The sequence below is a fragment of the Stenotrophomonas sp. Steno-Z10-HUANG genome, from assembly GCF_056393075.1.
This window is the reverse complement of record NZ_JBWJPA010000001.1, coordinates 454,448-659,381: the sequence shown is the minus strand read 5'-3', so window position 1 is coordinate 659,381 and position 204,934 is coordinate 454,448. Positions and strand designations below refer to the sequence as shown.

Genomic DNA, 204,934 nt, shown 5'->3' with positions numbered 1-204,934 from the left:
CCGCTCTATCTGGTGGACATAGAATTCCGCGATAAAGAAGGGAGCAGCTTACGATTTGAGCTCAGGACCGACGATGTTCCTGACTTGGCCGCCTTCACGTTAACGGTTGGAGGTGAATACGGATTTCAGGTTCGCCAGACAGGCGGGGACGAGCTATCCATCAAGATAGGAAATCGCGATTACGGGGCATCCCAGTACTTCAGCTCGTACCCGCCCCTGGTCCGCTTCGTAGATCTTTCTGAGTTGGACGGGAATCTCCTGATCAAGCCCCAAGATCCGCGAGAACTACAGCTCGATGCGAGCCAGTTCGAAACATGGGATTGGCAGGGGGTGGATTTGACGGTCGAGTCACTGTGGCGGAATGGACAAATGCGCATGGACTCAATCCAGTGGAAGGCCGCGCAGCATTTCATCCAAGGTGGTTTCGACGTTGTGTTCGACGACGACGCAGCGGGCGAAGCGGCCGACCTAGTTTGCCTTAAGGAAGAGCCGGATCGCATCCGTCTGGTGCTGGCCCACTGCAAATTCTCGGGGGGTCAGACGGCTGGCGAACGCGTCAAGGACGTGGTCGAAGTTTGCTCACAGGCTGTGCGCTCAGCGAAATGGAAGTGGCGCTTCAGGGATCTTGGCCAGCACATCAACAGCCGGAATCAGAAATTGGCGACAAATGTTCGACCGAGCCGGTTCCTCGCGGGCAGTCCTACAGAGTTGAACAACATCGTGAAGGCCTACCGATTCAAACGCGTTGATGCGGAAATCCTCGTGGTGCAGCCGGGCCTGTCATTGGCAAACAGGACGACCGACCAAGACATGGTGATCGCCTCGGCGGCAACCTATTTGAAAGAAACCATTGGTTGCGACCTTGGGGTCATTTGCAGCACGTAAAGGATGCCGCCTTAAATGGTCTAGATGTCTGCTACTGGTCGAGAGCGGGTATTACTTTGATGATTTCTTGTGATTCCCGCCAATTCCCTGACGTGCAAACTGGCAAATGAAAGCCTCCAAGTCGGCGCCAAAGGACCGCTCCATTATTTTTTAAGAAGCAGCAACAAGAAGCCCCGCAAATGCGGGGCTTCTTGGTTAAACATCATCATTTCGGAGCTAGTGACCTAGCTCCTACGGGGCTAACGCCTCAACCCCACGGATCCTGCAACACCATGGTGTGGTCGCGGTCCGGACCGGTGGAGACGATGCTGATCGGGCAGCCGGCCAGTTCTTCCAGCGCGCGCAGGTAGGCGCGGGCGGCGGGCGGCAGCTGGTCCCACTCGGTGATGCCGTGGGTGTTCTCGCTCCAGCCCGGGAATTCTAGGTACACCGGGGTGCACTCTTCCCAGCCCTGCGCGTCCAGCGGGGCGTATTCGGTGCGCTTGCCGCGGTATTCGTAGGCAATGCACACCTTGAGCTTTTCCATGCCGTCCAGCACGTCCAGCTTGGTGATGCACAGGCCGGTGATGCCGTTGATGGCCACGGCGCGCTTGAGCGCAACGATGTCCATCCAGCCGCAGCGGCGCGGGCGGCCGGTGGAGGCGCCGTACTCGGCGCCGCGGTCGCGGATGCCTTGGCCGATTTCGTCGTCCAGTTCGGTCGGGAACGGGCCGCCGCCCACGCGGGTAGCGTAGGCCTTGGCGATGCCCAGCACGTAGTCGATGGCGTCGGCGCCCACGCCGGCGCCGGCCAGCGCGCCGCCCACGGTGGTGTTGGAGCTGGTGACGTACGGGTAGGTGCCGTGGTCGATGTCCAGCAGCGCGCCCTGCGCGCCTTCGAACAGCACGCGCTTGCCCTGCTTGCGCAGGTCATGGCAGATGCCGGCCACGTCACTCTTCATCGGCTCGACGTATTCGCCAAAGGCCAGCGCTTCGGCGTAGACGCTGTCGAAATCCACCGGCTCCACGCCCAGGTACTTGGTGAGCACGAAGTTGTGGTAGTCCAGCGCGGTGCGCAGCTTTTCGGCCAGCTGTTCCGGGTAGTGCAGGTCGGCGATGCGGATGCCGCGGCGCGCCACCTTGTCTTCATAGGCCGGGCCAATGCCGCGTCCGGTGGTGCCGATGGCCTTGCCGCCGGCGGCCTTTTCGCGCGCCTGGTCCAGGGCAATGTGGTACGGCATGATCAGCGGCGCGGCCGGGGAAATCTTCAGGCGCGAGCGCACTTCCACGCCGGCCGTTTCCAGCTCTTCGATTTCCTTGCGCAGCGCGGCCGGGGAAATCACCACGCCGTTGCCGATCAGGCACAGCGCGTCGTCGCGCAGGATGCCGGATGGAATCAGGTGCAGGACGGTCTTCTTACCGTTGATGACCAGGGTGTGGCCGGCGTTGTGGCCGCCCTGGAAACGCACGACGGCACCGATTTCCTCGGTGAGCAGATCGACGATCTTGCCCTTGCCTTCATCGCCCCACTGGGCGCCGAGAACAACAACTGATTGACCCATGGCGGGTGAACTCCTGAGTTGGCTGCGGCCATCGGGGCCGCGGACGGGACCGCGCGGGGCCGGCGGGCCTGCCGGGGTGGCGCTCCATCGGGGAGTGCCGGGCAAACGCCAGGGCCTTACACGGAAAAAGCCGAACGGGAGTGCCCCGGCCGGCTTTTCTGGATTATCCGGGTTTTGCCTGACGGCTACCACCCCCGCCGGCCCCGGCCGGGGCGGGCGGCCGGCCGCGGTTCAGTGACGCAGCCACCACAGCGCGGCCAGGCCGATGGCCAGCAGCACCGCGCCAGACTGGCGCAGGGCCGCGGCGGGCAGTTCCAGAAGGCGCGCGGCCATGCGCTTCCACGCCAGCGGCGCGGCGAACAGGAGCAGGCCTTCGAGGATGGCGACCAGGCAGAGCGCGGAGAAGAGGTCTTGCATGGGGATGGCGAGGCGGGGGAACACCGCGGCCGGGGGTGCATTGCAGTGCAGCGCCGCGGCCGCGGCTTCCTGTGTCCTGTAAGGGCCCGGCCCCTGCCCTCTCCCGGCGGGAGAGGGGCGGGGCGGCGCGGGCCTGGGCTCAGCGGTCGTTCTTGAGGTACTGCAGGAACGGGTCGTTCTTGTCCAGCACGATCACGCCGTTGCCGTCGGTCATGGAGGCGCGGTAGGCCTCCAGGCTGCGGTAGAAGGCGTAGAACGCCGGGTCGGCCGAGCCGGCCTTGCCGTAGATGGCGGCGGCCTGGGCGTCGCCCTCGCCGCGCAGCTGCTGGGCGTCGCGCTCGGCTTCGGCCACCAGCACGGTGCTTTCGCGGTCGGCCTGGGCGCGGATGGTGAGCGACTGCTCCTCGCCTTCGGCGCGCAGCTTGGCCGCTTCCTGCTTGCGCTGGGCGCGCATGCGCTCGTAGACGTCGGTGATCACCTGGCTGTCGGTGGGCAGGTCGATCTGCTTGATGCGCAGGTCGATGATCTGCATGCCCAGCGTCTTGACCGCCTCGTTGATGCCCTGCAGCTGCCCGGCAATGAGCTCGCCGCGGTCGCCGGACACCAGCTGCTGCAGGGTGCGGGCGTTGATCTGGTTGCGCAGCGAGTCGGTGATGATCGGCGCCAGGCGGGCGTTGGCCACCTTGCCGTCGCCGCCGGTGGCGCGGTAGTAGGCGCGCACGTCGGAGATGTAGCCGATGGCGAAGAAGTCGACGCTCACGTCCTTCTGCTCGGCGGTGAAGTAGCGCGCCGGGGCGGTGTCCAGCACCTGGAAGCGGCGGTCGAACACGCGCACCGTTTCCACCAGCGGCACCTTGAAGTGCAGGCCGGGCTTGATGTCCGAGCGCACCACCTTGCCCAGGTTGAGCACCATGGCGGTCTGGTCTTCGCGCACCACGTACACCGAGCCCAGCAGGCCCAGCAGCACGGCGACCAGCAGGCCGATCACAAGGGAATTCTTCATCGGCCGGCCTCCTCACGGTTTGCCGAGCGCGAACCGGAACGGTCCGCGTTGCGAATGCTGTCGGTGGCGGCCGGCAGCGCCGGCACCGCCATTTCCGGGGTCAATTGCGGGGCGTTGGCGGTCTTGCCGGCGTCGGCCGGCATCGGCACGTAGATCAGCTGGCGGCCGTCGCCGCCGATGACCTTGCGGTTCTCGGCCAGCACGTCCTGCACGGTTTCCAGCCACAGGCGCTTGCGGGTGACTTCCGGGGCGTTCTTGTATTCGGCCTGCAGCAGGGTGAAGCGGCGCGCGTCACCTTCGGCGCGGGCCACGATGGCCTGCTTGTAGCCTTCGGCGGTGGTGCGCGCGCGCGAGGCCTGGCCGCGCGCTTCGGGCACCACCTTGGCGGCGTAGGCCTGGGCTTCGTTGATCAGCCGTTCCTTGACCTGCTGGGCGCCGTTGACTTCGTCGAAGGCCGGCTTCACTTCTTCCGGCGGGCGTGCGTCGGGCAGGGTCAGGCCGGTGACCACCAGGCCGGTGCGGTAGGCCTTGAGCGAGGCTTCCAGGCGCTGCTCGGCGGCCACGGCCAGCGGGCCGCGGTTGTTGAGCACGGTGTTGAGGTCGGCACGGCCCACCTGCTCGCGCACCGCGCTCTGCGCCGACTGCTCCAGCACCTGGTCGGCGTCGATGGTGCCGAACTGGTACAGGCGCGGGTCGTCCACGCGGTACTGCACGTTCAGCGCCACGTTGACGATGTTCTCGTCGCGGGTGAGCACCGGCACGTTGCTGCTGAAGGTCTTGATCTGGGTGGCGTTGACCTTGACCACCGATTCGATCGGCCACGGCAGCTTGAAGTTCGGGCCCGGCTGCAGGATGCGCGAGAACTGGCCGAAGCGCAGCACCACGCCGCGCTGCTGTTCGCCGATCAGCTGGAAGCTGGACAGCAGCACCAGCAGCGCCACGCCCACCAGTACCCAGCGCCAGATGCCGCCGTCGAACAGGTCGCGCAGCGGGCCGGGCAAGCCGCCCCATCCGCCGCCGCCATTGCCGCCGCGCGGCGAGCGCGATCCGCGCCGGTTGTCGGCGGGGCCGCCACTATCGTTGCCGCCAGGTGTGTTCCAGGCCATGCATGCTCCATCTGTCAGGGCCTGTCCGCGGGGCGTTCCCGCAGTCCTGGCCGTGGTCAATCGAATCCGGATTCTACTAGATGGGGCAGACCTGACGTTTCGCAACCGCTATCTTGGTTGTCTCCCGTTCCGCCGCAGGCCATGCCATGTCCGCCCTCGCCCCGTTCACCGCCTTCCGCATCCACAACGACGACGCCGGCTACCGCGCCGGGCTGGAGCAGGTCGCCCTGGACCAGCTGAGCCCGGGCGAGGTGGTGGTGCGCGCCCGCTGGTCCTCGGTCAATTACAAGGACGCGCTGGCCGGCACCGGCCAGGGCAAGATCCTGCGCCGGTTCCCACTGGTGGGCGGCATCGACGTGGCCGGCGAGGTGGTGGCCTCCCGCGACCCGGCTTTCCGCGAGGGCGATGCGGTGCTGGCCACCGGCTGCGGGCTGAGCGAAACCCGCGACGGCGGCTACAGCCAGTATGTGCGGCTGGAGTCGAAGTGGGCCATCCCGCTGCCGGCCGGGCTGAGCCTGCGCGAGGCCATGGTGCTGGGCACGGCCGGGTTCACCGCCGCGCTGGCCCTGCTGCGCATGACCGACAACCGGCAGACCCCGGCGCACGGCCCGCTGGCGGTGACCGGCGCCACCGGCGGGGTCGGCTCGCTGGCGGTGGATATCTTCAGCCGCGCCGGCTTCGAGGTGCACGCCATCAGCGGCAAGGCCGAAGCCAGGGACTACCTCACCACACTGGGTGCCACCCAGGTGCTGGGCCGCGAGGCGCTGGCCACCACCCGGCCGATGGAATCGGCGCGCTTCGGCGGCGGCCTGGACAATGTCGGCGGCGCCATGCTCACCAGCCTGCTGGCGCAGACCGCGCCCTACGGCAACGTTGCCTCGGCCGGGCTGGCCGCCAGCGCGGAACTGGACATGACGGTGATGCCGTTCATCATCCGCGGCGTGTCGCTGCTGGGGGTGGCCTCGGCCGGCACCGCGCGCGACATCCGCGAACAGGTGTGGCAGCACCTGGGCGACGACTGGAAGCCGCGCCACCTGGACACCATCTGCACCCGCGAGGTGGGCCTGGACGGGTTGCCGGAGGTGTTCGCCACCATGCTGGGCGGCGGCTCGTTCGGGCGCACCCTGGTGCGGATCGACTGAATGCGGCGCCGCGCGCGGCGTGGCGGGTTGCTTCGCATCGCAGCGGGCACGACACTATGGCCGCGACATCATCTTGGGGAAGAACGTGGCGCGTATTCTGATCGTGGACGATTCGCCGTCGCAGCTGCTCGGCATCCAGCGCATCGTCGAAAAACTGGGGCATGAAACCTTCACCGCCACCGACGGCGCCGCCGGCGTGGAAGCGGCCAAGTCGGTGCTGCCCGACCTGGTGCTGATGGACGTGGTGATGCCCAACCTCAACGGTTTCCAGGCCACGCGCACGCTCAAGCGCGAGGCCAGCACCGCGCACATCCCGGTGGTGCTGGTGACCACCAAGGACCAGGACACCGACCGCCTGTGGGGCATGCGCCAGGGCGCCAAGGCCTACATCACCAAACCGTTTTCGGAAGACGAGCTGTCCGAGGTGATCGCGCGGGTATTCGAAGGCGGCGGCGACGCGCCCGAAACCTGATCTGTGGATGGGGCGGCTCGCCCCGCATGCTGTGAATGTGGGCTTGCATCGCACGCTGCCCCTGTAGATGCGGGGCTTGCCCCGCATGCGGCTTCCCCCGGCAAGGCCCCGTGTGGGGCAAGCCCCACACCTACGACGCCGTGGCCCCGACCTGATACTGCCAGGCGGCGACGTTCCCGAAACCTGCTCTGTGGATGCGGGCCTCGCTCCGCATGCTAGATACGAGGCTTGCCCCGCATGCTGTGAATGTGGGCTTGCATCGCACGCTGCCCCTGTAGATGCGGGGCTTGCCCCGCATGCGGCTTCCCCCGGCAAGGCCCCGTGTGGAGCAAGCCCCACACCTACGACGCCGTGGCCCCGACCTGATACGGCCAGGCGGCGACGTTCACGAAACCTGACCAGTGGATGGGGGCCTCGCTCCGCATGCGCGATACGAGGCTTGCTCCGCGTGCTGTGGATGCGGGCATGCACCGCACGCTTACCTGTAGATGCGGGGCTTGCCCCGCATGCGGCGTTCCCCGGCAAGGCCCCGTGTGGGGCGAGCCCCACACCTACGGGGCCGTGGCCCCGACCTGATGCGGCCGCAGGGGCGCCCTCACGGGCCGCGCCTGCCGCTGGCGATACGTCAGATTTTCTCGCCGAAGGCCTTGGCCAGCGCACGGTAGGCCTTCTGCTGGGCCTCGTTGGTCGCCACCGGGGCGATCACTTCCAGCTCCACGATCTGGTCGCCGTCCGGCTTGCCCGGCAGCCCGCGGCCGCGCAGGCGCAGCTTGCGGCCGCTGTCCGAGTCGGCCGGCACCTTCAGCTCCACCGCCCCGCCCAGGGTCGGCACGCTGATGCTGGTGCCCAGCGCCGCCTGCCAGGGGGTGACCTGCAGGGTGTAAAGGATGTTGCGGCCGTCCACCTCGAACTGCGGGTGCGCGGCGTATTCCACTTCCAGCATCAGGTTGCCGCCACCGCTGCCCTGCCCGGCCAGGCGGATCACCTGCCCGGGGCGGATGCCCTTGGGCACGCGCACGTCCAGCTGGCGGCCATCGACGTTGATGCGCAGCGTGTCGCCGTTGTAGGCCGCTTCCAGCGGCACCGACAGCTTGGCGCGGGTATCGCGCGTGGGCTGCGGCCCGGCGTTGCCACCGAAACCGTCGAATCCGCCACGCGCACGGCCGCCCCCGCGCTGGCGCGCGAACAGGCTTTCGAAGAAATCGCTGAAGCCGCCGCCGGCACCGGCGCCGCCGAACACTTCCTCGAAGTCGAAGCCCTGGCCGCCGCCGAAGTTGGGCGGCGCGTGGAACTCCTCGCCGGGCCGGTAGCCCTGGGCGCGCAGCTGGTCGTAGGCCTGGCGCTTGGCCGGGTCGCGCAGCGCCTCGTAGGCTTCGTTGACGGCCTTGAACTTCTCCTCGGCGCCGGCTTCCTTGCTCACGTCCGGGTGGTACTTGCGCGCCAGCCGCCGGTAGGCGGTCTTGATTTCGGCATCGCCGGCCGTGGGCTCCACGCCCAATGTCGCGTAGTAATCCTTGAATTCCATCCAGACACCCTTTCGGAAAGAGTCGGGCCCGCCGCCTTGCGGCGAACGGGCCGATACGGGTTCGGCTGCCGCCGTGGCGCCATTCTAGCGGGCCACGGCGGTGCCGATGTGTGCGCGGCGCGTGCTTACGCGGTGCCGCCGGCGCTGGCCACCTGGATGCGGCGCGGCGCGGCCTCGGCGCGCTTGGGGATGCGGATTTCCAGCACGCCGTCACGGCTGCTGGCGACGATGCCTTCGGCGTCGGCGCTGTCGGGCAGCGCAAAGCGGCGTTCGAACGTGCCGTGGCGGCGTTCGATGCGCGAGAAGTGCGGGCCTTCCACCGGCGCCGGCGCGCGGCGCTCGCCCTTGATCGACAGCACGCCCTTGTCCATCTGCACCTCGATCGAGGCCGGGTCCACGCCCGGCAGGTCGGCATGCAGCACGAACTGCGTGTCCTGTTCGCGGATGTCCACGGCCGGCACCCAGCTACCGGCCGGTGCGGCGTCGCCGGGCATGTCCAGCAACGGGGCGAGCAGATGGCGGATATCGGACTGGGTCGGCCACTGGCGGTAACGTACGATGCTCATCATCTCCTCCTGCAGGGATGCGGGCGGGCGGCCGGAATGGCGCCCTGCGCCCATGCACGGGAAATGCTGCGTGAAGGCCGCGCTTTCAAGCCGTTGACGCGGCCCTCAACCCCGCTCACTAAACTTCGATTCAGACTCTGGAGAAGCCCATGACCATCCACGTCGGCGACCGCATCCCGGAAGTGACCCTCAAGCGCATCCGCGAGGGCATGGAAACCATCGACACCCAAGCGCTGTTCGATGGCCGCAAGGCGGTGCTGTTCGCGGTGCCCGGTGCGTTCACCCCGACCTGCTCGGCGCGCCACCTGCCCGGCTACATCGAGCGCTTCGAGCAGTTCCGCAGCCGCGGCATCGACGTGTTCTGCATGGCGGTGAACGACCCGTTCGTGATGCAGGCCTGGGGCAAGGCGCAGTCGGTGCCGGACGGGCTGCTGATGCTGTCCGACGGCAATGGCGACCTCACCCGCGCCCTGGGCCTGGAAATGGACGCCAGCGGATCGGGCATGGGCATGCGTTCGCGCCGTTTCGCGCTGTACGTGGACAACGGCATCGTGCGCGCCGTGCACGTGGAGGAACCCGGCAATTTCGAGGTGTCCTCCGCCGAGTACGTACTGGCCCACCTTCCGGAGTAGCGATTCCCTTCCACCAAGGAGCACGCCCGCCATGAGCAAGCAGCCCGCCAGCAAGAAAGCCATGACCGTCCCGGCCAGCGGCATCAGCGACCGCAAGACCCTGCGCGCCAACGCGCGCAAGAGCATCGAGGACGGCGCGATCACCCCGACCTATGCCGCCGACCGCAAGATGGTGATCAAGCTGCTCAACGACGCCCTGGCCACCGAATGGGTGTGCGTGCTGCGTTATTACCGCCACTACTACATGGCCAAGGGCATGCTCGCCGATGCGGTGAAGGCCGAATTCCTGGAGCACGCGCAGCAGGAGCAGGCGCACGCCGGCATGCTGGCCGAGCGCATCGTGCAGCTGGGCGGCGAGCCGGACTTCAACCCGGACACCCTCACCGCCCGCGCCCACGCCGAGTACAAGGAAGGCGGCAACCTGCGCGACATGGTGCGCGAGAACCTGATCGCCGAGCGCATCGCCATCGACAGTTACCGCGAGATGATCAACTTCGTCGGCGACAAGGACACCACCACCAAGCGCATCCTCGAGCAGATCCTGGCGCAGGAAGAAGAACACGCCGACGACTTCGCCGACCTGCTCGACGGCTGGATCGGCGAGTAACCGCGGCGAAACGCGCCCTGGCGCTTTGCGCGGAAGAGCGTGCGAGGCAAGCCTCGCACCTACGTGGGCACATCGCGCAACGTGCCGCGCGCCGGGCGGAGGGGCCTGCAGGCGCCGGCGGCGGGCGCCGCGGCGGCCAACCATGAAGCACATGCCGTGGCTGGATCGTCCAATGGCACCGTAGGGCCTCCCTTGGACTGTGCGATGGCATCGTAGGTGCCGTAGCGGCCGAGGGCATCGTAGGTGCCGGGCTTGCCCGGCACAGGGGCCTTCCCGATATCGGTCACGAAGAGCGTGCGAGGCAAGCCTCGCACCTACGCGGGCACATCGCGCAACGTGCCGCGCGCCGGGCGGAGGGACCTGCAGGCGCCATCGGCGGCCAGCCATGGAGCGCAATGGCACCGCAGGGCCTTTCTTGGATCGTCCAATGGCATCTGGACGCCGGAGCGGCCGAGGGCATCGTAGGTGCCGGGCTTGCCCGGCACGGGGGCCTTCCCGATATCGGTCACGAAGGGCGTGCGAGGCAAGCCTCGCACCTACGCGGGCACATCGCGCACCGCTCAGTGCGCCACGCGGAAGCGGATGCGGGTCCAGGCACCGTCCGCGGCCAGTGCGGTGAGGCTGTGCTCGCCCGGCTCATCGAAGTCGCGCACGAACGCGCGCGCGCCTTCGGTCTGCGCGATCCAGCGCCCGTCCAGCAGCCACTGCACCGTGGTTTCGCTGCCGATCGCCCGTATCTGCAGGCGCGGGCCGTGCGCCGCGCCCGGCGCGCGCGCCACGGTGGCGCGGTCGGTGAGTCCGTCGATGTGTAGGGCGGCATCCTTGCCGCGGCCGTCGTCGGGGCAGTCCGGCGCCAGCGGCGGCAGCTGCTGCGCCTGGCGCTGCGCCTGCGACAGCCACGGCGAGGCCAGCGCCGGCCAGCGCGCGACTTCGCGCGCCTGCCGCTGCGGGTGGCCCTCGCAGCCGGCCGACAGGCGCTGGCCGCTGCGCGCATCCACCTCGAAGCGCACTTGCCCGGACTGCCACAGCCGCGCATCGCGCTCGGCGAAGGTCGGCGGCACGGTGCCATCCAGCGCCAGCGCGTCGAGCCGCCGCTGGCACAGCGCCGGCGGCGTGTCGGTGGCGGCCAGGCCCAGCGGCCAGCACACCGCCACCTCGCCAACGCTGGCCGGCATCGGCGGCGTGTCGCTGTCGCCGGGCTGGCGCGGCAGGCTGTCGATCACTTCGAACATCAGCGGCAGCGCGGTGACCGCGCCGTACTGGCCGGGCAACGGCGTACCGTCCGGGCGCCCCACCCACACGCCGACGGTGTAGCGGCGGGTGCTGCCGATCGCCCAGGCGTCGCGGTAGCCATAGCTGGTGCCGGTCTTCCACGCCACCGGCGGGCGGCTGCCGGTGTCGAAGGTGCCCAGCCCGTAGCCGGGGCGCGGGTTGGACTGCAGGATGTCGCGCACGATCCACGCCGCGCCCGGCGACACCAGCCGGCGTTCGATGCGCGGGTCGTCGGGGGTGTAGCGCACGCGCCCGGCGATGCCCTGGCGGTTGAGCGCGGCGAAGGCGCCGACCAGGTCCTCCAGGCGCGCGCCGGTGCCGCCCAGGATCAGCGCCAGGTTGGGCTGCACCCCGTGCGGGAAGCGCAGCTTGATGCCGGCGTTGCCCAGCCGCGCGGCGAAGCGCGACGGGCCGACGCGGTCGAGCAGGTCCACCGCCGGTACGTTCAGCGACAGCCGCAGCGCGGTGGCCGCGCCGACCGGGCCGTTGAACGCGGCGTCGAAGTTGCCGGGGCGGTAGCCGCCGAAGCTCTGCGGCGCATCGACCAGCAGGCTTTCGGAATGGATCAGCCCGTCGTCCAGCGCCATGCCGTACAGGAACGGCTTGAGCGTGGAGCCGGGCGAGCGCCAGGCCTGCACCATGTCCACGTGGCCCAGCCGCGCCTTGTCGGCGAACGCCACCGAACCGACGTAGGCGCGCGCTTCCAGGGTGGCGTTGTCCATTACCAGCAGCGCGGCGGAGGTGCGCTCGGGCAACTGCGAGAAATACGCGGCCACGCGCTCTTCCAGGGTGCGCTGCAGACCGCTGTCCAGGGTGGTCTGGATGTGCGCCGCGCGCGGTTGCGCACTGCGCAGCCGCTGCGCCAGCAAGGCCGCGTGCAGCGGCTGCTGCAGCGAGCGTGCGACCACTGGCTCGATGCGCGCATCGGCCACCGCTTCGTCCGACCAGGCGCCCAGCTCGGCCATGCGCGCCAGCACCTTGTCGCGGGCGCGGCGCGCGGCCTCGGGGTGGCGGTCCGGGCGCAGCCGGCTCGGCGACTGCGGCAGCACCGCCAACAGCGCGGCTTCGGCATGCGACAGCCGCGCCGCCGGCTTGCCCAGGTAGGCCCAGCTGGCCGCTTCCACGCCTTCGATGGTGCCGCCGTAAGGCGCGCGCTCCAGGTACAGGTCCAGGATCTGCGCCTTGTCCAGGTGCGCCTCCAGCTGCAGCGCGCGCAGCAACTGCTTGGCCTTGCCCCAGGGCGTGCGCGTGTGCGGGTCGAGGATGCGCGCCACCTGCATGGTCAGGGTGGAGCCGCCGGAGACGATGCGGCGCTCGGCCAGCATCTGCCCGCCGGCGCGCAGCAGCGCCCACGGATTGATGCCGGGGTGCCGGCGGAACCAGCGGTCCTCGTAGGTCAGCAGTGCCTGCAGGTACAGCGGCGAGACGGTCTTCGCATCGGCCGGGTAGCGCCACACGCCCTGCGCATCGGCGAAGGCGCGCAGCGGCGTGCCGTCGCGGGCGACGACCAGGGTACCGGTGTCGCGTGCGGCCGGCAGCGGCGGCGGGAAGGCGATATCCAGCACCAGCAGCAGCGACAACAGCGCCACCGTGCCCCAGCGCAGCCATGGCAGCAGGCGCCGCAAGCGCCCGCGCGGCGGCCGCATCGCCGGATCAGTGCCGCGTTCGACGCCCGCGCCCGCGGCGGGCGCGGGAGCGGGAGGTACCGGAGTGCGGGGTGCGGCGCTCGCCATCCATCATCCATTCATTGCCGCGCGGGCACGCGCAGTGGCACGTGCCCGCGGTGATCGTCATGGCTGCACGACGGTGATCGTGGTCGGGTTGGACCGGCCCACGCCGCGCAGCTCGGGACGGTACATGTCCTCGGCCAGCGGCGGCGGCACGGTGTAGGTGCCCGGGGTGACCGCGCGCACCAGGTAGAACACCCGCGCGGTGCTGCCGCGCGACAGGTTCAGCGCGGCCACGTAGCGGTCGTCGCGGAACTCCTCGTGCTTGGCATCGGCCGCACCGCCACGGTCGTTGATCTGGATGCCGTCCACCACCACGTCGGCCCACTGCCTGGCGTCGCCGAGGTTGAAGTTCTCGATCTCCAGGCCGGCCGGCAGCAGGTCGGTCAGCAGCGCGTCGGGCATGGCGGTGTTGGCGGTGACGCTCAGGCGCACGATCAGCGCCTCGCCTTCCTTCAGCGGCCGCGGGGTCCACGGCTTGCCGTCGGTGGTGAACCAGGCGCGCTCGATGCCGATCACGCTGTTGTCCGGCGCCGGCGCCTGCCGCGGAATGCCGGCCACTTCCAGGCTGGCGAACATCGGCGCCTGGCCCTGCGGGGTGAAGCGCACGCCCTGCGCCAGCTGCGTGGCGTCGAACACCCGCGCGAACAGCTTGCGCGCGTCGATGGCTTCGCGCGCCTGGCCCACCGCCAGTTCACCGGAGACCAGCTTCTTCTGGTCGGCCATCAGCGCCTTGCCCAGCCGCGCCAGCGCCACCTGCTCCTGGGTGCTCAGCCACAGCCAGCCGGCGTTGCGGCGCGCGTCCAGTTCGCGGCCCAGGCTGACCGCGCGTGCGTCGTACCCGGGCTTGGCCAGGCCACGCTCGTGCAGCAGCGCGATCATCAGCGCGTCGTCGCGCAGCGGGCTGCCGTAGTCGCCGAAATACGCCGGGCGGTCCTTGCCGGCCATGCCGAAGCCGGCGGCGATGGCGGCCTGGCCGCGCTTGCTGTCGCCCTGCAGCGACAGCGCCACGCCCAGGTGTACCAGCGACAACCCGGTCACCGCCTTGCCGCGCTCGTTGTCGTACAGCGCGCGCAGCGTGCCCAGCGGGGCGCGGTTGACCCGCGCCAGCACGTAGCCGGAATACGCCTGGTTGGCGAACTTCAGTGCCTCGCGGCGGTCCTGGCCGTAGAACTGGTTGCCGCCGCTGAGCAGGTCCTCGCTGATCCGGTTCAATGCCTTCTGCAGCACGTTGTCCGGCACCGCGAAGCCGGCATCCTTGGCGTCGAGCAGGAACTCGGCGATGTACGGGGTCAGCGCCGGGTTGACGTAGTCGTCGCTGCCCCACATCGAGAAGTTGCCGTTGGCCACCTGCATCGAGGCCAGTCGCCCGAACGCGCCTTCCATGCGCTCGCGGCGGGCCTTGGCGTCCAGCCCGTCGGCGCCGAGCATGGCCGAGGTGGCCTGGTCCAGCAGCAGTGCCGCATAGCCCTTGCTGGTGGTCTGTTCGGCGCAGCCGTAGGGGTAGTTCAGCGCGCCCTGCAGGGCCGAGGCGAACGGGATCGGCGGCAGCGGGCTGACCAGCATGCGCGCACTGACCGAACCGGCCATCAGCCCGCCGGCGAAGGCGCTGTCCAGGGTGACCGGCGCCAGCGGGTCGAGCGTGCGGGTCTGCGCGCGCAGCACCTGCGGCCAGGCCGCGCGCACCGGCAGGTCGTAGCGGCGGTCGACCTTGAAGCCGTTGCCGTCCACCCGTACCCGCACCTTGGCCACGGTGTAGCCCTCCTGCGCGCTGAGCGGGAAGCTCAGGGTCTGCTTGGCGTCGGCGGCCAGCTGCAGCCGGCGCGCGGCCTCGCCGATCGCCAGCGGGCCCTCGCCGTCCACCCGCACCGTGAACTCGCCGGGCTTGCCGGTGAAGTTCTGCACGTCCAGGGTCACCGTGCTGCGGTCGCCGGGGGCCATGACCCGCGGCATGCTGGCCTCGGCCAGGATCGGCGCGCGCACCACCGTTTCCACGTCGCGGTTGCCGTAGCGCGTGTCCGAATACACCAGCGCCGACACCCGCAGGGTGCCGTTGAAATCCGGCACCGGCAGGGTGATGCGGGCGTTGCCCTTCGCGTCGAGCGCGACCGGGCCGGAGAACAGGTCCACGGTCTGCACCCGCGCGGTCGGGCGCCGCGCCTGCGGCAGCGCCTGCAGCGCCATGTCGCCGCCGAACTTGAGCTTGCCGCTGTTGCCCTCGAAGCTCTCGATCACCCGCCCGTAGATGTCGTAGGCGTCCACCCCCAGGCGGCGCTGCGCGAAGAAATGCGCGTTGGCGTCGGGCACCGCGAAGCGGGTGATGTTGAGGATGCCCACGTCCACCGCCGAGACGGTGACGTGCGCCGGCTTGCCGGCCAGCTCCGGCGCGCTGACGGTGACCGTCATCGGCTGTTCGGGGCGCATCTGCTTCGGCGCCACCAGGCCCACCGCGATGCGGCGGTCACGGCGGTCCATCGGCACGTGCGCCACGCCCACGGCGCGCGCCGGGGTGATCTTGCTGGACGCGCTGCCACCGCGGAACACCAGCGCGGTGACGTAGACGTCGTGCCGCTCCCAGTCCTGGGTGACCGGAATCTCGAAGGTGCTGCCCGGCTTGGCCTCGATGTCCTGCACGTACAGCATGCGGTCGCTTTCGACCATCAGCACGCCCCGCCCGGCATGCGGCGGGGTCAGGGTCACCTTCAGCGTGTCGCCGGCCTTGTAGCCGGTCTTGTCCAGGGCCAGCTTGACCTTGTCCGGGCGCGCGTCGAGCCCGCGGTTGTCGTCGTTCCAGCTCCAGCCGGCACGGAACGGGTAGCGCATGGTCAGCCCGGTGGCCGGGTCGAACACGTCCACCCGGTATTCGCCCCACTCCACCGGGAAGTCGAACCGGGCGGCGGTGGCGCCGACATCGAGGGTGCGGGTTTCCTTGTTCTCGAAGCGGCGTGTGAAATCGTAGTCCCAGCGGTTGTCGGTGAAGGTCCAGTGGTAGTCGCGCAGTTCGCGCACCAGGGTGACCTTGAGCCCCTTGGCCGGCTGCGGCTTGCCGTCGGCATCCACGCGCTGCAGCTCGAAACGCGCGTTGGCGTTGGCGTCGGCGCCATCGGTGTCGCTGAACAGCGGGCGCACCGCGACCAGCGCCGGTGCCGGCCACAGCACGCGCTTGAGGGTGCGGGTGACGGTGCGGCCGCCGGTCTCGTAGACGCTGGCCGAGACCAGCGCCGCCACCGGCGTACCCTTGCCGACCTCGTCCGGCAGGGCGATGTCCTGGCGCAGCCGGCCGTCGCTGGGCAGGGTGGTGTCGATCACGTCGCTGGCGTCGCGCGGCAGGCTCACGGTCGGGTCGCCGAAGAACCAGCCCGGCATCGATTCCAGCGGGTGCTGCTCCACCGCCACCGCCAGCCGGGCGGTGAAGCGGTTGCCGTCGGCCGGCGCGCCGTACAGGTACGCGGCGTCGGCCTGCAGCTTCAGCGGTTCGCCCGGTTTGAGCGTCTTCTGTGCGCTGTCCAGGTCCAGCTTCATGCGCTCGGGCAGGAATTCCTCGATGCGCAGGGTCAGACCCTGCACGGCCTCCTTGCTGGCCGGGTCGGTACGGAACTCGACCTGCCAGCGGCCGGTGGGCGCCTCGGCCGGGATCGCCTGCTCGAAACTGAAATAGCCCTGCGCGCCCGGCTGCAGGCGGGTTTCGCGGAACACCTTGCCGTCGGGCTGCTTGAGCCGCAGGAACACCGGCTGCGCGCCCTTGTCCGGCGCGGTCACCGGCTTGCCGTCGTTGTCGCGCAGCAGCGCCGACACGCGCACCGTCTCGCCGGGGCGGTACAGGTCGCGGCCGGACCAGGCGAACACGTCGAACCATGCGTTCTGGCGCCCGGCCACGGCGAACTCGCTCAGGTCCAGCGCCGGCTGGTTGAACGGCAGCATCGTGGTGTCGGCACCGCTGCTGGCCACCAGCACGTGCGCGGCGTCCAGGGTGTAGTTGAGCAGCGCGTTGCCGTTGGCGTCGGTCTGGCCCTTGAGGATGGTCTCGCCCTTGCCGTCGAGCACCCGCAGCTCGACCTTCTTCAGCGGCGCGCCGGAGGCCAGCGAGGCGGTGTGCACGAACAGCTGCTCCTTGTAGGCGCGGGTGTGCAGGCCGATGTCGCTGACGGTGAAGAACGCGGTGTCGTACTCGCCCTCGAAACTGCCGGCGCGCTTCATCACCGCGAAGTACAGGCCCGGCTGCTGCAGCTCGCGGATCTCCTGGATCGGCAGGTAGGTCAGCACCCGTTCGTTGGGCTTGCCGCCGAGCACGAAGCGGTTCAGGTAGACCGGCTCGGCCAGCTGCGAGATCGGCGTGTGCTCGCCGTAGTCGCTGTCCAGCTCCCAGCTGCCGCGACGGCCGCCGCGCTGGTACTGGCTGAAGAAGCTGGGCAGGTTCTTCTCGCCCACGCGCAGGAATTCGACGTCCACTTCCGGCACGTTGACCGACACCACCGGCAGGCCGCGGCTCTCGCGCGCCGGCAGCACGCTGCCCTGCGAGGCGAAGCCGGCGGCCGGCTTCAGTTCGCCGGTGAACACCTGCTGGCGCACTTCGCGGCCCAGGCGGCTGCCGTCGGCGGCGAGCAGGTCGGCCGAGACGACCAGGGTGTAATCCTTGGCCGCCTCGACGTAAGGGTAGCGCAGGGTCTTGCCGTCATCGGACAGTGACCAGCTGCTGTCCTCGGTGCCGACCTTTTCCTCGAAGCGCAGCAGCTTGTCGAAGTCCTGGGTGCCGACCAGCGGCTGCGAGAACTCCACCGCCAGCGACAGGCCGTCGCCGCCCTTCTGGTCGGGCCACACGCGCATCAGCGCGAAACCCTTGACCTCGTCGCGCTTGGCCTGGATCGCCTCGCCGCTGGCGCCGGGCAGCTGCCCGGTCTCGTTGCGCTTGCAGCCGGCCAGCATCGCCAGCGCCACCAGCGCGGCGGCGCCCCAGCGCATGTGCTTCCACTTCCTGTTGCCCATGGCGTTCTCCTGCAGACGCGGCGAGTATAGCCGCCGCCCGGGAACCCCTCGTGTGCGCGACGGCACGCCTGCGGTGGCGTGCCGGCTGCGCCCGGGCCTTTCAGAACGTGTCGCCGGGCACGCGGACCGCGCCCTCCATCAGCACCCGCGCCGAGCGCGACATCACCGCCTTGGTCACCGTCCACTGGCCGTCGACCCGGGCCACCGCCGCGCCCACCCGCAGGGTGCCGGAGGGGTGGCCGAAGCGCACCGCCTCGCGCTGGCCACCACCGGCGGCCAGGTTCACCAGCGTGCCCGGCACCGCCGCGGCGGTAGCGATGGCGACCGAGGCGGTGCCCATCATCGCGTGGTGCAGCTTGCCCATCGACAGGGCGCGCACGTTGAGGTCGATGTCGGCGGCGGCGATTTGCTTGCCACTGGAAGCGACGTAGTCCCTGGCCGGCGCGACGAAGGCGACCTTGGGCGTGTGCTGGCGGGTGGCCGCTTCTTCCGGCGCCCGGATCAGGCCCATGCGCAGCGCGGCGGCCACGCGGATGGCCTCCAGCCGGGCCAGCGCCGCCTTGTCCTCGTTGATCGCCGGCTGCAGTTCGGTGCCGTCGTAGCCGATGGCGGCCGCGTCGACGAACACGGTGGGGATGCCGGCGGTGATCATCGTCACCTTGAGCGCGCCGACGCCGGGCACGTCGAGCTCATCGACGAGGTTGCCGGTCGGGAACATCGAGCCGCCCTCGCCTTCATCGTCGGACGGATCGATGAACTCCAGCACGATCTCCGCCGCCGGGAAGGTGACGCCATCCAGTTCGAAATCGCCGGTTTCCTGCACCTGCCCGTCGCGCACCGGCACGTGCACGATGATGGTCTTGCCGATGTTGGCCTGCCACACCCGCACCGCCACGGTGCCGTCGCGCGGGATGCGCGCGGCCGGGACCAGGCCGTTGGCGATGGCGAACGGCCCCACCGCGGTGCTGAGGTTGCCGCAGTTGCCCGACCAGTCGACGAACGCGCTGTCGATGGAGACCTGGCCGTACAGGTAGTCGACATCGTGGTCCGGCACCGAGGCCGGGGCGATGATCACGCACTTGCTGGTGCTCGACGTCGCCCCGCCCATGCCGTCGGTCTGCTTGCCGTACGGGTCGGGCGAACCGATCACCCGCATCAGCAGCGCGTCGCGCGCCGGGCCGGGCACCTGCGCCGCTTCCGGCAGGTCCTGCAGGCGGAAGAACACGCCCTTGCTGGTGCCGCCGCGCATGTAGGTGGCGGGAATGCGGAGTTGCGGGAGAAATGCCATGGAACGGTTCCTTGCGATGAAAGACGGCCCGTTGCCGGGCCGTCGGGGGTATCAGGCCACCCGGGCGCCTTCCAGGAAATCCTGGGCGAAGCGCTGCAGCACGCCGCCGGCCTCGTAGATGGCCACTTCCTCGTCGCTGTCCAGGCGGCAGGTCACCGGCACCTCGACAGTGCTGCCATCGCGGCGGTGGATCAGCAGGGTCAGGTCGGCGCGCGGGGTGCGCTGCCCGACCACGTCGAAGGTCTCGGTGCCGTCGATGCCCAGGGTGTTGCGGTCGGTGCCCGGCTTGAACTCCAGCGGCAGCACGCCCATGCCGATCAGGTTGGTGCGGTGGATGCGCTCGAAGCCCTCGGCGACGATGGCTTCCACGCCGGCCAGGCGCACGCCCTTGGCGGCCCAGTCGCGCGAGCTGCCCTGGCCGTAGTCGGCACCGGCGATGATGATCAGCGGCTGCTTGCGCGCCATGTAGGTCTCGATCGCTTCCCACATGCGCATGACCCTGCCTTCCGGCTCCACCCGCGCCAGCGAGCCCTGCCGCACGCTGCCGTCGGCGTTGCGCACCATCTCGTTGTAGAGCTTGGGGTTGGCGAAGGTGGCGCGCTGCGCGGTGAGGTGGTCGCCGCGGTGGGTGGCGTAGGAATTGAAGTCCTCTTCCGGCAGGCCCATCTTCGCCAGGTACTCGCCGGCGGCGCTGGACGGCAGGATCGCATTGGACGGCGACAGGTGGTCGGTGGTGATGTTATCCGGCAGCACCGCCAGCGGGCGCATGCCGCGCAGCGTGCGCTCGCCGGCCAGCGCGCCCTCCCAGTACGGCGGGCGGCGGATGTAGGTGCTGCGCGGGCGCCAGTCATACAGCGGGCTGGCCGGCGCGCCATGCTCGACGCGCACGTTGAACATCGGGTTGTAGACGCTGCGGAACTGTTCCGGCTTGACCGCGGCCTTGACCACCGCGTCGATCTCGGCGTCCGACGGCCAGATGTCCTTCAGCCGCACGGCGTTGCCGTCGGCGTCGATGCCCAGCACGTCCTTCTCGATGTCGAAGCGCACGGTACCGGCGATGGCGTAAGCGATCACCAGCGGCGGCGAGGCCAGGAACGCCTGCTTGGCGTAGGGATGGATGCGGCCGTCGAAATTGCGGTTGCCCGACAGCACGGCGGTGGCGTACAGGTCACGGTCGATGATTTCCTGCTGGATCGCCGGATCCAGCGCGCCGCTCATGCCGTTGCAGGTGGTGCAGGCGAAGGCGACGATGCCGAAGCCCAGCTTTTCCAGCTCGGGCAGCAGGCCGGCCTCTTCCAGGTACAGCTGCACCGCCTTGGAACCGGGCGCCAGCGACGACTTCACCCACGGCTTGCGCATCAGCCCGCGCGCGTTGGCGTTGCGCGCCAGCAGGCCGGCGGCGATCACATTGCGCGGGTTGGAGGTATTGGTGCAGCTGGTGATGGCGGCGATGATCACCGCGCCGTCGGGCATCAGCCCCTGGGCTTCCTCGCCCCTGCCGCTTTCCAGCTTGGCTTCGTCGGCGATGCCGCGCTCGGCCAGCTCGGACACCGGCAGGCGCCGGTGCGGGTTGCTCGGGCCGGCCATGTTGCGCACCACCGTGGACAGGTCGAACCGCAGCACGCGCTCGTACTGCGCGGTGGCCAGCGCGTCGGCCCACAGGCCGGTGGTGCGCGCGTAGTTTTCCACCAGCGCCACCTGCGATTCCTCGCGGCCGGTCAGGCGCAGGTAATCGATGGTCTGCTGGTCGATGTAGAACATTGCCGCGGTGGCGCCGTACTCCGGGCACATGTTGGAGATGGTGGCGCGGTCACCGATGGTCAGCGCCGCGGCACCCTCGCCGAAGAATTCAAGGTAGGCGCCGACCACGCGCTCCTTGCGCAGGAATTCGGTCAGCGCCAGCACCACGTCGGTGGCGGTGATGCCCGGCTGCGGCCTGCCACTCAGTTCGACACCGACGATGTCCGGCAGGCGCATCCACGAGGCGCGGCCGAGCATCACGTTCTCCGCCTCCAGCCCGCCGACGCCGATGGCGATCACGCCCAGTGCGTCCACGTGCGGGGTGTGCGAATCGGTGCCGACGCAGGTGTCCGGGAACGCTACCCCATCCTGCACGTAGACCACCGGCGACATCTTCTCCAGGTTGATCTGGTGCATGATGCCGTTTCCCGGCGGGATCACGTCCACGCTCTGGAACGCCTGCTTGGTCCAGTCGATGAAGTGGAAGCGGTCTTCGTTGCGGCGGTCCTCGATGGCGCGGTTCTTGGCGAACGCGTCCGGGTCGTAGCCGCCGCACTCCACCGCCAGCGAGTGGTCGACGATCAGCTGCACCGGCACCACCGGGTTGACCTTGGCCGGGTCACCGCCCTTTTCGGCGATGGCGTCACGCAGGCCGGCCAGGTCCACCAGCGCGGTCTGGCCGAGGATGTCGTGGCACACCACGCGCGCCGGGAACCACGGGAAATCCAGGTCGCGGCGGCGCTCGATCAGCTGCCTGAGCGAATCGCCGAGCGCGGCCGGATCGCAGCGGCGCACCAGGTTCTCGGCCAGCACGCGCGAGGTGTACGGCAGGGTGGCGTAGGCGCCGGCGGCGATGGCATCGACCGCCTCGCGGGCGTCGAAGTAGTCCAGCGCGGTGCCGGGGAGTTGCTTGCGGTGATCGGTGTTCATGGCGGGCCTGTGAGGGTCTGGGCTTGCTGTCGTGGCGGGTGGGCTGGCGGCTGCGCCGAGCCGCCGCACCCCGGAGAATCCGAAGGCTGCCCTCCCCGCCTGCGGGGGAAGGTGCCCGAAGGGCGGAGGGGGAACCCTGGCGTTGCCTGTCGACCTTCGTCCACCCGCACGAAGCCGGGCGTGCGCGCCAGCCGCTTCCCCTCGCCCGGCCCTTCCCCCGCGTGCGGGAGAAGGGCCTGGTCTTCCGCACGCGGAAGACGCGATGCGCGGCTTACGCGCGCTGGTCCAGCGGCACGAAGGCCTGGTCTTCCGGACCGGTGTAGTTGGCGCTGGGACGGATGATCTTGCCGTCGATGCGCTGCTCGATGATGTGCGCGCTCCAGCCGGCGGTGCGCGCGATCACGAACAGCGGGGTGAACATGGCGGTCGGCACGCCCATCATGTGGTAGCTGACGGCGCTGAACCAGTCCAGGTTCGGGAACATCTTCTTGATGTCCCACATCACCGTTTCCAGGCGCTCGGCGATGTCGTACATCTTCATGTTCTGCTGTTCGGCCGACAGCTCGCGCGCGACCTCCTTGATCACCTTGTTGCGCGGATCGGACACGGTGTAGACCGGGTGGCCGAAGCCGATCACCACTTCCTTGCGCTCCACCCGCGCCTTGATGTCGGCCTCGGCCTCGTCCGGCGTCTCGTAGCGCTTCTGCACCTCGAACGCGACTTCGTTGGCGCCACCGTGCTTGGGCCCGCGCAGCGCGCCGATGCCACCGGTGATGGCGCTGTACATGTCGCTGCCGGTGCCGGCGATGACGCGGCAGGCGAAGGTGGAAGCGTTGAATTCATGCTCGGCGTACAGGATCAGCGAGGTGTGCATCGCCTTGACCCACGAGTCGCGCGGCTGCTCGCCGTGCAGCAGGTGCAGGAAGTGCCCGCCGATGGAGTCGTCGTCGGTCTCCACGTCGATGGCGCGGCCGTTGTGGCTCCAGTGGTACCAGTACAGCAGCATCGAACCGAGGCAGGCCATCAGCTTGTCGGCGATGTCACGCGCACCCGGGTGGTTGTGGTCGTCCTTCTCCGGCGACACGCAGCCCAGCACCGACACGCCGGTGCGCATCACGTCCATCGGGTGCGCCGACGGCGGCAGCTCCTCGAGCGCGGCCTTGACCGCGGCGGGGATGCCGCGCAGCGCCTTGAGCTTGGCCTTGTAGGCGCGCAGCTCGGCCTTGTTCGGCAGCTTGCCGTGCACCAGCAGGTGGGCGATTTCCTCGAACTCGCTGGTGTTGGCCAGGTCCAGGATGTCGTAGCCGCGGTAATGCAGGTCGTTGCCGCTGCGGCCGACGGTGCACAGCGCGGTGTTGCCGGCGGCGGTGCCGGACAGGGCGACGGACTTCTTGGGCTTGAAGGCGGGCGTGGCGGTGGTCTGTTCTGACATGGTCTTCTGCCTTTCGAGGGAAGGTTTACGGTTGTTTCTGCGGCTCGTCGCCGGGCGCCGTGGTGGCGCGTTCCAGCAACCGCTGCAGCATTTCGATCTGGCGGTTCTGCTGTTCCACCAGCAGCGCCCATTCGCGGGTACGCAGCAGGTCCAGCTTCTCGTGGATCTGCAGCACTTCCAGCTCCGCTTTCACGTTGACCTGGTAGTCGTTCTCGGCACGCATGCGGTCCACCGCCGCCTGCCGGTTCTGGCTCATCATGATGATCGGTGCCTGCACCGCGGCCAGGCACGACAGCACCAGGTTGAGCAGGATGTAGGGGTACGGGTCGAACGCCCGGGCCAACAGGAAACTGTTGACCACCATCCACACCACCAGTACCACGCCGAAGCACAGGATGAAGGTCCAGCTGCCGCCGACTTCGGCGACGCGGTCGGCGACCCGCTCGCCCAGCGTGCGCGACTCGTGCAGCTCGCGGCGCACGTTGCGCGAGACCCGCCCGCCGGAGATGAAGCGTTCGACCACCACCCGTTCCTCGGGCGTGAGCTGCTCCAGGTCGCGCTGCAGCAGGCGCCGCGCGGTGTCGCGGCGGTCGACGCGGGTGCGGTGGGAGGACGGGGTCGCCATGGCGGGTATCAGGTGGCCGCAGGGACGGCCATCATGCGCCCTTCTGCGCGAATACCTTGTCCAGCTGCGCCTCGAAGGCGTGGTAGCCGATGCGGTCGTACAGCTCCTCGCGGGTCTGCATGGCATCGACCACGCTGCGCTGGTGGCCGTCGCGGCGGATCGCCTCGTACACGTTCTCGGCGGCCTTGTTGGCGGCGCGGAACGCCGACAGCGGGAACAGCTGGATGGCGACGCCGGCCGTGGCCAGCTCGTCGCGGCTGAACAGCGGGGTCTTGCCGAACTCGGTGATGTTGGCCAGCACCGGCACCTTCACCGCGTCGACGAAGCGGCGGTAGGTGTCCAGGTCGTAGGCGGCCTCGGCGAAGATGCCGTCGGCACCGGCCTCGACGCAGGCGATGGCGCGCTCGATGGCCGCGTCCACGCCTTCCATCTGGATGGCGTCGGTGCGGGCGATCAGGAAGAAGTCCGGGTCGGTCCTGGCGTCGGCGGCAGCCTTGACCCGGTCCACCATCTCGCCCTGCGACACGATTTCCTTGCCCGGGCGGTGGCCGCAGCGCTTGGCGCCGACCTGGTCTTCGATGTGGCAGGCGGCGGCGCCGGCCTTGATCAGCGACTTCACCGTGCGCGCGATGTTGAACGCGCTCGGGCCGAAGCCGGTGTCGATGTCCACCAGCAGCGGCAGGTCGCACACGTCGGTGATGCGGCGCACGTCGATCAACACGTCTTCCAGGGTGTTGATGCCCAGGTCCGGCAGCCCCAGCGAGCCGGCCGCGACGCCGCCGCCGGACAGGTAGATGGCCTTGTAGCCGGCGCGCTTGGCGAGCAGCGCGTGGTTGGCGTTGATCGCACCGATCACCTGCAGGGGCTTTTCGGCGGCCAGGGCGGCGCGGAACGCGGCGCCGGCGGAGGAAACGGACATGGCGGGACTCCTGGTATGGCGGCGGCGAGAGCGCCGTTCCGCGATGGCGCACAATCTGGCACCATCCAAACCATTGATCAATCTTGATTCAAACAATCAACATATCGAGCCCATGACCGAACCCGCCGACCCCGAACTGATCCCCGCCAGCGACGCCTGCGCCCTGCTCGGGATCAGCCCGGCCACGCTGTACGCCTATGTCAGCCGCGGCCAGCTCAGTTCGCGGCCCGGGCCGGACCCGCGCAGCCGGGTCTACCTGCGCGCCGAGGTGGAGCGGCTGGCGCAGCGCAAGCGCGCCGGCCGCGGCGCGGCGCGTGGCGCGGCGCAGAGCCTGGACCGCGGCCTGCCGGTGCTGGAAACGCGGATCTCGCTGATCCGCCCGGACGCGCCGTACTACCGCGGCCGCTCGGCAGTGGCGGCGGCGCGCGGCGGCGCCACCCTGGAAGACATCGCGCGGCTGCTGTGGGACTGCGAGGAACAGGATCCGTTCGCCGCGGCGCCACCGCCGGCGTGGCCGCCGCGGGTGGCGGCGCTGGCGCTGGACGCAGCGCTGCCGCCGCTGGAACGGACCATGGCCTGCATCCCGCTGCTGGCGCTGGAACAGCGGCAATCGCTCAACGCCGCCGCGCCGGTGCGGCGCGAGGTGGCGGCGATGCTGCTGCGGCAGAACGCCGCGCTGCTGGTGGGAGTGCAGCCCGACGCGCGCCCGGTGCACCGCCTGCTGGCCGATGCGTGGCAACCCGGCGATGCCGGCTTCGCCGAACTGGTGCGCTCGGCGCTGGTGCTGTGCGCCGACCACGAGCTGAACGTGTCGGCGTTCGCCGCGCGCGTGGTCGCCTCCACCGGCGCGCACCTGCACGCCACCGTCAGCGCCGGCCTGGCCGCGCTGTCCGGGCCGCGCCATGGCGGTGCCACCGCGCGCGCGCATGCGCTGCTGCTCGATGCCGAGGCCAGCGGCGCGCCGGCGGCGTTCATCGCCGAACGCTGGCGCCGCGGCGACGAACTGCCCGGCTTCAACCACCTGCTCTATCCCGATGGCGACCCGCGCGGCGGCGAGATGCTGCGCCAGCTGCGCGCGCTGTGCGGCGGGCAGCCGCGCATGCGCCACGTCGAGGCGGTGCTGGCGGCCACCGCCGAACACAGCGGCCAGCACCCGAACATCGACGGCCTGCTGGCGGCGATCTGCTACGTGCACGGCCTGCCCGGCGCGCATGCGCTGGTGATGTTCGCCGCCGCGCGCCTGACCGGCTGGCTGGCGCACGCGCTGGAACAGCAGGCACTGGGCACGCTGATCCGCCCGCGCGCACGCTACACCGGGCTGGCGCCGGGGCGCTGACCGCGGCGAAGGCACCCAGGCATGCAGGCAGCTCATGCCTGCCGCAGCTTATTCGCGTTGGTCGCGCGCGCGCGGCCTGCCTATCCTGCGGCAGCGCTTTCCAACCTGCAGATGACCGTGATGCCCCCAGTCCTGCGGCGGCCCTGCCGCCTTGCCGTACCCGCGCTTGGCCTGGCGCTGCTGGCCGGCTGCCCTGCAACGCCGCCACGCGCGCCGGCGCATGTGGCGGCCGCCCTCCCCGCCACCCACGCCGCGCCGGCGACGTCCACCGCCCCCGGCGCGCGCGACTGCCCGCCCAGCGACAGCGCCATGGACGACTGGAATGAACCCGCGCCGCCGCGCCGCATCTTCGGCAACACCTGGTACGTGGGCACCTGCGGCCTCACCGCGCTGCTGGTCACCTCCGACCAGGGCCACGTGCTCATCGACGGCGCCACCGCGCCGGCCGGGCCGTTGATCGAAGCCAACATCCGCGCCCTGGGCTTCGACCCCGGCGACGTCAAGTACCTGCTCAATTCGCATGAACACTACGACCACGCGGCCGGCCTGGCCTACCTGCAGCAGGTGACGGGCGCGCCGCTGCTGGCGCGCGCGCCGGCGGTCAACACGCTGCATACCGGGGTGAGCGACCGCAGCGACCCGCAGCAACTGGAATTCGACACCGGCTTTCCGGCGGTGCCGGTGGTGCGCACGCTGGCCGACGGCGACAGCGTACGGGTCGGCGCGCTGGCGCTCGTCGCACACGCCACCCCCGGCCACACCCCGGGCGGCACCAGTTGGACCTGGCGCAGCTGCGAAGGCACGCGCTGCCTGGACCTGGCCTACACCGACAGCGTCAGCGCACTGTCCGACCACCAGTACCGCTACAGCGACCATCCGGCGATGGTCGCCGCCTTCCGCCGCGGCCTGGACACCCTCGCCGCCCTGCCCTGCGACATCCAGATCACGCCGCACCCGCTGGCCAGTGACCTGTTCGCGCGCCTGCGGGGCACGGGCGGCAAACCGCTGGTCGACGCCGGGGCATGCAAGCGCTACGCCCAGAGCGGGCGCGCCAATCTGGAGAACAGGCTGGGCGATGAAGCCAGCGGCCTGAAACCGTGAGGCCGGACCCGCAGCTTGATGCCGGCAGGAAGACGGGCCGCGGTGGGGGCTTGCCCCGCCTGGTGCCCCGTCGGTAAAGCCCGTGCGGGGCAAGCCCCGCACCTACGCGTGACGCTGCGCCCAGCGCTGGATGATGGCGGCAATCGCCTGCACGCCGTCGGTCAGCGCCACGGCCCCCTGTTTGATGCCGGCAGGAAGACGGGCCGCGACAGGGGCTTGCCCCGCCTGGTGCCCCGTCGGTAAAGCCCGTGCGGGGCAAGCCCCGCACCTACGCGTGACGCTGCGCCCAGCGCTGGATGATGGCGGCGATCGCCTGCACGCCGTCGGTCAGCGCCACGACCCCCTGCTTGATGCCGGCAGGAAGACGGGCCGCGATGGGGGCTTGCCCCGCCTGGTGCCCGTCGGTAAAGCCCGTGCGGGGCAAGCCCCGCACCTACGCGTGACGCTGCGCCCAGCGCTGGATGATGGCGGCGATTGCCTGCATGCCGTCGGTCAGCGCCACGGCCCCCTGTTTGATGCCGGCAGGAAGACGGGCCGCGGTGGGGCTTGCCCCACCTGGTGCTCCATCGGTAAAGCCCGTGCGGGGCAAGCCCCGCACCTGCGCTTGACGCTGTGCCCAGCGCTGGATGATGGCGGCGGTCGCCTGCACGCTGCCGGTCAGCGCCGCAGCCCCTTGCTTGATGCCGGCAGGAAGACGGGCCGCGATGGGGGCTTGCCCCACCTGGTGCCCCGTCGGTAAAGCCCGTGCGGGGCAAGCCCCGCACCTACGCGTGACGCTGCGCCCAGCGCTGGATGATGGCGGCAATCGCCTGCACGCCGTCGGTCAGCGCCGCCGGCCCGGGCTGCAGGATCAGCGGCGACTTGATCTCGTGCAGCTCGCCGTCGCGCACCGCCTGGATCGCCGCCCAGCCCGGGCGCGCGGCCACCCGCTCGGGGCGGAATTTCTTGCCGCACCACGAGCCGATGATGATCTCCGGGTCGCGCGCGATCACCGGCGCGCCATCGGCGAGGATCCGCGCCCTGGCCAGGGGCTCGCGCGACAGCTCGGGAAACACGTCGATGCCGCCGGCGATCTCCACCAGCTCCGCGCCCCACTGGATGCCGGTGATGATCGGTTCGTCCCACTCTTCGACATAGACCCGCGGCCGCCGCGGCAACCGCGCCGCCTGCGTGGCGATGGCGTCCAGCCCGCGCTGCAGCTCGCCGGCATAGGCGTCGGCGCGCGCGGCCACGCCGACCAGCGCGCCGAGCCGGCGGATGTAATCGAGGATGCCGGCGACGCTGCGGTGGTTGGCGATCCACACCTCCACCCCGCGGCGGATCAGTTCGGCGGCGATATCGGCCTGGATGTCGGAAAAGCCGATCGCCAGGTCGGGCCGCAGCGCGAGGATCTCCTCCACCTTGGCGCTGGTGAAGGCACTGACCTTGGGCTTGTCGCGGCGCGCCTGCGGCGGGCGCACGGTGAAACCGCTGATGCCGACGATGCGGTCCTGCTGGCCCAGCGCGTACAGGGTCTCGGTCGGCTCCTCGGTCAGGCAGACGATGCGGCGTGGCCCGGTCATGGCGCGGCGAACTCCAGCGCCTCGACGAACACCGCCGGGCTGGTCCACGGGTGGTGCGCGGCAATGCCGTGGTCGAGTACCCGCTGCAGCCGTTCGCGGTCACCCGGCACGCCGCGCGGCAGGCAGAACTCCAGCCGCACGGTGGGTTCGCTCACCAGCTCGCCGACCTCGCCCACCACGCTGGCGGTACCGGGCAGCACGCGGAACTGTTCCCGCCCCGGTGCCGACTCCCACATGCCCTGGGCATAACCGCCGGCGGCCAGGTCGTCGACCGCGAGGATGCCGCGCTTGAGCGCCTGCAGGTGCGCCGGCGGCACGAACACGGTGATGCGATGGACCGGATGCAGGCGCAGCCGGCTCACGGGTACAGCAGCCGCTTGCTCCAGGCACCGGCGGCGTCGGCCTCGTAGCACCAGCGCTCGTGCAGGCGGAAGGTGGCGCCGTACCAGAACTCGATGCGCTGCGGGACCACGCGGATGCCGCTCCAGCCGTCCGGGCGCGGTACGTCGCGGCCCTCGAAACGCGCCTCGAAGTTGCGCAGGCGCTCGTCGAACTCCTCGCGCGAGCCCAGCGTCTGCGACTGCATCGACGCCCAGGCGCCGATCTGGCTCATGCGCGGGCGCGACGCGAAGTAGGCGTCGGCCTCGGCCGCGGACACCAGTTGCGCGTCGCCGTCGATCCGCACCTGGATGCCGGCCTCGCGCAGGCTGCGCCACAGGAACAGCAGCGCCGCCTGGCGGTTGGCGTGCAGCTCGCGGCCCTTGCGGCTGTCCAGGTGGGTGTAGAACACGAAACCGCGCTCGTCGAAGGCCTTGAGCAGCACGGTGCGCGCCGATGGCCGGCCATCGACGTCGGCCGTGGCCACGGTCATCGCGCTGGGCTCGATTTCATTGCTGGCCTTGGCCTCCTCGAACAACTCGGCGAAGGTCGAAAGCGCTTCTGCGTACAGATCGGTCATGGCTCCACTTCGGACGGCACGGGTTTGGGCTATTGTGGCGCCATGTCGTCCGTTCCGCACCGCTTCTCCGCACGCCGCTTCCCGCAGGCCCTGGCCGCACAGGCGCTGGACGAAGCGCTGGCCAGCGGCCGCGACACGCCGGTGCTGGCGATCAGCGGGGTGCAGGGCAGCGGCAAGTCCACGCTGGCGGCGCAGGTGGTGGAGCTGGCGCAGGCGCGCGGGTTGCGCGCGGCGGCGCTGTCCATCGACGACGTCTACCTGACCCGCGCCCAGCGCCAGCGCCTGGCCGGGCGCGTGCATCCGCTGCTGGCCACGCGCGGCCCCCCGGGCACCCACGACCTGCCGCTGGCGCTGGCAACCCTGGACGCGGCCCGCGGCGGCCAGCCGTTCGCGCTGCCGCGCTTCGACAAGCTCGCCGATGAGCGCGTGCCGCAGGCGCAGTGGCAACCGGTCCAGCACCTGGACCTGCTGGTGTTCGAGGGCTGGTTCCTGGGCACCCCGCCGGAAGCCGAAGACGCCCTGCGCACACCGCTCAACGCGCTCGAGCGCGACGCCGATGCGGACGGCACTTGGCGGCGCTGGTGCAACCAGGCGCTGGCCCGCGACTACCCGGCGCTGTGGCAGCGTTGCGACCGGCTGTGGTTCCTGCAGCCGCCGGGCTTTTCGGTGGTGCCCAACTGGCGCTGGCAGCAGGAGCAGGCGCTGCAGCAGGCCGCGCCCGGGCGCACCGGCATGAACCGGGCGCAGGTCGAACGCTTCGTGCAGTTCTACGAGCGCGTCAGCCGGCAGGCGCTGCGCTGCCTGCCGGACATCGCCGACCGCAGCGTGGCGCTGGATGCGCAGCGCCGGGTGCTGCCGTAGGCGCGGTGCTTGCCCCATGCGCCGTAGGTGCGGGGCTTGCCCCGCACATGTCGTAGACGCGATGCCTGCCCCGCCCACGCCGTAGGTGCGGCGCTTGCCCCGCACGCGCCATGTGCGAAAGCCGTGCGGGGCGAGCCCCGCACCTACTGGACCAGGAACGTCACCCGCAGGTTGACCCGCCATTCGGTGATGTTGCCGTCGCCATCGGTGACCACCTTGGTCTCGTTGATCCACGCGCCCTGGATGCCCTTGACCGTCTCGGCCACCTTCTTCAGGCCGCTGCGCACCGCGTCCTCGACGCTGGCGCTGGACGACGCGCTGACTTCGATGATTTTCGCCACTGCCATGTCCGCCTCCGTTGGTTGCACCACGAACCACTCGTGGCGTCGACGAGCTTGGCTGCTACCGTGTTAACGCACCGACACGGTGCTAGCATCGAACGGCAATGAATCCCGCCCCCAACGTCATCCTGGTCGGCCCCATGGGCGCCGGCAAAACCTGCATCGGCCGCCGCCTGGCCGAGCGTTTCGGGCTGGCGTTCGTCGATGCCGACCAGGCCATCGTCGACGAGGTGGGTTCGTCGATCCCGGCCATCTTCGAGAACGTCGGCGAGGCCGGCTTCCGCGCGCACGAAAAACGCGTGCTGGCCAGGCTGCTGGAACGCGGCGGGCAGCTGGTCTCGACCGGCGGCGGCGCAGTGCTCGATGCCGACAACCGCCAGCGGATCCGCCAGCGCGGTTTCGTGGTGTGGCTGCGCGTGGGCGTGGCCGCGCAGCTGCAGCGGCTGCAGCGCGACAAGACCCGCCCGCTGCTGCAGCGCGAGGACCGCGAACAGGTGCTCGAGGCCATGGCCACGCTGCGCGATCCGCTGTACCGCGAGGTCGCCGACCTGGTCGTCGACACCGATCCCTATTCCCCCGCCGAGGCCACCGCGCACCTGGTCGTGCGCCTGGCCGCGCAGTGGCAGAACCCGGAACTCCCCGCATGAGCCATGCCCCCCGCACCGTCGCCGTCGGCGGCGACTGCCCGTACCTGATCCACATCGGCCCCGGCCTGCTCGGCGCGGGCGACCTGCTGGCCGGCGCCGTCCGCGGCCGCCACGTGCTGCTGGTCAGCGACGACACCGTGGCGCCGCTGTACCTGGCGCGGGTGCGCGCCGCGCTGCACCAGGCGCGCCCGGACCTGGCGGTCGGCGAGTACCTGATTCCCGCCGGCGAGGCGTCCAAGACCCTGCACCATTTCGGCAGCGCGATCGACGCGCTGGCCACGCTCGGTGCCACCCGCGACGCCTGCGTGCTGGCGCTCGGCGGTGGCGTGGTCGGCGACCTGGCCGGCTTCGCCGCCGCCTGCTGGATGCGCGGCGTGGACTGCGTGCAGTTGCCCACCACCCTGTTGTCGATGGTGGATTCGTCGGTTGGCGGCAAGACCGCGGTGGACATCGCCCAAGGCAAGAACCTGGTGGGCGCGTTCCACCCGCCGCGCGCGGTGATCGCCGACACCGCCGCGCTGCGCACCCTGCCCGTGCGCGAACTGCGCGCCGGGCTGGCCGAGGTGATCAAGTACGGCTGCATCCGCGACCCGCTGTTCTTCCAATGGCTGCAGGCCGAGCGCGACGCGCTGCTGGCCGGCGACGATGCGGCGCTGGCGCAGGCCATCGCCCGCAGCTGCGAGCACAAGGCCGAGATCGTCGCGCGCGATCCGCTGGAAAAGGGCGAGCGCGCCCTGCTCAACTTCGGCCACACCTTCGGCCATGCCATCGAGACCGCGCAGGGCTATGGCGCGCCGGGCAGCGACAACCTCAACCACGGCGAGGCGGTGGCGGTGGGCATGGTGCTGGCGGCACGGTTGTCGGCCGCGCTGGGCATGGCCGGCGGCGACGCCGCGGACGCGCTGCGCGACCTGCTGCGGGCCTATGGCCTGCCGGTGGCGATCCCGGCCGGGCTCGACCCCGCGACCCTGCTCGCGCACATGCGCCTGGACAAGAAGAACCTCGCCGGGCGCCTGCGCCTGGTGCTGTGGCGCGGCGTCGGCCGGGCCGAAGTGGTGGCGGACGTGGACGAGGCCGCGGTGCTGGCGGTACTGCGCGCCGGCTGAGGCCACGGCCGGCGCCGGGGCAATGCCACCCGGCCCCGACGCGGCCGGCTACAATCATCGCCATGCGCGTCTACCTGCAGCAGCCGCCCAGCGGCAACGAATCCCCCCGCTATGTGCAGCTTTCGCTGCTGCCGGACCTGCTCGGCGGCTGGGAGCTGCTGCGCGAGACCGGCCAGACCGGCGGCCGCGCGCAGCTGCGCCGCGAGCTGTTCCTGCAGCAGGACGAGGCCCGCCACGCCTTCGAGAAGGCACGCGACGCGCAGATCAAGCGCGGTTTCCAGGTGGTGTTCGCCAGCGGCGAGCCGCACCCCTGACCGGCCCCGGCGCCATGCGCGCCGCCCCGGCCCAACGGCCACGTTCCAAGGAGTTTTCCGTGACCAGCCCCCTTCGCAACGACCGCTTCCTGCGCGCCCTGCGCCGCGAGCCGGTGGACTGCACGCCCGTCTGGCTGATGCGCCAGGCCGGCCGCTACCTGCCGGAATACCGCGCCACCCGTGCCCGCGCCGGCAGCTTCCTGGCCATGGCCAAGAACCCGGAGGTCGCCTGCGAGGTCACGCTGCAGCCGCTGCAGCGGTTCGACCTGGACGCGGCCATCCTGTTCTCGGACATCCTCACCGTGCCCGATGCGATGGGCCTGGGCCTGTATTTCGCCGAGGGCGAGGGCCCGAAGTTCCACCACCCGGTGCGCGACGCGGCGGCCATCGCCCGGCTGGCGGTGCCGGACATGGAGACCGAGCTGGGCTACGTGATGGACGCGGTGCGGCTGATCCGCCGCGAGCTGGACGGCAAGGTGCCGCTGATCGGCTTCTCCGGCAGCCCGTGGACGCTGGCCTGCTACATGGTCGAGGGCGGCGGCAGCAAGGATTACGCGCGGATCAAGGCGATGGCGTTGAACGCGCCGGCGGCGCTGCACCAGTTGCTGCGGGTGGTGACCGACGCGGTCGTCGCCTACCTGGCGGCGCAGCGCGCGGCCGGGGCGCAGGCGCTGCAGGTGTTCGACACCTGGGGCGGGGTGCTGTCGCCGGCGATGTACCGCGAGTTCTCGCTGCCCTACCTGGCGCGCATCGCCCATGAGCTGGAACGCGGCCAGGGCGCGCAGCGCACGCCGCTGATCCTGTTCGGCAAGGGCACCGGCCAGTATGTGGCCGAGCTGGCCGCCACCGGCGCCGAAGGCGTGGGCGTGGACTGGACCATTTCGCTGGAGGACGCCGCGCGCGCCACCGCCGGCAAGGTGGCGCTGCAGGGCAACCTGGACCCGACCACGCTGTACGGCTCACCGGAGGCCATCGCCCGCGAGGCCGGCAAGGTGCTGGACAGCTATGCCGCCGGCAACGGCGGCTCGCGCGAGGGCCACGTGTTCAACCTCGGCCACGGCATGTCGCCGGACATGAATCCCGAGCACGTGGCGGTGCTGGTGGACGCGGTGCACCGCCTCAGCCGCCGCTGAGTACTTCGCCCCGGGCGCGGCCAGGCCGGCCCGGGCACGCCCGCTCAGCGCGCGGCGCCGGCCCACGGCGGCGCGCGTGCGCGATGCCTGCACGCGCGAACCGGGACAATGCCGGCACCGCCCTGGCAACGAGTGCGCCTGATGTCCCTGCCCCCTTCCAGCCCACTGCCCGCCGCCGATCCGCACAAGCCGCTGCTGTGGCTGGTGTCGCTGGCGATCTTCATGCAGATGCTGGATTCGACCATCGTCAATACGGCGCTGCCGGCGATGGCGCGCAGCCTGGGCGAGAGCCCGCTGCAGATGCAGTCGGTGGTGTTCAGCTACGCGCTGGCGGTGGCCAGCTTCATCCCGGCCTCGGGCTGGATCGCCGACCGCGTCGGCACCCGCCGCACCTTCGTGGCGGCGATCGTGCTGTTCACCCTGGGCTCGCTGGCCTGCGCGCTGTCGCCGACACTGCACTGGCTGGTCGCCGCACGCGTACTGCAGGGCATCGGCGGCGCGCTGCTGCTGCCGGTGGGGCGGCTGGCGGTGATGCGCTCGGTGCCGCGCGAGCAGTTCCTGTCGGCGATGAGTTTCATCGCGATCCCGGCGCTGGTCGGCCCGTTGCTGGGGCCGACCCTGGGCGGCTGGCTGGTGCAGGCCGCGTCCTGGCACTGGATCTTCCTGATCAACCTGCCGATCGGCGTGGCCGGGCTGTTCGCCGCGCTGCGGATCATGCCCGACCATTATGGCCAGGAACGGCATCACTTCGACCTGGCCGGCTACCTGATGCTGGCGTTCGGCATGATCGCGCTGTCGCTGGCACTGGATGGCGCCTCCGGCTTCGGCTCGGCGCATGCGCTGGTGCTGCTGCTGGCGGTGATCGGCATCGCCGCGCTGGCCGGCTACTGGCTGCACGCGGCCGGGCGCAGCGACGCGCTGTTCCCGCTGACGTTGTTCCGGGTCACCAGCTTCCGCATCGGCATCCTCGGCAACCTGTTCTCGCGCATCGGCAGCGGCGCCATGCCGCTGCTGATCCCGCTGCTGCTGCAGGTGGGCCTGGGCATGAGCCCGATGGCGGCGGGCATGATGATGGTCCCGGTGGCGCTGGCCGGCATGGCCGCCAAACGCCTGGCGGTGACCCTGGTGGAGCGTTTCGGCTATCGCCGCATCCTGATGATCAACACCGTCTGCGTGGGCCTGGCGATGGCCAGTTTCATGTTCGTCAGCGGTCGCCAGCCGCTGGCGCTGCAGCTGCTGCAGCTGGCCCTGTTCGGCGCCTTCAACTCGATGCAGTTCACGGTAATGAACACGGTGACCCTGCGCGACCTGGACGCCGGCCAGGCCAGCAGCGGCAACAGCCTGCTGTCGATGGTGATGATGCTGGCCACCGGCTTCGGCGCGGCCACCGCCGGCAGCCTGCTGTCCACCTTCGGCGCCCACCTCACCGGGCATGGCGCCAGCGCCGCGCTGCACGCCACGTTCGTGTGCGTCGGCGTGATCACGCTCAGCTCGACCCTGGTGTTCTGGCAACTGCCGGAAAACCGGCCGCACCCGCGCGCGGTCGAGGAAGTGGTCGAGTAGTCAGTCCGGCGGCGGCGCCGCCGGCGCGTCCTGCGCCGGTGCCGCGTCGCGCGGGCGCCACGCCGCGGCGATGGCGGCCACCAGCATCTCGCCGGTCACCGGCTTGCGCAGGAACCCGTCGAAGCCGGCCGCGCGCGCCTGCTGCTCGGCGCCACCATCGGCACGCGCGGTCACCGCCACCAGCGGGAAGCGGTGGCCCTGGCCGCGCAGCTGCGCCGCCAATGCGAGGCCGTCGAGCGCCGGCAGGTCCAGGTCGAGCAGGCCGATGTCGAACGGCCACGCCGCCACTTCGGCCAGCGCCGCCAGCCCGTGCAGCGCATGCACCACCTGGTGGCCGCGCGCGCGCAGCAACCCGGCGATGACATCGGCCACGGTGGGGTCGTCCTCGACCAGCAGGATGCACAGGCTGCCTTCCGGGCCCTGCCCCGGCGCGCGCGCCGCCGCGGCATCGTCGCCGGCCAGCGGCGTCCACGCCAGTGGCAGTTCGACGATGAAGCGCGCGCCGGCCCCCAGCCGGCTGTCGATGCGGATGCTGCCGCCCATGGCCGCGGCCAGTTCCTGGCAGATCGCCAGGCCCAGCCCGCTGCCGCCGTAGCGCGAGGCGGTCTGCGGTCCTTCGGCCTGTTCGAAGCGGCGGAACAGCCGCGCCTGCTGCTCGGCGGTGATGCCGGGGCCGGTATCGCTGACCACCAGGCGGATGCCGGCGCCGGCGGGCAGCAGTTCCACGCCCAGCCCGACCTGGCCGTGCCCGGTGAACTTGGCGGCGTTGCCGAGCAGGTTCATCAGGATCTGGCGCAGGCGCATCGGATCGCCGGTCACGCGCACCGGCATCGGCAGCCGCGGCTCCTGCACGAACTCCAGCCCACGCTTGCGCACCACCGGCGCGATCAGCGCGGCGACCTCGTCCAGCAGCGGCGCCAGCTCGAACGGGCGGCTGTCCAGCTCCAGCCGGCCGGCCTCGATGCGCGCCAGGTCGAGCGAATCGTTCACCAGCTGCAGCAGATGGACGCCGGCCTGCTGGATCGAACCGGCATAGCGGCGCTGGGTATCGTCCAGCGGGGTGTCCAGCAGCAGCTCGGTCATGCCCAGCACGCCGGTCATCGGCGTGCGCACTTCGTGCCCGAAGGTGGCCAGGAAGCGGGTCTTGGCCGAGGAGGCCTGCTCGGCCAGTTCGCGCCGCTGTTCGGCCAGCTGCCATTCACTGCGCCGCTGCAGGCGCGCGCGGTAGGCCAGCACCGCGATCCCCAGCGCCAGCGCCGCGGCCAGCGCATAGACGGCCATCGCCCAGCCGCTGCGCCACCACGGCGGGGCGACCTCGATCCGCACGTCGGGCGCGGCGATCCAGCCGCCGCCGGGCACCGCGCCCTGGATCTGCAGGGTGTAGCTGCCCGGCGCCAGGCGCGGGAACACGCGCTCGCCGCTGGCGCCGGCATTGACCCAGTCCGGGTCGTAGCCGCTCAGGCGGAAGCGGTACTGGTTGTTGGTGGAGTCGGCGAACGCCAACAGGCGTGCGACCACGTGCAGGTCGCGGTCGCCGTCCTTGATCCGCAGCAGCGGCTGCTCGGACAGGTCGTACAGCTGGTCGCCGCGATGCACGCTGATCCGCTCGATCACCAGTGGCGGCCGCCGCGCCGGCGGGCCGACCTGCGCCGGATCGAACAGCACCACGCCGTCGGGGGTGCCGCCGGCCACCTGGCCGCTGCGCGCCTGCACCAGCCCGCGGCGCCGGAACTCCTGCCCGGGCAGCCCGTCGTGCACGCCGTACAGGCGCACCGAGCGCCGTTGCGGATCCACCCGGATCAGGCCACGCGCACTGCTCGCCCAGGCAATGCCGCGGCCGTCGATGACCAGCCCGCCGGCGGCCAGCATCGGGAACCCCTGCTCGACGCCGATGCCGTCCTCCCACCGCAGTTGCCCGCCGTCCCAGCGGTAACGTTCCAGCCGCCCGAGCAGCGCCACCCACACCGTGCCGTCGGCACCGACGTCGAAGGCATGCGCCGGCACCTGCGGCCCGCCCGCCACCGGCGCGAAGGCACCGGCCTGCGGCTGCCAGGCCGACAGGCCGGTGGCGCCGGACAGCCAAAGGCGGTCGCCGGGGCCGCATTGCATGTCCTGCAGCGCCCCCTGGGGCAGGCCGTGCTGGCCCGGCGCCAGGTGCAGGGTGACGTGGCCCTCGGCATCGCGCCGCTGGATGCCGCCGTCCTCGGAATAGATCCACACGTGGCCATCGCAGAGGCGCACGATGTCGCCGTCGCCGACCATCGCCGCGTCCACCGCATCGTCATGCCGCCAGCGGCGTACCGCGCCGTCACGCGGGTCGTAGCGCACCAGCGTGTCCAGGCTGCCGATCCAGACCCGCCCCTGCGGATCCTCGGCCACCGACTGCGGCCAGTGGATGCCGTCGACCGGCTGCAGGTGGTGCTCGACCGCGCCGCTGGCCGGATCCAGCCGGTCCAGCGCACCGCGGGTGCCCACCACCCAGATGCCGCCGGAGGCCGAGGCGGCCATCGCCAGCGCATACGGATTGCGCAGCGAGGACGGATCGTCCAGGTGCCGCACCAGCACCGAGAACTGGCGCCAGTTCGGCGACAGGTGCCACAGGCCGGAATTGGTGCTGGCGAACCACAGGCCGCCGTCGCGGTCCTCGTAGGCGGTGCTCCAGTTGGGCTTGACCATGCCGCGTTCCTGGGCGCTGTACAGCGGCACGTTGCTCACCGCCTCGCCGGCCCTACTGCGCCCCAGGCCCTGCAGCGTGTCCAGCCAGTAATTGCCGTCGCTGTCGTACTGCAGCACGTTGAGCACGTGGCCGTAGTCCGAACCGGGCCACTGCATGCGCTCGAAACGCCCGTCGCGATGGCGCACCACCACCCCGCCGTTGGTGGCGATCCACAGCCGCTGGCCGCCATCGACCTTGAGGCCGTTGATCCGCGGCGAGGGCAGTACCGACTCGCCTTCGCGCTGGAAGCCACTGCCGGTCCAGCGCGCCAGCCCGCCCTTGCTGCCCACCCACAGCACGCCGTCGGCGGTGACCGCCAGGTAGGCGATGGATGCCGACGGCAGGCTGTCGGGCTGGCCGGGGACCGGCATGAAACGCTGGATGGTGCCGTCCACCGCAAGCCGGTGGAGGCCGGCGCTCGGGGTGCCGAACCAGACGCTGCCATCGGGCGTGGAGGCGATGCTCCACACGCTGTTGCTGCCGATCTGCGGATAGGTCTCGCGATCGAAGAAGCGGAAGCTGCGGCGGTCGGCCGACAACATCCCCAGGCCCGCGTTCTGGGTGCCGAACCAGAGCCGGTTGCCGGCGTCCACGTGCAGGCTCCAGATCAGGTTGTCGCGCAGGCCGTCCTCGGCGCGCCAGATGCGGAAGTTGCGGCCATCGAAGCGCGCCAGTCCGTCGTGGCTGGCCAGCCACATGTATCCGCGGCGGTCCTCGGCGAACGCATTGATGTTGGCCGACGGCAGCCCATCGGCCACCCGGAGCCGGCGCGGCTGCGGGGTGACCGGCACCTCGGCCGTGGCCGGCGCCAGCACCCCGGCGCACAGCAGCAGGCACAACAGCCCACGCCACCACGCCCTCATCGCCCGGCCCCCGTGTGCGCGGCGGGGCCGCCGCAAATGGCCGCCGCGGCCGCGCACGCCGCTGCCGGTCCGCTGGTGTCGATGCTGCCCCTGGTTCCCATCCGCCGCCCGTTCGCGCTTCCTGTCAGCGGGGAAAATAGCATCCGCGCGGCACGACGGCCGGCACGTGCCGGCAGCCCCGGCCACGACCGCCCCCGGCACCTTCCCCGGCCCGCGGCGGAGCGGCACGGCCCGGCAGCGCCGCGCAACAATCCATTACGCCGCCAGGCAACAAACCATGGCGGGCATATGCCTAGAATCCACCACCCCCCGCCGGAGCCGCCCCTTGTCACCTCGCCTCGCCCTGCTGCTGGCCTGCCTGCTGCCACTGTCGGCGCCAGCCGCCGACCGTTACCGGCTGGACCCGGTGCACACGCGGGTGCTGTTCGCGGTCGAACACGCCGGGTTCTCGCAGGCGCTGGGCACCGTGTCCGGCAGCGAGGGCGTGCTCGACTTCGACCCGGACGACTGGTCCGGTGCCCACCTCGACGTGGTGGTCCCGGTCGCGCGGCTGGACCTGGGCGACGACAAGTGGAACCAGGCCACGCTGGCGCGCAACCTGCTGGACGGCGAGCGCCACCCGCAGGCGCGGTTCGTCTCCACCCGCATCGAACCGGTGGATGCACGCAGCGCGCGCGTGCATGGCCTGCTGACCCTGCGCGGCGTGACCCGCGAGGTGGTGCTCGACGTCCGCCTCAACGCACTCAAGCGGCACCCGCTGCCGCCGTTCCGCCGCACCGCCGGCTTTTCCGCCACCGCCACCCTGCAGCGTTCGGACTTCGGCATCGACGCCTGGCCGACGGTGATCGGCAACCGCGTTGAACTGCGCATCGAGGCCGAAGCGGTGCGCGACGACAACGCCGCGGCACCGGCGGCCGGCGAAGCCGCGCCGGCGGACGCCGACGACGCACAGGCCGCGGCCGACGCCGCCACCCGATCCTCCCCGCAACCGGAATCGCGCCCATGACCCTGAAGAACACGCCTGACCGCTGGGGCAGCGTCAGCAAGAGCCTGCACTGGCTGATCGCCCTGTTGATCCTCGCCCTGGGCATCGTCGGCCTGCTCATGGGCGAACTGCCGAAGACGCCGAAATATTTCTGGGTCTACACCGCGCACAAGTCGATCGGCATCACCGTGCTGGTGCTGGTGGTGTTGCGGCTGCTGTGGCGCCTGTACGCCGGCGCCCCGCGGCCGGTGCCGGGCACCCCGGGCTGGCAGGAGCGCATCGCCAGCGCCACCCACTGGCTGCTGTACGTGATGATGTTCGCCATCCCGCTGTCGGGCTGGCTGTACGACTCGGCCAGCGGCCTGCGCCCGTTCAAGCTGTTCGGGCTGCTGGAAATGCCCAAGCTGGTGGCCCCCGACGAACGCGCCGCGCAGCTCTCGCACGCGTTCCACGAATGGGGCTTCTGGGCGCTGATCCTGGTGGTGCTGGCGCATGCCGGTGCCGCCCTCTACCACCACCTCCAGCAGCGCGACGCCACGCTGGTGCGCATGCTGCCGCAGGGCTGGCTCGACACCCCACAGAAGGAATCCGCATGAACATCAAGCTCACCACCCCGGCCGCCGTGGCGGCTGCCCTGGCCGGCATGCTGGCCACCGCCCCGGCGATGGCCGCGGACTACGAACAGGCGCCCGGCTCGATCCTGGTGTTCGCCACCAAATACGACGGCGAGGTATTCACCGGCACCTTCCCCGGCTTCCAGACCCAGCTCAGCTTCGACCCGGCCAACCCCGCCGCCGGCAAGCTCGACGTCACCATCCCGCTGGCCGGCGCGCGCAGCGGCAACAGTGACCGCGACTCGACGCTGCAGGGCAAGGACTTCTTCAACGTGGCCCAGTTCGCGCAGGCGCGCTACACCGCCAGCGGCTTCCGCGCCGTGGGCGGCAACCAGTTCGCCGCCGACGGCACGCTGCAGCTGCGCGGGGTCAGCAAGCCGGTCACCCTGACCTTCACCTGGACGCCCGGCGCGCAGCCGGTGCTGACCGGCAAGGCCACGGTCAAGCGCCTGGACTTCGGCGTCGGCGGTGGCGACTGGGCCGACACCAAGACCATCCCGGACGAAACCGCGATCAGCACCAAGGTCGTGCTGCGCGCGAAGTAAGCCCGCGCACGCCCGGCAGCGGACTCAGCCGGCGGCGACGCCGGCGATATCGAAACAGCCACGCCGGCCGGCGGCGTCGGTGAGGCAGGCGCGGTGCCGCTGCGCCTGCCCGCCCTGGCCGGGGCGCACCACCAGGCCGAACACGCCGCCGTCGCGGGTCAGCAGCACCGCCTCCCACACCGTGTCCGCGCCCCCGGCCTGCAATGGCTGCCGCTCGCCCGGCGCCGGTGCCTGCAGCGGTGTGGCTGCGGCGTCACGCAGCATGCGCCGCAGGTTGTGCATGTCCAGCGCGGCCGGCGCGCTGGTGACCGCCTTCAACAGCACCAGCCGCTCGATGGCGTCCACCGGCAGCACCTGCGCCAGCGTGCGCCCCTGCCACGCAAAACCGTCCCGGTCCGCCGGCAGCGCCTTGGCCAGGTCCACGTCGGCCGCACCGGCGGTGGCCGCCGCCATGCCCAGCACGGCAAGCAGTGGCGACCACGCGCGGGCGTTCATCGCAGCCACCGGCGCACGCCCTGCGCATCGAAGGGCCATTCCAGCTCGGCACCGCCCGCGGTATCGCGCAGCACCGGCACGCGCGTGCCGTAGCGCAGTTCCAGCGCGTCGTCACCGTCGATGAACACGCTGTCGAACGCCGGCGTGCGCGCCTGCGCCAGCACCTCCAGCGCCTGGTCGCACAGGTGGCAATCGTCGCGCTGATACAGGATCAAGCCCATTCCCTACACCCCATCCAGGTCAGATGCTGCGCTGCGGGCGGGGCCGTCAGCGGCGAACCCGTAGAATAGCGATTCCTCCAGGCAGCACGCACAACGCAATGTCCGTCAGCACGTTCGACCTGTTCAAGATCGGCATCGGCCCGAGTTCCTCGCACACCGTGGGCCCGATGCGCGCGGCCGAACGCTTCGTCCACCGCTGGCTGCTCGACCCGGGCCAGCTGGCCGACGTCGCCCGCATCCGCGCCGAGGTGTTCGGCTCGCTGGCGCTGACCGGGCGCGGCCACGGCACCGACACCGCGGTGCTGCTCGGGCTGGAAGGCCACCGGCCCAACCTGATCGACCCGGACATCATCCCGGCCACGCTGGCGCGCATCCGCTCGTCCAGGCGCATCAACCTGATGGGCCAGCACGAGATCGCCTTCGACGAGAAGCGCGACCTGGCCCTGAACAAGCGCCAGAAGCTGCCGTACCACACCAACGGCATGCGCTTCACCGCGTTCGACGCCAACGACGCGGTCATCGCCACCCGCGACTACTACTCCGTCGGCGGCGGCTTCGTGGTCAATGCCGACGACGCCGCCGACGACCGCATCGTGCCCGACCAGACGCCGCTGCCGTATCCGTTCAGGAGCGGCGACGAGCTGCTGGCCCAGGCCGCGCGCAGCGGCCTGAGCATCGCCGCGCTGATGTTCGAGAACGAGAAGTGCTGGCGCAGCGAGGACGAGATCCGCGCCGGCCTGCGCGAAATCTGGGACGCCATGCAGGCCTGCGTGGCGCGCGGCATCCGCTCCGAGGGCACGCTGCCGGGCGGGCTGCACGTGGGCCGCCGCGCCCCGGCGCTGTACCGCGAACTGTCCGCGCGGCCGGAGGCGGCCATGCGCGACCCGCTGACCACCCTGGACTGGGTCAACCTGTACGCGCTGGCGGTCAACGAGGAGAACGCCGCCGGCGGCCGCGTGGTCACCGCCCCCACCAACGGCGCGGCCGGCATCATCCCGGCGGTACTGCACTACTACGACCGCTTCTGCCCGGGCAGCAACGAGCAGGGCGTGTTCGACTTCCTGCTGACCGCCGCGGCGATCGGCATCCTGTACAAGGAGAACGCTTCGATCTCCGGCGCCGAGGTCGGCTGCCAGGGCGAAGTCGGGGTGGCCTGTTCGATGGCCGCCGGCGGGCTGATGGCCGCCCTCGGCGGCAAGCCGGGGCAGATCGAGAATGCCGCCGAGATCGGCATGGAACACAACCTGGGCCTGACCTGCGACCCGATCGGCGGGCTGGTGCAGATCCCCTGCATCGAGCGCAACGCCATGGGCGCGGTCAAGGCGATCAACGCCGCGCGCATGGCCATGCGCGGCGACGGCAAGCACAAGGTCAGCCTGGACAAGGTCATCAAGACCATGCGCGACACCGGCCGCGACATGCAGGACAAATACAAGGAAACCAGCCGCGGCGGACTGGCGGTCAACGTCATCGAATGCTGAATGCGGCGGCGGGCATTCAAGTGGATGCGCGCCGGGCCGCTATGGTTTTCAATGTAGGCTGACGTCAGTACCGGGATTCAGGGGGAATCTCGATCGACCATCCATTCATCATCCGCCATCCGCGCCGGTCGCTGGCAACCGGCACCGGACTGTTGGCATGCCTGTGGCTGCTGCTCCTGCTGGCGGTTTCCCTGCCCGCTGCCGCCCTGGACACGGGAAAACCGTTCCGCGATTACGTCACCGACACCTGGGGAGTGGACCAGGGGCTGCCGCAGATCAGCGTGCTGGCCATCACCCAGGACCCGGCCGGCTACCTGTGGTTCGGCACCCAGACCGGGCTGGCGCGGTTCGACGGCGTGCGCTTCGTGCGCTACACCCAGCGCGACGCGCCGGAGCTGGGCAACAACATCTTGGCACTGCTGGCCGAGGCCGACGACCGCCTGTGGATCGGCACCACCCAGGGCCTGCTGCTGCTCGAGGACCAGCGCTTCCAAGCCATCGCACCCACCGTCGCCGACCATCCGGCGCCGGTCAGTGCGCTGCTCAAGGTCGACGGCCGCCTCCTGGCCGGTTGCGCGGAAGGCATCTGCACCCCGCGCGAAGGCAGGTTGCGGCGCGTGCAGGCACTGCCCGATCCGGCGTTGAGCCTGCTGGCGGACGAAGATGCGATCTGGGCGGGCGGCCAGGGCCGGGTGTTCCAGGTCTCCGGCGGCAGCGTGCGCACGCTGCCGCTGCCGCCGGCGGCCGGCGACGCCGGGGTGACCGCGCTGGCGCGTGCCGGCGGCGAACTGTGGGCCGGCACCCGCAACGGCCTCTTCCGCCTGCGCAACGGCAGCTGGCAGGCGGCGGACCCGCGTCCGCACGAGGTTCTGACCGTGGAAGCGATGCATGCCGACCGCGACGGCAACCTGTGGGTGGCCACGCCGCAGTACCTGGAACGGCTGCGTGCCGGCCAGCCGCCCGAGCGCATCCACAACACCCCCGGCGCCATCGCCGTGCGCGCGATCTACGAGGATCGCGACGGCAACCTGTGGCTGGGCAGCATGGTCGAGGGCGCGACCCGGGTCTGGAACGGATGGACCCGGCGCCTGAGCCAGGCGGACGGGCTGCAGGACCCGCTGCTGTGGTCGCTGGCCGCGGCGCCGGACGGCAGCATCTGGGTCGGCAGCAGCAACGGCGTGGCGGTGTGGCAGAACGGGCGCTTCGCCAGCCGCGTCGCCGGCAGCCAGTTGCCGCACCCGGAGGCCTACAGCCTGTTGCCCGAACGCGACCAGACCTGGATCGGCACCCGCGCCGGCGTGGCGGTGCTGCGCGGCGGCCGGCTCGAACAACCGCCCGCGCTGGCCCCGCTGCGCGATGCGCAGATCAACGGCATCGTCCGCGACCATGCCGGCCGGCTCTGGTTCGCCACCACCCGGGGGCTGTTCCTGCTGCAGGACGGGAAGCAGCTGACCCGCTATGGCGAGCATGAAGGACTGGCCGATCCCCGCATCCGGCTGGTCTACGAGACCCGCGACGGCCGCATCCTGCTGGGCACCTACAAGGGCCTGTACGAATGGCGCGACGGCCGCATCCTGGCGACCGGCCGGCTCGGCGGGCTGTCCGACGATACCCCGGTCACCGCCTTCGTCGAACTCCGCGACGGGCGCTGGGTGCTGGGTAGCAGCAATGGCGAGAGCCTGCGCGTCCATGACGGCCAGCGCTGGCACTGGCTGGACCGCGAACGCGAGCTGCCGGCCAATGTCGCCTTCCACCTGGCGCAGAACGGCGGCGACCTGTGGGTCGCCGGCATGCGCGGCGTCTACCGCCTGCCCCTGGCGGTGCTGGACAAGGCGCTGGCCAATCCCCGCCAGGCACTGGCGGCGCAGATCGTCATCAACTCCGGCACCGACCGTACCGGCGGGCAGCAGGACAAATGCTGCAACGGCGCCGGCAACAGCCGCGGGGTGCTGCGCGATGGCCAGTTGTGGCTGCCCACCCGCGACGGCGCGCTGCTGGTGGATGTGGACACCGACACCGACAGCGCGCCGCGCAATATCCGCATCGACCACGTGCAGGTCCAGGGCCGGCGCCTGGCCACCGGCCAGGGCACGCTCAAGCTGCCGCTCGACGCCCGCGACCTGCGCTTCGAGTTCAGCCTGCCCGACTTCCAGCCGATGCACGCCCCGCAGCTGCGCTACCGGCTGGCCGGCTACGAGAAGGAATGGCACGAGCTGGAAAGCCCGACCACGCGCAGCGCCAGCTACGCCAGCCTGCCCCCCGGCTACTACACCTTCGAGGTCGCCGACTTCAGCCAGGCCGAACCGCTGCGGCACGCCGCGCATGTCGCCGTGGAGATCCCGCGGCGCCTGTACGAAACCCTCGCCTTCCGCCTGCTGGCGATGCTCGGGCTGGCGGCGCTGATCTGGCTCGGCTACCTGGGGCTGCAGCATCGCTATGCGCGCCAGCGCGCGCAGCTGGAGCGCCTGGTGCAGGAACGTACCCGCGACCTGCAGGCAGCCAACGCGCAACTGAAGGCGATCAGCTTCACCGACCCGCTCACCGGCCTGCACAACCGGCGCTACCTGTCCCAGCAGATACCCACCGACCTGTCGTTCTACGAGCGTGACGAGGGCTATGCCAACGGCAGCGAGGCGGTGGTGTTCGCGCTGCTCGACGTCGACCATTTCAAGTCGATCAACGATACCCATGGCCACGCCGCCGGCGATCGCGTGCTGGAGCAGATGGGCCAGCTGCTCGGCGAACTCAAGCGCAGCGGCGACTACGTGGCGCGCTGGGGCGGCGAGGAATTCCTGCTGGTGTTCCGCCCGCTGCCGCGTGGCAGCCTGGGACGGCTGGGCCAGCGCCTGTGCACGCGCATCGCCGCACACAGCTTCGAGCTGGGCAATGGCCAGCAGCACCGTCTCACCGCTTCGGTCGGCCTGATCGAGTGCCCGCTGTTCCCGAGCCACCCGCGGCTGCTCGGCTGGGAGCAACTGGTCACCCTCGCCGACCGCGCGCTGTACCGGGCCAAGATGGCCGGGCGCAACGGCTGGATCGCCTACCAGCCGGTGCCGGGCGCGCAGCCCCCCGACGACCTGTCGGCCTTCGCCGGCGATCCCTGGTGGCTGGTGGAGAACGGCCTGCTGGAGATGTTCGGCAGCGACGGCAGGATCGACATCGCTCGCGGTGCGTGACCCGCGCCGCGGGCCCGGACGCACGCCGCGACGGGCCGGATGGCGGGTTGCGCCGGCGCCCGGCCGCGCACCAGAATCGCGCATCGACAGCCAGCAGCGGGGCAAGGATGCAGGGCGCACAGCAACCGGATGGGGCAACGCCACCGCGGCGCCCGCGTACGGCAACGCCGTCGGCGCCGCGCAACGGCGGTGGCCTGACCCTGACCCGGCTGGCGCTGGCGGCGGTCGCGCTGCTGGTGCTTGCCTGGTTCATCGGCAAGCGTCCGGCGGCGGGGGATGCGCCGGTCACCCGCGCGGACCCGCCGGCCCCCGCCGCGGCGCCCGCCCCGCAGGCGCGGCTCATCCGCGGCGAGAAATCGACCACCCTGGCGGATATCGGCGAAGCGCGCATGACCCTGCAGGACCAGGGCACCGCGCTGCGCGTGGAGGGTGGCGTCGGCCGCAATTTCGCAAGCGACCTAGGCGCATTGCTGGACGCGGCGCCCTCGGTGCGGCGGATCGACATCACCAGCGGCGGCGGCTATGCCGTCACCGGCCTGGAAGCGGCGCGCATCGTGCGCCGGAACAACCTCACCGTGCGCGTGCGTGGCTACTGCGCCAGCATCTGCGTGGCGCTGTGGGCCGCCGCCGCGCAGCGGCAGATGGAACCGGACGCGGTGATCGGCCTGCACCAGCGCAACGCCCAGTGCGACGCCCTGCCCTCGCCGGACCGCGAGGAATGCCATTACCAGGACCAGTTCGCCACCGAACACGACTCCAGCTACCGCGCCTGGCTGCAGGCCGCCGGCTTCAACCAGCGCCTGCTCGACCTGCAGGCGCGGACCGCGTCGGAGGACATCGCGGTGCTCACCGCGCCACTGTTGTGGGACAACGGCGTGGACTTCAGCGTAGTCGACCGCGATGGCACGCGCCTCGGCCGCGCCGAGGTCGAGCGGCTTCTCCACGCGGCGGCCGCGCGGCATTGAGGCCCTGCCGGTTCGCGCCACCTCTCGGCGGGTCGCGCCCGGCGGTGGCCAAGATGGCGAGACGGACAAGCGTCCAGGCCACGGCCGAGCATGCGGTCCGGCAGTGCGCGGGCCCGTTACCGGCAGCACCAGCGCACGCATGCGCCACGCCGCCCCACCACCGCGGGGCACCGCGGCAGCCACGGCGGTGGCCCGCGACGGACCGGCCGTCAACGGGCGTGCGCGCTCATCGATTGACGATGCCCAGCACGTCGTCCAGCAACGCGGCGGCGGTGACCTCGGCGCCGGCACCCGGGCCCTGGATCAGCAGCGGCTGCGCGCGGTAGCGGTCGCTGTGGATCGCCACCCGGTTGTCGGTGCCGCGGCCGCCGGCCAGCGGGTGCTCGGCCGGCAACGCGCGCAGGCCGACGCTGGCGCCGTGCCCGTCCAGGCGCGCCACGAAACACAGCGACAGCCCCTGCCCGCGCGCCTGCTGCAGGCGCGCCGCCAACGGCGTGTCCAGCTGCGCCAGCGCGGCGTCGACCTGCGCGGCCGGCAATGCCGCCAGCGCCGGCGGCAGCAGCGATTCGACCGCCACCTGTTCAGGCTCCAGCGCCACCCCGGCCGCGCGCGCCAGGATCAGCAGCTTGCGGCGCACGTCCTCGCCGGACAGGTCGATGCGCGGATCGGGCTCGGTGTAACCGGCCGCAGCCGCCTCGCGCACGCACGCGGAGAACGGCTGGCTGCCGTCGAAACGCTGCAACAGCCAGGCCAGCGAACCGGACAGCACGCCTTCAATGGAATGGATGCGGTCGCCGCCGGCCACCAGCGCGCGCAGGCTGGACAGCAGCGGCAGGCCCGCGCCAACGGTGGCCGCGTCGCCATAGCGTGCGTTGCCCGCGGCCGCGGTTCCACCGATCTGGCGCGCGCGCGCCAGGGTGGTGCCATTGCCCAGCTTGTTGGCGGTGACCACGTGGATGCCCCGCGCCAGCCAGTGCGCATGCTCGGCGGCGACGTCCTCGCTGGCGGTGGCGTCGACCACGATGTCGCCGGCCTGCAGGCGCCCGGTTTGCTCGGCATGGGCGAGCGCGCCGCCGTGCCGGGTGGCCTCGCGCGCGCGCGACAACGCCGCCTCGGGCGCGTCGCCGCAGGCCAGCGCGATGCGCGAGTTCGCCACTGCGTGCAGCAGTGGCAGCCTGAGTTGCCGCTGTCGCAGGGCCTGGTAGCGGGCGACGAACGCCGAACCGACCGTGCCGGTACCCAGCAGCACCAGCCGCGCCGGTGCTGCGCGCGGACGCAGCTGCGCGCTCATGCGTCCACCGTTTTCCGCAGGGCCTCGCGGCGACTGTCGGCCAGCGCCCGCGCAGCGCGCAGCAGTCCGGCCTGCAGGTCGGCCACCAGGTCCTCGCAGGCTTCGATGCCGACCGACAACCGCAGCAGGCCATCGCTGATGCCGGCCTTGGCCCGCGCTTCGGCGGTCATCGCCGCATGGGTCATGGTCGCCGGGTGCGCGACCAGACTCTCCACGCCGCCGAGCGATTCGGCCAGGGTGAAATAGCGCAGGCCTTCGACGAAGGCGCGCACCGCCGCGTGCGGATCGGCGCCGTCGCACTGCGCCAGCTCGAAGGACAGCATCGCGCCGAACCCCTTCTGCTGGCGCGCGGCCAGCACGTGGCCCGGGTGCGATTCCAGCCCCGGGTAGTAGACCCTGGCCACGACGTCGCTGGTGGCGAGCAGATCGACAAGGGCGCGGGTGTTCTCCTGGTGCACGCGCAGGCGCGCGTCCAGGGTGCGCAGGCCGCGCAGGGTCAGGAAGGCGTCGAACGGCGAGCCGGTCAGGCCCAGCGCATTGGCCCACCACACCAGCTGCTGGTGCAGCTCGGCGTCGCGCGCGACCACCGCGCCGCCGACCACGTCGCTGTGGCCATTGACGTACTTGGTGGTCGAGTGCAGCACCAGGTCGGCGCCGAAGGCGATCGGGTTCTGCAGCGCTGGCGACAGGAAGGTGTTGTCCACCACCACCCGCGCGCCTGCCTTGTGCGCGGCATCGATCACGAAGCGCAGGTCGGTGATGCGCAGCAGCGGATTGGACGGGGTTTCCACCAGCACCAGCTTCGGCGCCTGCGCCAGCGCCTCGGCCAGTGCGCGCGGATCGGTCAGGTCGGCGGTGATCAGTTCGAAGTGGCCCTTGGCCGCCAGTGCGTTGAACAGGCGCCAGCTACCGCCGTAGGCGTCATGCGGCACCACCAGCCTGTCGCCCGGCTGCAGCAGCGCATTGAGCACCAGGTTGATCGCGCCCATGCCGGTGGACGTGACCACCGCGCCGGCGCCGCCCTCCAGTTCCGCCAGCGCCTCGCCGAGCAGGTCGCGGGTCGGGTTGCCGCTGCGGGTGTAGTCGTACTGGCGCTTGTTGCCGAAGCCGTCGAAGCTGAAATTGGACGACAGCACCAGCGGCGGCGTCACCGCGCCATAGGCGGTATCGCGATCGATGCCGGCACGCACGGCCGCGGTGGCGCGGCAACAGGAAACATCGGAAGCGGTGGACAGGCTCATGCGTTCTCTCCGGGAAGGCGTAGGGCGTTGGCGAGGATCGCGTCGATGCGATCGGTCTCTTTCAGGAAGGCGTCGTGGCCATAGGGCGAACGCAGCACGCGCAGGCTGCCGCGCGTGCCCAGGCCCTCGACCAGCGTGACCAGGTCGGACAACGGCACCAGGCGGTCGCCCTCGACCGCGACCACCAGCGTCGGTACGCCGATGGCGGCCGGCTCGATGCGGTGCAGGTCGATGGATTCGGACAGGCGCAGGTAGGCATTGACCCGGGTGCGCGCCACGTACTGCGCGCCGGCGGCGTCGAGGTAATCCTCGGCGGCCACGCGCACGCGGCCATTCACCACTTCGGGCTGGGCATCGAAGCGCTCGCCGAACTCTTCCGGGGTGCGGTAGCTGAGCATCGCGAACTGCCGCGCCAGCGCCAGCCCGTGGCTTTCGGCGCACTGCAGCTGGCCCAGGGCGACCGCGCGCCGCTGCAGCGCGCGCCAGGCCGAGGCATAGGGATGCGGGCGATGCGCGCCGCTCACCGCCACCAGCCGGCCGAGCCGGTGCGGGTGGCGAATGGCCAGTTGCTGGCCGACCAGCGCGCCATAGGAGTAGCCCACGCAGCCATGCAGGCGGTCGATGCCCAGCGCGTCCAGCAGCAGGGCCACGGCATCGGCCTGGTCGGCGGTATCGATCGGCACGTCGAGCTCGCCGTCGGCGCCGATGAAGTCCAGGCCCAGCAGGCGGCGGTGCGCCGGGTCCAGCGCGCGGCCGCAGCCGACCAGTCCTTCGGCCCAGCCCTTCTCGCCGAACACCGTATTGGCGGCGATGTGGCGATGCGCGGAGATGCCGCCGGCCACCAGCACCACCGGCGCATCGGCACGGCCGGCCAGCTCGTAGCGCAGCCGCAGCGTGCGCTCGCCGGCATGGCGCATGGCCAGGCGCACGTCGATTTCACCGCGCACGGCGGCTGCGGCGGGCACTGCGCTGTCGGGCGCGGCGGCCGGGTGTTCACGGAGGACGGTGGCGGTGGCGAAACGCATGGCGATATCCGGTAAGGAGCAGCCATCGAGCTTCGCGGGCCCGTGTTCGCCGTGCAGGGCACGGATCGAACCATCTTTCGGCGGACGCGGTGGTCCCCGCAGGATTTGGCACCAAACACAGGCGCTTGCGCACCTGCTGGTTGCCCCGGCATCAAAGGGCCTGTCCCTCCGCCGGTCTCGATGGTGGACACACGATGCCAGCCCCCCGGACGCATGTCAATCTCTTTATTCGGATGGAGCGATGGAGTTTCCGATGCAACCATGCCGGCATAATCCCGGCACCACCTGCCCGCGCCAGCGCATGCACCGGTTACCTGTTCTGCTCCTGTCCGCCACATTGGCCCTGCCCGCCCAGGGCCAGGACCCCGCGCCGCGCTGGCGCCAGGCCTGGGGGCTGGCCGCCCCGGCCATGGCGGAGGCCGCCGGTGGCCGCGAAGCCGGCTTCGCACGGCTGCTCCTGCAGCCCCGCGGCGGCGGCCGCGAAGCACGGGCACGCAACCTGCTGGCCGGCCCGCTGCAGGTACGCCTGCGCGATGGCACCGATGGCCGCGCGGTGACCGCGCCGGTGCTGTTGCCGGCGGGCGGACAGCGCGACCTGCTGTGGCTGGCCGATACCGGCAACGGGGTCCGGCTGCTGCTCGACGCCTTTCCCGGCGACCCGTCCGCGCGGCCGGCCGATCACCTCTACCTGCTGCCGTTCGCCGGGGTGCCGGTCCGGGTCAGCCAAGGCTTCGACGGCACCCGCAGCCATGGCGACGCGCAGAACCGCCACGCCATCGACTTTCCCCTGCCCGAAGGCACGCCGGTGCTCGCCGCCCGCGCCGGCACGGTGATGCAGGTGGTGGACGATGCGCCCGGCGACGGGTGCCTGGTGCGGGTCCTGCACGCCGACGGCGGCATGGCGCTCTACGCCCACCTGCAGGCGGGCAGCCTGGCGGTCCGGCCCGGGCAGGCGGTCCAGGCGGGGCAGCCGCTGGCCCGTTCCGGCAACACCGGCCGCAGCACCGGCCCGCACCTGCACTTCGCGGTGCAGGCCAACACCGGGCTGGCGCTGGCCTCGATCCCGTTCCGCATGGCCGGCCCGCACGGCGAGCTGCGCTTCGCCCGCGAGGCGGGCGCCCCGCCCTGAGCGGCTATAATCGCCGGCTTCCCTTTCCCAATGCGCGCCCGCCGCGGGCGCAGCCGCCATGTCCGAAGTCGCATCCGAAGCCGCGCGCCGCCGCACCTTCGCCATCATTTCCCACCCCGACGCCGGCAAGACCACGCTGACCGAAAAGCTGCTGCTGTTCGGAGGCGCGATCCAGATGGCCGGCTCGGTGAAGTCGCGCAAGACCAGCCGCCACGCCACCTCGGACTGGATGGCGCTGGAGAAGGAGCGCGGCATCTCGGTCACCTCCTCGGTGATGCAGTTCCCGTACGAGGACAAGATCGTCAACCTGCTCGACACCCCCGGCCACGCCGACTTCGGCGAGGACACCTACCGCGTGCTCACCGCGGTGGATTCGGCGCTGATGGTGATCGACGTGGCCAAGGGCGTGGAGGAGCGCACCATCAAGCTGATGGAGGTGTGCCGCCTGCGCGACACCCCGATCATGACCTTCATCAACAAGCTCGACCGCGAGGGCAAGGACCCGATCGAGCTGCTGGACGAAGTGGAGACCGTGCTCGGCATCCAGTGCGCGCCGGTCACCTGGCCGATCGGCATGGGCCAGCGCCTGAAGGGCGTGGTGCACCTGCTGACCGGCGAGGTGCACCTGTACGAGCCGGGCCGCAACTTCACCCGCCAGGATTCGACCATCTTCCCGTCGCTGGACGCGCCCGGCCTGGCCGAGCGCATCGGCGAGAAGATGCTGGCCGACCTGCGCGATGAACTGGAACTGGTGCAGGGCGCCAGCCATCCGTTCGACAAGGACGCCTACCTGCGCGGGCAGCAGACCCCGGTGTTCTTCGGCTCGGGCGTGAACAACTTCGGCGTGCAGCCGCTGCTGGACTTCTTCGTCGAGCACGCGCCGGCGCCGCAGCCGCGCGCCACCACCGGCCGCACCATCGCCCCGCAGGAAGACAAGCTCAGCGGCTTCGTGTTCAAGATCCAGGCCAACATGGACCCGCAGCACCGCGACCGCGTCGCGTTCATGCGCGTGTGCTCGGGCCGCTTCAGCGCCGGCATGAAGACCTTCCATGTGCGTACCGGCAAGGAAATGAAGCTGGCCAACGCGCTGACCTTCATGGCCAGCGACCGCGAGATCGCGGCCGAGGCCTGGCCGGGCGACGTGATCGGCATCCACAACCACGGCACCATTTCCATCGGCGACACCTTCACCGAGGGCGAGGCGGTCACCTTCACCGGCATCCCCAACTTCGCCCCGGAACTGTTCCGCCGCGCGCGCCTGAAGGACCCGCTCAAGCTCAAGCAGCTGCAGAAGGGCCTGGCGCAGCTGTCCGAGGAAGGCGCCACCCAGTTCTTCCGCCCGATCATGAGCAACGACCTGATCCTGGGCGCGGTGGGCGTGCTGCAGTTCGACGTCGCCGCCTACCGCCTGAAGGACGAATATGGCGTGGAAGCCATCTTCGAACCGGTGGGCGTGGTCACCGCACGCTGGGTGCATTGCGACAACGCGAAGAAGCTGGAGGAGTTCCGCGAGAAGAACGCCAACAACCTGGCCGTGGACGCCGCCGGGCAGCTGGTCTACCTGGCCCCGACCCGGGTCAACCTGCAACTGGCGCAGGAACGGGCGCCGGACGTGCGCTTCTCAGCCACCCGCGAGGCCGCGCATACCGTCTCGGTGGAATGAGCGGCCGGTGGCAGGAGCGCCCAGCGCGCTCCTGCCCCTGGATGACGCCACCCCCAACCGCTGGCGGGCATGGGGATGCACCCCGTGCTGCATTGCGGTAACTTGCAGGCCATGCCTACCACCGCTCCCCTGCCGCGGCACACCGTGGACATCCGCGAGGAAATCGCCAGCGCCCTGACCCACGGCCTGGGCGCGGTCACCGCGCTGGGCGCCAGCGCGGTGCTGATCACTCTGGCCGCGATCTACGGCGACGGCTGGCAACTGGCCAGCGCCATCGTGTTCGGCGTGGCGCTGCTGCTGCTGTACACCGCCTCGACCCTGTACCACGCCATCCAGCACCCGGTGGCCAAGGGCCGGCTGAAGATCTTCGACCACTGCGCGATCTACATCCTGATCGCCGGCACGTATACGCCGTTCACCCTGATCGGCCTGCGCGGGCCGTGGGGCTGGGGCTTGTTCGCCGCGATCTGGACGCTGGCGGTGGGCGGGGTGATCTTCAAGCTGTTCTACACCGGCCGCTTCAAGCGGCTGTCCACGGCCATCTACATCGCCATGGGCTGGCTGGTGGTGGTGGCGATCGAGCCGATGTGGAACTCGCTCGATGGATTCACCCTGGGCTGGCTGCTGGCGGGCGGCGTGTCCTACACCCTGGGCACCTATTTCTACCACCGCGAATCGGTGCGCTATTCGCACGCCATCTGGCACCTGTTCGTGATCGCCGGCAGCGTCTGCCATTTCGTTTCGGTGACCGCGCAGATCCTCTAGCGGGCCGCTGCCGCGCAGCGGCGCGACGACGGCGTCTGCACGCCGCGCCAATGAACGCTTCGCGCCACGTGCACGAGCTGGCGGCAACCATGGCGGCGTGAACACCGCACCTGCCCCCGCCACGCCGCGCGCGTCGCGCTGGCCTCACCGCCGTCCCGGAACGCGCGGCCAGCGCTGGCTCGCCATCGCCGGCGTGCTGCTCGCCGCGCTCGTGGTCCTGCTGTTGCTGTGGGACTGGAACTGGTTCAAGCGGCCACTGGAACGCATGGTGCAGGCGCGTACCGGCCGCGCCCTGCACATCGGGCACCTCGACGTCGACCTGGGCAGCACCAGCACGCTGCGCGCCGACCGGGTCAGCTTCGCCAATGCGCCGTGGGCGCAGCGGCCGGACATGGCCCGGGCCGCGCGCGTCGAAATCGACCTGCGGCTGTGGCCGCTCCTGCGCGGCGACCTGCAGGTACCCGAAGTGCGGCTGGCGCGTCCCGATGTGCTGCTGCAGACCGCGCCGCGGCGCGGCGAACCGGGGAACTGGGATTTCCTCGGTGGCGGTGACGCAGGCCGGCCGTTGCCGCTCAAGCGGCTGCGCGTGGACGACGGCATCCTGCGCTTCGTGGACGCGCCTGGCCGTACCGACATCCGGCTTGCCGTCCGCAGCGGCGCGCCGGCGCAGGCCAACGCCGCGCCACCGTTGCTGCTGCAGGGCAACGGGCACTGGCGCGGCGCCGCGTTCACGGTGCGTGGCGGTACCGAATCGCCACTGCAGCTGGCCGACAGCGAGCACCCCTTCCGCCTGCACCTGGAAGGCCGTGCCGGCGCCACCCGCGCCACCGCCAGCGGCACCCTGACCAATCCGTTCCAGCTGCAGCTGTTCGACCTGCGGCTTCGGCTCAGCGGCGAGGACCTGGAAGACCTGTACCCCCTGCTCGGCATCGCCCTGCCGTCCTCGCCCCCGTACCGCCTCGACGGCCGGCTGCGTCGCGACCGCGACACCTGGCGCTACGACGGCTTCAGCGGCCAGGTGGGCGACAGCGATCTGGCCGGCAATGTACGCATCGACGTGGGCGGCGAGCGCCCGCGGCTGACCGCCGAGCTGGTCTCGCGCCGGCTCGACTTCGACGACCTCGCCGGCTTTGTCGGCGCGCCGCCCCGCACCGATGGCGGCGAAACCGCCAACGCCGGGCAGAGGGCCGCGGCCGCGGCACTGGCGGCCCGGCCCACGGTACTGCCTGACAAGCCGTACGACCTGGGCAAACTGCGGGCGATGGACGCGGACGTGCGCTGGAAGGCGCAGCGCATCAATTCGCCGTCGCTGCCGCTGGACGACATGGACGCGCACCTGCGGCTGGACGATGGCCTGCTGCGCCTGGAGCCGCTGAACTTCGGCGTCGCCGGCGGCGACATCCGCGGCTCGGTGCGCATGGATGCGCGCAGCCCGCGCATCGCCACCACGCTCGACGCCAGTCTGCGCGGGGTGCAGCTGGGCCGCCTGTTTCCCGACGCGCGCCTGGCCCGGCAGGCCTCCGGCGGCATCGGCGGCCGCGTGCGCCTGTCCGGCACCGGCAACTCGGTGGCCGCCATGCTCGGCAGCAGCGACGGCGACGTCGCCATCGGCATGGGCCGCGGCCATGTCGGCAACCTGCTGATGGAGCTGGCCGGGCTGGACGTGGCCGAGTCGCTCAAGTTCCTGTTCACCGGCGACCGCCAGATCCCGCTGCGCTGCGCGTTCGCCGATTTCGGGGTGCAGGATGGCCTGATGCAGGCGCGCGCACTGGCGTTCGACACCACCGACACCCTGGTCGTGGGCGAAGGCAGCGTCAGCCTCAAAGGCGAGCAGCTGGACCTGCTACTGCGGCCGCGGCCCAAGGACAGGAGCATCCTCGCGCTGCGCTCGCCGCTGCGCATTGGCGGCACCTTCAAGGACCCGTCGTTCCGCCCCGACTTCAAGGCCCTGGGGCTGCGCGGCGCCATCGCCCTGACCCTGGGCAGCATCACCCCGCCGGCGGCGCTGCTGGCCACCCTCGAAACCGGGCCGGGCAAGGACGCCGACTGCGGCGGCCACTACGCCAGATAGGGCGCGGGCGCGCGCTCAGCCGCCGACGATGTACTGCTGCAGCTGCCCCAGCTCGCGGCGCTGCTGTTCGATCACCGATTTGACCAGGTCGCCGATGGAGATCACCCCCAGCACCGCGCCGCCCTCGACCACGGGCAGATGGCGGATGCGACGGTCGGTCACCAGCTGCAGGCAGTCCTCGACCGTGTCCGCCGGCGTCACCGTGACCACCTCGGCGGTCATGATCGCCGCCACCGGGGTGTCGCGCGAGGAGCGGTCGCGCAGCACGATCTTGCGCGCGTAATCACGCTCGGAAAGGATGCCGGCCAGCCGCGCCCCGTCCATCACCAGCACCGCGCCGATGCCTTTCTCGGCCATCAGCCGGATCGCGTCGATCACCGCGCTGTCCGGCGCTACCGCGTGGATCTCAGGGGACTTGGTCCCGAGCAACTGACGAACGGTCTGCATGGCGTTCTCCCTTGCTGGCGGATGCGCCCGATAGTGCCACGTCGGCCGGCCGCCAGGTGTCAACCAGGTACAACGGCCGCTGCTTGGCCTCCATGTACAGGCGGCCCAGGTACTCGCCGATCAGGCCCAGCGCGATCAGCTGCACCCCGCCCAGGAACAGGATCACCGCCATCATCGTCGGCCAGCCCGCGACGCGGTCGCCGTACAGCGCCGCCTTGCCCACCACCCAGGCGGCGAAACCGAACGAGGACGCGGCGGTCAGCAACCCGAGATAGGTCGCCACCCGCAGCGGCGCGGTGGAAAAGCTGGTGATGCCCTCCAGCGCCAGGTTCCACAGCTTCCAGAAGCCGAACTTGCTGCGCCCGGCCACCCGCGGCGCGCGCCGGTACGGCAACGCCACCCGGCGGAAACCCACCCAGCCGAACAGGCCCTTCATGAAACGCTGGCGCTCGCGCAGCTGCCGCAGCGCCGCCAGCGCGCGCGGCGACAGCAGGCGGAAGTCGCCGGTGTCGGCGGGAATGGGCGTCTTCGACAGCCGCCCCATCACCCGGTAGAACGCGGAGGCGGTGGCGCGCTTCAGCCAGCCTTCGCCCTCGCGCGCCAGGCGCACGCCATACACGTCGTCATGCCCCTGCCGCCACAGTGCGACGAACTGCGCGATCAGCTCCGGCGGGTCCTGGCCGTCGGCGTCGAGGATCAGCGCGGCGCCTTCATCCACCAGGTCCAGCCCGGCGGTGAGCGCGGCCTCCTTGCCGAAGTTGCGCGACAGCCGCAGCGCCGCCACCCGCGGGTCGTCCGTCGCCAGCTGCTGCATCAGCGACCAGGTGGCGTCGGTGCTGCCGTCGTCGACATAGAGCACCCGGCCATCGATGTCGGGCAGGCGTTCCAGCACGGCACCGAGGCGCTCGTGCAGCAACGGCAGGGCGTCCTGCTCGTTGCAGGCGGCAATGACGACGGTCAGCCGGTCGCGGGGACTCATGCGCGCATTCTACGGAACAGGGCGCGCACGCCCCGGCAGCGGCCGGTACGCGGTGGCATCACTCGCCGTCCACCGCGTAACCGGGCCCACCCAGCTGCCGCGCCTGGCGCTGGATCCAGGCGGCGCGGCGCTGCACGAACGGGCCCGGCCGGGTTGCGCTGTAACGCCGCGGCGACGGCAGCACGGCCGCCAGGCGGGCGCTCTCGGCCGCCGACAGCTGCGCCGCGTCCTTGCCCCAGAACTGCCGCGACGCCGCCCGCACGCCGTAGACGCCATCGCCGAATTCGGCCACGTTGGCGTACATCTCCAGGATCCGCCGCTTCGGCCACAGCGCCTCGATCAGCACCGTGTACCAGGCCTCCAGCCCCTTGCGCAGCCAGCTGCGGCCCTGCCACAGGAACAGGTTCTTGGCGACCTGCTGGCTGATCGTGCTGCCGCCGCGCAGGCGCTTGCCACGGGCGTTGTGGTCCATCGCCTTCTCGATCGCCTGCAGATCGAAGCCGTTGTGCAGCGGGAACCGCTGGTCCTCGGCCGCCACCAGCGAGATCGGCACGCTGGCCGCCATCGCGTCCAGGTCGCACCACTGGTAATGGATGCGGAATCCCCACTCGCCCTGCCCCCACGCTTCGGCCTGCCGCAGCGCCATCACCGTGGAAAACGGCGGATCGACGAACCGCAGCACCGCCACCTGCACGATGCTGAACAGCGCCAGCGCGCAGGGCGTGATCCACAACCAGCGCCGCCACCTGCGCCACGGCCGCACCTTGCGCTCGTCCTGCTCCGTCCCCATCTGCTTGGCTGACCCCATGAATCCCGACATCGGTGCATTATCCGGCACCGGCGTCCCCATACGTGCAGATTCCCATGACCGAAACGTCCGACCTCCTTGTCCGCTTCCTCCTGCCCGAGGCCGGCGTGCGCGGCGTCCATGTCCAGCTCTCCGGCAGCTGGCGCGAAATCCTGTCCCATGGCAGCTACCGCCCTTCGGCCATGCGCCTGCTCGGCGAGGCCTGCGTGGCCTCGGCGCTGTTCACCGGCCACATCAAGATCGACGGGCGCCTGTCGGTGCAGCTGCGCAGCGGCTCGGCGCTGCGCACCCTGTTCGCCGAATGCACCTCGGCCGGCACCCTGCGTGGCATCGCCCAGCTCGAGGACGGCCAGGATGCCCCGCCCGACCTGTCGCAGCTCGGCGACGGCGCGCTGCTGGCCATCACCATCGAGAACCCGGGCCTGGACCCGCGCGAGCCGCAGCGCTACCAGAGCCTGGTGGCGCTGCAGGGCAACAGCCTGGACGAGGCGTTCGAGGACTATTTCCGCCATTCCGAGCAGCTGCCCACGCGCCTGCTGCTGGCCGCCGATGGCCAGCGGGCCGCCGGCCTGCTGCTGCAGAAGCTCCCGGGCGACCAGGGCGACGAGGATGGCTGGGTCCGCGCCGGCGCGCTGTTCGACACCCTGGGACGCGACGAACTGCTGGCAGTCGACGGCCCCGCGCTGCTGCACCGCCTGTTCCACGAAGAGCAGGTCGAGACCCTGGGCGACAAGCCGTTGCGCTTCGGCTGCTCCTGTTCGCGCGAGCGGGTGATCGGCATGCTGCAGTCGCTGGGCGAGGACGAAGCCCGCGCCGCCGCCGCCGACAGCGGCCAGGTCGAAGTACGCTGCGAGTTCTGCGGGCGCGAGTATCACTTCCCTTTGACCGAATTCGGCGTATTGTTTGCAGCCATGCCCACCAGCCAGGCCGCTCCCGAGCGGCTGCAGTAACGGCACCGACGAGCTGCGTTCCGGGGAGGACGGAGTCTTGTTAAGAAAACATAAACAACATACGATCAGAATCTCACGCTCCGGGAACTTCCCGGCCCCTGTCCTGTCTGATTGAGTCGATGAAGACCTTCCTGCGCCTGCCGCTGGCCTTGTTGATCGCCCTTGGGGTGGCAACGGGCGCGCATGCACAGGCCAAGCCGCGAGCCCCCCAGGACAGCACCGTCCTGCCGGTCTGGAACAAGGGCAGCGGCAAGGTCGAGGCGCTGCTGTACCTGGAGCCCACGGGCGAGCAGGTCGCCGGCGCGCGCTGGCACTTCGGCCGCAATTCGCTCGATGCCGCCTTCGGGCTCTCCTCCGGCGACTCGCTCGGCCTGCTGTGCAACAGCAGCCGCGGCAGCAGCATCAGCGGCCTGGCCAGCCATTGCATGCTCGCCAGCCTGGGCGACGACGATGACAGTGTTCCCGGTCGCCACCTGTCGGCGACCACCACCTTCAACCGTCCCGGCGGGCGCGTCGGCCTGAGCGCCGGCACGGGCCGCGACACGCTGCCCGCATGGCTGTCGGGCAATGCCAAGGCACCGGCCGCGCGCGTGGAACAGAACGACCTGACCGTCTTCGGCCAGAAGAACATCGGCAGCGAGGGTTTCGTCTCCATCGGCGGCACCTACGCCAAGGCACGCCTGGTACCACTGAGCGATGCATCGCCCGCGCTCGTCGACCGCTGGGACAGCAAGAGCCTGAGCATCGGCGGGGGCTATGGCCCGTTCAGCGCCAACATCATCGGCCGCGTCGTCGACGCCCCCGGCCGGGCCGGCAAGTGGGAAGGCATCGGTCTGGGCCTGACCTGGCGCACGCCCTGGAGCGGCCAGCTCACCGTCGGCGCCGAGAACGTCATCACCCGCGGCAAGAACCCGTTCTCTCCACGCAATGAGAGCAACGACGAAGGGGCTATTCCCTACGTGCGGTACGAGCAGGATCTCTGAGCTCTCGACCCGTCGAACAGCCTGCGCATTCATCGAAACGCCTCCGCAAGGAGGCGTTTTTGTTGCGCCTGCAACATTCACTTTGCCGAATTTCACCAAACCCACGCAATTCATTAACGAAGCTTTAATTTCAGAAGAGACGGAAGTACTATCGGGTCAGCCGCACGGATTTTGGGACCGAATCTTTCGCCCCGCCGCGCAGGCGCTACCACTTGTAACTACCAAGATCACTTGGAGAGAGAGCCCATGTATTGCAAGTCCAACAAGCTGCGTGACGCAGTGGTGCTGGCCCTGGTCGCAGGCGCCGGCACCACCGGCACTGCCTTCGCCCAGGACACCAGCGGTGCCACCAACCTCGACCGCATTGAAGTCACCGGTTCGCGCATCCGTCAGGTCGACGTCGAAACCGCCCAGCCGGTTCTGACCATTTCCCGCGCGGAAATCGAGAACCAGGGCTTCAGCTCCGTCGCCGACATCCTGCAGAACATCTCCGCAGCCGGCAGCCCCACGTTCAGCCGCGCCTCGCCGCTGACCTCCAACCAGGAAGCCGGCGGCCAGTACATCGACCTGCGCAACCTGGGCGCCCAGCGCACCCTCGTGCTGGTCAATGGCAAGCGCCTGGGCATCAGCCCGGCCGGTTACCAGGACATCTCCTCCATCCCGTCCGTCATCGTCGAGCGCATCGAAGTCCTGAAGGACGGCGCCTCCGCGATCTACGGCTCCGACGCGATGGCCGGCGTGATCAACATCATCACCCGCAAGAACTTCGACGGTGCCGAGGCCAATGTCTACACCGGCCAGTACGGCGAGGGCGATGGCCAGAAGCAGACCTACGACTTCATGGTCGGCTTCTCCGGCGAACGCGGCTCGGTCACCATGGGTGCCGAGTACCACAAGGAAGATCCGGTGTGGGCGCGCGACCGCTGGTACACCGCCGAAGCCGATCCGCGCGCTCCGGGCAGCAACAACACCACCGTCGGCCAGTGGGGCAACTACAACCGCCTCAACAACCAGTTCCTGCGCAACAGCGATGGCAGCCTCAAGCTTGACTCCAAGGGCAATCCGCAGCGCGCGAGTGCGGCCTGGTCGGCTCCGAATCGTGGCAGCAATGCCATCGGCTCGGGCAATTTCCACCCGCAGAATGCCAACGACACCAGCAACTCCATCGACCAGATGCAGCTGCTGACGCCGCTTGAGCGCCGCTCGCTGTTTGTCAACACCAGCTACGACATCACCGACAGCGTCCGCTTCACCAGCGATCTGGCTTACACCAAGCGCCAGTCGAACCGCCAGATTGCCGGCTACCCGCTGCAATCCACCGCGGTGGGTGCACCGATGGCCGGCGCCATCTGGAAGACCAACCCGGATGGCAGCCGCGAGTTCGTGAGCAATGGCAGCTACTTCAACCCGAACGGCAACGCCGATCTCTACCAGCCGGATCTGGTTGGCTATATCGATCCGGCTACCGGCAAGCCGTACACCCAGAGCAACAATATCGACTGGCGTCGTCGTGGCTGGGAAGTCCCGCGCACCACCGATACCACCCAGACCACGTGGCGCTTCACCGCGGCGCTGGAAGGCTCCTTCGAAATCGGCGACCGCTATTTCGACTGGGATGCCGGCTACATGTTCAATGAAGCCGACACGACCATCATCAACAACGGCAATTTCTACATCCCGGCCGTCAGGGCCGCCGTGGGTCCGTCGTTCAAGGATCCGACCACGGGCAAGATCGTCTGCGGTACGCCGGGCAACGTGATCGCCGGCTGCGTGCCGTGGAACCCGTTTGCCGGCTTCGGCACCGGTGCCGTCGCGAATTCGCTGGACGACCCGGCCGTGCGCAACTTCCTGTTCAAGGAAGAGCACGCGGTGGGCAAGATGAAGACGCACGACTACTTCGTCAACCTGGCGGGCTCGATCATCACCCTGCCGGCCGGCGACCTGGGCTTCGCGCTGGGCTACGAGCACCGCAAGGAAGAAGGCGGCTTCACCCCGGATGCCATCGCCCAGTCCGGCGATTCGACCAACCTGGCCTCGGGCCCGACCTACGGCTCGTACAAGGTCGATGAAGGCTACCTGGAACTGAACGTGCCGGTCCTGGCCGACCTGCCGGGTGCCAAGGAACTGACCTTCAACGCAGCTACCCGGTACTCGAAGTTCGATACCTTCGGCAACACCACCAACAACAAGTTCGGCATGAAGTGGCGTCCGATGGACGACCTGCTGGTCCGTGCCACCTATGCCGAAGGCTTCCGTGCCCCGACCATCGGCGACCTGTATGGCGGCGGCTCGCAGACCTTCGCCACCGGCTTCCAGGATCCGTGCGACGTCCTTTACGGCAAGGCCGCCAACTCGCCGCGCTGCCTCAAGGACGTCGGTGCGAACTTCCGCCAGCTGAAGCAGGGCTTCGTGCCGATCACCGGTCCGAACGGCAACCAGACCCCGGTCCCGTTCGTCTCCGGCTCCAACATCAACCTGCAGCCGGAAATGTCCACCTCCAAGACCATCGGCCTGGTCTACAGCCCGAAGTTCGTGCAGGGCCTGACCATGGCGCTGGACTGGTGGAAGGTGCGCATCGACGACACCGTGGTTTCCGATTCGCCGAACGCGATCATGAACGACTGCTACGTCAACCTGATCGAATCGCGCTGCGCCATGTTCAAGCGTGACCCGGCACAGAGCAACATCGTCAGCGAACTGACCTACGGCAGGCGCAATGCGGGTTACTACCTGACCGAAGGTTTCGATTTCGACGCCAACTACGCGCTGGACACCGACTGGGGCCGTTTCAGCGCCAAGTGGGCGACGACCTACGTCAGCAAGTTCGAGATCAAGAGCACCAACGACGCTGGCACCAAGCCCAGCCAGGTCAATGGTTTCGAAGAGTACTTCCGCATCCGTTCCAACCTGAGCCTGGGCTGGAACAAGGGTGACTGGTCTGCCAGCTACGGCATCCGCTACTACTCCAGCACCAAGGAAGACTGCACCCCGGGGTACGGCTGCAGTGATCCGAACTACTTCAGCCCGACCGCGAACAAGATCCTCCCGCAGAACCGCCTGGGCGCCACCACGTTCCACGACGTGCAGGTCTCCTGGCAGGCGCCGTGGAATGCCCGCATCGCCATCGGTGCGAACAACGTGTTCAACCGCGTTGGTCCGATCATGTACAGCCAGGCTGCATCGAACTTCTCGTACTACGGCGGCTTCGATACCGGCCGCTTCCTGTACCTGAAGTACAACCAGAAGTTCTGATCGGTGGATTGATCAGCGTCTGAAGCAACGGCCCCGAAAGGGGCCGTTGTTTTTTCCGAGCCACGCAGAGCGGAGAATGGCGCATGAAAAAAGCCGCGACATGCGCGGCTCTCCATTCCCCGCCGTTGCCTGCCCTCACCCGTTCGGGATCAGCGTCTCGATCACGTGCTCGACGTAGGATTCGAATTCCTCGCGCGCCTGCTTCGGCTGCTGCAGCTGCAGTGACAGCTGCAGAAAGCCCACGTAGGCCGCGTAGGCCAAGCGCGCGCGGTGGCGGGCGTCGGTGGAGCTGAGGCCGGCCTGGCGGAACGAGGCCATCAGGTAGTCCAGGCGTCGCTGCGAAACGCGGTCGATCACCGGACGTACCAGCGGGTTGTCCAGCGCCTTGAGCAGCTCGCTGTAGATCACGTGCGGCGTGACCTCGTGCGCGACCAGCTGGAACAGCGCGCGCAAGCGGGTGCGCGGGTCGGGTACTTCCTCCAGGCTGCCGAACACCTGCTGCTGCTCGACCAGCTCCCAGCGTTCCAGTGCGGCCTGCAGCAGCGCGTCGCGCGAGGGGAAGTGCCAGTAGAAGCTGCCCTTGGTGACGCCAAGGCGGCGGGCCAGCGGCTCCACCGCCACCGCGCCGACCCCCTGCTCCGCGATCAGGTCCAGGGCGGCCTGGGCCCAGTCGTCCGCACTGAGGCGGCTGTTGCGTGTACCGCGGGGTTCCGCCGGGGAAGCTGAAGATTCGTTCATCCGCTGATTTAACCATACGCAGGGGACTGGATGCAGTATGCGCCGCGCCGGCGGGCGGCGCGACCAGGCGACGAGACCGCCAAAGCCATGTGGCGCAGGGCGTTCCGATCCATACCCATCAGTATTGACAGGCATCCGGGCGAATCCATACTATCAGGTACGGTTTTCTCCCTGTGAGCCCCATGCACGCGCAAGACACCCGCCTGGAAGGTGCCCACGGCATCGGACTGGCCGCCACGAAAGCCCCTGGAAACAAGCCGCCGATCCTGTTCGCGCACGGCTTCGGCCAGACCCGCGGCGCGTGGACCACGACTGCCGCGGCGCTGCATGCCGCCGGCCACGCCACGCTGGCCTACGATGCGCGTGGCCATGGCGGTTCCGATTGGAATCCGGCCGGGCTGCCATATCACGGCGAGCAGTTCACCGACGACCTGATCGTGGTCGCCGGCGAACTGCCGCGGCCACCGGTGCTGGTCGCCGCGTCGATGGGCGGGCTGTTCGGGCTGATGGCCGAGGCGCGCTGGCCGGGGCTGTTCGCGGCGATGGTGCTGGTGGACATCACTCCGCGCTGGGAAACCCGCGGGGTCGAGCGCATCCTCGCCTTCATGAGCGCGCACCCGGATGGCTTCGCCTCGCTGGAAGCGGCCGCCAACAGCATCGCCGCCTATATGCCGCACCGCCCGCGCAAGAGCGACGATGCCCTGCGTGGCTTGCTGCGCCCCACCGGCAGCGGCCGTTGGAGCTGGCACTGGGATCCGCGGCTGGTGGAGGAACTGGCGCGCGACAGCGAACAGCACCAGGATGCCATCGCCGAAGCCGCGCGCCGCGTCGAATGCCCGGTGCTGCTGGTCAGCGGTGGCCGCAGCGACCTGGTCACCCCGCAGACGGTGGCCGAATTCCTGGCGCTGGTGCCGCACGCGCAACACGTGCATCTGGCCGACGCCACGCATATGGTGGCAGGCGATGACAACGACGCGTTTACCGCCGCCGTGTTGAACTACTTGGACGCACTGCCCCCGGCTCCCGCCGCCGCGTCCGCCCGAACCGAGCACGTTACCGGAGCAAGTCAATGAGTACTGTCGTTCCCTTCCTGGCGCTGCTGCTGGCAGCCGCCTTCGTCGCCTATCACCGCATGCGGCTGGTCACCTGGACGGTGATCGGCGCCGTACTGCTGGGCATCTGCTGGTTCGCGGGCATCAACCCGACCGCGGTCATCGTCGCCGCGGCGATCCTGGCCGTGGTCAGCGCGCTGGTGCTGCTGCCGTTCCTGCGCAAGCCGCTGATCACCTCGCCGTTCATGGGGGTGTTCCGCAAGGTGCTGCCGCCGCTGTCCAAGACCGAGCGCATCGCGCTGGAGACCGGCTCGGTCGGTTTCGAGGGCGAGCTGTTCACTGGCGATCCGGACTGGCAGAAGCTGCTGGACTATCCCAAGCCGCAGCTCACCGCCGAAGAGCAGGCATTCCTGGACGGCCCGGTCGAGGAACTGTGCCGGATGGTCAACGACTGGGAAATCACCCATGTCCACGCCGACCTGCCGCCGGAACTGTGGGATTTCATCAAGAAGAACAAGTTCTTCGGCATGATCATCCCCAAGCAGTACGGCGGCCTGGGCTTCTCCGCGCTGGCCCACCACAAGGTGATCCAGAAGCTGGCGTCGATCTCCAGCGTGGTCAGTTCCACCGTCGGCGTGCCCAACTCGCTGGGCCCGGGTGAACTGCTCAACCATTACGGCACCCAGGAACAGAAGGACTACTACCTGCCGCGCCTGGCGGCGGGCATCGAGGTGCCATGCTTCGGCCTGACCGGCCCGTTCGCCGGCTCGGATGCCACCTCCATCCCCGATTTCGGCATCGTCTGCAGGGGCACCTGGAACGGCGAGGAAGTCCTCGGCCTGAAGCTGACCTTCGACAAGCGCTACATCACCCTGGCGCCGGTGGCCACGCTGATCGGCCTGGCGTTCCGCATGTACGACCCCGACGGCCTGCTCGGCGACACCAAGGACATCGGCATCACCCTGGCGCTGCTGCCGCGCGAAACCCCGGGCGTGGAAGTCGGCCGCCGCCACTTCCCGCTGAACTCGCCGTTCCAGAACGGCCCGATCCGCGGCAAGGACGTGTTCATCCCGCTCAGCCAGATCATCGGCGGCCCGGACAAGCGCGGCCTGGGCTGGAACATGCTCAACGAGTGCCTGGCCGTCGGCCGCTCCATCACCCTGCCATCCACCGCCTCGGGCGGTGCCAAGGCCGGCGCGGTCATCACCGGCGCGTACGCCCGCATCCGCAAGCAGTTCGGCCTGTCGGTCGGCCGCTTCGAGGGCGTGGAGGAAGCGCTGGCCCGCATCGGCGGCAAGGCGTACAAGATCAGCGCGCTGTCGCAGGCCACGGCGGCGGCGGTGGACCGCGGCGACGTGCCGTCGGTGCCGTCGGCCATCGCCAAGTACCACTGCACCAACATGAGCCGCGAGTGCATCAGCGACATGATGGACGTCATCGGCGGCAAGGGCATCATCCTCGGCCCACGCAATTTCGCCGGCCGCAGCTGGCAGGCCGCGCCCATCGCGATCACCGTGGAAGGCGCCAACATCATGACCCGCAGCCTGCTGATCTTCGGCCAGGGCGCGATCCTGTGCCATCCGTGGGTGCTCAAGGAAATGAAGGCCGCCCAGGACGAGGACCGCAAGGCCGGCCTGCGCGAGTTCGACCAGGCGCTGTTCGGCCATGTGCGCTTCGGCATCTCCAACGCGGTGCGTTCGTTCTGGTTCGGGCTGACCGGCGCGCGCTTCGGTGCCGCCCCGGGCGACGCCTACACCCGCCGCTACTTCCGCAAGCTGGACCGCTACTCCGCCAACCTGGCGCTGATGGCCGACATCTCGATGATGACCCTGGGCGGCAAGCTCAAGTTCAAGGAATCGCTGTCCGGCCGCCTGGGCGACGTGCTCAGCCACATCTACATGACCAGCGCGATGCTCAAGCGCTACCACGACGAAGGCGCGCCGACGGCCGACCAGCCGCTGCTGGCGTGGGCGTTCCATGACAGCGTGCACCGTATCGAGGAGGCACTGTCGGCGGCGCTGCGCAACTTCCCGATCCGCCCGATCGGCTGGCTGATGTGGGCGCTGATCTTCCCGTTCGGCCGCCGCGCCGAAGCTCCCGGCGATCGCCTGAGCCGGCGCGTGGCCGCCACCCTGATGTCGCCCAACGAAGCCCGCGACCGGCTGGCCAAGGGCGTGTTCCTGACCCCGTGCGAGAACAACCCCGGTGGCCGCATCGCCAGCTACCTGACCAAGGCGGTGATGGCCGAGCCGGTGGAGCGCAAGTTCCTCAAGGCGCTCAAGACCAAGGGCATCGAGGCGTTGACCTTCCCCGCGCAGCTGGACGAGGCGGTCGCCGAAGGGGTCATCACCCAGGACGAGCGCACCCTGCTGGAGGAACTGCGCGCGATCACCCTGGATACCATCACCGTGGACGACTTCGATCCGCATGAGCTGCGTGCCGCGTCGTATTACGACCACCACGGCCGGCAGCCGCAGCAGGTGGCCTGAACCGGGCCATCCGACGCAACCGGAAGACGGCGGGCACCTGCCCGCCGTTTCCCTGTCCAGGAGGCGACGATGAGCCCCCCATTGCTGACGCTGTACCGGCGCCTGTCGCGCTGGCCAGGCGGGCGCTGGCTGTTCACCCGCGCGGTGTGCTTCAAGGCGCCGTATTTCGCCAGCATTTCCCCGCGCATCACCCTGCTCGCGGACGGCCGCTGCGAAGGCACCCTGGCCGACCGCCGCAAAGTGCGCAACCACATCGGCACCGTGCATGCGATCGCGCTGTGCAACCTGGCCGAGCTGACCGCCGGCCTGATGACCGATGCCTCGCTGCCGGCCGACATGCGCTGGATTCCCAGGGGCATGGAGGTGCGCTACCTGGCCAAGGCGCGCGGCCCCCTCAAGGCCGTAGCGGTGCCGGAACGCCCCATCGCCAGCGCCCCCGCCGGTTACGAACTGCCGGTGCGGGTCGGCATCAGCGATGCGGCGGGCACCGAGGTGTTCACCGCCCGCATTGCGATGTGGGTGTCGCCGCGCCGCGCAAACGGCTAGGCCACGGACACCACCGAAGGGGCGGTGCGCCCGGACGGCGTGCACGGCCTGCGCTCCGCGGCCTCCGACCTGGCCTGGTGGAAGCGGTTCGCCCGGAAACGCGAGCTCACCCGCAACGGCCTGGCCAAGCGCACGGTCATGCAGATCCCCGACCCGCGTCGGGGCCACGTCTTCGCCGGTATGCGCGCTGGCACTGGTCTTCGGCCGCGGACCGCACGCCATGCCGCTTGGACCGGCGCTGCAGGGACTTGTGGCGCTGTTCTGGACATGGCGCATGCTGGAGCGGTCGGCATTGCGGCACCTGCATGGCTGGTACGCGCAGCTGCTGAGCCTGGTGTCCACGCTGGACGCGGCGCTGCATGCCGCGCCGCTGGCGCTGGCCTGGGACGCGCCGTGGACCGGCGCGCGCCCGGCAAAGCCATCAGCGGGCGGGCGGCGCCTCCGGCGCCGGCACGCCCTCGGGGCGACGCGACAGCCGCCAGCCGATGCCTGCCGCGATCACGGCCGCGGCCGCGCTGACGCCGGCGAAGCCGGCAGTGCCCATGCCCAGCACGCGCAACCAGTTCATGCCCAGCGCGATGGACATGTCGCCGAACCGCCATACCGCCGTGTCCACTGCATTCTGGCCCTTGTAGCGCACGCTGCGCGGCACCCGGGTGTACAGGCTGTGCCGCGCCGGCTCGGCCATGCCGTAGGCCAGGCCGCGACTGACGATCAGTGCGATCGCCACCGCCGGCATGCCCATCAGCAGCGGCGCGTGCGGGTCGCGCGCGAACAGCACCAGCGACAGCGCGCCGACGCTGACCAGCGCCCAGATCATGATGACGATGCCCGGCCCCTTGCGCGGCAGCAGCCAGCGGGTGAGGGTGAGCTGGGTGATGGCGGTCAGCACGTTGCCGGCCAGGTCGATGTTGGCGGCAAAGCGGGTGCGCGCCACCGCGTCGGCGAACGTGGCCCCGGAGTAGTCGGTCACCAGCGCATAGTTCACCGTGCCGATGCCGTCGGCCAGCAGCAGCAGGATCGACATGTTGCGGATGAACGGATCGGCGAACACCTGCTTGAGGCCGTCGAACATGCCACCGCCGACCGCGGCCTCGTGGCCGGGTTCGTGGCGGCGCGCGCCATGCCGCCGCGCCCAGCGCCCCAGGGCCACGACGCACCCCAGCGCCAGGCACAGTAGTGCCGCCGAGACCACCAGCAGCGGCGCCACGCCGATCACGCCCACCAGCGAACGGGTCAGCATCGGCCCGGCGACCGCGCCCACCGTGCCGGCCACAGCGATGACCGGGAACAACCGCCGCGCCTGCGCGCTGTCCCAGATGTCGGACATGAAGCTCCAGAACACCGACACCACGAACAGGTTGAACACGCTCACCCAGACGAAGAACGTCACCCCCAGCGTCTTCGGCCCGAGCAGCTCCGGCCACGCGAACAGCGGCACGAACCCGAGCAGGCAGGCGATGAAGAACACCTGCACCACCGGCATCACCACCCGCCGCGGCCAGCGCGTCACCAGCGCGGCGAACAGCGGCGACAGCAGCAGGGTGCCGATGAAGGTGGCGCCGTAGAACCAGGGCAGCTGGGTCGAGCCGACCGCGGCGGCCAGCTGCTCGCGCAGCGGACGGATCACGTAGTACGCGGCCAGCACGCAAAAGAAATAGGCGAAGGACAGCGCAACCGCCAGCCGCTCCCCCGCATGTACCCTGCCCTGACCGGACCGCATCGGCCTGCACCTGTCGCCACAAAGCGCGCACGGTATCCGATGCACTGCAACATCGCCAGTGCGGGCGTTCTTCCCGGCTATGCTGGCGATACGCCAGGGGGAAGCGCGATGCGGGAATTCGACTACATCATCATCGGTGCCGGTTCGGCCGGCTGCGTGCTGGCCAACCGGCTCAGTGCCGATCCGCAGCTGCAGGTACTGCTGGTCGAGGCCGGCCCGCGCGACCGCCACCCGTTCATCCACATGCCCGCCGGGCTGGCCCGGCTGGTCGACAACCGCCGCCTCAACTGGAGCTACCACACCGAACCGGAGCCGCAGCTGCAGGGACGGCGGCTGTGGTGGCCGCGGGGCAAGGTGCTGGGTGGGTCGAGCTCGATCAACGCGATGTGCTACGTGCGCGGCGTCGCCGGCGACTACGACCGCTGGGCCGCGGCCGGTGCCAGCGGCTGGGACTGGGCCGGCGTGCTGCCGTGGTTCCGCCAGGCCGAATGCAACAGCCGTGGTAGCGACGCGCTGCACGGCCACGCCGGCCCGTTGCATGTTTCCGACCTGCGCCACGTCAATCCGCTCAGCCATGCCTTCGTCGACGCCGGCGTGCAGGCCGGCCATCCGCACAATGCTGACTTCAACGGGCCCACCCAGGTCGGCGTGGGCCTGTACCAGGTGACGCAGAAGCAAGGCGCGCGCTGCTCGTCGGCCGCCGCCTATCTGGCGCCGGTACGCCAGCGCCGCAACCTGCACGTGCTCACCGGCGCACAGGTCGAGCGCATCCAGGTCGACGCCGGCCGCGCGCACGGCATCGTGCTGCGCAAGGGCCGGCAGCGGCAGCACCTGCACGCACGGCGCGAGGTGCTGCTCAGCGCCGGCGCGGTCAACTCGCCGCAGCTGCTGATGCTCTCCGGCATCGGCCCGGCCGATGCCCTGCGCGCCCACGGCATCACGGTGCGGCTCGACCAGCCGCAGGTGGGTGCCAACCTGCAGGACCATCTGGATATCTGCACCCTGTACCGCACCGTTCCCGGTGTCAGCTACGACCGCGCCAGCGAGCTGAAGATCGCGTTCGACTGGTTCCTGCGCGGCCACCGCGGCGCCGGCAGCAGCAACATCGCCGAAGCCGGCGGCTTCGTGCGCTCGCGCTTCGCCGCCGACGAGCGTGCCGACATCCAGTTCCATTTCGTGCCGGCGATGCTCGACGACCATGGCCGCCACCGCCTGCCCGGCGATGGCTACACCCTGCACGCCTGCTACCTGCACCCGCGCAGCCGCGGCCGCATCGCGCTGGCCGGCGCGGACCCGTCGCTTGCGCCACGGATCCATGCCAACTACCTGGGCGACGACGACGGCTTCGACCTGAAGATGATGATCGAGGCCGCACGCCTGAGCCGCGACCTGCTGCGCCAGCGCGCGTTCGACCGCTGGCGGCGCGCGCCGATCTTCCCCGCCCGCGAGGACCTGGACGACGCCGGCCTGGAGGCGTTCATCCGCGCCAAGGCCGAGACCATCTACCACCCGGTCGGCACCTGCCGCATGGGCAGCGACGACGCGGCGGTGCTCGACCCGCAACTGCGGCTGCGCGGCGTGGACGGACTGCGCGTGATCGACGCCTCGGCGATGCCCACGCTGGTCAGCGGCAACACCAACGCGCCGGTGATCATGATGGCCGAGCGTGCGGCGGCGTTGATCCTCGATCCGCAGGCCGCCGCGCCGCGCTGAGCGGTGGTCGGGCTGCAAAACCGAGCAATATCAAGATGATGCCTATTCATCTTCTCCCCGTTTGTGCAATCCAGAAAAGCGGCGCTAGAATCGGCGACAGCCTTAGCTAGCAGGCATCGATCACGATGAAAGAGAACAGCAGACGCCGGCGTTTCCGTCCGGTGGCATCGGGATTGCTCGGTGTGTTGATGCCCTTCGCACTGTCGACCACCGCCCAGACGCCCACCGCGCCGCAGCCGCTGCCTGCATCGGCCCCGCCGCTGCCGGTGAACCTCGAGAACGCGCCGATGCAGTCGCCGACGCAGCCGATGCCCTACCGGGTGGCGCTGCGCCCGGACCAGGTGCAGGCCCTGCCCGAGGGCTTCAATGTCGCCGCCATCGAATCGATGGCCGAACAGCTCACCTACGGCAACCGCGTGCCCGGCATCGCGATGGCGATCGTGCACAACGGCCGCGTGCTGTCCACCCGCGGCTTCGGCGTCACCGACATCGGCAATCCGCAGCCGGTGGACGCGCACACCGTGTTCCGCCTGGCATCGCTGTCCAAGGCCTTCGCCGGCACCATGGCCGGGCTGCTGGTCAACGACGGCACCCTGCGCTGGGACAGCAAAGTCACCGACTACGTGCCCGGCTTCCAGCTGGCCACGCCCGAGGCCAGCGGCCGGCTGACCGTGGCCGACGTGCTCAGCCACCGCGTCGGCCTGCCGTACAACGCGTACGACCGCGACATCGAGGCCAACGCCGACTACTACACGCTGACCCGCAAGCTCGCCAGCGCGCCGCTCAAGTGCGAGCCCGGCGAATGCTACGCCTACCAGAACGTCGCCTTCAGCCTGATCGGCGACGTGGTCTATGCGGCCTCTGGCAGCTTCTACGAGCAGGCGGTCGAGCGCCGTATCTTCAAGCCGCTGGGCATGAACGATGCCAGCCTCGGCCTGGCCGGCATCCAGGCCAGTCCGCGCTGGGCGCGCCCGCACGTGCGCAGCCGCAACGGCTGGGTTTCGCTGTCGCCCAAGCCCACTTACTACCGGGTCGCCCCGGCCGCCGGGGTCAACGCCAGCGCCAGCGACATGGCGCAGTGGCTGCTGGCGCACACCGGGCATCGCCCCGACGTGCTGCCGGCACCGCTGCTGGCGACCCTGCACGCACCGCTGGTCAACACGCCGGGCGAGATGCGTTCGGGCTGGCGCCGCCAGCGGCTGGACTCGGCCGGCTATGCACTGGGGTGGCGCGTGTTCGACTACGCCGGCCATACCGTGGTGTTCCACGCCGGCGCGGTGCAGGGCTACCGCGGCCTGGTCGCGCTGCTGCCCGAGCGCGATCTCGGCATCGCGGTGATGTGGAATGGCGAGAGCAGCGTGCCCAGCGGGCTGATGCCGACCATCCTCGACCGTGCCCTCGGCCTGCCGACGCAGCGCTGGCTGGACGTGGACACCGACTTCGGCAGCGACAACCTGATGGCGGACGAGACCCCGGCCAATCCGCCGCGTGGCAGGAAGGGTGTCGCCTCCGACCGGGCCACCGCGTCTCCGCGCTGACCCGGCGCCCGGGGGACGCACCGACAAGGCGGCTTCGGCCGCCTTTTTCGTTGCTGCGTATCCGGCACGGTACCCACGCCCGGCCCCACGCCCCGGGCGCACCCGGCGTCCACCGGCATCGGCACACCTGCGCCTGCCGCCAGCGCCGATGGAGCGGCGCGGGCGGCAGGTGATCCGTCGCGACCGCGCGGCCGTTCGCCGGCAGGTGTCCGCGGCGGTGCCTGTCGTCTCCGGTACCAGGCGTCACCCCGGCCGCGCCCGGGTGATGCGCGCGCATAAAAAAACTCCCTCCCCGCTGGGCAGTCGGGGAAGGAGTTCCAGGTACAGCTTCAGCGCTGGATCAGATCAGCGGCGCCGGGGTGGCCGGAAGCGCGACCGGAGCCGCCTTCTTCTTGCGGGCAGCCGGCTTCTTCTTGGCAGCAACCTTCTTGGCGGCCGGCTTCTTGGCAGCAGCCTTCTTCGCGACCTTCTTCACCGCCTTCTTGGCGGTCGCCTTCTTGGCCGTAGCCTTCTTGGCAACCTTCTTCACCGCCTTCTTGGCGGTGGCCTTCTTGGCGACCTTCTTCACCGCCTTCTTGGCGGTGGCCTTCTTGGCAACCTTCTTCGCCGCCTTCTTCACCGCCTTCTTGGCGGTGGCCTTCTTTGCGACCTTCTTCACTGCCTTCTTGGCGGTCGCCTTCTTGGCAACCTTCTTCACTGCCTTCTTGGCGGTGGCCTTCTTTGCGACCTTCTTCACTGCCTTCTTGGCAGCAGCTTTCTTCGCGACCTTCTTCACCGCCTTCTTGGCGGCCGGCTTCTTCGCAGCTTTCTTCGTGGCCATTGGATGGCTCCTCGTCAGTGATCTATGGAATTGAAATGCCCAGTTGAAGCAAATCCGCGGTGTATCGCGGAGGACCGACGATGCGTCAGCCGCATCGTGACGGATACAGAAACACCCGCAACGATTCCCGCCACGGGTGCCATGTCTTGTTCGGGGGGTGTTTCGCGGAAGGAAGCGACTCCTGCTCCACCATCCGTGCAATCGTGGCGGATGTCCAGGTTGTGCTTCGCATCTGAATGTTGATCCGGCTCACTCGCTTCCGCAGCAAAGGTCTGCTGGGCGAAACCTAATCACGGTTTTTTTTACTGTCAACTACCCGCGCGCAACTTTTTCCGGAAAGCTTCACACCAACCGTGCCGGCAACGCCCGCCATTGCCGCCCGCACATCCGGCGACGCCGCCGCATGCACTGCGCACGCCATGTCGGCGCATGCGAAAAACACCGTAAAAAAAGCACTATTCGTTCGCGGCGCGCACGCACCGCGGCGGCGGGCGCACAAACGCCGACGCCGCGACCGCGGTTCCGGGCGTGTGAAAAAAAAATGGCGGCGCGACCTGGTTTGGTTGCGCCGCGAGCGTGCCCGCGCGCATCGCGGGGAAGGTTTTGCGCAAACAATCGGCGCCTGCCGGAGCCATCGCGGGCGTCCGCGCCGATCACGATGGTCGCCACCGGTTGTCGCTTCGCCGGGCGCCCGGGCATCGCGCGTCGACGCGCGCGGGCGACAACCGCACATCACCGAACCAGGCGATGGACGCCGCCGTCGCGGCGCCGACCGTGCGCGTGCATCGACGGCATGCCGGCCGGCGACACGCCGCCAGCGACGCGGGGCGATGAAAAAAGAAACGGCCGCACGAGGCGGCCGTTCCGGTGGGCGCGAAGCAACCGGATCAGTGGTCGTCGTTTTCCAGCAGCTCGGCGTAGTCGTCCGGCCCCAGCAGCTCGTTCACCTGCTCCGGCTCGGACATCTCCACGACGAACAGCCAGCCTTCGCCGTAGGCGTCCTCGTTGATGGTTTCCGGCTTGTCGGCCAGGGCTTCGTTGACTTCGACCACGGTGCCGGACACCGGGCTGTACACGTCGGAGGCGGCCTTGACCGACTCGACCACGGCGGCGGCGTTGCCGGCCTGCACCGTGTCGCCCACGGCGGGCAGTTCGACGTAGACCAGGTCGCCCAGCAGGCCCTGCGCGTGGTCGGAAATGCCGACGGTGACGCGGCCATTGCCTTCGACGCGGGCCCATTCGTGGGATTTGAGGAATTTGAGGTCGCCGGGGATCTCGCTCATGGAACTGCTCCGAAGAAACGGTGGACGGGGTGGATGCGTAGTTTAACGGACGGCGCGGGGCGGTGCCCCGCGCGGCCGCGGGATTGTCAGGCGTTGATGCCGGGCTGCGGCTGGCCGTCGCGCACGAACGGGAACTTGACCACGCGCACCGGCACTTCCTTGCCGCGGATGTCCACGCGCACCTCGCCCGGCTCGCCGGCCGGCACCCGGGCGAAGGCGATCGCCTTGCCCAGCGTCGGCGAGAACGTGCCGGACAGGATCTCGCCCTCGCCGTTGGCGGTGAGCACCTTCTGCCCGTGGCGCAGCACGCCCTTGTCGTCCATCACCAGGCCGATCATCTGCCGTGCGTTGCCGGCGGCCTTCTGCGCTTCCAGCACGTCGCGGCCGATGAACGCACGGCCCTCGTCGAGGGCGACGGTCCAGGCCAGCGCGGCTTCGTAAGGGGTGACGCCCTCGTCCATGTCCTGGCCGTAGAGGTTCATGCCGGCTTCCAGGCGCAGCGTGTCGCGCGCGCCAAGGCCCGCCGGCTTGACGCCCGCGGCCAGCAGCGCGTTCCAGAAGCCGACCACCGCCGCCTGCGGCAGCAGCACCTCATAACCGTCCTCGCCGGTGTAACCGGTGCGTGCCACGAACAGCGGCACGCCATCGACGGAAGCGACGTCCAGCGCGGCGAAGCGGCCGAGCTTGTCCAGCGCGGCACGGTCGCCCTCGGCGACCAGGCCGGCGACCAGCGCGCGCGCCTGCGGCCCCTGCACCGCGACGATCGCCAGGTCCTCGCGCTCGACCACTTCCACGTCGAACGCCGCGGCATGCTGGCGGATCCAGGCCAGGTCCTTCTCACGGGTGGAGGCGTTGACCACCATGCGGAAGAAATCGTCGGCCAGGAAGTAGACGATCAGGTCGTCGATCACCCCGCCCTGCGCGTTGAGCATGCACGAATACAGCGCCTTGCCGGTGACCTTGAGCTTGTCGATCGAATTGGCCAGCAGCTGGCGCAGGAACTCGCGGGTGCGCGCGCCCTTCAGGTCGACCACGGTCATGTGGCTGACGTCGAACATGCCCGCGGCGCGGCGCACCAGGTGGTGCTCGTCGATCTGCGAACCGTAATGGATCGGCATGTCCCAACCGCCGAAATCGACCATCTTGGCGCCGAGCGAGCGGTGGGTTTCGTTGAGGAGAGTCTTCAGGGTCATGGCCGTTCCATGCAAGGAAAGCGGCCATTATCCCAGATGGCCCGGGCCGCGCCCATGCCGGCGCGGAACCCGCGCCGCCGTGCCTCAGGCGTCCTGCACCTTCAGCGTCATGCCGTCCACCGCCACCACCCGCACGCGGCTGCCGGCGGGCAGGTCCGGGCCGGCCACGACCCAGAACGCATCGTCGATCCTGGCCCGGCCGACGCCGTTGGCAATGGCCTGGTCCAGCACCACCACCCGGCCGATCAGCTGCTCGGCGCGGCGGTTGAGCAAGGGTTGGTCGCTGGGCCGGTCACGGCGGCGGAACCAGGTGCGGTAGACCTGGATCGAGACGAAGCTGAGCACCACGAACAGCACCACCTGGGCCAGCACGCTGAACCCGTCGAACGCCCACACCGCAAGGAACACGGCGGTGGCGGCGAACCCCATCCACAGCATGAATGCGCCCGGCGCCATCGCCTCGGCGGCGAACAGCAGCACCGCCAACGCCGCCCAGCCCACTACCTCCCAGCGCATGGCTCAGCGCCCCAGCGGCGGCGGGTTGCCGCGCGATGGCGATGCCTTGCGTTCTTCCTGCCGGGCGAAAGCCTCGCGGGCCAGTTCGGCGACACCGGCGATGGAGCCGATCACGCCGCTGGCCTCCATCGGCATCAGCACCAGCTTCTGGTTGGGCGAGCTGGCCAGTTCGCGGAAGGCTTCCACGTACTTCTGCGCGACGAAGTAGTTGATCGCCTGCACGTCGCCCTGGGCGATGGCCTCGGACACCATCGCGGTGGCCTTGGCTTCGGCCTCGGCAAGGCGCTCGCGCGCCTCGGCGTCGCGGAACGCGGCCTCCTTGCGGCCTTCGGCTTCCAGCACCGCCGCCTGCTTCTCGCCGTCGGCGCGCAGGATCTCGGCCTGGCGCAGGCCCTCGGCCTCCAGGATCTGCGCGCGCTTCTCGCGCTCGGCCTTCATCTGCCGTGCCATCGAATCGACCAGGTCGCGCGGCGGCTGGATGTCGCGGATCTCAATGCGGTTGACCTTGATGCCCCAGGGATTGGTGGCATGGTCGACCACGCTCAGCAGCTGCGCGTTGATGGTCTCGCGCTGGCTCAGCGATTCGTCCAGGTCCATCGAGCCGATCACGGTGCGGATGTTGGTCTGCACCAGCGCGATCATCGCCACCTCCAGGTTGGCGACCTCATAGGCGGCCTTGGCCGCGTCCAGCACCTGGAAGAACACCACGCCGTCCACCCGCACCACCGCGTTGTCCTTGGTGATGACTTCCTGGCTTGGCACGTCCAGCACCTGCTCCATCATGTTGACCTTGCGGCCGACGCCATAGACCACCGGGATCAGGAAGTGCAGGCCCGGCGACATGGTGTGGGTGTAGCGGCCGAAGCGCTCCACCGTCCATTCGTAGCCCTGCGGCACCATGCGCACCGTCTTGAACAGCACGATCGCACCGCCCACCAGTATCACCGCCGCGAGAAAAAAGCCGCCGCCCATCAGTACGCTCCTTGTGAATTCGATTCGTCGGGTTGCCGGCCCGAGTATAGCCAGCCGGCGCCGGCTAGAACGGCAGCCGGCCGCGCAGTACCGCGGCGAACATCACCCAGTCGCCGACGAACGAATACAGCGGGTGGCTGAATGTGGCCGGGCGGTTTTTCTCGAAGAACAGATGCCCGGCCCAGGCGAAGCCGTAACCACAGCCCAGGGCGGCCAGTGCCCACGGCCAGCGCCCGCTCAACAGCGCCGCCAGCAGGCACAGCAGGGCGGCGGCGCTGCCCAGCACATGCAGCCGGCGGCAGGTGCGGTTGCGGTGTTCGCTCAGGTAGAACGGGTAGAACTCGCGGAAGCTGCCGAAACGGGCCATGACGCATCCCTCGACGGGCGATGCGCGCAGCATAGCGCCCTAGGCCGCGCCGCCGCGGGGAGCGGTCATGATCACGCCCATGCCGAGCAGGCACAGCCCGGCGCCGAGCAGGTCCCAACGGGTCGGCGCGATCCCATCCACGCGCCACAGCCAGAGCAGTGCGACACAGACGTAGACGCCACCATAGGCGGCGTAGACACGGCCGCTTGCGGTGGGGTGCAGGGTCAGCAGCCAGGCGAACAGCGCCAGGCTGGCCGCCGCCGGCAACAACAGCCAGGCGCTGCCCTGCTGGCGCAGCCACAACCACGGCAGGTAGCAACCGACGATCTCGGCCAGGGCGGTCACCGCGAACAGCGCCAGGGTCTTGATCACGGCGCGTCCTGTTCCCCGCGCTTGACCGCCTGCCACAGCGCTTCCTGCTGCTCCAGTTCCAGCGCGGACATCACCTGCCCGCGCGCGGCGGCCAGCGCCTCCATGGCTCGGAAGCGGCGCTCGAACTTGAGGTTGGCGCGGCGCAGCGCGCTGCCCGGATCCACCCGCGCGTGGCGGGCCAGGTTGGCGCAGACGAACAGCAGGTCGCCGATCTCGTCCTCCAGCCGCGCGTGGCGGCCGGGATGCGCGGCGCTTTCGAACTCGGTCTGCACCTCGTCGACCTCCTCGCGCAGCTTGTCCAGCACCGGCGCAACGTCGGGCCAGTCGAAGCCGGTACGCGCCGCGCGTTTCTGCAGTTTCAGCGCGCGCTGCCATTCGGGCAGGCCGCGGGCGATGCCGGCCAGCGCCGAGCCGTCGGTATCGCCGGCGTCGGCGCGCTCGCGCTGCTTGATCTGCTCCCAGTTCTCCACCACCTGGCCGGCGTCGTCGGCCCGGGCATCACCGAACACGTGCGGGTGCCGGCGCAGCAGCTTGGTGCTGATCGCCGCGACCACGTCGGCGAAGGCGAACGCGCCCTGCTCGCTGGCCATCTGCGCATGGAACACCACCTGCAGCAGCAGGTCGCCCAGTTCGTCCTTGAGCCCGGCCAGGTCATTGCGGTCGATCGCGTCGGCGACTTCGTAGGCTTCCTCGATCGTGTACGGCGCGATGCTGGAGAAATCCTGCTGCAGGTCCCACGGGCAGCCGCCCTGCGGATCGCGCAGGCGCGCCATGATCCGCAGCAGGGTGGCGACGTCGCCCGGTTCGCCCAGGTCGCCGGCGCTCACGGCGCGGCCACCCAGTCGCGCCACGGCAGCGACGGGTCGCCCAATGCGATGAAGTCGCCATTGAGCAGGCGCGGCCGGCGGTTGTAGTGGAACGGCTCGCCGGTATCGGCGGCCAGCAGCACGCCACCGGCCGCTTCCAGCACGCATTGTCCGGCGGCGGTGTCCCACTCGCTGGTCGGCCCCAGCCGCGGGTACACGTCCAGCGTGCCCTCGGCGATGCGGCAGAACTTCAGCGACGAGCCCTGCGCCACCAGTTCGATCTCGCCCATGCGCGCGAGCAGTTCGCCGGTGCGCGCATCGCGGTGCGAGCGGCTGGCCGCCACCCGCAGCGGCAGCGCCGGCGGCCGCCGGGTGAGGATGGCGTCCTCGCGCCCCCCCTCGCGGCGCCACGCGCCATCGCCGCGCAGGGCGTGCCAGACGACGTCGGTGACCGGTGCCTGCACCACGCCGAACACCGGCACGCCGTCGCGGATCAGCGCGATGTTGACGCTGAATTCGCCGTTGCGCTTGATGAATTCGCGGGTGCCGTCCAGCGGATCGACCAGCCAGTAGTCCTGCCACTGGCGGCGCGCCTCCCACGGCAGCTGCGCCGATTCCTCCGACAGCACCGGCAGGTCCGGGGTCAGCTGCGACAGGCCGTGCACGATCACGTGGTGCGCGGCCAGGTCGGCGCTGGTGAGCGGGCTCAGGTCGTCCTTGTGGGCGACGTCGAAACCATCGGCATAGACCTGCATGATGGCCGCGCCGGCCTGCCGCGCGATGCCGATGACGGCCTCGCGCAGCGACGGATCGAGGACGCTCATGGCGCCTTCCCCAGCCATTCGCGGGCAATGAACAGGGCCGCCAGCGAGCGCCCCTCGGAGAAATCCTCGCGCAGCATCAGCGCGTCCAGCTCGGCCAGCTTCCAGGGCACCACTTCCAGCTCCTCGGGTTCGTCGCCGGCAAGGCGCTCGGGGTAGAGATCGCGCGCCAGCACCAGCCACGACTGGTGGCTCATGTAGGTCGGCGCCAGGGTCAGCGTACGCAGCACGTCGATGCGGCGGGCACCATAGCCGGCCTCTTCCTTGAGCTCGCGGTCGGCCGCCTGCTGCGGGGTTTCGCCGGCGTCGATGCGCCCTTTCACCAGCCCCAGTTCGTAGCGGTGCAGGCCGGCGGCGTATTCACGCACCAGCAGCACGGTGTCCGCGTCCAGCATCGGCACCACCACCACCGCGCCATGGCCGCGGCTGACCAGCCGCTGGAAATGCCGGCGTTCGCCGTTGGAAAACTCCAGGTCCAGGTGTTCCTGGTGGAACGGGCCGATGTCCTCCTCGCGCACGCGATGGATGAGCGGCAACCGGCGGCTCATGCGGGGCTCCGGGCGGAGGACGGGCGGATCGCTAGAATGCGCACTGGCAGATACGTTTCCATGAGCCCGAAATGCTAGCAGACCCCGCCGCCACGACGATGACCCCGCCCTGCCGGAGCCGCGCATGCGCCTGACCCGCTGCCCCGTGGCACTGCCGCTGCACGCCGGGCAGACCGTGACCCTGCCCGAGGACGCCGCCAACCACCTGGTGCGGGTGATGCGCCTGCGCGAGGGCGATGCCTGCGTGCTGTTCAACGGCGACGGCAGCGACTACACGGCGACGCTGCTGGCGGTGGGCAAGCGCGAGGTACAGGTACGGATCGATGCCGCGCAGGCGCTGGACAACGAATCACCGCTGGCGATCACCCTGCTGCAGGGCATCGCCCGCGGCGAGAAGATGGACCTGATCCTGCAGAAGGCGACCGAGCTGGGCGTGACCGCGATCGTCCCGGTCAACGCCGAGCGCACCGAAGTGAAGCTGGATGCCGCGCGTGCGGAGAAGCGCATCGCGCATTGGCGCAGCGTGATCGGCTCGGCCTGCGGCCAGTCCGGCCGCGCCCGCATCCCGGCGCTGTCAGCGCCGCAGGCGCTGGCCACGGCGGCGGCAGCGCTGCCGGCGCAGAGCCTGCGCCTGACCCTGGATCCACAGGGCGCGCACCGGCTGTCGGCGCTGCCGCCGGCGCCGGCCGGCGGGGTGGTGATCGCCATCGGCCCGGAAGGGGGCTGGTCGCCACGCGACCGCCAGCAGTTGGCCGACGCCGGCTTCCAGGGGCTGCAGCTGGGACCGCGCATCCTACGCACCGAGACCGCGGGGCTGGCCGCCATCGCCGCACTGCAGGCGCGGCTGGGCGACCTGTAGGAGCGCACGGCGGTGCGCGGTGTACTGCATGGCGCACCGGGAATGCGCGGCCTGCCCCGCCTGCAACGCCACCTGATCGACCTGTAGGAGCGCACGGCGGTGCGCGGTGTGCTGCATGGCGCACCGGGGATGCGCGGCCTGCCCCGCCTGCAACGCCACCTGATCGACAATGCCCGTGCGGGGCAAGCCCCGCACCTACGGCGCAGATGGCAGCCTGGCGCGTATTGCCGGTGATCGTGCCCACGTAGGTATCGTGGCGCTTGCCCCACACGCGGACCTGCCGGCAATGCCCGTGCGGGGCGGGCCCCGCATCGATGGGGTGGCTTCAGGCCACCGCCGCCAGTGCGGCGACCACCGCGCTTTCGATCGCGTCCAGGTCCGGCAGCAGCGCGCTCTGTTCGCCCAGCAGCACGCGCATGTGCACGCCCTGCGGCAGGCTTTCCTCGGAAGCGTCGGCGAGCAGGCCGTCGCGCGGCACCGCGATCAGCTGCGGGAAGGACTGGGTCAGCAGCGCGAAGTACGGCATCTCCGGGTTGCCGCCCAGCGCCTTGAGCACCACCACCTTGTTGCTGCCGGAGACCGGCTCGTCGCCGCCGTTGAAGCGGGCGTAGGACAGCAGCGGCACTTCCCAGCCCTGCCAGGCGATGTAGCCGGCCAGCCAGTCGGGGGCGCCCTCGATGGGCTGCACCGGCACCCGCGACATCATCTCGGCGACGGTGGCATTGGGCAGCAGCACGCGCTCGGCGCCGGCCTGGATCAGGACGCCACGGACTTCATCGTTGCTTGCATAACTCATGGTCGGTTCCTTGCTCGTGTGCGGCTCAGCCGTAGCTGCGCTGGACCAGCTCGCCGGCGAGGTATTCCGGCGGCCCGGCCGGATGCCCGGCCACGGCCAGCTGGCTGGCGGCTTCGGGGTCATAGCAGCCATCGCCGCTCTGTCCGGCCACCCAGCCGCCGCGCTCGGCGAACGCCAGCGCATCGGGCACCAGCGACGGATCGGCGCCGCTGAGCATGACCACCGCCGAACGTTCCACCGCCAATGCCTGCAACACCGGCGCGGTGTCGTCGGCGAAGCGCAGGCCGCCGGCCTGCGACGCCACCCCGACACCGTCCTGCAGCACGTAGACATTGCCGCCTTCCAGCGCCTGCCCGGCCTCGGCCAGGGCGACCGGCAGCACGGCGACGCGCGACATCTGCTTGACCAGGTTGGCATAGCGGCCGCCGTCCAGGCGCATCTGCACCAGCACCGGCAGCGGGAAATCCTCCGGCAGCGCGCTCAGCAGGCGACGCACCGCATCCGGGCCGCCGATGCCGGCCAGCAGCAGCACCGCGCCCTGGGCGGCGGCCTCCGCGTCCGATTCCAGTGCGACCAGCGAGAACCCACCGGTGTCGATGGCGTCGGTGGCGTCGGCCGGTGCCTGCGCCACCTCGCCGGCCGACGCGGGCGCCGCGGCGGGCGCGACATAGGCGTCGTCGTCGAGCAGCGACCAGCTGTGGAAACTGCCCGGCAGCGACGGCGCACCAGCCGCGAGCGGCGGCTGGGCGTCGGCCAGTGGCGGCAGTTCGGGCGGCACGGCCGGCGCGGGGGCGGGTTCGGCCCTGGCGGGCGCCATGGCCATCAACTCCTCGAAGCTCAGCACTTCGGGGCGGTCGTGACCGGCTGGCGGCGGCGCATAGAGCGTGTCGACCGGCACCTCGTCCAGGTGCTGCGCGGCCTCCTCGACATGGAACTGCAGCGGCGCATCGGCATGGCGCTCGGCCGGGCGCTCGGGCATGCCCGGCTCCGGCAGGGTCAACGCATCCTCTTCCTGGCCGGGCGGCAGCACCTGGTCATGGCCGTGCAGCTTGGCGGCGAGATGGCGCGTCCAGCGCTGCGCGTCCCAGCCTTCGCGGCGCGCGGCCAGCTCGGCCTCCTCGAACATCAGCTCCAGCTGCGGCCCTTCCAGGGCCGGGGCCAGCCGTTCCAGCGCGTCCTCCAGCGCCGGTTCCAGCGCCACCAGCACCATCGTCGGGCCCAGTGCCTGCAACACGGCCGGGTCCAACGCGCCCGGGTCTTCTTCCAGGACCAGCGCGCCACCGGCGGCGAGCACCGCCTCGCGCAGGCGTTCGCGGGCGACGCCGGGGCGCGCCAGCAGCGCCACGGGCCGGGCGCTGGGACGGTCACTCGCGGACACGGGCGATCCCCAGCAGGTCATAGACATTACGCATCAGATCCAGCTCCTGGTACGGCTTGCCGAGATAACGCTGCACGCCGATCTCGAATGCGCGCTGGCGGTGCTTGTCGCCGCTGCGCGAGGTGATCATCACGATCGGCACTTCCTTGTAACGCGGATCGGCGCGCATCGCGGTGGCCAGCTCGTAACCGTCCATGCGCGGCATTTCAATGTCCAGCAGCATCAGGTCGGGCACCCGCTCCTCGAGCCGCTCCAGCGCCTCGACGCCATCGCGCGCCGCCACCACTTCGAAGTTGTGGCGTTCCAGCACGCGGCCGGTGACCTTGCGCATGGTCAGCGAGTCGTCCACCACCATCACCAGCGGCACATGCCGCTGCTGGCCGACGGCCGCCACTTCCACCGGCTGCTGCGGCTGCGAAAGGTGGCGGCGCACCAGCGGCGCCACGTCCAGGATCACCACGACGTTGCCTTCGCCGGTGATGGTGGCGCCGTAGATGCCCGGTACCGAGGCGATCTGCAGGCCGACCGGCTTGACCACGATTTCGCGGTTGCCCAGCACCTGGTCGATCGCCACCGCGGCGCGCAGGTCGCCGGCGCGCACCAGCAGCAGCGGGATCTGCGGCTGGCCCTCGGCCTTGGCCGCGGCCTGCCCGACCAACGTGCCCAGGTCGTGCAGCGCGAAGTCCTCGCCGTTGTAGTGGTAACCGCCCTGGCCGGACTCGAAACGCTCGCGGGCGATGCGGCCGATGCCGCTGACCGATGCCACCGGCACCGCGAAGGTGGTCTCGCCGATGCGCACGAACACCGCCTGGGTGACGGCCAGCGTCTGCGGCAGGCGCAGGGTGAAGGTGACGCCCTGGCCACGCACCGAGTGGATGTCCACCGAGCCGCCGAGCTGGCGCACTTCGTTGCGCACCACGTCCATGCCCACGCCGCGGCCGGCGAGCTGGCTGACCTGCTCGCTGGTGCTGAAACCCGACGCGAAGATCAGGTTGTCCAGGCGCGCGTCGTCCAACTGTTCGCCCGGCTGGATCAAACCGCGCTGCTCGCCGCGGCGGCGGATCGCCTCGCGGTCGAGACCAGCGCCATCGTCGGCCACTTCCAGCACGATTTCCGAGCCTTCGCGGCGCAGGCGCAGGGTGATCGCGCCCTCCTCCGGCTTGCCGGCGGCCAGACGCTGCGCCGGCGTCTCCAGGCCATGGGCCACGGAGTTGCGCAGCATGTGCTCCAGCGGCGCGACCATGCGATCGAGCACGTTGCGGTCGAGTTCGCCGTGGGTGCCTTCCAGGTTCAGGTGCACCTGCTTGCCCAGTTCCTGCGCGGCCTGGCGTACCACGCGGCGCAGGCGCGGCACCAGGCCGTCGAACGGCACCATGCGCGCACGCATCAGCCCGTCCTGCAGTTCGGAACTGACCCGCGACTGCTGCTGCAGCAGGGCGTCGTAATTGCGCGACAGGTCGTCGAGCACGCCCTGCAGGCCGCCCAGGTCGGCCGCCGATTCGTTCAGGGCGCGGCTGAGCTGCTGCAGGGTCGAGAAGCGGTCCAGCTCCAGCGGATCGAATGCCTGGTCGGCCTGCTCCTGCTCGCGGCGGTAGCGGGCGACGATCTGCGCCTCGGTTTCCAGGTCCAGGCGGCGCAGCTGGTCGCGCAGACGGGCGTTGGTGCGGTCCAGCTCGGCCATGGCGCTGCGGAACGCGCCCAGCTGCTGTTCCAGGCGCGAGCGGTAGATCGCGACTTCACCGGCATGGTTGACCAGGCGGTCGAGCAGGTCGGCGCGGACGCGCACCTGCTCCTGGGTACGGGTCGTGCCTTCCTCGTCGACGGCCTGGGCCTCGACCACCGGCGGCGACAACGGCTCGCTGGCGATGGCCGCGGCAGCCACCGGCTGCGGTTCGACCGCGGTCGCCGGCGCTGCAACGGCGTCGGCGCCGACTTCGATGTCGACTCCGGTGACGGCTTCAATTCCGGCAACGGCTTGGCTGTCCGGCGCCACAACGCCTGCGGCATCGGCCGGCGACGACGCTGCCGGATCGGCGGCGCCCGCCGCCTGCCATTCCGGTTCGGCCGCTGCGTCCAGCACCTCGACGGTGGTCGCTGCCTCGGCCTGCGGCGACGGCGGCACGGCGTCCATCGGCACGGCCGCTTCCAGCGCTTCGCCACCACCGGCGGTACGCAGCTCGAACGCCTCGATGAGGTCGACCGGCATCTGCACCGCGCGGTGCGCACCGGTACGGATCAGCAACTGGTGCAGGCGGTCGAAACCCCGTTCGAGCAGCTGCACGTCGCCACGGCCGATCTCGGTGCGGCTGGCCGCCACCGCTTCCAGCAGCGACTCGATGGCGTGGCCGAGATCGCCGATGGCGTTGATGCCGGCCATGCGCGCGCCGCCCTTGAGCGTATGCAGGTCGCGCTGCAGCCCGGCCAGCAGCTCGCGGTCTTCCGGCGCCGAGCGCAGCTCGCTGATCAGACGATCGCAATGGTCGAGCAGGTCCTTGCCTTCCTCGACGAAGATATCGACCAGTTCGCGGTCGAGATCTTCGAAATCGAGCGGGCCGGCATCGAACGCGGCCGCTTCGGCTGCGACAGCCGGCGCCTCGGTCTCATGCAGCGACGGGGTCGGCGACGCGGGCTCGACGCGGGCGTCGCTCCCGGCTTCGGCTTCGGCTTCGGCGTCGTTGATGTCGTGACGGTCGCGTTCAATTCGGGCTTCGGCTTCGGCGTCGTGGATGTCGTGACGCTCGCCTTCAACTCGCGCTTCGGCTTCAACGTCGGCATCGGCTTCGATGCCGGTTTCGGTTTCGGTTTCGGTTTCGGCCTCTACTTCCGCTTCGATGCCGGCTTCAGCTTCAGCTTCAGCTTCGGCCTCGATTTCAATGTCGGCTTCCGCTTCGTTGCCGGTGACGGCCTGGAGCTGGCTTTCGCTTTCGGCTTCGCTGCCGGCTTCCGCGCCGCTGTGAACGTCGGCCTCGGCGCTGCTATCGGCGTCGGTACCCGCCTGGATCCCGAACCGGGCATCCAGCGCCGCGTCGTCGGTGGCGGCCTGGTCCTGGCCGGACGCCGGCGCCAGCGGCGCGACCTCCAGCGACGGCGGCAGGTCGTCCATGGCTTCATCGGTGGTTGTCGCCACGGCATCGGCTACGGCAAACGCGTCGTCGTGGCCTGCTTCGCCCTGCGGCGCGGTATCGTCGACCGCCGACGGTGCGGCGTCGACAAACTGGATGCCGGCATCGGCCGCGATGGCATCGCGCTCCCCGGCCTGGCGCGGCATGTCCGCGTCGGCCGGCATCGCATCCTGCGCCTGCGCCTGCGCCTGCGCCAAGCCGTTGGCCGGCGCGAGCGCCTGCCCGGCGTCATCCGGCAGCACAGCGCCGGCGTCGACGTCCGCCACCGTGTCCTGCAGCGCGCCGGCGCTTTCCAGCCCGGCGTCGGTCGCAGCGGCGAGCGCAGCCTCCACGTCGCCCGTGGCCGCATCGTCCTCCAGCCACTCGAAGACCTGCAGCGCAACCGTCTCCTCCGCCGCAGGGGCGGGAACGGACGCATCTCCGCTGGCGGCGGCATCATGCGCGGGGACATCCGCGAACGACGCTTCCAGCAGCGCCGGGTCGAAGTAGGCGGAAAGATCGCCGATGCCGGCCAGCTCCTGCTCCACCGGCAGCGGCGCCGGTGCGGACGCTGCGGGCACTGTGGCCGCCGACGGCATGGCATCGGCCTCCTCGTCCAGTTCCTCGTGCACCTGCGGCGGCCACTGCGCCTCGGGCAGGGCGTCGGCCAGTTCGCGCAGGCGCGCGGCCAGCGGCGCGAACGACGGGATCAGCGGCGACGGTGCCTGCAGCGCGGTGATGGTGGTGGCCACGGCGGTGGCGGCCTCACCCAGCGCGGCGACGCCCGCGGCGCTGGGCACCACGGCATTGGCCAGCGAGCGCTTGACGAACGATTCGACCGGCGTGGTGACCGCGGTGATCTCCGGCACCTCGGTCATGGCGAAGGCACCGCTCATGGTGTGCACGGCGCGCAGCAGCTGTTCGCTCACCGGCTGCGGCTGCGACTGCGACTGCGCCAGCCACGCCTGGACGGTGGCCAGGTGCTGGCCCACTTCGGCTTCGAGGATCTCGCGCAGTACGCTGTCCACCGATGCCGGGGTACCGGCAGCGGGCGCGGCGACCGGCGCGGCCGCGGCGGTGGCCGGCGCGGCGGACGCGCCGGGAACATGGAACGCTTCCTCGCCCGCGGCCACGCGGTCGGCGATGTCCTGCATGCCGGCCACGTCGGCATGGATGCGACCGTTGCCGCGCAGGGCGGCGTTGAACTGCGGCAGCACGTCATACGCCTGGCTGACCAGGGTAACCACCGCCGGGCTGGCCGGGCGGCTGCCATCGAGCACGCGGTTGAGCATGCTCTCGATCTTCCAGCTGAACTCGCCCAGGGTGCGTGCGCCGACCAGGCGGCCGCTGCCCTTGAGGGTGTGGAACACGCGCCGCACCGGGCGCAGGCGCTCCATGCTCTCGGGCGCGGCGCGCCACGCCGGCAGCAGCCGGCCCAGGTTCTGCAGCTCTTCGTCGAACTCCTCGATGAACACCTCGCGGATGTCCTGGTCGATCTGCTCGGCGTCGTTGTCGAAGCCGCCATCCACGCCTTCGCCGGCCTCGGCCGCGAGCGGCAACACCGGCGCGTCCAGCAGCGGCGGCGCCACGTCGGCCTCGGCGGTTTCGGCAGCGAGCGGATCGAAGGACGCGGCGGCCTTGTCCAGCTCGGCCAGGAATGCGGCGATCTCGTGGTCCGGGGCCGGCGTTCCACCGGCCGCAGCGGCGGCGGTATCGGCTTCGACCCCGGCGGCCGCCGCGGGTGCGGCCGTCTCGTCGTCGGCGAACCCGAACGACGACGCGTCGAACGACAGCGGCGCCACGGACGGATCCGGCATGGCCTCGTCCGCCGTCCACGCGGCGGCATCGCCCAGCTCGCCAGCGGCGACGCCCGGCGCAGCGGCATCCGTGGTAACTGCGTCGCTGGCGTCATCGGCAGCGAACGGCTCCAGCGCCAGCCCGGTATCGGCAGAAAGATCCAGCGGCGCGACGCTCAAATCCGCCTCGGCCGCGGCCGGCAGCCCTTCGGCGGCGACCGGATCGAAGGCCCCGAAGCCGTCGCCGGCGTCCCACGACGGCAGCGGCGGTGGTTCCGCGACCGGCGCGGTCCACGGCGGCGGCGCATGGATGGCATCACCGAACACCAGGGGCGTGGCGGCCGGTGCGGGCGCCTGCACGGGTGCCTGCGGCACCTCGACCGGCGCCGGCGCGGCGGCAGCGGGCGCCACCTCCGCCGCTTCCGGGAAATCGATGGCGAACGCCGGGGCGGCGTCCTCGTGCCGGCCCGCGGCGGGTACCGGCCAGTAGCGCAGCGCCTCCAGGCTGCTGCGGGTGATGTCCAGGATCTCCTCGCGGCCGGGGCGCCGCTCGCGCAGCGCCTCCAGGTAGTACTCGAGGCTGGCCATGGCGTCGGCCAGCGTGTCCAGCTGGCGCCCGCCGGGAATGCGCTTGCGCCCGATCAGCTCCACGCCGATGTACTGGCGGATGCCGTTCATGTAGTCCGCCGGCACCCGCAGGTCGAGCATGCGCAGCGCGCCGGACACTTCGTCGAGCAGGCGCGGCACGTCCTGCAGGCGCGCGTGGTCCCAATTGGTCTCGATGAAGGCGACGAACGCCTCGCGCGCGGCGGCGAAATTGGCGATGGCTTCATGCGCCAGCACTTCGACCGTGCGCCGGGTCTCCACCGCGGCCGGATCCTCGTCGCCTTCCAGCGCGGCGCCAAGGTAGGCGACCTGGTCGTCCAGCGAGGCATCGACGTAGAGCAGCGCCCCGGCGATGTCCAGCAGCAGGTTGTCGTCGATGGGACGGCTGCCTTCCACCACCTCGCGCAGCGCGTCGCGCTGCTGCGCGACCACGCCGCGGGCCACGCCCAGCCCCATCACGCCCAGGGTGTCGGACACCGCGCCCAGTTCGTTGACCTGGGTCTGCAGGTCGGCGGTCGCCCCGCCGGTGCGCACGTGCAGGTCCAGTGCGTCCTTGATCCGCAGCAGTTCTTCCTTGACCGCGTTGCCGACCGTGTCCAGCAGCTCGCGGTTGCGCCCCTGCAGGCTGCCGCGCGCGTGTTCCAGTTCGGCCTCGCTGGCCTTGCCCGCTTCCGGATCGAATGCCAGCAGCACGCCTTCGTTGATGCCCTCGGCGGCACGCGCGGCGCGGATCTCGTTGAGCAGCGGCAACAGCACGATCGGGATGTCGCGATGACCGTTCTGCAGGCGCTCCAGGTAGTCGGGCAGCAGCACGGTGCCGCGCATCAGGGTGGCGCAGGCCTCGTCGCGGTCCGGCACGGCGCCCTCGCGCACGGCGTCGGCCAGCAGCTCCAGCTCCTCGGCCACCATCGCCGGGGCATACAGCTCGACCATCCGCAGCGTGCCCTGCACCTGGTGCAGGTAGCCGGCGCAGAAGCGCATGCGGCTGGCATCGGCCGGGTCCTCGACGAAGTACTCGATCTCGCTGCGCGCCTGGCGCAGGGTCTCGTCCAGCTCCGGCTTGACCCAGCCCAGCGCCGCGTGGCTCATCGCATCGCGCAAGGTACTCATCGCACTCTCCCGTGCAGCATCGTTCGCTTGCCGTCCGGGCGGCCCTGTTGTGCGGTATGACGACACTTCATCTGCTGGTTCCTTTCCATCCCCGCCCGTTCAACCGGTTCAGGCCGGAAGCTTGAAGTCGGCCACCGAACGCCGCAGGTCCGCCGCCAGCTGGTTGAGCTGGCCCAGCGAATCGGCGGTCTGCCCGGCGCCCTGCGAGGTCTGGCCGGTGATCTGCCGGATCACGCCCATGGTCTGGGTGATGTCGGTAGCGGCGGCGGCCTGCTGGTGGGCGGCAATGGAGATGTTCTTGATCAGGGTGTTGAGCGCGTTGGACACGCGTTCGATTTCGGTCAGCGCGGTACCCGCGTCCTCGGCCAGGCGCGCGCCCGACACCACTTCGGCGGTGGTCTGTTCCATCGAGGTCACCGCTTCGTTGGTGTCGGCCTGAATGGCCTGCACCAGGCCTTCGATGCGCCGGGTCGCACCGGAGGTACGTTCCGCCAGTCGCTGCACTTCGTCGGCCACGACCGCGAAACCGCGGCCCGCCTCGCCGGCCGACGCCGCCTGCACGGCCGCGTTCAACGCCAAGATGTTGGTCTGCTCGGAAATGTCGTTGATCAGTTCCACGATCGAGCCGATCTCCTGCGACGACTCGCCCAGGCGCTTGATGCGCTTGGAGGTTTCCTGGATCTGGTCGCGGATCTGGTCCATGCCCTGGATCGTCTGGCGCACCACGCCGGCACCCTCGGTGGCAATGACCACCGAGCGCTGCGCCACTTCGGCCGACTCGCTGGAGTTGCGAGACACCTGTTCGATGGACGAGGCGATTTCGCCGATGCGGTCCGAGGCGCTGGTGATCTCGTCGGCCTGGTGGCCGGCCGCCTCGGCCAGCTGCATGGCGGTGGCCTGGGTTTCCTGCGCCGACACCGCCACCTTGCTGGAGATGTCGTTGATGGTGGTCACCAGGTGCCGCAGCTCGTCCACGGCGTAGTTGATCGCGTCGGCGATGGCACCGGTCATGTCCTCGGTCACCGAGGCCTTCACCGTCAGGTCGCCTTCACCCAGCGAGCTGATTTCGTCCAGCAGGCGCATGATCGCCTGCTGGTTGCGGCTGTTGAACTCCACCTGGGTCTGGTAGCGCAGTTCCTGCTCGCGCGAGCGGCTGCGCACCGTACTCCACACGAAGCCGATGATCGACAGCACCGACAGCGCGCCGAACACCACGCTCCACCAGAAGTTCGGGAAGATGCGGGTGTCGCGGGTGGAGCCGAACGCGGAGAACGCGTCGAACAGCTTGCGGCTGTTGTCCAGCATGCGGTCCGAGCCACTGGCCAGCGCCGCAGCCGAGGACTGCGCGGCGAACAGGTTGCGCGAGCTGGCCAGGATCGCGTCGGCGTCCTTCTTCATCTTGGTCCACTGGCTGGCCGACTGCTCCAGCGCCACCTGCGCGGCGGGGTTGCGCACGGCGGCGATGCCCAGCTCCTCGCTGCCGTTGCGCAGGCCTTCCAGCACCTGGGTGAACACGGTCATGTCGCGCGCCAGCGCGTCGCCGGCGCCGCTGGCGCCGGGGCCGCCGGCGCGGATTTCGGTGACGCGGCGGGCCATCGAGCCGACCACCACGACCTGCTGCAGGCCGTTGTAGATCTGGCTGGACTGGGCGCCGCCGGCGGTCATCGCGCGCACCACTTCGTTCAGCTGCGCCTGCAGCTGCGGCACCGCGCCGACGAAGCTGTCGGCGTTGCCGGCCAGCGCCAGCACCGCGGGCTCGCTGGCCACGATCTGCTCGGCGTTCTTGGACAGCGGCTGCCAGGTCTCGACCAGCTGCCGCAGCGGCGTGGCCACACCGGCCTCCTGGCCGAACCGGCCCTGCAGCTCGCCCACGGTGCGGTCGACCCGCGCGCGGGTGTCCTTGAACGCGGCGTAGGCCGCGCGGTTGCCGGCCACCGCCTCGCGGCCCTGGTTGGCCAGCTGCTGCGACAGCACCTGCAGGTCGGCCGCGCCGGTGCCCGCGCCGGCCAGGCGGCTGCCCTGCCAGGTCGCGACGCCGGTATTGGCGCCGAACACGATCATCGACAGCACCAGCAGGCCCAACCAGAAATTGGTACTCACGTTGCCAAGCTTGCTGGTCTTGGCGGCGTCCGGAGCAGTACTCATGTTTCGACCTCGGTATCCAATACGGAAAGGCGGGCCCGCACTCAGGCGGCGGCCTGCCGGAATTCAGGCGTGCGCGACAGCAGGGAAAGCGAGAACACCCCCCAGTCGTGGTCGCCGTCATTGAAGGCGTGCTCGACGAAATGGGCGTAGCGGCCCTGGGCGATGTCGCCGGCCGGCACCCGGGTGGACAGCTCGAAACTACGCTGCCCGTAGAGCTCGTCGATGCTGATGGCGACGTCGCCGCCGGTCTGGCGCATGATCAGCACCCGGTGGCCTTCCTGCTGGACGGTGCGCTGACCCTCCAGGAAGTACTTCAGGTCCACCACCGGGAACAGGTTGCCGCGCAGGTTGCCCACGCCCAGCAGCCAGGGCTGCGCGCCCGGCACCGGGGTCACCGGCGGCATCGGCACGATCTCGACCACCTCGCGGAAATCGGACACCAGGCGCCGGCTGCCGATGCGGTAGCCCACGCCACGCCACACGTCGGCGGAAAAATGCCGTTCCGGCAGCTGCACCGCGTGCGCCAGGCTGCGCCGCTCATAGGCCTCGAGGATGTCGAAGGGAGATCGCATCAACCCACCAGTTTGTTGATCCGCGCGATCAGGTCGTCCTCGCGCGGCGGCTTGACCACGTAATCCGACGCGCCCTGGCGCATGCCCCAGGCCATGTCGGTCTCCATGCTCTTGGTGCTGACGATCAGCACCGGGATGCCGCGCGTGGCCTCGTCGCGCGACAGCGCGCGGGTGGCCTGGAACCCGCTCATGCCGGGCAGCACCACGTCCATCAGCACCAGCTGCGGCGCCTGGCTGCGCGCCATCTGCAGGCCGTCCTCGGCATTGTCGGTGGCGAGCACTTCGTGCCCGGCCTTCTCCAGCCATTGCGTGAACACCGCCCGGTCGGTCGGTGAGTCCTCGATCAACAGGATTCGAGCCATGTGCCTTACCCCCTGGTCAGGCGTTGACGTATGTACGGATGGCGCCCAGCAGTTCTTCGCGGGTGAAAGGCTTGGTCAGGTACTGCTCGGAGCCGACGATGCGGCCGCGCGCCTTGTCGAACAGGCCGTCCTTGGAGGACAGCATGATCACCGGCGTGGACTTGAACAGCTGGTTGCCCTTGATGAGCGCGCAGGTCTGATAGCCGTCCAGCCGCGGCATCATGATGTCGACGAAGATGATCTGCGGCTGCTGGTCGGCGATCTTGGCCAATGCCTCGAAACCGTCGGTCGCGGTCACGACCTCGCAGCCCTCGCGCTTGAGCAGTGTCTCGGCGGTACGGCGGATGGTCTTCGAATCGTCGATGACCATCACCTTCAACCCTGCGAGTTCCCCACCCGCAGCCATGTTTTCAACCATTGCGATTTCCCCGGGCGCGCAGCGCGCCATCTGAACGTGGAGCTGCTGCGAAAGCGGTCTATATCCCAGCCCGGCCGCAAACTGTCAAGGGCCGCCGTCAGCGCAGGGCCATCGCCGCCCGCAGTGTGAACCCCATCGCAGTCGCTGCGCGGGGCCATTCAGCCCCGCAACGCTCCGGACCGCGCGTGGCGCTGGGCGCCCGTCGTGCCGGGGCGCTACCATCGCCGCCTGACCCGAACGGCCGTGGATCATGCTGGACGTCATCGTGGTGATGGACCCCATCGCCCAAATCAAGATCGCCAAGGACACCACCTTCGCCATGCTGCTGGAAGCCCAGCGGCGCGGCCACCGCCTGCATTACGTGCGCCCCGGCGGGCTGGCGCTGGAGGGCGGCGCCGCCGTGGCCGAGACCGCGCCGCTGCAGGTGCGCGACGACCCGGCCGGCTGGTTCACCCTGGGCAGCTACACCCGCACCGCGTTCGGCCCCGGCCAGATCGTGCTGATGCGCAAGGACCCGCCGTTCGACGGCGAGTTCCTGTACGACACCCAGGTGCTGTCGGTGGCCCAGGCCGCCGGCGCCTGCGTGGTCAACGACCCGCAGGGGCTGCGCGACTACAACGAGAAGCTGGCCGCGCTGCTGTTCCCGCAATGCTGCCCGCCGACCCTGGTCAGCCGCAGCGCCGCCGCGCTCAAGGCGTTCGCCCTCGAGCACGGCCAGGTGGTGCTCAAGCCGCTGGACGGCATGGGCGGGCGTTCGATCTTCCGCAGCGGCACCGGCGACCCCAACCTCAACGTGATCCTGGAAACGCTGACCGACGGTGGCCGCCGGCTGGCGCTGGCGCAGCGCTTCATCCCCGACATCAGCGCCGGCGACAAGCGCATCCTGCTGATCGACGGCGAGCCGGTCGACTACTGCCTGGCGCGGATCCCGCAGGGCGACGAGTTCCGCGGCAACCTGGCCGCCGGCGGCCGCGGCGAAGGCCGCCCGCTGAGCGAGCGCGACCGCTGGATCGCCGCCCAGGTCGGCCCGGAGATGAAGCGGCGCGGCATGCGCTTCGTCGGCCTGGACGTGATCGGCGACTACCTCACCGAGGTCAACGTCACCAGCCCGACCTGCGCCCGCGAGCTCGACGCCCAGTTCGGCCTGAACATCGCCGGCCAGCTGTTCGACGCGCTCGAGGCCGGCCTGCGGCGATGAGCGTACCCGTGGATGCCCTGCCGCCGCCGGCGCGCATCACCGAGCAGCAACGGCTGGGCGCCACGCTGACGCTCTCGCTGCTGGTGCACGGGCTGCTGATCCTGGGGGTGGGCTTCGCGGTCGGCGGCAACGCGCCGCTGGTACCGACGCTGGACGTGATCTTCAGCCAGACCAGCACGCCGCTGACGCCGGAACAGGCCGATTTCCTGGCCCAGGCCAACCAGCAGGGCGGCGGCGACCACGACACGCCGCAACGGCCGCGCGACAGCCAGGCCGGCATCGTGCCACGCGCCGATGACGGCATCGCGCCGGTGCCGACGCAACGCCAGGCCGCCGCCGCGCCCCCGCCGCCGCAGGCGCGCGTGGTCAGCAGCACCCGCGGCGAGGACGTGGTGGCCCAGGCGCAGCCGCAACCGCTGCCCGAACGCCCTGCGCCGGACGCGCCGATGACCGCGCGCGAACAGCGCGACGCGGAGATGGCACGGCTGGCCGCCGAGGTGCACCTGCGCTCGGAGCAGTACGCCAAGCGCCCGAACCGCAAGTTCGTCTCGGCCAGCACCCGCGAGTATGCATACGCGAACTACCTGCGCGCCTGGGTCGACCGCGCCGAGCGCGTGGGCAACCTGAACTACCCGGACGAAGCGCGCCAGCGCCGTCTCGGCGGCCAGGTGGTGATCACCGTGGGCGTGCGCCGCGACGGCAGCGTGGAAAGCAGCCGCATCCTGCGCAGCAGCGGCACGCCACTGCTGGACGCGGCGGCGCTGCGGGTGGTGGAGCTGGCGCAGCCGTTCCCGCCGCTGCCGCGCACCAGCGACGACATCGACATCCTGCAGGTCACCCGCACCTGGGTGTTCCTGCCCGGCGGCCAGCTGCATGACGACCGCTGAGGCGCAGGCGCCGGCCGATGCCGACGCCTGCCGTGGCGCCTACTGCGCCGGCGCGAGCAGCGTCTTCTTCCAGAACTCGATGCCGGCCCAGAAGATGTAATCGCGGTTCTCGCGCTTGTGGAAGCCGTGGCCCTCGTTGCGCGCCAGCACGTGCCAGGCGTCGCCGCCCTGCGCGCGCAGCGCCTTGACGATCTGCTCGGCCTCGGAAGCCGGCACCCGCGGATCGTTGCCGCCGGCGGCGACCATCAGCGGAATGCGGATCTTCCCGACATTGCGCAACGGCGATATCTCCGCCAGCCGGGCACGCTGGGCCGGATCGCGCTCGTCGCCGTACTCCACCCGCCGCAGGTCGCGCCGGTACGCCTGGGTGTTTTCCAGGAAGGTCACGAAATCGGAAATGGCGACGGCGCAGCTGGCCGCGCGCAGACGGTCGCTGTAATGCACCGCCGAGGCATAGCACATGTAGCCGCCGTAGCTGAAGCCGTAGACCGCGAACCGCGCCGCATCCAATGCCGGATCGGCCGCCAGCGCGTCGATGAACGCACCGATGTCCTTGACCGAGTCCTCGCGCTTCCACGGGCCGTTGTCCAGGTCCAGGAAGCGGGTGCCGTAGCCGGAGGAGCCGCGCACGTTGGGCAGGAACAGAGCCACGCCGAGCTCATTGAGCAGATAGTTGTCGGCACCGAGGAAGCCGGGCCGGCTCTGCCCTTCCGGGCCGCCATGGATGTCCATGATCAGCGGGCGCTTGCCCGGGAAGCGGGCGGGATCGGGGCGGTACAGGAAGCCGGACACCTTCTCGCCGTCGAAACTGGCGACTTCCACCCGCTCCGGCTCGCGGTTGCGCTCCAGGTCCAGTCCACCGGCCTCGCTCCGGGTCCAGCGCCGGACCGCCAGCGTCCGCGCGTCGATCGAATAGACGTCGCCGGGCACCTTGGCCGAGGACAGGCTCAGGCCGATCTCGCCCCATGGCGCGATCTGCAGCAGCTGGCCGATGCTCCAGTCCAGGACACCGTCGGGCAGGCCGTCGACCTGCCGCAGGTTGGCCCCGGCGCCGTCGCCCACGCGCAGCCGCGACACGCCGCCGTCGTTGATCGCATAGACCAGTACCTGCTCGTCGTCCGATACCGCGTAGTCGGTCACGTCCCAGCGCGGTTCGCGGCTGACCGCGGTGAACGCGCCGCTGCGCGGGTCCAGCTTGCCCAGCCGGACGAAATCCGAATCGCGGTTGGAAAGCACCCAGATCCGGCCGTCGCGGGCATAGCGCGCGTCGGCATAGGACGCGCGCCCGCGCGCCGGGGTCAGCACCTTCATCGCGCCGCTGCGCAGGTCGACCTCGGCCAGCACGGCGTGGTTGATCGACAGCCGGTTGATGGCCAGCGCATGCGCGCCGTCGGGCGAGAAGTCGGAAATGTTCCAGCCGCCGCCGCTGACCTGCGCGACCATCCGGTCGCTGCCCGGCCGTGCCGGGTCCAGCACGTAGAGGTCCATGTCCGCGCCGTTGCGCCGCGAGGACGCATACCCGAGCAGGCGCCCGTCACGGCTCCAGCTGCCGAACCAGTTGCGCGAACGACCGTCGGTCAACAGCTCCAGGCGGCCGTCCTTCAGCAGGTACAGCTGGAAGAACTCGTTGCCGCCGATGTCCTTCTGCACCACCAGGTGACCGCTGTCGCCGGGGGCGTGGCTGGCGAAGGGCACCGGCTCGGCCTCGAAGCTGAGCTGGGTGCGCGCGGCGCCCGGCGACTGCACGCTGTGCAGCTGGTCGGTGCCGCCGAAGCGGGTCTTGATCAGGACCGAGCGGTTCTGCGGGTCCCAGCCCAGGAAGGCGGCGCGACGGAATTCCAGGTAGCGGGCGCTGGCCTCCGCGGTCGCCGCGGGAATGGCCGGAACGCCGTCGGCATGGATCGCCGGCGGCACCGGAACCGCCGCGGCCGCACCGCCGGCGACGGCCAGTGCCGCCGCCAGCAGCGCATGGAGTGCATGATTCATTTCTGCTCCTTGTCGGTTGGCGGCCGCGCCGCTCAGAACTTCACCCGCACGCCGGCGGTGTAGTAGGCCCCCATCACGTCGTAATAGGGCGAGAACGTCGCGGCGATGGGCGCCTTCTTGTTGAAGACGTTGTTGGCGCTGGCATACAGCTCCACCCTGCCCTCGCCGCCCAGCCGGTAGGCGCCGCCGACGTCGTAGTACACGTAGCTGCCGATCCGGTTGTTGACGATGTTCTGGTTGCGGTCGTAGTCGCCCGCGGACAGGTAGCGCGCGCGTGCGTTGACCGAGAACGCATCGCTGTCGAAGGCGATGCTGGACACCGCGCGCCACTTCGGCACGCCCAGGCCGAACGCATAGCCCTGCGAGCCCACGTACTCCATGCGCTTGACCCCGTCGTCGGTGCTCAGGCTGTTGACCCAGGTCGCCAGGGTGCGCAGGCGCAGCCGCCCGGGCACGCCGAACAGGCGCGCGTCGCGGCGGTAGGAGGCTTCCAGGTCGACGCCGTCGGTCTTGTATTGGGACAGGTTGGTGTAGGTGGAGACGATGCGGGTGATGTTTCCTCCCGCGTCGCGCTCGACCCGGCTGCACAGTTCGGCATTGCCGGCGGCACAGCGGTTGAGGATGTCCTGCAGCCCGATCGTGGTGATCACGTCCTTGATGTCGATGTTGAAATAATCCAGCGACAGGTCCAGTCCTTCGACCGCCCGCGGCGACCAGCTCAGCCCAGCGGTCAGGGTGTCCGCCGTTTCCGGACGCAGCCCCGGGTTGCCGCCACCGTTGCTCAGCGCATACACGGTCTGGTTGTTGGTCGGGTCGGTGACGTAACTCCAGCCGGTGGTGGTGGTGGTGAACAGCTCGCCCAGGTTGGCCGAGCGGATATCGCGGGAACGGGCGATGCGGCCGCGGAAGCCATCGACGAACTCGTTGGTGAAGCCGAGCTTCCACGACCAGATCGAACCGGTGGTGTTGTAGTCGGAGATGCGCGCGGCCGCGCTCAGCGCCAGGTTGTTCAGGCCGGGCACGTCCCTGACCAGCGGCACCAGCACCTCGCCGAAGGCTTCCTTGACGTTGAACGCGCCTTTCATCGCACTGAAGTTGAACGAACGGAAGGCCTTGGCCGCGTCCAGCGCGCCGACACGCTGGTCGATCGCCTCGCGCCGGCCCTCCACGCCGAACGCGACCGAGACCGCGCCTGCCGGGAGTTCCCAAGGCTCGCCGCGCAGGCTCGCACCAAACACGTCCAGCGTGGTCTTGGCACGCTGCTGCGGTGTGCCGGTCACGTAGTCGATGGCCTCCTGCGACGGCGCGCCTTCGCCGAACACGTTGATCGGCACGCAGTGCAGCGCCGGGTTGCCGAGGCTGACGCGGCATACCGGCTTGCCGGTGGCCGGGTCGATCACCGAATCGATGGCGTTGGCCCATGCCTCGCGCAGGATGAACCCAGGCGTATCGAAGTTCGCCTCGGCCTCGCCATGGCTGTAGTACGCGCTCCAGCGCCAGTCGCCGGCGTAGCCATCCAGGGCGAGCGTGGCCTGCGTGGTCTTGCGCTCGAAATCGATGTGCGGGTAGTTGATGTCGTTGTTGAAGCGGCCGATGCGCAGCTTGGTTTCACCCGCCTGCTGCATCGCTTCGCGCACGTGCTGCGGCAGGTAGGCGTTGTCGATGCCGATATCCAGGTTGTTGCGGTTGTGGTCACCGAACCAGATGTAGTTGTTGTACATCCGCGAGTGGCGCACTTCGGCGGTCAGGCGCACATCGTCGTTCAGGTCATAACGGCCGCTGGCGAGCACCGAATACCGCTTCTGCGGCGCGCTGAGCGGGCTGTAGTCGTCGTTCGATGGCCCCTCGCCGCCGCTCATCAGCGCACCGACGACATGCCCGTACTGGAAGTCGCGCAGCGATCCGTCCGGGTTGAACGCCTTGCCCTTGAGCACGCCGGACAGGATCAGGCCACCGTAGCCTGCGTCGGAGAAGCCGACATCGGGCGTCAGCTGGTACTGGCCATTGCCGATGGACAACGTCGACCAGCGACCGGCGCGGCTGCGCGAACTGCGCGGCACGATGCCGTCGTTGTCGAGGAACTCGCCGCCGACCAGGAAATGGCCGCGGCCGTCGGCGAAATCCGTGCCCCAGGCCGCCTCGAAGCGCTTCTCCTTGCCGTCGTCGTAGGTGGACTGCCCGGCCTGGGCGCCGGCCTTGAAGCCGACGAAGTCGTGGTCCAGGGTGATGTTGACCACGCCGCCGACCGCACCCGAGCCCCACGCCGCGGAGGCACCACCGGTCACCACGTCGACACTTTTCACGACGATCGACGGGATCGTGTTCAGGTCGTTGTCGCTGGAGATGCGGCGGCCGTCCTGCAGCACCAGGGTGCGCGAGATGCCCAGCCCGCGCAGGTCGACCGGCGCATTGCCGGCACCGGTGTTGGAACCGGTGGTCTGTGGCGAACTGGTCGCGCGGAACTGTGGCAGGTCGTTGAGCGCGGCACCGATGTTGGTGCGCGTGTCGAGTTTCAGCTCTTCGGCGGTGATCGGCAGGGTCGGCGTCGGCGCCACCAGTTCGGGGCGGTCGATACGCGAGGCGGAGACGCTGACCGTGGCGAGATCGCTGACCTTGCGATCGCTGCCTTCTTCCTTGGCCTGGGCATGGACGTCGGCGGAGGCGGCCAGGGTGGCCAGGACGCACAACGTCAGGGGATGAAGCGGGAGTGGCTTGCGCATGTGTTCGTTACCCGGATTCGCGATGACTGTGGGACGCCCGCAGGGGGCGTACCGACAGTGCCAACTCGTGAACGAACAAAGCGCAGTGTCTGGGGGAAGACGAATTTCATTGCGCCTGCAACCGGATTTTCCGGCGGATCGGGCCCAGCGGCCGGCTCAGCGCCGGGGCGCGCAAACGCCCGCCGCATGGGGCGCGACGCCGCCTGGCCGGATTCGACCTGCGGATCCACCGTCTCTCGCAGGGTGAACTGCATCACGCTCGACCACGCGACGAAGAGCGGACGGTTTCTTCCGCAACCGCCGCCGTAGCGGCACATATCAGCCGCGACTGCGCGGATTTTCCACCTGCATGCAACCTGCGCGGCGTGGATGCATGGCCCTCTGGCGCGCGCAGCGTGGCGTCCACCGCGGCCTGTCCGTGCGGCGATCCGGTATCGGCGTCACGGTGCGGCCGGGCCACTCCGGCCGCGCCGCACCGCGGGGTCAGCCTTCGCCGGCCGGCGCCGCGGCGGTGTACACCGGCTCGCCATCGACCCAGGTGGACAGCACCTTCAATGCGTCCAGGCGACCGCTGGCCGGATCCAGCGGATCGCGATCGAGCACCACGAAGTCCGCGTGCAGGCCGGCGCGCAGGCGCCCGACCCGGGTCTCGTCATGTCCGGCATACGCCGCGTCGCTGGTGAAGCCACGCAGCGCCTGTTCCGCGCTCAGGCGCTGCTCCGGCTGCCAACCACCCGGCGGGTGGCCATCGCGGTCCTGCCGGGTCACCGCGGCATACAGGCCCAGCCGCGGATCGACCTGCTCGACCGGGAAGTCCGACCCCAGCGCCAGCCGCGCGCCGCTGTGCAGGTAACGCTGCCAGGCATAGGCCCCCTTGATCCGCTCCGGCCCGACGCGCTGCTCGGCCCAGCCCATGTCCGACGTGGCGTGGGTGGGCTGCATCGAGGCGATCACCCCGAGCCGGGCGAAGCGCGGGATGTCCTCCAGCGCCACCACCTGCGCGTGCTCCACGCGCCAGCGGTGGTCGTTGCCCTTGTGTGCGCCCAGCACCTTCTCGTAGGTGTCGAGCACGATGCGGTTGCCGCGGTCGCCGATGGCGTGGGTGGCCACCTGCACCTTGCAGCCATCGGCCTTGCGCACGGCCACCTCGAATTCCTCCGGCGAGGTCATCAGCAGGCCGCGGTTGTGCGGGTCGTCGCTGTAGTCGGCCAGCAGCGCGGCGCCGCGGCTGCCCAGCGCGCCGTCCATGAACAGCTTTACCCCATGCATCTGCAGGCGCCCGCCCGGATGGGTGTAGCGCCCGTTGGCGCACAGGTCATCGAGCGCCGCGTTGTTGCCATCGGCGTAGGCGTCGATGCGCAGCGGCAATCTGCCCTGGTCGGCCAGCCGCTTCATCACCGCCAGGTCGCCGCGCGACACGCCCATGTCGTGCACGCCGGTCAGGCCGTTGCTGACCGCCAGTTGCAGTGCGGCCTGCAGGCGCTTTTCGCGCACCGCCGCGTCAGGCGCCGGGATGTGCGCGCTGACGAGCGCCGACGCAGCGTCCACCAGCACCCCGGCCGGCTTGCCGGCGGCATCGCGCAGGATGCGCCCGCCCTCGGGTTGCCAGTCGCCGGACAGCGACCTGCCCGCCTTTTCCGCGATCCGCAGCGCGGCGCTGTTGGCCCAGCCGGCGTGGCCGTCGACACGTTCCAGGTACACCGGTCGTTCGGGGAACGCGGCGTCCAGGTCGGCGGCGGTCGGGAACGCGGTATCGTCCCAGCGGTTCTGGTCCCAACCGGCGCCAAGCAGCCACTCGCCCGGCGCCAGCGTCTTCTCGAACGCGCGCAGCCGCTCGACCACGTCGGCACGGCTGCGCGCGCCATTGAGATCGGCCTGCGCCAGGGTGTTGCCAAGGCCGACCAAGTGCGCGTGCGCGTCGATCAGGCCCGGCACCACCGTGGCCTTGCCGACATCGACCCGCGTGGCCTGCGGATAGCGCTGCAGCAGCGTGGTGCGTTCGCCCACCGCCAGCAGGCGGCCGTCGTCCGTGTCCCAGGCCAGCGCGCTGGCGGACGGCTGCTGCGGATCGCCGGTGCGGATGGTGTCGGCGAGCAGCACCCGCACCCCGGCCGCGACCGGCGCGACATGCAGGCAGGGAAGCAGGATGGCGAGACAGGCGGCGGTACGGCGCATGCGGGGACACTCCTGGCCAACGGGAACGGCGACTATGCCGTCATCGGCCAGGCGTGACAACGAACCGCGGGCGCCGTCGGGCGCGGATCAGTCGGCGCTGACGTCCACCCGCACCCGGATGCGTTCGCCCGGGTGGTAGTCGCGGCGGGTGTGGTACTCGCGGCCGGCGTACTCGTAGGTAACGTCGTAGCCGGCCACCCGTTCGCGCTCGTAGCCATAGCCACCGACATCGCGTTCGGGCTCGCAGACGCGCACGTCCGAACGGCGGTACAGCGGACGGTTGTTGGCGTCATAGATCGCGCGACCGGCGGCGCCGCCGGCGACGGTACCGATCGCGGTGCCGAGATAGCGGCCATCGCCGCCACCGATGCGGCTGCCGAGGATGGCGCCGGCCAGGCCACCGATCACCGTTGCCACCTGGCGCCCGCCATCGCTGCCCTGGCGATAGCCGCCATCGCGCCCGTCGCCATAGTCGCGGATATCGCCACGCTCGCGGCGGTAGCCGTCGGCGTCGTACACGTAATCGCCATCGCTGCGCTCGTAACAGGCGCCCTGGCGGCCGCCGCCGTCGACGATGATCGGGTCCACCCGCACCACCCGGGCGTAGTCGTAGACCGGGCCGTTGTCGTCGCGGTCGTAACGGCCATCATCGTCGCGCCACTGGCCGCTGCTGCCCGGGTAGGGGCGATAGCTGCCGTCGTCGTAGCGCTGCGCCGAGGCGGTGAACGCCAGCAGGCAACCAAAGACCAAGACACCTGCAACAGGCAATGATCGGGACATGGCGGCCGCACCGGCGTGGGAGATGGACGGATGCTCCGGCGCGGCGCGTGAAACGGCCCTGAACCGGAACGCCGGGGCGGTTGCGCACCGCCCCGGCCGACGGGTCAGGAGGCGAACTCGGTTTCCAGGCTGATCGGCACCGCGCTGAGCGCCTTGGACACCGGGCAGTTCTGCTTGGCGTCGTCGGCCACCGCGCGGAACTTCACTTCGTCCATGCCGGGCACCACCGCCTTCACCCTGAGGCGGATGCGCGACAGCTGCGGCCCGCCCTCCATCGACAGGTCGACATCGGCGCGGGTGTCGAGCGAGCGCGGCGGGAAACCGGCTTCGGTCAGTTTCGCCGACAGCGCCATGGTGAAGCAGCCGGCGTGCGCGGCGGCGATCAGCTCTTCGGGATTGGTGCCCTTCTCGTCGCCGAAGCGGCTGGAAAACGCGTAGCGGGTGTTGTCCATCAGGCCGCTCTGCGGCGTGCTCAGCCGCCCCTGCCCGCTCTTGAGGTCACCTTCCCAGTGCGCGGTGGCGTGACGCGAAATACCCATGGCAAGTCTCCTGTGCATGCATTGAAGGTGGCCCCAGCTTAGGCGAGCATTCGTTAGCACCTTGTGCGCCGCGGGGCATCGCCCCGCGCGCCGGCCAGCGCTGCCGGCCGCACCCATGCCCGCCGCCATTACCGGCATGTCCGCCGCGCGTTTCCCGTGCATTTTCCCGCCGCCGTCGCCCCGTGCCGTGGCAAAAGGGCGGCTGGATGCAATTTTTATGGGGTTTTTGTGCCCCGGCCTATTGGCGATGCACCGCGCATGCCCTACATTTCGCTTGCCGACGGGGTCGGCACGACCAACAACCATCCGCTCACGGAACAGGAAACCATGGCAAAGACCGCTAAGAAGGCTGCCCCGAAGAAGGCAGCGAAGAAAGTCGCTACGAAGGCAGCCGCCAAGCCGGCCGCTCCCAAGCCGATCAAGGAAGCCCTGACCAAGTCGGGTCTGGTTGCACACCTGGCCGAGGCGACCAGCGTCGCCGCCAAGGATGTCCGTTCCGTCCTGGCCGCGCTGGAAGGCGCCGTTGCCGCATCGGTCAACAAGAAGGGCGCTGGCAGCTTCACCCTGCCGGGCCTGCTGAAGATCACCACCGTGAGCGTGCCGGCCAAGCCGAAGCGCAAGGGCATCAACCCGTTCACCAAGGAAGAGCAGTGGTTCGCCGCCAAGCCGGCTTCCACCAAGATCAAGGTGCGCCCGCTCAAGAAGCTCAAGGACGCCGCGATCTGATCCGCGCGCCCTGGGCGAAACAACGGGACGGCCATGCCGTCCCGTTTTTTTTTGCGCCATCCACGGCGCTTCCCGGGTCATAGACGGGCAACGCCGGAATCGTCCCGGCGCCCGCCTGCAAGGCGTCTGCGCCAACCCGCGCGGATGCGCGGAGGGGAGATCCAGCCACCGCGCGCAAGCGCCGCCATCACCACGGTGCGTTGCCGGAACGGCAGCAATCGGCGGGCGCCGACATGCACCGGGAGCAGCCGGCGGTTCGAAAGCAAGGGACCTGCCCTCCAACGGACGCCATGGCCGGCACCGTGGACCGATGCGCCACGCGGCCTGCGGCACGCCCGCCAGCGATGGCCACGGGACGCCCGCCGGCAGGGGCCGCTGCCCTGCGCGGCGGCCTGCACTGGAACACAGCGTCATGGGCTGGCGCCTCGCCCCGGCCGCGCGCCGGGCCTATGGTGGTCGCCAAGCCACACGACCCCACGCCACACCATGTCCAGCAGCAAGCACCGTTACCGCATCACCGTCACGCCGATCGAAGCCGATGGCCTGCAGTGCAGCGGCCGTTGCACCATCGAGTTCGAGCAGCGCAGCCCGCGCGACTGGATGCGCGAACTGGAGGAGGCCCAGCGGCAGCGGCGCCTGTCCTGCAACGAGGCCGCCGGCGTCGTGGTCGCCACCGGGCTGCTGGAAGCGCTGGCCGCGGCCGCGCGCGGCGACGGCCACCCGCTGGCCACGCTGCAGCCGGAACTGGACGGACTGATCGCGCGGCTGCGCGCACTGCGCCCGGCGCAGTGACTGCGGCGACGCCGTCGCCAGCGCGCTAACCGGCCATTCACCGTTTCCGGGTATCGTGCGTCGCTTCCCGCCGCACTCTCACAGTCCGATACGATGAACCTCCGCACCCTGTTGCTGCCCGCCGTCGCCTGCGTGGTCCTGGCCACCAGCGCCCATGCCGCGCCGCAGGTCAGCGGCCGCCGGCTCCTGGTCGACGCGGCCGACGTGCAGCATTATCTGGACGGCAGCTTCCCGCGGTCGCAGAAGGCACTGGGCGGGCTGCTGGCGATGACCGTCAGCCAGCCGCGGCTCACCCTGCCCGCGGGCAGCCGCCTGAACCTGCAGTTCGACCTGGCCATGGCCGCCGCCGGCGGCGCGCCGATGCCGGTGGGCAACGTACAGCTCAGCAGCGGCCTGCGCTACGACGCGCAGACCCGTGGCTTCCACCTTGAGCAGCCGACCGTCGATGCGTTCCGCCCGGCCATGGCCGGGGCCAAACTCGACGTGGGCACCCGCGGCCTGCTCAACACCTGGCTGGCCGACTACGCGCGCCGCGAGCCGATCTACCGCATCGAACCGGCCATCGCCAACGTGATGGGCGCGCTGCAGGTGAAGTCGGTGGGCATCGAGAACGGCCGCATCGCGGTGGATTTCAACCAGAACTTGGGCACGCTGCTGCCGCAGGGGCTGCTGGGCAACTGAGGTTCGGCGCGCCTGCGACGACGCGAGGCGCCACGAAACAGACGGCCGTGGATGCGCGGCTTGCCCCGCCTGGAGCTCCCCGGGGAAGTCCAGTGCCGGGCAAGCCCGGCACCTGCGGACCAGCGGGCAGTTCCACCTGCCGGGAACGAAGAAGGCCGCCGAAGCGGCCTTCTTCATGTCCAGTCACCCGCTGCCGCTCAGCGCTTGGGTTGCAGCATGGTGCCGGTGCACTTGGGCGAGCCGCAGCGGCACTCCCAGATCTTCTTCAGCCGCGGGGTGTGGCGCTCGGCCAGGGTGATGCCGTAGTTGTAGGTCAGCTCCTCGCCCGGACGGATCGTGCGGACCGCCTCGATGAACACCTTGTCGGCGGTGCGGTCGTCGCCCTCGGCCTCTTCGATCAGCGCCTCGCAGTTGGGGTCGCAGCTGTGGTTGATCCAGCGCGCGTCGTTGCCCTTGTAGCTGGCATCGATGACGTAATCGTCGTTGAGCGTGAACAGGAAGGTATGCCCGCTTTCCACGTCGCCCGCATCGTCGGCATCCACCTCGGCGTGGGTCCGGCGCAGCCCCTTGTACTCGATGATGCGCTCGCCCTTGGCAATGGCCGCCAGCGCGAACACGCCATTGCCGTGGATGGTGGATTTGCGCGCCTGGATCTTCTTGGGCATGTACATGGCCGGGAAACGATGGGAAGGGGGATTCTCGCGCAGTCGCGCAGGCTTCCCAAGCCCGGGGCGCCACAAGGCGGCCGCTTGACCTGCATCAACGCGGCGGCCGGCGGTCGATTTGAGGCCCCGCGCACAAAAGCGTACAATTTCGGTCCACATTGATTTCCCCGCCTTCGCATGCTCCGCGTCACCAAGCTCACCGATTACGCCAGCGTCGTCATGACCGTGCTCGCCACGCGGCCGGACGAGGTCTTGAGCGCGACCGAGCTGGCCGAGGCCGCCGGGCTCGAACCGCCCACGGTCAGCAAGCTGCTCAAGCCGCTGGCGCAGGCCGGGCTGGTCGAAGGCCTGCGCGGCGTGCGCGGCGGCTACCGCCTGACCCGCCCGGCCACCGAGATCAGCCTGATCGAGATCGTCGAGGCGATGGAAGGCCCGCTGGCGATCACCGAATGCAGCCAGGGCGAGAGCCAGTGCGGCATCGCGCGCCAGTGCGGGGTGCGTTCCAACTGGCGGCTGATCAACGACGTGGTCGCCGATGCCCTGCGCGGGGTCACCCTGGCGCAGATGCTGCACCCCCTCCCACTTGCTGATCGCCGGCGCATCGACGTCAGCATCGTTTCCTGAATTCCGTAGGCAGCCTCATGGCCACCGAGACCATCGACAACGTCGGCAGCGCCGACACCCCCAACCGCGAGATCCACGAACAGCTGGGCCGCAAGTACGCGGCCGGCTTCGTCACCGACATCGAGTCCGAGTCGTTCCCGCCAGGCCTGGACGAGGACATCATCCGCGCCCTGTCGGCCAAGAAGGACGAGCCGGAATGGATGACGCAGTGGCGCCTGGACGCCTACCGCCATTTCCTGACCATGCGCCAGCCGGACTGGGCCAAGCTGCAGATCGGCCCGATCGACCTGCAGGCGCTGAGCTATTACTCCGCGCCCAAGGGCCCCAAGTACAAGTCGCTGGACGAAGTCCCCAAGGAACTGCTGGACACCTACGACAAGCTCGGCGTGCCGCTGCATGAACGCGCCAGGCTGGCCGGCGTGGCGGTCGACGCGGTGTTCGACTCGGTCTCGGTGGGCACCACGTTCCGCAAGGAGCTGGCCGACAAGGGCGTGATCTTCTGCTCGATCTCCGAAGCCATCCGCGAGCACCCCGAACTGGTCCGCCAGTACCTGGGCTCGGTGGTGCCGGTGGGCGACAACTATTTCGCCGCGCTCAACTCGGCGGTGTTCTCCGACGGCAGCTTCGTGTTCGTGCCCAAGGGCGTGCGCTGCCCGATGGAGCTGAGCACCTATTTCCGCATCAACGCCAACAATACCGGCCAGTTCGAACGCACGCTGATCATCTGCGAGGACAGGGGCCACGTCTCCTACCTGGAAGGCTGCACCGCGCCGATGCGCGACGAGAACCAGCTGCACGCCGCGGTGGTGGAACTGGTGGCGCTGGAAGACGCCGAGATCAAGTACTCGACCGTGCAGAACTGGTACCCGGGCGACGAGAACGGCGTCGGCGGCATCTACAACTTCGTCACCAAGCGCGCCGAATGCCGCGGTGCCCGCTCCAAGGTCACCTGGACCCAGGTGGAGACCGGTTCGGCGATCACCTGGAAGTACCCTTCGTGCGTGCTGCTGGGCGACGACTCGGTGGGCGAGTTCCACTCGGTGGCGCTGACCCACCACCGCCAGCAGGCCGACACCGGCACCAAGATGATCCACGTCGGCAAGCGCACCAAGAGCAAGATCGTCTCCAAGGGCATCAGCGCCGGCCGTGGCCAGAACACCTACCGCGGCCTGGTCAAGGTCGCCGCCAGCGCCGACGGCGCGCGCAACTACACCCAGTGCGACTCGCTGCTGATCGGCAAGAAATGCGGCGCCCATACCTTCCCCTATATCGAGGTGAAGAACCCCGCCGCCACCGTCGAGCACGAGGCCACCACCTCCAAGATCTCCGACGACCAGCTGTTCTACTGCCGCGCGCGCGGCATCGACCAGGAGAACGCGGTGTCGATGATCGTCGACGGCTTCTGCAAGCAGGTGTTCAAGGAGCTGCCGATGGAGTTCGCGGTGGAGGCCAAGAAGCTGCTGGAAGTGTCGCTGGAAGGCTCGGTCGGATGAGTCGCCTGCCCCTGCTCCTGCTGGCATTGCTGCCGGCCGCTGCCTCGGCCGCGTCGCCGGGCAAGGCCTGCGACGGCGCCCGCACCCAGCTGGACATCAACGAATGCGCCGCGCGTGAAGCCGACGCCAGCGATGCCGAGCTCAACGCCGTGTACCGGCAGGTGATGCAGAAGCTGCAGGGCCAGCCGGTGGCCATCGCCAGGCTGCGCGACGCCCAGCGCCTGTGGATCCAGCTGCGCGACGCCGACATCCAGGCACGCTACCCGGTGGGCAAGGACGAGAACCCACGCGTCCTGTACGGCTCGATGTACCCGATGCTGTATTCGGCCAACAAGGCCGAGCTCACCCGGCAGCGCACCGGCTGGCTGCGCGCCACCTTCCTCGATCGCGCCGAAGGCGAGCTCTGATCGCCCTGCCCCACATTCAAATTTGAAGACCGCACCCTCATGTTGAAGATCGAAAACCTCCACGCAAGCATCGCCGGCAAGGAAATCCTCAAGGGCCTGTCGCTGGACGTGAAGCCCGGCGAAGTCCACGCCATCATGGGCCCGAACGGCGCCGGCAAGTCCACGCTGGGCAATGTGCTGTCCGGCCGCGATGGCTATGAGGTCACCGCGGGCAGCGTGCGTTTCGAGGGCAACGACCTGCTGGAGCTGGAGCCGGAGGCGCGCGCCGCCGCCGGCCTGTTCCTGGCGTTCCAGTACCCGGTGGAGATCCCGGGCGTGAACAACACCTATTTCCTGCGCGCCGCGCTCAACGCCCAGCGCAAGGCGCGCGGCGAGGAAGAACTCGATTCGATGCAGTTCCTCAAGCTGGTGCGGCAGAAGCTGGCCGTGCTGCACCTGAAGGACGAGCTGCTGCACCGCGGCGTCAACGAAGGCTTCTCCGGCGGCGAGAAGAAGCGCAACGAGATCTTCCAGCTGGCGGTGCTGGAGCCGAAGCTGGCGATCCTGGACGAGACCGACTCGGGGCTGGACATCGACGCGCTCAAGAGCGTGGCCGACGGCGTCAACGCGCTGCGCTCGCCTGAGCGCTCGTTCCTGGTCATCACCCACTACCAGCGCCTGCTCGACTACATCAAGCCGGACGTGGTGCACGTGCTGGCCGATGGCCGCATCGTCAAGAGTGGCGGCCCGGCGCTGGCGCTGGAACTGGAAGCGCACGGCTACGACTTCCTCAAGGACCGCGTGGTGCGCGAGGCGGCCAAGTAATGAGCCCGCTCCTGCAATCGCTGGCCGCCGCGTTCTGCGGCAACGACGAGCGTCGTGCCGCGCTCGATGCCGCGCTGCGCAGCGGCCTGCCCGCCGCGCGCAGCGAAGCCTGGAAGTACACCTCGCTGCGCCAGCTCGAACGCCGCAGCTTCGGTGCCGCGCCGCTGCAGGCGCCGACCATCGACGCCGCGCTGCTGGCCGCCATCCCGGCGCCGCGGCTGGTCTTCGTCAACGGTCGCCCCAGCGACGCCCACAGCGACCTGTCAGGGCTGGACACCGGCGTCCAGGTGCGCACGCTGTCGGCGGTACGCCGCGACGAGCCGCTGGCCGCCGGCTTCCTGGGCCGCCGCTTCGACCGCGCCGAGGAGGTGTTCGCCCAGCTCAACGCCGCGCTCGCCGACGAGGGCGTGCTGGTGCAGGTGGCCGAGGGCATCGCCGCGACGACGCCGTTGCACCTGGTGTTCGTCAGCGCGCCGCTGGCCGCCGCACACGCCGATGCCACGGCCGCGGCCGCGACCCGGGACGCGACCGACATCGCCTGGCATCACCGACACCTGGTCGAACTGCGCCGTGGCGCGTCGCTGGACCTGGTCGAACACCACCTGCAGGCCGGCGACAGCGCGCACCTGGACAACACCCTGGTGCATGTCCACCTGGCGCAGGGCGCGCGGCTCGCGCATGCCCGCGTGCAGGCCGACAGCGCGCGTGCCACCGCGCTGCTGCGCACCGACGCGGTGCTGGCGCGCGATGCGGAGTACCGCCGCATCGACCTGGAACTGGGCGCCGCGCTGAGCCGCCATGAACTCAACGTGCGCCTGGAAGGCGACAACGCCCTGCTGGTCGCCAATGGCGTGCTGCTGGGCACCGGCCGCCGCCACATCGACACCCGCCTGGGCATCGAGCACATCGCCCGCGACACCCGTGCCGAGCTGCTGTGGCGGGGCGTGGCGGCCAACCGCAGCCGGGTCGTGTTCCACGGCGGCATTCATATCCGCGAGGGCGCCGACGGCACCGACGCCAACCTGTCCAACAAGAACCTGCTGCTGTCCGCCGACGCCGAGATCGATACCCAGCCCACGCTGGTGATCGACGCCGACGAGGTCAAGGCCGCGCACGGCGCCACCGTCGGCCAGCTCGACGCCAACGCGCTGTTCTACCTGCGCTCGCGCGGGGTGCCGGCCGAGCAGGCGCGCGCCATGCTCAGCACCGCGTTCTGCCACGAGCCGCTGGCCGCCGTGGACGACACCCTCACCGGGCAGCTGGTCCAGCACCTGGGCCAGGCACTGCACCAGGCAGGCATGGCATGAACCTTTCCTCCCCGCGCCCCCTCCCCGACACCGGCAGCGCCCCCGACTGGGAGCGCGTGCGTACCGATTTCCCGCTGCTGATGCGCGAGGTCAACGGCAAGCCGCTGGTGTACTTCGACAACGCCAACACCGCGCAGAAGCCGCTGCCGGTGATCGGCGCGGTCGATGAGTTCTACCGCCGCTACAACGCCAACGTCAGCCGCGCGGTGCACGCGCTGGGGACCGAGGCCACCGACGCCTACGAAGGCGCGCGCACCAAGCTGGCGCGCTTCCTCAACGTGCGCGCCAACGAGCTGGTGCTGTGCAGCGGCACCACCTTCGCCATCAACCTGGTGGCCTACTCGTGGGCGCTGCCGCGGCTGAAGGCCGGCGACGTGATCCTGGTCTCGCGCATGGAGCACCACGCCAACATCGTGCCGTGGCAGCTGGTCGCCGAACGCACCGGCGCCCGCATCCGCGTGGCCGAGATCACCCCGGACGGCAGCCTGGACATGGACGCGCTGCACGCGGCGATGACCGCGGACGTGAAGCTGCTGGCGCTGACCCACGTCTCCAACGTACTGGGCACGGTCAACCCGGTGCGCGAGATCTGCCGCGAAGCGCGCCGGCGCGGCATCGTCAGCGTCATCGACGGCTCGCAGGCCGCGCCGCACCTGGCGCTGGACGTCGCCGCCATCGGCTGCGACTTCTACGCCGTCACCGGCCACAAGATGTGCGGCCCCACCGGCACCGGCGCGCTGTGGGCGCGCCGCGAGCTGCTGCAGGAGATGCCGCCGTTCCTGGGCGGCGGCGAGATGATCAAGGAGGTCAGCTTCGACGGCACGGTGTTCAACGACGCGCCGCACAAGTTCGAGGCGGGCACCCCCAACATCGCCGGCTTCGTCGGCCTTGGCGCGGCGGTCGACTACCTGGACGGCCTCGGCCGCGACCACATCGCCGCCCGCGAACAGCAACTGCTGGCGCACTTCACCGAGGAACTGCAGCGCGTGGACGGCGTGCGCATCTTCGGCACCGCGCCGCACAAGGCGGCGGTGGTCTCGTTCCTGGTCGAAGGCGCGCATGCGCACGACCTGGCCACCCTGCTCGACCTGCAGGGCGTGGCGGTACGCTCCGGCCAGCATTGCGCGCATCCGTTGCTGCAGTACTACGGGGTCGCTGCGACCTGCCGTGCCTCGCTGGCGTTCTACAACACACACGCGGAAATCGAGGCGTTCATGGCCGCGCTGATGAAGGTACGCGCCCTGTTGGGCTGAGCGTGGGGGCGGGGCATGCCCCGCCCGCGGCGTTGCCGTCACGGCATGCGCGCAAGACCCGCATCTACAAGGAAATCCGGCATCGCTACAATGCGGCGATGGATACCCTCACCTTCCGCAGCGCCACCCCGGACGACATTCCGGCCCTGATCGAACTGGTCACCTCGGCCTACCGCGGCGACGCCTCGCGCGTGGGCTGGACCACCGAAGCCGATCTCCTCGACGGCCAGCGGGTGGACGCCGCGGGCCTGCTCGCCGACATCCAGCGGCCGCGCAGCGTGATCCTGCTGGCCGAACAGGGCGGGCGGCTGCTGGCCTGCTGCCACGTCGCCGACGAGGACGGTCATGGCTACTTCGGCATGTTCGCGGTCAGCCCCGCGGCGCAGGGCGGCGGGGTCGGCAAACAGGTCATGCAGCATGCCGAGCGGCTTGTCGCGGCGCAGTGGGGGCTGCCGACCATGCAGATGACCGTGATCGACTGCCGCGACGAACTGATCGCCTTCTACGAGCGCCGCGGCTATGCCCGCACCGGCATCAAGAAGCCGTTCCCGTACGGCGACGCGCGCTTCGGCCTGCCCAGACGCGACGATCTGCGCTTCGAAGTCCTGGAGAAGCGACTGGAGCCGGCGGCATGAGCGCGACCTGGACCTATGTCTGCGCCAGCGATGAGCTGCTGCCGGGCGAGATGAAGACCGCGTTCGACGAGGTGACCGGCGCGCCGATCGTCGTGTTCAACCTGGACGGCGAACTGTACGCGCTGGAAGACCAGTGCACGCACGAGGAGTTCGAGCTGTCCTCGGGCAGCATCGACCCGGTCGAGGGCAGCATCGAGTGCGTCCTGCATGGCGCCCGTTTCGATGTCCGCGACGGCCGCGCCCTGTGCGCCCCGGCCTATACCCCGGTGCCCAAGTTCCCGGTCAAGCGCGAGAACGGCGGCATCTGGGCCCGCGACGACCGCGACTGACCCAGCCGGCACGGCGCCGGTCGGGGCACCGCGCATGCGTGTGGACATGCGAATCATTATCGTTTAATTTACCGTTATGCATGCCGCCCGCCCCCGCCCGCGCGGCTCCCGCGACGGAGCCCCGCCCTGCCTGCCGACCGTTACGGTGCGGCGGTACTGGCACCTGTGGCTGCTGGCATGCGGCTTTCTCGCCACCTGCCTGGTGGCGGCGCTGGTCCCCGCGACCCACGCCGCCGCATCGCCCGCCGGCGGCGCAGCCGTTGTCACGTCCGCCGGCCAGCCGGCGGCCCCGGGTGGCCCATCGCTGCACCTGACTGCGATTGCCGAAGCCGATGCCGAAGCAGCGACCCGCGTCGCGCGCCCGGCGGCACTGTCGCGCGCGCCCTGGCCGGCATCGCATCCGGCCCGGCCAGCCACGCCTCGGCGGATCAAGCCGGCGCCTGCGGCACCCGGCGCACGGGCGTACCGGTCGCCTCCGGGGCATGCGCCCCCTGCGCGCCACCACGGCTGAGTTCCGCGCGGCCGGGTCCACCTGCCAAAGGCCGCCAAGGGCCGCGCCTGCCTGCTCCGTTCCGTTTCCCGGGCCTCCGCACCGCCGGCGCCCGCGCTGCCGCTTTCGTCTTTACTTTTCCCGGACATCGTCATCCATGAGCCCCATCAAGACCCGCAAGTACCCGCCGCGTGCCGCCATGCTGGCCACCGCCACCCTCGCCGCCGGCTTCTCGCCCTTGGCCGCGCAGGCGGCGGACGCTGACGCCGGCGCCGCACAGGCCACCGATCTGGACAAGGTCCAGGTCCGCGGCAGCTGGTTCGCGCCGTCCTCGCCCAAGTTCACCGCCGAACTGCTGGATACGCCCAAGTCGGTGGCCGTGGTCACCGAGAAAACGCTGCAGGAGATCGGCGCCACCAACCTGGTGGACGCGCTGCGCATGGTGCCCGGCATTACCTTCGGCGCTGGCGAGGGTGGCAATTCGACCGGCGACCGCCCGTTCCTGCGTGGCTTCGATGGGCAGAGCAACATGTTCGTCGATGGCCTGCGCGACGTCGGCAGCCAGACCCGCGAAGTGTTCGACCTGGAGCAGCTGGAAGTGGTCAAGGGCCCGAGCTCGGCCTACGGCGGCCGTGATTCCGGCGGCGGCAGCATCAACCTGGTCAGCAAGACCCCGAAGCTTAAGAACCAGACCAGCGCCAGCATGGGCGTGGGCAGCGACCGCTACGCGCGCGGCACCGTGGACGCCAACTACGTGCTGGGCGACGGCATCGCCGCGCGCCTGAACCTGCTCAAGCACAAGTCCGACATCCCCGGCCGCGACGCCGCCAACGTCAGCCGCTGGGGTATCGCGCCGTCGATCGCGTTCGGCCTGAACGGGCCGCTGCAGGTAATCGCCAGCCATTACCACCTGGAAACCGACGACCTGCCCGATGCCGGCGGCTTCCCGTATGCCAACCCGGCCACCGGCACCACCACCGGCCGGCCGCTGGTGCCTGACCGCAACAACTACTACGGGCTGAAGGACCGCGACTTCCAGCGCACCCGCGCCGACATCAGCACCCTCGATGCCAGCTATGACCTGGGCGGCCACAAGCTGCGCAACATCGCGCGCCTGGGCAACACCAGCAACGACTACCTGTGGACCCAGCCGGACGACAGCAAGAACAACCCGAACAAGTACGGCACCCTGTGGCGCCGCACCAACGACCGCGCCATCGATACCCGCACCTTCGCCGACCAGCTCAGCCTGACCGGCGCCTTCCAGAGCGGCGGGCTGAAGCACAGCTACAGCGCCGGGGTCGAATACAGCGAGGAGAAGAGCAGCAAGGGCCGCTACCTGATCGGCGGCGGCGGCACCAGCAACGCCATCGACGGCACCCAGGCCTGCCCGACCACCGGCGCGGCGACCGGCTGGAACTGCACCGATTTCTACAACCCCAACCCGAACGACCCCTGGGCCGCCACCCACCCGGTCACCCGCAGCGACAAGGCGCTGGACATCCGCCAGACCACGCGCACCGCGTCGGTGTACGCGTTCGACACCCTCGAACTGAGTCCGCGCTGGCTGCTCAACCTGGGCCTGCGCTGGGACGACTACGACACCGAGCAGGTCACCCCGGTCGCGGGCAAGGCGCCGACCGTGCTGCGCAACAGCGAGTCCTTCGTCAACTACCAGGCCGGCGTGGTGTTCAAGCCCACGGCCAACGGCAGCATCTACCTGTCCTACGGCACCTCGTCCACGCCGCCGGGCATGGACAGCGGCGAAGGCAACGACGCGATCAGCGCCGCCATCCAGAACCTCAAGCCGCAGGAGACCAGGAACTACGAGCTGGGCACCAAGTGGGACCTGTTCGGCAACCGCCTGAACCTGACCGCCGCGCTCTTCCACACCGAGATGAACAACGCGCGCGTGGTGGTCGACAGTGGTGACACCCGCAACGCCGGCCGGAAGGCGATCAACGGCGTGGAGATCGGCATCAACGGGCAGATCAGCGAACGCTGGAGCGTCGCCGGCGGCTACACCTGGATGGATTCGGAGCTGAAGGACAACGGCTACGTCTGCTCGGTGTCCAGCCGCAGCGGCTGCCCGGCGCCCGGGGTGTGGATCGTCTCGCCGTACAACGGCAACGTCTTCCCCAACACGCCGCGGCACGCGGCCACGCTGTGGACCACGTATGCGCTCCCGTTCGGCCTGACCCTGAGCGCTGGCGCGAGTTATGTAGACAAGCAGTACGGCGACGTCGCCAATACCAAGTGGATCCCGGCCTACACCCGCTGGGACGCGATGGCCAGCTACGCCCTGCAGGACAACATCAGCCTGCAGCTCAACCTGCAGAACCTGACCGACAAGGTCTACTTCACCAAGGCCTATTCGTCGCACTACGCGAGCATCGCGCCGGGGCGTTCGGCCACGCTGGCGCTCAACGTCAGGTTCTGATCCAGGGACACCGACGGCGGCAGGTCTGCCGCCGCCGTTTTCGCCTTTCCGGCAGGCCCGTCTTTCCTTCAAACGCCAAGCCCGATCGAAGCCATCGATGTCCGCGTCCTCCCGCCCCTTCCTCGATGCCGACGCGCTGGCCGCGCGGCTGAGCGCGGACCCGCACGCGGCCTTCGCCGATGTCCGCGCGGCCGCCCAGGGCGGACTGGTCGCCGCGCAGCTGCTGCTGGCGCAGATGTACATGGACGGCAAGGGCGTGGCGCGCGACGCCGAAGCGGCACTGCTGTGGTACGCCACCGCGGCCAACAACGGCGATGCGCTGGCGATGAACATGCTCGGCCGCTGCCACGAACTGGGCCAGGGCACCGCGCACGATCCGGCACTGGCTGCCGTCTGGTACCGACGCGCGGCCGAGGCCGGGCTGGACTGGGGCATGTACAACCTGGCCAACCTGCTCGCCACCGGCCGCGGCGTGGCGCAGGACCGCCGCCAGGCGCTCGCGCTCTACACCCGCGCCGCCCACCTGGGCCACGCCAAGTCGATGAACCTGCTGGCGCGCCACCTGGAAGATGGGCTGGAGACCGCGCGCGACCCGCAGGCGGCGCTGGGCTGGTACCGGCGCGCGGCCGAAGCCGGGGACTTCCGCGGGCAGGCCAACTACGCCTCCATCCTGTTGCAGCAGGCGCGCATCGACGAAGCGCTGCACTGGCTGCGGCTTGCGCTCGCCCACGGCAGCCCCGCGTTCATGGCGCATATCGTTCCGCAACTGGCCGCCTCGCCGCACCCCCGGGTACGCGCGCTGGCCGACTCTCCCGCAGACTGAGGAAAGCCCCGATGCTGCTGCATATCCCCAACGTGTTGACACCGGCGCAGGTCGCCGGCTTCCGCGCCCGGCTCGACGCCGCGCAGTGGATCGATGGCCGCCAGACGGTGGGCCACCTCGGCGCCCAGGCCAAGCGCAACGAGCAGTTGCCGGAGGATTCGCCGCTGCGGCGCGAGCTGGGCGAGACCCTCCTGCTGGCACTGGCCAGGCACCCGCTGTTCTTCAGCGCCGCGCTGCCGCTCAAGTACCTGCCGCCCCGCTTCAACCGCTACACCGGCGGCGGCACCTACGGCTTCCATGTCGACGGCGCGGTGATGAACCTGTCCCAAGGTGAACAGCTGCGCTCGGACGTGTCGTGCACGCTGTTCCTCAATCCGCCGGACGAGTACGACGGCGGCGAGCTGGTCATCAGCGACACCTATGGCGAGCACGCGGTGAAGCTGCCGGCCGGCGACCTGATCCTGTACCCCTCCAGCAGCCTGCACCAGGTGACGCCGGTGACCCGTGGCGCGCGGCTGGCGTCGTTCTTCTGGGTGCAGAGCATGGTCCGCGACGACACCCGGCGGCGGATGCTGTTCGAACTGGACAGCTCCATCGAGACCCTGCGCCAAGGCAACGCCGATGCCGGCGCGGTGCTGCAGCTGACCGGCGTGTACCACAACCTGCTGCGGCAATGGGCCGAGGTCTGACGGTGCGGTGGGCGGGTTGATCCGCGTCAACCCGACCTCAAATGAAATGAATTCTTATTTGCATCGGATAACGAATCCCAACTACAATTGCGCAACGCCGCCGGCCCGTTGATCGGCGGCCACTGACGCCCACCGGGGATCCGATGCACCACCTGCTCCGCCGCCGCTGCCTGTCCGCCCTTGCGCCCCTGCGCAACGGCCTGCGCATGCCGCTGTGGGGGTTGATGGTCCTGTGCCTGCTGCTGGGCCCTGCCGGCACCGGCCAGGCGCATGTCGCGCCCGCGACCCGGGCGCCGTCGGCCGCCGTCGGCGCAGGCGAGGAAACGCCCGCGGGTGAGACGGCCACGCAGGAAACACCCGCCAAACTGCGCCGCGTGGCCACGCTGCAGGCGCCGCGCGCGGGCTGCCTGCGCGCCGCGCCGCCACGTCCCGTGGCATGCGCCGTGGACAGCGCATCGACCCTGACGTCCGCCCTGCCGGCGGCTTCGCCGGCACCCCCGGCCGCCCTGCCCAGGCACTGGCGGTCGCAGCGCAGCCAGGCGCCCCCGTCGCGCTGAGCCGTCGCCGCGCGGCCACGCCGCGCCTGTTCCACCGCCCCTTCCGTCGCTGCCGTGGCGCCCGTGCGCCAGCGGCCCGCCGCACCCTTCTCCATTCCGTTCCCGAGGTCTTCCCATGGCTCTGCGCCATCGTTTCCGCGCGCCCGCCGCGCGCACTTCCCTCGCCCTCGCCCTGCTCGCCGCGCTGCCGGCACTGGCCCACGCCTCCGGCACCCCCGCCGCGCAACCGTCCACGCTGGACACCGTCGTGGTCACCGCGTCCGGCTTCGAGCAGAAGATCACCGACGCGCCGGCCAGCATCTCGGTGATCACCCGCGAGGACCTGGCCAGGCGCCCCTACATGACCCTGCTGGACGCGGTGCGCGACCTGGAAGGCGTGGACGTGGGCGAGACCCGCGACAAGACCGGCCAGGGCACCATCTCCATGCGCGGCATGGGCGCGGACTACACCCTGATCCTGGTCAACGGCCGCCGCCAGAACAACCACGGCGACATCTACCCGAACAACTTTGGCGGCAACCAGTTCAACCACATCCCGCCGCTGGACGCGATCGAGCGCATCGAGGTGATCCGCGGGCCGATGTCCACGCTGTATGGCGCCGACGCCATGGGCGGGGTGATCAACATCATCACCCGGCGCACCCTCGACAGCTGGCACGGCTCGGCCAGCATCGCCCGCACCGTCGAGACCGACGACGCGTTCGGCGACGACAGCACGGTGGACTTCTTCGTCACCGGGCCGCTGCTGCCCGGGGTGCTCAACCTGAGCGCGCGCGGCAGCTGGTACGAACGCAAGGCTTCCAACCCGACCTACGCAGCGGCCACCGATCCGGCCGGCGGACTGCACACCCGCCCGCTGGGCTTCGGCAGCGGCGGCAAGACCGTGGACAACACCAACAAGGCCGGCGGCATCACCCTGGCGTGGATGCCATCGGACAACCAGACCCTGTCGCTGGACTACGACACCTCGCGGCAGACCTACGACAACAGGATCAGGATCAACGACAGCGGCGTGGAGGAATACCCCGTCGGCACCGTCGACACCATCAACAGCATCTGGCGCGCCTCCAACTACTGCAGCGGCGCGAGCGGTGCCAACGCCGCCGCCTGCCGCGCCAACGGCGGCACCTGGGCGCGGCGCGCCGACCCGCGGGTCGGCTACAGCGCATCGCAGGCGTTCACCCGCGATGCCTGGGCGCTGACCCACGAAGGCCAGTGGGACATCGGCAACAGTTTCGTCTCGCTGGCGCGGGTGGCCACCAACAACGATGGCCGCACCCTGCCGTTCACCGTGGCCGAGCGCGAACGCCTGCTGGCGATGATCGACGGCACCGGCGCATATGCCGGCATGGGCCTGGCCGAGCGCCGCGCGCTGGCCGAGTCCACCTTCCTGCCGCGCCCCAAGCGCACCCTGGAGAGCGCGCAGTACACCCTGGACGCCAAGCTCGACGTGCCGTTCCAGGCCGCCGGCGAGCACACCCTGGTGGTCGGCACGCAGGTCATCCGCGGCGATCTGACCGACGGCGTGTTCGGCACCGAGAAGGGCACGCCCGGGCTGAAGCAGGAGCACGACATGTACTCGCTGTTCGTCGAGGACAACTGGAAGGTGAGCACGCCGCTGACCCTCACCGCGGGCCTGCGCTACGACGACCACAAGGTGTTCGGCGACCACCTGAGCCCGCGCCTGTACGGTGTCTATGCGCTGGGCGAGCAGTGGACGATCAAGGGCGGCGTCAGCACCGGCTTCAAGACCCCCAAGACCACCGACCTGTACGACGGCGTCATCGGCTTCGGCGGCCAGGGCACGCTGCCGTTCTTCGGCAACCCGGACCTGAAGCCGGAAACCAGCACCAGCACCGAGCTGGCGGTGTACTGGCAGCACCCGCGCGGCCACAACTTCAACGCCACGCTGTTCCACAACCGCTTCGAGGACAAGATCGACAGCCAGCCGTGCGGCGCCGGCCTGGCCCTGCGCTGCACCAGCAGCGGCGAGTATGCCGAGCTGGGCTATTCGAGCAGCAACCGCACGGTCAACATCGACGAAGTGGTGATCCAGGGGGCCGAGCTGGCCGGGCGCTGGCAGATCAGCGATGCCTTCGGCCTGCGCGCCAACTACACCTTCACCGACAGCGAGCAGAAGAGCGGCGCGGAGAAGGGCCTGCCGCTGGGCAACAGCGCTCGGCACATGGCCAATGCCACGTTCGACTGGCAGGCCAGCGACCGCCTGAGCCTGTTCCTGACCGCCGAGGCGCGCTCCAGGCGCTACCGCGGCGTCAGTGCCGTCACCGGCAAGGAGCTGTACTACAAGGACTACACGGTGCTGCACCTGGGCGCGTCGTTCGAGGCCACCGGCTGGCTGACCTTCAACGCGCGCATCAACAACCTGCTCGACCGCGACTTCACCACCTACCAGACCACGTTCACCGACCTCAACGGCAACGGCATCTACGGCGACGTGACCAACGAGGTGCTGTTCGAGGACGACTACAACAACAAGGACAAGGCGCGCAGCGTCTGGCTGAGCATGAACCTGCGCTTCTGATCCGCCCAAGCGGGTGACGCCGGCCGCACCCGCCGAGGCCGGGATACAGAGTGATACAAATTGCGAATCATTCTCATCAATGTTCTAATTCCCTCCCTTTCCCCCGCACCACGCCCGTGTCCGCCGAACGTTCCCCCGCCGATCTCGTCCAGCAGCAGGCCAGCCGCGGCTTCTGGCTGCGCACGCTGCACCAGTGGCACTGGATCAGCTCGGCGGTCTGCCTGATCGGCATGCTGCTGTTCGCCGCCACCGGCATCACCCTCAACCATGCCGCCAGGATCGAGGGCGCGCCGCAGGTGACCAACCGCCAGCTGGAACTGCCGCCGCCGCTGCTGCAGGTGCTGGCGGCGCCGCACGCCGATGGCAATGCACCGCTGCCGGCGCGGGTCGCCGACTGGCTGGCGCGCGAACTGGACGTGGCCATCGGCGGGCGCGCGGCCGAATGGTCGCCCGAAGAGATCTACCTGTCGCTGCCGGGCCCCGGCAGCGACGCCTGGCTGAGCATCGACCGCGAGACCGGCGCGGTGGAGTTCGAACGCACCCGCCGCGGCTGGGTGTCGTACTTCAACGACCTGCACAAGGGCCGCAACGCCGGCGCCGGCTGGGGCTGGTTCATCGACCTGTTCGCGGTGGCCTGCCTGGTGTTCTGCATCACCGGCCTGTTCCTGCTGCACCTGCATGCGCGGCAGCGGCGCATGACCTGGCCGCTGGTCGGCCTGGGCCTGCTGGTGCCGCTGCTGATCGCCCTGCTCCTCATCCACTGAACACGCTTCCCCTACGGAGTCGCACCATGCGCGTCACCCTCACCATCGCCCTGAGCGGGCTGCTCGCCGCCGCCCCGGCGGCCTACGCCGCGAGCCTGGACATCAACGTCGAGATCCCCCGGCTCAACGTGGCCGAGTACCACCGCCCCTACGTGGCGGTGTGGGTCGAGGATGGCGCGCAGAAGTCGGTGGCCAACCTGTCGGTGTGGTACCAGCAGACGTCCAACGCCGAAGGCCATGGCACCAAGTGGCTGCCCGACCTGCGCCAGTGGTGGCGCAAGAGCGGCCGCACCCTGCAGGTGCCGGTGGACGGCGTGACCGGGCCGACCCGCCCGGCCGGCAAGCACGCGCTGAGCTTCAGCGACAGCCAGCCGCAGCTGCGCAACCTGCCCGCCGGCCAGTACACCCTGGTGGTGGAAGCGGTGCGCGAGGTCGGCGGCCGCGAGCTGCTGAAGATCCCATTCGAGTGGAAGGGCAAAGCCGCCACCGGCAGCGCCCGCGGCCAGAGCGAACTGGGCCTGGTCACCCTCGCCACCAAGCCCTGACCTTCCGGACAAGGAGAAACCCGCATGAAACACACCACGCTGCTCGCCGCGCTGATCGCCGCCTCGCTTCCGTTCTCCGCCCTGGCCCACAAGCAGTGGCTGCTGCCCTCGGCCACCGTCGTCGCCGGCAACGATGCCTGGGTGACGGTCGACGCCGCGGTGTCCAACCAGCTGTACTACCCCGACCACGTGGCGATGCGGCTGGACAACGTCAGCATCGCCGCGCCCGACGGCAGCACGCTGCAGCCGCAGAATCCGGCCACCGGCAAGTACCGCAGCGTGTTCGACGTGCCGCTGGCGCAGGAAGGCACCTACCGCATCGTCAACCTCAACCGGGGCCTGTCCGCACGCTGGGATACCCCCGAAAGCCTGGCCGCGGCCAAGGACAAGCCAGCGGCCGGCGGCATGGGCGGCGCGCGTGGCGGCTTCCTGCGCAACGCCACGGCCGAGGACCTGGCCACCAAGATTCCGAAGGACGCGCAGAACCTGCAGGTCACCGAAGGCATCGGCCGGGTGGAAACCTTCGTCACCAAGGGCAAGCCGAGTAACGTCGCGGCCACCGGCAAGGGCCTGGAACTGGTACCGGTGACCCATCCCAACGACCTGTTCGCCGGCGAGGAAGCCACGTTCAGGCTGGTGGTCGACGGCCAGCCCGCCAGCGGGCTGGAGGTGGAGATCGTGCGCGGCGCCACCCGCTACCGCAACGCCCAGGACGAGATCAAGGTGACCACCGGCGCCGACGGCAGCTTCAAGGTGACCTGGCCGGAGGCGGGCATGTACTGGCTGGAAACCTCGACCAGCGATGCCAGGACCAGCGCGCCGCAGGCCAAGCAGCGCCGGCTGAGCTACGTCGCCACGCTGGAAGTGCTGCCGCAGTAAGGCAGCGGCACGTGCCGGGGAGCCACGGGCAGGCCGTCGCCGCGGCGGCCCCCCAGCTCCCCCGGCCCGCGCCTGCACGGGTACCGGCGCGGCCGCCGGCGCCCCTCTTCTTTCCCCTGTCCGCATCCCCTTCCATGTCATCCGACATCGCCGCACTCGGCGGCCACACCATGGGCACCACCTGGAGCGTCAAGCTGGTGGCGCCGCGCGACCGCGACCTGCATGCGCTGCATGCCGGCATCCAGGCGCAGCTCGACCGCGTGGTGGCGCAGATGAGCACCTGGGCGCACGATTCGGATATCAGCCGTTTCAACCGCGCGGACCGCGGCCACTGGCAGCCGCTGCCCGACGATTTCTGGCAGGTGTTGCAGGCCGCGCGCAGCGTCGCCGAACGCAGCGAGGGCGCCTTCGACCCTACCGTGGGCCCGCTGGTCGCGCTGTGGGGGTTCGGCGCCGATGCACGCGGCCAGCGCCCACCCGACGCGGTGCAGATCACCCGTGTCGCCGCGCAATGCGGCTGGCAGCGGCTGCGACTGGACGCGCAGGCGCAGGCCGTGCTGCAACCGGGCGGCCTGCAGCTGGACCTGTCGGCCATCGCCAAGGGCTACGGCGTGGACCTGGTCAGCCGCTGGCTGCGCGCCCAGGGCATCGAAGCGGCGCTGGTCGAGGTCGGCGGCGAACTGCATGGCCGCGGCCGCAAGCCGGACGGCCAGCCGTGGCGCGTCCTGGTCGAATCGGCACCCGACGAGGATGCCGGCAGCGGGCAGGCGCCACGCGTGCTGGCACTGGACGACCTGGCCGTGGCCACCTCCGGCGACCGCTGGCACCGCTATGAACACGACGGGGTGAGCTACAGCCACACCCTGGACCCGCGCCGGCAGGCGCCGGTGACCGGTGCCGCCGCGGCGGTCACCGTGGTCCACCGCGAGGCGATGCTGGCCGACGCCTGGGCCACCGCGTTGACGGTGATGGGGGCCGACCAGGGATGCGCGTTCGCCGATGCCCATGGCCTGGCCGCGCGCTTCCTGCAGCGCGGCGCCGATGGCCCGCTGGAAACGTTGTCGCGCGGCTTCCGGCAGCAGCTGGACGCGGGCAACGCATGAACCATCCGGGCTCGATGCGCACCATCGCCGGCAATGCCGTGGTCATCGCCGCGCTGCTGGCCATCGCCGGACTGCTGCTGCGCCTGCACCTGGGCCAGGACGGCTGGCAGCCCACGCCGCTGCCGGCGCGGCGCTGGATCGCGCTCGCCGCGGTGCTCGGCTACGTGGCAGGGTGCCTGGCGCTGTGGTGGCGCGCGCGCCCGCGCCCGGACGAGCCCGGCGACAGCGGCGAACCGCCGCTGCTGGTGGCCTGGGCCAGCCAGACCGGCTTCGCCCGGCAGCTGGCCGGGCATACCGCGCAGAGCCTGCGCGATGGCGGTTGCCGGGTACGCCTGCGCGCGCTCGACCAGGTCGATGCGGCGCTGCTGGCCGGTACCCGCAAGGCACTGTTCATCGCCAGCACCACCGGCGAGGGCGATCCGCCCGACCACGCCCTGGCCTTCCTCGACCAAGTGATGCGCCAGGCGCCGGCGCTGTCGGCGCTGCAGTACGCGGTGCTGGCACTGGGCGACCGCAGCTACGCGGACTACTGCGCGTTCGGCCACCGGCTCGACGACTGGCTGCGCGGACAAGGCGCGCAGCCGTTGTTCGATACCGTGGACGTGGACAATGCCGATCCGGCCGCGCTGCGCCACTGGCAGCAGTTGCTCGGCCAGTTCGGCGACGGCCGCGTGCAGGCCGACTGGAGCCCGCCCGATTACCAGCCGTGGGTGCTGCGCGCACGGACGCGGACCAATCCAGGCAGCGTCGGCGGCCCGGTGTTCCAGCTGTGCCTGCAACCGGCCGACGCCGCGCTGCCCGCCTGGCAGGCCGGCGATATCGCCGAAATCGGCCCACGGCACGCGCCGGCCACGGTCGAACAGTGGATGCGCGCGCACGCGCTCGATCCGGCGACAACGCTGGCCGATGGCCGCGCCCTGCGTGAACTGCTGGCCGCGGCCAGGCTGCCCGAGGCGATCGATGGCAGCGCGCCCGAGGCGATCGCGGCGGCGCTGCAGCCATTGCCGCACCGGGAATACTCCATCGCCTCGCTGCCCTCGGAGAACCACCTGCGGCTGCTGCTGCGGCGGCAGTCGCATCCGGACGGCACCCCGGGCCTGGCCAGCGGCTGGCTGTGCGACCACGCCGCCATCGGCGCGCGCATCGACCTGCGCCTGCGCGCCAACCCCAACTTCCACCCGCCGGCCGGCGACGCGCCGCTGGTGCTGATCGGCAACGGCACCGGCATCGCCGGCCTGCGCGCGCACCTGCGCGCACGCATCGACGCCGGCGCACGGCGCAACTGGCTGCTGTTCGGCGAACGCCACCGCGCCCACGATTTCCACTTCGGCGACGAGCTGGAGCAGTGGCGTCGCGATGGCGGCATCGAACACCTGGATACCGTGTTCAGCCGTGATGGCGGGCCCCATCGCTACGTGCAGGACCTGCTGGCCGCGCAGGCCGGGCGATTGCGGCGCTGGGTCGACCACGGCGCCACCGTGCTGGTCTGCGGCAGCCTGCAGGGCATGGCGCCGGCGGTGGACGCGGTGATCGCACAGGTGCTGGGGCGCGAATGCAAGGAACAACTGGTCCGGGAGCGGCGCTACCGCCGCGATGTTTACTGACGGACCCGCATGAAGCGGGGAACGGCGGGGCCGCCTGCCGGGACGTGAGGGGTAATGCCGCATGCGGGGCAAGCCCCGCCTCTACGATCCGCATCAACACAGGACCGTGGTGCCGGGTTTGTCCGGCACATGGCTTTCCCGGTAATGCCGCATGCGGGGCAAGCCCCGCCTCTACGATCCGCATCAATACAGGACCGTGGTGCCGGGCTTGTCCGGCACGTGGCTTTTCCGGTAATGCCGCATGCGGGGCAAGCCCCGCATCTACGATCCGCATCAACACAGGACCGTAGTGCCGGGTTTGTCCGGCACATGGCTTTTCCGGTAATGCCGCATGCGGGGCAAGCCCCGCCTCAACGATCCGCATCAACACAGGACCGTAGTGCCGGGCGTGTCCGACAGATGGCTTTTCCGGTAACGCCGCATGCGGGGCAAGCCCCGCCTCTACGATCTGCATCAATACAGGACCCTGGTGCCGGGCTTGCCCGGCACGTGGCTTTCCCGGTAATGCCGCATGCGGGGCAAGCCCCGCCTCTACGATCCGCATCAATACAGGACCGTGGTGCCGGGCGTGCCCGGCACATGGCTTTTCCGGTAATGCCGCATGCGGGGCAAGCCCCGCCTCTACGGCAGCAGCGCCATCCACTGCCTGATCAGCGCCACCACTGCGGCCTGCCTGGCTTCCAGTTCGGCGGCATCGCGGAATTCGAGCAGGGCGCGGTCCGGCGCCAGCCAGGTGAGCAGGCCGTCCGGATCGGCGATGGCGCCCACCGGCAGGCTGCGCTTCTGCGTTCCCAGGTGCAGGATCAGGCGCACCACGTCGGGCCGGCGCAGCTGCATCGTCGCGAAGTGCCCGCGGCTGCGGAAGCTGGGGGCATTCCACTTGACCTCGTCGCGGATCGCCGGATCCACCGCCAGCAGCAACGCACGCAGCGCGCGGATCACTGCCAGCCGCGGGTGATCGAGCGCATCGATGAAGGCACCGACGTCCTTGCCATGGGTCTTGTCCATCGTCGCTCCCGGCGCTGCGGCCAGGCGCCATCATCGGCCGCCGCGCACGCGGCTGTCCACGCGCCGCGCCCGCCTCAGGCGACGTGCGCGGCCGGCGAGACCCGGATCGCCAGCAGCTCGCCGGCACCGTGCAGCGCATGCCGCCGGCGCGCGCCGGCCCCCAGCCAGGCGCTGTCGCCGGCCTCCAGCGGCGGCAGCATCGGGTCCTCGAACGCCGCCTGCCCGGCCAGCAGGTGGATCGCCCACGCCACCTGCGGCTCGCAGAAGAACAGCATGCTGCCGACCAGCGGCCGGTGCAGCAGCTCGGCATGCAGGTCGGCGCGACGCCACATCAGGTTGAAATCGCGGGTTGGGCCATCGACCAGTTCGCCGTCCAGCGCGTCCTCGCCGGCGAACCGCAGCCGCTGGTAGGGCGGCAGCAGGGTTTGGCAGCGGCCATCGGCGAAGCGCAGGCGCAGACCCTCGCCTTCGAGCAGCACCAGTTCGCGTTCGATGCCGGGAAACGCGGAAAACGCCGCGTCGTGTTCGATCTCGGCGATGGACAGGCGCAGCTGCCACGGCTCCTGCGCCGGCAGGCGCAGGATCTCGCGGGTCCAGCCCAGGCCGTTGCGCCACCGCTCGCGCTGGTAATCGGCGGCCGGAATCACCCGGGAAGGCGTCGTCAGGATATCCATCGGCGCATGATGCCACGCCGCGACGATGGCGCCGCCACGACAGTGGCGGCGATCCGCATGCTGCGTGCCGCGCAGGACCGGCGCGGCGATTCCCACGCCTGCGTGCGCGTCGCCTACTTCGGCAGCGCCAGGTTCTCCGCGGACAGCGGCTTGCCCATGCGCGGCGTGGTCTGGATCACCGCGTCGGCCGGCAGTGGCGTGCCCTTGTCCAGGCGCGCCTGCACGCGGTCAAGCGCGGCATGCACGTAGGGCAGCAGCGGCAGGTAGCGCGCGCCGTAGTCGGGCAGCCCGAGGAAGCCGTCGAAGTGCTGCACATGGCGTACCTGCCAGTAGTTCACCTCGCGCCCGGCGGCCTTGGCCGCAGCCACATAGGGGGCACTGCTGAACGCCGGCGGGATCAGGCCGTCGTCGGTGCCGTGCACCACCATCACCGGCAGGCCGCTGCGCGGCAGCCCGGCGCGGGTGGCCTCGATCCCGGCCTGCACCCGGCGGGCATCCTCGCCCTGCCCGTCCCACAGGGCGCGCAGGCACTTCAACCCGGGATAGGTCAGGTCCGGTAGCTGCACCTTGCTGTCGAGCAGGCCGACCCCGGCCCCCGGCGGGATACCGCTGCCATCGGCGATCCACGCCGCGCGTTCGGCGGCGGTGGCCGCACGCGGCGAAAAATCCGGGTTCTGCGCGGCGAAGCTGAAGCCGCACGGATGCTCGCCCACGCCATAGCGGCCATAGGCCGAGGCATAGCCGGCGGCGACCGCGCGCCACAGGTCGAAGCCGGTGGACAACGCGCCGGCACGCAGCGCGGCGTCGGTCCAGCCCTTGCCCAGCATCAGTTCGTAAGCCGACCGGGCCTGCGCCGCCGGCGTGGCGCCGGCGATGACGCCTTCGGCCGCCAGCGTGGCGCAGCGCACCGTGGCAGCGGCCTGCAGCGCGGCGGTCAGCGGCGGCTGCGGCAGGTCGGTCATGTGCAGTTGCGCGCACGGCATCAGCAGCGCCGCCTCGGTAGCGTAGTCGTACAGCGCGCGTGCACCGGGGCCACTGGACAGCACGCTCGGTTCGCCGGCAACCACCGCGTCCAGCCAGTCGCCCTCCATCTCCGCCGCGCGCAGCACCGCGCCGCCGCCGTTGGAGATGCCCACCGCGATCACGCGGGTGTTGGCGAAGGTGAACGGCGCGGCCTGCGGGAACGCCTGGTCCAGCGCCAGCAGCGCGAACTCGGCCGCCTGCTTCACGTGGCGACCCCAGTCCGCTTCCGGGTTGTCCCGCGAATGGGCGTGCTTGAACGCCACGCCGGACGCATTGACCGGCGCATCCGGCACGAAGGCCAGGTCGGCGGCCTCGCCGAGCGCGCCGACCATGCCGTTGGCACGCACGCCGATCTGCGCATCCAGGTCGAAATAGTCGCTGCCCGCGCCCTTGTCGGTGTAGACCACCGCGCAGCCGCGCGGCAGGCCCCAGGCCGCCGCCACCGACACCGCGCCGTAGATGCCGCGCGAACCCGACGCCGGCGCCACCAGCACGCAGCGCCGGCCGCTGTCGAAGTTGTCCGGCACCTGCGCCAGCACGCGGTGCGGCTGGTGGGCGCCGGGCAAGCGCGCATAGGCCGAATACTCGCGACCCGGCACCGGGGCCAGGTCGCCGAACAGATCGCCATAGCCACCGCCCGGGGCCAGGTCGGCGATGCCGCGCCAGCTGCCCCACAGCGCGCGCCGGCGCAGTTCCTCCACGGTCGGCGCATTGGCATCGGCGAACGCCGGCGGCGCCAGGCTGCGCAGCCCGGCCAGGCCGAGGCCGGCGGTCAACAGGTCGTCGTTGCCGCGATGCTCGCTGCGCAGTTCGTTGCTGAACATGGAAGACTCCACGGACTTGGACGCAGGGCCGCTGGCGCACGACGCCAGGCCGAATCCGACGATGAGGCCGCAGGCGGCGCGCAGGAGGGAAGTAGTCATGTCCCCACACTAGCAGAGCGCCCCGCCCGGCCCATCGTACTTTCGTACCACGCGGCGCTTACGTTCCGGCTGCTACGTTCTGCGGCCTTCCCCCACTGTTTGACGGAGTTCCCATGGACCGCTTCCTGCAGGGTCGCACCGCGCTGGTCACCGGCAGCACGTCGGGCATCGGCCTGGCCATCGCCCAGGCACTGTCCGCCGCCGGCGCGCGCGTGGCGATCAACGGCCTGGGCACGGCCGAACAGATCGACGCCGCGCTGGCCGGCGTCGCCGCGGCCGGCGGGCAGTCGCGCCATTTCGGCGCCGACCTGCGCAATCCGGCCGAGATCGAAGCGATGATGGCCGCGGTGCAGGACTGGGGCGCGCTCGACGTGCTGGTCAACTGCGCCGGCATCCAGCATGCCGCGCCACTGGCCGAGCAGCCCGCCGGCAAGTGGGACGACATCATCGCCATCAACCTCAGCGCCGCCTTCCACACCATGCAGCAGGCGCTGCCGGGCATGGCCGCGCGCGGCTACGGCCGGGTGGTCAACATCGCCTCGGTGCACGGGCTGGTGGCATCGAAGAACAAGGCGCCCTACGTGGCCAGCAAATTCGGCATCGTCGGCCTGAGCAAGGTGGCCGCGCTGGAATACGCCGCCGCCGGCAGCCGCGACAGCGGCGGGGTCACCGTCAACTGCGTGTGCCCGGGCTGGGTGGAAACGCCGCTGATCGAGCCGCAGATCCAGGCCCACCGCCACGGTGGCAGCCGCGACGACGGCGTGCGCGCCCTGCTGGAGGAGAAGCAGCCCAGCCTGCGCATGTCGCTGCCCGAGGACATCGCCGCGATGGTGGTGTGGCTGTGCCGCCGCGAAGCGCACAACCTCACCGGCGCGGCGCTGCCGATGGACGGTGCCTGGACCGCGCAGTAAGCGCATGGCGGCGCAACCTGCCGGGCACCGCGGCCGCGCCGGCGGCGCCGCTGGCGGCCGGGGTGCGCCACCGCCACACATTGGCCGACAATGCAGGCATCACCCGCCCCTTCCTGCCCCATGCCCAGCCTGCTGATCGCCGACGACCACCCGCTGTTCCGCGCCGCGCTGCGCCAGGCCGCGGGCGAGGCGGTGGCCGACCTGCAGGTGCGCGAGGCCGAATCGCTCGAGGGCGTGCTGGCGGCGCTGGACGCCGCGCCCGATACCGACCTGATCCTGCTCGACCTGCACATGCCCGGCAACCACGGGCTGGCCGGGCTGGCGGCGATCCGCGCCCAGCACCCGGGGGTGGCGGTGATCGTGGTGTCGGCCAACGACGACCCGCGCGTGGTGCGGCGCGCGCTCGACCACGGCGCCGCCGGCTACCTGCCCAAGAGCTCGGGGCTGAACGAACTGCGCGAGGCGATCCGCAGCGTCATGGCCTGCGAGCAATGGCTGCCGGCGTCGCTGCGCGCGGCGGTGGCGCGGGCGCAGTCCTCCAGCCACGACAGCGAACTGGCCGCACGCCTGGCCAGCCTGTCGCCGCAGCAGTTCCGGGTACTGGCGCTGGTCGCCGAGGGCCTGCTCAACAAGCAGATCGCCGACCGCCTGGACGTGCAGGAACGCACGGTCAAGGCGCACCTGTCGGCGATCTTCGAGCGCCTGGGGGTGCGCAACCGCACCCAGGCCAGCGTGGTGCTGCGCGAACTGGAACTGAGCGACCCCAGCCGCCAGAGCGACCTGTAACGCGCGGCGCGCAGGTACGCGCCGCGCCACCGGTCATGCCGCTGCCTGGCGCTGGTGCCGCCGCGACAGCAGCGCGTAGTACAGCAGCGGAATCACCACCAGGGTGAGCACGGTCGACACCAGGATGCCGAAGATCAGCGCGATCGCCAGGCCGTTGAAGATCGGGTCGTCAAGGATGAAGAACGCACCGGCCATCGCCGCCAGCGCGGTGAGCGCGATCGGCTGGGCGCGCACCGCGCAGGCATCGACCACCGCCTGCTCCAGGGTCTGCCCGCGTTCGACCAGGTGGTTGATGAAATCCACCAGCAGGATCGAATTGCGCACGATGATGCCGGCCAGCGCGATCATGCCGATCATGCTGGTCGCGGTGAACTGCGCCCCGAGCAGCGCATGGCCCGGCATCACCCCGATCACGGTCAGCGGGATCGGCGCCATGATCACCAGCGGCACCGCGTAGTTGCGGAAGTACGCCACCACCAGCAGGTAGATCAGCACCATGCCGGCGGCATAGGCGATGCCCATGTCGCGGAAGGTCTCGTAGGTGATCTGCCATTCGCCGTCCCACTTGATGCCGAAGCCGGCGCCGTCGGTCGGCTGGCGCACGAAGAACTGCGCCAGGCGCTGGCCGTCGATGGCGTGGTCGCCGACCTGGCCGACCAGGTCGAACATGCCGTACAGCGGGCTGTCGATGCTGCCGCTTTCGTCACCCATCACGTACACCACCGGCAGCAGGTCCTTGTGCTGGATCGCGCCATCCCAGGGCGCGCGCCGCACCGTCACCAGCTCCGACAACGGCACCAGCTGGCCATTGCCGCCGCGTACCCGCAGTGCCAGCACGCCGTCGAGCGTGGCCTGGCCGCTGGCCGGCAGCCGCAGCCGGATCGGGCGCGGGTACAGCGAGCCGCTGTCGATGACATGGCTGGCGTCGCTGCCCGCCAGCCCGGCGGCGATGGTCTGCACGATGTCCGCCTGCGACACGCCCAGCCGCGCCGCGCGCTCGCGGTCCACCACCAGCACCTCGCGCGCGGCATCGGCCTCGACGCTGCTGTCGACGTCGACGATGCCGTCGGTGTCGAGGAAGCGCTGGGTCAGCGCGCGCCCGATCTGGCGCAGGCGCGCATGGTCCGGGCCGTACAGCTCGGCCACGATCGGCGACAGCACCGGCGGTCCCGGCGGCACTTCCACCACCTTCACCGAGGCACCATGGCGGCGTCCGACCCGCGCCACTTCCGGGCGCAGCGCCACGGCGATGTCGTGGCTCTTGCGGCTGCGCGCGTGGCGGTCGACCAGGTTGACCTGCAGGTCGCCGGCGTTGGCACCCTCGCGCAGGTAGTACTGGCGCACCAGCCCGTTGAAATTGATCGGCGCGGCGGTGCCGGCGTAGCCCTGGTAGTGCAGCACCTCCGGGGTGCGGTCGAGCACGCCGGCCAGTTCGGCGAGCACCGCGTTGGTGGCCTCCAGGGTGCTGCCTTCGGGCATGTCCACCACCAGCTGCAGTTCGGACTTGTTGTCGAACGGCAGCATCTTCAGCACCACCAGGCGGAACACCGCCAGGCTCGCGGCCAGCGCCACCAGCACGGCCATGGCCAGGAACAGCCAGCGCCGCCGGCGCGCGGCGCCGTCACCGGCCAGGAACGGCGTCATCACCCGCGCGAACACGTGGTGCAGGCGCGCGGCCATGCCGCCTTCGACATGGCCGTGGGCGCCGGCCACCGCTGCGCCGGCATGGCGGCGCAGCAGCTTCAGCGACAGCCACGGGGTGACCACCAGCGCGATCAGCAGCGACAGCACCATGCCGACCGAGGCATTGATCGGGATCGGCCGCATGTACGGCCCCATCAGGCCGCTGACGAAGGCCATCGGCATCAGCGCGGCGATCACGGTGAAGGTCGCCAGGATGGTCGGCCCGCCCACTTCGTCGACCGCCGGCGGGATCGCCTCGCGCAGGGTCTTTCCGCCCTGCGCCATGTGCCGGTGGATGTTCTCCACCACCACGATGGCATCGTCGACGAGGATGCCGATCGAGAAGATCAGCGCGAACAGCGACACCCGGTTGAGGGTGAAACCCATGGCCCAGGACGCGAACAGCGTCACCGCCAGGGTCAGCACCACCGCCGAACCGATCACCAGCGCCTCGCGGCGGCCCAGCGCGAACAGCACCAGCAGCACCACCGAACCGGTCGCGAACACCAGCTTCTTGATCAGGGTCTGCGCCTTGTCGCTGGCGGTCGCGCCGTAGTCGCGGGTGACGGCCACTTCCACGCCCTCGGGAATGACCTGCCCGCGCAGCGCCTCGATCCGCTCCAGCACCGCGCCGGTGATGTCGGCCGCATTGCTGCCCGGCTGCTTGGTGATGGCCAGGGTCACCGCCGGGGCCACGCCGGTGCGCGGGCCGGCGCGCCTGGGCGGCGCGCCGTGCCAGACATAACGCGACGGCAGGTCGGTGGCATCGCTGACCGTGGCCACGTCGGCCAGCCGCACCGGCTGCCCGCCGTCCACCCCCAGCACCAGCCCGGCCACGTCGGCGCGGTCGGCCAGGAAGCGCCCGGCGCTGACCTGCACCACGCCGTCGCCACCGATGCGTTCGCCGGCCTGGCGCGCCAGGTTCGCCGCCTGCAGCGCCGCGGCCAGGTCGTTCACCGCCAGGCCATGGGCGGCCAGGCGCGCCGGATCCAGCGTCACCATCATCGCCCGCTCGGGCGCGCCGATGGTGTAGACGTCACGGGTGCCGGGCAGGTGCTTGAGCTCGGTTTCCAGGGTATGCGCGACCTGGGACAGTTCCAGCGCGCCACGCCCGCCGGCAGCGCGGTCCGCCGCCGTCGGCGCGGGCGCATCGGCCCACAGCGTCAGCGCCATCACCGGCACGTCGTCGATGCCGCGTGGCTTGATGATCGGCTGGCCGACGCCCACGTCCGGCGGCATCCAGTCCATGTTCGAGAACACCTTGTCGTACAGGCGCACCAGCGCCGCCTGCCGCGGCACGCCGACGTCGAACTCCACTGTCAGCACCGCCAGCCCCGGGCGGCTGACCGAATAGGTGTGCTTGACCTGCTCGATCCCGGCCAGCCGACGCTCCAGCGGATAGGCCACCAGCTGCTCCACCTGGCGCGCGTCGGCGCCGGGGAACGGCACGATGACGTTGGCCATGGTCACGTCGATCTGCGGCTCTTCCTCACGCGGGGTGATCGCCACCGCGACCAGGCCCAGCAGCAACCCCAGCAACGCCAGGATCGGGGTCAGCGGGTTGTCCTGGAAAATGCGGGCCAGGCGGCCGGAAACACCCAGCCGCGGCGTATCGTGCGGCGCCATGTCAACGCTCCCCGCGGGCAGCGGCCAGCGCCTGCATCGCCGCCAGTGGATCGGCGGCGATGCGCTCGCCCGCCGCGAGCCCGGCGATTACCTCCACCTGGTCGCCGCGGCGTTCGCCCAGGCGCAACTGCCGCAGCGACGGCCGGCCATCGGCCAGCACGTAGACGGCATCGACCTCGCCCCGCCGCAGCAGCGCCGAGACCGGTATCTGCGGATACGCGCCGCCCTTCACCGCCGGGAACACCACCCGCACCGTATTGCCGGGCACCGGCGCTGCCTCCAGCACCGGCAGCAGCACCCGCACCTTCACCGCATGGGTCGCGGCATCGGCGGCCGGGAATACCGTCACCTGCGCCGCGTCGACCTGGCGCCCGTCGTCCAGCTGCAGCCGGGCCACGGCATCGGCACGGATCGCATCGGCCTCGGACTGCGGCACGCTGACTTCCACGCGCAGCGCATCGGGCGCGAACACCGTCATCAGCGGCTGGCCCGGGTTCACGCTCTCGCCGGGCTCGACGTCGCGGCTGCTGACGATGCCGGCATACGGTGCGCGCACCAGGGTGTAGCTGCCCTGCTGGCCGGCGCTGGCCAGTTGCGCGCGGGCCGCATCGCGCGCGGCCACCGCGGTGTCGCGCGCGGCGCGGGCACGGTCCAGCTGCGCCCGCGACACATACTGGCCCTGCGCCAGGTCGGCATGGCGGCGATAGTCGAGCTCGGCCTCGCGCGCGGCGGCCTCGGCGGCACGCACCTGCGCACGCGCCGCGTCCACCCCCGCCTGCTGTTCGACCGCGGTCAGCCGCAACAGCACCTGCCCGGCGGCCACCCGGTCATCGACATCGGCCTCCACCTGCGCCACCCGCCCGCTGGTCTGCGCCGACAGCGTGGCCTGGCGCACGGCCTCCACTACGCCATCCCAGCCGCGCCCTTCGCCGGCGTCGGCGGCCCGCACTTCGATGCTGGACAGGCCCTCGACCTTGATCGGGGCAGGCTGAGGCTGGCCCCCGCCGCAGGCCGCCAAAGAGGCGGCCAGCAGCAGGGCCAGGGCATGGCGCGGGCGCAGGGTGTTCTGTTCCACGGCGCCGCCTTACTTGAACGCACAGCCGCCGGGCACGCCCAGCCTGCGGAACACGATGGCGGCCGGGCAGAAGCCGGTGACGCTGGCCTGCAGCAGGTTGGCGCCGACGAACACGGTGAGCCACAGCCACAGCGGCGATACGAAATGCGCGAGGGCGACGCTGGCGAGGACCATCACGCCGGCGAAGGCAAGGACGGCACGGTCTAGGTTCATACGGATTCTCCTGGGCTGCACGGGACGGCACGGATGCCGGGTTGCACTGAACATTAGCATTTACTAATATTAGCGTCAACTGATATAAGGAACCGCCATGCCTGCCTCCATCAACGACCTGGTCGCCGCCGCCCGCGCCCGCATCCGCGAGGTTTCCCCGCAGCAAGTCGCCGCCTGGCCGGCCGGCAGCGTCGCGATCATCGACGTGCGCGAAGCGGACGAATATGCCGCCGGCCACCTGCCCGGCGCGGTCAACATCCCGCGCGGGGTGCTGGAGTTCCGCATCCACGCCCACCCGGCGCTGGCGTGTTCCACCAGTCAGGAACTGACCCGCCCCGACCGTCCGCTGCTGCTGTACTGCCTGACCGGCGGCCGCTCGGCACTGGCCGCCGACAGCCTGCGCCAACTCGGCTTCAGCGACGTGCGTTCGCTTGCCGGCGGCGTTGCCGCGTGGCGCAATGAAGCCCTCCCGCTGGAACAGGAATGATGATGGCCGATACCGCTTCCCGCCCGCCGTTCGACGTGACCGCGATGCGCGCGCATGCCGGCGACGCCGCGCAGCTGCTCAAGGCGCTGGCCAACGAGAACCGGCTGCAGGTGCTGTGCCTGCTGGCCGAGGGCGAGCATTCGGTGGGCGAGATCAACGCCCTGCTGGACCTGAGCCAGTCGGCGCTGTCGCAGCACCTGGCGGTGCTGCGCGAAGAAGGCCTGGTGGTGACCCGGCGCGAGGCGCAGACCATCGTCTACGCCCTGGCCGACGGCCCGGCGGCGGCGGTGATGCACACCCTGCACGGCATCTACTGCGGCGCCCCCGCCGCCCGCAGCCGGGCGGCCAGGCGATGATCGCGCTGCTGCGGGCCCTGTTCGGCGGTCGCGGCGCGCAGCTCACGGCGCATGAAGCGCGTGCGCGCATGCAGCGTGGCGCGGTGCTGGTGGACGTGCGCGAACCGGCCGAGTTCGCCCGCGGCCACGCGCCCGGCGCACGCCTGCTGCCGCTGTCGCGCATCCGCGCGGGCGCGGCCGGCGCGCTGGAGACGCTGGACCTGGCCGACACCCCCCACGAACTGCTGCTGATCTGCCACAGCGGCATGCGCTCGCGCATCGCCCAGGCGGCGCTGGCAGGGCACCCGCGCGTGCGCTGCGTCAACGTCGCCGGCGGCATGCAGGCCTGGGCCGCCGCGGGCCTGCCGACCACACCACCGCAGGGCTGACCACACGTTACCGGCCCGTCCTGCACAGCGGCGCCCGGCGCCGATGCCTGTTCCCACCACGCCGGCAATCGCCGGGCACCGTTCCCCTTCCCTTACCCAGGAGCAAATCCATGAGCGCCACCCCGTCCTACACCGACCTGACCCGCGACATCTCGCGCAACCTCACCCCGCTGCGCACCCACAACGCCGATGTGATGCAGGGCTTCGGCGCGCTCAGCAAGGCGGCGATGGCGGCCGGCGCGCTGGATGAGAAGACCAAGGAGCTGATCGCCATGGCGATCGGCGTGGCCAACCGCTGCGATGGCTGCCTCGGCTTCCATGCCAAGGCGCTGGTCCGGCTGGGCGCCACCCCGGAGGAGTTCCGCGAGATGCTCGGCGTGGCGGTCTACATGGGCGGCGGCCCGTCGTTGATGTACGCGGCCAACGCGCTGGCGGCGTTCGAGGAGTTCAGCACCGCGCAGGGCTGAGCACGCCCGGCCGCGCGCGCTATGGCCGGGCCAGCGCGCGCGCGGCCAGCAGCCGGTCCATGATCGATTTCAGCGCGAGCGGCCGCACCGGCTTGTGCAGCAGGGTCAGGCCCTGCTCCAGCACCTCGCGGCGGGTGGCCAGGCTGTCGTCGGCGCTGAGGATCAGGGTCGGCCGGGTGCCGAAGCGCGCCCCCAGCCGCGCCTGCAGGGCGGTGCCGGTGTCGCCGTCGTCCAGGTTGTAGTCGAACAACCACAGCGCCGCCGGCGCGGCCTGCATCGCCGCGACCGCAGCCGCCTCGGCCGACGCCTCGGCCACGTCGTAGCCCCAGCCGCGCAGCAGCGCCGCCAGCCCGGCCAGCGCCGCCGGGTCGTTGTCCACCACCAGCACCCGGACCGCACCGCGCGCCGCCGGCTCCGCCGGTCCCGGCGGCGCAGGCGGCGCAGGCGGCGTGGACACCGGCAACGCATCCACCGCCACCGAGAACACCGTGCCCCGGCCGAGCATGCTGCGCAGCCGCAATGGCGCCTGCAGCAGGCCGGCGATGCGGTCGGCGATGGCCAGGCCCAGGCCCAGCCCCTGACCGCCGCTGTCCTCGCCACGGCGGAACTCCTCGAAGATGCGCCGCTGCTCGGTCGCGGCGATGCCCGGCCCGGTGTCGTGCACCTCGATGCGCAGCCGTCCGCCCTCGCGGCGCACGCCCAGCAGCACGCCGCCGCGCGCGGTATAGCGCACCGCATTGGCTAGGAAGTTCTGCAGCACCCGCCGCAGCAGTTGCGGGTCGCTGTTCACCCAGGCGCGGGTCGGCACGTAGCGGAAGCCCAGCCCACGCGCCGCAGCCAGTGCACGGAACTCGGAAGCCAGCGGGTCGAGCACCTCGGCCAGCGGCATCCCGCGCGGCTGCGGCACCAGCCCGCCGGCCTCCAGCCGCGACATGTCGAACAGGCCGGTGAGCAGCTGCGTGGTCGAATCCAGCGCGCCGCGGATCTGCGCCACCGCCTGCCGCTGCGACGGCGCCTCCACCTGCTGCGCCAGGGTGTCGGTGAACAGGTGCGCGGCATGCAGCGGCTGCAGCAGGTCATGGCCGATGGCGGCCAGGAACCGGCTCTTGGCGTCGTTGGCGCGCTCGGCCTCGCGCTTGGCCGACTCCAGCAGCGCGGTGCGCTCGCCCACCCGCTGCTCCAGCGTCTCGTTGCTGCGCATCAGTTCCTGTTCGGTGCGGCGGAACTCGGTGACGTCGGTGAAGGTAGCCACGAAGCCGCCGCCGGGCATCGGATTGCCGCGGATCTCGACGATGCGGCCGTCCGGGAACACCCGCTCGGTGAGGTGCGCGGTGCCGGCGCGCATGAACGCCAGGCGCCGGTCCACCGCACGCTCGTCGCTGCCACGCTGCGGCAGCGCCTGCAGCGCCCAGCGGGTCAGGTCGACGATCGGCCGGCCCACCTGCAGCAGTTCATCGGGAAAGCCGAACAACTGCGCATACGGACGGTTCCATGCCACCAGCCGCTGCTCGCGGTCGATCACGCTGATGCCCTGGCTCATGTTCTGCAATGCCGCCTGCAATACCTGCTGGTTGAAGCGCAGGTCCAGCGAGGCCTCGCTGACGATGGCCGCGACCGTGGCCAGTTCGCCGCTCTCGCGGCGCGCGGCGTCGAGCAGCAGCCGCGCCGACGCCGCGCCGAGCACCGCGGACAATTCGCGCTCGATGCTGGCCTCGGTCGCCGCCGGCACCGGCCCCTGCCGCGGCGCGTCGGCCAGCAGCCGCTGCACCTTCTCCCACGGCAGGAAGCGGCGGCCGGCGTCGCGCAGTGCGTCCGCGTCGAGGTTGCGCCGGGTGCGGTCGGGCGTGTCGCGGCGCCAGGCCATCACCAGCAGCGTCACCGCGGTGCCGACGAACAGGCTGGCGCCGACCGCGCGTCCCAGCGGGCTCCAGCCGGTCAGCCCGAACAGCGCCTCGGGCGCCAGCCAGCGCCAGCCCAGCGGCCCGTCGGCAAGCCAGGCCGGCACCCTGCCGCTGCTCTCCAGCAGGGTCGGCAGCAGCAGCACCCAGGCCCAGGTGGCGAAACCGGCCAGCACCCCGGCGATGGCCGCGCGCGGCGGCGTCTGCGGCCGCCAGATCGCGAACCCCAGCACCGGCACCAGCGTGGCCATCGCCGAGAACGAGATCGCGCCGATGTCGGCCAGTACGTTGCCGCCGCCGATCGAACGGCTGTAGCCCCAGGCCAGCAGCATGATCACGCAGATGCCGGCGCGCCGCAGCCACACCAGTTCGCGGCGGTGGTCGCCGCCGGCGCGGGCCCAGGTACTGCGCAGCAGGCCCGGCGCGAACCAGTGGTTGCCGATCATCAGGCTCAGGGTCAACGTGCTGACCACCACCATGCCGGTGGCCGCGCTGAGCCCGCCGAGGAAGGCGAACAGCGCCACCCCGGTGTGCCCGGCGGAGAACGGCAGGGCCAGGGTGTACATGTCGCTGGGCACGCTGTCGCCCAGCAACGCGGTGCCGGCGCGCGCCAGCGGCAGGATCGGCAGCGCGATCAGCAGCAGGTACAGCGGGAACAGCCAGCGCGAGGTGCGGATGTCGGCCGGGTCGCGGCACTCGACCACGCCGACGTGGAACTGGTGCGGCAGCAGGAACATCGCCAGCGCGCCAAGCAGCACCAGCGGCATGAAGCCGCCGGCCGGCGCATCCGCCACCGGCGCGGGCGGCGGCACCGCCACCGCATCCAGCCCGAACCAGACGAAGGCGCCCAGCGCCAGCATCGCGCCCAGCTTGAACAGCGACTCGGCGGCCATCGCCAGCACCAGCCCGCGGTTGTGCTCGGACACGTCGGCGCGGCGCGCGCCGAACAGCATCGCGAACAGCGCCATCGCCAGCGCCACGTACAGCGCGCTGTCGCGCCAGGGCGCGGCGTCCACCGCATCGGCCGAGCGCAGGGTGAGCATGGCAAAGCTCATCGCCACCGCCTTGAGCTGCAGCGCGATGTAGGGAATGAGCCCGAGCGCGGCGATCAGCGTCACCGTCGCCGCCAGCCAGGCGTCGCGCCCCAGCCGCGCAGCGATCAGGTCGGCCAGCGAGGTCGCGTTGGTCTCGCGCGCCAGCCGCACCAGGCGCACCATCATGCCGATGCCCAGCGCGTAGAACAGGATCGCGCCGACGAAGGTCGGCGGCAGCGGCCAGCCATAGCGCGCGGCCTGGGTGACCGTGCCGTAGAACGTCCACGAGGTGCAGTGCACCGCCAGCGACAGCGCGTAGACATGGCGCCAGTGGCGCGCGAACACGGTGGGCCGGCGTTCGCCATAGAGCGCGACGCCGAACATCAGCACCAGCCAGGCCACTCCGGCCAATGCCACCGTCACCAGACTCAACATGCGCAAGCAGTCCCCGTATGCATGGCGGGCAGGATACGGCGCACGCCCCGCGTGGCGGAACCGCGCGGACCCCGGCCCGGCCGCGGCATGGTGGCCGGCGCCCCGCGCGCCGCGCGCCGGCCCCGTGCGCGGCATGCGGCCGCGCCCCGCCACCGCCACGCCGCGGCTGCGGGCCCGCGCACGAAAAAGCCCTCCCTGCGGGCGCAGGGAGGGCCGGGTTGCGGAACTGCGGCACGCGCCTCAGAAGTTGTAGCGCAGCGACATGTACCAGTTGCGCGGCAGGCCGTAGTAGGCGGTCTGGATGTTGCCCACGCTGGCGAACTCCTGGCCTTCGGTCTTGTATTCCCTGTCGGTCAGGTTGCGCACGCCGGCACGCACCTGCCAGGCCATCTGCGGCGAATCCCACACGCCGTAGACGCCGAGCAGGGTGTAGGCGTCCTGGCTCAGCACCGCGCGGTTGTCCACGCTCAGCCAGGTCTTGCCGCGGTAGGAGACATCGCCACCGAAGGTCAGGTTGCCGTTGTCGCCCAGCGAGAACACGTGCTGCAGGGCCACGCGCGCGGTCCAGTCCGGCGAGAACGGCACGTGGTCATGGTTCACGTTCGGATCGAAGCCCGGGTACGAGGGATCCAGGCGGAAGTCCTCGAACTTGTCGTACTTGGCGTCCATCCAGCCGATCTGTGCGCTCAGCGTGGTGGCCTCGCCCAGCAGCGCACTGCCCTCCAGCTCGATGCCCTTGATGTTGAGCTTGGCCGCGTTGAGCACCGGGAAGGTGCCCACGTCCTGCGAGACGCGCGCCTGGAAGTCGCTGTAGTTGCTGTAGAACGCCGCCGCGCTGCCGCGGAAGCGGCGGTCGGCCGAGCTGCCCTTCAGGCCGAGCTCGTAGGTCCACACGTATTCCGGATCGAACTTGGCGTGCTGGGTGTCGTAGCGGGTGTTGGCGCGGCCGTTGAAGCCGCCGGACTTGAAGCCGCGGTTGGCCGACACGTAGCCCATCAGGTTGTCGCCGAACGCCTTCTGCAGGCTGATCGACGGGGTGACCGCGGTCCACGAGGCCTTGGCGGCAAAGGCCACGGTTTCGTTCAGGGCGGTGAACGGTGCGCCCCAGAAGGTGCTGGTGGAACGGGCGTAATCCTTCTTGTCCTTGGTCCAGCGCACGCCCGCGGCCACGGTCCAGCTCGGCACGAACTCCCAGTTGAGGTGGGCGAAGGCGGCGTTGGAGGTGGTGGTCAGGTCATCGTTGATGGTGCGCAGGAACGGCACCTTCGCCCCCAGGAACGAGAACAGGTCGTCGGCATAGGCCTCCTGGTAGGACGGGACGTTCTCCTTCATGTAGTACGCGCCGAAGGTGGCGTGCAGGTTGGAGCCGTTGTCGTAGTGCAGCTGGAATTCCTGGCTCTTCTGGTCCTGGTTCAACGCGACCAGCACGTCGCCCAGCTCGTACTCGGAGGCGTCGATGTCGATGTAAGACTTGGTCTTGAGCTTGCGGTAGGAGCTGATGCTCTTCAGCGTCCACTGCGCGTTGATGTCCCAGTCCATCGCCAGCGATGCACCGGAGTGCTTCAGGTACTGGCCCTCGCCGTTCTTGAACGAGGTCAGGGCGCGGCGGTTCCACTCGCCGGTCTCGCCGGGCTGCAGCACGATCACGCCGGCCGGCGCGAGGCTGGTCTGGCGCAGGTCGGCCATCGGCCGGCCCAGGGTCAGCGCGGCGTCCTGCTTGGTGGTGTCCAGCGACAGCGTGGCACGGAAGCTGTCGGTGGGGTTGAAGGCCATCTTGAAGCGCAGCGCCTCGGTGTCGTCGTCGTTGTAGCGCTTGCCGGTCTCGGCGTCCTTGACGTAACCGTCGTTGGTGATCTTGGCACCGGCGATGCTGGCGGCGATGGTGTCGCTGAGCTTGCCCGAAACGTAGAAGCGGCCTTCCAGGCGGCCGTAGTCACCCGCGGTGACTTCCACCGCGCCGCCCTCGTTGTCGAACGGATTCTTGGTGGTCAGCTTGATCGCGCCGCCGGTGGAGTTCTTGCCATACAGCGTGCCCTGCGGGCCGCGCAGCACTTCCAGCTGCTGGATGTCGAACAGCGAGAACAGCGCGCCGTTGATGCGCGAGTAGTAGACGTCGTCGACGTACATGCCCACGCCCGGGTCGAACGTCTGCAGCGCGTCCGGCTGGCCGATGCCGCGGATGAACACGTTGACGCTGTTGGCCGAGCCGCGGCCCTGGGCGATGTTCATGTTCGGCACCGCGCCCTGCAGGCCTTCCACGGTGGAGGCCTGCAGGTCCTTGATCTGCTCCTCGCCGAACGCCGACACCGCCACCGGCACGTCCTGGATGGACTCGGCGCGACGCCGCGCGGTCACGGTGACTTCGTCCAGCTGGGTGGCCTGCTGGCCGGCCGCCGGCTGCTGTTCCTGGGCCTGCACGAATGCGGCCGGGGCCAGCAGTGCACAGCCCACGGCCATGCTCAGATACTTGCGCTTCATTGGTCTCCCTCCTCCCGGGTATGACACGGCGGCACACGGATGCCGCCCACGTAGCGCACGTTAACGGGGCGTTAGGAGCGGGCGTATCGTCCGTTCGTACAGTGGGCCGGGCCGGGCCGGCTCCCGATACTCGCCGGCATCGTGTCTGGCCGGGGAGCCGTGGATGTCGTTTCTGATCGTACTGGCGGCGCTGTGCTTCCTGATGTTCGTGGCCTACCGCGGCTACAGCGTGATCCTGTTCGCGCCGGTGGCGGCGCTGGGCGCGGTGCTGCTGACCGACCCGACGCTGGTGCAGCCGATGTTCACCGGCCTGTTCATGGACAAGATGGTCGGCTTCCTGAAGCTGTATTTCCCGGTGTTCCTGCTCGGCGCGGTGTTCGGCAAGCTGATCGAGATCTCCGGCTTCTCCAAGTCGATCGTCACCGCCACCATCCGCCTGGTCGGCGCACAGCGCGCGATGCTGTCCATCGTGCTGGTCTGCGCGCTGCTGACCTACGGCGGGGTGTCGCTGTTCGTGGTGGTGTTCGCGGTCTACCCGTTCGCCGCCGAGCTGTTCCGCCAGAGCAACATTCCCAAACGGCTGATCCCGGGCACCATCGCCCTGGGGGCGTTCACATTCACCATGGACGCGCTGCCGGGCACGCCGCAGATCCAGAACATCATCCCGGCCTCGTTCTTCGGCACCACCGGCTGGGCCGCGCCCTGGCTGGGGGTGATCGGCACGGTCGTGATCCTGGTGCTGGGCATGAGCTACCTGGAATGGCGCCGGCGGGTCGCCATCGCCCGCGGCGAGGGCTACGCCGGTACCGACGAAGCGCTGCGCAACGAGCCCGAGCCCTTCAGGGGCGACCGCCTGGCGCACCCGCTGCTGGCGGTGCTGCCGCTGCTGCTGGTGGGCGTGGCCAATTTCCTGTTCACCCGCTGGATCCCCGGCTTCTACGGCGAAAGCCAGTCGTTCGTGCCCGCGGTGATCGGCAACCCCGCGCCGGTGGTGCAGGAGGTGTCCAAGGTCGCCGCCATCTGGGCGGTGCAGGGGGCGCTGCTGCTGGGCATCCTCAGCGTCGTCGTGCTTGCCTGGAAGCCGGTGGTGGCGGCCTTCGCCGAGGGCACTAAATCGGCGATCGGCGGCGCCATGCTGGCGTCGATGAACACCGCCTCCGAGTACGGCTTCGGCGCGGTGATCGCCGCCCTGCCCGGCTTCCTGGTCGTGGCCAACGCACTGGGGTCGATCCCCAACCCGCTGGTCAACGAGGCCATTTCCGTCACCGCCATGGCCGGCATCACCGGCTCGGCGTCGGGCGGCATGAGCATCGCCCTGGCGGCCATGGCCGACAGCTTCATCGCCAACGCGCAGACCGCCGGCATTCCCATGGACGTGCTGCACCGGGTGGCGGCGATGGCGTCCGGCGGCATGGACACCCTGCCGCACAACGGCGCGGTCATCACCGTGCTGGCCGTGACCGGCCTGACCCACCGCCAGTCCTACAAGGACATCTTCGCCATCACGATCATCAAGACCCTGGCCGTGTTCGCGATCATCGGCGTGTACTACGCCACCGGCGTGGTCTGAAGACAGGGGCACGCGCGCCGCGCGGGCGCTCACCAGCGGGTTTGGGCAGTCAACCGCCCCTCGTCCCCCAAGGGACAGCATCAAGCCGGTGGGGTCGCGCCACATCGCGCAGGCCCCGCGCCGGTCGCGCTGCGCGGCGGGCCTGCCGCAGCGGGACAGGGCGACCGCTGGTCGGGCATGAATCGGGGCGGTCCGGCATTTCCGGCCACTGCGGGGAGGCCGCAGCCACTGCGTGGGCGCCGAACGCGGCCGGTTGCAGTGCGCGGGACGCGGGCATCGAGCTGGATTGCATGGCCGGCAGGACGCCCTGTCCGGGCGGGCGGCTGGCGGCGGGCGGTGACCGGGAATGCCGCGGCCAATGCCAAGCCTCGGTGGTCCGCCACGGCCGCAAAAAGAATCGCCCGGCTGCACGTCACTGTGCAACACCGGGCGATATTCACGTCCTTGTAGGCTTCCTGCCTCTCCCCTGCCTCCTGGCTATGCGGGGTTCTCCGTGTGGCCGTCGTCCAGACGGCGCACATAACCGCGATTCCTTTCCGCTCAGCGTCTTTCGACCGGTTTGGCCGCTGCCGGCTTGGCAGGCCTGGCGGCGGAGGCGGTTCCTGCGCCCACGCCGATCAGGTCACGATTCCGTTCGACCGTCTTCAAACCGATGCCTTTCACCAGTGCCAGTTCCTCGACACTCTTGAAAGGGCCGTTCGCCTGCCGGTATTCGACGATCGCCTGCGCCTTGGCGGCGCCGACATTCACCAATACCTGGTCCAGCTCCGCCGCGGTGGCGGTGTTGATGTCGACCTTGTCCGTGGCATGCGCCGATGCGGTCAACAACAACGCCAGAACCAGTGACTTCAGCATCACGGTGAAACGCTTCATCGCTGCAACTCCTTGTGGCTTGGACTGGAATGCCGGCAGTCCCGCCGGCCAGTCCAGTGTTCCGCGCCACATGAACACAGCCTATCCGCCGCGCCTTCACACCGCAGCCGGCAAACCGCCCGATTCCTTGTAGGAAAATTCCTACAAGACGGACGGCGTAGAATGGGCGCATCTGAAACCTTCGCAACCGGAGTTCCCGAATGGACAGCGCCAAGCTCGGCCAATTTCTCAGTGACAAGTGGGACAGCGACATCGTCCCGCAGCTGGTCGACTACATCCGCATCCCCAACAAGTCGCCGATGTTCGACGCGAACTGGGTTGCCAATGGCTACATGGACCAGGCCGTGGCGCTGATGGAGGGCTGGGCCAGGGCGCAGAAGATCCCGGGCCTGCAGGTCGAGGTGGTCCGCCTGGAAGGCCGCACCCCGCTGATCTTCCTGGAAATCCCGGCCTCCGGCCCGGAGACCGGCGACGACACCGTGCTGCTTTACGGCCACCTGGACAAGCAGCCGGAAATGACCGGCTGGGATCCCGACCTGGGCCCGTGGAAGCCGGTGCTGCGCGGCGACAAGCTGTACGGCCGCGGCGGCGCCGACGACGGCTATGCCCTGTTCGGCTCGCTGGCCGCGGTGCTCGCCCTGCAGGAACAGGGCCTGCCGCACGCCCGCTGCGTGATCCTGATCGAGGCCTGCGAGGAATCCGGCTCCTACGACCTGCCGGCCTACGTCGACCACCTGGCCGGGCACATCGGCCAGCCGTCGCTGGTGGTGTGCCTGGACTCGGGCTGCGCCAACTACGACCAGCTGTGGTGCACCACCTCGCTGCGCGGCCTGACCGGCGGCAACTTCACCGTCAAGGTGCTCAACGAGGGCGTGCACTCCGGCGACGCCTCCGGCGTGGTGCCGTCCAGCTTCCGCCTGCTGCGCCAGCTGCTCTCGCGCATCGAGGACGAGAACACCGGCCGTATCCTGCTCGACGGCCTGCACACCGAAATCCCGGCCGAGCGCCTGGAACAGGCCCGGCGCGCGGCCGAAGTGGTCGATACCGCCATCTTCGACAAGTTCCCGCTGGTCGACGGCCTCAAGCCGATGAACGAGGACCTGACCGAGCTGGTGCTCAACCGCACCTGGCGCCCGGCGCTGTCGGTCACCGGCATCGGCGGCATGCCGCCGCTGGAGTCGGCCGGCAACGTGCTGCGCCCGGAAACCTCGGTGAAGCTGTCGCTGCGGCTGCCGCCGACCGCCAACGGCAAGGCCTGCGGCGAGCTGCTGAAGGAAGCGCTGCTGCGCGACCCGCCGAACGGCGCCCATGTCAGCCTGGAACTGGAAAAGGCCTCCACCGGCTGGAACGCGCCGGCCATGGCGCCGTGGCTGGAGAAGTCGATCGACGACGCCAGCCAGGCCTTCTTCGGCAAGCCGGCCATGTACATGGGTGAAGGCGGCTCGATCCCGTTCATGGGCATGCTGGGCGAGAAGTTCCCCGGCGCGCAGTTCATGATCACCGGCGTGCTCGGCCCGCACTCCAATGCGCACGGCCCGAACGAGTTCCTGCACATCCCGATGGGCAAGCGGGTCACCGCCTGCGTCTCCAAGGTGCTGTTCGACCACCACGCAGCCAGCCTGCGCGGCGAGACCAGCGGCTCGCCGGTGGCCGCCGACAGCGGCACCCGCCACGGCGGCCACGGCTGCTGCTGAGCGGCGCGATGACGACGCAGCCTGGCCTTGCTAGGCTGCGTTTTTTCCTGGAGCGGGCGCGCACATGAGCGGACTGTTTGGCAGCGACAGCTGGCTGTACATCATCCTGGTCGGCTTCGTGGTCGGCCTGCTCGGGCGCTTCTTCATGCCCGGCAACAACCGCATGGGCTGCCTGCTCACCATCGTGCTGGGCATCGCCGGCGCGGTGTTCGCCGGCTGGTTCGGCCGCGAGATGGGCTGGTATGCCGCCGGGCAGCCGGCCGGCTTCGTCGGCGCCATCATCGGCGCCATCGCCCTGCTGGCGCTGCTGCGGCTGGTCAGCGGCAAGCGCTGAAGCCCATCCCGGATTTCCCTTCCAACACGGCACGTCCCCGGAGCGCAGCGCCCCGGCGGCGGGGCCATTGGCACCTGCGAGCACGCTCCACCGATGAACCCGGACATTTCCCTCGAACCGCAGCGCGCGCGGCACCGCCTGGAGTGGGCACGTGAACGCCTGGCCGACGCCACCGCCAGCATCGAGCGCGCCTCGGTGGATGCCGGCTTCCGCAGCTACTGACGCGTCACCGGTGATGCGGGCAGCCATATCGTCATGGACGCACCGCCCGGGCTGGAGGATCCGCGGCCCTGGCTGCGCATGCGCGAGCTGCTGCTGGCGCATGGGCTGCGCGTGCCCGCGCTGCTCGCGCAGGACCTGGATGCCGGCTTCCTGCTGCTGGAGGACCTTGGCGCGCCGACCCTGGCGCGGCTGCTGGACGACGGCAATGCCGATGCGTGGTTCGACCGCGCCATGGAGCAGCTGGTCCGGTTGCAGTCGATCCCGGTGCCCGACGGCTTCGGCGAGTTCGGCGAGGCGCTGCTGCAGCGCGATGCCGGCCTGTTCGACGAATGGTTCCTGCAGCGCCATCTCGGCCTGCAGCTGGACTGCGGCGAGGTCGAGGGCCTGCAACTGGTACAGCGGCGGCTGATGGACAACGCGCTGGGGCAGCCGCAGGTGATGACCCACCGCGACTTCATGCCGCGCAACCTGATGCCGGTGGCCGACGGCCCGGCGGTCCTGGATTTCCAGGACATGGTGCGCGGGCCGATCGCCTACGACCCGGTGAGCCTGTTCAAGGATGCCTTCCTCAGCTGGCCGCTGCCGCGCGTGGACGACTGGCTGGCGCGCTACCACGCGCGTGCGCTCGGCGCCGGCCTGCCGGTGCCCGACCGCGCCACCTTCCTGCGCGACGCCGACTGGATGGGCGTGCAGCGCCACCTGAAGATCCTCGGCATCTTCTCGCGCCTGCATTACCGCGACGGCAAGAGCCATTACCTGGAAGACGTGCCGCGCTTCATCGCCTACCTGGACGAGGTCCTGCAGCGCCACCCACAGCTGTCGGCGCTGCAGTCGCTGCTGCAGCGGCGGATCAAGCCGGCGCTCGCCGCGCGGGCCACCCGATGAAGGCACTGGTTTTCGCCGCCGGCCTGGGCGAGCGCATGCGCCCGCTGACCGAGCACACGCCCAAGCCGCTGCTGCCGGCCGGCGGCAAGCCGCTGATCGCATGGCACCTGGAAAAGCTGGCCGCGCTCGGCGTGCACGACGTGGTGATCAACACCTCGTGGCTGGCCGAGCAGTTCCCCCGGGCGCTGGGCGACGGCAGCCGCTGGAACCTGCGCCTGCACTACGCCCACGAAGGGCCGACCCCGCTGGAGACCGGCGGCGGCATGCTCAACGCGCTGCCGCTGCTGGGCGAGGCGCCGTTCCTGGTGGTCAATGGCGACATCTGGACCGACTTCGACTTTTCGCTGCTGCCGCGCGAGCCGGCCGGCGAGGCGCACCTGCTGCTGGTGGACAATCCACCGCAGCACCCGCGCGGTGACTACCACCTGGACGCGCACGGCGTGCTGCATGACGACCGCGACGCACCGTGCCTGACGTATGCCGGCATCGGCGTGTATCGCCCGTCGATCCTGCAGGGCTGGCGCGCGGTGATCGGCGATGCCCCCGGCAGCGAGCGCACCCCGCCGCGTTTCAGCGTGGTGCCGCTGCAGAAGCACTTCATGGCGCAGGGCCGCATGACCGGCCAGCACTACCGCGGCCGGTGGACCGACGTCGGCACCCCGCAGCGGCTGCAGGCGCTGGAAGAAGCCCTCTCATCGTAGGTACGGGGCTTGCGCCGTAGGGCGCTTTCCCGGTGAAGCCTCGTGCATTCCCGGCGAGGCATCGTGCGGGGCAAGCCCCGCACCTACGGAGAGCATTGCGCCAACGCGCCGTTCAATCACGGGTCGGGGCTTACATCCTCCGCGCCCGCATCCAGAGCACCAGCGGCGACCCTGCCCTGGTCGATTCACCGGAGCGGGTTCCTCCCGTGAACGAACAAATCTGTCGTAGGTACGGGGCTTGCCCCGTACGGCGCTTTCCCGGTGAAGCCTCGTGCATTCCCGGCAAGGCTTCGTGCGGGGGCAAGCCCCGCACCCATGCAACCCACCTGCCTCGCCTGGAACGTTCCCGGCCCCCCCCCCCGGCCAGGTGATCGCCGTGTTGCTCAGGATCCGTCCAGCACCTGGCGCAGGAACGGCACGGTGATCCGCCGCTTGGCCGCGAGCGACTCGCGGTCGAGCCGGTCCAGCAACACCACCAGGCCACCGAGGTCGCGCCCGGTGCGGGTGAGCAGCCAGTCGATCGCGGCCTGGTCCAGTGCCAGCCCGCGACGGATCGCGCGCTCGCGCAGCACCGCACCGCGGCCGGCGTCGTCGAGCGCGTCCAGCAGGATGCGCCCGCACTGCGACAGCCGCGAACGCAGGTCCGGCAGCACCAGCCCCAGCGCGTCGGGTGCGGCGCTGGCGGTGTAGAGCAGGGTCACGCCGGCGGCACGCGCACGGTTGTGGAAATCGAACAGCGCCACCTCGTCCTCGCGCTGGCCGGCGATGGCATTCAGGCCATCCAGCGCGACCACGTCGCGCCCCTCCAGCGCCTCCAGCGCATCGCGCAGGCGCCCGGCGGCGGCCTGCAGCGGCAGGTAGGCCGAACCGCGCCCGGCCTGCTCGGCGGCCGCGCACACGGCCAGCGCCAGGTGGGTCTTGCCGCTGCCCGCGGGGCCGACCAGATACACCCAGTCGCGGCTGTCGCCGGTGGCGGCGGCGCGCAACTGCGCCAGCGCCCCGTCCGGGGCACCGATGAAGGTCTCCAATCGCTGGTCCGGCGGATAGCGCAGGGCCAGCGGCAACTGCGGCACGCTCACTTCGGTTCCACGTCCTTCGGCACGATGCCCATGCCCGGGGCGGGCTCGCCGCTGGACTGCAGCACGATGGTCGGGCCGTGCCCGGCATACAGTTCGCTCTGCCGGTAACGCTCATGCGCGTAGCGCAGCAGCACGTTGATCACCGCCGCCGCCGGCAGCGCCAGCAGCATGCCGAGGAAACCGAACAACTGGCCGCCGGCCATCACCGCGAAGATCACCGCCACCGGATGCAGGCCGATCTTGTCGCCGACGATGCGCGGGGTGAGCACGTAGCTCTCCAGCAACTGGCCGACGGTGAACACCACGCCGACCAGCGCCAGCAGCTTCAGGTCGAAGCCCTGCGCCTGCACCAGCGCCGCCAGCACCGCCAGCACCACGCCGGTGGTGGCGCCCAGGTAGGGAATGAAGCTGATCAGCCCGGCGACCAGTCCGATCAGCAGGCCGAGGTTGAGTCCGACCACCGACAGGCCCACCGCGTACACCACGCCCAGCGCGATCATCACCGCGATCTGCCCACGGATGAAGGCACCCAGCACGTCGTTGGATTCGCGCGCCAGCCGCGACACGGTTTCGATATGGTTGCGCGGGATCACCGAGGCGACGCGCTCGACCAGGCGGTCCCAGTCGCGCAGGAAGTAGTACGCCAGGATCGGCAGCAGCGCCAGGTTCACCACCCAGGCCACCATCGCGAAGCCCGAGCGCGACAGGTAGCCGAACAGGGTGCTGGCCGCGCCACCGGCCTGCTGCCAATGGGTGCGCACCCACTCGAACAGGCGTTCGGGTTCCAGCCAGCCGAGGATCTCCACCCCGGTACGCCGTTCGATCCACGGCAGCGCGGTGCCCATCAGCCATTCCTGGGCCTGCGGCAGCGCGGCCACCAGGGTGGTGATCTGGCGCTGGATCATCGGCACCAGGATCAGCAGCGCCAGCGCCAGCAGCAGGATCATCAGCGCGAACACCAAGATCACCGCGGTATTGCGCGACCGGCCGCGCGCCTCCAGCCGGTCCACCAGCGGATCGCCCAGCCAGGCCAGCATCAGCGCCACCACGAACGGGGTCAGGATCGGCGCCAGCAGCCACAGCACCCACATGGCGAAGGCCCCCAGCACCGCCCACTTCACGCGGCGCAGGAACAGCGCGATTTCGGTATCGGCGCTACTGTTCATCGGACGCGGTACTCGGCCGTGGTGGACGCCGGCGCGCCTTCGGCAGGCGGTGCCACCGGCTGCAGCGCGGCATCGGCGCCGAGCATGCGGTTCAGGCCCTGCAGGCCGCTCATCAGCTCCAGGTCCAGCTCCAGGCGATCGCCGGACGCGTGTACCGGCACGACCGAACGCACCACCGGCACCGACTGCAGGGTGGCGGCCACGCGCAGGTAATCGGCCGCGGTGCGCAGCCCGCTGACGCGAATGCGGTAGGTGCCGGCGGCACCGGTCACCGGCGCCTTGGCGTAGCGCTTGACCAGCGCGTCCGCGGCACCGTCGGCGCCACCGGCCATGGCGCGGCGGGCATCGCCGTCGCGGGTGCTCCAGCGCGCCAGCTCGCGCCCGTCATCGACGAACACCCAGTCGGCCATCCAGCCACCGCCGCTGGCGCGGTACAGCTTGCCGATCAGTTGCATCGGCGGGGCATAGCGCGTCGAGGCGCGGGCGATGGCGGCGGTGTCCTGGCGCCAGATCGCGCCGACCAGCGCCTGCTCGGCGGCGCCGCCACCGGGCAGGCCCAGGCGGAAACCGCGCTCGACGGCGCGGTCCAGCAGCGGACGCGCCGCATTGGCCTGCTGCACGCCCACCAGGCGCGGGCCGCTGCCGTCGTCGATCGCCATCCACACCACCGGCTTGGGCCGCGGCTGCGGCCATACCGGCAGCCCCAGCGCCGCGACCAGCCCGTCCACGTCGTCCTGGCGGAAACGCGCCACCAGCATGGTCCGGAAGCTGGGTGCGCCGGAGGCCGACACGCTCTGGTCCTGGCGGTAGTCGTAGCTCTCGACCATGTCCCTGGCACTGCGCAGCGCCTGGGCGACGCCCGGGCGGGTCATTGCGCTGCGGTCGCCGGACAGCTTGCCCAGTACCGCGCCCAGCGCGCGCGCCAGGGCGCCGTTGCGGTCGGCGTCGCCCTGGCTGTTGACCGGCACCTCCGCCTCGTAGGCATTCTGGGCGCTGGCGATGTCGCCCTCGGTACGCAGGCCGGACTGCGCAAGCGCCGCCGGGACGGACAGGCAGAGCGCCATAAACAGGAAAAAGGCCAGGCTGCGACGCATTGAGGGTTCCATTGCTCGACGGTTCCGGTGGGAATTGTTGCCCGAATGCGGCCTTGGCGCCAACGTGGCCTGTTAAAATCGCCCGTTCACCCCGCCAGTGCAGCCGCCCGTGACCAGTTCCCCGACTTCCGCCAACTCTCCCCTGACCTACCGTGACGCCGGCGTGGACATCGACGCGGGCAACGAACTGGTCGAGCGCATCAAGCCGCTGGTCAAGCGCAGCTTCCGCCCCGAGGTGATGGGCGGGCTGGGCGGTTTCGGCGCGCTGTTCGACCTGTCCGGCAAGTACCGCGAGCCGGTACTGGTCTCGGGTACCGATGGCGTCGGCACCAAGCTCAAGCTGGCCCAGCAGCTCGGCCGCCACGACACCATCGGCATCGACCTGGTCGCCATGTGCGTGAACGACGTGCTGGTGCAGGGCGCCGAACCGCTGTTCTTCCTGGATTACTTCGCCACCGGCAAGCTCGACATCGACACCGCCGCCGCGGTCGTGGGCGGCATCGCCAACGGCTGCACCGAGGCCGGCTGCGCGCTGATCGGTGGCGAGACCGCGGAGATGCCCGACATGTACGCCCCGGGCGAGTACGACCTGGCCGGCTTCACCGTCGCCGCAGTGGAGAAGAGCGAGCTGAAGGACGGCTCCAGCGTGCGCCAGGGTGACGTGCTGATCGGCATCGCTTCCTCCGGCCCGCATTCCAACGGCTACTCGCTGGTGCGCCGGATCTACGACCGCGCCGGCCAGCCGGCCGACCTGGTGCTGGAGGACGGCGTCAAACTGGTGGACGCGCTGATGGCACCGACCCGCCTGTACGTCAAGCCGATCCTGTCGCTGCTGAAGGAACACGGCGCCGCGATCCACGGCATGGCCCATATCACCGGCGGCGGCCTGACCGAGAACATCATCCGCGTGGTGCCCGACGGCCTGGGCCTGGACATCGATGCCGGCAGCTGGACCCTGCCGCCGGTGTTCCAGTGGCTGCAGCGCGAGGGCAATGTCGCCGACAGCGAGATGTGGCGCACCTTCAACTGCGGCATCGGCTTCGTGCTGCTGGTGCCGGCCGACCAGGCCGCCGCCATCGGCGCCTCGCTCGACACGCTGCAGCTGGCGCACTGGCAGATCGGCCAGGTGGTCGCGGCCGAGGGCGGCGAGCGCGTGCGCATCGGCTGAGGTTTCCGGAGCGCACGCTGCCCCATGGACCCGGTGACCGCCCCCGCCCCGCCGCCCAGGCTGACCGACGAGGACGCCAGCCAGCTGCGCCTGCTGTCGATCTTCCATTACGTGGTGGCGGCGATCACCGGGCTGTTTTCGCTGATCCCCGTGCTGCACCTGGTGATGGGGCTGGCCATGGCCACCGGCAAGCTGCCGGTGGAGACGGGCACTTCCGGTGCGCAGGCCATCGATCCGCGGTTGTTCGGCTGGTTCTTCGTCGCCTTCGCCGGCGTCTTCATTGCCTGCGGCCTGGCCCTGGCTGGCTTCATGGCCCATGCCGGCCGCTGCCTGCGGCAGCGCCGGCGTTACACGCTGTGCCTGGTGGTCGCCGCCATCTCCTGCATGATGATGCCCTTCGGCACGGTACTGGGCGTGTTCACCCTGATCGTGCTGATGCGTCCTTCGGTCAAGGCGGCCTTCGCTTGAACGGTACGCCACCGCCCTTCCCCCCTCCTCCGGGCCACGCCGCATGAGCCCTGCCAAGAAGGCCGCGTTCGCCGGCGTGCTCGCCGTGTTCCTGCTCACGTGGATCAAGCCACTGTGGCCACTGGAGCAGGCCCTGCACAGCTCCCTGACCGTGGTCGGGCTGGCGGCGCTGTGGTGGGTGGACCGGCGCTGGCCGCTGGATGGCGGCGCCTTCGCCGCCATCTGCGGGTTCGTCGCGCTGCATTGCATCGGTGCGCGCTGGCTGTATTCCAACGTGCCGTACGAGGCATGGCTGCAGGCGCTGGCCGGCTGGTCGCCCGGCGCGGCCTTCGGCTGGCAGCGCAACCATTTCGACCGGCTGATCCACTTGCTGTATGGCGCCTGCTTCACCCCGGCGCTGGCGCAGCTGGCCCGGCACGCGTGGCCGGCGCTGCGCGGTGGCCAGGCGTTCGTGCTGGCGGTGATGGCGGTCATGTGTTCCAGCCTGGTGTACGAATGGCTGGAATGGGGCATCGCGCTGGCGCTGTCGCCGGAAGCCGCCGAAGCCTACAACGGCCAGCAGGGTGACGTCTGGGATGCGCATGCCGACATGCTGCTGGCCACCGTCGGCAGCCTGCTGGCCTGGCCGCTGGCGCGACGGGTGGCCCGATGAGCGCCCCCGCACGCATCGCCGTGCTCGCCTCCGGCCGCGGCAGCAACCTGCAGTGCCTGCTGGACGGCATCGGTAGCGGGCAGCTGCACGCGCGCATCGCCGGCGTGTTCTCCGACAAGCCCGGCGCCGCGGCACTGGACAAGGTCGCCCCGGCGCTGCGCTGGGCACGTTCGCCGCGGGAGTTCGCCGGCCGCGATGCCTTCGACGCCGCGCTCGGCGACGCCGTGGCCGCCAGCACCCCGGACTGGATCGTCTGCGCCGGCTACATGCGCATCCTCGGCGCCGGCTTCGTGCAGCGCTTCGGCGGCCGCTTGGTCAACATCCATCCGTCGCTGCTGCCCCGGCACAAGGGCCTGCACACCCACGCCCGGGCGCTCGAGGCCGGTGACGCCGAGCATGGCGCCAGCGTCCATTTCGTGGTGCCGGAACTGGATGCCGGCGCGGTGATCGCACAGGCACGGGTGCCGGTGCTGGCCGGCGACGACGCCGATGCGCTGGCCGCGCGGGTGCTGGCGGTCGAGCACCCGCTGCTGCTGGCAACGGTACGCCTGCTGGTCGATGGGCGCGTAGCTGAACAGGATGGCACGGTCCTGTTCGATGGTCAGTCCCTGTTTAATCCCCTGCGCCTAGATTCCGACGGCACCCTCCGGCGCTGATCCGCACATGCCGCTGATGCGCCGGCTGGCATGATGACCATCCCTCCCGCCCAGATCCGAGCATGACCCTCGCCTTCCTCAAACCGGTAGTGCTGGCCAGCCTGCTGACGACCCTGCCGGTCGTGGCCCAGGAAACCGCCCCCGCGACGGCCGCGGCGCTGCCGCCGGCCGAGTGGGACCCGCCGGCGCTGGAACCGTTCGTCGCCACCTACCAGGCCTTCTACAAGGGCAAGGAAGCCGGCGATGCGACCATGCGCGTGGTCCATGACGACGGTGCCCGCTGGCGCGTGGACATGGCCGTGCGTGGGCGCCGCGGGTTCGCCGGGGTGCTGGGCCTGAACCTGGAGCAGAGCACGGTGTTCGACAACCAGGGCACGGTGTACGTGCCGCTCAGCCAGAGCACGGTGAAGAAGGCGCTGTTCCTGGGCAAGAGGGTCACCGGCACCTACGACTGGCGCGACGGCACCGCGCAGTGGCACGGCGACCTCAAGAAGGAGCGCCAGCGCCCGATTCCGCTGCAGCCGGGCGACCAGAGCGCCCTGCTGCTCAATCTGTCGCTGATGCGCGACGCCCGCCCCGGCCAGCCGCTGCGTTACCGCTACGTCGACGTGGGCCGGGTCCGCCAGTACGAATACCAGGCGGCCACCAGCACCGAGACCGTGCAGGTCGGCGACCTCAGCTACGACGCGCTGCGGGTCTACCGCACCAACGGCGGCAACGATGAAACCATCCTGTGGATCGCCAATGGCGTGCCCACGCCCGTACGCATCCTGCAGCGCGAGGATGGCGAGGACGCCATCGACCTGCGCCTGACCGAATACCAAGGAGCCTGAGCATGAAGCCTTCTCTGCGCCATCTCCCGCTGGCCGCCGCCGCCCTCGCCGCGCTGGCCAGCACGCCCGCGCTGGCCATGCAGCCGTTCACCGCCGACTACCAGGCCAGCTACATGGGCCTGCAGGCCAACGGGGTGATGACCCTGGCCGCGGAGAACGGCGGCAAGTGGCGCTACACGCTGCAGGTCAAGAACCAGCTGGCCGAGTTGAGCCAGAGCACGCTGTTCGACGAGCAGAACGGCCGCCTGCGACCGCTGAGCAGCCATGACGCCTCGGTGATTCCGTTCAAGCGCCGCGCGGTCGAGGCACGCTACGACTGGGGCAGCAGCCAGGCCACCTGGAGCGGCGACGTCAAGCCGGAGCGGCGCGGGCCGGTGACGCTGCAGAACGGCGACATGGACGGGCTGCTGATCAACCTCGCCATCGCCCGCGATGTCGCCGCCGGCAAGCCGCTCAACTACCGCATGGTGGACGACGGCCGGGTCAAGACCCTGTCCTACCGCGTCGTCGGCAAGGAAAACATGACCGTCGATGGCAAGACCGTGGAAGCCACCAAGGTTTCGCGCGTGGACGGCAACAAGGAACAGATCGCCTGGGTCGCCCCCGGTATGCCGGTCCCGGTGCGCCTGCTGCAGCGCGAGGGCGGCCGCGACGCCCTGGACCTGACGATCAAGTCGCTGCGCTGAACGCCGCCGGCGCGGCCCTCTGGAATGCGAAAAGGCCGCCCGGAGGCGGCCTTTTCGTTGCGCATCGCGGCCGGTCTTACTTGACCAGCTTGGCGATGGCGGCGCCCAGGTCGCCCGGCGAACGCACGGTGACGACGCCAGCGGCTTCCATCGCCGCGAACTTGCCTTCGGCGGTGCCCTTGCCGCCCGAGGCGATCGCACCGGCGTGGCCCATGCGCTTGCCGGCCGGGGCCGAGGCGCCGGCGATGAAACCGACGACCGGCTTCTTCACGTGTGCCTTGATGTACTCGGCACCGGCTTCCTCGGCGTCGCCGCCGATTTCGCCGACCATGATGATGCCTTCGGTCTGCGGGTCTTCGTTGAACAGCTTCAGGCAGTCGACGAAGTTCAGGCCGTTGATCGGGTCGCCACCGATGCCGATGCAGGTGGACTGGCCCAGGCCGACTTCGGTGGTCTGCTTGACCGCTTCATAGGTCAGGGTGCCCGAACGCGACACGATGCCGATCTTGCCCGGCTTGTGGATGTGGCCCGGCATGATGCCGATCTTGCACTCGCCCGGGGTGATCACGCCGGGGCAGTTCGGCCCGATCAGCACGGTCTCCGGGTAGGTGCGGGTCAGCACGTTCTTGACCCGCAGCATGTCCAGCACCGGGATGCCCTCGGTGATGCAGACGATGACCTTGATGCCCGCGGCAGCGGCTTCCAGGATCGCATCGGCGGCGAACGGTGGCGGCACGTAGATGACCGACGCGTCGGCGCCGGTGCTGGCCACGGCATCGGCCACGGTGTTGAACACCGGCAGGTCGATGTGGGTGGTGCCGCCCTTGCCCGGGGTGACGCCGCCGACGACCTGGGTGCCGTACTCGATCATCTGGGTGGCGTGGAAGGTGCCCTGCTGGCCGGTGAAGCCCTGCACGATCACCTTGGTGTTCTTGTTAATCAAAACGGACATTCGTTTGAGTCCTCTGAATCTCTTGCTGTTTGTCGGCTTCGGAACCACGTGATGTTCCGCCATGCGGAACATCACTCAGGCATGCCACCCCATCCCCCGCATCACCGCTTCGCGGCAATACCGCCCCCTTGACTCAAGGGGGCTGGAGGAACGCAGCCCGGTGCCCCGAAACAGGGAATGATCAGGCGGCGGCGTTCTTGACCGCTTCAACGACCTTCTTGGCGCCGTCGTTGATGTTGTCGGCCGGGATGATCGCCATGCCGCTGTCGCGCAGCAGCTGCTTGCCTTCTTCCACGTTGGTGCCTTCCAGGCGCACCACGACCGGAACCTTGACGCCCACTTCCTTCACGGCGGCGATGATTCCTTCGGCAATCATGTCGCAGCGGACGATGCCGCCGAAGATGTTGACGAAGATGCCTTCGACCTTGTCCGAGGACAGGATCAGCTTGAACGCCTCGATCACGCGCTGCTTGTTGGCGCCGCCGCCCACGTCCAGGAAGTTCGCCGGCTCGCCGCCGTTGAGCTTGATGACGTCCATGGTGGCCATGGCCAGGCCGGCGCCGTTGACCATGCAGCCGATGTTGCCGTCCATGGTGACGTAGTTGATGTCCAGCTCCGAAGCGGTGACTTCGGTTTCGTCTTCCTGGGACTTGTCGCGCATGGCGACCAGTTCCTTGTGGCGGAAGTTGGCGTTGTCGTCGCTGTTGAACTTGCCGTCCAGCGCGTACAGGTTGCCGTCGTCCAGGATCGCCAGCGGGTTGATCTCGACCAGCGCCAGGTCCTTCTCGTTGAAGATGCGGTACAGATTCACCATGATGTTGGCGAACTGGCCGGCCTGCTTGGCGGTCAGGCCCATCTTGAAGCCGATGTCGCGGCCGTGGTAACCCTGCACGCCCTCGACGAAGTCCACGTTCAGAGTGTGGATCTTGTCCGGGGTCTCGGCGGCGACCTGCTCGATCTCCATGCCGCCTTCCGAAGAGGCGATGAAGCTGATGGTACGGGTGCCACGGTCGACCAGCACCGACAGGTACAACTCCTTGACGATCTCACCGGCGGTGGTGACCAGCACCAGGTTGATCGGCAGCTCGACGCCGGCGGTCTGGTAGGTCGCCATCTTGGTGCCAAGCATCTTGGCCGCGGCCGCCTTCACGTCTTCGACGGTCTTGCAGAACTTGACGCCGCCGGCCTTGCCGCGGCCGCCCGCGTGGATCTGCGCCTTGACCATCCAGGGGCCCTGGCCCAGCGACTGGGCGACGGCGACCGCCTCGTCCGGGGTAGCCGCGACCTTGCCGGCCGGGACGGGGATGCCGTACTCGGCAAGCAGTTGTTTTGCCTGGTATTCGTGGAAATTCATGTGTCACCGTGGGAATGGGAACAACCGCCACGAGTCCACAGGGCCAAGGGATGGCCTTCCTGCAGGGCGGGCGGGCCCACCATTGTCGCCGACCACGGCCCGTGGCGCAAAGAACGCCATCCCCGGCGCCGCCCGGGGAGCGGAATCGGGCGGGATTTCAGTCACTTGCCGGCTGCCGCTGGATTGTCGCGGTGGCCGTCACCGCGATCCCGGCCCCCACCTATACTCCGTGCTGCCGCCCGCCGCCGGAGCCCCGCGCTTGACCTCCCCGTCCTCGCTCATCGACCGCATCGAATCGATACCGCGGCGCGAGCTGTATTTCTTCGCGCTGTACCGGGTGCTGATCGCCAGCCTGATCGCGGCGCTGGTGTTCAGCCCGCTGAGCGCGCTGATGAGCGAGGCGCACCACCCGGCGCTGGCACGCGCGGTGAGCATCGGCTACCTGCCGGTCGCGCTGGGCCTGCTGGCGTGGGGCCGCAACGAGCGCTGGCTGCGGCCGCTGGTGTTCTGGGGCGCGGTGAGCGACATCCTCGCCGCCACCCTGCTCATCCACGCCCTGCCCGGCGCCAGCGCCGGCATCTCCATGACCCTGCTGTTCAACATTTCCGCCGCGGCGATGATGCTGCCGCTGTCCGGCGGCATGCTGCTGGCCATGGTGGCCAGCATCGCCACCGTGGCCGAGTTCGGCTGGCGCGAACTGGAAGGCGGCGACAGCACCCGCACGGTGGCCGAGCTGGCGATGTTCGTCACCAGCTACCTGGCCCTGGCCTGGATCAGCTACCAGATCGGCAACCGCGCCCGGCGCAACCAGCAGTTGGCCGAGCAGCGTGGCGCCGAAGTGGCCAACCTGTTCGAGATCAACGAGCTGATCATCCGCCGCATGCGCACCGGCGTGCTGGTGGTGGACGGCGGCGGCCGCATCGCCCTGGCCAACGAGGCCGCTACCGCGCTGCTTGGCGAGGCCGGCGATGGCCTGGCCGGCGGCGAGGCGCGGCTGGGCCAGGTGGCGCCGGAGCTGGCGCGGCGCCTGCAGCGCTGGCGCAACGGCTCGACCGGCGAGGAGCAGCCGCTGCAACTGGCCGGCGGCCAGGCCGAGGTGCAGCCGCGCTTCGCGCGCCTGCTGGCCGACAGCGACCAGACCCTGCTGTTCCTGGACGACACCAGCGTGGTCTCGCGCCGCGCCGAGTCGCTCACCCTGTCCACCCTGGGCCGCTTCTCGGCCAGCCTGGCGCACGAGATCCGCAACCCGCTGGCGGCGATCAACTACGCCACGCAGCTGCTGGAGGAATCCAGCGACCTGGGCGAAGCGGACCGGCGCCTGCTGCAGATCATCCACCAGCAGTGCCAGCGCACCAACGGCATCGTCGAGAGCGTGCTGGCACTGGCCCGCCGCGAGCGCGCCAGCCCGGAGAACCTGGACCTGGCCAGCTTCGTGCGGCGCTTCGTGCTGGAGTACCGGCAGACCCTGTCCACCGAGACCGACAACGTCGAATCCATCATCCGCGAGTCCTCGGTGCCGGCACTGATGGACCCGCGCCACCTGCACCAGATCCTGACCGCACTCGTGCACAACGCGCTCAAGTACGGGCGCGCCGGCGACGAGCCGGCACAGGTGCGGATCCGCGTCGCGTCCGCTGGCCGGCACGCGGTGATCGACGTGATCGACCGCGGCCCCGGCATCCCCGAGGCGGTCGCCGCACAGCTGTTCCGGCCGTTCTACACCACCTCCGAGCACGGCACCGGACTGGGCCTGTACATCGCGCAGGAGCTGTGCCGGGCCAGCCAGGCGCGGCTGGAATACATCCCGATCCCGACCCGCGGCGCCTGCTTCCGCATCGTCATGCCCGCACCGCACGGCGCTTTCGCCGCCTGATCCAGCGCCGCCGCGGAGACAGGAAGATGACGTCCAGTGCCGCTCTCGGCTATCGTTTTCAACATGAACGTGACGCATAGCGCGCTGGTCGTCGACGACGAACGGGACATCCGCGAACTCCTGGTCCTCACCCTCGGCAGGATGGGGCTGCGCATCAGCACCGCCGCCAACCTGGCCGAAGCCCGCGAACTGCTCGCCAGCAACAGCTTCGACCTGTGCCTGACCGACATGCGCCTGCCCGACGGCAACGGCATCGAGCTGGTCACCGAGATCGCGCGCGACCACCCGCGCACCCCGGTGGCGATGATCACCGCGTTCGGCAGCATGGACCTGGCGGTGGAGGCGCTGAAGGCCGGCGCCTTCGACTTCGTCAGCAAGCCGGTGGACATCGGCGTGCTGCGCGGCATGGTCAAGCACGCGCTGGAACTCAACAACAGCGAGCGGGCAGCGCCGTCGCCGCCACCGGAAAGCGCCTCGCGCCTGCTCGGCGAGTCGCAGGCGATGGCCGACCTGCGCACCACCATCGCCAAGGTCGCGCGCAGCCAGGCGCCGGTCTACATCGTCGGCGAGTCCGGCGTCGGCAAGGAACTGGTGGCGCGCACCATCCACGACCAGGGCGCGCGCGCGGCCGGGCCGTTCATCCCGGTCAACTGCGGCGCCATCCCCGGCGAACTGATGGAAAGCGAGTTCTTCGGCCACAAGAAGGGCAGCTTCACCGGCGCGCATGCGGACAAGCCCGGGCTGTTCCAGGCCGCACACGGGGGCACCCTGTTCCTGGACGAAGTGGCCGAATTGCCGCTGCAGATGCAGGTCAAGCTGCTGCGCGCGATCCAGGAGAAATCAGTGCGCCCGGTCGGCTCGGCCACCGAAGTACCGGTGGACGTGCGCATCCTGTCGGCCACGCACAAGGACCTGGCGGCGCTGGTGCAGGACGGCCGTTTCCGCCACGACCTGTACTACCGCATCAACGTGATCGAACTGCGCGTGCCGCCGCTGCGCGAGCGCCGCGGCGACCTGCCGCAGCTGGCGGCGGCCATCCTCAGCCGGCTGGCGCGCTCGCAGCAGCTGCCCACGCCGCTGTTGTCGCCGTCGGCGCTGGACGCGCTGGCCGGTTACGCCTTCCCCGGCAACGTACGCGAGCTGGAGAACGTGCTGGAGCGCGCGCTTGCCCTGGCCGATGGCGACAGCATCGGCGCCAGCGACCTGCGCCTGCCCGCCGCGCGCGGCGATGCCGGCTGCGCGGCCGAAGACGCCGCGGTCGAGGTCGATGCCGGCAATGCAGCCCTTCCCTCGTACATCGAACAGATGGAGCGCGCGGCCATCCAGAAGGCGCTGGAAGAAAACCGCTGGAACCGGACCCGTACCGCGGCGCAGCTGGGCATCACCTTCCGCGCGCTGCGCTACAAGCTCAAAAAGCTGGGCATGGACTGACCCGGCGCGCGCCGCCGCGCGGACGGGCGCGCCCTTCCAGCAGGAACACCCCCCGCGCCCGCGAGGCGCCCTCCGCCCCTCCGCTGCGCCCGCGCGCCCCTCGTGTCCGCCGGCGATCCCCGCGCGCACCGCGCGCAAGCGCATGCCAGGGCTACGGCTGGCGGGCCGGGCTTGCGCCGGTACGCCGCGTTTCCGGCTAGCGCGGCTCGCCCTGCGGGCGCTCGGGGGCTTCGCGCGGGATGATCAGGGTGAAGCAGGTCCCCGCCGGCAGGCCGCCCGGATCGCCCGCGCGGTGGCTGCTGACCTCGATCCGCCCGCCCAGTACCTCGGTCACGATCTGGTGGACGATGTGCAGCCCCAGCCCGGTCCCGCCGCGGTTCCGCGCGGTGGTGAAGAACGGCTCGAAGATGCGCGACAGGTGCTCCGGCGCGATGCCGCGGCCATCATCGGCGATCTCGATCCGCACCAGCGCGTCCCCGTCGCGATGCGCGGACAGCCGGATGCGGCCCTGCCGTGCCTGCGGATAGGCGTGCAGCAGCGCATTGTTGAGCAGGTTGGCGACCACCTGTTCCAGCGGCCCCGGGTAACTGTGCAGGGTGATGCCCGGCTCCAGGTCCAGCTCCAGCGCGATGCCCTCGTCCAGGCTGCCGCGGCGCAGCCGCGGGTCGGCATCCAGCAGGACCTCCGCCAGATCGAAATCGCGCCGCTCCAGCGATGCGCGGTCCACTGCCACCTGCTTGAACCGCTGCACCAGCGCCGACGTGCGCCGCAGCTCGCCGTCGGCCAGGGTACAGGCCTCCGTGGCCTCGTCCAGGAAGCTCTCCAGCTCGGACCGGCGCAGACCCGCCATGACCTGCGCCTGCAGGCGGGCGATGCCGCCACGCAATGTGCCCAGTGCCAGCTGCGCACTGGCCAGCGGGGTGTTCATTTCGTGCGCGACGCCCGCCACCATCAGCCCCAGCGACGACAGGCGCTCGGCACGCGCCAGTTCCTGCTGCGCCGCCTGCAGGTGTTCGTTGGCCAGCTCCAGCGCGGCATTGCTGTCGCGCAGACGCTGCATGTACGCCAGTTCGCGCGCCATGCCGCGCGCCTGCGCCAGCAGCAGCCACAGCACCAGCACGCCGCCCAGCAGCGCCAGGCCGCCGAGCACCGCCTTCCAGCGCGCGGTCGGCGGGCGCGAGCGGTGCACCAGCAGGCGCAGCTGCCCCACCGTCGGGTCGGCGTGTGCGAGCAGGTCGCCCTCGGTACCACGCCAGGCCGCCTGCAGGGTGGTGAAGCTCCAGTCGCGCCAGCTGCCGGCGGACCGTCGCTGCATGGCGGCCCACAGCGCCGGATCGAATGTCGCCACGGTGTGCTCGGCGTGGCCCAGCTGCCACCCCCAGGCCTCGCCCGGGGTGGGGCCCAGCAGCCAATAGCCGTCGGGATGGACCAGGTACAGGCTGAAACCCGACTGCGACGCACGGTCGCGCAGGCGCTTGAGCAGCACGCTGCCGTGCAGGTTCACCACGGCCACGCCGACGCTGCCATCGGCCATCAGGAACGGCGAGGAGGCGCGCAGCGTCGGCCGCAACGGCTGCTCGATGCGGCCATTCTCGAAATTCAGGTCCAGCGGGGAAAGATGGATCTCGCCCGGCTGCAGCAGCAGCGCATTCTCGAAGAACGGCCGGCCGCGCTTGTCCTGCAGCGCGCCGCCCGGCACGCGCAGGATGCTGCCGCCCTCCTGGTCCACGCGCAGGCGCTCCTGCCCGGTCGCGTCCATCCAGCGCACCTTGTGGTAATCGCGCCCGGCCATCAGGAAGCTGGTGTAGGTTTCCAGCAACTGCGCCTCCGACCCGGTTTCCAGCAGCCGCGGGGTCAGGAAGGCGATGAAGCGCGTGTCGTCGCGCAACCGGCCCAGCCGGCGCAGCATCGACTGCGCGGCATTCTCCAGCGCATCCTGCGCGGCCTGGCGTTCGGGCAGGCGCAAGGCCCGGTCCATTTCGTACCAGAGCATCGGCACCACGGTCAGCAGGCCCAGCAGCCAGGGGGCGGCGATCAGCGTCACCCGCCACGGATGCGCGCGCATCGCGGCCCATGCTTCCTGCCAACGCAGCCGCGGCCACTGCCAGAGGCGGCGCATGGCTCAGCCCTGGCCGCGCAGGCGCGCGATGAAGTCCCCCACCGGTTCGGGATGCGCGAACAGGAACCCCTGCGCGCAGGGGCACCCGTGGCGGCGCAGCCATTCGACCTGGGCGGGGGTTTCCACGCCCTCGGCGACGATGTCCAGGCCCAGCCGGTGGCCCAGGGTGATGATCATGTCCGCCACGTTGGCGCCCTCGCCCTGCTCGCCCTGTTCGCCGACGCCGGCGGTGAACTGCCGGTCCAGCTTGAGCCGGGTGACCGGCAGCGAATGCACGTAGCGCAGCGACGAATAGCCGGTCCCGAAATCGTCCACCGCGATGCCGAAGCCGAGCCGGCGCAGGCGCGCCAGCAGCTCGCGACCATCCTGGTAATCGCTCATCACCGCGCCCTCGGTGATCTCGATCTCCATCCGCCGCGGCTCGATCCCGTGGCGCGCCACCATGGCGGCCAGTTCCTCGATGAACTCGCGACGGCCCAGCTGCAGCGGCGACACGTTGACCGACAGCGGGATGTCCGGGAAACCCGCCTGCTCCATCGCCCGCAGGGCCTCGCAGACCAGTTCGATCACGCGCCCGCCCAGCGGCACGATCAGGCCACTGGCCTCGGCTACCGGAATGAAGCTGGCCGGCGATTGCGGGCGTCCGTCCTCGGTCCAGCGGGCCAGCGCCTCGGCGCCGACGATGGCCCCGGTCTCGAGATCCACCTGTGCCTGCAGCGCAATGCCGACGCGGTCCTCGCGCAGCGCCCGGTAGAGCGCGCGCGACTCCATGAAGCGGCACAGGTTCTCCTGCTCGCTCTCGACCTGGTATTCGGCCACGCCGTGCCCGCCATTGGCACGGATCCGGGTGACCAGCAGCAGGCCGGCGGCCACCGCGCCGCCCGCGCCGCCGCGGTACTGGTCCAGATCCACCCGTGCCGCATCGACCCGCAGGAACGGCAGCTCACCGGTGTCTTCGCTCTGTTCCAGCGCATCGACGGGATCGGAGGCCAGGTGCGCGGACGGGCCCAGTACCGCGAAGGTGCCTTCGTGCAGCCGCGCGATGCTGCACGGCGGCGGATACATCTGTGCCAGGCGGTCGGCCATGCGCTGCAGCAGCAGGTCGCCCTGCTCCGGCCCCAGTGCCAGGCTGCCGTCGCTGTACTGCCCCAGGTCGACCACCAGCAGGCTCTGCCCACAGCGCCCGGGCTGCTCCAGCACCTGCCGCAGGTCACGGCGCAGGGCATTGCCGTTGGGGATGTCCAGCAGGCTGTCGCGATAGGCGACGCGCTCCAGCCGCGCCGCCAGGTCGACATTGACCAGGCCGGCATTGGCATGGGTGACGAACACCTGCAGCAGTTCGTGCTCCTCGGCGTCGAGCGAACGCTCGGTCGCCAGGTAGATGGCCATCGGCGCCACCGTGCCGCCGCCATCCAGGAACAGCACCTGGCTGGACGGCATGCCGATGCTGCAGCGGCGGGTGAACGCGTCCAGCAGCAGGTCGCGGACCATGGGGTCGGCGATGTCCTGCACGCGGCACCCCTGCAGCGTCGCGAAGCCGCCATCGGCTGCGGTCACCATCGCCTCGGACACCGGCAGGTCGGCCGAACCGTCGTGCACGCACACCAGGCCATCGAGCGGCACTTCCAGCAATGCCGCCAGTTCGCACAGCAGCTGGCGCGAAAAATCGTCGGGGTCGCGCAGCCCGGCCAGGCGGCTGCCGGCCTGCACGATGTGCTTCAGGCCGCGCTTGGCCCGCGCCAGCGCGTGGATCTCGCTCCAGGTCCGCAGCGAGCCGGTGACGATGCCCTGCAGCCGCTCGCGGTACAGATCGGTCTTGAGCCAGTACTCGCTGATGTCCAGCTGCTGCAGGGTCTTGCGCAGCGGCGCCATGCCCGGCTGCCCAGTGATCAGCACGATGCGTACTTCGGAGTTGCCCAGCTGCTCGCGTACCGCGCGCACCAGCTGCAGGCCGGCGTCGTCGGTCTCCATCACCACGTCGAGCAGGATCGCGGAGATGCCCGGGTTGGCGGCCATCACGTCGCGCGCTTCGCTGGACGATGACGCCGTCAGCAGCCGCAGCGGGCTTTCGTTGAAACGGAAATCGGACAGCGCCATGCGCAGCGACTGCTGGAAACCGGGATCGTCATCGACGCTCAACACGGTGAAAGGAGGACTGTCCGGCGGCTGGCCACCATCGACCAGTTCCTGGCGGAACTCGAACATCCTGTCTTCGCCCGACCATGCGCTACCGCTCATGCCCCTTCCCCCCAGACCTGGCTGCCCTGGACCGACACGTGCCGCGCCAGCGTAGCGCAATCATGGCCGGCGGTGGAACTGCCTTCGAGGGCCCCGGGAGGGCCGCCCCGGCGGGCTTCCGGGCACCCGTCACCGGGGTGGCCGGTGGCTGTCCCGGGACAGGCCGGCAGCAGCGGCCCGGGCTGCCCGGGCCAAGCCCGGAAACACCCCCCGACCGGCCGCCTGGCCTCGCAACTGGCGCCGGCTTCCGTGGACGGAAGGGGGGCGCCCGGGGCGGGTCAGTCCTTGGTGACGCGGTTGATCTCGGTCAGGCTGGTGATCCCCTGCGCGGCCTTGAGCAGGGCCGACTGGCGCAGGTCGTTGACCCCGATCTTCTGCGCGGCCTCGGCGATGTCCAGCGCGTTGCCACCCTGCAGCACGATGGTGGCGATCTCGTCCGTCATCGGCATCACCTGGTAGATACCGGTACGGCCCTTGTAGCCCTCGGTGCACTCATCGCAGCCGACCGGCTCGTAGAGCTGGATGCCCTTGTCGATCTGCTCCTGGGTGAACCCCTCGGCCAGCAGCGCATTGTCCGGCAGGTGCGCCGGCTTCTTGCAGTTGGCGCACAGGCGTCGCGCCAGGCGCTGGGCGATGACCAGGGTGACCGAAGAGGTGATGTTGTACGGGGCGATGCCCATGTTCATCAGGCGCGCGATGGTCTGCGGCGCGTCGTTGGTATGCAGGGTGGACAGCACCATGTGGCCGGTCTGCGCCGCCTTGATGGCGATCTCCGCGGTCTCCAGGTCACGGATTTCGCCGACCATGATCACGTCCGGATCCTGGCGCAGGAACGAGCGCAGCGCCGCGGCGAAGGTCATGCCGCGCTTGTTGTTCTGCTGCACCTGGTTCACGCCCGGCAGGCGGATTTCAACCGGGTCCTCGGCGGTGGAGATGTTGCGGGTCTCGTCGTTGAGGATGCCCAGCGCGGTGTACAGCGACACCGTTTTGCCCGAACCGGTGGGGCCGGTCACCAGCACCATGCCGTACGGCTTGTGGATGGCGTCCAGGAACAGCTTCTGCTGCACCGGCTCGTAACCCAGTTTGTCGATGCCCAGCTTGGCCGCGCTGCCGTCGAGGATACGCAGCACGATCTTCTCGCCGAACAGCGTCGGCAGCGTGCTCACGCGGAAGTCGATCTGCTTGGTCTTGGACAGGTTGAGCTTGATGCGGCCGTCCTGCGGCACCCGCTTCTCGGCGATGTCCAGCTGCGACATCACCTTCAGGCGCGCGGCAATGCGCTCGCGCAGCTTCACCGGCGCCCGGGCCACGGTCTTGAGCAGGCCGTCGATGCGGAACCGCACCCGGTAGTCGTCTTCGTACGGCTCGAAGTGGATGTCCGAGGCGCCACGGCGGATCGCGTCCACCAGCACCTTGTTGACGAACTTGACCACCGGGGTGTCGTCGCCCTTGGCGTCGATGCCGGTATCGCCACCGCCCCCCATGTCCTCGTCGCCGGCGGCGACGTCCAGGTCGCCCATGCCCTCTTCGTCGTCGCCCAGCCCGCCGGTCAGGCTTTCGTTGCTCGCCACCCACAGGTCGAGCGTGCGCCGGATCTGGTCCTCATCGACCAGGATCGGTTCGACCACCAGGTTGGTATGGAACTTGATCTCGTCCAGCGACTGGGTCGGGTTGCTGGTGCCGATGAACAGCTTGCCGCCACGCCTGAACAGCGGCAGCACGTTGTGCTTGCGCAGCAGCTCCTCGCTGACCAGCTTCATCGCGTTGTGGTTGGCGTCGAACACCGAGGCATCCAGCAGCGGCATGCCGAACTCGACCGCATTGGCCGCGGCCAGCTGCGCGGCGTTGACCAGCTTCTTCTCGGCCAGCCACTGCGCCAGCGGCACCTTGGCCGCCGCCGCCTGCGCCATCGCGTTGCGCGCCGCGGTCTCGTCCAGTGCACCGTCCTGCACCAGGCGGCGGGCGATCCCGGTGATGCCCACGAGATTGGCGGCGACGGCTGTATTCATGGTGTTCCCCGGCATGGACGACAGTTGGGCGATTGTACGGGGGGAAGCGGGATGGCGGACGCCTTGGGTAAGGCGCGATGCGTTGCCCACAACGCCGATGCGCATATAATGCGCATGAGGCCGGAGAAAATTCCAATGCTTGCCCTCTACGACACCACTGCCCCCAAACGCCCGGTCAATCTGTCCCTGAATCAGGATCTGGTCGCCCAGGCCCGCAACCTGACCACGAACCTGTCCGCCGAGGTGGAAGCCATGCTGGCAAGTTTTGTCGAACGAAAGACCCTTGAATTGCGCAACGACCGTGAGCGCCTGAAGAAATCGACGGATGTCTGGAACGACTTCAACAACCGCCACGGCTCCATCGCCGACGAGTTCTCCACGCTCTGATGGCCCAGTACGACGTCTTCGAGAATCCAGGCAGGAACCCGGCGATTCCCTACGTGGTGGATGTGCAATCGCCCTCCTTGGGCGGATATCACCGAAGGATGGTGGTTCCGCTGGTACTGCGTACAGCGCTCCCGGACATCCACCACGCCACCTTGAACCCGATCTTCGTGATCGAGCACAAGCAATGCGTATTGCACCCACTTGAGATGGTGTCGGTGCCGGCCAGCAAACTGGGCAAACCCGTGCACTCGTTGTCGGCTCACGCCAACACGCTGATCGGCGCGATCGATATGCTGATCTCCCAGGCATAGGGCAGGGAAGCCGCAACACCGGACGCCATCCAACACGTCCGTCCAGACCCCCCCGCCATTGGACATGGCGCCTTCCCCCTGCCCCCATTCTTCCATGACCCGCTGGAAAGCCGCCGCCGTGCATGCCCTGGCCAGCCTGGTGCTGGTCGCCGCGATCGCCGCCATCATCGTGCCGCTATGGCACCCCTGGGGGCTGTACCGCATCTCGGGGGTGCTGCCGCTGCTGGGGTTGCTGCTGGGTGCGCAGATGGCCGCCGGGCCGTTGCTGACCCTGGTCGCATTCAAGCCCGGCAAGGCAAGCCTGCGCCTGGATCTGGCCATCATCGGCCTGCTGCAGCTGGCGTTCCTGCTCTTCGGGCTGCACATGCTGTGGCAGACCCGGCCGGCATTCGTGGTCGCCAGCGACATGCGCCTGGCCGTGGTCCTGGCCAATGAGGTGGAGGCATCCGACCTGGGCCGGGCCAGCGATCCCCGCTGGTCGCGGCTGGCATGGGGCGCGCCACGGCTGGTGGGCCTGCGACCGGGAACGTCACGCAGCGGCCACGACTCCGCGCTCGCCGCCTTCCTCGATACCGGGAGGGAACGGGAGCGGAAGCCGGCGTGGTACGTGCCCTACGCCGACGTCGTACCGCGGCTGGCCTTCAACGCCACGCCCAGCACCGCCGACGGCCAGCCCGCTGCCAACCCGGCAGACACCCCGTTCCGCAGCCTGCCGATCGTGGCCCGGCACGGTGCCGGCCGCGTGGTGCTCGACGCCGGCAGCCTGCAGCCGGTGCGGGTGGTCACCTATTGACCAACGCGCCGCAACGCCGGCTCACCAGGGCTGCGTGCGATGCCAGCGCCAGGCACTGTCGATGATGGCCTCCAGGTCGGTCCAGGCCGGCGACCAGCCCAGTTCCGCCTGCGCCCGCCGGCTTGAAGCGACCAGCACCGCCGGATCGCCGGCACGGCGCGGCGCCATCTCCCAGGGCACGGCGCGCCCGGTGACCGCCGACGCTGCGGCGATGACCTCGCGCACGGAAAAGCCGCGCCCGTTGCCGAGGTTGAACGCATGCGCGCCCGGATGGGCATCCAGGTAATCCAGCGCCAGCAGGTGCGCCTGCGCCAGATCCTCGACATGCACGTAATCACGGATGCAGGTGCCATCGGGCGTGGGATAGTCGCCGCCGAATATCTTCAGCGCCGGCCCGCTCCCGAGCACCGAACGCAGCACGTTGGGAATCAGGTGGGTCTCGCAGGCGTGCGACTCGCCGATGCACGCATCGGCCGTCGCGCCGGCCGCGTTGAAGTAGCGCAATGCCACCGAATCCAGCCCGTAGGCCGTCGCCGCGTCGGCCAGGATGCGTTCGACCATCAGCTTGCTCGCCCCGTACGGGTTGATCGGCCGGGCGGGATGGTCCTCGTCGACCATGCCGGCGACCGGGTGACCGAACACCGACGCGCTCGAGGAGAACACCAGCCGCCGCACCCCGTGCCGGCGCATCGTCTCAAGCAGGTTGAGGGTGCCGACCACGTTGCTGGCGTAGTAGTCATAGGGCCGGACCATCGACTCGGCGACCAGCGAGCGCGCGCAGAAATGGAACACGGCGTCGAACCGCTGCCCGGCGAATGCGGCCTCCAGCGACGGCGGGTGCAGCACGTCGGCCTGGATCAACCGCCCCCATTGCACCGCCTCTGCGTGCCCGGTGGACAGGTCGTCCAGCACCACCACCTCGTGGCCATGCGCCGCCAGCAACCGTGCCATGTGGCTGCCGATATAGCCGGCGCCGCCGCAGACAAGAGCTTTCAACGGGCACCCCGGTGGATGGCAACGGCAAGGACACAATTCTATGCCGATGGCCCCAGCACAAGGAATGAGAACCCGCTCCATCCCAGGGCGGCAGGTTCCCGCTACCATGTCCGCCGGGGAGAACGACGGGTAAAGAACGTGCAGCGATTGAGCATCATATTGCCGGCGAAGAACGAGGCCGAGGGGCTGCAGCGCACCCTGCCGGCACTGCGCCAGGCCTGGCCGCTGGCGGAGGTCATCGTGGTCGACGATGGCTCCACCGACGCCACCGCCACCATTGCGGCCGGCCACGGCGCCCGGGTGGTCAGCCACCCCTACTCCATGGGCAATGGCGCGGCGATCAAGCGCGGCGCACGCACCGCCAGTGGCGAGATACTGGTGTTCATGGACGCCGATGGCCAGCACAGCGCCGAGCACATCGGCGCCCTGCTGGCCAAGCTGGACGAGGGCTACGACATGGTGGTCGGGGCTCGCGACCGCAGCGGCCAGGCCAACCTGCACCGCGGCCTGGCCAACGGCTTCTACAATCGCCTCGCCAGCCACATGACCGGCCATCGCATCGACGATCTCACGTCCGGCTTCCGGGCCGTGAGGGCCGAGCGCTTCCGCGAATTCCTGCACCTGTTGCCCAATGGCTTCAGCTACCCCACCACCAGCACCATGGCGTTTTTCCGCAGCGCCTACCCGGTGGCCTACGTGCCGATTCCGGTCGCACGGCGCGTGGGCACCAGCAGCCATATCCGCCCGATCAAGGACGGCATCCGCTTCCTGCTGATCATCTTCAAGATCGCCACGCTGTACTCGCCACTGAAGCTGTTCGCACCGATCGCCGTCTGCTTTTTCCTCACCGGACTCGGGTATTACGGCTATACCTTCGCCACGATGCACCGGCTGACCAACATGAGCACGCTGCTGTTCAGCGCGGCGGTCATCATCTTCCTGATCGGGCTGATCTCCGAGCAGATCACCAACCTTACCTATCGGCGTGACGACTGATCATGTCCGTACTATCGGTCGCAACTTTGCGCGAGCGCATGCAGGGCTACTCGGGAGGACGCCCAGACGTAATGAGGCTCGTTACCGGCTCCCCAACACGGATACTGGACGTTGGCTGCGGCGCTGGATTACTGGGGAGGCAACTCCGCGACAGCTTCCCCCATTGCGATGCCTTGGGAATCGAACCCGACCCGGATCGGGCATCGTTGGCACGCACCTACTTCCCGCGGGTCATCCAAGGATCTGTGGATGACCCCCAGACCTTGGAAACGCTTGCAAGCGAACCCCCCTTTGATCTCATCATCTGCGCGGATGTCCTTGAGCATTTGGTCGATCCTGCAAGTACGTTGAAGAAACTTGCGAGGATGCTGGCAAGGAATGGGCAACTCATAACCAGCCTGCCCAACGTACGCCATCTTTCGACATTGGTGGACCTGTACTTCTTCGGATACTGGCCGCAACGTGATCGCGGTATTCATGACCGGACCCACCTGCACTTCTACGCCCGCCCCAACATAATCGAACTCGGCCGCTCCGCGGGCCTGCACATGCGTCAGGAGCGGCGCAATCTACGCCTTTTCGAGGCGCACCCATGGTCCATGGTGCCCGCAAAAGCACTTGATTTCTGGCCTTTCCGCGGGCTTTTCACCTTCCAGTATCTCCACCGCTGGCACAGGACGGATGACTGATTTGCGACCGAGATCATGGGCGAGACTCTTGCTTGGTTATGGCCTCGCCATAGCCACGCTAGCCTTCACCGCGCGGAGCTTGAACAGCGGACTATCGCAAGTGAATGCGGCACCCATCGCCTTGGAGCCCATGGCACTGATTGCCTGTGCCCTGCTGATGGCGTGCCACACCCTGCTCAATCGGGAAGGATTTGTTGCACTATGCGAAGCGTTGGACAGCGGTTTGCCACCAGCCACCACACGGCGCATCTGGGGGCGAAGCCTGTTGGCCAAGTACGTACCTGGGGGCATCTGGCAGCTCGTCGGCCGCGGGTTGCAGATGCGCCAGCTCGGCAGTCTGCACAACAGTGCCGTCTACAGTGGAATACTGGAGCAGGCTCTATCCATGCTCTTGTGCCTGACCATCGCCGTCAGCGCGCACTTGTTGTTGTCCCGTTATCACGCACTGGGAATAGCGACTATTCTCCTGCCCGTCCTCACCGTCTGGCTTGTTGCTCGCCTGACAGCCTGGGTGAAGCAACCCGCGGCCCTACGACGTGCGGCGATCCTCTACGCCGCCGCGATGCCCTTTTACTTGGCCGCCTACGCATGCGTTGTCCGGCAGCTACCACTACTGGAGCTGTGCGCTTATCTGTTCACCGGCACTTTCGCGGGCATGCTCGCATTCCTTGTGCCAGGCGGGCTCGGCGTACGGGAATCCGTGATTTCCCTGCTGGCCGCGAACACGCATATATCGCTGCTGACGGCAATGATGGTGGTTCGCTTGATCACGATCGGCATTGAAGTGCTGATCACCGTGGCCGGACTTGCCGCGCGGCGTAAACCATGACGTTCTCGTCACGCTCGAGCAGAAGCTCCATCATGTGGGTTGCAGGCGTTGCGCTTAACGGCCCTGGATATCCCAATGCACGTGCAACCATCCGTATGCTCGAATCGCACCTTGGTGTCCAGGTCGAGGAAATCGCGTATTGGTTGCGGCCGGACTTCCATCTCTGGAAATTGGCGCGCGGCACGCATGTGCAGAAGGTTGCGGGGCTGGCAAGAATTACTTGGAGCACAGCCTCATCACTCTGCCGGCTGCTCTTGCAGCACAGAGCGGGCGACTGGGTCTATGTTCCCTATCCCAGCGCTTTTCTGCTGTGGCTGCTTTCCTGGCTGCCACGCCGCTGGCGACCGCGATGCGTCTGCGATGCGTACATCACCCTCTGGGACTCGCTCTTCCAGGACAGAGGCATGGGCGTGGCCGGCGGACGGCTCTCACGCTTGCTGCTCCGCGCCGAGATTCGCGCACTAGGGGCGGCGACCCACGTCATCGTCGACACGCAGGCCAATGCGCAGCACATTCACAGGCTGTTCGGCGTTCCGCTCGAACGTATCCACGCCTTCCCGCTGGCACTGGACACGGCGCTGCTGCCAGCCGGTGACGGTGCGCGCGGAACGGGCAACAATACCCACGTGGTCTTCATCGGCACGTTCGTGCCCCTCCAGGGCACCACGGTCATCGCACAAGCCATCGACAAGCTGCGCAGGCAGGACTCCCTTGAATTCACCCTGATCGGCGATGGACAGCAGGCCGACGAAGCGTCCCGCTGGTTGCAGGACAACCCGGCTGTGACATGGCTGCGAGGATGGCAGCCCCCCGGCATAATCGCCACGCACCTGGCACGCGCGGATATATGTCTCGGCGTCTTCGGTGGCGACGGCAAGGCCGCGCGCGTATTGCCGTTCAAACTTTACATGGCACTGGCCGCGGGCAAGGCGATCATTACCCAGCGCGCCTACAGCACCCCCGACGGGTGTCCGCCGATCCCGGCCATCACCTGCGACGCGACGCCGGAGGCGCTGGCCGAAGCGATCACCCGGCTTGCACAGGATCCGGAGAAGCGCGCCCAGTTGGCACGCCAGTCGCACGACTACTTCGAGCGCTATCTGTCAGCCACCGCATTGGCGGCATGCTGGGAACGGCTGCTTGCCGGAGGCGGCAAACGGCAGCCCAGCGGGGGATGACACTCCGCAACCCAGTACCCCCGCTGGCCCGCGCTCAGGCAATGGCACGGCGCCAACGCGTCACGGCTTGAGCGCACACTGCCCGCTGCCCGTATTGCACTCGGTGTCGACCTTCACGGCGCTGTTGCCCTTGGCACGCGCCCTGAACGTCACCGAGCGCGGCGTGGCGAAATCGCCCACCCCAAGCCCCAGGCTGGTGTCCGCGCCACACGCCTTGGGCACGAAGGCCACAGGCAACGTGTAATCGGCCAGCTCCACCACGGCTGTGGTCATGTAAGCCTTTGCCTCGGCAAGGCAAGCAGTGTTCGCAGACTTCTGTGTGTAGTTGCGATACTGCGGAAGAGCAATGGCGGCAAGAATCGCGATGATCGCGACCACGATCATCAGCTCGATCAGGGTGAAACCGCGCTGTGGATTGTTCATGCATCCGTCTCTCTCGTATGTCCCCTGCATGGGATGCGCATACAACATCCCGCCCATCCGAAAATGAAGCAAATTCCGTACCAACATGGCCGGAGCCACGTACCGGCCGGATCACTCTTTCTGCCCTCGAACGCGGACCAACTGCTCGACCCATTCCTTCCGGCCGGCCTGCTCAAGCTGGGCGAGCATCAGGTCGATACGCGGATCGTCCGGCTCGGATTCCTCCACGGCAAGCCGCAGATAGTGCAATGCATGCTCGGGCCGCGCGCTCTTGCTGTAGATGTAGCCCCCCATGCGCAGGTAGGCCTCGGACGGGAATATGGCATGTTCGGTGATAAGGTCGAACGTCTGGATGACACCGTCTTCATCAAGAGGGATGCCACGATCCAGGTTGTCCAGCGTTATAAGGGCAATTCCCTGATTGCTTGAATATGCCGCCCCTTTGCGCAGCGCCTCCAGGAAGCGCGCCCAGTCGGCAGGCACAACGGTTCCCTCCAGGGTCTTGAAGATCACCACATTCGAGAGCAGCTGCGCCGACCCGGTCCGGTCGCCCCCCCGCTCACAGACCTGGATTGCTTCCCGCATCCCCGCTGCATGTTGCTTGCCGCCGGTGCGCTCCAAATAGGCCCCACACAGCGCGAGCCAGGCGCGGGCGGAGTCCGGGCTGATCGCCACACTGGTACGTGCGAACCGCATGGGCTCACCCCAGGAATGAGCCCGCGTCAACGTCGCCGCCGCCTCAAGCGTGAGAAGCAGACCCAGCATGAAGGCGATGATCATTGGGCGGACCGCCCAACGCTGGCATGCGATGACGAAAAGCCCACCGACAGCGAGCACCACGCCGATCAGCGGGAAATGATTGCGGTGCTCGAACGCCAGTTCCACATTGATGACATTGCTCGTCAGGAAATGGCCGGCAAAGAACAACAACACGCCCAGGGAGAACACCGGGGCGCGGGTGCGCCAGCGCCATGCCCACGCCAACAGGGCCAGCAACAGGAGCCAGGCCGGCAATGTGGTGGCGGGTTGCAGCCAGCCGCGCGAAACGACCAGGTCGTCGTAGTAGAAGGGAAGCAGCTGCGGCAAGGGCAATACGATCTGGCACAGATACATCACCAGCACCCGGCCTTGGGTGAGCAGGCGTTCGCTGCTGCTGAAATCGCGGCCCGGGTAGGCATCCCAATGCCAATAATGTGGAACGATGACCAGCAGGTAGGCCACCAACCCCACCACTGCAAAGCCGGCATAGCCGACGCGCAACACCTTTGCGGTCACGGGCGATGCCGCCCGCATGCGCAGCACCGTCAACTCCAATGCCAACGTGTAGACGGGCAACAGTACGGCATCCTCCTTGCTGGCAAAGGCAAGAACACCGAAGAACAGCGCCATCAGACCGAAGTGGCGACTGCGCTCCCCTTGGATCTGTGCCTGGCGCATGGCCAGATAGGCCCACAGCGCGGCGAGCACGAACAAGGTGCACAGGGTTTGCATCCGCTGTACCACATACAGCACGGAGGACACCTGCAGGGGATGGATGGCCCACACGGTGGCCATGATCAGGGCCCCAGCCAGTGCACGACGGGCGGGCCACTGCGCCAGCGTCAACAGCCGCCGCAGGAATACCGCCAGCACCACCGTCGTCAGGGCATGGATGAACAGGTTGGTGGATTTGAAGACCTGGGGATCAGGCCCGCCGCGCCAGAGATCCAGCGCCAGGCTCAGCATCGACAGCGCCCGCGAATGCCCGGCGTTGTAGCTGTACGCCGCGTACAGCACATCCTCCACCCCCCCTCCCGTGAAGCGCAGGTTTGCATTGCGTACGATGTTGGGCAGGTCGTCGAAGATGAAACCACCGCCCAGACCGGGCAGCAGCACGCCACAAGCGAGTATCGCCGGCAGAAGCGAAAGAACAACGAAGCGACGGGTGATGGGCAGCATGCAGTTCCAGTGATTCAATATCTGAACAAACGAAAAGCGCCTTTCGGCGCTTTTCGAATTCAAGCAAAACCAGTATTGCTTACTGGTAGTCGCAGGAACCGCTACCGGCATTGCACTCCACGTCCTTCTTCAGGGTCGCGTTGCCCTTGGTCTGGCTGGTAAAGGTAATGCTGCTGCCACCATTGTAATCGGCATCGGTCGGCACAGTACCGCCAGCACATGCCTTGGCGTTAAAAGCCGGGGCAGCCGAACTGTTGGCCAGGTTGGCCACAGCGGTGCCCATGTAAGCCTTCGCTTCCGCCAGGCAGGCGCCGTTGGCAGACTTCTGGGTGTAGTTGCGGTACTGCGGCAGCGCGATGGCGGCCAGAATGGCGATGATCGCGACCACGATCATCAGTTCGATCAGGGTGAAGCCCTGCTGCATCTTCTTCATCTGTACATCCCCTAGAGGTTTGGATTGTGAGCACCGGAAGGGCCGTCGCCCCCCGTAAGGGTCGAAAAGCAGGTTGCGTGCCAATGGCCTGCCACATGCCATGTCCCCGGTACGCATGATGGCAGCATCCATGAAGAAGGAAAGCCCCGGATGATGATTCTGCGATCCAGACAACAGGGTGACGCGCCGCGTCACATCTCGACACTTCATCACCAATCCGCCAGCTCCTTGTTGCTTCGCCCACAAGTATCGCCGGAGCGTGACGGCGGCCACGCTTGCCGACGGGCGAGATGCCACGCCCACGCAGACCCGCTACCATGCAGGAATTGTCCGGCCCGGGGAGTGGCCGGACGGGGAGAAGAACGATGTCCGTGACCCGTAGCGCAGTGAACAAGCCGCCGGTGGAACGCAACACCAGCCAGATGCAGCCGTTTGTCTGGGAGGGGACCGACAAGCGCGGCGCCAAAATGAAGGGCGAACAGGATGCCCGCAATGCCAACATGCTCCGCGCCGAGCTGCGCAAGCAGGGCATCACCCCGACCGTGGTCAAACCCAAGCCCAAGCCCCTGTTCGGCGCATCCGGCAAAGCGATCAAACCCAAGGACATCGCCTTCTTCAGTCGCCAGATGGCGACGATGATGAAGTCCGGCGTGCCCATCGTGACCGCCCTGGACATCATTAGCAGCGGCCACAAGAACCCGCGCATGGCCAAACTCGTGGGGCAGATCCGTGCCGACCTGGAAGGGGGCTCGTCGCTGTACGAGGCCATCAGCAAGCATCCCGTGCAGTTCGACGAGCTGTACCGCAACCTGGTGCGCGCCGGCGAGGGCGCAGGCGTCCTGGAAACCGTGCTGGAGACCATCGCCAACTACCAGGAGAACATCGAAACGCTAAAGGGCAAGATCAAGAAGGCCCTGTTCTACCCGGCCATGACCATTGCCGTAGCCCTGATCGTCAGCGCGGTCCTGCTGGTTTTTGTCGTGCCGCAGTTCGAACAGGTATTCAGCAGCTTCGGCGCCGACCTTCCTATTTTTACGCAGATGATCGTGGCAGCATCCCGCTTCATGGTCAGCTGGTGGTGGCTGATATTGCTCGTGACCGTGGGCGCCGTCGTGGGCTTCGTCTTCGCCCTCAAGCGCTCGCCCAGGATGCAGCACACCATGGACCGGCTGATCCTCAAGGTACCGGTGATCGGCCAGATCATGCACAACAGCGCCATTGCGCGATTCTCCCGCACGACCGGCGTGACCTTCCGGGCAGGCGTACCGCTGGTCGAGGCGCTGGGCATCGTCGCCGGCGCCACCGGTAACAAGGTCTATGAGGAAGCCGTCCTGCACATGCGCGACGATGTGGCGGTGGGCTACCCGGTGAACATGGCAATGAAGCAGGTCAATGTATTTCCGCACATGGTGATCCAGATGACCGCCATCGGCGAGGAAGCGGGCGCGCTGGATACCATGCTGTTCAAGGTCGCCGAGTACTTCGAGCAGGAAGTGAACAATGCCGTGGATGCCTTGAGCAGCCTGATCGAACCGATGATCATGGTGTTCATCGGCGTGATCGTCGGCGGCATGGTCATTGGCATGTATCTGCCGATCTTCAAGCTCGCTTCCGTCGTTGGATAATTGACCCATGGCATTTCTCGACCAGCATCCCGGCATCGGCTACCCGGCCGCTGCCGGACTGGGGTTGCTGATCGGCAGCTTCCTTAACGTGGTGATCCTGCGCCTGCCTAGGCGCATGGAGTGGCAGTGGAAGCGCGATGCGCGCGAGATCCTGGGCGAGCCGGACATCTACGAGCCGCCGCCGCCGGGCGTGGTGGTGGAGCCTTCGCATTGCCCGCACTGCAAGCACAAACTGAGCTGGTACGAGAACATCCCGCTGTTCAGCTGGCTGCTGCAGCGCGGGCGCTGCCGCCATTGCCAGGCGCCGATCTCCATCCAGTACCCGCTGGTGGAGTTGTTGACAGCGGTGCTGGTGCTGGCCAGCGTGTGGCAGTTCGGCTTCGGCTGGCAGGGTTTCGGCGCGATCGTCCTGACCTGTTTCCTGATCGCGTTGTCCGGCATCGACCTGCGTACCCAGCTGCTGCCCGACCAGTTGACCCTGCCGCTGATGTGGCTGGGCCTGATCGGCAGCATGGACAATCTGTACATGCCCACCAAACCGGCGTTGATCGGTGCCGCGGTTGGCTACCTGTCGCTGTGGACCGTGTGGTGGCTGTTCAAGCAGATCACCGGCAAGGAAGGCATGGGCCACGGCGATTTCAAGCTGCTGGCGGCACTAGGCGCATGGTGCGGATTGAAGGGCATCCTGCCGATCATCCTGCTGTCCTCGCTGGTGGGCGCCATCGTCGGCTCGATCTGGCTGTACGCGCGCGGGCGCGACCGTGCCACGCCCATTCCGTTCGGCCCCTACCTGGCCATCGCCGGCTGGCTGGTCTTCATGTGGGGCGATCCGATGATCGCCGCCTACCGGCAGTGGGCCGGCCTGGCGTGATCCGGGCCCGCGGTCCCGCCCACCCGCTGGGCACGGGCCACGGCCCATGAGCCGCTTCATCGTCGGGCTTACCGGCGGCATCGCCTCGGGCAAGAGCGAGGTCACGAAGCGCTTCGAAGGACTCGGCATCGCGGTGGCCGACGCGGACATCGCCGCACGCGAAGTGGTGGCGCCGGGCAGCCCCGCCCTGGCACAGATCAGCCGCCGCTTCGGCAGCGCGATGCTGCTGGCCGACAGCACCCTCGACCGGGCGCGGCTGCGCGAGCATGTGTTCGGCAACGACGCCGAACGCCGGGCACTGGAAGCCATCACCCACCCGGCCATCCGCGCCCGCGTGCGAGAAATCTGCGAAGCCGCGGACAGCCCCTATGCCATCGCCGCGGTGCCGCTGTTGGCTGAAGCCGGCGGTCGCGCAGCCTATCCCTGGCTGGATCGGATCGTGGTGGTCGACGCCGCCGAGCCGGTGCGCCACGCCCGCCTGCTCCAGCGCGACAGCATCGATGCCGCCCTGGCGACGCGCATGATCCAGGCACAGGCCAGCCGCGCGCAGCGGCTGGCGCTGGCCGACGACGTGATCGTCAATGACGGGCACCCGGAGCACCTGCAGCCGCAGGTGGAAGCACTGGATCGCCTGTACCGGGGCCTGGCTGCCGGCAATACGCCGCCCTGACGCGTCCAGCGCCCACCGCCACCGCGGCGGTCAGCCCGCCGGGGCGAAAATCAGCCGGCCGACCACGCCGCGCTCGGCGCCCGGCCGGATGCTGACCTGCCAGCCGTACAGCGCACACAGCCGGCTGACGATGGACAGGCCGATGCCGCCGCCCTGCGAATGGCCGGCGTGGGTACCGCGGTAGCCACGCTGGAACAGGCTCGCGGCATCCTTCTCGCTCAGCCCGGGGCCGGTGTCGATCACTTCGACCGCGTCATCCAGCACCCGGACCCGGACCTGGCCTTGCTGGGTGTACTTCACCGCGTTGCCGATCAGGTTGCCCAGCGCCACCGACAGCGCCGCTTCCGGCGCATCGATGACCAGGTCACGACCGCCCTCCAGCACCAGCTCCAGCGGCTTGCCACCGAGCTGCGCACGGTGCGCATCAAGCAGCTGCTCGGCGACCTTGGCGACGTTGCTGCTGCCCTGCCCGCGCTCGTTGCGCGACAGCAGCAGCAGCGAGCCGATCAGATCGCTGCACTGCTGCTCGGCACGCTGGATGCGCTGCAGGCGCTGCAGCACCTTCTCGTCCAGGCCCGGACGCGCGAGCAGCAGCTCGGTCGCGCCACGGATCACCGCCAGCGGCGTGCGCAGTTCGTGGCTCACGTCCGCATTGAACTCACGGTCGCGCTGCACCACTTCGGTCAGGCGCGCGGAATAGTCGTCCAGCGCCACGGCCAGCTGCCCCACCTCATCGTCGGGGAAACGCGGTGCAAGGGGTTCGGGATGAGTGCTGCCGCCACGGTAGGCCTGCAGGCGGGCGGCGAGATCCGACACCGGGCGCATCACCCGCGAAGCAGACCACCAACCCAGCACCCAGGACAACAGGCTGAACACCAGCACGGACAGGACCAGCGCGCGCTTCAACTGCTGTTCGCCGCGCATCGACTGGCTCATGTCGTAGGCGACGAAAAACCAGGCATCGTCCGTCTTGCGCACACCGACCTTGTAGGAAAACGCCTTGCCGTCGGCATCCTGACCACTGAAATTATGGATGCCGTCCTGCAGGTGTTCCCATTCGGGATAATCGCGACGCAACCCTTCCAGTTTGTCAGGGCGATAGAGGAACGCGCGCATCTGCTGCACCGGCGCCACCACTTCGCGGCCACCGCTCTGGATGTAGCTCTGCCAGGAGGCGTCCAGATTTCGGTTCATCACATCTTCGACCAACTGGTTTTCCACGCGCATGCGCGCCCAGTTGGTGGCGAACGCGAACAGCGCCGTCAGGCAGAAGCCCAGCAGCACGAACGAAACGATGATGCGGCTGCGCAGGCGGCGGCGATAGCGCCCCTGCCTGTGGACGACCGCCGACGATGCGGCTTCAGGCATCGGGTGCGGCGATCCGGTATCCGATGCCATGGCGGGTCTGGATCATGGGTGCGTTGAACGGCTTGTCCACCACCGCACGCAGGCCGTGGATATGCACGCGCAACGAGTCCGAGTCAGGCAACTCCTCGCCCCATACCCGGGTTTCCAGCTCCTGCCGGGTAACCACCGCCGGCGAGGCTTCCATCAATGCCTGCAGGATCTTGAGCGCGGTCGGGTTGAGCTGCAGCAGCTTGCCCTGGCGGCGCACTTCCAGCGTGTCCAGGTTGTACTCCAGGTCGCCGGTTTCCAGCACCCGGGTGTGCCCCCCCTTGCCGCGGCGCGACAGCGCGTTGAGCCGTACCTCGACTTCCTGCAGCGCGAACGGCTTGATCAGGTAGTCGTCGGCACCGGAGTCGAACCCGGCCAGCTTGTTGTCCAGCGAATCGCGCGCGGTGAGCATCAGCACCGGGGTCTGCTTGCGCGCGTCGTTGCGCAGCTTGCGGCAGACCTCGATGCCATCCATGCCCGGCAGGTTCAGATCGAGCACGATCGCATCGAAATCGTGCACGACCGCCAGGTGCAGGCCGGTGACGCCGTCGGCCGCGAAATCCACCGTATGCCCGCGGTCCTCGAGGTAGTCCCCGAGGTTGGCCGCGATGTCGCTGTTGTCTTCGATTACGAGAATGCGCACTGGGAACCTCAGTCATTTACCGAAGAGCAGAGCATACCCGGCCCGTGGCTCCAGCTTCATTAAAACCGTTCAGCGCACGGAAAGGGCGTGGCGCCGGCACGCCGGCAACAACCATGCCGCCTGCCGTTGCCCGGCTATCAAGCTGCCGGGCAAGACAGACCTTCGGTCACGGGGTTTCGACCTTCTGCGTCGAAATCCGCAGGTCGCGCAGGGCATCAGCCCCGTTCTCGCGCGCCTGCCGACGGGCCGCCACCGTGATGCAGATGTTCTGTGGCCGGTTGCTGCCGACCGGGCGTTCACGGCGGCAGACAAGGCGACTGTCCTCGCGCGCCTGGGTCAGCAGGGTATTGACCAGATCCTGATCGTTGAAAACCGCTATCTTGTCCTTCTCGGGAAGATTGGCATGCCCCCCCGTTCCCAGCAGGGCATCGATGCGGCCGAGCGCGTCAACCACGCGGGCACGGTTCTCCGCGCTGATCTCACTGTATACCTCGCCTCCCTGCAGGTCGCTCATGATGCGCAGGCGCTGCTCGGCATAAGGCTTCCCTTCCATCAACGGCTTCTCCGCCACGGGCGCCGCCATTGCGGACATCGCAGGGAACACGAGCAAGGCAGCCAAAAACAGCATCCGATTCATACCCCAACCTCCTGTCTGGTAATTCGTTCGACTGTAGCGCGCCTCACCGACGGCAACAAGTCAAAAAACAAGGCCCCGGCGAGCACCGCCAGGGCCTGAAGATTCCCGATCACCGGACCCGCTGAGGAGGGCTGGTCACAGTGGGGCCAGCGTAGGGCCGGGGGAATTAAAGACCCGTTAAAACGGTGCAAGCAATTCGGAATCCGGGCTCAGCGCCTGAGGTTGACCACGTAGTCGATCATCCGCCCGGCGACATCGCCACCGGAAACGCTCTCGATGCCCTCCAGCCCGGGCGTGGAGTTGACTTCGAGCACCAGCGGCCCGCGCCGGGAGCGGATCATGTCCACCCCGGCGATACCCAGCCCCAGGGCCTTGGCCGAGCGCACCGCCACCTGCTGCTCGGCCCGGCTGCAGACCGCCGGGCCGGCGCTGCCGCCGGCATGCAGGTTGGAGCGGAAGTCGCCGTCCTGGGCCTGCCGGCGCATGGTCGCGACCACCTGGTCGCCCACCACCAGGCAACGCAGGTCCGCGCCCTGGGCCTCGGCAATGAATTCCTGCACCAGGAAATTGGCATACAGGCCGCGCAGCGCCTCGACCGTGCCCTTGGACGCACTGAGCTTCTCGGTGAGGATCACCCCGCGCCCCTGGGTGCCCTCGCTGAGCTTCACCACGTGCGGCGGCGGCCCCAGCATGGACAGCAGGTCATGGGTGTCGTCCGGGTTGTCGCCGAACACCGTCACCGGCATGTCGATGCCCTTGGCGGCCAGCAGCTGGTGCGCACGCAGTTTGTCGCGCGCGCGCAGGATCGCGTCGGAGGGGTTGGGCGTGCGCGTGCCCATCATCTCGAACTGGCGCAGCACCGCGGTGCCGTAGCGGGTGATGGAGGCACCGATGCGCGGAATCACCGCGTCGAAGCCGGACAGCGGCCGGCCCTTGTAGTGCATGCTGAAATCACCCGCGTTGATGCGCATGTAGCAGCGCAGCGGGTCGAGGATGCGCACGGTGTGGCCACGCGCGCGCGCGGCCTCGACCAGACGCCGGGTCGAGTAGAGCTTGCTGTTGCGGGAGAGGATGGCGAGCTTCATCGCGGGGCCTGGAAGTCAGGCCGGGCACATCACGCCCTGCCCTGGGCTGGCGCCTCGGTGCCTGCGCGGCACCTGGAAGATGGAGCGGGTGAAGGGAATCGAACCCTCGTCGTAAGCTTGGGAAGCTTCTGCTCTACCATTGAGCTACACCCGCGCGGCGATGCGCAGTCTATGTGGAGCGGGGCCTGCCGCGCAATGCCAACGTGCAGCGCGTTACCTCGACGGGAGCCCCGGGCAGGGACGGTGCCGCGACACGACACCGTCCACAGCCGCCCGCGTCCGGCTCAGAACCCGCCGCTGAACGTGGCGAACAGGGTGGCGTCGCGCGCCGACTTCTGCGCGGTGGTGGCGCTCAGGCCGATGTTGCTCTGCAGCCCCCACAGGCTCATCCGCGCGCCCAGCACGGCGGTGGCGTAGTTGCGGTCGAACTGCAACCCGGGAACCCTGTAGGCGCCGACGTCGGCCATGGTCTGCAGCCAGGCGCTGGCCTGCTTGCCGCCGTCCTCGAACTCGTGGTCGTAGGTGACCTGCACGTAGGGACGGACGCTGCCACCGTCGAAGCGCGCCTGCCAGCCGAGGCGGCCAACGGTGGAGTCCACGTCCTGGTTGCCGTAGCCCAGCGCGGTGGCGCCGGGATTACTCTCCAGGTACCCGTCCAGCTTGACCTTCTGCCACACCACGCCCGCCACCGGACCGTGGCGGAAGCCGCCCTGCTGGCCGAACTCGTAGCCGGCGTTGAGCGCGGCGGTCAGGTTGCTGCCATCGGGCGATCCCTTGTGCTCGCGGGTGGCCGGGCCGAGCTGCACCTTGCGGGTGACGTCGTAACCCAGCCAGCTGTAGCTGGCCTGCCCGTTGACCCAGGCGCGCTCGCCATACCAACCGGCAAATACGCCCAGGGTGGTGTCGGACTGGGTGAAATCGCCCATGCGGTTGCCGAAGTCCGCGTCCATCCGGCCGTACCCGGCGAACCCGCCGAACACCTTGCCATCACGCGCCCAGTCGACGCCGAACAGGCCGGCCGGCGCCATGCCGTCGTACAGCCGGCCATGGTCGTAGCGCTGCATGTCGCCGCGCACGTTGCCCCACCAGCTCATGCCGTCGGCCGGACGGCCCGCCAGGTGACCGCCGACCTGGTCCGCACGCGCACGGCCGGTGGTCTGCGCCGAGTGCGTCAGCACCTGCTGCAGGCGCGGCGCCTCGAGCACCGAAATCGAGTACTGCCCGAGGATCTTGTGGGCGGCGGTGGTCGGATGCACGCCATCGGCGAACACATAGGTGTCGGCGGCATTCGGGCTGACATAGTTCAGCGGCGTGCAGGTCAGCGACTGCGCGGTGATCTGCGGCTGGCACGCAGTGCCGGACACGTTGCTGAAGCCGTAGGCGCCGGGGTTGGCGACGATTTCCTGGAGGATGCTGAAGGTGTCGACCGGGATCACCTGCAGGCCGGCCTGCTTGAGCCCGCCGAACAGCGCATCGTTGTACGCCTTGGCCAGCGCGGTGCCCTGCGCCATCGCCACCGGGCCGCCGGCGCGCGAGGACGGGGTCAGGCCGATGTCGGGCAGGTTCGGCACCATCACGTACTGGGCGCCGGCCGCCTTGAGCGTGGCGACCATGCCCACCTGGCTGGCGACCGCCGCGCCGATGGTGGCCTGCGCCGGTGCGCCGCCGGCCACCGCGAACAGGTCGTTGGCGCCACCCCACACGGTGTACAGGGCATTGGCATCGGCCTTGCCGCCGTTGGCCGCCAGGTAATGGTTGAGCTGGGTCTTGAGCGACGGTGTCGGCGGCAGCAGCGGGCTCAGCGGATTGGGCACATCCACGCCCACGCGGGCGCCGCCGGCGGCGTAGTTGTCGCCCACCTGGCCGTTGCCGTTGGGCAGGGCATTGGTGCCGTAGTACCGGGCCAGGTAGTCGGACCAGACCCAGCCGGGGTTGGTGGTGAAGCGGCCCGCCACCGAGGCGCTGGGATTGGCCTGCACCAGGATGGGACGGAAGTAGCCGGTGTCGGTCAGGCTGTCGCCGAAGAACACGGTCCTGGAAAACGGCGACTGCGCCATGGCCGGGACGGCGGCGGCGGCCAGTGCCAGGGCGAGCGCGGAGCGGAGTGGACGGGAAACGACACGCATGGGGAGACTCCTGACGGACGAGGAAGGCGACAGCGTACGCCGCCGCATGGAAGTAGTTTTTCACCGCCCCACGGCCGGCTCACGCTGCACTGCCGCATGGGCTGGGATTTTCCGGCCCTGCTGGCCAGAATGACGGCATGGACATCCAGCTCAATGGCGAAACCCGCCCCTTCCCCTCGCCCCTCACCCTGGCCGCGCTGCTGGCCGCCGAAGGCCTGGCCGAACGCCGCGTGGCGGTGGAGGTCAACGGCGAAATCGTCCCCCGCGGACGGCACGGCCAGTGGCAACTGCACGCCGGCGACGTGGTGGAGATCGTGCATGCGCTGGGCGGCGGGTGATCTTCTGCCGCCGCAGGTGTGGGGCTTCCCCCACACAGTCCCACCGGGCAAGCCGCATGCGCGGCAGGCGCCGCATCTGCGCGACAACGCCACGCCACGCGGCCTGGCATGATCGGCGATAATCGCCCCATGAACGCACACGTCCCCACCGATCCGCTGGTCATCGCCGGCAAGAGTTATGCGTCCCGGCTGTTGACCGGGACCGGCAAGTTCAAGGATCTGGAAGAAACCCGCCTGGCCACCGAGGCCGCCGGCGCCCAGATCGTCACCGTGGCCATCCGCCGCACCAACATCGGCCAGAACCCGGGCGAGCCCAACCTGCTCGACGTGCTGCCGCCCGACCGCTACACCATCCTGCCCAACACCGCCGGCTGCTACACCGCCGAGGACGCGGTGCGCACCTGCCGCCTGGCGCGCGAACTGCTCGACGGCCACAACCTGACCAAGCTCGAAGTGCTGGGCGACCAGAAGACCCTGTACCCGGACGTGGTGCAGACCCTCAAGGCCGCCGAGCAGCTGGTCAAGGACGGCTTCGAGGTGATGGTCTACACCTCCGACGACCCGATCCTGTGCAAGCGCCTGGAGGAGATCGGCTGCGCCGCGGTGATGCCGCTGGCCGCGCCGATCGGGTCCGGGCTCGGCATCCAGAACCGCTACAACCTGATGGAGATCATCGAGAACGCGCGGGTGCCGATCATCGTCGATGCCGGCGTCGGCACCGCCTCGGACGCCGCCATCGCCATGGAGCTGGGCTGCGACGGCGTGCTGATGAACACCGCCATCGCCGGCGCGCGCCATCCGGTGCTGATGGCCAGCGCCATGCGCAAGGCGGTCGAGGCCGGCCGCGAGGCCTTCCTGGCCGGACGCATCCCGCGCAAACGCCATGCCAGCGCGTCCTCGCCGGTGGACGGGTTGATCGGCTGATGACCAATCCCTTTGAAAGCGCGGGCTCCAAGGCGCCGCCCAAGCCCTTCACCGTGACCGAAGGCCGCCGCGAGGTCCGCAGTTTCGTGCTGCGCCAGGGCCGTTTCACTCCCGCGCAGCAGCGCGCGTTCGACGAACGCTGGCCGCGTTTCGGCATCGACTTCAATGGCCAGCCGCGCGACCTGGATGCCACCTTCGGCCGCAACGCGCCCAAGGTGCTGGAGATCGGCTTCGGCAACGGTGCCGCACTGCGTTTCGCCGCCGGATTCGACCCGTCCAGGGACTACATCGGCATCGAGGTGCACGCCCCGGGCGTGGGCCGCCTGCTCAACGCACTGGCCGACGACAACGCCGGCAACGTCAGGCTCTACCACCACGACGCGGTGGAAGTGCTGGAGAAGGAGATTGCCGACGGCGCGCTGGACGAGGTGCGCATCTACTTCCCCGACCCGTGGCACAAGAAGCGCCACAACAAGCGGCGCCTGGTGCAGCCGGCGTTCGCCGCGCTGCTGGTGCGCAAGCTGCGCCCGGGCGGGCGGCTGCACTGCGCCACCGACTGGGCCGACTACGCCGAACAGATGTGGGACGTGCTCGACGCCACGCCGGGCCTGGTCAACCGCGCCGGCCCGCGCGGCAGCGTGCCGCGCCCGGACTGGCGCCCGCAGACGCATTTCGAGACCCGCGGCCAGAAGCTCGGCCATGGCGTCTGGGATCTGCTGTACGACCGGCAGGGAACGGGAACCGAGGGGTAAGGGAATGCTGCCTTCACGCACCAGCGCATCCGCGGACAGCGCCAGGCACCTAGTGCGGAAGGCCGGCCCCTCGTCCCGCCCCCGGCATACCGCTGCCGCCACCCGGCGCGGAATCGCGGATGCGGTGCCCCATCCCGCCCCGGGGGCGGGCCGCAGGGTTGCGCCGCCCGCACCCGCCGCGCGTGCTTCCCGCCCCCTCCTGCGCGCCTGCCGGCCCTGATGGATACCGCCCTCACGCTGACGACCGACATGAAGCTCGTCCTCGGGCTGGTCGGCTTCACCATGGCGATGTTCCTGTTCGAGCGCATCCGCGCCGACGTGGTGGCGCTGGTGGTGATGGTGGTGCTGGGCGTCACCGGGCTGATCGCGCCGGAGGAGATCTTCGGCGGCTTCTCGGGCAACGCGGTGATGAGCATCATCGCCACCACCATCCTCGGCGCCGGGCTCGACCGCACCGGCGCGCTGAACCGGCTGGCCGGCTGGCTGCTGCGCCGCTCGCACGGGCTGGAACAGCGCCTGCTGCTGCTGACCAGCGCCACCGCCGGCCTCAATTCGTCGTTCATGCAGAACCCGTCGGTGATGGCGCTGTACCTGCCGGTGGCCTCGCGCCTGGCCTCGCATACCGGGCTGACCCTCAAGCGGCTGCTGCTGCCGATCACCGCCGCCATCGTGATGGGCGGGGGCCTGACCATGGTCGGCAACTCGCCGCTGATCCTGCTCAACGACCTGCTGATCTCGGCCAACAACAACCTGCCCTCCGGCACCGCCACCATCGAGCCGCTGCGCATGTTCGCGCCGCTGCCGATCGGCGTGGCGCTCCTGGCCGCGGCGCTGCTGTACTTCCGCTTCTTCGGCGACCGCAAGCTCTCGCGCGACGAAGGCGCGGATGACGAGGGCCAGACCCCGGCGCGCACCGAGAGCTACTTCGCCAAGGCCTATGGCATCGAGGGCGAGGTGTTCGAGCTGGCGGTCACCGCCGAGAGCCCGCTGGTGGGAATGACCGTGAGCGAGGTCGAGAGCCTGTTCGAGGCGCCGCTGCTGCTGGCGCTCAAGACCGGCAACGACACCCGCCTGGCACCGCCGGCGGACATGCGCATCTGGGTCGGCAGCGTGATCGGCGCGATGGGCCCGCGCCAGCTGGTGGCCGACTTCGCGCAGAACCAGTTCCTGCGCATGTCCTCGCGCCTGCGCAACCTGGGTGACCTGTTCAACCCCAGCCGCGCCGGCATCTCCGAGGCGGTGGTCCCGCCGACCTCGAAGCTGATCGGCAAGACCGCCGGCCAGCTGCGGCTGCGCAAGGAACGCGGCATCAGCCTGCTGGCGATCAACCGCGACAAGCAGGTGATCCGCGAGGACGTGCGCAACGTGGCGCTGCGCGCCGGCGACATGCTGGTGTTCCACAGCATCTGGCAGGACCTGGCCGCCGCGGCCGAGAGCCGCGACTTCGTGGTGGTCACCGACTACCCCAAGGGCGAACAGCGCCCGCACAAGTTCAAGATCGCCATGGCGATCTTCGCCATCACCATCATCATCGCGCTGACCTCGCACCTGCCGGTGGCGCTGACCCTGCTCACCGGCGTGGCCGGCATGCTGCTCACCGGCGTGCTGCGCATGGACGAGGCCTACGCCTCGATCAACTGGAAGACCATCTTCATGATGGCCGGGCTGATCCCGCTGGGCTGGGCCATGGATTCCAGCGGCGCGGCGGCCTGGGTCGCCGGCCACACCATCGACAAGCTGCCGGCCGGGATCCCGATCTGGGTGCTGGAACTGGCGCTGGCGGTGCTGACCACCGCGTTCTCGCTGGTGATCAGCCATGTCGGCGCCACCATCGTCACCGTGCCGATCGCGGTCAACCTGGCACTGGCCGCGGGCGGCAACCCCACCGCGTTCGCGCTGATCGTGGCGCTGTCGGCCTCCAACAACCTGATGACCGCGTCCAACCCGGTGATCTCGATGGTGATGGGCCCGGCCAAGTACACCCCGCGCGAGATGTGGCGCGTCGGCGGCCCGTTGTCGCTGATCTACACGCTGGTCGTGGTGGTGATGGTCAACCTGATGTTCTGAGCCGCGCCGGGGGCGGCGGGATCAGCCCAGCAGCACCCTGCCGTCCTGCACCCGCACCGGCACCGCGCGCAGCGCGTCGCCCTTGCATGGCCCGGACACGCAGGCCCCGCCCTGCAGCTCGAACGCGGCGCCATGCACCGCGCACACCAGGTGGCCATCGCGACTCTTCAGGAACTGCCCCGGCGCCCAGTCGAGGGGCCGGCCGGCATGCGGGCAGACATTGAGCCACGCCCGTACCTGCGCGCCCTCGCGGTACAGGATCAGCGGCTCGGCATCGCCGTCGACCACCGCCTCCACCAGCAGGAACCCCGGATCGGGCAGGGCGTCGAGCCGGGCCAGCTCGACGGCGGAAGGTACGGACATGGACATCGCGGGACCGCATGACAGCAGGAAATTGCGCCGATTGTCGCACGCCGGCCCGCCCCGCCCGGCCAGGGGGCAGCATGAATGGGCGACCGCATTTAACGACAAATTCACTCATTGACCCGCCTCCCCACCGATACTTCGGCCAGCCAAATCGTCATACCGCCGACATGCAGATCCGTTACTTCCAGTTCGCCACCCTCCGCAACCTGTTCGCGCCGCGCAAGCCACGCAACCCGTTGCTGCGGATCGCGCTGGGCCTGCTGGGCCTGGCGATCCTCGCGGTCCTGGTCGTGGCCGGGCTGTTCGTCGGCGCGGCGATGATCCTGGTCGGCCTGAGCTGGAAGCTGCTGGCCGCGCGCAAGGCGCGTGCCGCGGGCAAGGCCGCCGGCAACGTGATGGACGGCGAGTACCGCGTGGTGCGCAAGCCGGCATTGCCGCACGCCCACTGACACCGGGCGTCCCCGCCCCAGGCTTCGACACCCGCGCCCGGCTCCTGCCGGGCGTGTTGCATCCGGCGCCACCGCGCGCACGCGATGCGCGGACGCCCGCTGCCCCGCGCGCATGGCCAGCGGTACTACCAGCGCGGCGGCGGCGTCCGGCATCATGGCGCCAGCTCCCGCTTCCGGACCGACCATGACCGACCTGATCCCCGCTCCGCCCGTTCCCCGCATCCCGGTGGCAGGCGGCGGCACCTTCCCCGTGCGCCGCATCTACTGCGTGGGCCGCAACTTCGCCGACCACGCGCGCGAGATGGGCGCCAATGCACCGGCCTCCGCTGCCGAGCGCGGGCAGCCGATGTTCTTCATGAAGCCGGCCGACGCCATCGTCACCGGCGACGCACCGGTTCCCTACCCGCCGGCGACCGCCGACCTGCACCACGAAGTGGAACTGGTGGTCGCGCTGGGACAGGATGCGCCGGACGGTGTACTCCCGGTCGAACAGGCGATGTCGCTGGTGCTGGGCTACGGCGTCGGCCTGGACCTGACCCGTCGCGACCTGCAGGCCGCGGCCAAGGCCAAGGGCGGTCCCTGGGACATCGCCAAGGGCTTCGATCATTCGGCGCCGGTCAGCGAACTGGTGCCCGCCGCGCAGGTGGGCGAGCTGGCGCCGCTGGCGCTGTCGCTGCAGGTCAACGGCCAGACCCGGCAGCACGCCACGCTGGACAACATGATCTGGAACGTGGCCGAAATCCTGCACGAACTGTCCCGGCTCTACGCGCTGCGCGCCGGCGACCTGGTGTTCATGGGCACGCCGGCCGGCGTGGCCGCGCTGCGGCCCGGCGACCGTTTCAGCGCGCGGCTGGGCGACATCGCGCGCCGCGACGGCATGATCGCCGGATGACCGGTGTCGGGGTAGTCTGTACCTCGCACCCCTCACGCAATACAGGAGAAACCCGTGGGAATGATCAGTGAGTTCAAGGAGTTCGCGATGCGCGGCAACGTCATCGACCTGGCGGTCGGTGTCGTGATCGGCGGCGCGTTCGGCAAGATCGTCACCTCGCTGGTGGACAAGGTGATCATGCCGCCGATCGGCTGGCTGATCGGCAATGTCGATTTCTCCAAGCTCGCCTGGACGCTGGCGCCGGCGCGGGTGGCCGCCGACGGCACCGAGATCCCCGCGGTGGTCATCGGCTATGGCGACTTCATCAACACCGTGGTGCAGTTCGTCATCGTCGCCTTCGCCATTTTCATGCTGGTCAAGGTGGTCAACCGGCTGTCGCGCAAGAAGGAAGCGGCGCCCGCCGCACCGGCCGCGCCGAGCGAGGAAGTGCTGCTGCTGCGCGAGATCCGCGACAGCCTGAGGAAGTAACGCCGCGCGGCGGTGACCTCCAGCACGGTTGCAGCCGGAGCCGCGGGCGTATGCTCGCGGCTTCTTTCGTCTGCGAATCCCTCGCAGCGGCCGCGCACGCCCAGGTGCGCCCCAACCGACCCGGAGCCCGCCATGCGCCGCCTCGCCCTTGCCATCGCCACCGTGCTTGCCTGCGCCACTGCGCACGCCGCCCCCACCCGCATCCCCGAACAGGCGCTGGCCCGGGCGGTGGAACTGCGCGAGCAGGCGCTGGCCGACGATACCGGCTGGAAGGTGGTCGAATCGCTGACCACCGAAGTCGGCCCGCGCCTGGCCGGCAGCGAGGCCGACGCGCGCGCAGTGGAATGGGCCAAGGCCAAGTTCAGGGCGCTGGGCTTCGACCGGGTATGGACCGAACCGGTCACCTTCCCCAAGTGGGAGCGCCGCAGCGAGCAGGCGCAGGTGCTGGGCGCGCATGCGCAGCCGCTGGCGATCACCGCACTGGGCGGCAGCCCCGCCGGCAGCGCCGAGGGCGAGGTAGTGCGCTTCGACAGCCTGGAAGCACTGAAGGCCGCGCCGGCCGGCTCACTGGCCGGCAAGATCGCCTTCATCGACTACCAGATGACCCGCAGCCGCAGCGGCGAGGACTACGGCATCGGCGGCACGGTCCGCAGCCGCGGCCCCTCCGAGGCGATCCGCAAGGGCGCGATCGGCTACATCATGCGCTCGGCCGGCACCGATTCGCACCGCGTGCCGCATACCGGCATCACCCGCTTCGACGAAGGCCTGACCCCGGTGCCGTCGGCGGCGCTGTCGGTGCCCGATGCCGACCAGCTGGCACGGCTGGTCGCGCGCGGCCCGACCCGCATCCGCATGGCCCTGGACTGCGGCTGGGACGGCAGCTACACCTCGCAGAACGTGATCGGTGAAATCACCGGCCGCGAACTGCCGAAGGAAGTGGTGGTGATCGGCGGCCACCTCGATTCCTGGGACCTGGGCACCGGCGCGGTCGACGATGGCGCCGGCATCGGCATCACCATGGCCGCCGGCCACCTGATCGGCCAGCTGCGGCAGGCGCCACGGCGCACCATCCGGGTGATCGCCTTCGCCAACGAAGAACAGGGCCTGCACGGCGGCTACGCCTATGCCGCCGCGCGGGCGAAGGCCGGGGAAATCCCGCTGCAGCACATCGCCGCCGAGAGCGACTTCGGAGCCGGCCGCATCTACGCGTTCAACACCGGCTCGGGCAACCCCGCCGGCTCGCGCGAGGCCACCGCGCAGATCGCCGGGGTGCTCGCGCCGCTGGGCATCGCGTACCGCCCGGACGAAGGCGGCCCCGGCCCGGACGTGGGGCCGCTGGCGGCCAAGGGCGGCGCCTGGGCGTGGCTGGCGCAGGACGGGACCGACTATTTCGACCTGCACCACACCGCCGACGACACCCTGGACAAGATCGACCCGAAGGCGCTGGCGCAGAACGTGGCCGCCTACACCGTGTTCGCCTACCTGGCCGCCGAGGCCGAAGGCAGCTTCGGCAGCGAGGCCCGCGACGTGGTGCCGCCCAAGGAATGACCCGCAGCGTCCGCCCGGCAACGGGCGGACGCCAGGGCGATGCCGCAACGCCCCCGCCGCCGGGGGCGTTGCCGTATCCGGGCATCGCCGACATCAGCGGGCGTCAACGGCACATCTGGGATAATGGCGTCCTGGTCCCACCCCGCGTCCGTCGTGGACGCCTGCAACGACAAGGCAGCCGACATCATGTCCCGATCCCTCCGCATCGCCCTGGCGCAGTACGACTTCCCGGTCGGCGACGTGGCCGGCAACAGCGCGCGCATCATCGAACTGGCGCAGATCGCCCGCGACGAGTACGGCGCCGACGTGGTGCTGTTCCCCGAACTGGCGGTCAGCGGTTATCCACCGGAAGACCTGCTGCTGCGCCCGTCGTTCCTGCGCGGGTGCGAGCAGGCGATCGCCCACATCGCCGCGCAGGTGCAGGGCATCGTCGCGGTGGTGGGCTGGCCGCAGAGCGCCGGCGCGGTGGTCTACAACGCCGCCAGCGTGCTGCGTGACGGCGCGGTCGCCGCCACCTACCGCAAGCGCGAGCTGCCGAACTACGCGGTGTTCGACGAGCGCCGCTATTTCGACGTCGATCCGGACGGCGGCAACTGCGTGTTCGAGGTCGGCGGGGTGACGCTGGGCCTGCTGGTCTGCGAGGACCTGTGGTTCGCCGAACCGCTGGCCGCGACCGTGGCCGAGGGCGCCGAACTGGTGCTGGTGGCCAATGCCTCGCCCTATGAGCGCGGCAAGCATGCCCAGCGCGACGCACTGCTGGCCGAACGCAGCCGCGACAGCGGCGCCGCCATCGCCTACGTCAACCTGGTCGGCGGCCAGGACGCGCTGGTGTTCGACGGCGCCTCGGTGGTGGCCGACGGCAGCGGTACGGTGCACCCGGCGGCGCTGGCCTTCGCCGAGGAAATGCTGGTGGTCGACTACGACGCCGATACGCGGTCGTTCCTGCCGATGCGCTGGATCGACGACGGCGACGAAAGCATGGACGCGCTGGCCTGGCGCGCGATCACCCGCGGCATCCAGGACTACTGCCGCAAGAACGGCTTCGACAAGGTATGGCTGGGCCTGTCCGGTGGCATCGATTCGGCTCTGGTGCTGGCGCTGGCGGTGGATGCCCTGGGCGCGGACAACGTCACCGCGGTGGCATTGCCGTCGCGCTACACCGCCGGGCTGTCCAACGACCTGGCCGCCGAGCAGTGCCGGGCGCTGGGGGTGAAGCTGGAAACGGTCCCGATAGAGCCGGCGTTCCAGGGGCTGATGCAGTCGCTGTCGGCGATGTTCCAGGGCAAGGACGCCGACGTGACCGAGGAGAACCTGCAGTCGCGCAGCCGTGGCGTGATCATGATGGCGCTGTCCAACAAGTTCGGCGGGCTGCTGCTGACCACCGGCAACAAGAGCGAGTACGCGGTCGGCTACGCCACCATCTACGGCGACATGTGCGGCGGCTATGCGCCGCTGAAGGACCTGTACAAGACCGAGGTGTATGGCCTGTCGAAGTGGCGCAACACGGTCGGCGGGGCGCCGGTGATCCCGCCGGCGGTGATCGCGCGCGCGCCTTCGGCCGAGCTGCGCGAGAACCAGACCGACCAGGATTCGCTGCCGGCCTACGACGTGCTCGACGGCATTCTGTACCGCTACATCGACCAGGAGCAGTCGCGCGAGGACATCATCGCCGCCGGCTATGCGCCGGAGGTGGTGGCCCAGGTGCTGCGGCTGGTGCGCACCAGCGAGTGGAAGCGGCACCAGGCCGCGCCCGGCCCGAAGATCTCACGCCGCGCGTTCGGCCGCGAGCGGCGCTACCCGATCAGCAACGGCTACCGCGGCTAGGCACGTGCCTGCCGCGGCGGCAGGGAAACGGCGGGATGCGTGCAGCGCTTTCCGGATCCGTGCCAGCAGAGTGAATAGAGCGCGGCCGTGGCTACGGGAGGTGGGCCAGCGGGGCATGCCAGCCAACCGCGCGCCCCATGCCCGGCGCGCCGCGGGTGCCCGGGCACGACCCGGTTGGCCTGCGGCGCAGCGGCGAACCGGGCTGTGGAAGGCGACGGCCACCACCGGGTGATCCGCGCAGGCACGGAGCCGACAAAGGCATCTCCACCTGCGCCTGATACACCGCACCGCTGGCGCGAGGCCGGCGGCGACGAGCCCCGCGCGGGCCTGTCCCTGGCAACCCGACCGCCTTGCGGCGGCGCCTGGCCGGGGTCGCCCGGGGTGGTCTCAGTCCCGGGCCTGGCGGCTGCGCCAGCCCGCCAGGAACACCGCGGTGGCGGCGGCGACGTTGAGGCTTTCCACCGCGCCGGTGCCGGGAATGGACAGGCGCAGGTCGCAGTGCTGCGCGAACTCGCGGTCCATGCCCTCGCCTTCGGCGCCCATCACGTAGACCATGCGCGGCGGCAGCGGCGTGGCGAACAGGTCCTGCCCGCCTTCCACCAGCGTCGCGGCCAGCGCGAAGCCGGCAGCGCGCAGCTGCGACAGCGCCTGCGGCAGCGCCGGCAGGCGCACCAGCGGCACCGCTTCGGCACCGCCCTCGGCGACGCGGGCGGCGGCGCCGGACAGGCTCAGCGTCGACTCGGCCGGCAGCAGGATGCCGGCCGCACCGAAGTGTGCGGCCGAGCGCAGGATCGCGCCGAAGTTGTGCGGGTTGCCCACGCCGTCCAGCCACAGCGCCAGCACCGGCCCGTCAGGCAGCGCCGCCAGCCAGGCGGCCAGCGGCTGCGGTTCGGCGCGCAGCACGTCGGCCACCACGCCCTCGTGGTGGGTGGTGGCGGCGAGCTTGTTGAGGTCGCCCTCGCCGACCACGCGATAACCGACGCGGTTGCCCACGCACCACTTCAGCAACGGCTGCAGCCGCGGGATCAGCGCTTCGGCCAGGTACAGCTTGCGCAGCGCCTGCGGGCGCCGCGCGTGCATCGCCAGTACCGCGTTGACGCCGTACAGGCGCAGTTCGTCGTTGCCGCGTACCGGGCCGGCGCCGTCACCGCGCGCGCCCGAAGGCGGCAGAGGCGTGGCGCGCGGCGGGCGCGCGGAAGGACGACGGTTGTTCCAGGGGCTGTTCACTGCCGTTGCACTCGCTTACTTGTTGCCGCGCCAGAAATCGGCGTTGCGGATGCCCAGCGCATCCGGGTCGAACACCGGGTCCAGGCCCTGCTTCTTCTGCCGCTCGTAGTCGGACAGCGCCAGCATCGCCGGCTTCTGCAGGATCAGGATGGCGATCACGTTGAGCCATGCCATCAGGCCGACGCCGATGTCGCCCAGCGCCCATGCCATCTTGGCGTTGTGGAAGGCGCCGAACACCACCATGCCCATGATGCCCAGGCGCAGCACCAAGGTCGCCGCCGGGTGGGTGCGGTTGCTGCCGGCCAGGTAGGTCAGGTTGGTCTCGGCCATGTAGTAGTAGGCCATGATCGTGGTGAAAGCGAAGAAGAACAGCGCCAGCGCCACGAAGCCCGCGCCCCAGCCCGGCAGCACCGACTCGACCGCGGCCTGGGTGAACAGCGCGCCCTCGGAGGGCGCCACGCCGGGCACGCCGCTGACGATCGCCTCCAGCTTCTGCACGCCGCCCTCGGTGACCTCGCGGAACACGTTGTACATGCCGGTGGACAGCAGCAGGAAAGCCGTGGAGGTGCACACCAGCATGGTGTCGAAATAGATCGCGAACGCCTGCACGTAGCCCTGCTTGGCCGGGTGCGAGACTTCGGCCGCGGCGGCCGCGTGCGGGCCGGTGCCCTGGCCGGCTTCGTTGGCGTAGATACCGCGCTTCACGCCCCAGGCAATGGCCTGGCCGATGATGCCGCCGAAGGCCGCATGCGCGCCGAAGGCGCTGGAGAAGATGTCGGCGAACATCGTCGGCACCTTGCCGGCATTGAGCATCATCACCACGATGGCCATCAGGATGAAGCCCAGCGCCATGAACGGCACGATCACCTCGGCGAAGCTGGCGATGCGCTTGACCCCGCCGAAGATGATCACACCCAGCAGCGCCGCGACCGCGACGCCGATCCACAGCTTCATGCTGGCCGCACCGCCCAGCGAAGCGCAGGCGTCGGCACCGGTGCACAGCACGTTGACCGCGCTGTCGGCGATGGCGTTGGCCTGCACGCCCGGCAGCAGGAAGCCGGCGGCGATGACCGTGGCCACCGCGAACACCGCCGCGTACCACTTCAGGCCCATGGCCTTTTCGATGTAGTAGGCCGGGCCGCCGCGGTAGCGGCCTTCGGCGTCCTTGGTCTTGTAGATCTGCGCCAGGGTCGACTCGACGTAGGAGGTGGAGGCGCCGAGGAAGCCCATCACCCACATCCAGAAGATCGCGCCCGGGCCGCCGTAGGCGATGGCGGTGGCCACGCCGGCGATGTTGCCGATGCCCATGCGCCCGGCCATCGACATGGCCAGCGCCTGGAACGAGGAGACGCCGGCATCGGACTTCTGCCCGCGCACGGTGAGCCGGCACATCTCGGCAAAGCCGCGGATCTGCATGACGCGGGTGCGCAGGGTGAACCACAGCCCTGCGCCCAGACACATGAAGATCAGCGCATTGCTCCAGATGATGCCATTTACGAATTCGACGATGGATTCCACACGATCTCCCCGGATGGCTGAAGGTAGGCGGGTGCCGGCTTCAGGAACCGGCGATTCTTCCACGATTGCAGGGCCCTGTGCAGGGCCGTCACGACCCCGGCGGCCACGCCCGCAGGCGGGCGAAGCAGCGCATGTCGTGCAGTACGCCATCCTTGAACACGGCCTGGCGCTCCAGGCCTTCCTCGATGAAACCGGTCTTGAGCAGCACCCGCGCCGAGGCGGGATTGCCGGCCATGACCTGTGCCGCGAGCCGGTACAGGCCCAGTTGTTCCATCACCCACGGCGCGAAACCGTCCACGACCGTGGTCATGATGCCCTGCCCCCAGTGGCGCCGCCCCAGCCAGTAGCCCAGGGTCGCGCCATGGCGGCGCTCGCCGCTGCCCTGCTGCACGCCGATGCCGCCGCAGGCCTCGCCGTCGATCTCCAGCGCGAACACCGGCCCGGACAGGTCCAGCACCTGCCCGGACAGGAACGCCTCGCCGTCGGCACGGGTGTAGGGATACGGGAAGCGCGTGCCCAGCCCGCGCGACACCGCCGCGTCATCGGCATGCCGCAGCAGCGACGCCAGGTCGTCCGCCCGCCAGTGGCGCAGCCGCACCGCGCCGATGGCGGGCGGCTCACGCATGCCCGCCCACCGATGGCGTGTCGCGTTCCTGCCTGGCCAGCTCGTTGGCCACCGTTTCCGGCGACTGCGTGTACGGCGCCAGCAGCGCGTAGAACGCCGGCACCACGAACAGCGACAGCAAGGTGGAAACGGCGACACCGAAGATCACCACGATGCCGATGGTGCCGCGGCTGGCCGAACCCGGGCCGCCGGCCAGCACCAGCGGCACCGCGCCGACCACGGTGGCGATGGAGGTCATCAGGATCGGACGCAGGCGCACCGTCGAGGCCTCGACGATGGCCTGGTGCACGTTGCGGCCCGCGTCGCGCAGCTGGTTGGCGAACTCCACGATCAGGATGCCGTTCTTCGCCGCCAGGCCGACCAGCATGACGATGCCGATCTGGCTGAACAGGTTGAGCGTGCCGCCGCTGACGTACAGGCCGACGAAGGCGCCGAGCACGCCCAGCGGCACGGTGAGCATGATCACCAGCGGGTGGATGAAGCTCTCGAACTGCGCGGCCAGCACCAGGTAGACCACCAGCAGCGCCATGGCGAAGGTCAGCAGCACCGCGCCGCCGGCGCTTTGGTACTCGCGCGACTCGCCCTTCCAGTCGATCTGCGCGTACTCGGGCAGCTCCTCGCGGGCCACCTGCTGCACCCAGGCGATGGTCTCGCCCAGGGTATGGCCGGGGGCCACGCTGGCGCTGATGGTGATCGAGCGCAGCCGGTTGAAGCGGTTCAGGGTGCCGGCCTCGGCCACCTCGCCGAGGCTGACCAGGTTGGACAGCGGCACCAGTTCGCCCGAACGCGCGCGCACCTGGATCGCGGCCAGGTCGGCCGGCGACGCACGGCCCTCGCGGCCGGCCTGCACCAGCACGTCGTATTCCTCGCCGTTGTCGACGAAGGTGGTGACGCGGCGCGAGCCCATCATGGTTTCCAGCGCGCGGCCGATGTCGGTCACGCTCACGCCCAGGTCGGCCGCACGCTGGCGGTCGATGTTGACCCGCATCTGCGGCCGGGTTTCCTTGTAGTCCGAATCGGCGCCGACCAGCCCCGGGTAGTCGGCCATGCGCGCCAGCAGGCGGTCGCGCCACTGCGCGATCTCCGCGTATTCCGGCCCGCCTAGCACCACCTGGAACGGCTGCCCGAAACTGCGCACCAGGCCGCCGCCGACCTGGGTGCGCACGCGCACGCCGCTGAGGCCGTCCAGTTCCTTCTGCAGCGCGCTGGCGACGTCGGCGGTGGCTTCCTGGCGTTCGCGCCAGGGCTGCAGGAACACGCTGATGCGGCCGGTGTGCATTTCCTCGCTGTTGCCCCAGCCGCCGGGCACGCGCGGGTTGGCGCGCACGATCGGCTCCTCGGGGCCGACGAAGCGGTCGACGATGCGCTCGACCTGCTGCACCTGGCCGACGGTGTAGTCGAAGCCGGCGCCCTCCGGGCCGTCGATGATGATCTGGAACGAGCCGCGGTCCTCGGCCGGCGCCAGCTCCGACGGCAGCAGCCGGAACAGGCCCCAGCTGGCGCCCAGCGCGGCCAGCATCACCAGGCCGAACACCCAGCTGCGCTGCACGTGGCGGTCCAGCACCCGGCCGTAGGCGGCCGCCACCCGCGCCAGCTGGCCGTCGATGAAACGGTTGATGCGGTTGGGCCGGCGCTCGCTGTGCGGCCTGAGCAGCTTGGACGCCATCATCGGCGTCAGGGTCAGCGCGACGAACGCCGACAGCGCCACCGCCGCGGCCAGCGCCACCGCCAGCTCGCGGAACAGGCGGCCGGTGTTGCCCTCCAGGAAGCCGACCGGCAGGAACACCGCCACCAGTACCGCGGTGGTGGCGATCACCGCGAACGCCACCTGCGCGGTGCCGCGGCGCGCGGCGACCAGCGGCGGTTCGCCCAGGTCGATGCGCCGCTGCACGTTCTCCACCACCACGATGGCGTCGTCCACCACCAGGCCGATGCACAGCACCAGCGCCAGCAGGGTGAACAGGTTGATCGAAAAACCGAAGGCGAACAGCGCGATGAACGCCGCCACCAGGCATACCGGCACCGTCACCGCCGGGATCAGCGCCGCGCGCAGGCTGCCCAGGAACAGCCAGATCACCACCAGCACCAGGAGCATCGCCTCCACCAGGGTGGCATAGACGCGCTCCACCGCCGCCTCGATGAAGGTGGTGTTGTCGAAGGCGACGAAGATCCGGGTACCGGCCGGCAGGGTCCTGGCGATGCGCTCGGCCTCGGCGCGGGTGGCGCGGGCCACGTCCAGCGCGTTGGCGGTGGAGGTCTTGACGATGCCCAGGCCGATGCCGGGCTCGCCGTTGCTGCGGTAATAGGCGCGGCGCTCGGCCGAGGCCAGCTCGACCTTGGCCACGTCGCCCAGCCGCACCACGTAGCCGTCGCTGCCCTTGCCCAGCGGGATGCTGGCGAAATCGGCCGGGGCCACGTAGCTGCGCTCCACGCGCAGGGTGAAATCGCGGTCGGCCGACTCGATGCGCCCGGCCGACAGCTCCACGTTCTCGTTGCGCAGCGCCGATTCCACCTCGCCCACGGTCAGCCCGCGCGCGGCCAGCTGGTCGCGGTCCAGCCAGATGCGCATGGCATAGCGCTGGCGCCCGCCGATGCGTACCTGGGCTACGCCGTCGATGCTGGAGAAGCGGTCGACCACGTAGCGCTCGGCGTAATCGCTGAGCTCCAGCGTGTCCATCGTCGAGGAGCTCATGTTGAACCAGATGATCGGGTCGGCATCGCTTTCGACCTTGGCGATCTCCGGCGGGCGCGCTTCCTCGGGCATGCGGTCGGCGACCCGGCTGACCGCATCGCGCACGTCGTTGGCGGCGGCCTCGATGTCGCGGTTGGCGGTGAACTCGATGCTCACCGAGGCGCGGCCGTTGGTGCTGCGCGCATTGATGGTATCGATGCCCTCGATGCCGGCCAGCGCGTCTTCCAGCACCTGGGTGATGC

At 69.9% G+C, this 204,934-nt stretch carries 175 protein-coding genes, 1 tRNA gene, 2 pseudogenes and 1 riboswitch (1 of these 179 only partly in view); of the genes and pseudogenes, 93 read left to right on the top strand and 85 right to left on the bottom strand.

Annotated features, from left to right (window positions below; genetic code table 11):
- The coding region (locus AC06E6_RS02895; protein ID WP_478060253.1) for a hypothetical protein at nucleotides 1-885 on the top strand (885 nt) is incomplete at its 5' end.
- A gap of 247 nt (nucleotides 886-1,132) precedes the next feature.
- Here the strand turns inward: AC06E6_RS02895 and AC06E6_RS02890 are convergent.
- The 4 genes from AC06E6_RS02890 to hflK all read right to left on the bottom strand — a co-directional run bounded on the left by AC06E6_RS02890 (nucleotide 1,133) and on the right by hflK (nucleotide 4,951).
- Nucleotides 1,133-2,425 (bottom strand): adenylosuccinate synthase, encoded by a 1,293-nt coding sequence (locus tag AC06E6_RS02890; protein WP_056931330.1) that lies wholly within the window; start codon nucleotides 2,423-2,425, stop codon nucleotides 1,133-1,135.
- A 231-nt stretch (nucleotides 2,426-2,656) separates the two neighbouring features.
- The gene (locus tag AC06E6_RS02885) at nucleotides 2,657-2,842 is read right to left on the bottom strand and encodes a DUF2065 domain-containing protein (RefSeq protein ID WP_240212137.1); all 186 of its coding nucleotides are present in this window, start codon (nucleotides 2,840-2,842) and stop codon (nucleotides 2,657-2,659) included.
- A gap of 139 nt (nucleotides 2,843-2,981) precedes the next feature.
- Nucleotides 2,982-3,845, bottom strand: a complete 864-nt coding sequence (gene hflC, locus AC06E6_RS02880) for a protease modulator HflC (protein WP_056931328.1) — start codon at nucleotides 3,843-3,845, stop codon at nucleotides 2,982-2,984.
- Nucleotides 3,842-4,951 (bottom strand): FtsH protease activity modulator HflK, encoded by a 1,110-nt coding sequence (hflK, locus tag AC06E6_RS02875; protein WP_478060250.1) that lies wholly within the window; start codon nucleotides 4,949-4,951, stop codon nucleotides 3,842-3,844. Before hflK ends, hflC begins: the two co-directional genes overlap by 4 nt.
- Nucleotides 4,952-5,097: 146 nt before the next feature.
- Here hflK and AC06E6_RS02870 point away from each other — a divergent pair, with 146 nt between their 5' ends.
- Together AC06E6_RS02870 and pilH are read left to right on the top strand one after the other, a co-directional pair.
- A complete protein-coding gene (locus AC06E6_RS02870; RefSeq protein ID WP_478060249.1) occupies nucleotides 5,098-6,093 on the top strand; it encodes a YhdH/YhfP family quinone oxidoreductase in 996 nt (331 codons plus the stop codon).
- Nucleotides 6,094-6,178: 85 nt separating this feature from the next.
- Entirely contained in the window at nucleotides 6,179-6,565 is a 387-nt protein-coding gene (gene pilH / locus AC06E6_RS02865; protein ID WP_427851972.1) for a twitching motility response regulator PilH, read from the top strand.
- A gap of 625 nt (nucleotides 6,566-7,190) precedes the next feature.
- Here the strand turns inward: pilH and AC06E6_RS02860 are convergent.
- On the bottom strand, nucleotides 7,191-8,090 hold the full coding sequence (locus AC06E6_RS02860; protein WP_104939291.1) for a DnaJ C-terminal domain-containing protein: 900 nt from the start codon (nucleotides 8,088-8,090) through the stop codon (nucleotides 7,191-7,193).
- Nucleotides 8,091-8,215: 125 nt separating this feature from the next.
- Entirely contained in the window at nucleotides 8,216-8,656 is a 441-nt protein-coding gene (locus tag AC06E6_RS02855) for an Hsp20/alpha crystallin family protein (RefSeq protein ID WP_240212139.1), read from the bottom strand.
- Between the two features lie 149 nt (nucleotides 8,657-8,805).
- Here AC06E6_RS02855 and AC06E6_RS02850 point away from each other — a divergent pair, with 149 nt between their 5' ends.
- Both AC06E6_RS02850 and AC06E6_RS02845 read left to right on the top strand, forming a co-directional pair.
- A complete protein-coding gene (locus AC06E6_RS02850) occupies nucleotides 8,806-9,288 on the top strand; it encodes a peroxiredoxin (protein ID WP_054667038.1) in 483 nt (160 codons plus the stop codon).
- Nucleotides 9,289-9,319: 31 nt separating this feature from the next.
- The gene (locus tag AC06E6_RS02845; protein WP_054667040.1) at nucleotides 9,320-9,895 is read left to right on the top strand and encodes a ferritin-like domain-containing protein; all 576 of its coding nucleotides are present in this window, start codon (nucleotides 9,320-9,322) and stop codon (nucleotides 9,893-9,895) included.
- Nucleotides 9,896-10,455: 560 nt separating this feature from the next.
- On the opposite strand, the gene pbpC is transcribed toward AC06E6_RS02845, so the two are convergent.
- From pbpC to prpB, 7 genes are all read right to left on the bottom strand, one after another.
- The gene (gene pbpC, locus AC06E6_RS02840; RefSeq protein WP_240212140.1) at nucleotides 10,456-12,813 is read right to left on the bottom strand and encodes a penicillin-binding protein 1C; all 2,358 of its coding nucleotides are present in this window, start codon (nucleotides 12,811-12,813) and stop codon (nucleotides 10,456-10,458) included.
- 144 nt (nucleotides 12,814-12,957) lie between these two features.
- On the bottom strand, nucleotides 12,958-17,853 hold the full coding sequence (locus tag AC06E6_RS02835) for an alpha-2-macroglobulin family protein (RefSeq protein ID WP_478060267.1): 4,896 nt from the start codon (nucleotides 17,851-17,853) through the stop codon (nucleotides 12,958-12,960).
- 124 nt (nucleotides 17,854-17,977) lie between these two features.
- Nucleotides 17,978-19,165, bottom strand: coding sequence for a 2-methylaconitate cis-trans isomerase PrpF (prpF, locus tag AC06E6_RS02830; RefSeq protein ID WP_478060245.1), 1,188 nt, complete (start codon nucleotides 19,163-19,165; stop codon nucleotides 17,978-17,980).
- A 51-nt stretch (nucleotides 19,166-19,216) separates the two neighbouring features.
- The gene (gene acnD, locus AC06E6_RS02825) at nucleotides 19,217-21,835 is read right to left on the bottom strand and encodes a Fe/S-dependent 2-methylisocitrate dehydratase AcnD (protein WP_478060243.1); all 2,619 of its coding nucleotides are present in this window, start codon (nucleotides 21,833-21,835) and stop codon (nucleotides 19,217-19,219) included.
- Between the two features lie 271 nt (nucleotides 21,836-22,106).
- Nucleotides 22,107-23,267, bottom strand: a complete 1,161-nt coding sequence (gene prpC, locus AC06E6_RS02820; protein WP_478060241.1) for a bifunctional 2-methylcitrate synthase/citrate synthase — start codon at nucleotides 23,265-23,267, stop codon at nucleotides 22,107-22,109.
- A gap of 25 nt (nucleotides 23,268-23,292) precedes the next feature.
- Nucleotides 23,293-23,892: a DUF1003 domain-containing protein gene (locus AC06E6_RS02815; RefSeq protein ID WP_104939298.1), complete on the bottom strand. Its 600-nt coding sequence runs from the start codon at nucleotides 23,890-23,892 to the stop codon at nucleotides 23,293-23,295.
- 31 nt (nucleotides 23,893-23,923) lie between these two features.
- Complete coding sequence (gene prpB / locus AC06E6_RS02810) at nucleotides 23,924-24,811, bottom strand: methylisocitrate lyase (protein WP_478060239.1); 888 nt, start codon at nucleotides 24,809-24,811, stop codon at nucleotides 23,924-23,926.
- 112 nt (nucleotides 24,812-24,923) lie between these two features.
- Here prpB and AC06E6_RS02805 point away from each other — a divergent pair, with 112 nt between their 5' ends.
- Nucleotides 24,924-26,147 (top strand): citrate synthase family protein, encoded by a 1,224-nt coding sequence (locus AC06E6_RS02805; RefSeq protein WP_161613491.1) that lies wholly within the window; start codon nucleotides 24,924-24,926, stop codon nucleotides 26,145-26,147.
- Between the two features lie 120 nt (nucleotides 26,148-26,267).
- Nucleotides 26,268-27,248: a subclass B3 metallo-beta-lactamase gene (gene bla / locus AC06E6_RS02800; RefSeq protein ID WP_240212144.1), complete on the top strand. Its 981-nt coding sequence runs from the start codon at nucleotides 26,268-26,270 to the stop codon at nucleotides 27,246-27,248.
- Nucleotides 27,249-27,516: 268 nt separating this feature from the next.
- Here bla and AC06E6_RS02795 read toward each other — a convergent pair whose 3' ends face one another.
- Genes AC06E6_RS02795 through pdxH form a run of 5 tightly spaced genes read right to left on the bottom strand, consistent with a single transcriptional unit; the run spans nucleotide 27,517 to nucleotide 29,768 of the window.
- Nucleotides 27,517-27,672: a hypothetical protein gene (locus AC06E6_RS02795; protein WP_240212145.1), complete on the bottom strand. Its 156-nt coding sequence runs from the start codon at nucleotides 27,670-27,672 to the stop codon at nucleotides 27,517-27,519.
- Between the two features lie 9 nt (nucleotides 27,673-27,681).
- A complete protein-coding gene (locus AC06E6_RS02790) occupies nucleotides 27,682-27,969 on the bottom strand; it encodes a hypothetical protein (RefSeq protein ID WP_240212146.1) in 288 nt (95 codons plus the stop codon).
- A gap of 43 nt (nucleotides 27,970-28,012) precedes the next feature.
- The gene (locus tag AC06E6_RS02785) at nucleotides 28,013-28,810 is read right to left on the bottom strand and encodes a cobalamin-binding protein (protein WP_161613493.1); all 798 of its coding nucleotides are present in this window, start codon (nucleotides 28,808-28,810) and stop codon (nucleotides 28,013-28,015) included.
- Nucleotides 28,807-29,172, bottom strand: a complete 366-nt coding sequence (locus tag AC06E6_RS02780; protein WP_478060235.1) for a YqfO family protein — start codon at nucleotides 29,170-29,172, stop codon at nucleotides 28,807-28,809. Before AC06E6_RS02780 ends, AC06E6_RS02785 begins: the two co-directional genes overlap by 4 nt.
- Nucleotides 29,169-29,768, bottom strand: coding sequence for a pyridoxamine 5'-phosphate oxidase (pdxH, locus tag AC06E6_RS02775; protein WP_161613494.1), 600 nt, complete (start codon nucleotides 29,766-29,768; stop codon nucleotides 29,169-29,171). The genes AC06E6_RS02780 and pdxH overlap by 4 nt, the downstream gene beginning before the upstream one ends.
- Nucleotides 29,769-29,810: 42 nt before the next feature.
- Between pdxH and AC06E6_RS02770 the strand changes: the two genes are divergently transcribed.
- The gene (locus AC06E6_RS02770) at nucleotides 29,811-30,629 is read left to right on the top strand and encodes a kinase (protein WP_161613495.1); all 819 of its coding nucleotides are present in this window, start codon (nucleotides 29,811-29,813) and stop codon (nucleotides 30,627-30,629) included.
- Between the two features lie 143 nt (nucleotides 30,630-30,772).
- Here AC06E6_RS02770 and AC06E6_RS02765 read toward each other — a convergent pair whose 3' ends face one another.
- A complete protein-coding gene (locus AC06E6_RS02765; RefSeq protein WP_054667057.1) occupies nucleotides 30,773-30,976 on the bottom strand; it encodes a dodecin family protein in 204 nt (67 codons plus the stop codon).
- 98 nt (nucleotides 30,977-31,074) lie between these two features.
- On the opposite strand from AC06E6_RS02765, the gene AC06E6_RS02760 reads away from it, so the two are divergent.
- The 5 genes from AC06E6_RS02760 to mdtD all read left to right on the top strand — a co-directional run bounded on the left by AC06E6_RS02760 (nucleotide 31,075) and on the right by mdtD (nucleotide 35,733).
- Nucleotides 31,075-31,617, top strand: a complete 543-nt coding sequence (locus AC06E6_RS02760) for a shikimate kinase (RefSeq protein WP_104939305.1) — start codon at nucleotides 31,075-31,077, stop codon at nucleotides 31,615-31,617.
- Nucleotides 31,614-32,723 carry a 3-dehydroquinate synthase gene (gene aroB, locus AC06E6_RS02755; RefSeq protein ID WP_240212148.1) on the top strand — a complete coding sequence of 370 codons (1,110 nt, stop codon included), beginning with the start codon at nucleotides 31,614-31,616 and terminating at the stop codon, nucleotides 32,721-32,723. The genes AC06E6_RS02760 and aroB overlap by 4 nt, the downstream gene beginning before the upstream one ends.
- Nucleotides 32,724-32,785: 62 nt before the next feature.
- A complete protein-coding gene (locus tag AC06E6_RS02750; RefSeq protein ID WP_054667062.1) occupies nucleotides 32,786-33,037 on the top strand; it encodes a WGR domain-containing protein in 252 nt (83 codons plus the stop codon).
- Between the two features lie 59 nt (nucleotides 33,038-33,096).
- Entirely contained in the window at nucleotides 33,097-34,170 is a 1,074-nt protein-coding gene (hemE, locus tag AC06E6_RS02745; protein WP_478060218.1) for a uroporphyrinogen decarboxylase, read from the top strand.
- A gap of 141 nt (nucleotides 34,171-34,311) precedes the next feature.
- Nucleotides 34,312-35,733, top strand: coding sequence for a multidrug transporter subunit MdtD (gene mdtD, locus AC06E6_RS02740; protein WP_240212150.1), 1,422 nt, complete (start codon nucleotides 34,312-34,314; stop codon nucleotides 35,731-35,733).
- Here mdtD and AC06E6_RS02735 read toward each other — a convergent pair whose 3' ends face one another.
- Complete coding sequence (locus AC06E6_RS02735; RefSeq protein WP_478060216.1) at nucleotides 35,734-39,312, bottom strand: hybrid sensor histidine kinase/response regulator; 3,579 nt, start codon at nucleotides 39,310-39,312, stop codon at nucleotides 35,734-35,736.
- Between the two features lie 325 nt (nucleotides 39,313-39,637).
- On the opposite strand from AC06E6_RS02735, the gene AC06E6_RS02730 reads away from it, so the two are divergent.
- The 3 genes from AC06E6_RS02730 to AC06E6_RS02720 are packed head-to-tail and all read left to right on the top strand — an operon-like array spanning nucleotide 39,638 to nucleotide 41,456.
- Complete coding sequence (locus AC06E6_RS02730) at nucleotides 39,638-40,318, top strand: YceI family protein (protein ID WP_478060214.1); 681 nt, start codon at nucleotides 39,638-39,640, stop codon at nucleotides 40,316-40,318.
- Nucleotides 40,315-40,893, top strand: a complete 579-nt coding sequence (locus tag AC06E6_RS02725) for a cytochrome b (RefSeq protein ID WP_240212153.1) — start codon at nucleotides 40,315-40,317, stop codon at nucleotides 40,891-40,893. Before AC06E6_RS02730 ends, AC06E6_RS02725 begins: the two co-directional genes overlap by 4 nt.
- Nucleotides 40,890-41,456, top strand: a complete 567-nt coding sequence (locus tag AC06E6_RS02720) for a YceI family protein (RefSeq protein ID WP_240212154.1) — start codon at nucleotides 40,890-40,892, stop codon at nucleotides 41,454-41,456. The genes AC06E6_RS02725 and AC06E6_RS02720 overlap by 4 nt, the downstream gene beginning before the upstream one ends.
- 24 nt (nucleotides 41,457-41,480) lie before the next feature.
- Here AC06E6_RS02720 and AC06E6_RS02715 read toward each other — a convergent pair whose 3' ends face one another.
- A complete protein-coding gene (locus AC06E6_RS02715) occupies nucleotides 41,481-41,951 on the bottom strand; it encodes a hypothetical protein (RefSeq protein ID WP_478060213.1) in 471 nt (156 codons plus the stop codon).
- Nucleotides 41,948-42,172 carry a glutaredoxin family protein gene (locus AC06E6_RS02710; protein ID WP_104939314.1) on the bottom strand — a complete coding sequence of 75 codons (225 nt, stop codon included), beginning with the start codon at nucleotides 42,170-42,172 and terminating at the stop codon, nucleotides 41,948-41,950. Before AC06E6_RS02710 ends, AC06E6_RS02715 begins: the two co-directional genes overlap by 4 nt.
- Nucleotides 42,173-42,270: 98 nt before the next feature.
- Here AC06E6_RS02710 and AC06E6_RS02705 point away from each other — a divergent pair, with 98 nt between their 5' ends.
- The 3 genes from AC06E6_RS02705 to AC06E6_RS02695 all read left to right on the top strand — a co-directional run bounded on the left by AC06E6_RS02705 (nucleotide 42,271) and on the right by AC06E6_RS02695 (nucleotide 47,794).
- Nucleotides 42,271-43,653 (top strand): L-serine ammonia-lyase, encoded by a 1,383-nt coding sequence (locus AC06E6_RS02705; RefSeq protein WP_313232755.1) that lies wholly within the window; start codon nucleotides 42,271-42,273, stop codon nucleotides 43,651-43,653.
- A gap of 152 nt (nucleotides 43,654-43,805) precedes the next feature.
- A complete protein-coding gene (locus AC06E6_RS02700; RefSeq protein WP_478060211.1) occupies nucleotides 43,806-46,829 on the top strand; it encodes a diguanylate cyclase in 3,024 nt (1,007 codons plus the stop codon).
- Between the two features lie 107 nt (nucleotides 46,830-46,936).
- Nucleotides 46,937-47,794, top strand: a complete 858-nt coding sequence (locus AC06E6_RS02695; RefSeq protein ID WP_478060209.1) for a hypothetical protein — start codon at nucleotides 46,937-46,939, stop codon at nucleotides 47,792-47,794.
- A gap of 226 nt (nucleotides 47,795-48,020) precedes the next feature.
- Here the strand turns inward: AC06E6_RS02695 and AC06E6_RS02690 are convergent, their stop codons facing one another.
- Genes AC06E6_RS02690 through metX form a run of 3 tightly spaced genes read right to left on the bottom strand, consistent with a single transcriptional unit; the run spans nucleotide 48,021 to nucleotide 51,351 of the window.
- Nucleotides 48,021-49,085, bottom strand: coding sequence for a homoserine dehydrogenase family protein (locus tag AC06E6_RS02690; protein ID WP_313247744.1), 1,065 nt, complete (start codon nucleotides 49,083-49,085; stop codon nucleotides 48,021-48,023).
- Nucleotides 49,082-50,326, bottom strand: coding sequence for an O-succinylhomoserine (thiol)-lyase (locus AC06E6_RS02685; protein WP_478060206.1), 1,245 nt, complete (start codon nucleotides 50,324-50,326; stop codon nucleotides 49,082-49,084). The genes AC06E6_RS02690 and AC06E6_RS02685 overlap by 4 nt, the downstream gene beginning before the upstream one ends.
- Complete coding sequence (gene metX / locus AC06E6_RS02680) at nucleotides 50,323-51,351, bottom strand: homoserine O-succinyltransferase MetX (protein WP_312346000.1); 1,029 nt, start codon at nucleotides 51,349-51,351, stop codon at nucleotides 50,323-50,325. The genes AC06E6_RS02685 and metX overlap by 4 nt, the downstream gene beginning before the upstream one ends.
- Before the next feature lie 67 nt (nucleotides 51,352-51,418).
- Nucleotides 51,419-51,538, bottom strand: a riboswitch (SAM riboswitch).
- Nucleotides 51,539-51,688: 150 nt separating this feature from the next.
- On the opposite strand from metX, the gene AC06E6_RS02675 reads away from it, so the two are divergent.
- From AC06E6_RS02675 to AC06E6_RS02660, 4 genes are all read left to right on the top strand, one after another.
- Nucleotides 51,689-52,480 (top strand): M23 family metallopeptidase, encoded by a 792-nt coding sequence (locus tag AC06E6_RS02675; protein ID WP_478060204.1) that lies wholly within the window; start codon nucleotides 51,689-51,691, stop codon nucleotides 52,478-52,480.
- A 58-nt stretch (nucleotides 52,481-52,538) separates the two neighbouring features.
- The gene (locus tag AC06E6_RS02670; protein ID WP_240212161.1) at nucleotides 52,539-54,143 is read left to right on the top strand and encodes a peptide chain release factor 3; all 1,605 of its coding nucleotides are present in this window, start codon (nucleotides 52,539-52,541) and stop codon (nucleotides 54,141-54,143) included.
- Nucleotides 54,144-54,254: 111 nt separating this feature from the next.
- On the top strand, nucleotides 54,255-54,908 hold the full coding sequence (gene trhA / locus AC06E6_RS02665) for a PAQR family membrane homeostasis protein TrhA (RefSeq protein ID WP_104939324.1): 654 nt from the start codon (nucleotides 54,255-54,257) through the stop codon (nucleotides 54,906-54,908).
- Between the two features lie 97 nt (nucleotides 54,909-55,005).
- Nucleotides 55,006-56,979: an AsmA family protein gene (locus AC06E6_RS02660; protein ID WP_478060201.1), complete on the top strand. Its 1,974-nt coding sequence runs from the start codon at nucleotides 55,006-55,008 to the stop codon at nucleotides 56,977-56,979.
- Between the two features lie 15 nt (nucleotides 56,980-56,994).
- On the opposite strand, the gene AC06E6_RS02655 is transcribed toward AC06E6_RS02660, so the two are convergent.
- The 3 genes from AC06E6_RS02655 to mtgA are packed head-to-tail and all read right to left on the bottom strand — an operon-like array spanning nucleotide 56,995 to nucleotide 59,195.
- Nucleotides 56,995-57,426, bottom strand: coding sequence for a CBS domain-containing protein (locus AC06E6_RS02655; protein ID WP_054667094.1), 432 nt, complete (start codon nucleotides 57,424-57,426; stop codon nucleotides 56,995-56,997).
- A complete protein-coding gene (locus AC06E6_RS02650; RefSeq protein ID WP_161613512.1) occupies nucleotides 57,386-58,405 on the bottom strand; it encodes a glycosyltransferase family 2 protein in 1,020 nt (339 codons plus the stop codon). Before AC06E6_RS02650 ends, AC06E6_RS02655 begins: the two co-directional genes overlap by 41 nt.
- Before the next feature lie 58 nt (nucleotides 58,406-58,463).
- Nucleotides 58,464-59,195, bottom strand: a complete 732-nt coding sequence (mtgA, locus tag AC06E6_RS02645; RefSeq protein WP_240212306.1) for a monofunctional biosynthetic peptidoglycan transglycosylase — start codon at nucleotides 59,193-59,195, stop codon at nucleotides 58,464-58,466.
- A gap of 74 nt (nucleotides 59,196-59,269) precedes the next feature.
- On the opposite strand from mtgA, the gene hslO reads away from it, so the two are divergent.
- The 3 genes from hslO to AC06E6_RS02630 all read left to right on the top strand — a co-directional run bounded on the left by hslO (nucleotide 59,270) and on the right by AC06E6_RS02630 (nucleotide 64,398).
- Nucleotides 59,270-60,163, top strand: a complete 894-nt coding sequence (gene hslO, locus AC06E6_RS02640; RefSeq protein ID WP_240212163.1) for an Hsp33 family molecular chaperone HslO — start codon at nucleotides 59,270-59,272, stop codon at nucleotides 60,161-60,163.
- A gap of 119 nt (nucleotides 60,164-60,282) precedes the next feature.
- Nucleotides 60,283-61,146, top strand: a complete 864-nt coding sequence (locus AC06E6_RS02635) for an XOO1806 family protein (RefSeq protein WP_240212164.1) — start codon at nucleotides 60,283-60,285, stop codon at nucleotides 61,144-61,146.
- A gap of 246 nt (nucleotides 61,147-61,392) precedes the next feature.
- Nucleotides 61,393-64,398 carry a TonB-dependent receptor domain-containing protein gene (locus AC06E6_RS02630; RefSeq protein ID WP_240212165.1) on the top strand — a complete coding sequence of 1,002 codons (3,006 nt, stop codon included), beginning with the start codon at nucleotides 61,393-61,395 and terminating at the stop codon, nucleotides 64,396-64,398.
- A 135-nt stretch (nucleotides 64,399-64,533) separates the two neighbouring features.
- On the opposite strand, the gene AC06E6_RS02625 is transcribed toward AC06E6_RS02630, so the two are convergent.
- On the bottom strand, nucleotides 64,534-65,136 hold the full coding sequence (locus tag AC06E6_RS02625; RefSeq protein ID WP_104939332.1) for a TetR/AcrR family transcriptional regulator: 603 nt from the start codon (nucleotides 65,134-65,136) through the stop codon (nucleotides 64,534-64,536).
- 182 nt (nucleotides 65,137-65,318) lie between these two features.
- Between AC06E6_RS02625 and AC06E6_RS02620 the strand changes: the two genes are divergently transcribed.
- The 3 genes from AC06E6_RS02620 (at nucleotide 65,319) to AC06E6_RS02610 (ending at nucleotide 69,223) form a co-directional block, all read left to right on the top strand.
- Nucleotides 65,319-66,209 (top strand): alpha/beta fold hydrolase, encoded by an 891-nt coding sequence (locus AC06E6_RS02620; RefSeq protein ID WP_478060198.1) that lies wholly within the window; start codon nucleotides 65,319-65,321, stop codon nucleotides 66,207-66,209.
- On the top strand, nucleotides 66,206-68,677 hold the full coding sequence (locus tag AC06E6_RS02615) for an acyl-CoA dehydrogenase (RefSeq protein ID WP_321989140.1): 2,472 nt from the start codon (nucleotides 66,206-66,208) through the stop codon (nucleotides 68,675-68,677). The genes AC06E6_RS02620 and AC06E6_RS02615 overlap by 4 nt, the downstream gene beginning before the upstream one ends.
- 69 nt (nucleotides 68,678-68,746) lie before the next feature.
- Nucleotides 68,747-69,223 carry a hotdog fold domain-containing protein gene (locus AC06E6_RS02610; RefSeq protein WP_240212168.1) on the top strand — a complete coding sequence of 159 codons (477 nt, stop codon included), beginning with the start codon at nucleotides 68,747-68,749 and terminating at the stop codon, nucleotides 69,221-69,223.
- A gap of 421 nt (nucleotides 69,224-69,644) precedes the next feature.
- Here AC06E6_RS02610 and AC06E6_RS02605 read toward each other — a convergent pair whose 3' ends face one another.
- Nucleotides 69,645-70,946 (bottom strand): NTP/NDP exchange transporter, encoded by a 1,302-nt coding sequence (locus tag AC06E6_RS02605; RefSeq protein WP_240212169.1) that lies wholly within the window; start codon nucleotides 70,944-70,946, stop codon nucleotides 69,645-69,647.
- Nucleotides 70,947-71,054: 108 nt separating this feature from the next.
- On the opposite strand from AC06E6_RS02605, the gene AC06E6_RS02600 reads away from it, so the two are divergent.
- Together AC06E6_RS02600 and AC06E6_RS02595 are read left to right on the top strand one after the other, a co-directional pair.
- The gene (locus AC06E6_RS02600) at nucleotides 71,055-72,659 is read left to right on the top strand and encodes a GMC family oxidoreductase (protein WP_478060196.1); all 1,605 of its coding nucleotides are present in this window, start codon (nucleotides 71,055-71,057) and stop codon (nucleotides 72,657-72,659) included.
- A 125-nt stretch (nucleotides 72,660-72,784) separates the two neighbouring features.
- Nucleotides 72,785-74,197: a serine hydrolase domain-containing protein gene (locus AC06E6_RS02595; protein WP_313232726.1), complete on the top strand. Its 1,413-nt coding sequence runs from the start codon at nucleotides 72,785-72,787 to the stop codon at nucleotides 74,195-74,197.
- A gap of 340 nt (nucleotides 74,198-74,537) precedes the next feature.
- On the opposite strand, the gene AC06E6_RS02590 is transcribed toward AC06E6_RS02595, so the two are convergent.
- From AC06E6_RS02590 to nudE, 10 genes are all read right to left on the bottom strand, one after another.
- Nucleotides 74,538-75,017: a hypothetical protein gene (locus AC06E6_RS02590; RefSeq protein ID WP_104939339.1), complete on the bottom strand. Its 480-nt coding sequence runs from the start codon at nucleotides 75,015-75,017 to the stop codon at nucleotides 74,538-74,540.
- Between the two features lie 887 nt (nucleotides 75,018-75,904).
- Nucleotides 75,905-76,300 carry a glycine cleavage system protein GcvH gene (gene gcvH, locus AC06E6_RS02585; RefSeq protein WP_104939340.1) on the bottom strand — a complete coding sequence of 132 codons (396 nt, stop codon included), beginning with the start codon at nucleotides 76,298-76,300 and terminating at the stop codon, nucleotides 75,905-75,907.
- 86 nt (nucleotides 76,301-76,386) lie between these two features.
- The gene (gene gcvT, locus AC06E6_RS02580) at nucleotides 76,387-77,493 is read right to left on the bottom strand and encodes a glycine cleavage system aminomethyltransferase GcvT (protein ID WP_240212171.1); all 1,107 of its coding nucleotides are present in this window, start codon (nucleotides 77,491-77,493) and stop codon (nucleotides 76,387-76,389) included.
- A gap of 84 nt (nucleotides 77,494-77,577) precedes the next feature.
- Entirely contained in the window at nucleotides 77,578-78,009 is a 432-nt protein-coding gene (locus AC06E6_RS02575; RefSeq protein ID WP_313247722.1) for an NfeD family protein, read from the bottom strand.
- 3 nt (nucleotides 78,010-78,012) lie between these two features.
- Nucleotides 78,013-78,981, bottom strand: a complete 969-nt coding sequence (locus AC06E6_RS02570; RefSeq protein WP_104939343.1) for an SPFH domain-containing protein — start codon at nucleotides 78,979-78,981, stop codon at nucleotides 78,013-78,015.
- A gap of 64 nt (nucleotides 78,982-79,045) precedes the next feature.
- Nucleotides 79,046-79,348 carry an Mpo1-like protein gene (locus AC06E6_RS02565; RefSeq protein ID WP_104939344.1) on the bottom strand — a complete coding sequence of 101 codons (303 nt, stop codon included), beginning with the start codon at nucleotides 79,346-79,348 and terminating at the stop codon, nucleotides 79,046-79,048.
- Between the two features lie 39 nt (nucleotides 79,349-79,387).
- Nucleotides 79,388-79,717 carry a YnfA family protein gene (locus AC06E6_RS02560; protein ID WP_478060265.1) on the bottom strand — a complete coding sequence of 110 codons (330 nt, stop codon included), beginning with the start codon at nucleotides 79,715-79,717 and terminating at the stop codon, nucleotides 79,388-79,390.
- On the bottom strand, nucleotides 79,717-80,547 hold the full coding sequence (mazG, locus tag AC06E6_RS02555) for a nucleoside triphosphate pyrophosphohydrolase (protein WP_478060193.1): 831 nt from the start codon (nucleotides 80,545-80,547) through the stop codon (nucleotides 79,717-79,719). Before mazG ends, AC06E6_RS02560 begins: the two co-directional genes overlap by 1 nt.
- Nucleotides 80,544-81,350, bottom strand: a complete 807-nt coding sequence (gene cysQ, locus AC06E6_RS02550; RefSeq protein ID WP_478060191.1) for a 3'(2'),5'-bisphosphate nucleotidase CysQ — start codon at nucleotides 81,348-81,350, stop codon at nucleotides 80,544-80,546. The genes mazG and cysQ overlap by 4 nt, the downstream gene beginning before the upstream one ends.
- Entirely contained in the window at nucleotides 81,347-81,895 is a 549-nt protein-coding gene (gene nudE, locus AC06E6_RS02545; RefSeq protein WP_161613525.1) for an ADP compounds hydrolase NudE, read from the bottom strand. Before nudE ends, cysQ begins: the two co-directional genes overlap by 4 nt.
- Before the next feature lie 124 nt (nucleotides 81,896-82,019).
- On the opposite strand from nudE, the gene AC06E6_RS02540 reads away from it, so the two are divergent.
- Nucleotides 82,020-82,754: a 16S rRNA (uracil(1498)-N(3))-methyltransferase gene (locus AC06E6_RS02540; RefSeq protein WP_312346854.1), complete on the top strand. Its 735-nt coding sequence runs from the start codon at nucleotides 82,020-82,022 to the stop codon at nucleotides 82,752-82,754.
- Nucleotides 82,755-83,079: 325 nt separating this feature from the next.
- Here AC06E6_RS02540 and AC06E6_RS02535 read toward each other — a convergent pair whose 3' ends face one another.
- The 7 genes from AC06E6_RS02535 to pilG form a co-directional block, all read right to left on the bottom strand.
- Nucleotides 83,080-83,550, bottom strand: a complete 471-nt coding sequence (locus AC06E6_RS02535) for a chemotaxis protein CheW (protein WP_104939346.1) — start codon at nucleotides 83,548-83,550, stop codon at nucleotides 83,080-83,082.
- Nucleotides 83,551-83,575: 25 nt separating this feature from the next.
- Nucleotides 83,576-84,928: a chemotaxis protein CheB gene (locus tag AC06E6_RS02530; RefSeq protein ID WP_478060187.1), complete on the bottom strand. Its 1,353-nt coding sequence runs from the start codon at nucleotides 84,926-84,928 to the stop codon at nucleotides 83,576-83,578.
- Nucleotides 84,915-91,541 carry a hybrid sensor histidine kinase/response regulator gene (locus tag AC06E6_RS02525; RefSeq protein ID WP_478060186.1) on the bottom strand — a complete coding sequence of 2,209 codons (6,627 nt, stop codon included), beginning with the start codon at nucleotides 91,539-91,541 and terminating at the stop codon, nucleotides 84,915-84,917. The genes AC06E6_RS02530 and AC06E6_RS02525 overlap by 14 nt, the downstream gene beginning before the upstream one ends.
- Nucleotides 91,542-91,649: 108 nt before the next feature.
- Nucleotides 91,650-93,686, bottom strand: coding sequence for a methyl-accepting chemotaxis protein (locus tag AC06E6_RS02520; RefSeq protein WP_104939350.1), 2,037 nt, complete (start codon nucleotides 93,684-93,686; stop codon nucleotides 91,650-91,652).
- A gap of 41 nt (nucleotides 93,687-93,727) precedes the next feature.
- A complete protein-coding gene (locus tag AC06E6_RS02515; protein WP_104939351.1) occupies nucleotides 93,728-94,258 on the bottom strand; it encodes a chemotaxis protein CheW in 531 nt (176 codons plus the stop codon).
- Nucleotides 94,258-94,620: a response regulator gene (locus AC06E6_RS02510; RefSeq protein WP_055771240.1), complete on the bottom strand. Its 363-nt coding sequence runs from the start codon at nucleotides 94,618-94,620 to the stop codon at nucleotides 94,258-94,260. Before AC06E6_RS02510 ends, AC06E6_RS02515 begins: the two co-directional genes overlap by 1 nt.
- 16 nt (nucleotides 94,621-94,636) lie before the next feature.
- Complete coding sequence (gene pilG, locus AC06E6_RS02505) at nucleotides 94,637-95,038, bottom strand: twitching motility response regulator PilG (RefSeq protein ID WP_054667142.1); 402 nt, start codon at nucleotides 95,036-95,038, stop codon at nucleotides 94,637-94,639.
- 247 nt (nucleotides 95,039-95,285) lie between these two features.
- Between pilG and gshB the strand changes: the two genes are divergently transcribed.
- Together gshB and tolA are read left to right on the top strand one after the other, a co-directional pair.
- Nucleotides 95,286-96,236: a glutathione synthase gene (gene gshB / locus AC06E6_RS02500; protein ID WP_104939352.1), complete on the top strand. Its 951-nt coding sequence runs from the start codon at nucleotides 95,286-95,288 to the stop codon at nucleotides 96,234-96,236.
- Nucleotides 96,233-97,123 (top strand): cell envelope integrity protein TolA, encoded by an 891-nt coding sequence (gene tolA, locus AC06E6_RS02495; protein ID WP_240212178.1) that lies wholly within the window; start codon nucleotides 96,233-96,235, stop codon nucleotides 97,121-97,123. The genes gshB and tolA overlap by 4 nt, the downstream gene beginning before the upstream one ends.
- Before the next feature lie 39 nt (nucleotides 97,124-97,162).
- On the opposite strand, the gene AC06E6_RS02490 is transcribed toward tolA, so the two are convergent.
- The 5 genes from AC06E6_RS02490 to AC06E6_RS02470 all read right to left on the bottom strand — a co-directional run bounded on the left by AC06E6_RS02490 (nucleotide 97,163) and on the right by AC06E6_RS02470 (nucleotide 105,323).
- Nucleotides 97,163-99,109, bottom strand: a complete 1,947-nt coding sequence (locus AC06E6_RS02490) for a S9 family peptidase (RefSeq protein WP_478060183.1) — start codon at nucleotides 99,107-99,109, stop codon at nucleotides 97,163-97,165.
- A gap of 32 nt (nucleotides 99,110-99,141) precedes the next feature.
- Nucleotides 99,142-101,829: a TonB-dependent receptor domain-containing protein gene (locus tag AC06E6_RS02485; RefSeq protein ID WP_478060181.1), complete on the bottom strand. Its 2,688-nt coding sequence runs from the start codon at nucleotides 101,827-101,829 to the stop codon at nucleotides 99,142-99,144.
- 483 nt (nucleotides 101,830-102,312) lie between these two features.
- Nucleotides 102,313-104,004 (bottom strand): amidohydrolase, encoded by a 1,692-nt coding sequence (locus AC06E6_RS02480; protein WP_478060179.1) that lies wholly within the window; start codon nucleotides 104,002-104,004, stop codon nucleotides 102,313-102,315.
- Nucleotides 104,005-104,091: 87 nt separating this feature from the next.
- Nucleotides 104,092-104,784, bottom strand: coding sequence for a glycine zipper 2TM domain-containing protein (locus AC06E6_RS02475; protein ID WP_478060177.1), 693 nt, complete (start codon nucleotides 104,782-104,784; stop codon nucleotides 104,092-104,094).
- A gap of 104 nt (nucleotides 104,785-104,888) precedes the next feature.
- A complete protein-coding gene (locus AC06E6_RS02470) occupies nucleotides 104,889-105,323 on the bottom strand; it encodes an OsmC family protein (protein WP_240212183.1) in 435 nt (144 codons plus the stop codon).
- 327 nt (nucleotides 105,324-105,650) lie between these two features.
- On the opposite strand from AC06E6_RS02470, the gene AC06E6_RS02465 reads away from it, so the two are divergent.
- The 3 genes from AC06E6_RS02465 to AC06E6_RS02455 all read left to right on the top strand — a co-directional run bounded on the left by AC06E6_RS02465 (nucleotide 105,651) and on the right by AC06E6_RS02455 (nucleotide 107,522).
- Nucleotides 105,651-106,049, top strand: a complete 399-nt coding sequence (locus AC06E6_RS02465) for an HU family DNA-binding protein (protein WP_104940241.1) — start codon at nucleotides 105,651-105,653, stop codon at nucleotides 106,047-106,049.
- Between the two features lie 486 nt (nucleotides 106,050-106,535).
- On the top strand, nucleotides 106,536-106,841 hold the full coding sequence (locus AC06E6_RS02460) for a DUF3861 family protein (protein ID WP_104939359.1): 306 nt from the start codon (nucleotides 106,536-106,538) through the stop codon (nucleotides 106,839-106,841).
- 93 nt (nucleotides 106,842-106,934) lie between these two features.
- Nucleotides 106,935-107,522, top strand: a complete 588-nt coding sequence (locus AC06E6_RS02455) for a DUF1439 domain-containing protein (protein ID WP_478060175.1) — start codon at nucleotides 106,935-106,937, stop codon at nucleotides 107,520-107,522.
- A 197-nt stretch (nucleotides 107,523-107,719) separates the two neighbouring features.
- On the opposite strand, the gene AC06E6_RS02450 is transcribed toward AC06E6_RS02455, so the two are convergent.
- Nucleotides 107,720-108,187: an SET domain-containing protein gene (locus AC06E6_RS02450; RefSeq protein WP_478060173.1), complete on the bottom strand. Its 468-nt coding sequence runs from the start codon at nucleotides 108,185-108,187 to the stop codon at nucleotides 107,720-107,722.
- A 177-nt stretch (nucleotides 108,188-108,364) separates the two neighbouring features.
- Here AC06E6_RS02450 and AC06E6_RS02445 point away from each other — a divergent pair, with 177 nt between their 5' ends.
- From AC06E6_RS02445 to AC06E6_RS02360, 18 genes are all read left to right on the top strand, one after another.
- Nucleotides 108,365-108,811, top strand: a complete 447-nt coding sequence (locus AC06E6_RS02445; protein ID WP_104939361.1) for an SUF system Fe-S cluster assembly regulator — start codon at nucleotides 108,365-108,367, stop codon at nucleotides 108,809-108,811.
- Nucleotides 108,812-108,828: 17 nt separating this feature from the next.
- Entirely contained in the window at nucleotides 108,829-110,304 is a 1,476-nt protein-coding gene (sufB, locus tag AC06E6_RS02440; RefSeq protein ID WP_104939362.1) for a Fe-S cluster assembly protein SufB, read from the top strand.
- On the top strand, nucleotides 110,301-110,711 hold the full coding sequence (locus tag AC06E6_RS02435; protein ID WP_240212186.1) for a lysozyme inhibitor LprI family protein: 411 nt from the start codon (nucleotides 110,301-110,303) through the stop codon (nucleotides 110,709-110,711). The genes sufB and AC06E6_RS02435 overlap by 4 nt, the downstream gene beginning before the upstream one ends.
- Nucleotides 110,712-110,753: 42 nt before the next feature.
- Nucleotides 110,754-111,515 carry a Fe-S cluster assembly ATPase SufC gene (gene sufC, locus AC06E6_RS02430; RefSeq protein ID WP_428999376.1) on the top strand — a complete coding sequence of 254 codons (762 nt, stop codon included), beginning with the start codon at nucleotides 110,754-110,756 and terminating at the stop codon, nucleotides 111,513-111,515.
- On the top strand, nucleotides 111,515-112,822 hold the full coding sequence (gene sufD, locus AC06E6_RS02425; RefSeq protein WP_478060170.1) for a Fe-S cluster assembly protein SufD: 1,308 nt from the start codon (nucleotides 111,515-111,517) through the stop codon (nucleotides 112,820-112,822). The genes sufC and sufD overlap by 1 nt, the downstream gene beginning before the upstream one ends.
- Complete coding sequence (locus AC06E6_RS02420; protein ID WP_478060168.1) at nucleotides 112,819-114,075, top strand: cysteine desulfurase; 1,257 nt, start codon at nucleotides 112,819-112,821, stop codon at nucleotides 114,073-114,075. Before sufD ends, AC06E6_RS02420 begins: the two co-directional genes overlap by 4 nt.
- 98 nt (nucleotides 114,076-114,173) lie before the next feature.
- Nucleotides 114,174-114,710: a GNAT family N-acetyltransferase gene (locus AC06E6_RS02415; RefSeq protein WP_478060167.1), complete on the top strand. Its 537-nt coding sequence runs from the start codon at nucleotides 114,174-114,176 to the stop codon at nucleotides 114,708-114,710.
- Nucleotides 114,707-115,039 (top strand): non-heme iron oxygenase ferredoxin subunit, encoded by a 333-nt coding sequence (locus AC06E6_RS02410; RefSeq protein WP_104939367.1) that lies wholly within the window; start codon nucleotides 114,707-114,709, stop codon nucleotides 115,037-115,039. The genes AC06E6_RS02415 and AC06E6_RS02410 overlap by 4 nt, the downstream gene beginning before the upstream one ends.
- A gap of 647 nt (nucleotides 115,040-115,686) precedes the next feature.
- A complete protein-coding gene (locus AC06E6_RS02405) occupies nucleotides 115,687-117,969 on the top strand; it encodes a TonB-dependent receptor (protein ID WP_478060165.1) in 2,283 nt (760 codons plus the stop codon).
- A 97-nt stretch (nucleotides 117,970-118,066) separates the two neighbouring features.
- Nucleotides 118,067-118,792: a tetratricopeptide repeat protein gene (locus AC06E6_RS02400; RefSeq protein ID WP_478060163.1), complete on the top strand. Its 726-nt coding sequence runs from the start codon at nucleotides 118,067-118,069 to the stop codon at nucleotides 118,790-118,792.
- An 11-nt stretch (nucleotides 118,793-118,803) separates the two neighbouring features.
- The gene (locus tag AC06E6_RS02395; RefSeq protein WP_104939370.1) at nucleotides 118,804-119,481 is read left to right on the top strand and encodes a Fe2+-dependent dioxygenase; all 678 of its coding nucleotides are present in this window, start codon (nucleotides 118,804-118,806) and stop codon (nucleotides 119,479-119,481) included.
- A gap of 143 nt (nucleotides 119,482-119,624) precedes the next feature.
- Entirely contained in the window at nucleotides 119,625-120,038 is a 414-nt protein-coding gene (locus AC06E6_RS02390) for a hypothetical protein (RefSeq protein ID WP_478060161.1), read from the top strand.
- Between the two features lie 115 nt (nucleotides 120,039-120,153).
- The gene (locus tag AC06E6_RS02385; protein WP_478060160.1) at nucleotides 120,154-122,580 is read left to right on the top strand and encodes a TonB-dependent receptor domain-containing protein; all 2,427 of its coding nucleotides are present in this window, start codon (nucleotides 120,154-120,156) and stop codon (nucleotides 122,578-122,580) included.
- A gap of 116 nt (nucleotides 122,581-122,696) precedes the next feature.
- A complete protein-coding gene (locus AC06E6_RS02380) occupies nucleotides 122,697-123,344 on the top strand; it encodes a PepSY-associated TM helix domain-containing protein (RefSeq protein WP_478060158.1) in 648 nt (215 codons plus the stop codon).
- A gap of 26 nt (nucleotides 123,345-123,370) precedes the next feature.
- Nucleotides 123,371-123,889: a DUF2271 domain-containing protein gene (locus AC06E6_RS02375; protein ID WP_104939374.1), complete on the top strand. Its 519-nt coding sequence runs from the start codon at nucleotides 123,371-123,373 to the stop codon at nucleotides 123,887-123,889.
- Nucleotides 123,890-123,913: 24 nt separating this feature from the next.
- A complete protein-coding gene (locus AC06E6_RS02370) occupies nucleotides 123,914-124,768 on the top strand; it encodes a DUF4198 domain-containing protein (protein WP_313232675.1) in 855 nt (284 codons plus the stop codon).
- A gap of 134 nt (nucleotides 124,769-124,902) precedes the next feature.
- Nucleotides 124,903-125,871 (top strand): FAD:protein FMN transferase, encoded by a 969-nt coding sequence (locus tag AC06E6_RS02365; protein WP_478060155.1) that lies wholly within the window; start codon nucleotides 124,903-124,905, stop codon nucleotides 125,869-125,871.
- Nucleotides 125,868-127,475 carry a sulfite reductase subunit alpha gene (locus AC06E6_RS02360; RefSeq protein ID WP_478060153.1) on the top strand — a complete coding sequence of 536 codons (1,608 nt, stop codon included), beginning with the start codon at nucleotides 125,868-125,870 and terminating at the stop codon, nucleotides 127,473-127,475. Before AC06E6_RS02365 ends, AC06E6_RS02360 begins: the two co-directional genes overlap by 4 nt.
- 621 nt (nucleotides 127,476-128,096) lie before the next feature.
- On the opposite strand, the gene AC06E6_RS02355 is transcribed toward AC06E6_RS02360, so the two are convergent.
- The 3 genes from AC06E6_RS02355 to AC06E6_RS02345 all read right to left on the bottom strand — a co-directional run bounded on the left by AC06E6_RS02355 (nucleotide 128,097) and on the right by AC06E6_RS02345 (nucleotide 131,103).
- The gene (locus AC06E6_RS02355; RefSeq protein ID WP_478060151.1) at nucleotides 128,097-128,483 is read right to left on the bottom strand and encodes a DUF1801 domain-containing protein; all 387 of its coding nucleotides are present in this window, start codon (nucleotides 128,481-128,483) and stop codon (nucleotides 128,097-128,099) included.
- A gap of 74 nt (nucleotides 128,484-128,557) precedes the next feature.
- On the bottom strand, nucleotides 128,558-129,157 hold the full coding sequence (locus AC06E6_RS02350; protein ID WP_293763079.1) for a HutD/Ves family protein: 600 nt from the start codon (nucleotides 129,155-129,157) through the stop codon (nucleotides 128,558-128,560).
- Between the two features lie 113 nt (nucleotides 129,158-129,270).
- The gene (locus tag AC06E6_RS02345) at nucleotides 129,271-131,103 is read right to left on the bottom strand and encodes a 3-hydroxybutyrate oligomer hydrolase family protein (RefSeq protein WP_478060149.1); all 1,833 of its coding nucleotides are present in this window, start codon (nucleotides 131,101-131,103) and stop codon (nucleotides 129,271-129,273) included.
- 113 nt (nucleotides 131,104-131,216) lie between these two features.
- On the opposite strand from AC06E6_RS02345, the gene AC06E6_RS02340 reads away from it, so the two are divergent.
- Nucleotides 131,217-132,014 carry a 3-hydroxybutyrate dehydrogenase gene (locus AC06E6_RS02340; protein ID WP_104939378.1) on the top strand — a complete coding sequence of 266 codons (798 nt, stop codon included), beginning with the start codon at nucleotides 131,217-131,219 and terminating at the stop codon, nucleotides 132,012-132,014.
- 120 nt (nucleotides 132,015-132,134) lie between these two features.
- On the top strand, nucleotides 132,135-132,800 hold the full coding sequence (locus AC06E6_RS02335; protein ID WP_054667194.1) for a response regulator transcription factor: 666 nt from the start codon (nucleotides 132,135-132,137) through the stop codon (nucleotides 132,798-132,800).
- Nucleotides 132,801-132,833: 33 nt separating this feature from the next.
- Here the strand turns inward: AC06E6_RS02335 and AC06E6_RS02330 are convergent, their stop codons facing one another.
- The 3 genes from AC06E6_RS02330 to AC06E6_RS02320 are packed head-to-tail and all read right to left on the bottom strand — an operon-like array spanning nucleotide 132,834 to nucleotide 137,397.
- Nucleotides 132,834-136,109 carry an efflux RND transporter permease subunit gene (locus tag AC06E6_RS02330; protein WP_478060147.1) on the bottom strand — a complete coding sequence of 1,092 codons (3,276 nt, stop codon included), beginning with the start codon at nucleotides 136,107-136,109 and terminating at the stop codon, nucleotides 132,834-132,836.
- Between the two features lies 1 nt (nucleotide 136,110).
- On the bottom strand, nucleotides 136,111-137,184 hold the full coding sequence (locus AC06E6_RS02325) for an efflux RND transporter periplasmic adaptor subunit (RefSeq protein WP_293763091.1): 1,074 nt from the start codon (nucleotides 137,182-137,184) through the stop codon (nucleotides 136,111-136,113).
- Nucleotides 137,185-137,193: 9 nt separating this feature from the next.
- Nucleotides 137,194-137,397, bottom strand: a complete 204-nt coding sequence (locus tag AC06E6_RS02320; protein ID WP_104939381.1) for a YgaP family membrane protein — start codon at nucleotides 137,395-137,397, stop codon at nucleotides 137,194-137,196.
- A 97-nt stretch (nucleotides 137,398-137,494) separates the two neighbouring features.
- Here AC06E6_RS02320 and AC06E6_RS02315 point away from each other — a divergent pair, with 97 nt between their 5' ends.
- The 4 genes from AC06E6_RS02315 (at nucleotide 137,495) to AC06E6_RS02300 (ending at nucleotide 139,075) form a co-directional block, all read left to right on the top strand.
- Entirely contained in the window at nucleotides 137,495-137,884 is a 390-nt protein-coding gene (locus AC06E6_RS02315) for a rhodanese-like domain-containing protein (RefSeq protein ID WP_161613422.1), read from the top strand.
- A 2-nt stretch (nucleotides 137,885-137,886) separates the two neighbouring features.
- Complete coding sequence (locus tag AC06E6_RS02310; protein ID WP_478060145.1) at nucleotides 137,887-138,240, top strand: ArsR/SmtB family transcription factor; 354 nt, start codon at nucleotides 137,887-137,889, stop codon at nucleotides 138,238-138,240.
- Nucleotides 138,237-138,608: a rhodanese-like domain-containing protein gene (locus AC06E6_RS02305; protein ID WP_293763099.1), complete on the top strand. Its 372-nt coding sequence runs from the start codon at nucleotides 138,237-138,239 to the stop codon at nucleotides 138,606-138,608. The genes AC06E6_RS02310 and AC06E6_RS02305 overlap by 4 nt, the downstream gene beginning before the upstream one ends.
- A gap of 110 nt (nucleotides 138,609-138,718) precedes the next feature.
- Nucleotides 138,719-139,075, top strand: a complete 357-nt coding sequence (locus tag AC06E6_RS02300; RefSeq protein WP_161613419.1) for a carboxymuconolactone decarboxylase family protein — start codon at nucleotides 138,719-138,721, stop codon at nucleotides 139,073-139,075.
- 19 nt (nucleotides 139,076-139,094) lie between these two features.
- Here the strand turns inward: AC06E6_RS02300 and AC06E6_RS02295 are convergent, their stop codons facing one another.
- Nucleotides 139,095-142,442: a PAS-domain containing protein gene (locus AC06E6_RS02295; protein ID WP_478060143.1), complete on the bottom strand. Its 3,348-nt coding sequence runs from the start codon at nucleotides 142,440-142,442 to the stop codon at nucleotides 139,095-139,097.
- Nucleotides 142,443-142,682: 240 nt separating this feature from the next.
- Nucleotides 142,683-144,920, bottom strand: a complete 2,238-nt coding sequence (locus AC06E6_RS02290) for a TonB-dependent receptor (RefSeq protein ID WP_478060142.1) — start codon at nucleotides 144,918-144,920, stop codon at nucleotides 142,683-142,685.
- A gap of 163 nt (nucleotides 144,921-145,083) precedes the next feature.
- On the opposite strand from AC06E6_RS02290, the gene AC06E6_RS02285 reads away from it, so the two are divergent.
- Nucleotides 145,084-146,490, top strand: coding sequence for a GntP family permease (locus tag AC06E6_RS02285; protein ID WP_240212207.1), 1,407 nt, complete (start codon nucleotides 145,084-145,086; stop codon nucleotides 146,488-146,490).
- 540 nt (nucleotides 146,491-147,030) lie between these two features.
- Here the strand turns inward: AC06E6_RS02285 and AC06E6_RS02280 are convergent.
- Entirely contained in the window at nucleotides 147,031-147,363 is a 333-nt protein-coding gene (locus AC06E6_RS02280) for a ComEA family DNA-binding protein (protein ID WP_104939386.1), read from the bottom strand.
- Nucleotides 147,364-147,563: 200 nt separating this feature from the next.
- Between AC06E6_RS02280 and AC06E6_RS02275 the strand changes: the two genes are divergently transcribed.
- The 4 genes and pseudogenes from AC06E6_RS02275 to murU all read left to right on the top strand — a co-directional run bounded on the left by AC06E6_RS02275 (nucleotide 147,564) and on the right by murU (nucleotide 151,199).
- Entirely contained in the window at nucleotides 147,564-149,057 is a 1,494-nt protein-coding gene (locus tag AC06E6_RS02275; protein ID WP_240212208.1) for a M20 family metallopeptidase, read from the top strand.
- Between the two features lie 64 nt (nucleotides 149,058-149,121).
- Nucleotides 149,122-149,391, top strand: coding sequence for a GlsB/YeaQ/YmgE family stress response membrane protein (locus AC06E6_RS02270; protein WP_054667206.1), 270 nt, complete (start codon nucleotides 149,122-149,124; stop codon nucleotides 149,389-149,391).
- A 93-nt stretch (nucleotides 149,392-149,484) separates the two neighbouring features.
- Nucleotides 149,485-150,498 (top strand): annotated as a pseudogene (locus AC06E6_RS02265) (aminoglycoside phosphotransferase family protein).
- Nucleotides 150,495-151,199 (top strand): N-acetylmuramate alpha-1-phosphate uridylyltransferase MurU, encoded by a 705-nt coding sequence (gene murU, locus AC06E6_RS02260; protein WP_240212210.1) that lies wholly within the window; start codon nucleotides 150,495-150,497, stop codon nucleotides 151,197-151,199. The pseudogene AC06E6_RS02265 and the gene murU overlap by 4 nt, the downstream one beginning before the upstream one ends.
- Before the next feature lie 383 nt (nucleotides 151,200-151,582).
- Here the strand turns inward: murU and hda are convergent, their stop codons facing one another.
- From hda to AC06E6_RS02245, 3 genes are read right to left on the bottom strand one after another with little or no spacing between them, the layout of a single operon-like run.
- A complete protein-coding gene (gene hda, locus AC06E6_RS02255; RefSeq protein ID WP_240212211.1) occupies nucleotides 151,583-152,278 on the bottom strand; it encodes a DnaA regulatory inactivator Hda in 696 nt (231 codons plus the stop codon).
- Nucleotides 152,275-153,444 carry an AI-2E family transporter gene (locus AC06E6_RS02250; protein ID WP_161613411.1) on the bottom strand — a complete coding sequence of 390 codons (1,170 nt, stop codon included), beginning with the start codon at nucleotides 153,442-153,444 and terminating at the stop codon, nucleotides 152,275-152,277. Before AC06E6_RS02250 ends, hda begins: the two co-directional genes overlap by 4 nt.
- Nucleotides 153,441-154,601: a DUF2066 domain-containing protein gene (locus AC06E6_RS02245; RefSeq protein ID WP_237723402.1), complete on the bottom strand. Its 1,161-nt coding sequence runs from the start codon at nucleotides 154,599-154,601 to the stop codon at nucleotides 153,441-153,443. The genes AC06E6_RS02250 and AC06E6_RS02245 overlap by 4 nt, the downstream gene beginning before the upstream one ends.
- Nucleotides 154,602-154,647: 46 nt before the next feature.
- On the opposite strand from AC06E6_RS02245, the gene purM reads away from it, so the two are divergent.
- The 6 genes and pseudogenes from purM to AC06E6_RS02215 all read left to right on the top strand — a co-directional run bounded on the left by purM (nucleotide 154,648) and on the right by AC06E6_RS02215 (nucleotide 159,001).
- Nucleotides 154,648-155,706: a phosphoribosylformylglycinamidine cyclo-ligase gene (gene purM, locus AC06E6_RS02240; protein ID WP_104940246.1), complete on the top strand. Its 1,059-nt coding sequence runs from the start codon at nucleotides 154,648-154,650 to the stop codon at nucleotides 155,704-155,706.
- 24 nt (nucleotides 155,707-155,730) lie between these two features.
- A complete protein-coding gene (locus AC06E6_RS02235) occupies nucleotides 155,731-156,174 on the top strand; it encodes a hypothetical protein (RefSeq protein WP_478060140.1) in 444 nt (147 codons plus the stop codon).
- 43 nt (nucleotides 156,175-156,217) lie between these two features.
- Nucleotides 156,218-156,826: a DUF2238 domain-containing protein gene (locus AC06E6_RS02230; RefSeq protein WP_240212213.1), complete on the top strand. Its 609-nt coding sequence runs from the start codon at nucleotides 156,218-156,220 to the stop codon at nucleotides 156,824-156,826.
- The gene (gene purN, locus AC06E6_RS02225) at nucleotides 156,823-157,482 is read left to right on the top strand and encodes a phosphoribosylglycinamide formyltransferase (RefSeq protein WP_104939395.1); all 660 of its coding nucleotides are present in this window, start codon (nucleotides 156,823-156,825) and stop codon (nucleotides 157,480-157,482) included. The genes AC06E6_RS02230 and purN overlap by 4 nt, the downstream gene beginning before the upstream one ends.
- 125 nt (nucleotides 157,483-157,607) lie before the next feature.
- A pseudogene (locus AC06E6_RS02220) lies at nucleotides 157,608-158,315 on the top strand (DUF3108 domain-containing protein); the annotation flags it as partial.
- 2 nt (nucleotides 158,316-158,317) lie between these two features.
- The gene (locus AC06E6_RS02215) at nucleotides 158,318-159,001 is read left to right on the top strand and encodes a DUF3108 domain-containing protein (protein WP_478060138.1); all 684 of its coding nucleotides are present in this window, start codon (nucleotides 158,318-158,320) and stop codon (nucleotides 158,999-159,001) included.
- A gap of 76 nt (nucleotides 159,002-159,077) precedes the next feature.
- Here the strand turns inward: AC06E6_RS02215 and sucD are convergent, their stop codons facing one another.
- Nucleotides 159,078-159,953: a succinate--CoA ligase subunit alpha gene (sucD, locus tag AC06E6_RS02210; RefSeq protein WP_054667217.1), complete on the bottom strand. Its 876-nt coding sequence runs from the start codon at nucleotides 159,951-159,953 to the stop codon at nucleotides 159,078-159,080.
- Between the two features lie 181 nt (nucleotides 159,954-160,134).
- Nucleotides 160,135-161,307, bottom strand: coding sequence for an ADP-forming succinate--CoA ligase subunit beta (sucC, locus tag AC06E6_RS02205; RefSeq protein ID WP_104939398.1), 1,173 nt, complete (start codon nucleotides 161,305-161,307; stop codon nucleotides 160,135-160,137).
- Nucleotides 161,308-161,566: 259 nt separating this feature from the next.
- On the opposite strand from sucC, the gene AC06E6_RS02200 reads away from it, so the two are divergent.
- Both AC06E6_RS02200 and AC06E6_RS02195 read left to right on the top strand, forming a co-directional pair.
- Entirely contained in the window at nucleotides 161,567-163,180 is a 1,614-nt protein-coding gene (locus AC06E6_RS02200; RefSeq protein ID WP_478060137.1) for a sensor histidine kinase, read from the top strand.
- Nucleotides 163,181-163,243: 63 nt separating this feature from the next.
- Nucleotides 163,244-164,611, top strand: coding sequence for a sigma-54-dependent transcriptional regulator (locus tag AC06E6_RS02195; RefSeq protein ID WP_240212218.1), 1,368 nt, complete (start codon nucleotides 163,244-163,246; stop codon nucleotides 164,609-164,611).
- A gap of 196 nt (nucleotides 164,612-164,807) precedes the next feature.
- Here AC06E6_RS02195 and AC06E6_RS02190 read toward each other — a convergent pair whose 3' ends face one another.
- From AC06E6_RS02190 to pilB, 3 genes are all read right to left on the bottom strand, one after another.
- Nucleotides 164,808-166,730, bottom strand: coding sequence for a sensor histidine kinase (locus tag AC06E6_RS02190; protein ID WP_237723401.1), 1,923 nt, complete (start codon nucleotides 166,728-166,730; stop codon nucleotides 164,808-164,810).
- 3 nt (nucleotides 166,731-166,733) lie between these two features.
- Nucleotides 166,734-168,968: a two-component system response regulator gene (locus AC06E6_RS02185; protein WP_240212219.1), complete on the bottom strand. Its 2,235-nt coding sequence runs from the start codon at nucleotides 168,966-168,968 to the stop codon at nucleotides 166,734-166,736.
- A gap of 278 nt (nucleotides 168,969-169,246) precedes the next feature.
- Nucleotides 169,247-170,977, bottom strand: coding sequence for a type IV-A pilus assembly ATPase PilB (gene pilB, locus AC06E6_RS02180; protein WP_104940247.1), 1,731 nt, complete (start codon nucleotides 170,975-170,977; stop codon nucleotides 169,247-169,249).
- 135 nt (nucleotides 170,978-171,112) lie between these two features.
- Here pilB and AC06E6_RS02175 point away from each other — a divergent pair, with 135 nt between their 5' ends.
- The 3 genes from AC06E6_RS02175 to AC06E6_RS02165 all read left to right on the top strand — a co-directional run bounded on the left by AC06E6_RS02175 (nucleotide 171,113) and on the right by AC06E6_RS02165 (nucleotide 172,468).
- Nucleotides 171,113-171,364, top strand: coding sequence for a type II toxin-antitoxin system CcdA family antitoxin (locus AC06E6_RS02175; RefSeq protein ID WP_240212220.1), 252 nt, complete (start codon nucleotides 171,113-171,115; stop codon nucleotides 171,362-171,364).
- Nucleotides 171,364-171,675 (top strand): CcdB family protein, encoded by a 312-nt coding sequence (locus AC06E6_RS02170; protein WP_240212221.1) that lies wholly within the window; start codon nucleotides 171,364-171,366, stop codon nucleotides 171,673-171,675. Before AC06E6_RS02175 ends, AC06E6_RS02170 begins: the two co-directional genes overlap by 1 nt.
- Before the next feature lie 94 nt (nucleotides 171,676-171,769).
- Entirely contained in the window at nucleotides 171,770-172,468 is a 699-nt protein-coding gene (locus AC06E6_RS02165; protein WP_240212222.1) for a hypothetical protein, read from the top strand.
- Nucleotides 172,469-172,489: 21 nt separating this feature from the next.
- Here AC06E6_RS02165 and galE read toward each other — a convergent pair whose 3' ends face one another.
- Complete coding sequence (gene galE, locus AC06E6_RS02160) at nucleotides 172,490-173,464, bottom strand: UDP-glucose 4-epimerase GalE (RefSeq protein WP_240212223.1); 975 nt, start codon at nucleotides 173,462-173,464, stop codon at nucleotides 172,490-172,492.
- Between the two features lie 138 nt (nucleotides 173,465-173,602).
- Here galE and AC06E6_RS02155 point away from each other — a divergent pair, with 138 nt between their 5' ends.
- The 4 genes from AC06E6_RS02155 (at nucleotide 173,603) to AC06E6_RS02140 (ending at nucleotide 177,156) form a co-directional block, all read left to right on the top strand.
- Nucleotides 173,603-174,460: a glycosyltransferase family 2 protein gene (locus AC06E6_RS02155; RefSeq protein ID WP_240212224.1), complete on the top strand. Its 858-nt coding sequence runs from the start codon at nucleotides 173,603-173,605 to the stop codon at nucleotides 174,458-174,460.
- Nucleotides 174,461-174,462: 2 nt separating this feature from the next.
- Entirely contained in the window at nucleotides 174,463-175,149 is a 687-nt protein-coding gene (locus AC06E6_RS02150) for a class I SAM-dependent methyltransferase (RefSeq protein ID WP_104939408.1), read from the top strand.
- A 130-nt stretch (nucleotides 175,150-175,279) separates the two neighbouring features.
- A complete protein-coding gene (locus tag AC06E6_RS02145; RefSeq protein WP_240212225.1) occupies nucleotides 175,280-175,978 on the top strand; it encodes a hypothetical protein in 699 nt (232 codons plus the stop codon).
- A 32-nt stretch (nucleotides 175,979-176,010) separates the two neighbouring features.
- Complete coding sequence (locus AC06E6_RS02140; protein ID WP_158681882.1) at nucleotides 176,011-177,156, top strand: glycosyltransferase; 1,146 nt, start codon at nucleotides 176,011-176,013, stop codon at nucleotides 177,154-177,156.
- A 60-nt stretch (nucleotides 177,157-177,216) separates the two neighbouring features.
- On the opposite strand, the gene AC06E6_RS02135 is transcribed toward AC06E6_RS02140, so the two are convergent.
- The 3 genes from AC06E6_RS02135 to AC06E6_RS02125 form a co-directional block, all read right to left on the bottom strand.
- Nucleotides 177,217-177,579, bottom strand: coding sequence for a prepilin-type N-terminal cleavage/methylation domain-containing protein (locus AC06E6_RS02135; RefSeq protein ID WP_104940248.1), 363 nt, complete (start codon nucleotides 177,577-177,579; stop codon nucleotides 177,217-177,219).
- A gap of 111 nt (nucleotides 177,580-177,690) precedes the next feature.
- Complete coding sequence (locus AC06E6_RS02130) at nucleotides 177,691-179,517, bottom strand: hypothetical protein (RefSeq protein ID WP_240212226.1); 1,827 nt, start codon at nucleotides 179,515-179,517, stop codon at nucleotides 177,691-177,693.
- A gap of 79 nt (nucleotides 179,518-179,596) precedes the next feature.
- Entirely contained in the window at nucleotides 179,597-179,950 is a 354-nt protein-coding gene (locus AC06E6_RS02125) for a prepilin-type N-terminal cleavage/methylation domain-containing protein (protein WP_104939412.1), read from the bottom strand.
- Between the two features lie 365 nt (nucleotides 179,951-180,315).
- Between AC06E6_RS02125 and AC06E6_RS02120 the strand changes: the two genes are divergently transcribed.
- Genes AC06E6_RS02120 through coaE form a run of 3 tightly spaced genes read left to right on the top strand, consistent with a single transcriptional unit; the run spans nucleotide 180,316 to nucleotide 183,116 of the window.
- Nucleotides 180,316-181,575: a type II secretion system F family protein gene (locus AC06E6_RS02120; RefSeq protein WP_240212227.1), complete on the top strand. Its 1,260-nt coding sequence runs from the start codon at nucleotides 180,316-180,318 to the stop codon at nucleotides 181,573-181,575.
- A 7-nt stretch (nucleotides 181,576-181,582) separates the two neighbouring features.
- Nucleotides 181,583-182,446 carry a prepilin peptidase gene (locus AC06E6_RS02115; RefSeq protein WP_104939414.1) on the top strand — a complete coding sequence of 288 codons (864 nt, stop codon included), beginning with the start codon at nucleotides 181,583-181,585 and terminating at the stop codon, nucleotides 182,444-182,446.
- A gap of 46 nt (nucleotides 182,447-182,492) precedes the next feature.
- The gene (coaE, locus tag AC06E6_RS02110; protein WP_240212228.1) at nucleotides 182,493-183,116 is read left to right on the top strand and encodes a dephospho-CoA kinase; all 624 of its coding nucleotides are present in this window, start codon (nucleotides 182,493-182,495) and stop codon (nucleotides 183,114-183,116) included.
- 30 nt (nucleotides 183,117-183,146) lie between these two features.
- On the opposite strand, the gene AC06E6_RS02105 is transcribed toward coaE, so the two are convergent.
- From AC06E6_RS02105 to AC06E6_RS02080, 6 genes are all read right to left on the bottom strand, one after another.
- Nucleotides 183,147-184,484 carry a sensor histidine kinase gene (locus AC06E6_RS02105; protein ID WP_240212229.1) on the bottom strand — a complete coding sequence of 446 codons (1,338 nt, stop codon included), beginning with the start codon at nucleotides 184,482-184,484 and terminating at the stop codon, nucleotides 183,147-183,149.
- Complete coding sequence (locus tag AC06E6_RS02100; protein ID WP_054667261.1) at nucleotides 184,477-185,154, bottom strand: response regulator transcription factor; 678 nt, start codon at nucleotides 185,152-185,154, stop codon at nucleotides 184,477-184,479. The genes AC06E6_RS02105 and AC06E6_RS02100 overlap by 8 nt, the downstream gene beginning before the upstream one ends.
- Nucleotides 185,155-185,320: 166 nt before the next feature.
- Nucleotides 185,321-185,791, bottom strand: a complete 471-nt coding sequence (locus AC06E6_RS02095) for a hypothetical protein (RefSeq protein WP_240212230.1) — start codon at nucleotides 185,789-185,791, stop codon at nucleotides 185,321-185,323.
- Nucleotides 185,792-186,000: 209 nt separating this feature from the next.
- Complete coding sequence (rimK, locus tag AC06E6_RS02090) at nucleotides 186,001-186,876, bottom strand: 30S ribosomal protein S6--L-glutamate ligase (RefSeq protein ID WP_161613382.1); 876 nt, start codon at nucleotides 186,874-186,876, stop codon at nucleotides 186,001-186,003.
- An 80-nt stretch (nucleotides 186,877-186,956) separates the two neighbouring features.
- Nucleotides 186,957-187,030: transfer RNA gene (locus AC06E6_RS02085), tRNA-Gly, on the bottom strand.
- Nucleotides 187,031-187,160: 130 nt separating this feature from the next.
- Nucleotides 187,161-189,002, bottom strand: coding sequence for an autotransporter domain-containing protein (locus AC06E6_RS02080; protein WP_240212231.1), 1,842 nt, complete (start codon nucleotides 189,000-189,002; stop codon nucleotides 187,161-187,163).
- 137 nt (nucleotides 189,003-189,139) lie between these two features.
- On the opposite strand from AC06E6_RS02080, the gene thiS reads away from it, so the two are divergent.
- The 4 genes from thiS to AC06E6_RS02060 all read left to right on the top strand — a co-directional run bounded on the left by thiS (nucleotide 189,140) and on the right by AC06E6_RS02060 (nucleotide 193,083).
- Entirely contained in the window at nucleotides 189,140-189,340 is a 201-nt protein-coding gene (gene thiS / locus AC06E6_RS02075; protein WP_104939420.1) for a sulfur carrier protein ThiS, read from the top strand.
- 129 nt (nucleotides 189,341-189,469) lie between these two features.
- Complete coding sequence (locus tag AC06E6_RS02070) at nucleotides 189,470-190,264, top strand: thiazole synthase (RefSeq protein ID WP_240212232.1); 795 nt, start codon at nucleotides 189,470-189,472, stop codon at nucleotides 190,262-190,264.
- Nucleotides 190,264-191,016 (top strand): tRNA (guanosine(46)-N7)-methyltransferase TrmB, encoded by a 753-nt coding sequence (trmB, locus tag AC06E6_RS02065; RefSeq protein WP_161613323.1) that lies wholly within the window; start codon nucleotides 190,264-190,266, stop codon nucleotides 191,014-191,016. Before AC06E6_RS02070 ends, trmB begins: the two co-directional genes overlap by 1 nt.
- A gap of 219 nt (nucleotides 191,017-191,235) precedes the next feature.
- A complete protein-coding gene (locus AC06E6_RS02060; RefSeq protein ID WP_240212233.1) occupies nucleotides 191,236-193,083 on the top strand; it encodes an SLC13 family permease in 1,848 nt (615 codons plus the stop codon).
- Nucleotides 193,084-193,104: 21 nt separating this feature from the next.
- On the opposite strand, the gene AC06E6_RS02055 is transcribed toward AC06E6_RS02060, so the two are convergent.
- Nucleotides 193,105-193,446, bottom strand: a complete 342-nt coding sequence (locus tag AC06E6_RS02055) for a Rieske (2Fe-2S) protein (RefSeq protein WP_161613321.1) — start codon at nucleotides 193,444-193,446, stop codon at nucleotides 193,105-193,107.
- Between the two features lie 170 nt (nucleotides 193,447-193,616).
- On the opposite strand from AC06E6_RS02055, the gene AC06E6_RS02050 reads away from it, so the two are divergent.
- From AC06E6_RS02050 to AC06E6_RS02030, 5 genes are all read left to right on the top strand, one after another.
- Nucleotides 193,617-193,898, top strand: coding sequence for a hypothetical protein (locus AC06E6_RS02050; protein WP_161613320.1), 282 nt, complete (start codon nucleotides 193,617-193,619; stop codon nucleotides 193,896-193,898).
- A gap of 184 nt (nucleotides 193,899-194,082) precedes the next feature.
- Entirely contained in the window at nucleotides 194,083-194,790 is a 708-nt protein-coding gene (locus tag AC06E6_RS02045; RefSeq protein ID WP_104939425.1) for a fumarylacetoacetate hydrolase family protein, read from the top strand.
- A gap of 54 nt (nucleotides 194,791-194,844) precedes the next feature.
- Nucleotides 194,845-195,258: a large-conductance mechanosensitive channel protein MscL gene (mscL, locus tag AC06E6_RS02040; RefSeq protein WP_104939426.1), complete on the top strand. Its 414-nt coding sequence runs from the start codon at nucleotides 194,845-194,847 to the stop codon at nucleotides 195,256-195,258.
- Nucleotides 195,259-195,390: 132 nt separating this feature from the next.
- Nucleotides 195,391-196,806 (top strand): M28 family peptidase, encoded by a 1,416-nt coding sequence (locus AC06E6_RS02035; RefSeq protein WP_104939427.1) that lies wholly within the window; start codon nucleotides 195,391-195,393, stop codon nucleotides 196,804-196,806.
- A 186-nt stretch (nucleotides 196,807-196,992) separates the two neighbouring features.
- Nucleotides 196,993-198,630 carry an NAD+ synthase gene (locus AC06E6_RS02030; RefSeq protein ID WP_240212234.1) on the top strand — a complete coding sequence of 546 codons (1,638 nt, stop codon included), beginning with the start codon at nucleotides 196,993-196,995 and terminating at the stop codon, nucleotides 198,628-198,630.
- 387 nt (nucleotides 198,631-199,017) lie between these two features.
- Here the strand turns inward: AC06E6_RS02030 and AC06E6_RS02025 are convergent, their stop codons facing one another.
- The 4 genes from AC06E6_RS02025 to AC06E6_RS02010 form a co-directional block, all read right to left on the bottom strand.
- Complete coding sequence (locus AC06E6_RS02025; RefSeq protein ID WP_240212309.1) at nucleotides 199,018-199,800, bottom strand: TrmH family RNA methyltransferase; 783 nt, start codon at nucleotides 199,798-199,800, stop codon at nucleotides 199,018-199,020.
- A gap of 72 nt (nucleotides 199,801-199,872) precedes the next feature.
- Entirely contained in the window at nucleotides 199,873-201,375 is a 1,503-nt protein-coding gene (locus AC06E6_RS02020) for an alanine/glycine:cation symporter family protein (RefSeq protein ID WP_161613315.1), read from the bottom strand.
- Nucleotides 201,376-201,463: 88 nt separating this feature from the next.
- Nucleotides 201,464-202,000: a GNAT family N-acetyltransferase gene (locus tag AC06E6_RS02015; RefSeq protein WP_104939430.1), complete on the bottom strand. Its 537-nt coding sequence runs from the start codon at nucleotides 201,998-202,000 to the stop codon at nucleotides 201,464-201,466.
- Nucleotides 201,993-204,934, bottom strand: partial view of an efflux RND transporter permease subunit gene (locus tag AC06E6_RS02010; protein WP_478060127.1) — the 3' portion only. Its footprint extends 184 nt past the window's final position; only the last 2,942 of its 3,126 coding nucleotides appear in the window; the start codon falls outside the window, past its right edge — the gene reads right to left on this strand; its stop codon occupies nucleotides 201,993-201,995. Before AC06E6_RS02010 ends, AC06E6_RS02015 begins: the two co-directional genes overlap by 8 nt.

Excerpts from the sequence above, each read along its gene's own strand:
- AC06E6_RS02890 (WP_056931330.1), bottom strand. The coding sequence starts at position 2,425 with ATGGGTCAATCAGTTGTTGTTCTCGGCGCCCAGTGGGGCGATGAAGGC.
- AC06E6_RS02885 (WP_240212137.1), bottom strand. The coding sequence starts at position 2,842 with ATGCAAGACCTCTTCTCCGCGCTCTGCCTGGTCGCCATCCTCGAAGGC.
- hflC (WP_056931328.1), bottom strand. The coding sequence starts at position 3,845 with ATGAAGAATTCCCTTGTGATCGGCCTGCTGGTCGCCGTGCTGCTGGGC.
- hflK (WP_478060250.1), bottom strand. The coding sequence starts at position 4,951 with ATGGCCTGGAACACACCTGGCGGCAACGATAGTGGCGGCCCCGCCGAC.
- AC06E6_RS02870 (WP_478060249.1), top strand. The coding sequence starts at position 5,098 with ATGTCCGCCCTCGCCCCGTTCACCGCCTTCCGCATCCACAACGACGAC.
- AC06E6_RS02860 (WP_104939291.1), bottom strand. The coding sequence starts at position 8,090 with ATGGAATTCAAGGATTACTACGCGACATTGGGCGTGGAGCCCACGGCC.
- AC06E6_RS02855 (WP_240212139.1), bottom strand. The coding sequence starts at position 8,656 with ATGAGCATCGTACGTTACCGCCAGTGGCCGACCCAGTCCGATATCCGC.
- AC06E6_RS02850 (WP_054667038.1), top strand. The coding sequence starts at position 8,806 with ATGACCATCCACGTCGGCGACCGCATCCCGGAAGTGACCCTCAAGCGC.
- AC06E6_RS02845 (WP_054667040.1), top strand. The coding sequence starts at position 9,320 with ATGAGCAAGCAGCCCGCCAGCAAGAAAGCCATGACCGTCCCGGCCAGC.
- pbpC (WP_240212140.1), bottom strand. The coding sequence starts at position 12,813 with ATGCGGCCGCCGCGCGGGCGCTTGCGGCGCCTGCTGCCATGGCTGCGC.
- AC06E6_RS02835 (WP_478060267.1), bottom strand. The coding sequence starts at position 17,853 with ATGCGCTGGGGCGCCGCCGCGCTGGTGGCGCTGGCGATGCTGGCCGGC.
- prpF (WP_478060245.1), bottom strand. The coding sequence starts at position 19,165 with ATGGCATTTCTCCCGCAACTCCGCATTCCCGCCACCTACATGCGCGGC.
- acnD (WP_478060243.1), bottom strand. The coding sequence starts at position 21,835 with ATGAACACCGATCACCGCAAGCAACTCCCCGGCACCGCGCTGGACTAC.
- prpC (WP_478060241.1), bottom strand. The coding sequence starts at position 23,267 with ATGTCAGAACAGACCACCGCCACGCCCGCCTTCAAGCCCAAGAAGTCC.
- AC06E6_RS02815 (WP_104939298.1), bottom strand. The coding sequence starts at position 23,892 with ATGGCGACCCCGTCCTCCCACCGCACCCGCGTCGACCGCCGCGACACC.
- prpB (WP_478060239.1), bottom strand. The coding sequence starts at position 24,811 with ATGTCCGTTTCCTCCGCCGGCGCCGCGTTCCGCGCCGCCCTGGCCGCC.
- AC06E6_RS02805 (WP_161613491.1), top strand. The coding sequence starts at position 24,924 with ATGACCGAACCCGCCGACCCCGAACTGATCCCCGCCAGCGACGCCTGC.
- bla (WP_240212144.1), top strand. The coding sequence starts at position 26,268 with ATGCCCCCAGTCCTGCGGCGGCCCTGCCGCCTTGCCGTACCCGCGCTT.
- AC06E6_RS02785 (WP_161613493.1), bottom strand. The coding sequence starts at position 28,810 with ATGACCGGGCCACGCCGCATCGTCTGCCTGACCGAGGAGCCGACCGAG.
- pdxH (WP_161613494.1), bottom strand. The coding sequence starts at position 29,768 with ATGACCGATCTGTACGCAGAAGCGCTTTCGACCTTCGCCGAGTTGTTC.
- AC06E6_RS02770 (WP_161613495.1), top strand. The coding sequence starts at position 29,811 with ATGTCGTCCGTTCCGCACCGCTTCTCCGCACGCCGCTTCCCGCAGGCC.
- AC06E6_RS02765 (WP_054667057.1), bottom strand. The coding sequence starts at position 30,976 with ATGGCAGTGGCGAAAATCATCGAAGTCAGCGCGTCGTCCAGCGCCAGC.
- AC06E6_RS02760 (WP_104939305.1), top strand. The coding sequence starts at position 31,075 with ATGAATCCCGCCCCCAACGTCATCCTGGTCGGCCCCATGGGCGCCGGC.
- aroB (WP_240212148.1), top strand. The coding sequence starts at position 31,614 with ATGAGCCATGCCCCCCGCACCGTCGCCGTCGGCGGCGACTGCCCGTAC.
- AC06E6_RS02750 (WP_054667062.1), top strand. The coding sequence starts at position 32,786 with ATGCGCGTCTACCTGCAGCAGCCGCCCAGCGGCAACGAATCCCCCCGC.
- mdtD (WP_240212150.1), top strand. The coding sequence starts at position 34,312 with ATGTCCCTGCCCCCTTCCAGCCCACTGCCCGCCGCCGATCCGCACAAG.
- AC06E6_RS02735 (WP_478060216.1), bottom strand. The coding sequence starts at position 39,312 with ATGAGGGCGTGGTGGCGTGGGCTGTTGTGCCTGCTGCTGTGCGCCGGG.
- AC06E6_RS02725 (WP_240212153.1), top strand. The coding sequence starts at position 40,315 with ATGACCCTGAAGAACACGCCTGACCGCTGGGGCAGCGTCAGCAAGAGC.
- AC06E6_RS02720 (WP_240212154.1), top strand. The coding sequence starts at position 40,890 with ATGAACATCAAGCTCACCACCCCGGCCGCCGTGGCGGCTGCCCTGGCC.
- AC06E6_RS02715 (WP_478060213.1), bottom strand. The coding sequence starts at position 41,951 with ATGAACGCCCGCGCGTGGTCGCCACTGCTTGCCGTGCTGGGCATGGCG.
- AC06E6_RS02710 (WP_104939314.1), bottom strand. The coding sequence starts at position 42,172 with ATGGGCTTGATCCTGTATCAGCGCGACGATTGCCACCTGTGCGACCAG.
- AC06E6_RS02705 (WP_313232755.1), top strand. The coding sequence starts at position 42,271 with ATGTCCGTCAGCACGTTCGACCTGTTCAAGATCGGCATCGGCCCGAGT.
- AC06E6_RS02695 (WP_478060209.1), top strand. The coding sequence starts at position 46,937 with ATGCAGGGCGCACAGCAACCGGATGGGGCAACGCCACCGCGGCGCCCG.
- AC06E6_RS02690 (WP_313247744.1), bottom strand. The coding sequence starts at position 49,085 with ATGAGCGCGCAGCTGCGTCCGCGCGCAGCACCGGCGCGGCTGGTGCTG.
- AC06E6_RS02685 (WP_478060206.1), bottom strand. The coding sequence starts at position 50,326 with ATGAGCCTGTCCACCGCTTCCGATGTTTCCTGTTGCCGCGCCACCGCG.
- metX (WP_312346000.1), bottom strand. The coding sequence starts at position 51,351 with ATGCGTTTCGCCACCGCCACCGTCCTCCGTGAACACCCGGCCGCCGCG.
- AC06E6_RS02670 (WP_240212161.1), top strand. The coding sequence starts at position 52,539 with ATGTCCGAAGTCGCATCCGAAGCCGCGCGCCGCCGCACCTTCGCCATC.
- trhA (WP_104939324.1), top strand. The coding sequence starts at position 54,255 with ATGCCTACCACCGCTCCCCTGCCGCGGCACACCGTGGACATCCGCGAG.
- AC06E6_RS02655 (WP_054667094.1), bottom strand. The coding sequence starts at position 57,426 with ATGCAGACCGTTCGTCAGTTGCTCGGGACCAAGTCCCCTGAGATCCAC.
- AC06E6_RS02650 (WP_161613512.1), bottom strand. The coding sequence starts at position 58,405 with ATGAGTCCCCGCGACCGGCTGACCGTCGTCATTGCCGCCTGCAACGAG.
- mtgA (WP_240212306.1), bottom strand. The coding sequence starts at position 59,195 with ATGGGGACGGAGCAGGACGAGCGCAAGGTGCGGCCGTGGCGCAGGTGG.
- hslO (WP_240212163.1), top strand. The coding sequence starts at position 59,270 with ATGACCGAAACGTCCGACCTCCTTGTCCGCTTCCTCCTGCCCGAGGCC.
- AC06E6_RS02635 (WP_240212164.1), top strand. The coding sequence starts at position 60,283 with ATGAAGACCTTCCTGCGCCTGCCGCTGGCCTTGTTGATCGCCCTTGGG.
- AC06E6_RS02630 (WP_240212165.1), top strand. The coding sequence starts at position 61,393 with ATGTATTGCAAGTCCAACAAGCTGCGTGACGCAGTGGTGCTGGCCCTG.
- AC06E6_RS02625 (WP_104939332.1), bottom strand. The coding sequence starts at position 65,136 with ATGAACGAATCTTCAGCTTCCCCGGCGGAACCCCGCGGTACACGCAAC.
- AC06E6_RS02620 (WP_478060198.1), top strand. The coding sequence starts at position 65,319 with ATGCACGCGCAAGACACCCGCCTGGAAGGTGCCCACGGCATCGGACTG.
- AC06E6_RS02615 (WP_321989140.1), top strand. The coding sequence starts at position 66,206 with ATGAGTACTGTCGTTCCCTTCCTGGCGCTGCTGCTGGCAGCCGCCTTC.
- AC06E6_RS02610 (WP_240212168.1), top strand. The coding sequence starts at position 68,747 with ATGAGCCCCCCATTGCTGACGCTGTACCGGCGCCTGTCGCGCTGGCCA.
- AC06E6_RS02605 (WP_240212169.1), bottom strand. The coding sequence starts at position 70,946 with ATGCGGTCCGGTCAGGGCAGGGTACATGCGGGGGAGCGGCTGGCGGTT.
- AC06E6_RS02600 (WP_478060196.1), top strand. The coding sequence starts at position 71,055 with ATGCGGGAATTCGACTACATCATCATCGGTGCCGGTTCGGCCGGCTGC.
- AC06E6_RS02595 (WP_313232726.1), top strand. The coding sequence starts at position 72,785 with ATGAAAGAGAACAGCAGACGCCGGCGTTTCCGTCCGGTGGCATCGGGA.
- AC06E6_RS02590 (WP_104939339.1), bottom strand. The coding sequence starts at position 75,017 with ATGGCCACGAAGAAAGCTGCGAAGAAGCCGGCCGCCAAGAAGGCGGTG.
- gcvH (WP_104939340.1), bottom strand. The coding sequence starts at position 76,300 with ATGAGCGAGATCCCCGGCGACCTCAAATTCCTCAAATCCCACGAATGG.
- gcvT (WP_240212171.1), bottom strand. The coding sequence starts at position 77,493 with ATGACCCTGAAGACTCTCCTCAACGAAACCCACCGCTCGCTCGGCGCC.
- AC06E6_RS02575 (WP_313247722.1), bottom strand. The coding sequence starts at position 78,009 with ATGCGCTGGGAGGTAGTGGGCTGGGCGGCGTTGGCGGTGCTGCTGTTC.
- AC06E6_RS02570 (WP_104939343.1), bottom strand. The coding sequence starts at position 78,981 with ATGGGCGGCGGCTTTTTTCTCGCGGCGGTGATACTGGTGGGCGGTGCG.
- AC06E6_RS02565 (WP_104939344.1), bottom strand. The coding sequence starts at position 79,348 with ATGGCCCGTTTCGGCAGCTTCCGCGAGTTCTACCCGTTCTACCTGAGC.
- cysQ (WP_478060191.1), bottom strand. The coding sequence starts at position 81,350 with ATGAGCGTCCTCGATCCGTCGCTGCGCGAGGCCGTCATCGGCATCGCG.
- nudE (WP_161613525.1), bottom strand. The coding sequence starts at position 81,895 with ATGAGCCGCCGGTTGCCGCTCATCCATCGCGTGCGCGAGGAGGACATC.
- AC06E6_RS02540 (WP_312346854.1), top strand. The coding sequence starts at position 82,020 with ATGCGCCTGACCCGCTGCCCCGTGGCACTGCCGCTGCACGCCGGGCAG.
- AC06E6_RS02535 (WP_104939346.1), bottom strand. The coding sequence starts at position 83,550 with ATGAGTTATGCAAGCAACGATGAAGTCCGTGGCGTCCTGATCCAGGCC.
- AC06E6_RS02525 (WP_478060186.1), bottom strand. The coding sequence starts at position 91,541 with ATGAGTACCTTGCGCGATGCGATGAGCCACGCGGCGCTGGGCTGGGTC.
- AC06E6_RS02520 (WP_104939350.1), bottom strand. The coding sequence starts at position 93,686 with ATGAGTACTGCTCCGGACGCCGCCAAGACCAGCAAGCTTGGCAACGTG.
- AC06E6_RS02515 (WP_104939351.1), bottom strand. The coding sequence starts at position 94,258 with ATGCGATCTCCCTTCGACATCCTCGAGGCCTATGAGCGGCGCAGCCTG.
- AC06E6_RS02510 (WP_055771240.1), bottom strand. The coding sequence starts at position 94,620 with ATGGCTCGAATCCTGTTGATCGAGGACTCACCGACCGACCGGGCGGTG.
- pilG (WP_054667142.1), bottom strand. The coding sequence starts at position 95,038 with ATGGTTGAAAACATGGCTGCGGGTGGGGAACTCGCAGGGTTGAAGGTG.
- tolA (WP_240212178.1), top strand. The coding sequence starts at position 96,233 with ATGAGCGTACCCGTGGATGCCCTGCCGCCGCCGGCGCGCATCACCGAG.
- AC06E6_RS02490 (WP_478060183.1), bottom strand. The coding sequence starts at position 99,109 with ATGAATCATGCACTCCATGCGCTGCTGGCGGCGGCACTGGCCGTCGCC.
- AC06E6_RS02485 (WP_478060181.1), bottom strand. The coding sequence starts at position 101,829 with ATGCGCAAGCCACTCCCGCTTCATCCCCTGACGTTGTGCGTCCTGGCC.
- AC06E6_RS02480 (WP_478060179.1), bottom strand. The coding sequence starts at position 104,004 with ATGCGCCGTACCGCCGCCTGTCTCGCCATCCTGCTTCCCTGCCTGCAT.
- AC06E6_RS02475 (WP_478060177.1), bottom strand. The coding sequence starts at position 104,784 with ATGTCCCGATCATTGCCTGTTGCAGGTGTCTTGGTCTTTGGTTGCCTG.
- AC06E6_RS02470 (WP_240212183.1), bottom strand. The coding sequence starts at position 105,323 with ATGGGTATTTCGCGTCACGCCACCGCGCACTGGGAAGGTGACCTCAAG.
- AC06E6_RS02465 (WP_104940241.1), top strand. The coding sequence starts at position 105,651 with ATGGCAAAGACCGCTAAGAAGGCTGCCCCGAAGAAGGCAGCGAAGAAA.
- AC06E6_RS02460 (WP_104939359.1), top strand. The coding sequence starts at position 106,536 with ATGTCCAGCAGCAAGCACCGTTACCGCATCACCGTCACGCCGATCGAA.
- AC06E6_RS02455 (WP_478060175.1), top strand. The coding sequence starts at position 106,935 with ATGAACCTCCGCACCCTGTTGCTGCCCGCCGTCGCCTGCGTGGTCCTG.
- AC06E6_RS02450 (WP_478060173.1), bottom strand. The coding sequence starts at position 108,187 with ATGCCCAAGAAGATCCAGGCGCGCAAATCCACCATCCACGGCAATGGC.
- AC06E6_RS02445 (WP_104939361.1), top strand. The coding sequence starts at position 108,365 with ATGCTCCGCGTCACCAAGCTCACCGATTACGCCAGCGTCGTCATGACC.
- sufB (WP_104939362.1), top strand. The coding sequence starts at position 108,829 with ATGGCCACCGAGACCATCGACAACGTCGGCAGCGCCGACACCCCCAAC.
- AC06E6_RS02435 (WP_240212186.1), top strand. The coding sequence starts at position 110,301 with ATGAGTCGCCTGCCCCTGCTCCTGCTGGCATTGCTGCCGGCCGCTGCC.
- sufD (WP_478060170.1), top strand. The coding sequence starts at position 111,515 with ATGAGCCCGCTCCTGCAATCGCTGGCCGCCGCGTTCTGCGGCAACGAC.
- AC06E6_RS02420 (WP_478060168.1), top strand. The coding sequence starts at position 112,819 with ATGAACCTTTCCTCCCCGCGCCCCCTCCCCGACACCGGCAGCGCCCCC.
- AC06E6_RS02415 (WP_478060167.1), top strand. The coding sequence starts at position 114,174 with ATGGATACCCTCACCTTCCGCAGCGCCACCCCGGACGACATTCCGGCC.
- AC06E6_RS02410 (WP_104939367.1), top strand. The coding sequence starts at position 114,707 with ATGAGCGCGACCTGGACCTATGTCTGCGCCAGCGATGAGCTGCTGCCG.
- AC06E6_RS02405 (WP_478060165.1), top strand. The coding sequence starts at position 115,687 with ATGAGCCCCATCAAGACCCGCAAGTACCCGCCGCGTGCCGCCATGCTG.
- AC06E6_RS02400 (WP_478060163.1), top strand. The coding sequence starts at position 118,067 with ATGTCCGCGTCCTCCCGCCCCTTCCTCGATGCCGACGCGCTGGCCGCG.
- AC06E6_RS02395 (WP_104939370.1), top strand. The coding sequence starts at position 118,804 with ATGCTGCTGCATATCCCCAACGTGTTGACACCGGCGCAGGTCGCCGGC.
- AC06E6_RS02390 (WP_478060161.1), top strand. The coding sequence starts at position 119,625 with ATGCACCACCTGCTCCGCCGCCGCTGCCTGTCCGCCCTTGCGCCCCTG.
- AC06E6_RS02385 (WP_478060160.1), top strand. The coding sequence starts at position 120,154 with ATGGCTCTGCGCCATCGTTTCCGCGCGCCCGCCGCGCGCACTTCCCTC.
- AC06E6_RS02375 (WP_104939374.1), top strand. The coding sequence starts at position 123,371 with ATGCGCGTCACCCTCACCATCGCCCTGAGCGGGCTGCTCGCCGCCGCC.
- AC06E6_RS02370 (WP_313232675.1), top strand. The coding sequence starts at position 123,914 with ATGAAACACACCACGCTGCTCGCCGCGCTGATCGCCGCCTCGCTTCCG.
- AC06E6_RS02365 (WP_478060155.1), top strand. The coding sequence starts at position 124,903 with ATGTCATCCGACATCGCCGCACTCGGCGGCCACACCATGGGCACCACC.
- AC06E6_RS02360 (WP_478060153.1), top strand. The coding sequence starts at position 125,868 with ATGAACCATCCGGGCTCGATGCGCACCATCGCCGGCAATGCCGTGGTC.
- AC06E6_RS02355 (WP_478060151.1), bottom strand. The coding sequence starts at position 128,483 with ATGGACAAGACCCATGGCAAGGACGTCGGTGCCTTCATCGATGCGCTC.
- AC06E6_RS02350 (WP_293763079.1), bottom strand. The coding sequence starts at position 129,157 with ATGGATATCCTGACGACGCCTTCCCGGGTGATTCCGGCCGCCGATTAC.
- AC06E6_RS02345 (WP_478060149.1), bottom strand. The coding sequence starts at position 131,103 with ATGACTACTTCCCTCCTGCGCGCCGCCTGCGGCCTCATCGTCGGATTC.
- AC06E6_RS02340 (WP_104939378.1), top strand. The coding sequence starts at position 131,217 with ATGGACCGCTTCCTGCAGGGTCGCACCGCGCTGGTCACCGGCAGCACG.
- AC06E6_RS02335 (WP_054667194.1), top strand. The coding sequence starts at position 132,135 with ATGCCCAGCCTGCTGATCGCCGACGACCACCCGCTGTTCCGCGCCGCG.
- AC06E6_RS02330 (WP_478060147.1), bottom strand. The coding sequence starts at position 136,109 with ATGGCGCCGCACGATACGCCGCGGCTGGGTGTTTCCGGCCGCCTGGCC.
- AC06E6_RS02320 (WP_104939381.1), bottom strand. The coding sequence starts at position 137,397 with ATGAACCTAGACCGTGCCGTCCTTGCCTTCGCCGGCGTGATGGTCCTC.
- AC06E6_RS02315 (WP_161613422.1), top strand. The coding sequence starts at position 137,495 with ATGCCTGCCTCCATCAACGACCTGGTCGCCGCCGCCCGCGCCCGCATC.
- AC06E6_RS02310 (WP_478060145.1), top strand. The coding sequence starts at position 137,887 with ATGGCCGATACCGCTTCCCGCCCGCCGTTCGACGTGACCGCGATGCGC.
- AC06E6_RS02305 (WP_293763099.1), top strand. The coding sequence starts at position 138,237 with ATGATCGCGCTGCTGCGGGCCCTGTTCGGCGGTCGCGGCGCGCAGCTC.
- AC06E6_RS02300 (WP_161613419.1), top strand. The coding sequence starts at position 138,719 with ATGAGCGCCACCCCGTCCTACACCGACCTGACCCGCGACATCTCGCGC.
- AC06E6_RS02295 (WP_478060143.1), bottom strand. The coding sequence starts at position 142,442 with ATGTTGAGTCTGGTGACGGTGGCATTGGCCGGAGTGGCCTGGCTGGTG.
- AC06E6_RS02290 (WP_478060142.1), bottom strand. The coding sequence starts at position 144,920 with ATGAAGCGCAAGTATCTGAGCATGGCCGTGGGCTGTGCACTGCTGGCC.
- AC06E6_RS02285 (WP_240212207.1), top strand. The coding sequence starts at position 145,084 with ATGTCGTTTCTGATCGTACTGGCGGCGCTGTGCTTCCTGATGTTCGTG.
- AC06E6_RS02280 (WP_104939386.1), bottom strand. The coding sequence starts at position 147,363 with ATGAAGCGTTTCACCGTGATGCTGAAGTCACTGGTTCTGGCGTTGTTG.
- AC06E6_RS02275 (WP_240212208.1), top strand. The coding sequence starts at position 147,564 with ATGGACAGCGCCAAGCTCGGCCAATTTCTCAGTGACAAGTGGGACAGC.
- AC06E6_RS02270 (WP_054667206.1), top strand. The coding sequence starts at position 149,122 with ATGAGCGGACTGTTTGGCAGCGACAGCTGGCTGTACATCATCCTGGTC.
- murU (WP_240212210.1), top strand. The coding sequence starts at position 150,495 with ATGAAGGCACTGGTTTTCGCCGCCGGCCTGGGCGAGCGCATGCGCCCG.
- AC06E6_RS02250 (WP_161613411.1), bottom strand. The coding sequence starts at position 153,444 with ATGAACAGTAGCGCCGATACCGAAATCGCGCTGTTCCTGCGCCGCGTG.
- AC06E6_RS02235 (WP_478060140.1), top strand. The coding sequence starts at position 155,731 with ATGGACCCGGTGACCGCCCCCGCCCCGCCGCCCAGGCTGACCGACGAG.
- AC06E6_RS02230 (WP_240212213.1), top strand. The coding sequence starts at position 156,218 with ATGAGCCCTGCCAAGAAGGCCGCGTTCGCCGGCGTGCTCGCCGTGTTC.
- purN (WP_104939395.1), top strand. The coding sequence starts at position 156,823 with ATGAGCGCCCCCGCACGCATCGCCGTGCTCGCCTCCGGCCGCGGCAGC.
- AC06E6_RS02215 (WP_478060138.1), top strand. The coding sequence starts at position 158,318 with ATGAAGCCTTCTCTGCGCCATCTCCCGCTGGCCGCCGCCGCCCTCGCC.
- sucD (WP_054667217.1), bottom strand. The coding sequence starts at position 159,953 with ATGTCCGTTTTGATTAACAAGAACACCAAGGTGATCGTGCAGGGCTTC.
- sucC (WP_104939398.1), bottom strand. The coding sequence starts at position 161,307 with ATGAATTTCCACGAATACCAGGCAAAACAACTGCTTGCCGAGTACGGC.
- AC06E6_RS02195 (WP_240212218.1), top strand. The coding sequence starts at position 163,244 with ATGAACGTGACGCATAGCGCGCTGGTCGTCGACGACGAACGGGACATC.
- AC06E6_RS02190 (WP_237723401.1), bottom strand. The coding sequence starts at position 166,730 with ATGCGCCGCCTCTGGCAGTGGCCGCGGCTGCGTTGGCAGGAAGCATGG.
- AC06E6_RS02185 (WP_240212219.1), bottom strand. The coding sequence starts at position 168,968 with ATGAGCGGTAGCGCATGGTCGGGCGAAGACAGGATGTTCGAGTTCCGC.
- pilB (WP_104940247.1), bottom strand. The coding sequence starts at position 170,977 with ATGAATACAGCCGTCGCCGCCAATCTCGTGGGCATCACCGGGATCGCC.
- AC06E6_RS02175 (WP_240212220.1), top strand. The coding sequence starts at position 171,113 with ATGCTTGCCCTCTACGACACCACTGCCCCCAAACGCCCGGTCAATCTG.
- AC06E6_RS02170 (WP_240212221.1), top strand. The coding sequence starts at position 171,364 with ATGGCCCAGTACGACGTCTTCGAGAATCCAGGCAGGAACCCGGCGATT.
- AC06E6_RS02165 (WP_240212222.1), top strand. The coding sequence starts at position 171,770 with ATGACCCGCTGGAAAGCCGCCGCCGTGCATGCCCTGGCCAGCCTGGTG.
- AC06E6_RS02150 (WP_104939408.1), top strand. The coding sequence starts at position 174,463 with ATGTCCGTACTATCGGTCGCAACTTTGCGCGAGCGCATGCAGGGCTAC.
- AC06E6_RS02145 (WP_240212225.1), top strand. The coding sequence starts at position 175,280 with ATGGCACTGATTGCCTGTGCCCTGCTGATGGCGTGCCACACCCTGCTC.
- AC06E6_RS02140 (WP_158681882.1), top strand. The coding sequence starts at position 176,011 with ATGTGGGTTGCAGGCGTTGCGCTTAACGGCCCTGGATATCCCAATGCA.
- AC06E6_RS02135 (WP_104940248.1), bottom strand. The coding sequence starts at position 177,579 with ATGAACAATCCACAGCGCGGTTTCACCCTGATCGAGCTGATGATCGTG.
- AC06E6_RS02130 (WP_240212226.1), bottom strand. The coding sequence starts at position 179,517 with ATGCTGCCCATCACCCGTCGCTTCGTTGTTCTTTCGCTTCTGCCGGCG.
- AC06E6_RS02125 (WP_104939412.1), bottom strand. The coding sequence starts at position 179,950 with ATGAAGAAGATGCAGCAGGGCTTCACCCTGATCGAACTGATGATCGTG.
- AC06E6_RS02120 (WP_240212227.1), top strand. The coding sequence starts at position 180,316 with ATGTCCGTGACCCGTAGCGCAGTGAACAAGCCGCCGGTGGAACGCAAC.
- AC06E6_RS02115 (WP_104939414.1), top strand. The coding sequence starts at position 181,583 with ATGGCATTTCTCGACCAGCATCCCGGCATCGGCTACCCGGCCGCTGCC.
- coaE (WP_240212228.1), top strand. The coding sequence starts at position 182,493 with ATGAGCCGCTTCATCGTCGGGCTTACCGGCGGCATCGCCTCGGGCAAG.
- AC06E6_RS02105 (WP_240212229.1), bottom strand. The coding sequence starts at position 184,484 with ATGCCTGAAGCCGCATCGTCGGCGGTCGTCCACAGGCAGGGGCGCTAT.
- AC06E6_RS02095 (WP_240212230.1), bottom strand. The coding sequence starts at position 185,791 with ATGAATCGGATGCTGTTTTTGGCTGCCTTGCTCGTGTTCCCTGCGATG.
- rimK (WP_161613382.1), bottom strand. The coding sequence starts at position 186,876 with ATGAAGCTCGCCATCCTCTCCCGCAACAGCAAGCTCTACTCGACCCGG.
- AC06E6_RS02080 (WP_240212231.1), bottom strand. The coding sequence starts at position 189,002 with ATGCGTGTCGTTTCCCGTCCACTCCGCTCCGCGCTCGCCCTGGCACTG.
- thiS (WP_104939420.1), top strand. The coding sequence starts at position 189,140 with ATGGACATCCAGCTCAATGGCGAAACCCGCCCCTTCCCCTCGCCCCTC.
- AC06E6_RS02070 (WP_240212232.1), top strand. The coding sequence starts at position 189,470 with ATGAACGCACACGTCCCCACCGATCCGCTGGTCATCGCCGGCAAGAGT.
- trmB (WP_161613323.1), top strand. The coding sequence starts at position 190,264 with ATGACCAATCCCTTTGAAAGCGCGGGCTCCAAGGCGCCGCCCAAGCCC.
- AC06E6_RS02060 (WP_240212233.1), top strand. The coding sequence starts at position 191,236 with ATGGATACCGCCCTCACGCTGACGACCGACATGAAGCTCGTCCTCGGG.
- AC06E6_RS02055 (WP_161613321.1), bottom strand. The coding sequence starts at position 193,446 with ATGTCCGTACCTTCCGCCGTCGAGCTGGCCCGGCTCGACGCCCTGCCC.
- AC06E6_RS02050 (WP_161613320.1), top strand. The coding sequence starts at position 193,617 with ATGCAGATCCGTTACTTCCAGTTCGCCACCCTCCGCAACCTGTTCGCG.
- AC06E6_RS02045 (WP_104939425.1), top strand. The coding sequence starts at position 194,083 with ATGACCGACCTGATCCCCGCTCCGCCCGTTCCCCGCATCCCGGTGGCA.
- AC06E6_RS02035 (WP_104939427.1), top strand. The coding sequence starts at position 195,391 with ATGCGCCGCCTCGCCCTTGCCATCGCCACCGTGCTTGCCTGCGCCACT.
- AC06E6_RS02030 (WP_240212234.1), top strand. The coding sequence starts at position 196,993 with ATGTCCCGATCCCTCCGCATCGCCCTGGCGCAGTACGACTTCCCGGTC.
- AC06E6_RS02015 (WP_104939430.1), bottom strand. The coding sequence starts at position 202,000 with ATGCGTGAGCCGCCCGCCATCGGCGCGGTGCGGCTGCGCCACTGGCGG.